This window comes from Gracilibacillus sp. HCP3S3_G5_2, from assembly GCF_052063305.1.
Taxonomy (GTDB): Bacteria; Bacillota; Bacilli; order Bacillales; family Amphibacillaceae; genus Gracilibacillus.
In genome coordinates, this window is the sequence record NZ_JBQHXU010000006.1 from 1 (window position 1) to 230,686 (window position 230,686).

Genomic DNA, 230,686 nt, shown 5'->3' on the forward strand with positions numbered 1-230,686 from the left:
TGCATCTTCTAGCTTTCTCAGTGATGTTCATGCTTCGGAACAACTCGATGTAGTTTCGGAAGATGATTCGCTCGTGGCTGAGGTTTTACCACTAAACTACACCCGCATAACTAACCAATAACAGTTTTAAGACTTCTCTACGCAATACATGTTCCTGCATCTTCTAGCTTTCTCAGTGATGTTCATGCTTCGGAACAACTCGATGTAGTTTCGGAAGATGATTCGCTCGTGGCTGAGGTTTTACCACTAAACTACACCCGCATAACCTTTTATTAAAAACATATTAAAAAGTTTTAACAATCTCTTAACGAAACCACGTTGATAATTATAGCAATCTACTACATAATTTGCAATATTTTTTCGGAAAAAGTTTAATTTTGTCTTTATCGGGAATTCCATACGTAACAATCAAAAGAAGGAGTGGACTACATGATTTGGACGATTATCGGTATTCTATTACTAGCATGGCTTATTGGCTTTTTGTTTGAAGTAGCAGGTGGCTTCATCCACATTTTACTTATCATTGCACTTGTCGTTTTTATCGCAAAAATGATCAGGCTTTAGACAACGATAAAAAACGGGGAATGCCCCCGTTTTTTTATATGAACAATAATAGGCTTAACGCCATTACTGCCATACCAGTAATAAGTCCATATATGGAAGTATGAGCTTCATCGTATTTCTTTGCTGCTGGCAGTAATTCATCTAAAGAGATAAATACCATTATTCCAGCAACTGCTGCAAAAATGATACCAAATACAACTTCTGATAGAAAAGGCATTAAAAATAGAAAAGCAGCTAACGCTCCAACAGGTTCTGCTAATCCTGATAAAAAAGATAATTTAAAAGCCTTCTTTTTATCTCCTGTTGAAAAATAAATTGGTACTGAAACTGCTATCCCCTCCGGAATGTTGTGAATGGCAATTGCAACCGCAATGGCTACTCCTAAAGCAGGGTCCTGTAAACTCGCTGTAAAAGTTGCAATTCCTTCAGGAAAATTATGGATGGCAATTGCCAATGCGGTGAACGACCCCATTTTTAGTAAGTTGCTATCACCATTCGGTCCTTTATTCATCTCTTCTACTTTTTTCAGTTCATGAGGGTTCCCTTGTGTAGGAATAAATTTATCAATTATTGCTATTAAAATCATACCAGCAAAAAAACCAATTACAGTCATCCAATTGCCTGTTTTTTCACCTAATTCACCAACCAAAGAATCTTGTGCTTTAACAAAAATCTCCACCATTGAAACATAGATCATTACTCCAGCTGAAAATCCTAATGCCCAGGATAAAAATTTCGTATTTGTGTTGGACGTAAAAAACGCTAATATACTGCCAACACCTGTTGCCAGCCCAGCAAACAAGGTTAAACTAAACGCCAGTGCTACTCCTTCTAATTCCATTAGCTGTACACCTCTCCTAAGCAACCTGTAATAAAGTAAAATTCCATCAGTGAAGACTTATCAAATCAACCCCTGATGGTTAAAAAACTTATCAGGGTGCTAGCGCCCGTTATGTACCAACAACCTCTTGTATGTCATAAAGCGGTTGCTTACGGGCGTTTGTTCACCTTGATGAAAGAACTCCAATTATATATATGCCCAACTATTCAAAAAGTTTCCGATGGGAAAAATAATACACCTAACGCAAATACTCGTCAACTTTTTTGTATATAAGTGGAAGTAAGGGAAGACTCCAACACTTGCCCTTACTGTTCATAATTCTCTCTAATCAATACCAACCACCGCATATTATACTCGTTATCTGATATTGGTATTATAGCACAACATTATGATTATATATTATGGTAATTAAGCGTATGATAAACCATTGATTCCTACTACCCATCATTAAATTTTTCCTCAAGTAAAAAAGGATAATTAGTACAGCTGAAGTACTAATTATCCTATGTCACTATTGTGTTTATCTCTGTAGGAATACCAATCGGCTATTTGATCTACATCCTCCACTCTTAATTCTCTTACAATAAAATGACGACCGACAAATTTGTTTAAGATGGCTGTATCTAATGTTGCCAATCCCTGTTTTCGATGTAAAATGTGCTGTTTCTTCTGCAAGGATTGCAACCGCTTGTGAGGCACTATAGCCGTATCTTTACTTATAGCGCGACTTTGTACTAGCAATTGTTGATCCTGAATAATGTATCCTGATGTTTTGTATTGAAAATAGCCGTATAAACAGGAAAGTAACATTATCAATAATGGTATCCATGTATATGCAGCAAACTCTACTGCCACGATAACAGTGGCGATTAGTGGTATATAAGCTGCTCGAAAGATATAATAAGGAATTGCCTTATTCGGTAGCTTCACCATTCCATCTGTCTGATAACGATATTCTGGTAATAATTCCCTCAAAAAACTTTTGATATGTTTTTTGCGCATTAAAGGAAAGATTAATGTATGCATATCTTGATTCTGACCAACTTCTCCACTGGCAATCTCCACATAGACGGACGCAAGCCCTAAAGGCTGGCGAATAATTGTTTCTTTAATACCCACTGCTTGTATCCTTTTTAAAGGGATGGTTGATTGTTTCTTTTCTAATAAACCTCTTGTAATAAACAATTCTTTTTCATACCTGGTAATCGTAAAATTCCAATATTGGACTAATGTTTGTAAAATACCTAACAGCCACAATAATATAAAAATGATAACTGCAAATATGATCAATACTTGGATCGCTTGGGAAAACAACCATTCAGTCGCTTGATTATAAAAACGATCTGGAATAAAACTTTCTAACTCTGAAAATGCTAAACCAAACAAACCTAAGATAATCCCAAAACTTCCTGACGTGGAACCAGCAGCAAGTAATGCTTTAATCGTAATTTTTTTCTGTGGATAATCCTTTGTCTGTTCTTCTGTTACTTCCCCATTCTCCTCAAGTTCAGCAACTTGTTTTTTATATTTCAGCTGGTCGTGAAGGAGTTTACCATCTGCCATCGTCACAGCTGATAAAGCAGCATCGATCTCTTGATCACTACCTGCTGTTTCAATCTGAACTTTCGTCAAACCAAAAATACGATGGATGATATTTTGCGATAAGTCAATCGACTGAATCCTATGTTTGGAAATTGTCCGTTTTTTTCTGATTAAAATACCTTGTTCAATCCGAATTTGATCTTCTTCTAATTGATACGTATAGCGGAACCAAGATAAAACACTAAATAAAATAATAACTGCGATTAAAATCGTTGCTCCAAGAATTACATAAAACCATGCTCCATTTCCAATGGCAATCAGTGCGATTGGTAGAAAACCAAATACAGAGTGTCGGATCGCCTGCATGATATCCAATACCATCCCAGCTGGGTGTAATCGCTTTGGTTTAGACATCATCTTGCTCCACCCTCGCTAATTCAGATATTTGGTCACGTAAATCAGCAGCTTCCTCTTCTAATAAAGCAGGTATTTCATGCTTTGTAGCAGCAGTTGAAATCTGTAACGTCGATAAACCATATCGTTTTAGAATCGGACCTTGCTCCGTATCAACATGCTGAACTCTTATCATTGGAACAACCGTTCTTGTCACAATTAAAATACCATGCTGTATGTATATTTCCTGATCATAAATTTGGTAACGCCACCTTTTCCACCTTATTTTAGGTATTAAATAGACGGTAATCGCCACTTCTAGAATGGTCAAAACCGCAAGTATAATCCCCACCCAATACGGCAGGAAATCAAAAAAGTAAGCTACGACGAACGCCGCGATAGTCAGTAATAATGGAATAATTGCTAAAAGTTGAGCCGACAATTTCCACGCTTTAATAGCGTCGGTAGCAATTCTTTCATTCGGTTGTTCTCTCATATTTCCACTCCTCTTTATAGTTTTTACGTAAAAAATAATCAGATGGTTTCACTAATTGTTGAAAAATCTATCACTTTCTCACAAAGGTTGGCTAATAATAGGTGATCATGACTTATAATCATTAGGCCGACCTTATTTTTTTTGACATATTTCGTTAGTAGCTTCCATATATCTGCCTGGGCAACCGAATCTAACATCGTCGTAATTTCATCTGCAATGATGTAGGAAGGATTGGTTAATAAACATCTTGCAATGCAAATTCTTTGTAGCTGTCCACCAGATAACTGATAAGGATAACGAAGTAACCATTCAAAAGGTATCTTCAAGTCATCCAGCAACTCGTTATCGATCTCTCCTGCCTCCTCTAATACTTTCTGTAATCTCCATTTTGGGTTGACCGATTGTTCAGGATGCTGCCATATTAATTGAACAGGGTTGGGCTTGTTTTTTTCGGGTATCCAATTGATTTCCCCAGAGTGTGCTGGCAAATAACCTGTTATTACTTTGGCAAAAGTAGTCTTTCCTACCCCACTAGCACCTCTTAACCCGACAATTTCTCCTTCATTAAGAGTAAAAGAGATATGACGAAATAAATGCTTTTGATTCGGTAAAGTATATGATAGGTTTGCTATCTTTAACATTCGCAAAGCTCCTCCGCTAAGATAGATTTTTTTGGCAGCTTGTTCTTTGATCTTTCTAATTAGACTATATCACATTATTTGATAAATAAATTCTGTGGTAAAGACTGCCATAGAGCTTTTGTAAAAGGGTGTATCAATTCTTCTCCATCACCAAAGAAATTTTGAACTTCGGTTAACTCTACTATCTTCCCATGGTTTAAAACCGCTACTTGATCTGCAAGCTGAAGTGCTGCCTCAAAATCATGTGTAATCAAAAGAATCGCCTTTCCTGCTTGTTGCACTTCTTTTAATAAAGAAACCATGTCACGCTTGGCTTCCTGATCAAGCCCTGGAGTAGGCTCATCCGCAATTACCAAATTGGCAGAACTTGCGAGCGCAATCATTGCTAAGATTCTTCTTGCTTGTCCTCCAGATAATTGAAACGGGTAGCGTCTTGCAATATCCGTTTCTAGTCCTAATCGTGCTAACAAATGAAGCATCGACTGATTTGTGTTGTCTGTTTCCATCAATCCTTCTATTTGCTTCCCTACTTTCATCAATGGATCCAAGGCTTCTATTGACTGTGGTATTAAGACGATATTTCTGCCTCGATCCTTTTCGATAACAGGACGGTCACCATATAATACTTTTCCTTTTTGACAAAGGTTATCAGGCAAGAGTTGTAATATTGCTTGTGCTAGTAAACTCTTACCTGAACCACTTGCACCTACAAGTGCTAGCACTTGACCTTCTGATAACCTAAAATCAATATCTTCTAATAAGTAATGTTCTGATTGCTGATGATAAACAGATAATCCCTTAACTGTTAATATAGTGTTCATAAGAACGATCCCTTTCTAAATGATGTTGGAATGCATTCGCAAATCGTTGAAATAAAATAACCATTAATAAAAGTGTCAAACCAGGAAAAAAGGCAAGCCACCACAAACCAGACGATAAGTATTGCATCGATTCTGATAAAATAATCCCGATCGCTGGTTGCTCTGCAGATAGACCAAATCCTAAGAAAGTGATCGATGCCTCATGTAAAATGGCATGCGGAAAAATTAACGTAAAGCCTATCATTAACTGAGGAAAAAGATGGGGGAGAAAATGATGTCTTGCCCGCCACCAGAATCCTTTTCCCAGTTGTTTCGATATTTGCACATATGGCATCGTTTGTAATTGGAGTAGTTCCGCACGTAATACCCTCGTGATCGCCGGCCAGTGAGTTAGCATTAGGCCGATTACCACTCCTTTGAATCCACCGCCTAACACAAAGGAAATTAAGATTAATGTCACAAGATGTGGTAAGCTCAAAAATAAATCGATTAACCAGACTATCATTTTATCAAAGTATTGGTTAACCATTGCAAGTAGACTAAGAATAAGCCCTAAGCACGTTGAAAGCAGTGCTGTTAATATACCGAGGGTAACACTGATTTGTATTCCTTTAATGGTTCGCAGTAGCATATCACGCCCAAGCCAATCAGTTCCAAACAAATGGGCCATACTTGGTGCTTGATTTTTATCCGTTAAGTCTAGGCTGATTGTATCGTTAACCACAAACGATAGGATATAAAACGTTAAAAACATCAAAAGTGGAATCATCATGTTTTTTTTCATGAAGTATTCCCCCTTTTTCGTAATCGTGGGTCTAATACGAGATATAAGATATCAGCAAACCAATTACCGATAAATACAAACACCGCACTAATCAATACAATAGCTAGAAAAAGCGGAATATCCCCCTGCAGACCTGCATCTACTACCGATTGCCCTAATCCGGGATAATTGAATACTTGTTCTGCAATAATAGCACCACCAAATAATTCCCCAAATGAAGCAAAATGTACGGAAATTGCTGGTAACAGCATATTACGGAGACCATGTCTCATAAATAGACGAATTCCGGTATAACCATTTGCTCTTGCTTGTAATATATAAGGTGTTTGCAGCACATCTAGCAGCTTCTCTCTTGTATGTAAACAAACATTGGCAACACCAATAATACTAAGAGTTACAGCGGGTAAAACCGCATGATAAATGCGATCTGCCAAGCTTACATCGGATGCTGTCATACCTATTGGCGCACTCAAACCTGTCGGAAAAATACCTAGCCAGACCGAAAATACCATCAAGAGTAATAATCCTAGCCAAAACCCAGGGGTTGAAAGTAATAAATAACAATAGCCTTTAATTAAACGATCAATCCATGTTGCTTTTTTCATTGCTGCAACAGACCCTAACACTAATCCCAACACTCCAGACAATAGCCAAGCAAGGGCAATCAAAAGAATAGAAGAGAAAAACCGATCTGCTATGACATCTATCACTGGAGCACGATGAATTAATGATGTACCGAAATCACCTGTCAGAAGGCTTTTCATCCATTGGATATACTGGAGGAAAAGAGGTTGATCCAATCCCCAATATGCTTCAATAAGCTTCCTTTGTTCTGGGCTAATTAAGAGCATATCCGCACCTATATATGCCTGAACCGGATCAACAGGAGACATACTTATCAGCAAAAAAGTAAGGAGACTTACCGTAAACAGCAATACTACTAGCCTTAATAATTTCTTTATGATTGCAACTGCCATTTGCGCTCGTCTCCTTTCCTTCCTAATCGACTACTTGCCATTCACTAATAAACTCCGTAATTGGCCAGCCATGACCATGTGGTTGTACCTTTTGATTACCAATATCAATGTTTTCATTAACATAGTAAATATGATTGAGATTGACCAGCCATACCCATGGTGCATCTCCAAGTATACTCATTCCTGTTTCCCCGTCCCATTGGGCCAATTGCCAATTTTCATATGCTTCTTCCTCAGTATTAGCATTCATCGCTCTATCTAAGTATTGATCAACTTGATCATTCTGGTAATAGTTAGCATTATAATAATCAATACCTTGCATGGATGAGTGATAAAGGGAATACAATTCGATTGGATCGTGACTCCCCCATCCCATCATTACTGGGTTAGCATGCATTTCACGTTCTATTTCACTCCAGCTTGCTCCTTCAGTAGAGACTTCCATACCAAACTGATTCATCATATCTGCGAACACTAAAGATAATGATTGTCTCATTTGATCACCTGATGGATAATACAATGTCATACTTGCCTTTTGTCCATCTTTTTCAAAAATACCATCTTCCCCTCGCATCCATCCTGCCTCTATTAAGATTTGTTCTGCATGCTCTTGATCAGCATCTACAATCGATGTTTCGGGATTTTCCCATGGCAAACCATCTACACTGGAATAAGCAACTGTTCCTTCACCATTCAATACACCATCAACTATCGCCTGTCGGTCAACTGCATAGTTCATTGCTTCGCGGATAGCTGGATCAGAGGTGATGGCATTACCAACTTGCTCACCCTCTTCATTCATTACCGGTTCAGGGTAAGGAAGCATTACTCCTCTATTATCAACACTTTGCAAGGAGATCTGCTTCATTCCATCGATTTCCTGATCCGCCATTGTAATCGGGACAGATAAAACATCTACTTGTCCTGCTTTTGCTGCCGCAATTGCTTGATCTTCTCCAGAAAATAAGAAGGTAAGCTGCTCAAATTCCGGTTCCTTACCATAGTAGCTAGGGTTTCTTTCCACAATTAACTGCTCACCTTTTCGCCACTCTACTAATTGATAGGGACCAGAACCGACCGGGTTCTCTGCATAGTTTTCATCATATGCATGTTCCGGAACAATTCCTAATCGCTGTAACGTATGTATAAAAGTCGATTGAGGCTCAGAAAGATGAAAGATTACTTGGTAGTCACCTTCTTTTTCAATAGATTTAAGATTAGCCAAATCGACAATAGATTGAGATAGTTTAGCAGCTTCATAGGTAAATATGACATCATCGGCTGTTAAAGGTTCTCCATCAGAAAATTGCACGTCCTCTCGTAATGCTACATTCCATGTCAAACCATCTGCTGATACACCATAATCAGTTGCAAGATCATAGGTAATTTCCATTTTATCATCTTGTTTCAGTAAGGTACTTTGAAATAGTGGTGACCCATATCTCCCCCAACCAGTTGTGGGATCAAAGCCTTGCTCTGGCTCTCCCCCAATTGCCAATGTTAATTGATTAATTTTGCCTGAATCGGCATTTGTTTCAGGTGTTGGTTTATCATTACAACCTGTCAAGAGAACCAGTAGTATCACAAACACCATCATAATGAAGTTCTTCACTAGTAATTACTCCTTTTTTGAATAAAATAATAGTATCTATTATAACACGCGCTTCCGATAGCAGTAGTAAGAAATTGGAAACATGTAAAAAAACCAATCCGTGAAAATAGTAAAACTCGCTCTATAGGCTTATAGAAACGAGTTTCAACCTTATTAATCTACTACTTTTTCTATATTATAGTTGATTCGCTATTCGATGGATCATGACGGCATTATATGCACCACCGAAACCATTATCAATATTAACTACACTAATGCCTGAGGAACAGGAATTAAGCATCGTTAATAAAGCAGACACTCCTTGAAAGTTAGCACCGTAACCAACACTTGTCGGTACAGCAATGATTGGATGAGAGACTAGCCCTCCTACAACACTTGGTAATGCCCCTTCCATTCCTGCAACAACTACCGATACGGTTGCTTCTCTTATTTCATCAATATGCGCCAATAAACGATGAATGCCAGCTACACCTACATCGTAAAACCTTCTAACTTCCACACCGTATGCTTCAGCTGTTTTAGCAGCTTCTTCTGCTACCGGTAAATCAGAAGTGCCTGCACTTACCACAGCAATATAACCTTTATACTGATTTTGTTCTAAACAGTTTTGCATAAACAAAGTTCTGCTTGTTTGATCATAGCGAAAATCCGGTAATTGTTCGACAAGCTTTTCTGCCTTCGAATCGCTAACCCTTGTTACTAATATGTTTTCCTTTTTCGCTTTTATCGCAAGGGAAATATCAATAATATGTGATATTTCTTTGCCTTCTCCAAAAATAACTTCCGGAAACCCTTGTCTTCTTTTACGATGATGATCTACTTTTGCAAAGCCAAGATTCTCAAACGTAGCAAGCTTTTCTTTTGCCTCATCTGGAGATAATTGACCATTTGCTACCTGTTTCAAAATATTCTCTAACATTATTATCACATCCAACATTCTTGTTCGTATTCATGACGCACGCTACCATCTGCTGATTTAATTATATCAAAAATAGCCTGATCATTAATAAAGTGAGACTATGATCCGGGGAATCTTACAGACGCATAGCAACGTGATAAGCTTGTAAATCAAATGAAATTGATCATTTCATTGTATCATGCAGCTTTAATAATGAGACTAGAATGACTCTCCATCTGCTCCTAATTCACCTTAAAAATACCTCTCAATATCCTTTGCCAATTGTTGATATTTTTCAAAGATTTTTTTATATTTTTCATGATTCTCTCTATTTGGGGTAATAACTTGATCAATCGGAATATTTTCTTTTATTTGTTCAAACGATTGTACTTTACCGATTGCAACAAGTGAGGTCCAGCTTGCCCCCCACGCTGCTCCATGATGTGTATCTGCTATTTGAATTTCCTGACCAAACACATCTGCTAAGATTTGCACCCATAGTGGGGATTTTGATAACCCACCATTAACGGAAATGGTAGTTGGTGGACCAGCAATCTCTTCTAATGATTGGCCGATTTGATACAAATTAAAGACAATTCCTTCTAATACAGCACGAACTAAATGGGGACGACGGTGTGTTACACGTAATCCATAAAAATTACCACGAGCGTTTTGATTCCAAACTGGAGCGCGTTCACCATTTACAAATGGTAGAAACAGTAAACCATCGGCTCCGACTTCCACGTCCTCAGCTCCTGCTAAAAATTGTTCGTGACTGCCTTCAAATTCAATTACATCCTTTAACCATTGCAAAGCAATTCCACCATTGTTTGTCGGCCCTCCAATGATAGAGGTATTTGCGGTAAAGGCATAACTAAATGTTTCCCCATTGTCATTAACATGTTGACCGGAAATCAATTGGCGGATGGCACCACTGGTACCGACCGTCACTGCTACTTCCCCTGGCTTAATCGCACCATTACCAAGGTTGGCTAATTGACCATCTGCAGCCCCAATAACTAATGGTGTACCTTCTGGCCAGCCTAATTCGGCGGCAATCTCTTGATTCAATCCTTTAACGATTTCTGTTGGTCCAACAATTTTGGATAATTGAGCACGTTCAACTCCTGCAAGCTCTAACGCTTCCTCTTCCCAGTCTAATGTTTTTACATTCATTAAACCGGTAGCCGATGCCATCGAATAATCAATCACTCGTTTATCAAACCAGTTAAATATCAAAAATTCCTTCATCGACATAAAATAAGCTGCGTTTAGATATGGCTCATAATTATTTTCTTTCATCCACATTAATTTTAATAATGGTGACATAGGATGAATCGGTGTCCCTGTTTTACTATAGATACTTTTTTTCACAACAGGGTCTAAGTTAGTGACGAAATCACTACTTCTACCATCTGACCAGATCGACATGTCAGATAACGGCTTTCCCTTTCGATCGACACAAATTAGTGAATGCATGGCACATGAAATACCGACAGACAAAACATTCTGCTGTTTAGTTTGAATGAAAATATCGGTTAAAACGTTTCTCGTACTCGCTTCAATATCATCAGGCTTTTGTTCCACAAAGGATAGTGCAGGATAATAAGTATCAATCAATTGTTCTGCCTCAGCTTTTACGTTTCCCTTCAAATCAAATGCAACTGCCTTCACACTTGTGGTTCCAATATCTAGACCAATTACTACTTCCTCCATAATGTCCTCCTTCACCCAGAATAGAAGAAAGCTTTGGACAAGACCCAAAGCTTCCACCATTTTTATGATAAAGCACGGTTCATACTACCGCTTTTGTACCCTACTAAGTCCATTGTAACAAACTTATAGCCGTAGCTTTGTAGTTTTTCTGTTACGCGCTGATGGTTTGCTAATAACTTTTGCATCTCGTACGGTTCTACTTCAATTCTTGCAATGTCTCCGTGCGTACGAACTCTTACTTGTCGAAGACCAATCGTTTTTAAAAAGGCTTCTGATTTTTCTACTTTGGTCAGCTTTGCTTTTGTTATTGTTTCCCCATAAGCAATCCTTGACGATAAACATGCAAAGGATGGTTTATCCCATGTTGGCAAACCCATTTGTTTTGACAATCCACGAATTTCTTCCTTGTATAAATCAGCTTCTTGTAATGGTCCGCGTACTCCTTTTTCTTTAGCAGCCTTCATGCCAGGACGATACTCGCTCATATCATCTGCGATTACACCATAGATCACGTTCCGGAAACCTTTCTCCTTCATAATCGGTACAAGCTGGTTGAATAAACTGTGTTTACAGAAATAACAACGGTTTTTATCGTTTTCCGTATAACCAGGAATCGCTAACTCACTTGTTTCAATTACCTTATGTCTAGCACCTATATGCGCAGCTAGACGTTTCGCTTCTTCTAATTCACTTGTCGGATAGGTTTCGGAATCAGCAGTAACTGCCAGTACATTATCAACCCCTAATGTATCTACCGCTACTTTTAACAAAAAGGTACTGTCCACACCACCGGAAAAAGCGACGACCACTTTCTGCATTTCCTGGAGAATAGACACTAGCTTTTGATGTTTTTGTTCGATCATGTTCTATCTCTCTCCCTTTGCGGTTTTTCACATCTTTTATGACGGTGCTACTCGTAAATTAAACTCTATTGAGGGAAGTCTTACACTTTAGCTTTATATCGTCATACTTCCAAAACCACCATCAACTCGCAGTAATTCACCAGTAACAAAACCGCTTGCTTTATCAGATGCTAGATAAACTGTTGCACCTTGTAATTCCTCTGGTTCTCCAAAACGTTTCAATGGTGTATGATTCATAATCGAATGAACTCGGTCTTCACTAAGGATTTTGCGATTTTGCTCTGCCGGGAAGAACCCCGGAATAATTGCGTTTACACGAATATTGTGTGGAGCAAATTCACGTGCTAAGTATTGCGTCACACTATTAATCGCAGCTTTTGATGCGGAATACGTAAAAACTTTAGAAAGTGGTGTAGTAGATGAAACAGAAGAAATATTAATAATACTTCCGCCGCGCTGCTGTTCCACCATTTTTTTTGCGAAAATTTGAGTAGCAAATACAATTCCTTTAAGGTTAACATCCATAATTTTATCCCATTCTTCGGTAGAAAGCTCTAAGTATGGTGTCGTACTATTCATGCCTGGTGCGTTTAAGAGAATATCCCATCCACCTGACCAGTCCTCAATCTCATTAGCGACATTTTTCACGGTGGATAAATCACTTACATCAGCTTGAAAAGCTTTTGCTTCACCTCCAGCATAGTTGATTTCTTTCGCAGTCTCTTCAGCAGTCTCAAGGTTACGTCCCACAATAGCAACTTTCGCTCCATGTTCGGCCAAGCCTTTGGCCATCGCCCCACCTAGTGTACTATTTCCTCCAAGCGCAACAGCTACTTTACCTGTTAAATCGAATAGTTTACTCATTAATATACTTCCTCTCTCTGTTTCATTTTAGATTCCCTTCCTGATCGAATTCGAGATCATATAGACCAGATAATTTCTCCAGACTATTATGTTTTTCCACATCTTCTAACATATTTTCCGAAACTGCTATCTCACCAATTTCCAATGTGTTTTTGATCCGAACAACTCTTGCTTTCGTAAAATCTAAAATATTGCAAGTTTTAATGGCAGCTTGAATAGCTGTTTTATCATTTGGCATAGCTGTTGAAATATGTGTAGGGCCAACTACTGTCGAGGTTAATCCATTGGCATAGGTTGCTTCCCGATCCATTTTATCTACTAGCTTTTGTGTGGTGAAATCAGCTGTTCCTACACCATTGGCATTTCCTTCTGTTTCCTTGGTTAAATCTAAGACGACCATTTTAGTTACCTCTGGTCCACCATATGCATATGGCGTAGGATAACGTCCGGTAATATTCGGGTCCATTCCATCCCCACTAATGTTTTTACCAATTTCATCGATAATGAGTACATCTATCTGGTCAAAATATAGCTTTGGTAATGATTTCTTGGCAAGCTTTTGCAGCTCTGGCTCACGTTCTTCTATTTCATTTGGTAAAAGAACCTCTAATTTTGCAACTTTATCAAATGCATTTTCTACTGTTGCCACAGCAAAAAGGATCGGCATTTTGTCCATGATAATTTTTGCCATAGCCGGGACATGCTCAGCCATATGTTTGAATCCTAATTGATGACAAGCTTCCGCTCCTTTTTGCTTTCCCAAACCGATGCTAATCATTTTCATAATACCGCTTTCAACAGGACCACGGAAGGCAGTATGTGGTTTTACACGGTTAATGACAACAATTCCATCTGCTTCTGAAGCTATTTTATCAATATAAATAGGTAATCCATTCTCTAACTCATCGATTTTAATAACTTCCATTGAGGAACGGATTTGCGCTCCTACTGCCTCTTCTTTCACACCTAGATGCTCGAGTACAGCTTTTTGTCCAGGACCTGTTGCACCACCATGGCTGCCCATACATGGTACGATAAAAGGCTTGGCGCCATGTTTTTTAAGGAAATCTATCGTTACTTTCGTTGTCTCCACAAGACGATCGAGTCCTCTACTTCCTACGGCAACTGCTATTTCCATGCCCGGTTTAATCTCGTTAGCTAAGCCTTTTTGGTTTAATTGTTGATTCAATACAGGCCCCAAGTCATCGATTTGTTGACTATCAAAGGATTGTTTTACTTTCATCATTTTGGGAATTGGAATATCCTGAACCAATTCATGTAAAATTCCCATCCGGTTCACTCCTCCTTCATTCAAGGTGATAACGCTTACTATGATTACTTACAAAATACAGACGACCAATTTTATAAATACCAATTGCTAGTAGTCTAAAACAACAACTGTGCAACATAGACAGTGCACGTGACAGTGAGCATGCTTGCTACAGTAGAAAACAATACTGTTTGTGCTGCTAAATCGGGATGGCTTTTATATTCTTCTGCAATAACAGCACTGTTAACCGAGGTAGGCATTGCTGAAGCAATCAATAACGCTTGCGCCATCATACCTTCAAGTTGAAAAAGACTAATAATAAGAAATGCAACAAGCGGGCCACCAATCAAGCGTACGGTAATGCTTGCATAAACCGTAGATAACCCTCTTCTGAACTTCATTCGAGCAACCTGTGCACCTAAGGTAATTAAAGCGAGTGCTATCATAGCATCAGCTATGTAATTCGCTGACACCCAAATTGGTTCGGGAATCGAGATATTCCATGCATTCAACACAACTCCAGCGAGCATGGCGTATAAGACTGGCATTTTAAAATAACCTAAAGCTGCCTTCCACTTTCCATCTTTAGCTGCTCTTAGAGAAAAAATTCCGTAAGAAAAAAGAAAGATATTCTGTAGAGTTAATACAATAACTTGAATTGACATGGCAAATGGATCACCACGAAAAACTAAATCATTTACTGGTACACCGTAATTGCCTGAATTAAAAAACATCACACTATTAGTGAATGTCGTTCTTTTGCCACCTTTTATCTTCATTAACTTGGCAATTAGTTGTGTTGTTAAATAGAGTAAAAATACTAATAATAAGAAAAAGCCTAACACATGAGCAAAGAGCTGAATACTAAAAGTTGCTTCATATAATCTTGTAAAAATAAAACCTGGCACGACAAAATAAATATTTAATTTCGCCAATGTCGATATATCTAATGTGAATTTAAGATGTAAATAAAACCCAATTGCCAACAAAATAAAAATAGGGAGAATTACATCTTTAAAGATGACGAAAAACTCTGTCAAATGCTCACTCCCTTTTATAACAACGTTGTTATTCCGATTTTATCACATAAGCATAAAAAATGGAATATAGTTTTTCATTCCTTCCAAAGAATAGTACGAGAAAAAACTAATTCCATGCAAACAATGGTTACTTCATGACCAAAGAAAAAAGCTGTCCATAAGTCATTAATAAAAACTTATGTAACAGCCCCAGTTCTCTTGGTTATTCCGTGACATTTATTGCTTGTTCTTGTGCCTTCAAACATAGTTCTGCTGCTTTGAATGCATGTTTTTGTGTCATGGCATTTTCGGTCCGATGGATACAATCTTTAATCAATTCACCAAAGAATGGGAAACCTACTTTTCCATTCAGGTCAAAATGTTTTTCGCCTTCCTGATTGACAAGATAAAGCTGATTTCCACCTTTATCAGTTGCTATGTCAACATATTTACGGATCTCAATTGTCCCTTCCGTACCAACAATAAACATCCGTCCATCTCCCCAGGTACTTAAACCATCTGGTGTAAACCAATCAACCCGGAAAAATTGCGTAGCACCATTGTTGCCAACCAATGTCGCATCACCATAATCCTCCAGTTCAGGGTATTCCGGATTATGGTAATTACCGACTTTACTGTGGAGTACTTCTGCGTCTTCACAACCAGTATAAAATAAAAATTGCTCTATTTGGTGGCTACCTATATCGCACAATATTCCACCATACTTTTCTTTTTGAAAAAACCAATCCGGCCGACTAGGTGCATTTAGTCGATGAGGACCAAATCCTGTAACTTGAATAACTTTACCTATTGCACCTTGCTCAATGAGCTCTCCTGCAAAAACGGCACTCTCAACGTGGAGGCGTTCACTGTAATAAACCATATATTTTCGTCCCGTTTCTTCCACTACCTTCTTCGTTTCTTCTAATTGTTCGAGCGTTGTGAATGGTGTTTTGTCTGTGAAGTAATCTTTCCCCGCTTGCATTACTCGATTGCCTAATGCACTTCTCTCAGATGGAACAGCTGCTGCTGCTACAAGCTTCACTTCCTGATCATCTAATAGTTGATCTAATGACTCTGCTTGCTTAGCCTGTGGAAATTTTTCCAGAAAATGATCGACCTTTTGCTGGTCAGGATCATAGACCCACTTTAAAGTAGCGCCCGCTTCCACCAATCCATTACATTGACCAAAGATATGTCCGTGATCCAATCCGGCTGCTGCAAAGACAAACTCTCCATCTTTCACAACGGGATTCGGTTTACCCTTTGGTGCATAATTCATACCATCTGCTTTACTCATTTTCCTAACACTCCTTACATCTAGTAATCTACTAACCATTGTAAGTGTTTTCAATTAATTTTTCTAATAATACCCTCAGAGTTGATCATTGTAAAGTTCCATTTTCATCGTTCGTTTTGCTTCCGACGATTCTCTTATTAAATGAACCATTTCCATAGAAATTTGAGCATCATGAGCATGAATATACTCATGACCGTTCTGGATAATTGTTTGATAAAATTGGTCAATTAATTTGACATGACTTGCTCCATAATAAAACTTTGAACCTGACAATTTCCGGTCTTCTTTCAATTTAACATTCTGCCCATTCTCATTGGTCATAGTTAATATACTGTCTTTTATTGTTAGTGTTGCTTTTTCCATGATAAGCTGAAATTCAACCGCTGAATTCTCGGCATTGGAATTAGTAGCAAAAAAAAGGCCGGTTGCACCATTTTGAAATGTAATATGAGCAGTTGCTGTATCCTCGATATCATATCCATAGTCTAATAATTGGTCAATCGAACCGCGAATACGATCAATTTTGCCACCAAACCATTGTAACAGGTCTAGTGTATGAATCGATTGATTAATCATTACACCGCCACCAGCAGTTTTCATTGAGCAACGCCAAGGTTTTGTCTCGTAATACGATTGAGGACGGTGCCATGTAACGATTCCTTTTAAACCTTTCACTTCGCCATATATACCACTAGACACAATAGATGCTAATTCTTCTACAGTTTCATTAAGACGATTTTGTAGACTGATACCAATTTTTATTTCGGGATGTTTTTCTTCCAATTCTACAATGGCACGACTATCTGTTAAATTATGGGCAAGCGGCTTTTCTAACAGCACATGCACACCATTCTCAACAGCTGATTTTGTTGCTGGATAATGCAAGTAATGTGGTAAGCAAATATGGACACAATCAAGTACCTCTTCCTTTAACATCACCTGATAATCTGTGTAAAAAGGTAGACCAGGCACATTCACTTGCAGAGATGAATTAATATCACAAACTGCAGTTAATACCGCATGTGGACTTTCATTGATTGCTGACAAATGAATCTTGGAAATATCACCAAGACCGATGATTCCGACTCGCAACACACGATCACAACCTTTTATGAATGAATGTTCGATCCATTTTCTTGTTCTCTTCGTTTGTTTAACTCTTCCACATATTGATTTTCATCAATTGGCAAGGATATTTCTTTATTTAACCAACTTGATAAGTGCATCGCATTTGCGAGTTCCACTCCATTAATTCCGTCACTTCCCGGAGCAATTAAAGGCGTTCCATCTAGAATGTTGGCAGCAAAGTTTTCTAATACAGCAGCATGTTGACCGCCCCACACACTATCAAACTCCAATACTTCCTCTTGATAGATTGCTTCTGGACCTTCTCCTTGCAATAATTGTGCTACTTCTTGCATCGACATTGTGTCGCTCATTTCCTTTTCTGATTTATTCAACCGTTTAACCGTTACTTTTTTACTGTTATCCACAATAATTTTTCCTCGATCACCGTGAATTTCCAAGCGGTCGGTTCCCATTACATCATGAGTACAAGTAATAAATACACCAGTTGCTCCATGACCGTAATCCAAAATCGTTGTGACATCATCCTCTACCGGGATATCACGTTGATAGCCGTATTGTGCTTTTGTATAGAGTTTTTCCGGCATACCGCAGATCCATTGTAATAAATCAATTTGATGTGGTGCCTGGTTTACTAAAACACCTCCACCCTCTCCATCCCATGTTGCACGCCATGAGCCTGCATCATAATAACCTTGTGGACGCCACCACGTTGTAATAATCCAATTTGTTCTTCTAATACGACCGATTTCTTGATTATTTACGATCTCTTTTACCTTTTGATAAAGTGGATTTGTCCGCTGATTAAACATAATCGCATAGGTTAGATCTGGTTTAGTTTTAGCAAATTCATTGATTTCTCTTACTTGCTTGGTGTATACACCAGCTGGTTTTTCTAGTAGTGCATGAACATTCCGTTCAAGTGCTTCTATCCCCATTTCCGGATGTAAGTAATGTGGGACACATGTTACAATCGCATCAACATCCCCACTATTTAACATTTTAATATAATCTTGATAAAATGGTACACTTGGATATTCCTGATCAGCTCGCTTTCTCTTCTCTGGATCAATATCACATATTGCACCAAGTTCCATATTGCTTATTTGACCTTCATTAATCATATTTGCGTATGCCCCACCTTGCTGCCCTAAACCGATAATTCCTAGTCTTACTTTTGACATTGCACTTCACTCCTTTTATATAATCCAAGAAATCGTCATTTTTTGACATCCTTCTACTTTGACAATTGGTGATACAGAGACAAAGGGCAATTTTATTGTATGGTAAGTGGTCAAATAATAAAATAGCTAAGATTGTTCTATTTTGTATGGAATTTGACTCAGATTGTACTGAAGTCGGAGTATGTGCAATCGGAAGACTGCAATTTTTGACATCGATAACTAAACGCTCTCGCGTAGAAGCAATTCTTACATCACGCTACTCTTTTTGTCATCGATCCATCAATATTTTTATTTTTCGCTAATAATCTTTATTGTTTAGCCGATAATATAATAAATGTCATTTCTCCTACTAACAAACCGCCAAACCAAGTGAACAGAGTTTGTTTTTCATTCATCTTCCTTTTCATGGCAATTCCGTAATGTCTGAAAGGGTTTTCTTTACGAAACATTACCTTATTTACAACATACATACTTGTATACTTGTTTTTAGTACAAATTCCTCAATATAAAATAAAAGGAGTAACAAAAGTGCCAAACGAAACATTTTTTAATTTGCCAAAGGAAAAGAAACAAAAATTATTAGACTCTCTTTATCGGGAATTTTCAAATGCCCCCTTAGCTAAAGCGTCTATTGCTAATATAATAGAATATGCAGAAATTCCTCGAGGCAGCTTTTATCAATATTTTACAGATAAAGAGGATGCTTATTTTTACATTTTCAAACAGCAAACAAGCTTGGCTATGGAAAAATTCATTTATATTCTTCAGAGTAATGAAGGGGATCTTTTTAATACCTGTATGGAATTTTATCGTCTAATTGTCGTTGAACAGGAACGTTTATCGTTTTTCCGTCATGCTTTACTAAATATGGACTACAGAATCGAAGAGGAATTATCCAGTATTTTTGCTAGTACACAACAGCTTGAGCATTTTCATCAAGTCCAAAGCCAGTTAGATTTCTCTTCTTTGAAAGTTACTAATGAAGAGGAATTATATCAATTATTAAAAATGATTTCTGCCGTTACCATTCGGAATATTATTGAAGCTTTCTCAAAAGATCTTCCATTGGATGATGCTATTCATAATTATCAAGCCCAACTACAATTCATTAAACATGGTGTGTTACAATAAAGTCATTCCTATAATAGCTAAAAGCCGAGAAGGAGGATTGTACAGACAATGAAAGCGATAGAACATTTCCGGATAGTAGGTATTATCGAAGGTACCTCACTTGTACTCTTACTCTTCTTGGCAATGCCGTTAAAATATTGGGCCGGCCTTCCTGAAGTAGTCACTGTTGTCGGAGCTATCCATGGTATATTATTTATTATCTACATACTATTTACCTTGTACACTACTTATAAAGTACGCTGGTCCCTTCGCTGGTTTTTTAGCGCTGTTGCAGTTGCTTTTATACCATTTGGGAATTTCGTCTTAGATAAACGGCTACAAGCAAAATATAGCTAAAGTGAAGAGGATACTCTTACTCTAGCTATATCTTGTTAACTGTAAGATCGAAAGTAGCTGATTAGACATATAGGCAGCACTATATTTAAACTCCTGATTAATCCATTCAATAATTAATCCCCAAATCGCATACGCTTGATAGCTTGCCAGTAAATTCCACTCAATCTCTTTTAGTTGCAGAGACTCTTCAACAACCTCGGCCATTAGATCTTTTAATTGCCTGCAAATTCGATTTTGTAATCCGACAAGCGCATTCGATTTCACTATAATGGTATAAAAATCCTTGTGACTTTGCACATGATCAAAGATTTTTATGGCAGAAACACTTAAATTATCAACTGATATATGCTCCCCTTTTTTATAAGGTTCTCGATAGGAATTGATTAAATCTTTGATTATGTCATCTACCATTTCTTCTAATAATTCTTCTTTATATTGGTAATGCTTATAGAAAGTACCTCTGTTCAAATTCGCCACCTGAACAATCTCTGTAACCGTAATTTGCTGAAGTGTTTTCTTCTTTAATAATGACATCAATGCATCCTTTAAAGACTGTTTTGATTTACGTACCCTTCTATCACTGTATTCATTCATTAACAATTCTCCTTTTTTTGTTTATTAATATACAGAAAATATACAAATTGCTTCCAGTTGTACTTAAATGAACAATAACCATTCGATTGATGATTGTATTCGCATTATGTTTCATATTATACTGTAGACAGATGTTGATTAACAAACATTTGTTTATTTAAAAGTAAGCGTTACAATCATAAATCCAAGGAGGAATGATGATGAAGTTAAAAGATAAAGTAGCGGTGATTACAGGGGCTGCATCCGGAATGGGAAAAGCCATTGCCCAACAATTCGCAGGTGAAGGTGCAGCCGTTGTACTAGCAGATTTAAATGCAGATGGTATAAAAAATCTTGCCGAAGAACTCACAAATTCTGGAGGAAAAGCAAAAGCTGTTGAAGTAAATATTGCCAATGCAGATGATATTGATCGCATGATCGATACTGCTGTCAACGAGTTTGGTACATTAGATATTCTGGTGAACAATGCTGGGATTATGGACGGCTTTGAACCTGTTGGGGAAGTGGACGATGACCGCTGGGATTTAATCTTTGACGTAAATACAAAAGGGGTTATGCGTGCAATGCGTAAAGCGATTCCGGTTTTTCTGGAGAAAGGAAAAGGGAATATCATTAATACAGCGTCTTCAGGCGGCTTAAATGGAGCTCATGCTGGTGCAACATATACAGCTTCCAAGCATGCTGTCATTGGTTTAACAAAAAATACAGCGCATATGTATGCCCAAAAAGGAATCCGCTGTAACGCGATAGCACCAGGAGCAGTGCAAACGAACATCCAAGGATCGATGAAAAATATCAGTGAATTTGGAATGGAACGAACAAAATTAGCGCAAAGTCTCATTCCAAACATTGGAACTTCAGAAGATATAGCTAATATCGCATTATTTTTAGCTTCTGAAGAATCCAAATTCGTAAACGGCACAACTATAACCGCTGATGGTGGTTGGACTTCCGCCTTCTAATACTTTGATTTATCGCCATTTCCACCTTTTCAGGAAATGGCGATTTACTGTTAATCATAATCACTACTTTTCCTCATATAATGAAATAGCAGCTAAGAACGGAGGGCAAGTAGATGAAAATTTCTGTCAGACAAGGCGATACATTTTGGAATTATAGTCAATTATTCGGTGTTCCACTTCCTATAATCATAGCTTCTAACCGTCAACTTAACCCTAATCAACTAATGATAGGACAAGAAGTTAACATTCCTGGTTATCAATCCACACCTTATACGGTAAATATAAACGATACTTTTTGGTCGATTGCGCAAGCTCATCAAATCTCATTAGAGCTTTTAATTCGGGTAAATCCAGGAATCCAACCAAACCAGCTGCAAATTGGGCAAACAATTACTGTTCCTCGCCGTGTTACGTCCCCAATCATTAGCGACGTAAATAACTACACCTATGAGAAAATGATGTCAGACATCCAACAGCTTATAGAGCTTTATCCATTTATTCTGCAGCAAACGATCGGTCATTCCGTATTAGATAAAGATATTGTGGAGTTGCAAATAGGTACTGGTGTAAGACAAAAGCATATAAATGGATCTTTTCACGCGCAAGAATGGATTACTACCCCAGTTATTATCTTATTTCTTAATGAATATGCTTTAGCATTGACTAATAATGCACCAATACGCGGACTGGAAATGCTAACTTACTTTGAAAATAACACACTTTCACTTGTACCGATGGTTAATCCAGATGGAGTTAACCTTGTGATTAACGGTGCAGAAGCAGCAGGAACACAACAAGATTTTGTACTGTCCCTCAATAATGGAAATATCGATTTCTCAGGTTGGAAGGCAAATATTAATGGGGTGGATCTTAATAATCAATATCCAGCATTATGGGAAGTAGAAGCTGCTAGGAAACCTGACTCGCCTGCGCCAAGAGATTTCCCAGGATATACTCCTTTATCTGAACCTGAAGCAATTGCTATGGCAGACTTAGCCCGAGAAAGGTCATTTGAAATCGTCAACGCTTTTCATACACAAGGAGAAGTAATCTTTTGGGGATTTCAAGGATTAGAACCTCCAGAATCGGAAACGATTGTTCGGGAGTTTAGTCGTGTTAGCGGATATGAGCCGATACAATATGTGGACAGTTTTGCCGGATACAAGGATTGGTTTATCCAGGAATTTCGTCAACCTGGTTACACCGTTGAATTAGGGTCAGGGGTCAATCCTCTTCCTATTAGTCAATGCGATGAGATTTATCAGGAGACATTAGGAATTATGTTAGCCACTTTATATATGTAAGAAAAGCCGTGTTTACTCAACACGGCTTCTTGACTTCATTATACAAATTTTACAATATCGTCAAAGGGACGTCTGCTTTTCTCTCGAGGATCCTCTATACGATAACCGAATGCTGCCATCACAGAAATTGAAAAACTGTCATCTTCTAAAAGCCCTTCTTCACGTAATAATTCGTTCATTTCCTTCAATGGAAAGCCTTCGATAGGACAGGAATCGATTCCTATTTGTGCAGCAGCTGTCATCATGTTTGCTAAGGCAATATACGTTTGCTTAGATGCCCAATCTAACATACGGCGGTCATCTGCCAATAGATCAAAATCTTCCTTTTGGAAGTTTTCAATCATCGGTAATAATCCTTGTAATGCTTCATCAGGGTATTGATGTACATTCTTGTAATGATCAAGCAGATATTCAGCATTATATTTCGTATCCTTTGCTGTTCTAGCCAAGAATATAACGAAATGACTGGTATCCATTATCTTTCCTCTTGCTCCCCATGACGTATTTTTAATTTTTTCACGTAACTCCGGACTTTGAACAACTAAAAATCTCCATGGCTCAATGCCAAATGAACTTGGGGATAAGTGTCCTGCTTCTAGTATAAAGCGAAAATCCTCTTCACTAATTTCTTTTGCCGGATCAAACTTCTTTGTTGCATGGCGAAAATGCATTGCTTCGATTATGTCCTTTTTGATTTTATTTTTATCCATTGTGTCTGTCACCTCCAAATACTTCTCCCCTATTATACGAATCAAGTGTATAAGTACATAATATTTTGCATGTTATTGTTAAACGTAGAGCAAATTGAAAGAATCAAAAAAGTGATGTTATTATGAAAAGCCTCACGATGAAAGTTATCGCGGATCTTTTTATTTCCATATTTTTTTATCTTTGTAAGAGCTCATACTTTGCACGAGCAATTTATTTCGCTTTTTATTACAACTATTCATTTTGGATATATCTCGTTTGTTGGTTGTGTTCCAGTGCTTTTAATCTCAAAATATGGTTGAATTATTTTATTCATTGCGAGTGTTCTTTTCTCTAAACCCTATCTAGGATAACAGAGTACTAAAAAGAACGAGCTTCCAAATCATCATAAGTAGTTGTTTCATTATTACCTAAAAACACAGAGTACTAAAACCTGGAACTGGCTTTGCACGTGGTGTAGACGGTCTCATTACTACCTAAAAACACAGAGTACTAAAACAAATGGATAAAGATAGATATTCAGCGGTTTGTCTCATTACTACCTAAAAACACAGAGTACTAAAACAACTTACGAAGCATCCACAACCACCAATATGTCTCATTACTACCTAAAAACACAGAGTACTAAAACAAGATACTCCCGTGTTTCCCTAGCGCTTGGTCTCATTACTACCTAAAAACACAGAGTACTAAAACACTCACATATTTTAATTTTTCCCCTTTAAGGTCTGTCTCATTACTACCTAAAAACACAGAGTACTAAAACTAGATGAAGTCATGGAAACGCACAAAACATGTCTCATTACTACCTAAAAACACAGAGTACTAAAACTAGATACGGTTAATGCATCACTTAACGGTGGTCTCATTACTACCTAAAAACACAGAGTACTAAAACTTCGTGCGTGCTATGCAACATTGGTGCGCGGTCTCATTACTACCTAAAAACACAGAGTACTAAAACACTCGACGAAACGCGGATAGAAGTTGTGGAGTCTCATTACTACCTAAAAACACAGAGTACTAAAACTGGATGACATTCCAGCAACATTTGCAAAGTGTCTCATTACTACCTAAAAACACAGAGTACTAAAACATGGTGAGCTAAAAGCGACATCAAGAAAGTGTCTCATTACTACCTAAAAACACAGAGTACTAAAACAACCAGATACCTGCTTCGATTAACACTATGTCTCATTACTACCTAAAAACACAGAGTACTAAAACGTCGTTAAACCCTTTAATAACAGTTGCCCTGTCTCATTACTACCTAAAAACACAGAGTACTAAAACACCTGTAGTCGCGGACAAATCTAATATTTCGTCTCATTACTACCTAAAAACACAGAGTACTAAAACCTCCGCCACCATGCCATTTACCTTCTTTTGGTCTCATTACTACCTAAAAACACAGAGTACTAAAACGTATACCGATAATTTCTGCAAGTGGTGATGGTCTCATTACTACCTAAAAACACAGAGTACTAAAACTCTAAGTGATACCTTCTATGCACAAGATTGGTCTCATTACTACCTAAAAACACAGAGTACTAAAACATCCGGTTGCACCATGTTTTACAACTCCTTGTCTCATTACTACCTAAAAACACAGAGTACTAAAACATAGATAGTGGTTGAAGCGTGATTCGAAATGTCTCATTACTACCTAAAAACACAGAGTACTAAAACGCGGTTCATTTCCAAGACTTCAAGACCCCTGTCTCATTACTACCTAAAAACACAGAGTACTAAAACATAGAAAGAGGTTAGGACATCATCCACTTCGTCTCATTACTACCTAAAAACACAGAGTACTAAAACAAGCGAAATACTGTGGTTTGTCTTTCTTTTGTCTCATTACTACCTAAAAACACAGAGTACTAAAACACAATTCCACCAGAACATCTTTAACACTTTGTCTCATTACTACCTAAAAACACAGAGTACTAAAACACAACTACGTTATTTCCGATAAGATTTCCTGTCTCATTACTACCTAAAAACACAGAGTACTAAAACTGAACCATTCGTCAAAAATAGTAGGATCTGGTCTCATTACTACCTAAAAACACAGAGTACTAAAACTAATGATTGCTTTAACGAATTTATCGGGCGGTCTCATTACTACCTAAAAACACAGAGTACTAAAACGAGTTGGAAAGGTCGGTTAACGTAGTTGTTGTCTCATTACTACCTAAAAACACAGAGTACTAAAACGCTTCAGACAGTGAAAAATTAGATGGTTTGAGTCTCATTACTACCTAAAAACACAGAGTACTAAAACTAATGCCTTTTAGCGCATTCTCGGTTTTGTGTCTCATTACTACCTAAAAACACAGAGTACTAAAACGAATCTAATTATGAAACAAAGCAAGAGACCGTCTCATTACTACCTAAAAACACAGAGTACTAAAACACGGTTTATGAAGAAGAAATGCAGCAAAGAGTCTCATTACTACCTAAAACACAGAGTACTAAAACCAAAGGTGACGCCGACGCAACGGCAAGCAAGTCTCATTACTACCTAAAAACACAGAGTACTAAAACCCGCTACAATCGAACCGACCTATCGGGGCGGTCTCATTACTACCTAAAAACACAGAGTACTAAAACATATTCTAGGTATTTTTGTTTTACCTTTTTGTCTCATTACTACCTAAAAACACAGAGTACTAAAACTGTCTGTATAAACGAATACCGTTGTTTTATGTCTCATTACTACCTAAAAACACAGAGTACTAAAACTCTCTAGTTGATTTATTATGTGTTTTATTTGTCTCATTACTACCTAAAAACACAGAGTACTAAAACGATGTCATAGAACACACAACAAGAGAACATGTCTCATTACTACCTAAAAACACAGAGTACTAAAACATTCCGCATCATACCCGATTTCATCCATGGGTCTCATTACTACCTAAAAACACAGAGTACTAAAACGCATGCACAAGTTGTTTTTAATCCACGCCTGTCTCATTACTACCTAAAAACACAGAGTACTAAAACTCCCAAACTCTGGTACAAAGTACATTTGTTGTCTCATTACTACCTAAAAACACAGAGTACTAAAACCCTTGATAATTAATTTCCAATCCAATACTTGTCTCATTACTACCTAAAAACACAGAGTACTAAAACAGTGGGAATAGTTGGATAAATGAAAGGACCGTCTCATTACTACCTAAAAACACAGAGTACTAAAACATTTTGGGTTGGACTTTGGTTATGTTAATGGTCTCATTACTACCTAAAAACACAGAGTACTAAAACCACCTCCGCCACCGATAATACATCTATTCAGTCTCATTACTACCTAAAAACACAGAGTACTAAAACCTCTAATGAAAATATATCAAATTTTTTCATAAAGTTCCATGACATACTCATAAACCGGCTTATACATTTGGTTATCATCTAGATTTAATGAAAATTTATATTTCATCTTATACATAAGTGAACTAAAAACATATAAATCTATAGATTTAAATAAAACCACATCAGCATCTTGAAAGTTTGATAATTTCGGTTCCAATTCAAAAACATCAGCATACCTATATAAAATTGACATCACACTCTTTTGAAGGTCTAAATAATCAAAATTAACCGGGCTATTCCACTCTAATTCTTCAATAAACTGAGGGCTAAATATTTGCTTACTTTGAATAAAATAATTCATTCCTGACATTTCTTTAGTTAAAAATTGTTTCGACTTAGTAATAACGAAAACTGGTATTGTTTTGCTAAATATTTGTAATAATTTATACATTTCTTTTTGCTCTTTTGGACTCAAGTAAGTCTCTGGATAATAAAAAAATACGATAACAGGTTGTTTTAAGTTATTAATTAAATATCTATTTAATATTGGTAACAGTAGTTTATTTTGATGCATAAATTGATTTGTCTCACCCATCATATTTAATCCAATATCTATTTCAAGTAACTTTACAATGGAATCATATGTTAAAAGTTTGGGCTTCACCGGCAATTCTGAGATAGATTCTTCAACTAGATCTTCAAGCAATACATTAATATTATTTATATAGCCATCTGCTTCAATATTATTTAAAAAGCTTTGTTTCACCTGCCCTTTCAATAAGGACTTAGAACCCAACTTTGTTTCTTCCAATAGTGAATCGTTTGTGAAAGTAATAGCATGAAAACGAGCAGTAGACAACTCTTCATAACCGTTATCAATATCTACTATTTTTAATTCATTTTTTGCTTTACTTCTTGGCTGAAAATATTCTATTAAAGGCAGGATAAGGGAACGTTCATCCGTTGTGTAATTGACAAATAAAGAGCTGTACTGACTTATATTAATATCATATTCATAAACACCTTTTCGAACTAATAATCGTAGTTGCATAAATACACCTCCTTAAAATTCTATTGTTCTGTTTTCCCCTAAGATTTCTAAATTCTTATCCTCTTCACCTACTAGAACTTTCATCTTTTCAAATTGTTTTTCTGTGATTATAATTGACCTTACATGACCATCAAGTGGTAGAAAGCGTTTCACCAAATTAATCGTACCTTCTGCTGCTTCTTTATTTAAACATGACTTAACGTATATAGAGTACTGCATCATTAAAAAACCATGTCTAATTAGTTCTTTCCGAAATTTCGTATAAGTTCTCCTTTGTTTCTTTGTTTCTACTGGTAAATCAAACATTATCATTACTCTCACAAATCTAAGACTCATGTAATACTATTTTTTCTAGGCTAGGCAATTGGATCTTTTCTGATTTACCAGTTTCAAAGAATTCTAAAAAGGAGTCTATCGAAATTTCTATTGCTCTAATAAACGTTTGCATTTTATTATTTATTAAAATTTTAGCATGTAGCAAATTGATTAACTGAATACGATAATCTTTTGTTAAATACCCCTCTGGTGGATGTTTTACCACATAATAGTCAATGATTGGTCGAAATGGCTCAATTATATCTGAAGCTAGATTATGAACGTTTCTCTCTCCTTTATGATAAATTCCCAATCCTGGAATAAGTCCCTTTGCAACAATAGTCCGTGCTATTGCTGAATGAGCTATAGCATAACCATAGTTAAGCGCAGCATTTTCAATATAGTTTGGATTACTTCTCGTATAATTTTCATCGAAAAAACTATTAAAGTAAATTCTAGCAGCTTGTCCTTCAATATTACTTTTATCTCCATTATCAACGTTTGACGCTAATTCTTGTAATTTAGCAGTTCTATGTGCCTCTATATGATTTCTTCGCATTACTTCTGCTTGATTAACTATCTTTTTCTGAATAATCTCTTTCCACAATTCGCCTTTTAACTCTTTGTTCCAATTTAACTGTTTCATCATTTGCCGATATTGCTGTGTGTGACCAGTAACTGGTTGAATAACACATTCAGGTAAATACTTTTGGTTGCATAACAAAACTAAAATATTATTCTTAGATAACTCAATCATCAATCGGCTTGTTAATTTGCATGTTAAATCTTCTATGACTATAGCGAAAATATCACGTAAAGGTATCTTTAACTCATCATCTGATTTCTTCACTTTCAAGTTATCCAACTGTAAGGACAACTGATCGACATTGGAAATATGAATGATTCTCCAGCCCATAAAATCTCCCTTTAATAGTTATTTTTTATAAAAGAATTTACTATTTTCCTCGTTTTTATATCTTTGTCCAAGTATATCAACTTGTATTTTTTTGAATGTTTTTATATTTTTACCTATATTTTTAGTTATTCTATTGTTAGTTATATTATTTTGTTTGCAATATTCTCTATAATCATATTTGACCTTATTTAATTCAATCGTGTTTCGATTATCGTTATTTACTCCTATTAGCCTGTATTCTGTACCATCAAGAACGAGCAAGTCATTCTTATACAAACTGAATAAAAAGTTTTCCTTATTCTGTATCTTTTTATTTTCTAATTTCTCACTATAAGCATTTGCGTCAACCCTAAAACCATCTTTTTCCTCAAATAAATCGCTATATCTAATAGTTATAAATTTATAAATTCCATTTTCATTAAATACATCCATTCTAAACGGCTTTAGTGATAAGTTAACCACTTTTTTATCTTTCACCTTGTACTTATGTGAAACATCATAGTGTTCGTTTAATCTTTTCCCATAATATTTTATAGATTTAATTACAGGTCCATTTCCTCTTTTACTATATTTTTTCAAATATAGATTTTCCTCCTCAAAATATTGATGCAATGGATTTTTCGCTTCACTATATTGCTCAAAAATAAGTTCCAATTTTTCAAACGTCTGTGGATCATGATGATACATTAATATATCTTCAGGGTTCTTTTTTATTATCTTTTTTAATTTATCATTATCTGCATCGTAGATACCCTTAATTTTATTTATTACATATTCTTGATCATCTTTAATCCTTGTTGAAAATAGAGTATCGTTCATTAACTGACGATTAGGTTTCATATCCACTTTATGAGAATATTTATAACCTTTAAAGTTTTTGATAGCTTTAATCTTATTAATCTTTTCTGTAAAAGCTGCATTAAATTGATCTTCAGATAAAATTTCTCCAGTTTCTGTATCAAGCATGTTATCATTTGCATAAACTAAGTGATCCGCTTTAAAAGATTTTTTATACTCAAATATATGATTTGCCATTGCAACAATTAAAGCATCTTCCGCATGGTGCTTGAAATCTGCACCACGATCCTTATTAAAATCCCAAATTTTTCTGAGATAGTTAGTAAACGATCCATTTATAGATTTGATTTTTACATTTTGGTTATTTGTTACAAAAAATTGTTGCAATGTATTTAAAATTTCCCTGGTAACATATCTTGTGTCCACTAAGTTTCGATTAATAAAATCTTTTTGTACCGAAAATTTGTTTATATCACGTTCTTCTAGTAAATATTCTTTTTTCTTACGAGATACTTTTTGTGAAGACTTGGCTAATTGCAGAACATTTGCCTTGAACTTTTCATATGTTACAGATGTTTTATTGGATCGAAAATATTGAAATGGTGTAAGGTTTCCTTTCTTTTGGTTTTCTTCTTTTCGTACTAATACTTTGTTATTTTGAGAGTCATCAAATGAAACAGATCTAGGTATAATATGATCAATTTCATAATGTTGGGGATTATTCATTAAATCTTCTATTGGAATTGGTTCAATAGAGTACATACAAAGACCATCTTGTAAGTGCCATAATCTAAGCATATTAAATAAACCTTTTGAAGGACTTAGATCCATTGCATCTAACTTTTCTCGAACTTGCTTATTAAGCATCGAATTTCTTTTATTCAGCTCATTTACAAATTTCTTCTTATCATCACTATTCTTTTCTCGAGCTAACTCAACAACTATTTCGCTTGGAACTCCATACTTCTTCATAACCGCATTTATAATTCGAACCGTTTGCTTGAAGGATCGTTTTACAACTGGAGAAAGGATATATTCATCTATTTGAGAATAAGGAATATATTTTTTATTTTCATAATCTACATCTTTAGGTTTATAACCTCTTTCAGTAATTAATTGCATTTGATTTTTAGTGGTTTCCCACAGATCCGGTAATAATTGATCTATCATTTTCAAACTTAATGAATGTGTCCCGCTATAATTCAAATCACTTATTTGATCAATTTCTTCTTCATTTAAAGGAAGATTGATATTTTCGAGTTCTTGTTTGATATCATTTTTAGACTGATAAATAGTGGCTAATTCTGCAATTTCGTCTAATGTATTGATTGATTCTAAGACAGTTGGTTTGCTAGTTATTTTTTTAATATCATGATAGGTGGATAACGAGGTGAATAACGGTTTTCCTTTTGTATCGATACGGAACCCTTTTATGTCATGTTCATTTACTTTTATTTCTTTTGCTATACGTTTTATAGATACAGATTTATTTTTCTTAAATAGATTTTCAATAACTGATTCTTTTTCTTCTTTTGTTAATTTTGTATTTTCCTCACGGTTTAAAACAAGATTGTTTAAATCATTTAATAGATTAAAAAGTTGAGCAGAGTGACACTCTTTTACAGCCCTCAATTCATCAGGAAAATAACTACACTTTCCCATCATTTTTTCATACCACTTTTTAATATCCTGATCCCAGCCATATTCACTTCCGTAACCAGGACCATCATAGTATTCACGTCTGTTTTCTAATAATTCAACATAGCTTTTAATAAATTCGTCTGTAATATGGACATTATTTAGCTTTTGTGTTTCTAACATTTTCGTAGCCTCTTTTACATAATCTGAAGTCCGAAAGCGATTTTTATACCCTCGTACTTGTCCTTCCCCCTCTAACCTTTCTACCTGAATTTCACATATATACTTATTTTCTAAAAACTTGTTATTTCGCTTAATTTGTTCGTACGTAGATAATTCATTTTTGTTTGCTTGGTCGTCTTCTACAACATCTAAGTTATGTATCCCTCTTCTTTTAGCTAAATGAATTAATGCAATTGTCAGCTCTTCATTAGAAAGCGTATTCATTAATCCTTTTACACGAATATGGTAAGGTGTTTCTTTATATTTTTGATAATTAACTGTCTCTTCCTTATTCCATATCCCATGCTCATGTAACAACTGATACACTCTCTCTATCCGATGACGTCTTCTTCTTAAGAGACGTCTTGTTCCCCGGTAACTACGGCGGTTTTCATTAACACTTTTGTCAGCCTCAGGAAACAATCTTACTCCTGCGTCAATTATATTCTGATTTTGATCAATTATACCCCAACCTACTGATCCAATACCAATGTCTAAACCTAGTACGAATGATTGATTCATTATTTAAACCTCCTAACTCATATTTTAGTACATTATAACTAATTTTAGACTATTTTACTATCTATTAGGTAAAATTATACAGAAAAAAAACACTTACCTATAAAAGATAAGTGTTTTTTTCAGACCCTACTAGAGTCAATTCCGGCATAAAGCCTTATTTTAGTAGATTCTGTGTTTTTGGTAGTAATACAACCCGTCGGTTGTTATGAGACAATTACAAATTAACATATTTTGTATTTCTTGTCAACTTTTTATGGCAACTTATTTCCCGCAACACGATATAAATCATACCATTCCTCACGTGTTAAATTCACTTCCGATGCTTTCGCAATAGCTTGTAAACGTTCTGGATTCATGGTTCCTACAATTGGCTGCATTCTAGCCGGATGGCGTAAAATCCATGCAATCGCAATCGCAGATTTAGTTACACCTTTCTTGTCTGCATATTGTTGTAATTTTTCGTTTAATACTGGGAATTGATCATTATCCACAAATACACCTTCAAAGAAACCATGCTGGAACGGAGACCATGGTTGAATTGTCATATCATGAAGACGACTGTAATCTAGTATTCCCCCATCACGAACAATTGCTGGATCATGCTCCATATTTACATTAAGGCCAGCATCAATCATCGGGGTAAACATCAAGCTCAGCTGTAACTGATTAGCAATCAAATCTTGCTCAACATATTTTTTCAATAATTCAATTTGCATCGGGTTATGGTTACTCACCCCAAAATGGCGAACCTTTCCACTAAGCTTCAACTCATTAAAAGCCTCTGCGACTTCTTCCGGTTCAACTAGTGTGTCAGGTCTATGTAATAAAAGCACATCAACATAATCAGTTTTCAACCGCTTCAAACTGCCTTCAACGGAGGAAATAATATGTTCTTTCGAAAAATCAAAAAAGCCGTTACGAATACCGCATTTCGTTTGAATCACCATTTTTTCACGAATGGACGGATTCATATTAATCGCATCAGCGAAAACCTCTTCTGATTTACCGCCACCATAAATATCGGCATGGTCAAACATATCTATTCCCAGTTCCAGTGCATTCTCAATCACTCGATTCGCGTCTTGTTTAGATAATTGATCCATTCGCATACAACCTAAAGAAATTTCACCGACTTGTAAACCGCTATTACCTAATTCAAGCTTCTTCATTACATCACCCCTTCTATCCATTTAGCCTCATTTTAGCATAGAGGTGAATTGTAAGCGATTATATTGCTTGTTGATACAATTCTACTATTCTTCTATGAAATAGTTGACTAAGCATAAGAAAGGCTCCCATCAAGAAAATTACATGATGGAAACCTTTCTTATAATCCTTGTTGCAATTATAAAATATCTAGACGAGCAACTAATGCCAAGAGTACTTGTAATAATACTTGTGCATTAACTGCAATATCAGTATCAGTTGTTGTTACCTTAACACCTCGTGAGTTTTCAACATACGTGTGCTGTTTATTCACTTGGCTTGATTTGATCTTTTCGTTAAGCTCCTGCGTAATTAGATCAGCTTTATCACTATCGGCAATAGAGATACTAATCACCAAAGCAATAGCAGCTTGAAGCCCTACTTGTACATTTAAGGCAGCCTGCGTATCAGTTGTCGTAACTTCCACATCACAGGAATCTTTTATAATAATGGATTCCCAAGACTGTTGTACTGATTTGATTTCTTGTCTCGCATCTTGTGTATCATCATCATCAAATGGATGACACATTTGAGGGTCTAATGCATTCCATTTTTTTGACTTCGTGTTTTTACCTGTACTATAAACAGGTCTTCCATCCGAGTATCTTATGTCTCTCATAGAAACACCCTTTCTAAGTTATATTATTAATTTATGAAAACTCGTTTTTCTTGGAAAGGCTAGTTAACTACCGTATTCTATAAATAATGAAAAAATCTAATTCTCATCCTTTTCAGTTGTTTTCTTCTGGAGAGACTGGACACTTTGTTTTAAATCTTCTATCAGTTTCTTTAATTCTTCTCTATCTTCCTCACTAAGGTTTTTGCTATCTAATTGGATATTGTGTCGTTTAAGTGTAGAACCTACAAGCATATCAACAATTTTCTCGGATGTATCCTTAAAATTTTTATTACTCACCTTTTCACCTCCCATAACTAATAACAAAATTCTTATAAAACTTACCTTGAAGAGAGCATAGAAGTTATAAGAGATTTTGCTGTATCCAGACAACATGCATGTTATTTATCTTTCCGTAATACACTATGTATTTTCTAATTTTAAGTAAGTGCCTTCACCTAATTTTTTTATCTTTTTAATTGCGCTCGAACATTCCCCAGTAATAACTTTGCTATTTTTTTGGGACAAGTATGGATCTTACATATTAAAAAGCCGACTGCATTTTTTAATCAGCCGGCTTTAACATTTAATTGACAAGAACGATTTTAGTAATGGTAGATTAAAATGTTACAAATTAACTATTTTTCCTTTAACAGATTGTCTTTCATGTATTTGTTTCATTGCAAATCTCGCTATTGGCTGTGCAAGCAACAACTCAATCCAAAAAGCTACACCAAAGTTTCTTGGCCAAGTATGAAAGAAGTTTTCAAATGGTTCAATAGTTATTTGTTTTGTACCTATCCAATTGCCTAGTATTGTTAGAAGAATGGATAAAACTGTCACATTTAATAAAATATTTAATAAAACTCTCGCATTAAATCCATCTGTTTTTCCTACGAGTTTGGGAATCACTTTTCCGACTAATGGTTCTGCAACTAATTTAACTAACAAAATAACGACAATCCACATTATTGGAATGATCTTTAATGTCTCTATATACACTTCTTTGCTGAAGCCACGTTCCAATCCCATAATAATCGGGGCGATCGTATTTACCGAAATAATAGAAATAATTAGTAAAAAGATAATACCTTCTTTTTTGCTTCTAGGAAGCCTTGCTTCTACATGCGTATTGTTTCTCATCTATAACATCCCTTCTTTGTAACACTCTGTTATTATAGCGAGATTAACAATTTTTCATAAGTGAACATTTGTGAACGATCTCTAGTACTGTTAAAATTACATATCTTATTTAAAAATGCATCATATAAAATAAAAAAACTGAACTCCTTCTCTTAGGAATTCAGCATTTTATGTGAGAATTGACTGGTATCGAACAACAGATTACCTCTCCATCGCTAGATACAATGCACCTTTCACACCTGCTTCATCTGTAAGTCCTGGTGGTACAATATAATTATCGATTTCTTTTTCTGTTAAATGTGGCGAGCTTACATACCCATTCAGCATTTCTAGAACATTTTTTCGGATCAAAGGAAAGAGCTGTTGTTGTTTCATAACGCCACCACCCATAATAATCCGTTCTGGTGATAAAATGTAAATATAAGTTGTCAATGCCTGTGCTAAATAAAAAGCTTCCATTTCCCACACTTTCTCGTCATCTGCTAATTCGTAGCCTTTTTTGCCCCATCTTTTTTCCAATGATGGGCCGGCCGCAACACCTTCGAGGCAGTCACCATGATAAGGACACGTTCCTTGGTATGAATCCTCGGAATGGCGGCGGACTTTAATATGACCCATTTCTGGATGAGACAGTCCTTTTAATGTTTGTCCATGGTAATAAGCCCCGGCACCAATACCAGTACCAACCGTAATATATAGACAAGTATCTACATCTGTAGCATTGCCCCATTTTGCTTCTGACATAGCCGCTACGTTCACATCTGTATCAATGATAACCGGTATACCTAAGCTATCTTTTAATTTAGCGCCTAACGGATAATCAACCCAGTCTGTTTTTGGTGTTTGCTGTAATTGACCAAACGCAGGACTTGTTTCATTAATATCAATCGGACCGAAGCCACCTAAACCAAGACGCTCAATCCCCTTTCCCTCAAAGAAAGCTAACACTTTTGGTACGGTAATATCTGGATGCTCTGTTGGAATTACTTCTTTTTCAAGTATGTCTCCTTGATCATTACCTACCGCCAAAACAAATTTTGTTCCCCCAGCTTCTATTGCACCTAACTTCACGAATGTTCCCCCCTAAATCTTCTGATTTAACGACCATATTGATAGGTTGCCTTCGCTTTGGTTCTCTGGTGTTGTACTAAAAATGTTCGTCAACAATTCTTGAGGAAGACAACTTCATAGCCATTGACAAATACTTCCAATTAAGTGATCAATAAAGAAAGGAAAATCTCCCACTTGTCCTTCCAGATCACCATTGTCAGATGCCGGCCGTATAAGTTTGATTTTCATATCAAAATCTATTGTAGCATAATCGAATATCGTAATATATCCTTTTTCTCCAGTATTTATTGGTGGATTTCTACTAGGTTTCATTAACAACTCCACCAAGTAAATCAATCTTTCTTTTTTCAAGAATATCCCTTCTTATAGATAACATGGTTATAATAGCCCCCTGAGCTAGTGTCTCCTATCTTCTTAGAATAAAAAACCGAAAAAAAGCTGCAATTAATCATTGACTTTTTTGTATTAAGGCATATAATTTAGATCAAGGAAACTTTTGTGTGTTAGTCTATTTTTTTGCTCTGAAAGTTTCCTTCAAGAAACTTTATTAGAGGTGGATAAAATGACAAAAAGATGGTTTGTAGGATTTGTTTTCATTTTACTTCTACTCAGTGCATGTGGAGCAAATGATACTAGCAGTGACGCTAAAGAAATTCAAGTTGTATCAACAATTGCCCAAATAGCAGATGTAGTAGAAAATGTTGGCGGCAATCTAGTGGAAGTGGAAAGTTTAATGGGGTCAGGAGTAGATCCACATTTATACAATGCTGTACAGAGCGATATCGAAAAATTAGATAGTGCAGATATTATTTTTTATAACGGTTTAAATCTGGAAGGCCAAATGGATGAAATATTTAAACAAATGAATGATCTAAAACCAACTATAGCTGTTGGGGAGCAAATAGATGAAACAAAATTATTGGCAGACCCTGAAAGTGACAAGGTCTATGATCCACATATTTGGTTTGATATGTCAATCTGGAAAGATGTCGTGCAGATAGTAGCAGATGAACTCAGCAATTTGGCACCAGAGCATGAAGAACAATTCCAAGCAAATGCGGATCAATACCTGCAACAATTATCGGAGACAGAATTATATCTTGAAGAAAAAATTACTGAAATCCCAGCAGAAAGTCGAGTACTTGTCACTGCACATGATGCCTTCCATTATTTTGGGGTGCGGTACGGCTTCGAAGTAGTTGGTTTACAAGGACTTAGTACAGAATCTGATTACAGTGTCAGTGATCTAAATAAAATTATTGACTTAATAATCGATCGCAACATAAAAGGAGTATTTATAGAAAGTAGTGTATCTGAACGTTCCATTCAAGCAGTGGTAGAAGGTGCACAGGAGAAAGGACATACTGTACAAATTGGTGGAGAACTTTTCTCTGATGCAATGGGAGAAGAAGGTACAGAAGAGGGTACTTATATCGGAATGGTGAAACATAATATTGACACAATTGTCGAGGTGTTAAAATAGGAGGTTTTTCAAATGTTAGCACTATCTGTAAACCATTTATCTGTGCAATATCATCAACAAAAAGTACTGGATAACATTAACTTCCAAGTGCCAAAAGGGTCGATCACAGGTATTATTGGACCTAATGGTGCTGGAAAATCAACACTGATGAAAGCAATACTAGGCTTAGTACCAACCATTAATGGTTCGATCGAGGTTTTAGAGCAACCTTTTAGACAACAAAAAGATCTGATTGGTTATGTACCTCAGCGTAGTGAAGTGGATTGGGACTTTCCTATCAATGGATTAGATGTTGTCTTAATGGGACGTTATAAACACTTCAAGCGATTCCAGCGAATATCAAAAGAGGAAAAAAAATTAGCAATGGATTACCTGAGAGAAATCGGAATGGAACAATATGCCCAACGACAAATAAGTCAGCTATCAGGTGGCCAACAACAACGCATATTCCTAGCCAGAGCACTCGCGCAAAATACACCCATCTATTTTATGGATGAACCTTTTGCCGGAGTGGATGCTGCAACAGAAAGAATGATGATTCAATTAATGAAGCAATGGAAAGAAGAAGGGAAAACAGTATTAATCGTTCACCACGATTTACAAACTGTTCAAGAATATTTTGATCATATCCTTTTATTAAACAAAAAGATAATAGATTGTGGCAAAACAAGTGATATCTTTCATTCTGAGAATATTGAAAGAACATATGGTGGAAGCTTAAAGTTCCCATCATACGTTGTGGGGAATTCACTATGATGACAGAATGGATGATACTGTTCGAAAGTCCAAATTTCCGTTGGGTTTTGATCGGTAGCTTACTACTGGGATTTTCATCAGGAGTGATTGGTTGCTTTGCTTACTTACGCAAGCAAAGCTTAATCAGTGATGGAATGGCACATGCTACATTGCCAGGAGTGGCGTTTATCTATATTTTATTTCAAACCAAAGCACTACCAGTCCTTTTAATAGGAGCAACCATCACTAGTCTTATAGCAACATATTGCATCCAGACGATTATCCAGCAATCCAAATTAAAAGCTGATGCAGCAATCGGTGTAACATTGTCTGTTTTCTTTGGATTTGGGATTGTGTTATTGACTTATATACAGCAGAATATGACTGGCAATCAAGCTGGTATTGATTCTTTTATTTTTGGGCAGGCAGCCTCCATTGTGAAAAATGACGTTTATACCATTGGAATTGTTTCTTTACTCATTTTACTTCTGACGGTAATCTTTTTTCGTGAATTTCGCTATACAACATTTGATCTTAACTTTTCAAAAGGGATTGGTATCCCTGTAAAATGGGTCAACGGCTTACTATTTTCACTGTTAGTTGCTGTGATTGTCATAGGGATCCAAATGGTTGGCGTGGTATTGATCGTTGCTTTATTAATAACCCCTGCTCTTGCGGCAAGGTACTGGACAGACAGCCTTACTAAAATGACAATCATCAGTGGTTCCTTCGGAGCAATTTCTGGGTTGATCGGTACCATATTCAGTAGCATTGCTCACGATTTACCTACTGGTCCAATGATTGTATTAACAGCTTCTGCTTTATTCTTTATTTCCTTATTATTTGGAATAAAAAAAGGAATCATCGTTAGGAGGATAGCAGGATGACTACCTATACAATGTGGATAATTATTACCGGGTGTCTTGTTGGCCTAACCTGTGGTATTAGTGGGGCTATACTTGTACTTCGCAAAATGGCAATGATAGCAGATGCTATCAGTCACACCGTTTTATTAGGGATTGTACTGGCTTTTTTAGTTACCCAATCTTTATCTGGCTTTCCTATGCTTATAGGAGCGTTAATTATTGGATTATTTACAGCCATTTTTATAGAAATGTTACACCGATCTGGCATCCCATCAGATGCTGCTATCGGAGTTGTCTTTACATCACTATTTGCATTAGGAGTTGTATTAATATCGTTAATTGGAAACCAAGTTCATTTAGATGTAAAGCATGCATTAATGGGAGAAATTACATTCGTCCCTTGGAATCAACTGACCATTGCAGGTGAAACCTACGGACCTGTTGCTGTTTGGATGCTTGGCATAGTTTGTATCTTTAACATTTTGATGATCATCCTTTTTTATCGACCAATCAAAATTTCCACCTTTGATCCAGCCTATGCCAAACTAATTGGTATTCCAGTTGGTTTTATTCATTATTTGCTAATGTCAATGGTATCGATGTCTACTGTTGCTTCTTTTGATAGTGTTGGTGCTATTTTAGTGGTAGCCATGCTGATTGTTCCAGGGGCAACTGCTTATCTTATCAGTCAACGCTTTTTGCAAATGATCCTTTTAAGTGGACTTTTTGGTGTATTGGCAGCTATTAGTGGCTATTATGTTGCAAGTTACTGGAACGTTTCGATCGCAGGAGCAATGGCTTCCATGACAGGTATCTTCTTTTTGCTTGCGTTCTTATTTAGTCCTACTCAGGGAATAGTGATCAAAAAAATTCGGCATGTATGAGCAAACTGAAACGAAGGTAAAGGATGAAGGAATTTAAATGCATCCTAATTTTGGCGCTTGAAGCTAGACACCCCATTCTATAATCACGAAAAAGTGGAAGGGATTGCTTACAATGGCATCCCTTTTTTTAATTCTTGCTACTTTTTCTTTATTAACAAAGTTGCTACATCAAATAAATAATCTACCAGCCATCGAATAGCCGATTACATATCCAACCATAATAATAGTGACTTCTTCCTCATCCTCTTATTTTAAACACTGTCGACACGGAGAATGAGCATTACACGAACCGAAAGGAATGAGATGATGTTAATCGAGTGGTTTCTAATCATGGCTATCTTGACAGGAAGCTTCATTGTTATATTGAAGCATTTCGGATTACTATTATTGCAAATTATCTGCGCAGCTGTCGTTACAAATTTTCTTCCTGAAAGTTGGTTTTTAGCAGCTTTGCTTATCCAGGCAATATTCGGATTATGGATTCTACGTAAAGTCTTTCAAGCCGTACACTATCATTATCAACTGGAAATGGAACAAACACAGCGTATTTCCCAGCAGTATACAGAAGGTGGGAAATTTGGCAGGAAGAAAAACTTTTTATTATAAATCAACCAATAATAGGCATACCTCTTCGCTAGTCTTGCCAGCCTCTCGTACGATTCACACACACTTATAGGCTTGTTTGGAAGAATTCTGCTATAATATGTTATTAGCCATCATAAAAAAAGGAGTATCCTAACATGTTAAAGCAGTTTTTTTCTTATTATAAACCACATAAACGACTGTTTATTATTGATTTTTCCAGTGCTGTGATTGTCGCGATCTTAGAGCTTGCATTTCCAATTGCCGTGCAATGGTTAATTGATGAATTATTGCCTGATCGTGATTGGAACTTGATTGTGACAGTTAGTATCTTGTTATTTGCAGTCTATCTGCTCAGTACCTTCTTACAATATGTTGTCAGTTATTTAGGACACAAACTTGGCATTAATATTGAAACAGATATGCGGGAGGAATTATTTACACACGTTCAGCGCCAGTCCTTTCGTTTCTTTGATAACACGAAAACTGGTCATATTATGAGTCGTATCACCAATGATTTATTTGATATTGGTGAATTGGCACACCATGGTCCTGAAGACTTTTTCATTGCGATTATGACTTTTACCGGGGCATTCTGGATTATGTTCACTATCAACCCGACACTTGCCTTAATTGCCTTAGTGTTGGTTCCGTTGCTTGTTGCTTTGGTAACTTTCTGTAATATCGCCATGAACAAAGCATGGCACCAGATGTACCACAATATTGCTGGTGTGAATGCCCGTGTCGAGGATGCTGTATCTGGCGTAAGAGTCGTACAATCTTTTACTAATGAAGATTTTGAATTGAAACGATTCAATCATGATAATGGTCTGTTCCGCAAAGCAAAAATAAAAGCCTACAAAGTGATGGCTGGAACACACTCTAGCATTTATATGATGACCCGTTTCCTTACATTAATAGTCCTGGTTGTCGGTGCATGGTTAACTTACAACGGCAACTTAAGCTATGGTGAATTAGTCAGCTTTGTCCTTTATACCAATGTGTTAATTAAACCAGTCGATAAAATCAGTGCACTGCTGGAATTATATCCTAAAGGAATGGCCGGCTTCCGTCGTTTTCGTGAGATTCTCGCTAAAGAACCAGAAATTAAAGACGACCCTAATGCGATTGCAGTTGATAAGCTTTCAGGTAATATCCGATTTAATCAAGTCGACTTTTCCTATGATGAGCAAAAATCGGTGTTAGAAAATATAAATTTACAGATAAATCCTGGTGAAACAGTTGCATTTGTCGGACCTTCTGGTGCTGGAAAGACAACGATTTGTTCTTTGATACCAAGATTTTATGATATCAACGGTGGATCGATTACCATCGATGGTATCGACATTCGAAAAATGACGAAAAAATCATTACGTTCACAAATTGGAATTGTACAACAGGACGTCTTTCTCTTTACCGGTACTGTCCGCGAGAATATCGCCTATGGAAATCAACAAGCTACTGAAGAAGAAATTATCGACGCAGCGAAAAAGGCACATTTGCATGACGTAATTGCTGATTTACCAAATGGATACGATACGCAAATTGGTGAACGGGGATTAAAGCTATCTGGCGGACAAAAACAGCGGTTAGCTATTGCTCGTACATTCTTAAAAAATCCACCGATTTTAATATTGGATGAGGCAACATCTGCTTTAGATACTGAAACAGAACGAATGATTCAGCAATCACTTGATCAACTAGCGGAGAATCGTACGACTTTAGTTATTGCACACCGATTAGCAACCATTAAAGATGCTGATCGAGTAGTTGTTGTTACAAATGATGGCATTGCAGAAGAAGGCAGCTACCAAGATCTGTTAGCGAAAAATGGAGTGTTTGCACGTTTGCATAAAATTCAATATCAGCAAAATCAAGACTAAGTGCTTTCTGCACTTAGTCTTCTTCTTACCAAAATGAATCATCTAATGTTTTACTGATTGATTCAGCAACTACTGCTCTGTGATCAATCATGCTCTACTGATATTTTGACTGTAGCCCCTCTTTTTCATGACGAAAAGCATATATTCCAAGTTTTTCTTTTCACTTTTACGAATGAAGTGATACAGTAAAATATATGAGTCTTTTGTAATAGCAACATCATCTGATGAAAAATTTTCATTCATCATAAAAAACTTGAATAGGAGAGGTTGATCAATGAAAATCAAAAAACTTCTCAACATCCTTATTTTGGCCCTAATTGGTTTCACACTAGGCTACATAGGAGCCATGATTCTAAGTGTAAGTGAAATATCCTTAGTAACAATTATTCTGGCTATCGGGACGCTAACTATTTCCTTTGTGATTCATCTGATCATTCACGAATTAGGACATTTTGGTTTTGGTAAGTTTACAGGATATACATTTGTATCATTCCGGATATTTTCTTTTATTTGGATAAAAATCGATGAAAATATTGTTTTCAGACGCTTTTATCTTCCAGGCACAATTGGTCAATGTCTCATGAGGCCTCCTGAGCTAGTGAAAAATGAGCGACCGTTTAAACTGTACATACTAGGCGGCGGGTTATTAAATCTTATTGTCAGTGTTCTCGTGCTTGGTATTGCTCTTCTTTTTAATGTTCACTCTGTTTACATTCTCTCTTTTATTGCAGCCGGGTTTCTCACTGCAGCAGTAAATCTTATCCCTACAGGTATCAATGATGGCATGTTGCTCAAAAAGTCATGGAACGATGGCGAGATGCAACGCTTGCTCTACAATCAGTTGATCTTTAACGCACTAACGACAAATGGCACTCGTTATCAGGAAATTCACAGTGACCTAATCGAGATACCAGAACAACTCGATTATCACAATGTATGGCAGTTATGGCCTGTACTGGCACATTACAATCGTGCAATCGAAGCAGCTGATTTTCAGAAAGCAAAGGAACTCATTGATGACCTGTGGAAGAACATCGATAAAAAAAGCTTTTATTGGGGCGAAATCGCAAAAGAATGGATCTTTTGCCAATTATATTTTGATGTCAATCATACAGAGGTTAAGTCACTATTTAATGAAAAGAATGTCAAGACAAGCTTGTCTACTAAAATGATGAATAATCTACGGATCAAAGCAATGTATGAGTGGAAAGTCAACAACAACTACCAAGAGGCAAGAAAGCTATTCAACGAAGGCTTAAATAATACAAAATACCAGGCAAACGAAGCAGATTTGTTATATGAAACAGATTTAGTCATGCATTGTTTGCGGTCGATGAATCAGCAAGAGCCATTAGTATCCACGACCCATAATTAACATTTAAATGGACTTTCAAAGGATGAAAGTCCATTTAAATTTACACCGTTATGATATTTTTGTGCCATTTTTAACTACTTCATCAGGACTTAGTAGTACGACATCATCCTGCTCTGGTATTCCTCCTAAAACCAACACTTCAGATTTAAAGCCAGCAATTCGTAATGGTGGAAAATTAACCACCGCTACAACTTGCCTACCAATTAATTGCTCTGGCTTATACCTTTTCGTAATTTGTGCAGAGGATTGTTTCACCCCCAATGTACCAAAGTCAATTTTTAACTTTAGAGCAGGCTTTCTTGCTTCTTTGAATTGCTCTGCTTCTATCACTGTACCAATGCGTAAGTCTAATTTTGTAAAATCATCATAAGTAGCCACAAAATCACCTCAATTATTATTTATTTCCCACTTGTCTATCATCATCAGCACCATTAAAACTTGTAGTGTACTAAGATAAGAGAATAGGACTTCTTTCAAATGAACGAAATCCTTCAGATCAACTTCATACTGTCCGATATAAATCATATCACTTTTTTACACTGTATCACTGCTTAAGTTTTTTATATTAGATATATAAACTGTCGCAGCAAGAGTTATAAATATTGACGATTCTCAACATTACTTGAAGTAATATCTTGTTAGTTTAACTAATGCCAAACTATCATTTCTATCCAATACATTATATGCCATTTTTCGATATTATTTTCATTATACCATTTTTTAACTATTTTTTCATAAGAACTATTGATAAGAAAAATTGATACTTAGGTCCTAGTATCATCTCTCCAACCTCTCCACATCAACTTTTATCTAATAGATTGAATAGATTTTTTCAATTTCTGTTAAAATTTATTGGTTGTCAAAAACCTGCCCATAAGATAAAATACAATATATAGATGTTCAGCTATACAAAAATATCTATATATTGTATTAACGGCATCAACACTGTGAAAATGTGAGTTTTCGCAGTTTAGATAGTACATATATATATTCATTCATTAATCGCTCCAATCCGAGCGCTTTTATTATGTATTTGGAGGTTTTTTTCATGATAACAGAAGCTAAATCTATTAAACAATCAGTTACACAAGCTCTACAGGAAGCTGCAGAAAAATACGGATTAGATACGAAAGATATTCAACAACGTATCGAAGAATCTACAAAATCTGACAACGATGCGACACAAGAAGCTTTGTTTTACTCGCTGAATCGTATTGCAATGGATCAACCAAACTGGACATTTGTAGCAGCGCATTTTCATTTGACACAACTATATGAAGAAGCAGCCAAAAATCGTGGATATGATCAGCGTAACCAATATGGTGATTTTTATCAACTAGTAAAAACCTTAACTGATAAAGGCATTTATTCTACTGACATATTAGAGAAATATAACAAAGAAGAAATAGATACATTACAACAAGCAATTGATGCAAAGAAAGATAAGCTCTTTAATTACATAGGACTATTCTTACTAGCGGATCGCTATTTAGCAAGAGATCATGACAGAAATCTCTATGAATTACCACAAGAGCGTTTTATGGTTATTGCAATGACTTTGATGCAAAACGAAGTACCAGAAAAAAGAATTGAATTAGTGAAAGAAGCGTATTGGGCATTAAGTAACCTCTATATGACAGTAGCGACACCTACTCTATCAAACGCAGGTAAAAGCTATGGTCAGCTCTCTTCTTGCTTTATCGATACAGTCGATGATTCACTAGACGGGATTTACTTAAACAACTGGGATATTGCTCGCCTAAGTAAAGATGGTGGGGGTATTGGAATCTATTACGGAAAAGTACGTGCACTAGGGTCAGACATTAAAAAATTTAAAGGTAATTCATCTGGTGTTGTACCATGGATCCGTTTAGTAAATGATACAGCAGTTAGTGTTGATCAATTAGGTCAGCGACAAGGAGCTGTAGCCATCTATTTAGATGTGTTCCACAAGGATATCATGAACGGATTCTTAGACTTGAAAACAAATAATGGGGATGAACGTCGTAAAGCCCACGATATTTTTACAGGCGTAGCTATTCCTGACCTGTTTATGGAACAATTACAGGAAACAGATGCTAGTGGAAAAAGTATCGGTGAATGGCATACATTCTGTCCACACCAAGTGAAACAAATCATGGGCTGGAAAGACGAAAATGGTAATCCGCTGGGCCTGGAAGATTTCTATGATGAAGAAGATAAGAAATACTTTACCGAAAAATATTGGGAAGCTGTAAATCATCCATTATTACCTAGAAAAACATACCGCGCAATGGATATTATGGCTCGTATTATGATTGCTCAGCTAGAAACAGGAACGCCATATATGTTCTATCGTGATGAAGTAAACCGCCAAAATCCGAACAAACATAAACGTGGTGTTGGTAGAACATCCATCTATTGTAGTAATTTATGTACGGAAATTGCTCAAAATATGTCGCCTACAACAATCACTAAGGAATACCAAGACGAGGAAGGTAATATCGTGATTGTTCGTAAACCTGGAGACTTTGTAGTTTGTAACTTGTCATCTGTTAACTTACCGAATGCTGTACGTGCAGACGTATTAGATCGCCTTATCGCGATTCAGGTTCGTATGTTAGACAATGTGATTGATTTAAATACTATTTCAGTCGGGCAAGCGCAAGCCACTAACAAAAAATATCGGGCAGTTGGACTCGGTACGTTTGGCTGGCATCACCTTCTTGCACTCGAAAGCATTCACTGGGAATCAGATGAAGCAGTCGAATATGCAGACAAAGTCTATGAAGATATTGCTTATTACACGATCAAAGCTTCTATGGAATTAGCCAAAGAAAAAGGGGCATATTCAGAATTTGAAGGATCTGAATGGCATACTGGTGTGTACTTTGATCGTCGTGACTACCATTCTGACCGTTGGAATCAATTGCGTGAAGAAGTTGCCGCAAATGGCATTCGTAATGGCTGGTTAATGGCTGTGGCACCAAACTCTTCAACTGCGAAAATCGGTGGTTCAACTGATGGTATCGATCCGATTTATAATGTCGAATATGCAGAAGAAAAGAAAAACTTCAAATTTAAAGTGACAGCACCTGATCTCGATCACGTAACGTATAACTATTATCGTCGTGCACGCCATGAACTAGATCAAGTATGGAGCATTAAACAAAATGCAAAGCGTCAGCGTCATATCGACCAAGCGATCAGCTTTAACCTTTATGTTCGTCATGACATTAAAGCGAAAGAGCTATTACACTTACACAAAGCAGCATGGGAAAACCGACTAAAAACAACATACTATGTTCGCAGTACTTCTCAAACAGAAATCGAAGAATGCGAAGCATGCCATAGCTAAGACCAGCTCTTTTTACTAAGCAAATTCTTTTTTAGAGTGAAGATTTCTACCATTCTGTTTCAGAATGTGTACGATGTTTCACTTTGGTAGAATACTTCGCTGTCCGTGGACACGGTCTCAGCCTCCATGGAAAGGAAACATTTCTCTGTAGCGAGGTATTTCCACCATAAAAAAGCGGAAGAAAACAAATCTAGAACAAGTTTTTTACACTTTGTGGATTTGTCTTCTTCCCTATTATTAACAGAAGAAAAAATACACAGAACAAATGAAGGAGGACCTGTGAGATGACACAAGTCGATCAGCCTTTAACAAAGATCAAACTATTAAACCCAACCTATCCTAATAAAGCAACAGGAATTATTAACGGTGAATCATCCGGGCTGTTAAACTGGAATGATATCGCCTATCCACAAATGTATGATTTATACCAAACATTACTGGCAAACTTCTGGAAAGCACAGGAGATTAATATGCAGGATGACATCAAACAATGGGATAACTTGTCTGATACAGAGAAAGATGTTTTCTTACGTATTAATACACAGTTAGCTTCCCTTGACAGTCTACAAACGCCAACAATGACTCATGTGATGGACTATGTTACAGATTCCAGTTTCAAAGCAATTTTCGCTGTTATTTCACAACAGGAAGCGGTACACAATGAGTCCTATTCCTATATTTTAAGCTCACTTGTACCTTTACGGGAACAAAATGAACGCTTTGACCAAGCCAAGGAAGATCCAATTGTTCGTAAGAGAAACCAACTAATTCTCGATAGCTATGAAGCATTTCGTGAAAATCCGACACCACAACGCTTATTCGAATTAGCGATCAACTCGATCAATTTAGAGGGTATCTATTTTTATGCGGGATTTGCTTTCTTCTATCATTTGGCACGTCAGCAAAAAATGTTAAAAACAAGTACGATGATCAGCTATATTCAGCGTGATGAAATGCAGCACGCTTATTTCGTATCACAGTTCGTCCGGATTTTACTAACGGAAAATCCAGAGCTAAATACGGAAGAAAATATTCAATATGTTTATCAAACCGTTGACAAGGCGGTACAGTTAGAAAAAGAATGGGCAGATTACATTTTGAAAGATATTGAAGGTATTGATCTTGATGAATTCCATGGCTATGTGGAATACTTAGCTAACAAACGTTTCCGTCAAATTGGCCTGGACAATTACTATCCGGAACGTGATAACCCTATGGAATGGATCCATGTTTTCAGCGATGAAATGATGAATGAAACGAAATCAGACTTTTTCGAGCAAAAATCACGTACCTATACGAAAGTCTCATCATCAAACGGCTTTGACGAACTTTAATAAGGAGGCTTTTCATGATGAAGGCTGCAATTATTTATACCTCTGTCACTGGTAATACCTCTACTCTGGCAGAAATTATCGGTGAAAAAATGAGTAAACATAATATTGAAACCGAGCTAATCCCCGTTGATGAATTTCAACCTGAACGACTGCATGACTATGATATCGTCACAGTCGGCACTTACTCCTGGGATAATGGAGATTTGCCAATCGAAATGGAAGAAGTCTTTGAAGCTTTCGAAGATCAGGAGGTTAAGCATATTACCACTGGTGTATTTGGAACCGGAGATAGCTTCTACCCTTATTATTGTGGGGCAGTTGACATTTTTAGAGATATGCTTTACGTTCATACTAATCTTGCCGTTACCCTAAAGGTAGAATTAACACCGCAAGAAGAAGATCTACATCGATGTGAAAAATTTTGTGATCGATTATTAAGTGAATTTGCAGTAGTATCATAGCTTCAAAAGTTGATGTTCGAACAACATCAACTTTTTTCATGAAAGGAGAAAATAGATGATAGAATACCTGCTCATTTTTTTAGGTGCTGCAATACCCTGGTTGGAGATTGCGCTAGTGATACCTGTCGGGATTATTACAGGATTAAATCCTGTTCTCGTTATTTTAGTAGCTTTCATTGGAAATATGGTAACGATAGTAGCCTTAATTTTTGGTTATGATAAATTCAAACAGTGGCTGGCAAAAAGGAAGAAAGAAAAGCAACAATCAAAACGTCAGGACAGAGCGCGAACACTTTGGAGTAAATACGGCTTACCAGGTATGATTATGCTAGGACCAATCTTAATTGGATCTCACATAGCTGCATTTATCGGCATGACTTTAGGTGCGACAAAACGTGCGACATTAATATGGTCTACCTTCAGTATCGGTGCCTGGTCATTAGCATTTGGTATATTAACGGCATTAGGATTTGATTTTTTCACCAATTAAGAACAGCACTGTACACATGCAGGAGCAAGCAGCGTATAGAATTCTGGAATTAATTCCATGCCACTATAAATCGTAATCATTGCTTTTTTTCTGTGTAGAGAAATTCATATTCATGAAAAGTTGATATGTGATACAATGTTAAAGTCTTTCATATAGAAAAAGGAGGGATTCTATGGAACATGATAACGAACTTTCTCGTGCTACCGGAAATGCAAAAATGAACAAGCTGGATTTTCGTTTAGGCGCATTTGGTGCAGCTGTTCCTTTATTATTTTTCGTCATATGGGCAATCACAACTAGTGTATTACAATTATCTTCTGAGATTGGTCTTGTCCTTGGAGCCATTATCGGAATTACCTTAGGGTTATTTTTTTGTAAAAGTAAATGGGCGGACTATGCACAAGGATTATTTGATGGACTAGCACAACCAATTGGTGTCGTAGCAATGGTTGCGTGGTTTTATGCAGGAATGTTTGCACAAGTATTACAAGTGGGAGGACTTGTCGAAGGGCTTGTCTGGATCGGTATGATTACCGGCTTTACAGGAGGTCTTTTTGTCGGTATGACCTTTATACTTGCTGCTGTTTTCTCGACTGCTGTAGGTACCGGTTATGGTACGACGGTAGCTTTTTGTACATTAATGTTTCCTGCCGGGGTAGCGACAGGAGCAGATCCTACCATTTTATTTGCAGCGATTCTTGCTGGAGCTGTATTTGGAGATAACCTTGCACCTGTTTCTGATACTACGATTGTATCTGCCACAACCCAAGATGCCGACGTACCTGGTGTGGTGAAAAGTCGTTTTAAATATGCGATTGCAGCTGCAATTCCTACTTTACTTATATTTATTATCTTTGGTGGTGGAGGTTCTGTTGAGAACCAGGCTAGCATTGAAGCTACTACTGATCCAAGTGGATTATTAATGCTGATACCGTTTGCTATTGTCCTGTTTCTAGCAATCTCAGGCCATCATATTATTACCTCCTTAACCTGGGGAATCTTACTGGCTATCGCTATGTTTGTTCTATTCCCAATCGGCTCGTTCAGTGATGTGATTCGTTTCAATCCTGACTCAGATACGATTATCGAGGGTGCACTAATTAACGGTATTACTGGTTATATCAATATGGCTATTTTGATTTTGTTAATTGTGGCTGCTGCTCACCTATTACGGTTAGGCGGTACGATGCAGGTGGTTACCTCTACACTTGTTAAATGGATTAAAAACTCCGTTCGACGTGCTGAACTTTCGATCTGGGCAATTGTGGCCTTATTAAACAGTGCTATCACGATTAACACAGCTGCCGAAATTGCAGCGGCACCTTTTGTTCGTGAAATAGGTGAAAAATATAAAATTCATCGTTACCGTCGTGCAAACATGCTTGATGCGATCACATCAGCATTAGGTTATATCTTCCCTTGGGGGGCACCAGTATTGCTTGGCTGGTCCACGATTAGTATGATGCGGGAAACATATGAATGGCTCCCGGTTGTTGCGCCAACAGCTGTTTTCCCTTTTGTATTCCAAGGCTGGTTCCTTGTTATCGTCATGTTAGTGGCTGCATTAACCGGATGGGGATTACGTTACCAAGGGAAAAATGGAGAGGAATTAACACAACCACCTAAATAAAGAGCTATTCACGAGATATCAATTAAAGTTGACGAGATACCTAATCCCATTCGCTAGATATCGACTACTACCTCGCAAACAAAGACACGTTTCTTGTGAAGACTTGGCATTTTGTTGCCAAGTCTTTTTTCTTTACTAGACTCCGTTAAACTTTTATCTAGTGAAAAAGTTGGATTGATTAAAATAATTTAAGTGAAATAATACACATTGTTTTTTAATTGTGTTACAATTCAACAGTAAGTCAATAGTACTGTGATTATCTACCTATAATACAAGAGCAAACCTATTGAAAGATAGGGACGCAAAGCCACGGGTCTAAAGGTAACTATGATAGCCGGGCTGCTATTATTGAAGATTCCTATCTTCATACGGGTAGCTCTTTTTGACAAAATGAACGATCTTCACAGATTAAGAAAGGAGTTACCTTAAAATGAATGGTAAAAATCGAGTTGGACTTATCTTTTCCTTCGGCGTTCTTCTTGCTTCGGTGTGCGTCCACGTGTTACACCGTGTGCTTCATGTATCTCAAATGTGGCATGCTCATCATGGTTCATCGGCAGCACAGTCAGCACTTGTCTTGAATATTCTTTTGTTTATTCCAATTATGCTCTTTCTTATGACCTTTCTATTGTATCTTCGTCATAAGGAACATAAACTTATCCCCTTTTTCATTACGTTAACAATCACCTTCAGTAGTATCTCCATGATTGCTGGTGGTGAAGGAATGGTAGAATATCACTTTTCGATATTTATGGTTGTAGCAATGATAGGTTATTATGAGCGAATTGATCTAATTAGTATCATGACAACCATATTCGCATTCCAGCATATTTTAGGTTATTTTTTCTTTAGTAATTATGTGTTTGGTACAGACTCATACTCATTTTCGATGTTATTGATTCATGCTTTATTTTTAATTGCTACATCGATAGCAGTAGGTTGGCAAGTGATCCTTAGACAGCGACTGACAGAGAATTTAACTGAAAAAGAGACCCATCAAAAAATGCTGGAAGGAATGCTGGAAAAATTAGCTGAAACAACAGAGAAACTAACAAACACCTCTCAATTAGTAAATGAATTAGATGAGAAAAACAAAGCAATTATGGAGAAAAATGTGGCTCATACTCAAAATATTGCCAAAGATGCTGTACTACATAAAGAGAAAGTAAGTAAAAATGTTCAGCATATGCAAACGATTGCGAATAAAATGCAGGAGATAGATGCTCAATCCGCAGATGTTTCTCAAATTACGAAAGAGACGGATCAGCAGGTAAGGCTAGGTAATGATACACTGAAAAAAACGATAGAACATATGAATGGGATGATTACATCTATCAGCAAAACAGCTGAAACATTCCAGTCTCTAAGTAACCGTTCTTCTGAAATTAGCAATATTATTCAATTGATCACCGATATATCAGCACAGACGAACCTATTAGCATTAAACGCTGCTATTGAAGCAGCAAGGGCAGGAGAACATGGCAAAGGCTTTGCGATAGTAGCAGATGAAGTCAGACAACTATCAGAGCAAACCGCTGATGCTGCAAGTCAGGTAACCAAACTAATTCAAGCTATCCAAGACGATACGGCATCATCGGAAAATTCGTTACATGAAACGATACAAAAGGTAGAGACAAGTGAACAGAGCATGAAAAGAACAAGTGAAATATTTCAGGACATCTTTGAATCTGTTATAGAAGCGAAGGATCACTTAGAAGTAATATCTCAATCAACAGATGAGGCTGCTGTTGTGACAAAAAAGACGATGCAAGCCATGCATTCGATGCAAGAGCTTGTAGAAGAAACGGCACTAGATGCCAATATTGCAGAGAAGACTACAGAAGAGCAAAAAAGAGAAGTAGAGTATTTATCTACATTAATAAATACTTTAAATGAAATAACGGGAGAATTAAAAGGACTAATGCAAGAAATTAAATATGCTAAATAGTCCAAAGTACAAAGCGTGGTACTTATACTCTAAGTACCACGCTTCTTTATTAATTTTGGCTAAGACACTTTATATATTCTAATTGATCCATTTCTTTTTTTACTCGTGGTAGGTCATTTGACAAAAAACGGATTAAATAACCGGCATCTCGTAATCTCGTCATACTTACCTGATGCTCTTTTGATGAATGATTCCATTTTTCTTCTTCTAATACAATTTCTCTATCTATTAACCAAACACTCGCAATGAAATGATAATCTCCCATTACCCCAAAATGCTTTACATCCTGGCGGCTTGGCTCAAACCGTAAGCTATCATAAACAAGACAGTCATCCTCCATCCAGACTTCCAGTTGTGTATGGCACTTCTCAAATGTGAACCGTTCTCCCCGTTTTTCCCGTCCTGGATATAATATTTCTTCCCAGTAGAAATGACTGTCTTCTTTCATAGTAACCTTTGTATGACTTTGAAATGCACTCTCAGCAAAAGGGATGACCTCTTCCCTCTTCCATGTTAAAGATGCTTGTTCAGCTAATTCGATATCGACCTGCTGTCTGCTCGGATTACCATTATAGGCTGGATATACTTTGGTCGCAGCCTGGGGATGCAGGGTGACATTGGTGCCCTCGTCTAACCGTATCCGATATCCGTTGGTATCTCCGGCTACAAGCCCTCCAGAAGATTCCATTAAGTACACTGTAATATCGTCTGGATTATCGACATATAAGCCTCTGCTTGCTTTTAATGGTGGTTGATTATAGACATCTTTCATCAGCGTTTTCTGGTTACGTAATGTAAAATAAAGCTCAAGCTTCCCGTCCATTACGATACTTCGCTTCCTTCTAATAACATGGCATGTTGGATCCATTGAATCACTTCTGGAATACCATCACCTTTTTTCACATTGGTAAAAACAAATGGCCGTTCTTTTCTTGCTTCTTTTGCATCGATTTTCATTTTATCAAGGTCTACTTCTACGTACGGTGCTAAATCGATTTTGTTCACGAGTAAAAGGTCAGATCTTGTTACACCTGGACCGCCTTTTCTGGGGATATCACCACCTTCGGCTACATCAATAACATAAATGTAACCGTCTACCAGCTCCGGACTGAAGGTTGCCGATAAATTATCACCGCCACTTTCCAATAAAATAATATCAAGATCATCGAAGCGTCGTTTTAATTCATCGATCGCCTCAAAATTCATCGATGCATCCTCACGTATAGCAGTGTGCGGGCATCCCCCTGTTTCCACACCGATTATACGGTCTTCTGGCAGAATTCCTTGTTTGATTAAAAATTGCGCATCTTCTTTTGTATAAATATCATTGGTAATAACAGCAATACTATATTGATGGACCATTTCTTTTGTTAATTTTTCTACGAGTGAAGTTTTCCCAGAACCAACTGGTCCTCCTACTCCTACGATAACTGGTTTCATACTGCATTCTCCTTCCTTAAGATATAAAGAGCCGTGACCTCAAATATTTATGTTGCATCGACGCAAGCTCAAGTCCAACAGCATGATTGGACAGATGAGACAAGTCACGTCCTAATATGTTAACTGTTGCTTTTTCCATTTCTGGTATTAAGCGGTGAATCACTTCAATCCCTGCCTTTTGTCCAAGTGGAATAGCCCGAACGGCATTGTGAACAAGTCCGACCGTTGATGAATACAAAAAAGTCAGCAACGTTGTATACAGATCAAAAGCTAAATCTTTGGCATAAAGACTATATACGATCGGAAAATGAGCGATCACCCTTTTTTCCTGTAAGAGCTGATGCCATTTCTCCAAGGACGGTGTTTCACTGACAGGTAATACCGCCTTGACAAATTGTTTACCGATCATACTGCTTGCTTCTCTTGTTTCGTCTGGATTTTTACTTGCATCACATATTTTTTCCAAACGGATTAATGCTGTCATTTTCTCTTCTTGATAAGCTTCCTTTACAAAAATACCATCTGTATAGGCGACATTTTCATGAAGATAGATTTGACAAAAGTGAAATAAATCTTCCTTTGTCCTGATTAAGTCAGCTTGAATAAAGGTTTCCATACCAAATGAATGGGTATAGGTACCAATCGGAAAAGCGGAATCATGTATATGCATTAAATAGAGAAACTTAGTGTTGATGCCCTCTGTATTTAAATGGCTCTGTGAATCTTCTTTCTGTCTTCTCATATTTAACACCTACTTCATCAAATAAACGTTCGAGCGTCTCATCATAGCGGACAACAATTTCTGATTCTGAAATTAGACATGGTGTATGGCGGTTACCTAGTTCAAACGCTGCTTTTCCCATTTGCACGATATTTTCTGGGTACACAACATACACTTTTTCTTTCTTCGTACGGATCACAATTTGTTTTTCATCATCCTCATAAACAACATCACCAACTTTTAATGGGGCTTTTTCCTCTAGGGCAATCGCGACATCTGTACCCTTATCTGTTGTCTTTCTAATAATCCGTTTATTTAATTCATCCCAATCAAGTTCGATCCACTCTCGGTTTGGGTGGTCTTTTGGCTTTTCTTCAATATTTTTGATTACTTCTTTTGTTAACATCTGTTATCCTCCTAGAATAAATAATAACGTTGGGCCATTGCCACCTCTTCAAAAGGTTCGCAAGTAATGATCTCACCATCCAGTTTGACTTCATATGTTTCCGGATCCACATCGATTTGTGGGGTGGCGTCATTCAATGGCAGGTCCTTCTTTCCAATATTCCGACAGTTTTGCACAGGCCGAACCAGTTTCTGTAAACCTAACGCTTCATGAACCTTATCTTGATAGGCTGCCTGAGAAAGAAAGGTAATAGCGGTTTGATATTTCGCTTTTCCTAACGCACCGAACATTGGGCGCATCATTACCGGCTGTGGTGTCGGAATTGATGCATTGGGATCACCCATTTGTGCATAGGCAATCATTCCACCTTTTACAACTGTTTCAGGTTTAGTTCCAAAAAATTTCGGATCCCAAATCACGACATCAGCCAGCTTACCAACTTCAATCGAACCAATCTCTGCACTCATTCCATGCGTAATCGCAGGATTAATCGTATACTTTGCGATATAGCGTTTGGCTCTTGTATTATCATTTTGTGCGTGCTGATCTTCCTCTAAGAAGCCTCGCTGTTTTTTCATTTTATCTGCCGTTTGCCATGTTCGGGTAATGCTCTCACCGACACGCCCCATTGCCTGTGAATCAGAAGAAATCATACTAATAACCCCTAAATCGTGCAGTATATCTTCTGCTGCGATCGTTTCCGGGCGAATTCGGGAATCGGCAAAAGCGACATCCTCAGGCACGTTATGATCCAGGTGATGACAAACCATTAACATATCCAGGTGCTCATCAATCGTATTGACCGTATATGGTCTCGTCGGGTTAGTCGATGATGGCAGCACATTTGGAAAGGAAGCAATCTTCATGATATCTGGTGCATGCCCGCCACCTGCACCTTCTGTGTGATATGTATGAATAACACGGTTACCAATCGCCTTAACCGTATCTTCTAAAAAACCTGCTTCATTTAATGTATCGGTATGGATCGCGACTTGTACATCCAGTTCGTCAGCCACACTAAGACATTGACTGATCGCTGCCGGTGTAGTCCCCCAATCCTCATGTAATTTCAAACCAATCGCACCAGCTTTTATTTGCTCACGTTGTGGATCAGGTGACGAAGCATTTCCTTTGCCTAAAAAGCCTATATTGACTGGATACTCTTCTGCTGCCTCCAGCATTCTATGGATATTCCATTCACCAGGTGTACATGTTGTTGCGTTCGTACCTGTCGCAGGTCCGGTACCACCACCGAGCATTGTCGTTATTCCAGCTGCCAGCGCGACTTCTATTTGCTGTGGACTGATAAAATGGATGTGAGCATCAATTGCTCCTGCGGTAACTATTTTGCCTTCACAGGCAATTACTTCTGTCGAAGCCCCGACAACCATATTCGCTGTGACACCTTCCATCACATCCGGGTTTCCACCTTTGCCAATCGCCACGATTCGGCCATTCTTCATCCCAATATCCGCTTTAACAATACCGGTATAATCAAGTATCAATGCATTGGTTAAGATTAAATCTAGCACCTGTTGATCCCGAGTTCTTGTACTGCTTTGTCCCATACCATCACGCAATACTTTCCCTCCGCCAAATACGCTCTCATCTCCATAGGTCGTGAAATCTTTTTCCACTTCGATCCATAAATCGGTATCAGCCAGTCGGACTTGATCACCAGTAGTCGGGCCATAAAGAGCTGCGTATTGCTGTCGTGAAAGCTTCATTATAAAACTCCTTTCTAAAACCCCTTTTTCCTGATTGTCTCGGTAATTTCTACCGTTTCTGCTACACTACCGTTTGTCAGGTTATTTAAGCCGTATACATGTTTGTTCCCAGCTATTTCGACAAGTTCGATTTCTTTTTCCTCGCCTGGTTCAAAACGGATTGCCGTACCTGCTGGAACATTCAGACGCATCCCAATCGCAGTCGGTCGGTCGAAGGCAAGCTCACGATTCACTTCGGGAAAATGATAGTGCGAGCCGACTTGGATCGGTCTATCTCCTTTATTAGCTACTTTGATTGTTTTCAACTTTCTGTTTTTATTAATGGTAATTGCTTGTTTTGCTAATTTGATCTCACCAGGAATCATCGAAAAAAACCTCCTTACGTTATCGGCTGATGGACAGTAACAAGCTTCGTTCCGTCCGGAAAAGTTGCTTCAATCTGCACACTTTCAATCATCTCCGGCACCCCTTCCATCACCTCGTCTGCCGTCAAAACTTGCTTGCCTTCCTGCATTAATTGGGCTACTGTTTTGCCTTCACGAGCACCTTCTAATAAATAACAACTAATTAAAGCCGTTGCCTCTGGATAATTTAATTTTAAACCTTTCTTTCTCCTTTTCTCAGCCAATTCACCCGCTAAGAATAGCAGTAATTTTTCCTGCTCGACAGGCGATAACTTCATAATAAATCCCTCCAATCAAACACTTAAATAACGATATACCTCTTCATCTTCCACTTGATCTATTGGATTCTCATAAACGATCGAACCATGGTCTATCACATATAAATAGTCGGCAACACTTTTAACGAAATCAAGATTCTGCTCAACTAGAATCATCGATGTCGTCGATGTTTGTTTGATATCTACAATGACATCTTGAATTTCCTGTACGATGTTCGGCTGAATTCCTTCGGTCGGTTCGTCAAGTAACAAGAAAGATGGATTGGATACTAATGCTCGAGCGATAGCCAATTGTTGCTGCTGTCCACCACTTAAATCCCCACCATTTCGTTTAGCAAAATCCTTTAAGATCGGAAAATAATCATATATTTTCTCATCAACTTTCTTTTGATTACCTGCTTCAAGTCCAATTTGCAAATTTTCATAGACCGTCAGCTTCGGAAAAATTTCTCTTCCTTGCGGGACATAACCAATTCCTTTTTGAGCACGTGAAGAGGAACGAGCTTTGGTAATATCTTCAGATTGATAATGGATCGATCCTTTTTTGGGATGGAGAATACCAATGATCGTCTTTAATAAAGTCGTTTTGCCTACCCCATTTCTTCCCATCACACAAATTACCTGATTATCCTTTACTTCCATATCAATCTCCCGGATTACCATGCTTTCTTCATAACCTGCTTCCAGTCCCTTAATTGACAACATGCTCCTCAACCTTTCTGCCTAAATATACTTCCCTTACTGTCGGGTCATTTTGCACTTCTTCCATACTACCTTCAAATAGTAATTGCCCCTCATGCATGACCGAGACAATATCAGCATACTCCTTCACAAAGTCCATATCGTGCTCGACTATTAATACGGCTCGATCCTTGGCAATTTTAGTAATTAGTTCCCCTGTTTTATTACGCTCCTTCTTCGACATCCCCGCAATCGGTTCATCCAATAAGACAATATCTGGCTCCTGCATTAACACCATCGCAATTTCGAGCCATTGCTTTTGACCATGTGCTAATGAGCCTGCCAGCTGATTTTCTACTTCCTTCAAGCCGACTAATGCAAGCATCTCATTGACCTTCTGTTTTTGTTCCTTTGTCCATTTCGCCTTAAGCATGGAAAATAAGTTTTTCTTCTGCTTCATGGCAATTTCCAAATTATCTATTACGGTTAAATGTTGAAATATGGATGGAGCCTGGAATTTTCTTGAGATACCTTGGTGGACAATTTGGTCTTCTGAAAGTTTGGATAGTTCTTTCGTTCCTTGTAATGTTATGACGCCTGCGGTTGCTTTAGTATTGCCACAAATCACGTCGAGTAATGTCGTTTTTCCTGCTCCATTAGGGCCAATCACAAAATGGACAGAATTCGGCTGAACAGTAAAATCCAACTGGTTAATCGCTTTAAACCCGCTAAAGTCAACTATAACTTTTTTCAACGTCAACACTGCTTGAGACATCTTGTTTTTTCCTCCGATCACTCCATTTTTCAAATATACCAGTTATTCCTTTTGGTAAGAAAACAACAACAAGTACGAATAACAGCCCAAGGAAATATGTCCAGATATCAGGGTACGATTCACTGAAACCAGTCTTCGCAACATTGACAAGCACTGCCCCAATAACCGGGCCAATGAGTGTTCCACGTCCACCTAAGGCAACCCATAGTACCATTTCAATGGATGGAATAATCCCAATCATCGTAGGTGAAATAATTCCAACTTGTAAAACGAATAACATACCGGCAAGCCCTGCTATTGCTGCAGATAAAGTATAAATAAATGTTTTATAGGCAGAAGGACTGTAACCAAGAAATCTCATACGATTCTCTCCATCGCGAATGCCGACAAGTATTTTACCGAATCTTCCTTTCACAAGCTTCCTAGAAAAGAAAAACACAAGACCTAATACGACTACAGTGATGATATAAAAGGCTGTCTGGGTGGAAGCTGCATTTACCTGAAAACCAAAAAATGTACTGAAATTAGTTAGTCCGCTTGAACCACCAGTCAGGTTTTGACTTCCAACAAATAACGTAACAACTACTAACACAAGCGCCTGTGACAAAATCGTAAAATAAACACCACTAATTCTGTTACGAAAGGTTAAATAACCAAGAAAGAAAGCAACCAATGCTGGAAGCAATATCCCAAGCAGCATCGCGACGATCGGATATTGAAACGGAACCCAAATAAGAGGAAGTTCACTCATTCCGCTCCAAGCCATGAAATCTGGTAGTTTCCCCCCTGTTGCTTCCAGCTTCAAATACATCGCCATACAATACGCACCTAAGCCGAAGAAAATTCCGTGACCTAGACTTAAAACACCTGTATAACCCCACAATAAGTCCAATCCAATTGCCAAAATAGCAAACGCTAGAAATTTACCTAATAAATTCAAACGAAAGTCTGACATAAAAAGGGGAGCTAGTAACAACAACAGAAAAATCAAACTAAAAATAATTTTCTGACTCAATAGTTTCTGATAAATCGTATTTTGCATGATTCAACGCTCCTAAATTATTAATCTAGTGATCTTGAACGTGACATGACAAGACCTGATGGACGCCATTGTAAGAAAGCAATAATGACGATAAATATCAGTACTTTTCCTAATGTTGCATTTGTCACATATTCAAAAACTGTATTTAAAACACCGATTCCAAAAGCTCCTGCTACTGCTCCAAATAGTGCACCAACACCTCCAACAACAACTACCATGAAGGCATCAATAATATAGCTTGTTCCTATTGTTGGACCGATTGCTCCTAATAATGTCAGTGCGCAGCCTGCAACACCAGCGAAACCAGAACCAATGGCAAACGTCAGCATATCTACTTTTCTCGTAGAAACACCTAAGCATTCTGCCATTTGTCTGTTTTGCATAACTGCTCTTACTCTTCTGCCACTTGCCGTCCGGAAAAAATAATAATAAATACTAAGTAAACAAACGATCGATAAACCTAAAATAAATAATCTTGAATAAGGTAGAATTAATGCCCCTATTTCCAATCCTCCAGACAAGAATGATGGACTAGTTACCCCTACATTCGGTGCACCAAAGATCGATCTTGCTGTTTGCTGTAAAATAAGACCGACTCCCCATGTAGCTAGTAAACTATCAAGTGGTCGCTTATACAGGTGACGAATTAAAGATACTTCTAACAGCATCCCAATCCCCGCTGCCACAATTAAGGCAACTGGGATAGAAATAATAAAATATAAGTCAAAGTATTCCGGTGGAGCATAACTGATAAAAATATTTTGAATAACATAAGTAATATAGGCACCAACCATGATTAATTCACCGTGGGCCATGTTAATGACATTCATTAAGCCGAACGTAATTGCTAGCCCCAATGCTATTAATAACAGGATCGAACCAAGACTTATTCCATTAAATAAGGTTAAAATAATTTCATTCAATCCAAACACCCCTTTCCTGATGAAGAAGGAAGCGGGCACTTAGCCCGGCACCTTCCCTATCCTATTTAATTGCCAACCTATGTGTATTTTTGTGACATTTGATGTAAACTAGTCAGTAAAAAAAATTGTTTTTTATTATTTTTTATATAATTTATTCTGCTAAGGATTCACTCAAATCGGATGCCCAATCGTATTCCTCTAGGTAAGGATCAGGCTTAACAGGTTCGTCTGTTTTCCATAACTCCGCAATCATACCATCACTTTGGACTTCTCCAATCCTTACTGTTTTATAAACATGTTGATTGTCTCCGTCAATGGTTACCGTTCCATTTGGTGCTTCAAATGTAATGCCTTTTGCTGCTTCTCTAACAGCATCTACATCGGTTGTGCCTGCTTCTTCCACTGCTTGTGCCCATAAATAAACACCGAAGTATCCTGCCTCAATCGGATCTGCAGTGACGGCATCCTCCCCATATTCCGCCTGATAGTTAGCAACAAATGCTTCGTTTTCAGGTGTATCTGTTGTTTGATAATAGTTCCAGCTAGTTAAATGTCCTTCAATGACATCCGTGCCAATCCCTTTAATTTCTTCTTCAGCAACACTAACTGATAAAACTGTTACATCATCTGACGTAATACCTGCATCTTTTAATTGTTTAAAGAATGCAACATTACTATCGCCATTCAATGTGTTGAAGATAACATCGGGATTTTCATTTTTGATTTTAGCAATGACCGTATTGTAATCAGTATGTCCTAATGGTGTATATTCTTCTCCAACTAACGCTGCACCCTCATTATCCAATTGTGCCTTAATTGCTGCATTGGCCGTTCTTGGAAATACATAATCGGAACCTAACAAGAAGAACGAATCTCCTCTATTTTCCAATAACCAGTCTACTGCAGGTACAATTTGCTGGTTTGGTGCTGCACCTGTGTAGAAAATATTAGGAGATGATTCCATCCCTTCATACTGTACCGGATAAAATAATAAACCATTATGTTCTTCTACAACCGGTAGCATCGCTTTACGACTCGCAGATGTCCAGCCGCCAAAAATTGTTGCTACTTCATCCTGTTGTAGTAATTTATTAGCTTTCTCAGCGAATGTTGGCCAATCAGAAGCACCGTCCTCGACGATCGGTTCTAATTGTTTACCTAACACACCGCCGTTTTCATTAATTTCCTTGATGGCAAGAAGCTCTGCCTGTTGTACCGATGTTTCGCTGATAGCCATTGTTCCACTTAATGAATGTAAGATTCCCACTTTGATTGTATCCTCATCATCTTCTTCATTGCTTGTACTTTCCTCGGTTGTGTCTGTTTCTTCTGTTTCTGCTTCAGCTGGGTCTGTAGCATTTGCTGCATTATCTGCTGCTGAACATGCCGCCATCAAGATGGCTACTAACCCTAACAGTAAAAAATAAAATAAATTCTGCTTTCTCATTCTTCCTGCCCCCATCTAATATTTAATTAGTATACAAGGATAAGGCTAGCAAATAAAAAAAATCTAATCTAATGGTATGTGAGATTTTCTTACATTATTTTTGAAATATTCTGACATATTCAAGTAGATTTATTTGTCATATTCTAGCGATTAATAGAATGATCTTGTTAAGTAGATCCAACTGAGTGATGTGGGAGGAGTCGTATTTTTTGAAGAGTATATTTTCTGTCCAAACACAAGAAACCTCCTTATTAAAAAGGAGGTTTGTATATTGTAACAATATGTATAGGTGATAAGTAAATAGTTATAGGAATATAGACAGTTGGCTGATCCGTTCACACGCTTCGCTTAACCTTTTCTCATTATCCAATAAAGCTATACGAACATATCCTTCACCCGAAGTACCGAACCCGTTCCCCGGTGCGACAACAACATGGGCTTCTTCTAATAAAAACTCGGCAAATTGCTCGGATGTGTAGCCAGTCGGTATAGGCATCCAAACAAAGAAAGACCCATTACTCGTCCCGCCATGCCAGCCAATCTCTTCTGCTTTTTGTAAGAAAACATTTCTTCTGTGCTCATATATCTCATTAAGTTCTTTGATTGCTGCTTGTCCTTTTTTTAGCGCTTTTTGTGCTGCCGCTTGAATAGCCCCAAAGATACTTACATAGTAATGATCTTGAATTAGTTCAATCGCTCGGATGATAGATGGATTTCCAACAGCAAACGCCACTCTCCAACCAGCCATATTAAACGTTTTCGATAATGTATACATTTCTATCCCAATCTCTTTTGCCCCAGGTGATTGTAAAAAGCTTTGCGGCTTTTCACCATCATATCCGATTGCACCATAGGCAAAATCGTGAACAACACCAATGTGATGCTTGCTTGCTACCTCAACTGTTTGATCAAAAAACTCCTTTGTGGCAGTTGCTGCCGTTGGATTGTTAGGATAGTTAAGAAACATCAACTTTGCCTGATCCAAATCATTAGCAGCAAGCTTTCGATAATCAGGTAAAAAATCATTCTCCTTCCATAATGGCATATGTATAGCTGTTGCATTGGCTAGTGCGATTCCTGACATATAATCCGGATAACCTGGGTCAGGAACAAGCACTTTGTCATTCGGGTTCAATAGACATTGACTAATTTCCACAAGACCTGTTTTCGAGCCGAACATAATCGCTACTTCTGTTTCAGGATCAACATCCACCTCATATTCCCGTTGATAAAAATCTGCTATCTCTTTTTTCAAGAACGGATACCCTTGAAAAGGTGAATATTTATGAAAGGATGGATTTTCACTTGCTTCCTGTAATGCTTTCACAATAAAATCAGGAGTAGGCAAATCAGGATTGCCTTGGCCTAAATTTATGACATCATGACCTTCATTAACTAAGGACTGTGTCTTTTTTACTAATTTTGCAAAGAACTGCTCCGGCAATCGCTTTAGCCGATCTGCATATTCGAATTGTGCCAACTTCATCACTCTCCATATAAATGTGGTACGCGGCTTTCAAACACAGGAATGCTTTTGCGTATGTCTGTTACCTTGCCTAAGTCGATACTGGCACTAATAGTAGTTTCTGTCTCTCGAAGACCTGAAGCAACAAGCTCTCCAGATGGATTAATGACCAGTGATTCACCAGCAAAATCAGTACCATTACATGTTCCACTGCTGTTAGCGGAAATAATATAGCATTGATTTTCGATTGCCCTTGCAAATTGAAGGTATTTCCAGTGGTCTCTTCTTGATGTTGGCCATTGTGCGACTACATGGATTACTTCGGCTCCTTGTAATGCAATAGCTCTCATTAACTCTGGAAAACGCAAATCATAACAAATAACCAAACCCATCGTAACACCGTCTAATTCAAATGTGGCTGCTTTTGCTTCACCACCAACTAAATACTTCGGCTCATCTAACATTGGAACGAGGTGCATCTTATCATATTGGTGGACCAGTTCCCCTTCACGATTGAATACATAACTTGTATTAAAGATCCCTTTTTCCTTTTTATTCGCAATCGATCCACCAATAATATGAATTTGATGTTTTTTAGCTAGTTCACTTAAGAAAGGAATCGTAGTTTCTCCATTGTTGTCTGCCAGACCATTCAACCTGTCCAGCGCATAGCCGGCATTCCACATTTCTGGTAATACAATCGTATCTGGTTTATTTTCGTTTACTTGTGTTTCGACCCATTGTTGTATTTTATCCCTATTTGCTTCTGGATCTGCCACAACTACATCCATTTGGTAAATTGCATATTTCATCTCATACACCTACTTTATTTCACTATTTATATTTATTGTAAAACATATTGGAAAGATAAGCGATACATAGTAACTTATTTTGATTGTTTATTCTTTCCTTTTTCATACAGAAAGTACTTTTAATTGACATCATTATCTTGAAAATAGCCATCAGGAAGTTGACGTTTGAATGTTACCTGTTAACAGATAAACAACTAAACCAACTTGTTGAATAGGATAATGGAAAGAAGGTTACCATTCAACCTGGGATATAGCATATCGCTGACCATAGCAGAGATCATCAGGCACATACTACTCAAATACGAAAATGGTTTACAGAAGCGTATCCCAAAATAAAAATCGGATGAAATCAATGGTTTCATCCGATTTATTATTTTAATACGATCATGTGACGGTTGACAGAAATAAGTTGCTAGAACGCTTTAGTTAAACCTAATGTTTTCTCAATGATGATTAGAGCAACTACTGCAATGAGAATAAATACCACGGAAACAGCATTTATCACAGGATCAAATGTTTGCTCCACATAGTTAAAAATCCTTACCGGTACTGTTACCCACTGAGGAGAGGCAACAAAGACACTTACCGAAACTTCCCCAAATGACGTGACACCAGCAAAAACTGTTCCAGCCATAATTCCTGGTTTAATATTTGGTATCGTCACTTTGAAAAAAGTACGAATAGGGCCTGCACCAAGACTCATGGACGCATGCTCTAATATCGGATCCAAATTGGACATGCTCACGCCAACAGACCGAATGACAAACGGAAAGACAATAATTACATGGGCTATGATCAGAGCGTTCATAGTACCGAACCACCCCATTGCAGTACCCTGGTATAGAAATGCTATCCCAAGCACAACATGTGGAATCATTAACGGAGACATCATTAATGCCTGTAGTGCTTGTTTTCCCGGAAATTGAAGTCTTCGTATCGCAACTGCTGCCGCTGTACCTAGAATAACCGTTATTGGTGTTACGATTAGTACTAACAAAACACTTGTCCAAAGCGTCTCCAGCCATGCACTACTACTAAATAGCTCCTGATACCACCGAAGTGAAAAGCTTGTCGGCGGAAATTCCGGATATGCATTTGGACTAAAAGACGCTATTACAATAATGAGGATGGGGATTGCCATAAACAAATAGACAAGGCTTCCTGCCAGCCAAATCATTAAAGTTGTTAAAGAAAATCGTTTGTTTTTCAGTTTTGCTTTAGCCATAGACTCTCTCCTCCCATTTGTTTAATAACCATCCTAAAAACAGTATACAAATTGCGACAAGGACAAGTAATGTAAATGCTAAAGCTGCGGCAAACGGCCAGTTAGATATTTGTACTACTTGTTGGTAAATCGTTAATGGAAGTAGTGGTTGCAAGCGGCCACCTATTAGCAGGGCTGTAATATAACTGCCAGCAGCTAGGGAGAACACAACTATAAAACCAGATATTAATCCTGGGATCGACAATGGCAAGGTAACCCGTAAGAATGTTTTCCACCTGTTTTCACCAAGACTCATCGAAGCGCTTTTTAACCTTGAGTCGATATCCCCAAGTGTATTGGCAATCGGCAATGCTGCAAAAGGTAATAGGACTTGTACAAGTGCTATTACAACAGCGGTAAGGTTCCACAACATTGGGATCGGTTCATCGATAAAATTCATTTTCATTAATAATTGGTTGATCATTCCATTTTGGGCTAGCAAGACAATCCAGGCAAAACTAAGTACCACCATACTAATTAGTAAGGGCATAATAAGTAAAATATATAAAAATGTTCGCAAGCCTGAATGTTTGGCATTAACTAACATATAAGCAGCAGGGTATGCCAGTACAACACAACTTATTCCTGTTATAAAGGCTACCAGTAAAGTAATACCAATGGTCTTCATATAGGTAGTAGATTGAAAAACGTCTACATAATGTTGAAACGTATAGGCATCCTGCAGATTTAAATATGGATCCACTTCCCGAAAACTTAACTCAGCTAACATAATCAGTGGCGTTACAAGGAAAAAGCCTAATAAACCAATCGTTGGAAGCAATAGTCCCCAATAAAATAATTTTTGCCGTTCCGATTTCATCACTTTTTTCAGCATAGGCTATTACTCCTTTTCAGCCAATGGTATTACATCAGCTGAGCTCCAGCGTAAATATAAGGTTTCTCCTGCTTGTGGCGGCTGTTCAAATACACTGTCTGATATATGCAGAAGCATTTCCCCTTCTTCCGCAAGAGAAGTATGAATCCTTAGTGAATCTCCTACATAATTTGTATGTACGACTGTAACCTCTGCTTCATTGACCTGTTCGCTTTTCTCATGATGGTTGACAACTTGAATTCGTTCAGGCCGTAACATTACCAATTGAGATTGCTCCCCATTGTCACGCACGTTATGCTGTGTTTCTAATAATAATGGTTGATTCTTTGTTATTTTATGCTTTTTGGCTAAAAAGGTTGTCTTATCAAGAGTAGCGGTCTCTGCTGCAGTTTGTTCCACTTCAAAAATATTTACCTGTCCAATAAATTCTGCAACAAATCGATTACTTGGCTGACGATATATCGTAAGTGGTTGATCGACTTGCTGAACGTGACCATTCCCTAAAACCCCAATCCGATCTGATAAGCTTAACGCCTCTTCCTGATCATGTGTTACCAGAACAGTAGTAATACCAATGCGTTGTTGCAATAGTCTTAATTCCGTCTGCATTTCTTTTCTTAATTTTGCATCTAAATTACTCAGGGGTTCATCCAATAGCAAGACAGAAGGTTCAATCGCAAGCGCACGTGCAATGGCAACACGTTGTTGCTGTCCACCACTTAATTGATGTGGCATCCGTTTTGTATAATCTTCTAATTGTACTAATTGTAGTACTTCTTCGACTTTTTCCTTCATTACTTTTTTGGGCATTTTTTTAACTTTCAAACCATAGGCAACATTATCAAAAACACTCAAATGCGGAAATAAGGCATAATTCTGAAACACCATACCAATTTTGCGTTGATATGGTGGTAAATTTGTTACGTCTTCTCCATTGATTGCTACCGTACCAGTAGTTGGCTGCAGAAAACCCGCAATGATATTTAATAGCGTGGTTTTCCCGCAACCACTAGGACCAAGCAAGGAGAAAAACTCTCCTTCCTCGATCGTTAAATCAACATCGGCTAATGCTGTATTACTCTCAAACTTTTTGCTAATACCTTTTACCGTAATACTCATTATTGTCCTCCATCAAATGTATTAATCCATCGATCTGTGATTTCATTTAATTTTGGTGTTAATGCTTCATAGTCAACCCATGTTAGTTCTTCGTAGAATTCTTCTCCTACTTGAACTCGCTCATTAAGACTTTCACTATATTCCACATCTTTATTTGTCATTCCATAGAAGGATAATTCTGCAAATGCACCTTGTACTTCCGGTGAAGACAAATGGTCTACCAATGCATAAGCATTCGCTAAGTTAGGTGCACCTTTTGGAATAACCCAGCTTGCTACTGCAGCTACAGGGCCTTCTTCAGGATATGCAAAGCCAAGCTCAAGTCCTTCATCCTGAAGTGCGAAGACACGTCCATCCCAGAATGGAATAGCTGTAATTTCACCACGTTCTAATAGTGTTTGAATAGTTCCTGGATTATCTGGATAGGCAACCGTGTTCGGTTTCAGCTCACTAAGTTTTTCAAATGTTGCGTCAATTCCTGCATCACTAGATTGCTCTTCACCAATTGCATTCGTTACACCAGAGAAGAATTGTAAACCTGCTGAGTAAGATGGAGAAGAAACACCAACTTGTCCTTCAAAGCGCTCGTCCCATAAATCCATCCAAGTTTCTGGCTCAAAAGGAACTAAATCTTCACGATAGGCAATTCCTAGCTGTCCCATACTAAAGCCCGCTGCATACACTTTACCATCTACAGTAAAGCGTTCATTCACCGAATCATATAAATTATCAATGTTTGGTACGTTTTCCGGATCAAGTGGTTCTAAAAGATCTCCAGCAATTGCTCTTTCAATGGTATCCGGTTGAAAAATCAACACATCATATTGGGCGTTTTCTCCTCCAGATGATCGGATATTAGAGAACCAGTTCGCATCTGCTCCTGCATTAATCACCACATTAATACCTGTTTCCTCTTCGAATTGCGCTAAGCCAGCTTCAACAATTTGTTCTTCCCAATTACCACCATATACTCCAACTACTACTTCATCTGTTTCTGGTAATTCAGTGGTGGTTTCTTCATTTTCTGTATCATTCCCACATGCCACCAATACCAATGCCATCGTGACGAATAACATGACTTGCCATTTCTTTCTCATGTTGTACACTCCTTCAGTTTTTATCATTTTTATACTTGTCTCCAAGCATCGTCAACATCTTTCATTGCAATTTTTTCCCCTTTTAATTGCTTTGCTAAGTAATCTTGAATTAATACTTTTTTATGCCAGCGCTCTGTTGCTGGTAGTGTTCGTAATTTTTCCATTAAATAATCCATTATTTCTTCTGGCCAATGCCGTTCAAATTGCTGACGACTTGTACCATAGTCAATCTTAGCAATATCCATATTACGGATATTCTTCCGTAAGTCAGAGGTTTTTTCCTGATTAAGTACTAGTTTGTTGGTCTCTTCATCTTGCTCGATCACCACACTATAATCCTTCTTAGCTGTTTCTATGCTAAGCAATCCCTTTTGCACTTCACGTAATATTTTTTGTGGGTCTCGTTTTTGAGGTAGTCCCCATCCACCTCCACTTGCAGTACGAATACTTACAATATCTCCAACCTCTGGTGAAAGAACATTTATCTTTGGCAGTTGCTGTTGTTGTGGGGTATCAGGATTAAGCACTACCCCACCCAGTGAGCCAGCTTTACCACCCAAAAGTCCCCATGGTTGAAATTTTAATCGTTCCATTCCTCTTGCTGTCACAATAGAATCTGGACGTAAAATTTCGAAATCCAGTCGAATAGCATGTCCTCCTCTACTCTGACCAGCACCAGCAGTATCTGGTATTAATTCATAACGGTGCACAATCGTATCAATGTGCTGTTCCAAGCTTTCGACAGGTGTATTTTTTAAAAAACCAGAGGAATGGTCGATTCCATCAATACCATCAAAATCTTGATGGCCACCGCCACCTCCGCCTAAAGGTTCTACAACAGCTACATTGCGTGCGCCACTACCTGCCTCTTGTGTTGATAAAACGACAATTGCAGCTTGCCCTGCACCAGCAGCAGGGATTTTATCTGGGATCGCTTTTGCCAAAGCTCCAAGTAGCGTTGAATACATACGCATAGTAATACTATGACGTACACCAACAGAAGCAGGATACTCTGGATTTACAATGGTCCCTCTTGGTGCATGAATACTTACAGGATTCAAGATACCACCATTGACAGGAATATGGGGATCTTCACTAATAATAAAATTGATAAGTCCTTGCAACAAGAAGGAATGCCTACTCCCATTTGTTACTAAGTTAAAGGCTGATTTTACTTGTGGATCACTCCGTGAAAAATCAATATGGATAGAGCTTTTATCAATAGTTAAGTCAATTGCTAAACGAATAGGGTGCTCCGTTACCATGTCATCATCTAAATAATCATGAAAGCTATAGGTTCCATCTGGGATTTGCTCGATCACTTTCCGAGCTCGCGATTCACTTTGTTCTAGTAAATCCTCAATCGCAAATTGGATATTATCTACGCCGAATTTCTCAACCATATTCATCAGCCGTTTTTCTGCTGTATTCACGGCAGCGACCATCGCATTTATATCCCCAAAGTTTAGATGTGGAACGCGACTATTGGAATCTAACAGCAGTTTAATATCCTGATTTAATTCACCATTTCGATATATTTTTACCGGTGGGATACGTAACCCTTCCTGATGAATATCCGAAGCAGTCGGCGAAATACTTGCAGGAACTAATCCACCTACATCACTACAATGGACAAAAGACCACGCATAACTTATTAATTTATCGCCTGCAAAAATCGGCTTAATAATATGGATATCAGGTAAATGTGATGCTAGTCCATTTGTTGAATAGGGATCGTTTGTAATAATGATATCACCCGATTCGAGTGGGCCAGCCGATTCCAATGCTTTCTTTAAACTTAACCCTAAGAAAATCGTCACTCCAATAGATCGCGGATATACATAAAAGTCTCCCTCTGGTGAAGCAAGTGCAGTTGCAAAATCTGCCGACTCTTTTACAAAAGTAGTATACGAGGTACGCTCAATCACATGCCCCATACTACTAGCAATCGAATGAAAATAACTGCGCATAATTTCTAAATTAGCTGGATCTGTTCTCATCTTACTCCCCCCCTTCCATACGTGATAAAATTACGTGACCATACTGATCAACCTTTGCCTTCCACTCATTTAATACCACGGTAGTCGTATCATCTTGTGCAATAATGGCAGGCCCGATCACTTCTTGCGTATGTTTTAATTTGTTTCGATAATAGATAGGTGTGTGATAAGTTTTACCATTTAACATAATGGTTCGATAGCTTTCTGGAACAGGTAATTCATCAGACTGCTCAATTATTGGACTAGTTACCTTCGGCGGCTCCCCAATAATTCGGACGTGCAAATTGATAATCTCAATAGCAGCATCTTGATTGGCATGGCCATATTGACTGTAATGCAATTGATGAAATTGATGCACTAATTTGTCTTTCATGCCTTTTTCTAACCAATCTAGTTGAATCGGCATTTCAATTTCATACGCTTGATGCTCATAACGAGCGTCCATCGTATAAATTAAGGTCTTACCTTGCAAATTGGCAACATCCTGTGAGACTAACCACTTCTCAGCCTGTTGTACTAATTGGCTAAATTTCTGGTAAAGGTCATCCGAAGGTAAATTCTCTAACAAGGCTTGCTCCGTTTTTATTTCATCATGAATAAAATCGGCATTTAAGGCACCTAACGCACTCAATGTACCTGGGGTTGGCGGAATGATTACTTTATTTACTTGAATTTCTTCCGCTAATAAATTGGCCAGAACAGGACCGGCACCCCCGTAACCTAATAGACCGAATTCACGTGGATCGATGCCATGATGCTCCAAAATATTATTTATTTCGGCGTACATATTTGCAATAGCTACTCGAATCATCCGATCTGCTGTTTCTTCGACAGTTAATCCTAAATAAGAGGCAATAGGCTTAATTGCTTGCTTGGCTTTTTCGATATCTAACTGTAAGCCTCCTCCAGCAAAAGATCTTGGATCTAAATAACCGCAAATTAAAAAGGCGTCTGTTAACGCTGGTTTATCACCAACTCCATAACTCGCTGGGCCAGGAGTAGAACCAACAGAATCAGGACCAACTTTCAACATTCCACCGTTGTCAATCCAAGCATAAGATCCACCGCCTGCCCCTACAGAATACATCGAGACTGAAGGAAGCATTACTGGAAACCCACCCAACTTGTTACTTTGCGTATAGGTGGGATAACCATGTTCAATAATGGAAATATCTGCACTTGTTCCACCAACATCAAAAGTAAGAACATTGTTAAATCCGGCTTTCTTTGTCACATCTAATGCCCCAATAACTCCTGCTGCTGGTCCAGAAAATAAAGTTCTCACCGGATACTCACTTGCAGTATTAATACCCATAATCCCTCCATTTGATTGAGTTATATATGGTTGGGCTTGGACATTTTCTGCCTGTAAACGATCCCTTAAATGTTTAAAATGATACTCCACTTTTGGTTGGACATACATATTTAAGATGGTCATCATGGCGCGTTCATATTCTCTCATTTGTGGCCATAATTCCGATGATAGATTCACTTTCACTTTAGGAAGACGTTGACGCATTATTTCTTTTACTTGCGTTTCATTAATTGGATTTAGATAACTATGTAAAAAACATACGACAACTCCGTCCACATCCGCTTTTTCAATAGCATCTATTTTTTTAGTAAGATCCTCTATATCAAGCGGTTTTACAACTTCACCATTGTGCTGCATTCGCTCTTTAACCGTAAAGATAAGATCACGAGGTACTAATGGCTCTGGATGACGTGAGCGAAAATCATATGGAATTGGTAACCGTAGTCGCTGGAAACTTAACATATCCCGAAATCCTTCTGTCACTAAAAAAGCTACCTTGGCACCATTACGTTGAATAATCGTATTTAACCCGATCGTTGTTCCATGTACAAAATATTCTATTTTTTCTGGGGAAATTCCCATATCTTTAAAAGCTTGTAGACCATTTGTAATCCCTTGTGTTGGATCATCGGTAACAGTAGGGGTTTTTTTACTGATCATCTTACCATTACTTTGATCTAATAATATTAAATCGGTAAAAGTACCTCCTATATCAATACCGAGACGATAACGACTTGCTGACATATAATCGCTCCTTCCATTCGAATACCCTAGCTAATGACTATGGTTTAGAATAGCTCACGGCAATTTAATTTTCAAGCTATTGAACTTATGATTGTTCCCACAAGCTACATTATCAAGGTAGTAAACGTCTGTAAGCTCCCCACTTCAAGCTGCAAGTAACACAAGGAAGTGGACGAACGCTAACATCCTAATAAATTTCGGCCAATGATCAGTTGGGGTCAAAACCTCCACTTGCTTTCTATTGCATACGGATGTTGAACAATCCATGTGATCGTGTCATTTTAGTGAATACTGATCAAATAAAAACATCTTCTTGCGTTCTCTGAACCCTATGCTATCCTTACATATAAGAGGTGAAAAAATGAAGGCAATCTGTATTGGTATACTCTCAGCTATGTTTTTCTCCGTTACTTTTATACTGAATCGCTCCATGGAATTAGATGGTGGCAGTTGGGCATGGAGTGCTTCGCTCCGATTCATTTTTATGCTTCCATTACTATTTCTTATCGTTGGTTACCAGCGAAATGTAAAACCCGTTCTCATCCATCTTAAACAAAATCCGAAAGCATGGTTGATATGGAGTACCATAGGCTTCGGATTATTCTATGCACCATTGACTTTTGCAACTATTTATGGTCCCGGATGGCTTGTTGCCGCAACCTTCCAACTAACGATCATTGCAGGCTCTTTCCTTGTACCGATCTTAGATAACAATAAAAAACAACGAATCCCTATACAAGCGGTAATGATATCACTCGTTATTCTTGGCGGAGTATTTTTGATGCAATTAGAACATGCCAATGCTGTACCACTTGCTAGTGTGTTGCTCTGTGTCATACCACTCCTAATTTCGGCAGTTGCCTATCCATTAGGAAACCGCAAAATGATGCAAGTAGTGAATGGCGAACTCAATACTTTTCAGCGTATTTTAGGTATGACAATCGCTTCGATGCCATTCTGGTTTTTCATTTCCATCTATGGCTTTGCTTCCCATGGGTTACCTGATATATCCCAAGTGACCCAAACATTTATTGTTGCTGTTTTTTCCGGAATTATCGCAACTGTTTTATTTTTCTATGCGACCGAACTGGTGCAACATGATAATGAAAAATTAGCAGGGGTGGAAGCGACACAATCTGGGGAAGTCGTGTTTGCTTTATTAGGTGAACTGCTGCTTCTAAGTGCCCCACTGCCAAGCATCGTATCTTTTATCGGGATTTCAATCGTTATTATTGGGATGATCCTACATAGCCTTGTAACAGTTTGGAGTAGCAAGAAACAACAACAAGCCTTAAAAGAAGCACAGTAATGATAATAGAGGGCAGATGAAACCACACTTTATCTGTTCCCTCTATTTTTTTCCTCACCATGGAAGATTCTAAACTTTGCCCTCTCCTTTTACACAGCAACATCCATTATCCCGTCCTATTATTGCCATTCCAATATTTCGTTCCATCTATTTCCAATATCCTGTAATTCCAGTTCAAATTATATTATAATAGTTGGAATAATCGAACAATTCGAAGGGGGATTATTATGGCTACTGCAAAATCAATACGTCTCCGACGTTCTGAGGTGCCTGTCGAACAAACATGGGATTTAACAGATTTATTTCCATCTGATGAAGCATGGGAGGCAGAATGGAAAGCGATCCAGGCTGATGTGTCACTAGTAACAGCATACAAAGGAAAATTAGTAAGTAATGCCAACACATTACTAAATGGACTAACAGCCTACGAAACATTCCTTCAGCGATTAAATTGTCTAGCTACATATGCTAATTTACGTGTCAGTGCAGATGGTAGCGATCCTATCAATCAACGAGATGCAGCAAAAGCAAACGCAGCACTAGCAAGTATTAATGCGAAGCTATCTTTTATACAAGTAGAATTATTAACACTCACTGAAGAACGGGTCGAACAATTTTTGCAAGAAGAGGAAGGACTAACAACATATAAGAAATTACTTACTGATACGTTAGAGCAGAAGCCACATACACTCACACCAGAGGTAGAGGAAACATTAGCTGCCCTTGGTGAGGTCCATGATGCACCATACATGATTTATGAACGAAGTAAATCTTCTGATATGACATTTGATTCACTCAAAGATGATAGTGGTAATACTTTACCAATGTCTGCTGCACTCTATGAGGATCGCTATGAATCAGAAGCAAATACACGCATTCGTCGCGAGGCCTATCAATCATTTACTAAAACACTGAATCAGTACAAACATACCTATTCGGCCACATATGCAACAGAAGTAACCAAACAGGTAACACTATCACGTCTAAGAAACTATGAATCTGTAACAGATATGCTACTTGCCCCACAACAAGTAACAAAAGACATGTATCATCATCAATTAGATGTAAGTCAAAAAGAACTGGCGCCACATATGCGCCGTTATGCAACATTACTAAAAGAAAAACTTGGATTAGATGAATTGCAATATGCAGATCTAAAAGCGCCGCTTGATCCAGAATTTAATCCAACAACAACCTATGAAGAAGCAAAATCAATGATTCTCGAAGCTTTACAAGTAATGGGCCCAGAATATAGTGACATTATGCAAAAAGGGCTAAACGAGCGTTGGGTAGATTTAGCAGATAACATTGGTAAAAAAACTGGCGCATTTTGCTCCGTTCCATTTAGTGTTCATCCGTATATCTTAATTACTTGGACTGATAAGATGCGAGGAGCCTTTGTTTTAGCACATGAGCTTGGTCATGCCGGCCATTTCTATTTAGCTGGGAAAAATCAGACTTTAGTAAATACACGCCCTTCTACTTATTTCGTAGAAGCTCCTTCCACTATTAATGAATTGTTATTGGCACATTATTTATTAAATAAAACAAATGATAAGCAAATGAAGCGTTGGGTGATAACACAATTAATCGGGACTTATTATCACAACTTTGTGACCCACCTGTTAGAAGGAGAATTTCAACGCCGCATCTATGACCTTGCTGAAGCTGGTACACCATTAACTGCTGATGTGCTTTCCAAACAAAAATTACAAGTTTTACAAAACTTCTGGGGAAATGTGGTTAGCATCGATGAAGGAGCAGGTCTGACTTGGATGCGCCAGCCACATTATTATATGGGCTTATATCCGTATACTTATTCCGCTGGGTTAACAGTAGCAACAGCTGTTGCACAAAGAATTCAAACAGATGGAAAAGCTGCAGCTGATAACTGGTTAGAGGTGCTAAGAGCTGGAGGTTCCGTAAAGCCACTTGAACTTATAAAAAAAGCTGGTGTCGATATGGCTAAACCAGATGCAATTAAAGAAGCTGTTGCCTTTATTGGCTCACTTGTTGATGAATTAGAAAGAAGTTATCAATAATGTAAGTAATCATATCTTTCTCAAAACGAACCACATGAAACGTTAATTTCATGTGGTTCTTAAATTCAGTAATCAACAATATCATTTACTGACCGCCATCATCAACCAGGATAATATAATCATCTATTAAATCTTGAGAGATCACGTTTTATTGAAGAATTAGCTTACCCTTCAATATATATATATTGCTGATTACCTTTCTTTACCAAGCAGCAATTGCTCCATCTGTTCTGGATTCTGTGCCACCTTGTAAGATACCGGTTTTAGGGTCACGCCAGATAATCTGCCCTCTGCCAAAACTAGTTGAGTCAAGTGCTATTTCGATCTCGTGACCTTTACGCGCTAACTCCTGGGCAACATAGAGTGGAAAATCAGGTTCTACAATTACTTTTTTGCCCTTAAGCCATTGCCAGCGTGGCTGATCTAGAGCAGCTTGAGGATTCAGATGAAAATCAATCGTATTCATGATGACTTGGACATGTCCTTGTGGCTGCATATATCCGCCCATTACACCGAAAGGACCGATTGCCTGATCATCTTTCGTCAAAAAGCCTGGAATTATAGTATGATAGGTTCGTTTGCCTCCTGCTAAGCTATTAGCATGTTTACTATCTAATGAAAAATCATATCCTCTATTTTGTAAGGCAATTCCTGTACCAGGGACAACAATGCCTGAACCGAAGCCGATATAATTACTTTGAATAAAGGACACCATATTCCCTTCTTCATCTGCTGCCGCTAAGTAAACGGTTCCACCACGAGGAGGGGTTCCTGGTTCAGGCTCAAGCGCTGTATCTGTAATTAGACTTCTTCGTTCATTTGCATAAGCTGCAGACAATAAATCGTCCACTGCAACCTTCATTCTATCTTGTTCTGTCACATACTTTTTACCATCAGCAAATGCCAACTTGATTGCTTCAATTTGCTGATGATAAGTATCGGTTGTTGGGTGATCTGAATATGTATAACCATTTAATGTATTTAATGCTAATAATGCCACAATTCCTTGCCCATTAGGGGGGATTTCCCATACATCATATCCACGATAATGAACCTTAATAGGATTTATCCATTCTGGTTGAAAAGCTGCTAAATCCTTGGCTGTTATAAATCCATTATGCTGCTTTGAATGTGCTGAAATTTTTTCTGCTAACTCACCATAGTAGAAACACTCTGCCCCCGTATCTGCAATTATTTGAAGTGTCTTGGCGTGGTCTGGTGAGCGCCACAATTCACCAATTTCAGGTGGCTTTCCAAATGGCGCAAACGTGGTAAACCATGGACTGAATTGTTCTCCTTTTAATTCTTTTTTAAAATGATGATATGCTTTATTCCACATTTTTCCCAAAATCGGACTAATTGGGTATCCTTCTTCCGCATACGATATGGCAGGTTGTAATACTTTGTTGAATGATAATTTGCCAAATCGATTAGATAATTCTGCCCAAGCACCAGGGGCACCTGGCACTGTAACAGGTTCATAACCATATTTCGGCATTTTTTGATATCCACGTGCTTTGATTGCTTCTATTGAAATATTTTGTGGTGAGCGTCCACTCGCATTTAATCCATAAAGCTTTCCTTTTGTCCAAACAAGCGCAAAGGCGTCACTACCAATTCCATTGGAGGTCGGCTCTAACACGGTTAATGAAGCCGCAGTAGCAATTGCTGCATCAATTGCATTTCCTCCTTGCTTTAAGATATCTCTACCCACCTCTGCTGCTAATGGTTGTGATGTTGCTACCATTCCTTTTTTTGCAAATGTTGTCATTCGTTGTGAGCGATACGGATGATGTAAATAATGATCGTTCATGAGCTGTCCACAACTCCTTTTTAGATGATATCGAATTATTTCCTCCAGGAATAACGACTACCAAATATGGCTTTTAACTTTTTAATCTCTAAGCGTTACTTCTAAATAATTCTATTTAACATCTAAGCAATGTTGAGCATGCTGCTTTTTGTTATATTTCATTGCTTATCTATCTCATCATTTGCCAAAGCTTGATTTACTGCTTCTTGAGCATGAATAATAGCAGTATCAAATAAAGGTACCTCTGCATCTTCAGGTTTAATCAATAAGCCAATTTCTGTGCAGCCTAAAATAATGCCTTCTGCTCCATCATCGACTAAATTTTGCATTACTTTTTGGTAATATTCTTTTGATGCGCTATGAATTTTTCCGAGACACAATTCTTCAAAAATGACTTTATTCAGCTTATCTCTTTCTGTTTCTTTCGGTACAATCACGTCAAGTCCGTTCGCTTCTAACCGTGACTTATAAAATTGCTGTTCCATGGTATATTTTGTACCAAGTAGACCTACTCTGTTAATACTGGACGCTTTGATCTTAGCTGCTGTTGCATCACCAATATGTAAAACGGGTATACCTACCTTCTTTTCGATATCATCGATTACTTTATGCATCGTATTCGTACAAAGGACAATAAAATCAGCACCTGCTTTTTCTAATGATATTGCAACATTTGCTAATTGTTTTCCAGCACTGTCCCAATCCCCTTCAGATTGATAACGTTCGATCTCATCAAAGTCAACACTATACAACAAGCTTTTGGCAGAATGTAAGCCCCCTAATTGCTCTTTAACCTGCTCGTTCATAATACGATAATACTCAACTGAAGATTCCCAACTCATACCGCCGATTAGTCCAATTGTTTTCATAAACATTTCTCCCTCTCCAACACACATTGTTCATTTCGCATTGTCTTCACAGTTCCTTCGTCATAAACACACTATTTGGGTCTTCTGTATAATCTGAAAATGGCTGACAATATTGAAATCCAAAGCTTTCATATAGTCTTCTAGCTGGTTCAAAAGCATCCATGGACCCTGTTTCGAGACTTAATCGCTGATATCCTAGTCTTTGAGCTTCTTCTATTATGTGTTGAAGGAGTCGCTTGGCAACACCTTTTCTTAAATGTAAAGAAGAGGTTCTCATTGATTTTATTTCTCCATGCTGACTATTTAACTCTTTAAGAGCACCACAACCGAGTAATTCATTGTCCTTCACTTCCATGCACTCCAAAATGTAATCTCTGGTTGTTTTAATCCATCTACATTTAAGGCATGTATACTTTCAGGTGGAGACACTTGAGACATCCCATCAAGATGCTCTCCTACTAAATTAATCACCTTTTGATTTGTTAAATCATCTAGAATAATTTCCACCATGATCACACTACTTTCCGATTTTATGTAACTAAATTATAACATTATTCATTACTTCGTTCCTTTTTATTTTTCGCATATCATCAACTAATTGGGGAATAATGGAGATGAAGAATCTCAAGGAGGTTGAATAATGGATAATAAGAACAAACCAAACCATGGTAAAGAGAAAATGACTAATCAACAGGGTCATCCGGTAACTGACAATCAAAATGTACGTACTGTTGGAAATCGTGGACCTACTACATTAGAGAATTATGATTTTCTAGAAAAAATCAGTCACTTTGACCGCGAAAAAATTCCTGAACGAATTGTTCATGCACGCGGGACTGGAGCACATGGCTATTTCCAGTCATACGGAACAGTAAATGGAGAACCGATTTCCAAGTATACACGTGCAAAAGTTTTCACCAATACAGAAGTGCAAACTCCCGTTTTCGTCCGTTTTTCAACAGTAGTGCATAGTAAACACTCTCCAGAAACACTACGCGATCCTCGCGGGTTTGCTGTTAAATTTTACACAGAAGACGGCAACTGGGACCTTGTAGGGAATAACTTAAAAATATTCTTTATTCGTGATCCGCTGAAATTCCCTGACATGATCCACGCCTTTCGCCCAGATCCAGTAACCAATTATCAAAATCTAGAGCGTATGTTTGACTTTGTCAGTCAATCACCAGAAGCATTGCACATGATTACGTTTGTCTTCTCTCCTTGGGGAATTCCGGCAAGCTACCGTCACATGCAAGGATCAGGAGTTCACACATACAAGTGGGTTAACGAAGAAGGAAAAGCAGTGCTCGTGAAATATCATTGGGAGCCAGTCCAAGGAATTAAAAACTTAACACAGGATGAAGCGACAAAAATTCAAGGGAAAAACTTTAATCATGCAACACAAGATCTTTATGAAGCAATTGAAAAAGGTGACTATCCAGAATGGGAGCTTTATGTTCAAATCATGGAAGATGGAGAGCACCCGGAATTAGATTATGATCCATTGGATGCGACAAAGCTCTGGTACAAAGAGGATTACCCATGGCACAAGGTTGGAAAAATGGTGCTAAATCGCAATCCAAATAATTTTCATGCTGAGGTGGAACAAGCAGCTTTCGGTACCGGTGTATTGGTAGATGGATTGGACTTCTCTGATGATAAACTATTACAAGGAAGAACCTACTCCTATTCTGATACCCAACGATACCGTGTTGGACCAAACTACTTACAACTGCCAATCAACCGCCCTCATCACCGTGTAGCAACCAATCAAACAGGTGGGCAAATGGACTTTCGACAAGACTATGGAGATTTTAAAAATCCACATGTAGATTATGAGCCTTCCATTATGGGCGGTTTACAAGAAGACAAAAATCCTGGTGCTGAACACGAACCATATGTAGAAGGAAAGCTACAGCGTACATCTATTCCACGAGAAAATAATTATGGTCAAGCTGGCGAAACTTATCGTCGATTGAGTGATTGGGAAAAAGATGATCTAATCAAAAATCTAGTTTCTGCCCTATCAGGCTGTAGAAAAGAGATCCAAGATCAAATGATTCAGCATTTCTACCAATGTGACAACGATTATGGAAAACGAGTGGAAGATGGCTTAAAAATGTCCATGGAAAGCAATAAAGAAATGATGGAAGATGCCGTTCAAGAAGCAGAAGCAATGGGCCATCCATCAGATCCATATTAATGTTGAGACCCCTTGGAATAGTAACCATTCCAAGGGGTTTTTCTCCAAAGTTTTATGGCTTTTGTTGATTACTTCATTTTCTTATACAAATCTTTATGGATATCTCCTCGATTTGTTGATTATGTTTACTCGCTCTTATTTACAGTATTCTACAACCTCTTGATAGGATAGATCTCCACCAAAAATATCAAGCGCACTACCTATTGTCACGTGTAATTTGCCTTGTGATAATCGCTCAAAAAGCTTAAGATCTTCGATGGAACGAACACCACCGGCATATGTAGTGGGAATAGAAACATTATCAGCAAGCTTAGTCACTAAATTCTCCTCAATCCCTTCACGCTTTCCTTCCACATCTGCAGCATGAATCAAAAATTCATCGCAATATTTTTCTAAACCTTTAATTGTTGAAGCGGTTATTTCAATATTACTGAATTTTGTCCATTTATCCGTAACTACATACCATTTGCCATCTTTTTGCTTGCAGCTTAAGTCAATAACGAGTCTTTCCTTACCTATTTCTCCGATTAATTTCTCTAAACGGTCCCATTTTAATTCGCCATCTTGGAAAATATAAGAGGTAACAATTACGTGTGAAGCACCAGCTTGAAGGAATGCTTCTGCATTATCGGCATTAATTCCACCACCTACTTGTAATCCATCAGGGTATGTTTGTAATGCTTTAATAGCTGCATCTTTGTTACCATCACCAAGCATAATGACGTGACCACCAGTTAAGTTATCATTGCGAAACATTTCTGCGTAATAACTACTGTCATATGTAGAAACATAGTTTTCGATAATATCCTTATTTTCATTGTTAAGGCTGGCCCCTACTATTTGTTTTACTTTCCCTTGATGTAAGTCGATACAAGGTCTGAATTGCAAAATTTTCACGTCCTTTTCGATTAATCATGTACAACCCATTTTAGAACATTCCTATTAAAAAGAAAAGACGCCACTAGGAAGTGACGTCACTCTCATGTTATTTATTTTCAGGCAAATCCACGCTCATATTGAACCGGTACGCGAATCTCTTGTCCTAGCTCATGTGCAGCATGAAGAGTCCAATAAGGGTCACGGAGCATACCTCGGCCAATTGCAACTAGATCTGCATCCTGATTACCGATAATAGCATCAGCTAAATGAGCATCCTCTAAACGACCGACTGCAATCACTGGAAGCTCTAGCGCTTCACGCATCGCTCTTGCAAAAGGAACCATATATCCTGCATGCCCTCCCGGGTTGCGTGATGGAGCAATTGCGCCTTCTCCACCTGCACTGATATGAAACATATCGACACCGGCTTCTTTATAGGCTTTCGCCAATTCAATACCATCTTGTAGCTGATAGCCTTCTTCGACAAATTCAGTAGCAGAAATCCTCATAATTAATGGCATTTCTGATGGCATTTTACTTTTGGCTGCTCGCACTACTTCTGTACCAAAACGTGTTAATTCCCCGTATTCATCATTACGTTTATTCGTATAGCTTGAATGGAACTGATGAATTAAGTAACCATGAGCCCCATGTAGTTCAATTGCATCAAAGCCAGCTTCCACCGCACGGCGAACAGCTTGACGGAATTTTTCCACCATTCCTTTTACTTCATCAGTAGAAAGTGCACGCGGCTCTTTATATTGCTCACTAAAACGAATAGCAGATGGCGCAACAGGTGCTTCTGCATCTTCCGCTTTTCTTCCAGCGTGTGCGATTTGGATCGCAATTTTGGAACCTTGTTCATGTACCGCATCCACGATTCTTTTATATGCAGGAATTTGTTCGTCTGACCATAATCCTAGACAGTTATTTGTGATTCGTCCATCTGGTTCAACGTTCGTCATTTCCACGATGACAAGACCTGTTCCACCAACTGCACGGCTAACATAGTGGTTATAATGCCAGTCGTTAGGTGTTCCATCTTCTTTTGTCACTGAATACTGACACATTGGTGGCATCACAACGCGATTTTTTAGTTCTAAGTTTTTTATTTGAAAAGGACTGAATAATTGATCCATTTTTACATTCCCCCTGCTTACATTATCTTTCCTTTGTAAGTATAACAAGAATCAAAAGAAGGATCACACAATTAAACTTGAGAACCTTCTTGGATCGATACCCGCTTCGTAAGCGTAATTACATTAAACCCATGGATTAACCAAAACACACCATTCTTCTTTCCTTAATCGTATTAATAAGCTATCTGTTTTTTTGCTCTTTCGACCAATCAACTGATTATAATCAATCGCTTTTCCCCTAGTTTTTCACAATAATTTTCGCATTATTTGTTGTAACAAAGATATTCGTCCCTGCATACTGTATGGACAGAGACCTACTTTTTTTAAAAAAAGGATGTGAAAGTATATGTTTTACCATATTAAAGAATTACAATACCCAGCCAAGCCAGATCGGCCAGATCCGCTTTTTGCGAAACGACTGCAAGAGGTGTTAGGTGGACAATTCGGGGAAATTTCTGTTACGATGCAGTATCTATTTCAAGGCTGGAATGTTCGAATGGATGGAAAATATAAGGATTTGTTGATGGATGTCGGTACGGAAGAGATAGCTCATGTGGAAATGTTAGCCACAATGATTGCTCGACTGTTAGATGATGCACCTGTTGGTGACTTAGAAGAAGCCGCAAAAGATCCTGTTCTAGGTGCGATTATTGGTGGGATGAACCCTCAGCACGCGATTGTTTCCGGTTTGGGTGCAATGCCTGCTGATAGTGTCGGTAATCGTTGGACAGCTGACTATATTATTGCCAGCGGTAATTTGCTAGCAGATTTTCGTGCGAATTTAAATGCAGAATCTCAAGGACGTTTACAAGTAGCAAGATTATATGAAATGACATCAGATCGTGGCGTAAAAGATATGCTATCATTTTTAATCGCTCGTGATACAATGCACCAAAATATGTGGTTGGCTGCGATTCAAGAATTAGAAGAAAAAGAAGGCGTTGTTGTTCCTTCTACCTTCCCTCGTAGTCTTGAAAAACAACAAGTGGCATATGATTTTTATAATTTCTCACAAGGTGAGGAAAGTGCAAAAGGCAGATGGGCCCACGGACCGTCAATCGATGGATGTTCAAGCTTCCGTTACGTGCAAAATCCGCCTGCATACGGAGGCATTCCATCCTTGAAGCCTGCACCGCCTTATACATTTAATACAAACTTCCATATTCCACCTTGCATATGTTAGAGGTTAGTAGCGTAATTCTCAAATCACGAATTACGCTTTTTTCTTCCTCTCCAAATGAAAAATTCCATCGCTATCATACACGTGATAAGCCATGCCAATCCAAGTGACATCCCTGCTATAATATCGGTTAAAAAATGCACCCCTAGCACAACTCGGCTAATGGGAATCGTGATAGCTAGTAAAGCAACAACTAAAATACATAAACCTTTTAACCATTTAGTGGATACCTTTTTCCAGAGTAGGTAAATAATAAAACCATAAAATGCAATGGATCCTGTCGAATGTCCACTAGGAAAGCTAAAACCTGTTCCATCAAATTGCGCGATTAGCTCTGGACGGTCTCGCTCAAATACGAGCTTCAATATCTGGGTGAGGAGACTAATCCCTATCATGTTAATGCTAAAAAAAACACTGTACCATTTACTCTCCTTCATAAAAAAGAGATAAACAGCGAGTATGATAGAAGCAATGGTTAGAAAGGTGACAGATCCCGCTTCTGTTACTACGCCCATGATCTGATAAAACCTATCCTCTTCAGAAAAAACGATATATTCTTGAAAAATACGATCTATAAAGAACTTTTCTTCCTCCAAGACGTCATCCGCTAACTCAATAAAAAGAGACGTCGTTAAAGCAATGATGATAAATCCCACTATTAAAGTAAAGATAACTACCTTGGGCATATCTTTCATTTTAGCTTCCCTCCCTTCTACTAGCATTCCCCTATAGAAACAATGAAAAACTATCCTATGAAAAAAGTGTGTAAAAAGCTATTTTTTGTTGTTTAAATGTAATAATCCACTTGAAATACTGACATGCTAGTAGTGAGTCCCACTATACGCAAAAGGTACTACTTGCATTAGGCCTTTGATGTATGTTTGAATGGACAAACAATGAGTTTTATGGAGGTTGTAAATTAATGAAAAAAATATTAATGCTTTTAATGATGATCGGCTTAGCGACCATCACTGTCGCATGTGGAAATGGTGATCAAGCTGAAGAAAACAATGGAGAGACGCCTGCAGCTGAAGAAGCGCCTGATGGTGAAGGTCAATCCATCGAAGATACTGTAAGTGAAGAAGAGCTAGTGGATGAAGATCAAGCAGTGGCAACAATTAATGGTGAAGAAATAAGTGGTTCGTCCTTCAATACCATGTATCCACTTGTCAAAAGTACGTTACAACAATACGGTCAAGATGTAGAAGATACCGAAGAAGTAAAAGAGCAAACGTTAAATGAATTAATTACCCAGGAACTGATCAGGCAGGATGCCGAAGCAGAAGGTTTAACAGTTGAGCAAGAAGAGATTGACAATGAAATGGCTGCCTTAGAAGAACAATATGGTGATCAATTCGATTCTGTTCTGGAGACTAGTGGATTTACGAAAGAAACCTATAGAGCACAACTTGAGCGAGATTTGCTTTCTAATAAGTATATGGAATCAATACTGGGCATTGAAGTAACAGACGAAGAAATTGAGGAATATTACCAGTCCGCGTCAGAACAATCAGAAGAAGATCTTCCACCATTGGAGGAAGTCGAAGGTGATATTAGACAACAGCTATCTATGCAGAAACAACAAGAAAATCAAGATGATATTCAAGCTAAGATTGAGGAACTTAGAGAAAATGCCGACATCGAAGAATTAATCTAACATATGGGGGCTGGGACATAACTAGCTAAAAATGGGAGTGTAATATTAACTGTGTAAGTCAGAAATGCGTAAGTTCCTGACTTACACAGTTTTTTATTTGGTATAATAATAACTATAAAGCTAAAGAAGTGTTTGAAATGGGTAAACCAAAAAGAGGTCCTAACTCCGTAAAAGACATGCAGTATACATTAAAAGACATTTTTGGACCTATGTTTGAGTAAATGTTAAAAGGTGAAATGAATCGTCTTTTGAATTATAAATCAAATGACAAGGGAAAAGAATCAAGGAATTGAAGATGTTTATGGTTTCTCGGTTTCTCATAAAATGATATCCGATGGAATAATTCGAACTTTCTCGCCTACCAACTCCTCAAACATAAGCTTCGTCCCCATCTCCCATTACTTTTAAACTCTATTCATTATACAAAACAGATTTATTGCTCAATAAAATAATAGTAGTTGTCTTTGATATATCATGAAGTACCTTAGTTTAATAATCTAAAATAAAACATTTTTATAAGTTATAAATACTCTTATAGAACTCATAAGCAAAATATATGGCAAAACTAAATAATAGTAATCCAGCTATTATTGAAATCCATTTAATTATGGTATTATTTAATAAAACACGCGCTTTGGCTACTATAGACATTAATATAATATCGTGAATTAGGATGCCCACCAAAATACCTGCCGCGACAATCGAAAATCCTGAAATTCCAGTTGTGTTAAAGGAATCAGCTAAGACTGTTCCAAATATACCCAACCAAAAAACTAACCCCCCCGGTGATATGGCAACTAAAAATCCATTTAGATAGGATGACTTTAATGACTTCTTTATTTTTCCTTCTCCTAAGTTTATATCTTTTTCCGCATTTGTAATGCTATCAATTCCTATGTAGACTAAAAATAGAGAACCAATAATCCACATGCCACTTTGAACGATGGGTAAGGATAAAAATGGAGCAAAACCAAAATATAAAAGAATAATTAAAATGAAATCAACTGTCATACCACCTAGTCCTACAAACCAACCATGCATAAAACCGTTTTTTAAACCTTGTTTTGTCATTTCAATGGTAACAGCTCCAACAGGCAATGCAATTGATAATCCCAATAACACATAAGTAAAGAAAAGTGAAACCATTATCTCTTCCTCCAAGTATAGTAATGAAAGAATATATTAAAATAAGGTTAGTAGATTAATATATTTCATAAACAAGCCATTTGGATTGTTTTGCACCCATTTTATTATATAAACTTTGTGCCACAAGATTATCTCTTGATGTTTCCCATGTCATATAGGCAAAATTATGCTCTCTAATATAAGACAAACAATGGGAAAATAGCTGCTCCCCCACTTTATTCTCTCTTGCATCTGAAGAAACATACAAATCGTTTAATATGGCTGCCCTTTTTACTTGGAGGGTGCTAAAAGTAAAGTACAAAGTAGCAAAACCCACTAATTTCCCGTCTATTTCTGCTACAAATTGCACACCGTTAGAAGGCTGTCTCAATAATTGATGAATTAGCTGTTTCAGATCATCTTCTTTAGGCTGTGGTTGTTGATAAAAATCCACGATATACTGATTCATTAATCCTAATAACTCTGACACATCTTCTTTCGTTACTTCCCTTATTAAAAAGTTTTCCATTTTATACTCTCCTTCTTCAAGAATGATATAATAAATCATAATTACAAATTGCCCCTGTTAAAAGGTACAATTTTCAACTATTTCATAGGTACAGTTGAAGGGAGTAGAAAAAATGTTTGAAATAACACCTAAGTTAGACCCAAATGACAACACACCACTTTATATACAACTCTATGAATATATATTAGAAGAAATTGAAGCAGGACGGATATCTCAAGGAACACGATTACCATCCATTCGAAAATTAGCAAGCCATTTGGAAATTAGTAAAAACACCGTAGATGCAGCTTACCAGCAGCTGATAGCGGAAGGATATATAAAGAGTAAACCTAAAAGTGGTTTATATGTCACTGAGTTTGATGAACAATTTTTGATACCTTCTTCCAAAACTCCTATTACATTAAATAATTGTGAAGTATATAAAACATTGGAGAAAATATATCCATATGATTTTCGGCATGGGAATATCGACAAAGAAAGCTTTCCTACTACCATTTGGAAAAAATTAAACAATCAGGTATTGTATGAAAAAGATATTTTTTCGTATGGTGACAGGCAGGGGGAACCAGAACTTCGTTTAGAGTTAACAAAGTATTTGTATGAATCAAGGGGAGTTTTATGTACGCCAGATCAAATTATTATTGGTGGTGGGATACAGCAATTACTCGGTTTACTTTGCATAATTATTGGCTCAGATTTTCATTCAATTGCAGTTGAAAATCCGGGGTATGATGGAACTAGAGAAATTTTTAAACATCACGGTTTTTCTATAAAACCAATTGAATTAAATAATCATGGTATTCATATAAAAAAGTTAAGAGAAAGCCAAGCGCGCTTAGTTTATGTAACTCCATCTCACCAATTTCCAATAGGAATGATCATGCCAATTACTAATCGAATGAAACTAATTCAATGGGCAGAGCATGTAAATGGGTATATTATCGAAGACGATTATGATAGTGAGTTCAGATATAGAGGTAAACCTATTCCAGCTTTACAAGGAATAGACTCCCAAGATAAAGTTATTTATCTAGGAACATTTTCTAAAGCCCTCTTACCCTCTATTCGATTGGCTTATATGATATTACCTGAACCACTAATCAAAAAGTTTAAGATGAAATTTCAATTTTACGAGCAACCCGTTTCGAAAATCCTCCAAAAGACAATCTATTTATTTATGCAACAAGGTTATTGGCAAAAGCATTTGAGGAAAATGAGACACATTTACCAGAAGAAACATGAAGCATTATACAAGTCTGTTCATGAGTTCATGGGAACCCATGTAAAAATTATTGGGGAAGATTCCGGCTTACATTTATTATTGGAAGTTAAAAGTAGCAATACGGAAGAAATTTTAATCGAAAGAGCGAAACAATCAGGTGTTAAAGTATATCCAACGTCAAAGTATTGGATGAATAAAAATCACTCGAAATATCCAAAAATACTCATTGGATTTGCTGGATTAAAGGAGGATGAAATGGTCAAAGGTATAAAATTATTAAGTGAAGCTTGGTTTAGTTAGTGAGAAACACTCTATCAGACAAATAGAGAGAACAGTTTATGGAGTTTTCTATAGTGCATTTGAAAGCTTTCCACAACAATGGTCTGCTAGGAGTGATTGATGTTAGAAACGGAACTTCTCCCATGTGGAACAACTATTTGATGATGGAAGTGCCATACGCAAAATCATGTACAGATCCAATGCGGTAGAAAGTATACACTTCAGCTTTAGAAAAGTAACGAAAAAAGGAGCATTCCCAAACGAGAACGCTCTTCTAAAAATCTTATATTTACGAACGAAAGAACTTGAAAATAAATGGAAAGGTGGTCACTTTCAACAATGGGTATCAAAGGGGGATCTTTTTTGTTTATCTAAAACTTTAAAAGAGTATAAAAAATCGTGGTGACCATCACCTTTGATGTCGTCCACGATTTTTTTCGGGGTTTTGTCCCAGCCCCTTTTTATGATGTTTTAGCCATAATAATCATATTGTAAGCACAACCTTCCTTAAATATTCAACTTATTTCAATAGCTTATTTAGCATTATCTTCTCCACCAGGGACCAGGGTGAAAATTGTTTAGCAAAAGCTAACAACTTTGCTCCTTTACCAATTGGATAGCGTAGTTTTGGTTTCTTTTCGCTACAGATAGCGACAATTAGGTGAGCCACTTCATCTGGATCTGCACTAGACCTTGATGCTTGTTGTGCATGTGATAGGACAGAATGTTTCATTTGATCCTTTTTCATCTCCACTTGATCGATGCCAGACAAACTTTTATCCCAAATTCTGGTCTGATAGGAAGCTGGTTCTACTAACGAGACGAAAATGTTTTTTGAAAGTAATTCAATTCGTAAACTTTCACTAAAGCCTTCTAAAGCAAACTTTGACGCACAGTAGGCAGACATACCCGGAAATCCCATATACCCACTAATACTGCTAATATTAATGATATTTGCCCTATCCGACTGTTCTAGTAATGGAAGCATCGCTTTAGTAACACGAAAAACACCATGTACATTAACATCAAGCTGCCGCTGAAAAGCATCCAAAGATAGATCAGAAATAAATCCTGCTTCACAATATCCAGCATTATTAATTAATATATCAAGCTTATGATATGTTGTTTGTATGTACTCTTTCACCTTTTTGATATGTAATTCATTGGTTACATCCATTTCTACAATATCTAATAATGAAGCGACCTGATCCTTCTCTGCTTCTTTTAATAATTTATCACGTGAATCCAATCTTCTCACAGTTGCTATAACTCTGTAACCTCTTTTCAAAAAACTCAAACTGGTGATAAAACCAAATCCACTGCCAGATCCCGTCACAAGTACTGTCTTCACTAGCTCGTCATCCCTTCTTTTTTTAATAGGTAAGACTATGATCAGCGAGGATTTTGCTCCCCACTAATCATTAGCTAAACATACCTTAACATATTTAATAGGAGTAATATTCTTTTTTTTCGCAATAAACAAAAATCCCCCTCGCTTTATTGCGAGGAGGATTTTGTCGAATTATTCTACACCGTCAGTCCACTCAGCTACTTTATCTGGGTTCGCATCTACCCAATCAGCTGCAGCGTCTTCTGGTTCAACACCGTCATTAATTTCTAGCATAACACTTTCCATATCTTCAATTGACCATTGGAATTGGTCTAAAACTTTATAGGCATTCGGTAAATCTTCTTCCAATCCTTCACGAACCATTGTTTCAATAGTTTCTGCTTCACCGAATACACCGTTAGGATCCTCTAAATATTTCAAATCATATTCTGAGAATTTCCAATGTGGTGACCAACCTGTTACAATAACCTCTTCCTCATTATTGATTGCTTCACCAAGCTGTGTAGTCATTGCACCACTTGAGGAAGTTTGTAAACTCCAGTCACTTAAGTTGTCATACTCTTCAAGTGCAGCTTCCGTAGCAGCTACAACACCAGCACCTGCTTCAATTCCAGTGATTGTTTGTCCAGCTTCTTCCGATAAGTCTTCAATAGAATCAACATCCATGTAAGATGGTACAACAAGGCCTGTTTTTGCTCCTTCTAAGTTCGGACCTAGTTCTACTACTTGTTCACCGAACTCTTCATATTGTGCTTGATGTGTTCCAGGTAACCATGCAGCAACCATACCATCAGCTTCACCAGTAGCTACTGCTTCCCACATTGCTGCGTTTTCAAGAGATGTCAGTTTAACATCATAGCCTAAATCTTCTAACACTTTTCCAATAACATTTGTAGAGGCAATTTCGGTATCCCAGTTTACATAAACTAGTTCAATTTCCTCACCATCACCTACAGCTGCTGATTCATTATCTCCATTGTCATCTGTAGTATCTCCACCTTCATCACTAGCACCACAAGCAGCAAGTGCAAACACTAGAACTAACACTGCCATTAAACCAAAAGATTTCCATGTTTTTAACATGTATACATCTCCCCTTTTCTAATCATTTTATATTTAAATCTTTCCGGATAATCCGGAAAGATTTATCGCATTATTCATCATGTTCCTTATACAATCTGGCACGTACAAATTTTCTATCCTTCTTGCATCTCATTAACCTTTATTTAAGTTTTGAGAAATTCTGTCAATAATGATCGCTAAAATAACAATTGCAAAACCTGAAACAAATCCAGGACCTTCCTGTGAACGTTGCAGAGCTGTTAAGACTTTATCCCCAAGCCCTGGTGCGCCGATCATTGATGCAATTACAACCATGGATAATGCAAGCATTACCGTTTGGTTTACACCTGCCATAATTGTTTTTCGTGCCATTGGTAACTCTACTTTAAATAGCTTTTGTGAGCCTGTTGTACCAAAAGCATCAGCAGCCTCCACTAATTCATTGGACACTTGGCGAATACCTAAATTAGTAAAACGGACTACAGGTGGTGTAGCGAATACTACAGAGGCAAAAATACCTGGTACCATTCCGATACCAAAGAATACTACGGCAGGAATCAAGTAAACGAAAGCAGGCATTGTCTGCATAAAGTCTAATATTGGTGTAATAATTGTTTGTGCCCACTTGCTTTTTGACATCAAAATGCCGGCAGGAATACCGATAATGATCGATATCAAACTAGCAAAAAGAACTAAAGTAAAGGTATACATCAACTCTTCCCACAAGTTTTGGTTATAAATAAACCATAAACCAACAATCGAAAAAGCAACTAATCCGAATTTCTTACCAGTAACAAAGAAAGCTATCACCGCACATAATAAAATGATAATCAGTGGCGGGATGGCACTGAGCCAATCGGCAGTCATCTCAACAAAATTACCAAAATCTTGTTTAATCGGATCAAAAATAAACTGAAATGTCTCTTTTAACCAACTAGTGAATGAATTAATCCAATCCGCTAATGGAATTTGAGGAATAAAATCAAGCATCTTCTGTCACCCCATTTCCATTTGCTAATGCTGCAATTACAGCACCACGGACTATAATCCCTTTTAACTTACCTTTATCTACAACAGCAACCGGAACTGGCGCATCATGAATAATCTCAAAAATGTCATGAATGGGTGCTTCTAATTCGGCAGTTGGCATATTAGTACGCAAGATACTGTGTAAATCTTTTTCTTGGTTATCTCGAGCCTGTTTGACATCATCAGCTGTGACATAACCCTTTAATTGTCTTGAACGATCCACTACATAAATACTAGACAAACCTTGCTCACGAATTCGTTCAAGTGCCACCCTAGGACCATGTTTATCAATATCAACAGTCTCCGGACGTTTCATAATGTGACTGGCGGTTAATACTTTAGAACGATCGACATCCTCCACAAATCGCTCTACATAATCATTTGCTGGATGCACTAAAATTTCTTCCGGAGTACCGATTTGTACAATGGAACCATCTTTCATCAACGCGATTCGATCACCAATTCGTAAAGCCTCGTCTAAATCATGGGTTATGAAAATGATCGTTTTTCTCATTGTTTGCTGAAGGTCTAATAACTCATCTTGCATATCTTTTCGAATAAGCGGGTCCAATGCAGAAAAAGCTTCATCCATTAGTAGTACTTCCGGATCGTTAGCTAAGGCACGTGCTAATCCAACACGTTGCTGCATTCCACCTGACAACTGATCTGGATACTGGTGAATAAAACTCCCCAAGCCTACTAATTCCAAAGCTTCTTTCGCTTTTTTGGCACGTTCATCTTTTTTCATCCCCTGAATTTCAAGACCAAATTCAGTGTTCTCCAATACGGTACGAAAAGGAAATAAACCGAACTTTTGGAATACCATACTCATTTTTTCACGGCGTACTTTTCGTAATGTTTCCTTCCCGACCGTAGCCAAATTTTCTCCGCCTACTTCCACGTCGCCTTCCGTAGGGTCGATTAAACGATTTAACAAACGTACAAGTGTCGATTTACCACTGCCGGAAAGCCCCATAATTACAAAAACTTCCCCTTCTTCCACATCAAACGTTGCGCGGTTAACACCTACTGTACAGCCTGTTTTCTCTAAAATTTCTTTTTTTGTTTTTCCCTCATCTAACATTGAGAGAGCCTCTTTTGTTTTTTTGCCAAAAATTTTCGACAAATTTCTCACACTAATAACAGACATGTATCTATATCACCTCAATTATTTTCATAGTTTCTCAGTATTTATGCATCACTTTTACTATGCTAAAGGTTTTATCTATTAATTTCAAGAGTTATACACTTTTCAATCTGATTATTCTGTTTGTAAAGTTTAAACTTTACAAAATAAAAATATTATTTTATCCTTTTTTCTTGTGTTAATTTTGATTTTTTAATTGGGTAGATGTAAAGTTATAATAAAAACCGAGAAAGGGGTTTCGATACCTTTATGATAAGGTCAACAGATACTAATTTAGAAAGGGTTAATAATAAAATAATCTCTGAATTTTCGAAAACTCTTGAAATGTTTTCTTTAAATAAAACAGAAGCGCAATTGCTTGTTACCCTTTATTTAAATGAAGGACCGATGACGTTAGACGAAATGAAAGATGCACTGGGAAAAAGTAAAACGGCAATGAGCTATGCAGTTCGCAGGCTCCAAGAATTTAATTTAGTCGAACGTGTCTGGCAAAAAGGTGTGCGAAAAGACCTATATGAAGCGCGCGAGGATCTGTATAAAAAATTTATGAACACCTATGTTAATCGCTGGCTCGAATCACTTAACCTGCAAATTAATAACTTAGCAGACATTCAAGAGGATTTAGCTCGTTATCCCGATCAACAAAAGGAATTGTTCGAGCATAAAATTCATGAAGCGATTTCTTTTCATCGTTCACTCGAGGAAGTTTTTTCAAAAATTAAAAGGAATGACCTTCTATAGTTTAACATATGTGGTTAGTGAAAGAAAAATACGTAACTGGAATACCTATATTCCAGTTACGTATTCGATATCTAATCCAATAAGAATAAAGCGACTGAACCTTCTTGAAATAAAAAACGGCTACCTCATTTGGTAGCCATTCCCTTACTGCATCTCTTCCACTGTCCCGTTGTCTTTATTGACAATATACCAGCCTAGCGTTGCGGTATGACTTGTTTCTCCATTTGAAACTAATTCATATACTTGAACGACAAAATCATTATTATCATTTGTATGATCCGCTACAACTTGGATGTCACTATTTTCTGTGATTTGCAGATGGTCTCGTACTAAATCTTCGGCTATACTATCCGTGATTTCAGTACTCTCCGTTTCATTGGAGTTTGTATTGTTTGCAGAAGAAGATTCTTCATCTTGACCACTATCATTGGTTTCTTCATTCATAGCTTCGGATCTTACTTCTTGGACAATCCAAGCATCATCTGAAGAAGTAATAACATAAATCATTCTAACCTTTCCGATTAAATCATTTGATTGCTCCTGTGTAACCTCATATTCTAGTTCATCGACTTGTTCCAATGTAAAGTCTTTCTCTTGATCTAGCCATTCAGGCATTTCAGTTGGTATAACATATAGCCGATCATTATCTTCGTCAAAATAATGTGTCACAAAAGCATCAGCTAATTCTTCTGTCATAATGTTCATAAAGTCTTCTTTCAGCTCTGCTTTGGAATGAAAGTCTGATAATGAACCATCATCTTCTATGTTTTCGATTACTGACATGAACGTCTTTTCATATTCAGCTAACACTTCTTTCGCCTGCTCTTTATCAAGTTCAAGTGTTGCCTCCTCAGTAGACTCTTCATTATTTGTTGCTTCCACACTATCATCTTCTGCTGTCTCATCTACATCTGTATCATTTTGTGTACATGCCACAAATAAAAGAGATAATAGTATGAGCATGCTGATGTAAAATATTTTCTTTTTCACTGTAATCTTCCCCCATTTTTTCTATTAACTTTTCCATGCAACAAGCCTACACTAGTGCTCTTTTTATATTAGCAGACTATTGGTCATACTCCTATAAGCCTATATTACCATAATTATCATTTTCGTTAAAAATTTACTAACAAAAAATCCATAATCAACGGATTGCAAGAGCAATTAAGCTTCTCCAAAGCCAAAATAGAAACAAATACAAACTGTAAGCTAATTATTATACTTTCAAAGTTGGATTTACACAAAGCTCTTGACACACTATACCCAAAGTGGTATACAAGTATACAGGCAGAAAATACTAATTACTTCATTTTTGTTTTATCGTATCCATTAACAAGACTATAAAAAAGGATAAAGGAGTGGATAAATCCTAAATTTTGATTACCTAAATAAGTAAGCGCTTAACTTTTTTTAAGCACGAAGAATAGACGTGGAGAAACCTGACAATAGGAACAATTCTTTTTGGAGGAGGCAAACTAATATTTTTATGAAAACTAATATATCTCTTAAACAATTAGTTTTAGTGTCTATAAAAGCCGTATCGATACGTGCTATGTCGCTATCTTTTGCAATACTGTTGGTGACATTCCTCTTTAATAACAGCATATTAACTGCCAGCACAGCCACCAACAACGACTTACCTCCCACAGGATTACCTTACGAAAATTACCCTGCACTAAAAGATCAATATAAAGATTACTTCTCCTTTGGTATCTTTGGTAAAGGTGAGATTGAGGGATTACTCTACAATTACGCTTCCTATACACCAGGTAATGAGATGAAACCCGAGAATACTCAAAGAGAAAAAGGCACTTTCACATACACTAGTGCCGATAATGCGATGAAAGCCTATTCTGATAGAAACCCAGATATGCTCTTTTACGGACATACTCTCGCATGGCATTCACAAACACCTACGTGGATGTGGGACGCTCCACCGGCTAGATACGATCAACCTGGTGAATTCGACAGAGAAACGGCTCTTGAAAACCTCCATACTCATATTGAGAATGTACTAGGCTACTACGGTAGCCGGATTGAAGGGATCGATGTGGTAAACGAAGCTATTGGAAACTCAAACCCTGACGATTGGAGAGCGTCCTTAGCTAAAGGAGAAGGCTGGTATATGGCGCTAAACTGGGAGTGGGTAGAGCTTGCCTTCTTGAAAGCAGCCGAAGTTGTTGACAGCAATGGTTGGGACGTCAAACTGATCTACAACGATTTTGGGCTAGATTCTCCTGACAAAGCTCGAGTTGTTTATGAGATGGTAAAAGATATTAATGAGAGGTATGCAGATGTACGCCCAAATGGTAAACCTCTGATTGAAGTTATTGGTATGCAGGGACACTATAACCTCTCCACAAATGTCCAAGATGTTGAGGACAGCATCAAACTGTTTGCAACACTTCCCGGAGTCAAGGTCCACATTACCGAGATGGACATTGCTTTACCACCGGGAGAACTAACCCCTGAGAATGAAAATAATCAGGGGATGAAGTATGCTGAATTGTTTCAAATTTATAGAAATTATGCTGTAGGTCCAGCCAATACTACGGGCAATCCAAAGGTTATCGAAACAGTCAAACTTGCAGGTGTGAGGGATGTACACGATGGCTGGAAGGGCGGCGAATTTGCTATGCCGTATGACTATGATGGACATGCCAAAAAAGCATTGCTAGGTATTCTATACCCTGAAGAGTTTCTTGCCACTCACGAATACATGGAGCCTGATACAGATGAAGACCAAAAACAAATCGACGGTGTCTATGTGTATGATACGAGTGATGGAGACAGTTGGTCCGGGGCAAATATTATACTAGGTACCGACGCATCCCAGTGGCCATGGTCTACAACAGATGAGGACGGAAAAGTAGCTTTCACTCCTGAAAAAGATGAGACATACCGTTTAAGCTTCAACTATACCGCAAAAGGTACTACCTCTATTCGTGTACGTTGGATAAAAGATAATTCAAATGGTGGCTATACTAGTGCAGATGGAGCGGACGTAAACAGCTATCAGTATGATGCTAACGAAGTGGCTAAGCATATCCCTGCGTACTTCAACAGTGGCATGGTGAATATGGGAAGCTATACCTTAACAACTGAAATAAAACTAGATGGTTCACAACCTGCTGATGGTTTGATTGGTAACATTGCCATTCGTGGTGGCGGGGGTGGTAACGCCTTCTCCATAAATTGGGTCAAAGTGGAAAAGATTGGAACCAATGGAGAGCCTGATACACTTCTAGTTAATTGGCCTGAGGGTATCGCTGGTGAGGTTCCGGGAGATAGTGAAGACCCAGGTGATGGCAATGATCCGGGAGGTGGAGCTGGATCAGGTGACGGCGATGATCCGGGAGGTGGAGCTGGATCAGATGACGGCGATGATCCGGGAGATGGTGCTGGATCAGATGACGGCCATGATCCGGGAGATGGTGCTGGATCAGATGACGGCCATGATCCGGGAGATGGTGCTGGATCAGGTGACGGCGATGATCTGGAAGGTGAAGCAGACCCAATCGATGTTGAAGATATTGATGATGGTAATGAACTTCCTGATACTGCAACCAATACATTCAATTGGTTAGTATTAGGAATGATGTTGCTACTAGTCGGATCATCTTTTTTCTTGATTACAAAAAGAAAGCATAAATAATAAAATCGGAACAAAGGGATAGATCTTTGTTCCGATTTTCAACCTAATCCCTCAAAAAAAGGCATAATTTTACTCATTATTGCATCTAAAAAAAGGAATTTAAAGTTCGACTTTTATTCTACTTGTCGAGTGTGCTCCTTCTATACTATTCATCCTTCAAAATCTCACGCAAAAACCTTTCCCGATGTTCTATAAAATAACGAGTGATTTGATAATGATCCGTATTTTCATAAGCAACTTCCTGAATATGGTCATCATCAAAACTAAAAATGGTCGCCTCCGGATACCCTAACAGAATCGGCGAATGGGTTGCGATAATAAATTGACTATCACCGTTTGCTGATAAATCATACAATATCCTTAAGAAAGCAAGTTGTCGCTGGGGGATAATGCAGCTTCCGGCTCATCCAATAAATAAATCGCTTGTTGATGAAAGCGATGTTGAAACAAGGATAGAAAGGACTCACCGTGTGACTGATGATGCAGCGACTTACCGCCATAAGACAAGTCACCTCCGTCAAGCGAATCAATATGGGTAGCAAAATGATGAAACGTTTCTGCTCGTAAAAAGAAACCGTTTGTTACTTTCGGCATCCATGACAATGTAATATAATCTCCTAATGCTGACTGAGCTTCATGTACCTCAAAATAATTATTACGTCCCCCACCAGCTGTATTAAATCCACATTTATCAGCAATAGCCTCTAGTAATGTTGATTTACCTGATCCGTTCTCCCCGACAAAAAAAGTCACATTACTGGTGATATCCAATTGCTTTAACCTTTTTATTACTGGGATTGTAAAAGGATAGCGATCATCATCAGTACTTTTATCTTTCTGCAGTGTGATTCGTTTTAAATACATATTATCACCTACTTTCTACTCTTTTTTAAAACGATAACCAACACCCCAGATCGTTTCAATAAAAGTTGGTTGTGAGGGATCTCGTTCGATCTTCTCCCGGATTTTACGAATGTGCACCGTTACCGTGGAGCTGTCGCCGACCGCATCAAAGCCCCAGATTTTTTCTAAAAGGTGATCTTTCGTGAATACCTGGTTAGGATTCGTCGCAAGGAAATATAATAAATCATACTCTTTGGCGGTCAACGTCAGTTCTACATCATCAAGATAGACTCTTCTTGATGGGTGATCGATAGTCACCCCTTTGAATTCGATGAGTGGCTTTGTTTTTTCTCGTTGTGTTAGCCGCCGATATCTTAATATATGTGCCTTTACTCTGGCAACAAGCTCATTCGGATTAAATGGTTTGACGATATAGTCATCAGCTCCGCGGTTAAACCCTTTTATCTTATCGATATCTTCTTTTCTTGCGGTTACCATTAAAATCGGGATGTCTAATGTTTCTCTGAATTGTTCACAAAGCTTAAATCCATCAATTTCAGGCAACATTAAATCTAGTAAAATCAGTGCATAAGATTCTTGCTTGGACAAGGTTAAACCTTCGCTACCAGTTGTTGCGATATCCACGTCGAAACCACTTAATTCTAAATAGTCCCGCTGTAATTCTGCAATACTTTCTTCATCTTCAATAATTAGTATCTTGGTCATTTTTGTTCACCTTTTTTCAATTGAAAATAAATAGTCGCACCTTGATCAGGCTCACTATCCGCCCAAATCGTGCCACCATGTGCTTCGATAATCTTTTTCACAATCGCAAGTCCAAGACCGCTTCCCCCTGTTCTTGAATTCCGTGATGTATCTGTCCGATAGAAGTGGTCAAATATATAAGGAAGTTCTTTTTCACTGATTCCACTTCCATTATCTTCTACAGCTATCATAACATGTTCGCTTTGTTCTGTTAGTCTAATTGTGATCATGGCTTTCTTTTTGCCGATATATTTAACACTATTAGTAATGACATTCATAATCGCTCGGTATAAATGCTCACGATCCGCTTTCACTAAAATGGTTTGTCCCTTGTCCGCAATAAACTCGAAAGTTATCTTATTATATTGAAACTTTAATTCCTCGATAATATCGTCTAAATAGGCATTAACATCAAGCACTTCAAACTGAAATGGCATCCGATCTAAATCCAGCTTTGAATAGATAAAAAGCTCATCTACCATTTTTTCAAGCTGATCTGTTTTGTTATATATCGTCTGCATGTAGCGATCTAATTTTTCAGGTGAGTCCGCAACACCATCCAGTACTCCTTGAACATATCCTTTAATCGATGTCACCGGTGTCCGTAAATCATGAGAGATACTAGCAATTAATTCTTGGCGGTTTGCTTCATATTTTGCCTGGGTTTCCTTCGCCTGTTTTAAACTTATTCTCATTTCTTCAAACGTATTGGATAATTGACCGAGCTCATCCTTTTTCTTGGATTGTATGTTATGGTCCAGGTCACCTTGTTTTATTTTTTCTGCGGCTTCGTTCAATCGTTTAATCGGTTTAATAATCGTCCTTGATACAAAGTAAGTCAACAAGCCATTCGTGACCATTAATAAAAGAATAATTGCCACCAATCGGTAACTCATAAACCTTTGCAGGCTATCCCCTTCAGGTTCTAGATTTCCCATCACGAAAAAAAGATAACCTAACAAAATCTCAATGATTAAAAAGCCGACCACTGGTATGATGATCATTGCTATATTGGACAACAATAATCTTTTTTTTATTGACATCAGCTGCACCTGCCTTTTGTTAGATTATAATAAAGAAAGAACGGATAAGCCAATTTATCCGTTCTTCTGCTTGCGATCTAGAAAAGGTACGAGGATCGCACAAATAATAGCGGTATAATAAGGCAGAAACTTTATTCCGATTGGCGTGTTAAAGATCGTCATTCCTAAAATACCAATTAAACTCGATAAAGCAATCCCTAACACAAAACCTCCTATTAATCCTACTATAATAGCAATAAAAACTCTCATGATAGATTCTCCTTTTTTAGATAAAATTTTGCTTGAATAACCATCCAGAATGACAATAATAAAAGAGTAGTCCCTATTACTGGATGTAAAGCTGCAATCCACGGAAGCTGTCCTGCAATATTTGCAGAGAAATACATAGAAAACATCATCAGCAGCAACCCGAAAACCTGCCAGTATACCACTCTTGGTAGTTTTGCTAACCAGGCAACAATTAGCAGTAATAACGGGACATTAAAGCCAAACAGATGAATAAAAAACGTGTGATTTGCCCAATGCATTGGATGAATAAATACAGCCATTCCTGCTAAAATAATTTGCGTTGTAATCATTAGTGTAAAGATGACAGTGAGTGCGAAATATAAGATTTTCGCAATTGGAATTCGCATAGATTCTTCCTCCTTTATTTGACTGTAAGCACAGTCTATCGTTAGAATCTAAACTCACTCTTAGCTAATTCTTATATTTTTCTTAAATAAGAAAAGCATGCTCTTATTTTGCTTACCACTTTTTTTCCGCAACAAAAAAAAAATCCACATGAGGCGGATTATCGGAAATATTTTTCTATATACTGTTGTTCTTCCTCTTCGGTAAACAATCGTAATGCCCTGCCAATATTGCCATTTTGTAATTCCCAAATATAATTATGTACTTCTACTGCATTACTAAAATCACCGTTCTGCCATTCCGTTAAAGTCTCCATATAAAAATTTCGATGTGTAAAATTAGAGTTTTTTGCTATGTCAAGCATTAGTTCAATTCGTTCATCGGTAATCTCTACAGCACCCCATTTATCTTCAGCATGTACTTTCTGATGGGTCATATGGTGCAAAATATCCATGAAATTCTCTTCGCTTTTAATTTTTTCTACATGCACCTCCTGTACTTCTTCTTCGATATCCTCTTGCTCCGTTTCTTCTTCCTTCTTTTTCTCCTCCGTTTCCTCTTTCATAGTAGTCTCCTCTTGTGGCTGATCCTCTTTTGCAACATCACCTTCAGAAAACAGGGCAAACCCAACAAAAATTGCAAGACCAAGAATACCTATAGCAAATCCGATAGCAACAACCCAGCCAATAATGCCCAATAATTTACTTTTCATACCAATACCTCCATAATTAACATATCAAAACCACAGCAGAAATCAAGGATTGATAAAGATAAAGTGAGACTTTAACAAACAGGGGTTTTCATCTCCACCGCTCATTAGCGAAACTTATCAGGGTATTAGCGTCTGTTAAGCCCTTGTATTACTTGCAGCTTGAAATGGGCGCTTACACACGTTCAGCACCGTGAAAAATGTGTTGGGTTTAATTGTTGAGGGTAATACTAATGTAGGATGAATTATTTAAATAAGGAGTGATTTGATGAGTAATGTAGTTCCTTCCATTAAATTACAGGATGGTCTAGATGTTCCAGTTGTTGGTTTTGGTACAGCAAACATGAAAGGAAATCAAGGAGCGACTGCTATTGCAAGTGCGATTTCTAGTGGCTACAGGTTAATAGACACCGCTTATAATTATGAAAATGAAGGTGCAGTTGGCGAAGCCATCCGTAGATCAGGAGTACCTAGACAACAAATACAAGTTGCATCTAAACTACCAGGTCGATACCACCAATATGACAGGGCAATAGAAGCGATTCAAGAATCATTATTCCGTGCAAATTTAGACTACTTTGATTTATATTTAATTCACTGGCCGAATCCAAAACAAGATCACTACGTAGAAGCATGGCAAGCATTAATTGATGCAAAGAAGTGGGGATTGATCCGCTCCATTGGTGTAAGTAACTTCTTACCTGAGCATCTCGAAAGGCTAGAAAAGGAAACAGGAATCCTCCCAATCATTAATCAAATTGAGTTACATCCATTCTTTAATCAGGAAGAGCAACGAAATTGGCATGAGGAACATGGAATTGTCACGGAATCATGGAGTCCGTTACATCGGGCAAAAGAAACAATGAAAAATGAAACACTTCAACACGTGGCACACAAATATAATAAATCTGTAGCACAGGTCATTTTACGTTGGCATTATCAGCTTGGTGCTGTTACAATTCCAAAATCAACCTCACCTCAAAGACAACTTGAAAACCTTTCAATCTTTGACTTTGCGTTAGATTACGAAGATATGGAAATGATCGGGAAGCTGACTAAACATGATGGCAGAATCAACGATCAGGACCCTGCTTATTATGAAGAATTCTAATCTATATTAAAAGCCGAAATCTAGTAAATAGATTTCGGCTTTTATCTTTATTTTCCTTTGTACTTTTCCTCTGATTGCGAAGAACTCTGGCTATTTTCCTTGTCTTTTAGATTCTTCTCTTCAATTTCCAAGTCTCTTAATGGAATATCATCAACGAGTTGCTGCTCCTTAAACTTATGCAACTCAGACCTTTTTTCATCATGGGTACTTTTTCTCTTGTTATCAACGGTTTCTTTTTGCTCTACTTCTTTATTTTTCCGTTCCTCTCCCATCAAATACACCTTCCTCTTTTAATTTCTTTGGATATTGGTAATGATGATATTGCTTTTTGGCAAAGCAGGAATATCATTCATGCTATAATCGAAATCCTGCTCTGGAAAATCAAATGAAATTTCCGTGCTAAAGAAGTTTACCGTTTCATTTAATATATCAATCGTTATCCACTCACCTGCACATCGGTGACCAATGTTAAATTCACCACCCCCTTGAGGAATAAACTCAAATGGACTACCTTGCCAGTCATTAAAGCGGTCTGGCTTAAACTGATTGGGCTCGTTCCATATTACAGGGTCATGGTTAGTTCCATATAAATCCAGCAATGTAAGTGTCCCTTCTTTAAAGTCATAATTATTCCAGGTAAAATCCTGTTTCACCCTCGCAGCTGCGAAAGGAAAGAAAGGATAATAACGACGTACTTCCTGAATAAACTGGCGTCCATTCCCTTCACGAATTTTTTTAGCTTCTTCTGGATAATCATGCATAGCCAGTAATGCAAAATCAATATAGACAGCAATCGCAACAATTGGTCGTAATAAATTTAACAGCTCGACAGCCACAATATCAGCCTTTAATAATTGACCATTAGCATCCTTATGCCAAGAAAATTGATAGAGGGCACGATCCTGATCTACCTCTATCTTTTCTTGACGGACTTTTTGGACAAGATCTTCTACCCAACTTTCTGCCTTTTGCCTAGACCATCTTGCTTTCCAATGCTTTGGTCCCACATCTGCAGCATGTTCAAACAAATCGCTTAATTCATCTACCCATTCATCGGCCTCTTTTTTCTGAAAAGGTATGCCCGTCCACCGAAGTGCGATTCGTGTCAATACATATTTTGCTATTTCATATATGTTCACTTCATTCTTTTCACTCAAGAATTGATTAATCCATTCCTCCTTCGTTAATTTCCGAATCTCATCTAACTTATTTTCTGTCATTAACGACATAAACATTGCTTTACGATTACGATGTTGGTCACCATCCAGCCCTTGCACACCACCTTTACCAAAAAGTGTTTTCTCTATTCGACCAGGTGCCGCATTCTTTCGCTGAAATTTCTCATTGTCATAAAACAATTTTGCTTCATTTTTACCAACCAAACAAATCGCTTTCTCACCGAGCAATCTGGTTTCAAAGATTCGCGAATTAAACTTGTCCGAGCGGTTCATAATAAAATAATAACCTTCTTTAAGTAGCTCTAGAGTATGATCTAATCCTTTTTCCTGTGGTAGCTGATGATTCTTTGTCATGATCAAACCTCCAATATAAATGCATTTGTTAGTATCTTTCCCTAACTGCTCCCGATAAAACCAAAAAAATGGTAATGATGAAAAGTGTAAGGCTACTGCTTTTCCTAACCCACTTCTATTTTTCAGGATAAATATTGGCAATCCTAGTTCATGAGACCTTCATAACGTAATATCTTGGGAAGGGAGGGAAAAACTAGCTAACTGCACAAGGAATCTAACAACAGTCAAGCAAGTTCAAATCTTTCCACCTCACATAAAAAAGCTAACACTTTTAGTAGTGTTAGCCCAGTTATCCTATTTATTTAATATGTCTATATCTTTATTCTGTCGCTTTTTTACTTCTTCCATTTTTCTGTAGAACGCTTCTTCCAGATCGATTTCAAAAAAATTAGCAAACTTTGTCATATATGCAAGACAATCTGCAAGTTCTTTGCCAATATCTTCTTTGATGCTTGCTTTTGCTAATTCGAAGGCTTCCGCTTCGTCTTTTCCCTGATTAATCAGTTCATTCGTTTGATTAAAAGCTTTTCTTAATTCTTCTGCAACTTCTGCCACCTCTGTTGAAAAAAGCATGTAATTATGTAATAAAGATGATTTCGTTTCTTCAAAATGAGCACCGCTAATCTCCCAATTCATTTCCTCATGATAATTTTTCATGAAGGTTTGTAATTCTCTCATTCACTCCACCTCATTTGGATATACTTGTTTGTCAAATACTGTCCATCCGTGTATTTTGCTAATTGTTTCTCATTCGTTTCCATTGTCATTGAACTGATCCAGCTCTGCTCCTCAATAAAATGTTTGATTGGCTGTTCACATGATTTTGAAGTATCGATTGATTATCTGTGAGAAAGCGAAGGTCTTCCTCCACATTTCTCATTCACAATCAATAATGGAAAACTTTTTATGTATGGACCTTTCTCTACTCTTTGCCCCACCTAGTAAACTCTTTTAACAAATATTGTAACATATAGATGTAAAGTTGCGATTTCGTTTTCAAGGAATTATGATAAAGTGAGACGATGATCAGTGGGATTGTTTCGCCTACTGACCATTAGCAAAACTTATCAGGGTGTTGGGCCCTAAACTTATCCTTGTGTTACTTGAAGTAGGGGTTTACAGACAGCACCGTGATAAGAATAAACCATTAATTAAAAAGGAGCGTTAGCCATGCATTTAATCTTAGCTTCTTCTTCACCAAGAAGACAGGAATTATTACAGCAAGTACATATTTCTTATACCATACGAAAGCCTAATGTCGATGAATCTCAAATCACGGAAACCAATCCAGAGGAAAAGGTCAAACAGCTCGCTATGTTAAAGGGAAGACAAGTCCCTATTCAAGACAAAGATGAAGTAATTCTATCTGCGGATACGGTTGTTTCCTTTCAACAAAACATTTTCGAAAAACCGGCAGATAAGCAGGCAGCCTACAAAATGATCGAAGCGATGAGTGGTAAAAAACATGAAGTATTTACTGGTGTGATGCTACGTTCTGCAGAGAAAGAAGTAGTATTTGTTGAAAGCACTACGGTAGAATTTTGGCCGTTAACTGAAGAAGAGATCATCTCCTATATTGAAACAGATGAACCATATGATAAAGCTGGCGGATACGGAATTCAAAATGTTGGGGCGATGTTTGTAAAAGGGATTGTTGGTGACTATTATAATGTTGTCGGCTTGCCTATCTCTCGTGTTGTCCGAGAGTTAAACAAATTTATGATTTCCCCCAGATAAACTGAGACTATGAACATGGTCTTACAGACGTTTAACACCATGATAAAATATAGATAAGCTACCAGAGGCTGAGACAAAAGTGTTTTTTATCCAGCAAATTTCGAACAAATTGTGCGAATACCTTTGGAAAAGTACTTCGCTTTCCATGGGCTTGTCCTCAGCCTTCTCAAAAAAGAAGTTCGCGTACTGCGGGGCCTTCACACTGCACTTTCCCACAATATTTCCTACGCTCTATTAGCATATAGTCCGGCTCTAGACTCAACACTTTCTTTTTGATTTAACCTCTTTTTTATGTAAATATTCTATTACATTTCACTCAAAACAATAGAATCATGAGTAAAAAGTATGTTATTTTAGAATATGTTGATATAGGTATAAATACCTTAAAAACAAACTATATAATTCAAACATCATGGAGGTTAACAAATGAGAAATTGGACTTTTGTATTATTTTTGTCACTTATGATGGTGATTGCAGGGTGCTCAGCGCAAACTACCCCCTCTACAATGGATGATAAAATTAACATCGGTGTTATGTTGTCAGACGTTGGACTTGGTGACCAATCATTTAGCGACTCTGCTTTTTACGGATTAGAACATGCACGTGATGAATTAGGTATACTTTTTGATTATCGTGAGTTGGCAGATGTCGGAGATTATCAAACTGGCTTATCCCAGTTAATTGAGGAAGGTAATGACTTAATTATCGGTCTTGGGTATATGATGGAAGAAGATTTATTGAAAGTTGCGGAAGAATATCCTGATCAACAATTTGTAATTGTTGATAGTGTGATAGATTTACCTAATGTCACAAGCGTAACCTTTAAGGAACATGAAGGAAGTTTTCTGATCGGTGCTATTGCCGGTATGAAAACAGAATCCGATATCGTTGGATTTGTAGGAGGAGAGGATACACCGCTTATCCATAAATTTTTAAATGGCTATAAACAAGGAGTCGCTGCGACAAATCCTGATGCAACCGTAATAGATCGCTTTGCAGGAGACTTTGGAGATGATCAGCTTGGTGAACAAATTGCTGCTGAACTAATCAATGAAGGAGCAGATTATATTTATCCATCAGCAGGCTTTACAGGTGTTGGGGTAATTAATCAAGCACAGGAAGAAGGCATTTATTCATTTGGAGTCGATTCTGACCAATATTATTTAGGTGAAGATACTGTTGTATCATCCATGATGAAAAATATTGATGTGGCGATGTACACATTAGCAGCCGAACTTGTGGAAAATGGTGAGCTAACAAGTGAACATCTGGAATTAGGTTTAAGTGATGACGGGGTTGGATTAGCTCCTATTCGTGTTCTTTCTCTCACATCAGATGAAGAAAATCAGCTGAATGAGCTGACAGACGCTATCAACTCTAATGAGATTACAGTGAACGAATAAGGAGAAAGGGTGAAACACATGAATTTAAAACAAAAATTAAGATTAAACTCACTATTACCTTTGACTATCGCCTGTATTATTATCGGATTTATCGCATTTCAAATGACTCAAATTTACTCTTCCAATAACGACAATGTCGAAAAGCTTGTGGATGTCGAAAAACTAAATAGTGCAGTAATATCAGTGGAGCAAGGTTTAAGCAGTTTTTCTCTAAACAGAACAGATGCAGATGCAGAAGCTGTTCAAAACAGCTTACAGAACAGCTTCGATATTTTAAGGGGTTTAGCTAATACCGAAAGTGCAGAAGATCAAATACGCAAGATGGAAGAAAAGCTAGAAGCTTTAAATAATGATATCGCAGTAGCTTTAGATGAAAAAGATGCAGCAGAGGCTAGAAAACAATCGATTAGAACTAGGGGGCTTCAAAACGATATTCATTTATTACAATTAATTGTGGATGAAAACTACCAAACAGCACAACAAGAACTAGAAACAAAGATTGATTCGATCATCTTGTTCACGATTGTTTCAGGGATAGTGTTACTACTAGGAACAGGAAGCTTTTCTTTTATCATGACAAATCGGATCGTAAAACCAATTTATACCCTTACCGATCATGCAGATGCTATTTCCAATGGTGATCTTACCAGATCAATTGAGGAAACAGCACGAAGAGATGAAATTGGACAATTACATAATAGTTTCGCCCGCATGAATCAAGATTTAAAAGAATTAATTGCCAATGTATTAGAAACAGCCCAAAGTGTAGCTGCTTCTGCAGAGCAATTAAGTGCTAATGCAGATGAAACGTCATCAGCTACTGAGCAAATTGCCGATTCCATTCAAGAGGTATCAGATGGATCTGAACAACAACTTGATAATGTTGATCAGTCTAACCGAAATGTCGAACAGATCGCAGAAGATATTGAAGCTATCTCAGCTCGCATTTCACGCGCAACAGCATCTTCCAATCATGCTTCTGAACAATCTGAGCAAGGGATGGAGACCGTTAAACGTGTTAGCGAGCAAATGGACATTATTAACCAAAACACCGAAGATACTGGTCAGGTAATCGAAGGATTAAATACTCATTCTCAGGAAATAAATAAAATTGTCGATATAATAACGGATATCGCTGAACAAACCAATTTACTTGCCCTGAATGCTGCAATCGAAGCAGCACGAGCTGGCGAACATGGAAAAGGGTTTGCCGTGGTAGCAGATGAGGTGAGAAAATTGGCGGAAGAATCAGGTCAATCCGCTCGCCAAATTAATGACTTAATTGCAGTGATGCAACAAACCACTGTAAAAGCAGTAGAATCAATGGAAGCAGGAAATCAAGCAGTTAAACAAGGTTCCTCCCTTGTATCTGAAGCAAGTGATGCATTCGGAGATATTACGAAGGTTGTCACAGATGTTCAGGAACGTATGGTGGAAGTGACGACTTCTCTTGATCAAATGAAAGAAAATAAAGAAACACTAGTTACTTCGATGAATCAAGTATTGTCCATTACAGACAAAACTGCTCATCATTCTCAGGAAGTTGCAAGTGCTACGGAACAGCAAACAGCCTCTATTCAAGAAGTATCAGCTGCTACGAAAGTGTTAGCAGAAATGGCACAAGAATTACAAAATAAAGTGAGTCGCTTTCAAATCTAGAAATTAATGAGAGAAAAAGTAGCTCAGCAAAATCACCTAGCATACTAATCACTTTTTTTGATTGGTATGCTTTTTTACAAAATCTATGTCTCTATTGTGGTAAGATTTGATGAACTGGTGGTGCTAAGATGACTGACGAAAAAAGAAACTCCTGAACAAAAGAGAGAAACATTAAGACAAAAAGAACTTAAAGAAAATCCTGCTAGTAGTTTTCAAGGTAGTAGATTGCCCGATTTAGTCGGAAGTTTAAGCTGGAAGGGTACTGGAATCCTGATTCTTATCGTTATTTTAAGTATTATCATTTATTCGGTTTTCTTTCACTAACAGTACGAATAGCACCACGAGTAATTCTCTTATAACAAAAGTAAGCTGGGTAGTTTTATGCAAAATTACTTCGTTATTATATTTCAAAAATGTTTTGTGTAATAATCAAAAAAGAGCCTCAATTACATTTGGGCTCACTCCCCCTTTTTTTTAAAAGGCTTCACTATAGTATTCACGCAACTCTTTAGCATTTTCCTTCCAATTTACTGGCTCACCTTTAACAAGTTGCTGAAAGACGTCTAGACAGCGATGCCAACCTGCAGCCATGTACATGGCCATTGAGGCGTCATCAAAGGAATGCTTAAACGTAAATAGACAGCCATTTTCTCTTTCCCTTATACGCATTTCAAGCAAATCGTCTATCTCTTGGAATACAAAGGTGTGCGGTGCCTCTAACTCGATTACTTCTCCTTCATATACAGAACCTTCCCCATCATCAAACTTCAGCTTACCACCGACTTTTATATCCATTTCTGTTGTTGCGAATGGATACCATTGGATAAAGGAAGGCGGGTCGATTAATGTATCAAATACTTTATCTGGAGAAAGTAGAAATTCATATTCAAATGTTAGCGAGTATCTTCCATTATGTTGACTAAGTGTACCGTAATTCATTGGAACTACCTCCTTTTGAATGCTATTTTATCATACAACTGACAATAGTATTCAAAAGTATGATATAACATTGACTAGTTGTCTACATCATAATATGGCTATATTACCAAAACTTATAAAAAAAAGAGGGATTATTATGAATCCATTAAATAACAAAATTACTGCTGTATTTATTCCTGTGAAAGATATTCGGAAGGCACGTGACTGGTACTGTGATTTACTCGACAAAGAACCTGTTGATGACTTTCCTGGAGGGCACCTTTATGTTATCGAATTAAACGGGTTAAATGTGGTTTTGGACAGTCAAATCTACCGGGAAGAAACGATCCTAAAAACACCTGCCTTCCATTTTGATACCGAAGATATTCAAGAATCCTATCAGTATATAAAAAACAAAGGGGTAACATTACTTTCTAAAATTCAATTCGGTCATTTCTTCAACTTTCAAGATCCAGATGGAAACCATATGATGGTATGTGAGAGATAAGGGTGAAGGGTATGATCCAGCAGAACTCGACTATGTAATATCTTAAGCCTATCGGGGTAAAGGGGTTCTCCAAAACTTGTAAAGAAGTAATGAGTATGGCTTTCAACTTTAGAACTTAGAACAGATTCAGGCAAAGAGTTTAACCGAAAACATCGGTTCCGGGCTATCGAGAAAAACAGGTCATGGTTATAGTGTAACTGTGAACACCTCAATCTATTTGATTGAGGTGTTCTATCTAATAACATTTAAAGGTGCGCTCTCCCACTTTGGCACGTAAAAACTCGGTTAGTTTACTGCTTTCAAATAAAATTAATAAAATGCTCCGTGAAAGCATTGCTTTTCTCTTTTAATCGTCTCTCGACACCATCCATCTCATCATTAATTGGTCCTTAATCTATTAAAGTATATGTTCCTCTTGTTAATCTCTTTAACCTTCTGTATTGATGTGGAACAGTGGAAGAAAAATTACCGCCATAATTTATCGGTACCATATCTGCTAATGTTGTTCCAATATCTTTCCACTTTTGTTTATAATGCTGGCTGATATAACTTTCCACTTCTTGAATGGTCATTGGTTTTTGCTTGTCCTGGAAACATTCTAGAATTACTTCCGGTAAAGTCATTCACTACTTCCTTTCCTATTATCAGTTATCCCATTAATATTTTATTTCATATATGGCAATGTATGAATTTCCTTAATGACAATTCGAAAAAATATCATTATATTAGAAATAATCATTATATTAGTTTTCACCATTCTTCGAACTTATTTCTATTCGTTTTATCATCTAAAACAAAGATTTGATTATATACGTAATCTAAGATCTCATCGTAAACTATAACCAACAAAAAAAGGGGTGAAGCAATGGAAAGGCAAAGAAAATTAATTATTCTATTTACATTTATGTTGTTTGTTATCATTTTATTTGCTTGCAGCAATAATGAAAGCGTTTCGAATAATGAGAATCATGGTGATGTAAAGGAAATATCTATATTAGCTCCTCTACATTCGGCTGAAACACCTGATCCGATGATTGAAGAAAAAATAGAGGAATTAACGGGAGTAAAATTAGATTTGCAGTTTGTTCCAGCAAATAATTATCAAGATCGGATGAACACAGCTTTTGCGACAGACAGTATGCCTATGGTTGCAAACATACCAATTGAAGGTAACTTTAAAGAAGCAATTAAAGACGGGCAATTTTGGGAAATTGAACCTTATTTAGATGAATACGATAATTTAAAAAACTTAAAAGATGAAGTGTTAGATAACATGAGGGTAGACGGAAAGCTTTATTCACTTTATCAAGGACGTCCTTTATCAAGACAAGGGATTATCTACCGAAAAGATTGGGCAGATAACCTTGGATTGGATACACCTGAAACCACCGATGATTTTTTTGAAATGATGAAGCAGTTTACCGAAAATGATCCAGATGGGAACGGCGTGGACGACACAATAGGCCTAGCTGATCGTGGTGATTTAGCATATGGCTCCTTTAACACAATTGCATCTTGGTTTAACACTCCCAACGAGTGGGGTGAGCAAGATGGACAATTACTGCCAGCCTTTATGTTCCCAGAGTATAAAGAAACATTGGACTTTATGAAAGAATTACATGAGCATGGTTATATTAATCAAGATTTCCCTGTTACAAGTAAGCCTGATCAACAGGACATGATCAAATCTGGAAAAGCAGGCGCTTATATCGGCTGTATGTGTGATGTTAGTCAACTCCACAGCGATGCTGTTGCTTTAAATCCAAATATAGAATTAGAAGTACACAATCAAATAAAGGGGCCAAATGGTGAATATCAAATCTGGGGTATTCCTGGATTTAATCATCCTTATTTCTTTCCGAAATCCACGGTAGAAACGGAGGAAGATTTAAAAGCAATTTTAGCATTCTTCGATAAAATGATGGAACCAGAAGTTGCAAACATTGTATTTTGGGGAATCGAAGGGGAGCATTACACCGTGGAAGATGGTAAAGCTGTTACGATTGATGATAGCAGTAAATTAGACCGTGAAGTAATCCCCTACCAAACCTTTGAGATTGGTGAACCGGAAACAAATGGACGTTATGAAGGTGCTTTTCCTTTAGAAGCTCGCGAAAAAGCAGAGGAATTGTTTAAAGATAACGAAAACTATTTAATTGAAAACCCTACTGTAACCTTAGATTCTGAAACCTATGATATGAAAAGAGAGGAATTGGATACCATTATTACCGATGCAACATTTAATTATATTATTGGTCAAATCGATGAACAAGGTTTTGACGAAGCAATCGAAAAGTGGCAAGCTGCCGGTGGTGATGACGTCATCGAAGAATTCAATGCTTCAAAATAATAGGAAATGACTCGGAGAATGGCTGTTATTTAACTAACAGCTATTTTTCCGTTATGTGATAGGAAATAGCTGAACGCTATGATAAAATTATAGCGTCGTGCTAATTGTTAAAGAACGTAAAAATGGAGGTGGGATGATTTGTTTAAGAAAAGACAAAAATTCTACTTAAAGCTATTATCATTTGTTTTATTACTTGGAATCATCCCTGTCTTATTGGTAGGTATTTTCTCTTTTCTTATCTCATCTAACAGTATTCAAAATAAAGTAGAAAAAGAAAAAGAACATACGATTTATCAAACCCAGATGACGATTGAACAGGTATTAAAGCAAGTGGATCAATCACTAACGAATTTTGCGATGTCACCTCTTGCCAATCGACTACTGGAAGAACCTATGGAACCGAATCAATTTCCTCTCTATCGAAATTTAAAGAAAGAACTAAACTATTTGCAGCGTTTTGACTCGGGAGTAATTGATATAGCGTACATAAATAAGGAACAAATGTGGTTAATCCGGAACAGAGGATTAAAAAAATTAACCAACCAAGATAAAGATTTGATCGAATCCTTTAGTAAGCTTACCAATCAGTCAACATGGTTAATTCAAGAATCCGAAGATACTTTTATCGATGAATCCGCTAATAATTGTAAGCGCTATCTAACTATAGTAAAAAAGCTGCCGCTTAGTTCCGTACATAATAAGGGATTTATTGCGGCAACCCTGCCAATTTGTGATTTGCAAGATAGAATGTTATTGGAGGAAAATAATGGATCAACGATCGTATTAGATGAAAATAATCAGGTTGTTATAAGCAGCGAGCAAAGTCAGATTCATTCATTGGAGAATCATCCTATTACCGAAAAAATACAACAACATCATCAAGTACACAATCAAATGCACATTGACTATAATAACGAGAAATATACCGTTACCTATCGTATTTCTAATTATAACGGCTGGACGTATATGAACCTTATTCGATTAAATGATCTCCAAGCATCTTCCTATGCTATTGGCTGGTTTACCTTTATCATATGTCTTGTTATTGTGTTAGGACTTATTATCGTAGCTATTATTGGCTCCGGAAAGCTATATAAGCCTATTCAACAAATTATTCATCTTATGAAATTGCCGAATGATAATAGGAAATCCCAAGATGAAATTGAGCAAATTACAAAACAGATCCATACGATCCTCGACAAAAATCAAACATTAGAAGAACGGGTTCAATCTCAAAAGAATCAGCTACAGCTTTTTTTCATCAATAAATTAATCATGGGCAATGTGACCGAAAATGAAATAAAAGAAAAACTCGCACCGGAAATCAATCATAACCACTGGTATACCGTTATGCTGATAAAAATCGATTCGATAGAAGGAACACGATTTACTAATAACGACCATGATATGATTCTTTTTTCCATTAACACAATTATAAATGAATTATTGGATGAAAATGAACGATTGACACCCACCGTATTCGAAGATAAACAAGTAACCATATTAATGGGTGAAGATAAAAGTCAGAGATATAAAGAGTACGTAGATAAGATATCAAAAAAAGTAAAAGAAACCATTACTGAGCTATTGAAAATCTCTATTACTATTGGGATTAGTAACAAATACTATCATTTAATCGAAACCAATGATGCACTACAAAAAAGTGAAGCAGCTTTGCGACAAACGATCATATTAGGCAAAGGTAAAATTATCTGGTTTGATTCACTGGAAGAGCAGCATACGTTCAAAACCTTTTATCCAAAGCAAATTGAACATGATCTATTTGTTGCCATAAAAACGAATCAACGGGAACGGGCTGATCAAAAGTTAACAGAACTGCTTGATAATATATTTAATAAGCAATTGACCTATACACAGTATGAAATCTCGATACTTCGATTTATCAATAATCTATTAGAATTGACGGAGATGTTAGCGATCGAAATAGATATGATTGATGACAAACAAACACTGATTCATTATCTCTATCGTTTCCGAGTTAGAGAAGATGTCGAAAATTGGTTCAAACAAGTAATGATTTACCCAATAATTGATCATCTCCAAAATCGTTCAGAACAACAGTATCATTCACTGTCAGAACGGGTTATCCATATGATTCATGAAGAGTACGATCAAGATTTAACGTTAGAAAGGATTGCGGAGCGTCTACATTATAATGCAAGTTACCTAAGCAATCTATTTCGCCAAGAAACTAATATATCGTTTAGTGAGTATTTAGCACAATATCGGATTGAAATGGCCAAAAATTGGTTAGAAAATACGAAAATGCCTGTTAAAGAGATTGCTAGTAAACTTCGTTATAATAACTCGCAAAATTTCATCCGATCTTTCCGAAAGATTGTAGGAATGACTCCGGGGAATTATCGTAAGAAAATGGGGATGGAATAGGATGAAGAATTGCAGCTCTTTGATGGAGTGCTGGAATATTTTCAATAGTTTTTTACTAAATAGACTGTGAAGTAAAAGATACCACTTTCTCAATTACACAGTCTATTTAGATATTAATGGATTATTTCTACTTTCATACCTAATTGCTCAGAGATAGTTTGAGCACCTTTTTTTACACTTTCAGATATTTCATCCATACGGTCTTGCATCCTAAATTCTGGTCCTACAACGCTTAGCGATGCAATGACTTTCTGTTGATGATTAAAAATAGGATAGGCAACACCAGCTGAACCATAATCTAATTCACTAAAACTGTAGCAAAAACCTTGCCGTCGGATTTGCAGCAATTCTTCTTTTAATTGTTCAGGATCCGTTATCGTGTGCTTAGTAAAGCTTTTGAGGTCTTTCGATATATTTTTAATTGTATCCTCTGGTAAATAAGCTAGAAGTAATTTTGTAGGTGCACCTGCATATAATGGTACTCTCTTCCCTAACTGCGAAGTAGATTTAATGGATTGCCCACTTTCCAACTTTTCAATACATACTCCTTCTTTTCCATCCACAATGGTTAGTAACACTGTTTCATCGGTTAATTGAGAAAGATCTTCTATAACCGGCTTGGCAATTTCTTTCAGGTTCATTTGGCGGGAAACGACCATTCCTAATTCAAACAACTTCAGACCTAGCTTATATTTCTTCGTGTCAGGATTTTTCGTGATATATCCCCTGTCTTCAAGCGTACTTAACATCCTGTGTACTACACTCTTATATAGCCCAAGTTCGATACTTAATTCTGTAACCCCCCATTCTGGATTGTCATCAGTAAAACATTCCAATAATGACAAGATACGATCGACTGTTTTTAAATTATTATTCGTATGTTCGCCCATATTCTTCCTCCTGTATATTGACAGTTGGGTATTGTTTGTTACTTATTATATCAATATTATTTACCCATTTGAAATAGCATAAGCATGATTGTTGATTTAATTAGATATTTGCTTTCTCTGCTATTTTTTTTATACGTTTTTTACTTTCATAAAGAATCTTCTCTTCATCAAGTGTTAACACTTCCCGATCCTTCATTACAATTTTCCCGTCTATTACAGAATCATTTACATCATTACTGTTTACCGCATTAATAATAGTAGAAATTAATGAATGCGAAGGGGATATGTGCGGCTGATCAATATCAATTAATATTAGATCCGCTTTCTTTCCTATTTCGATACTACCTATTTGTTTTTCCAATTGTAGTACTGATGCTCCTCCCAAGGTCGCCATATGTAGTAATTGCTTAGCAGTAATCACAAATGGGTCAAAATCATGAATTCCATAGTGACTCTTTAATCCGGTGCTTAATGTACGCATTTCATCAAATAAACTTAAACTGCAACTAGCTGCGCCATCACTTGCTATCCCTAGCGATATATTATTTTTTAAAATAGTTGGGGTTTTTGGTACACCATGCCCTCCAAAATTTGCTCGTGGACAATGTACAAGCTTCACATCTTTTTCTCTAAGAAGTTCAATTTCATTTTCCGATAACAATACATTATGGGCCGTTACCCAGTTGGGACCAAGTTGGCCGAATTGGTCAAAAACTTCTGCTGGTCGCTTCTGATAGTTTTGTAAACAATGACGCACCTCATCACGGTGTTCAGAAAGGTGAATGTGCAAACCTGTATGATATTCTCTTGCTTTTTCTCCCATTAATTCTATTAACCCTGGCGTACTCGTCATCACCTGACGTAAGGCAAAGAAAATCCGTATTCTTCCGTCTCCCTCCCCGTGGTAATCCCGATAAAATTGTTCAATTTGTTCACTAGCTTCTTGTGGAGAAACTGATTTCATATTAGCAGGTACAAATGGGGCATCGTCCATTGTTGAGTACGTTAACGATGCCCGCAAACCCGATTCGATAGTTGCATCTGCAACACGATTCATATGCACACCACCAGATTCATTAAAAGTAGTTGTTCCTGATTTAATCATTTCAAGACCACCTAACAACCCACTTAAATAGGCATCTTCCTCTTCCAAACTGCTTTCGAAAGGAACTAGGACTCGCGCCCAAACCATAGGATATTCTCCGTCAGTCCTGCCTCGTAAAAATTGTTGACACATATGAGTATGTGCGTCCACTAACCCTGGCATTAAAAGCTTACCTTTACCATTTATAATTTCTTTTGCTTTATAATTTTTTAGCAAAATCTCTGCTTTACCAATTGCTGCAATTTTTGTATCCTTCACGACTACTGTTTGATCTTCTACTATTTCAAAATCGGGTGTCAATAGATTACAATTTTTTATTATAATATTTGCTTCTTCCATCTTCATTACCCCTTCCGCTATAACAAACAAATCATTCATTTTAATACAACTGTTCTTATTTATAGAACTCAGTTCTTATAATTGGATAAAAAAATAAATTTTTTGCAAATGATGTTTGCTTATTCCTTAGTTGCATTTATTATATTCATGTCTTCTGCTACTTGTTGCAGACACTGCTCAAATGTCCCTGCTATAATGTTAGAAGAGATTGATAACATCAGATTCAATGGTAGATCAAAATCCTCAATCAGCATTCCGTCAACCATGCCATTTTCTACATTTAACTTATCAGCAAGTTTTTCCTTCATATTACGGTTATCGGATATAAACCCATATACTTTTTTCCCTAATGCATATGCAAGGCCACATTCAAATACTGTACCTGAATCTGGTTCGTGACCTCTAAAAGGGTTTAAATTAGCTATAACAATATCTGCCTTTCGAATTAATCCTTCATTTGCAAAATAAATCATTGTTGCCTTTCCTTGCTTATCCAAGTTGTCATATGGCTCTCTGTCTCGGGGATATAATCCTTGAAATCTATATTGCTGACAAAGATTACGCAGTTTTTTTCCATATTCCACCCCGTCAGGACGAAACACATGGAATCCAGCAATATATATTTTTGGTCTTTGATCCTCATGAAAATCAAACCAAGTTAAAGCAATGGGATTAATCTTACGTTTTAGAATTGCTTCCTGTGCAACTTCTTTTGTTCGAAACACATAATCAGTTAATTTTATCTCTTTTTTCAAGTCTTTTGTCACCGCATATATACTTTTCTTATACGGGGACGTCAGATATCTTATCTCCCCATTATGTAAATGAACCCTGCACTTAGTGACTGCTCCATCAATGACAGTATAAAATAATTCATCTATTTTCATTCACTCTCTTCCTTTCTTTCTAAACAAGCTTCTTAAAAAAATCCTCCATAAATCGTTCTGCATTTACTTCAATACCTACCTGAGTCCGTGAATAATCTCGAAATAAATCTTCACTTGTTCTTCCTAACGCATCTGGAGCAGTATCCACATGAATTGGCAAAGATATAGTTTTGATAAAATCAGGATGAATCGCCACTCCAATCGCTAATGGATCATGTAGTGCACATCCTGCAAGATAAGGATGCAATTTTTTATAAGCATTTAAGTAATATTCGGTAAATTGTACAAAAAAGTCAGCAATATCTGTGCCTTTCTTTTTCCACCTTTCCACATCAGATTTGGTTAATAAAGTCTTTCTTGTAATATCCAAGCCTACCATTGTAATTGGCAAATTAGATGTGTAGACGATTTGTGCAGCATGGGGGTCAATATGATAATTAGCTTCAGCAAATTTAGTGACGTTACCAGGAGTTGTTAATGCTCCTCCCATTGATACGACCTGGCCAATTTCCTCAATAATACGTGGCTCCTTCTTTATAGCTAAAGCAAGATTAGTCAAAGGCCCTGTTGTCACTAAGGTTAGCTTCTTTTTATAGGTTAGTATCTGTTCAATTATTGCATCTACAGCATGGCTATCTGGGTACTTTGGTTCTTCGGTAATTTCTCCTAATGTATTGCCTAATCCATCATCACCATGAATTAAACCATTATATTCTCGATCGAGTTCTAATGGCCTTTCTGCACCTTTCCAAACCGGAATATCAACTCCTAATAATTCTAATAGAACTTTAGTATTCCTCCAGGTATAGGCAACTGGTGCCATTCCATAGCTTGTAGTAATGCCTAATAATTCAGCTTCTTTGGATGATCTTACTGCATAACCAATTGCTAATGCATCATCTATACCTGTATCTACATCTAGCAGTATTTTTTTCATGAGACTTTACACCTTTCTTTATGCTTGCCAGCTATTATAGGAAAATTTTTTATTTGTTCCCGATTCTGAAGCAATAATTTTCAGTAGCCTTTCTTTGTAATCCGTATTAACGTCAGCCGTTTCTGGAATCACTTGACTTGCTTCATGAAGAAAATGAAGGATATCCTTCCCCTGTTCCCTACCTCGTTGGGTATGTATATCTAAAGCAAATTCGGGAATTTCCGGTTTTTTCCCTCTATTAAACTCCTCTATTACAATATTCTTTAGCCAATCACTTGAGCGATCTTTTTCACATTGACACAAAAAGCGAACTGCATGTACAAAGAAAATTGGACGATCACCATCATTGTAGGGGAAATTTTCACGAATCTGATTAAGCGTGTGAATGATTACTGGTGCTTGGACATTTCCAAATCCTATATCTTCAATAGCTATTGCCTGTAGACGTCTCCATAGTTTATCTTCGAATTGTGGACTTGTAATATACATCTCATAGGCTACTTCTACTGCCTCCTCTTCCAATCCACGACGGATAGATTTCTGCAAGGCAGAGATAATTTCATCCCCAGGAATGCCATTCTTTGTACGAATATTTGCCCATGGATCATAACTCATAAATTCAGTCAAAATAAAGCCTCCTTCAGATTTCCTATAAAAACTATAAAACTATTTGAATCCACCATCAGTTAAACCTTGAATAATATATCTTTGAAATATCATTACTAATAAAATTACTGGCAAGCTTGCAATCACACCGGCCGGTAAAATCAATTCATACTGCACTCCAGCTTGTCCAATCATCTCACCAATTCGCAATGGAACTGTTTTAAGACTAGAATCTGTGAAAACAGAAGCAAATACGAACTCATTCCATGCACCAATGAAAACAAATATCCCCGTCGTCACAAAGCCTGCCAGTGATAATGGAACAACCATTCTGATCACAGCTTCAATCCTGGTACAGCCGTCAATTCTAGCAGCTTCTTCAATATCATATGGTACGGTTGTTACAAATGCACGGAACATCCAAATAACATACGGCAAAGAAAATGTGACATAAGCCAAGATCAAACCTATATGAGTATATAAAAGCCCTGTAGTACGCATTAATATAAATAGTGGAATAAGTAGTGCCATCTGTGGCAACATTTGTGTACATAGAATCAGAAGAAAAAGCTGTTTTTTCCCAGGGAAACGTAGTCTGGAAAAAGTGTAAGCTCCTAACGTACCTACTATTAAACAGAGCACAGTTGTAAATGTAGCGAATAGTAAACTATTCCATAAAGAACTGGTAAAAGAATCTGTTGTTAATAGCTCTTTATAATATCTAAAACTCACATTTTCAGGTAACCAGGTTGGCGGACTTTGAAACATTTCAACTGGTAACTTTACACTCGATATAATTAACCAAAAAAACGGAAACACTAAATAAATCAATAAAAAAATAGAAGAAATTCCAGTTAAAATATTCTTTGCTACCTTTTTCAATTGGATCAACTCTTTCACAATTAGAATTATTTATCAATAGTCAAAGCAGAAAAAACTGCTCCGACTATGATAGTTAATTGTTAATACTTGTTACTTCCTGCTCGGCCGCATCCAATGCATCTTTTGAATCTAAATCACCTTTAATTACTTGAATTAGGTGTCGAGATACGGTATCGCTAATCAATGTTGCTCGTTCATGCTTAAATAATCCATGTGGATACTCAATCTGTTCACCAACAATACCAAAATGGGGATAGGTATCGATAACTTCTTGATCTTGTAACGCTTCTAAATTTGCTGGTATACGAGCAACTTCAGATAGTGCCATTTTCTTCTCTTGTTCATACCCCGTAGCAAATTGGATAAATTCAAATGCTGCTTCCTTGTTTTTTGAGGTGGATGGAATAGCCATACCACCGGTTTCTGCTAAACTTGCTGAAGTTACTTTATTTCCTGGCATTAGCGCTGCTTCTACTTTACCAACAACTTTTGACTGTTCAGGGTCATTGGCATATCCGGGAATATCTGGATATCCGATAAACATTGCCAGCTCACCTTGAAAAAATAGGTCTCTTGCAGCATCTTCCTCAAAAGATAATGGATGCAAAATTTGATGTTTTATATTTATATCCTGCCAAAGCTGAATTGCTTCTTCACCCTCAGGAGTATTGAAATCAGGTTGATTATTTTCATAATCCCAGAACTCCCCGCCTTCTGTACGAATTGTGTACATAAATGGTCGAATAGCATCCTCTTCACGGAGTTGTAATCCTAGCGGATAGTCTATATCTGTATTTTCTTTTATTTGTTGAGCATAACCAATTAATTCATTCCATGTTTCCGGTGATCCCTCCAAGCCTGCTTCCTCAAAAATCTCTGTATTATAGTAAAGTTGTGTTAACCATAAATAGCGTGGTATACCATAGATACTTCCGTCATACGAGAGATTTTCAAAACTGATATCTGTGAAAGGTTCCTTCATCTCATCCGTAATATATTCATCCAATGGTTCTAGGAATCCTTGTGCTGCGAATTCCGCTGCCCAATCATCTCTTACATGAATTACATCATATTCATCACTTCCACCACTCATTTGCGTGAACATTGTATCGTGGAGCTCCGTAAATCCAATCACTTCATAATTAACCTTAATACCTGTTTCTTCTTCAAATTCCTGCGCTTGGTCCTGCCAAAACTGATCTTCTACATACAGAATAGAAATCTCTTTCTGACTTGATTCCTCACCCTCCGCCTGTTCACTATTACAACCAGTTGCAAAGATTAATAATAAAATGGAGATAAACAAAAAATTTGGTCCTTTAAACATTTCCATCACTACCTCCTGATTTTAAATAGTTATACTTAACTTATTTATTTTCATTACCTAAAACTCTTACATAAAGTACCGTAATACATAGTGTAATGAAGGTAATGACATAAGCTAACGCAGATCCATAGCCTATATCCTGATACCGAAATGCTTGATTATAAGCATATACATTTATAACCATCGTACTATCCACGGGTCCACCGTTAGTCAAGACTGCGATCAAATCATAAACTCGTAACGTCCACATCGTCTGAATTGTTAATACCACTAATAGAACTGGTTTTATCGTCGGTAATACTATATTTCTAAATTGAGCAATCGCACCTGCACCATCTACTTTTGAAGCATCATATAATTCTTTTGGAATCGACTGCAATGCTGCCAAAATTAATAATGCTGCAAAAGGTGTACTTTTCCAAATGTCAGCAATAATTAACGCACCTAATGCAGTAGCTTCATTATTAAGCCACATAATCGATTCATCAATCACACCGATACTTAGAAGAATTTCATTAAAGATTCCATTTTGGGCGCTGTACATCCACTGCCACATCAGGGCGTTGACAACATTTGAAAGAGCCCATGGAATTAAAAATAGTCGCTTAAAAAACCAAGTTCCCCATGCCCCATGATGAATAGTTAAGGATATGGCAAATGCCATGATTAATGTTCCTAATACACTCACAACAGTAAATATAATTGTATTTGCTAAAATAGTTGGAATTCTTGGATCTGAAAGTAATTTAAGATAATTTGCAAACCAGACAAAATCATATGTAAGGTTTCCAGCTACAAAGCTTGTCTCCATGAAGGACATAATAAACGCATAAATCATTGGAAAAATGATTGTGAAAAAAATTAATACTATTGAAGGAACTAAATAAGTGAAAGCTGTTTTTGATTCCGAAATACGATCAATTCGTAGTTGAATACTTCTCCATCTCCTGACTTTTGACCATGCCATTGAGTTCTTGTTAAATTGCACGTATTCTCACATCCCCTCTTTCAAAACATTCCACCACAGTCTACTTAGTTAATAAGCAGATTTTCCTCCGTATTAATATCGAAGAATTTTACATTTTGTATCTCAAAACTTATTGGTAGTAATTCACCCATTTGAAGATTCCTATCACTCGTAGCTGTTATCGTTATTTGATGATGGTCGATACTACAGTATACAAATTGCTCTGATCCCATGTTTTCGATCATTTCAATTTCTACTGCTATACTCGTATCATTTGTATCAGTTACATAAAAATCTTCTGGGCGAATTCCGATTAAAACCTCCTTTTCATCATATTTTTGTAACGTTTGCGTCTGGAGATCAGTAAGAGGAATGGAAATATTATTTATCTTTATAGCAAGTGCATCATTACCATCTTCTATGCTTGCACGTATAATATTCATTGGTGGAGTTCCAATAAATGTAGCAACAAACAAATTAGCAGGATTATCGTAGATATTCATAGGTGTATCTAGTTGGAGAATTTTACCTTCTTTCATAACTGCTATCTTCGTAGCTAGTGTCATTGCTTCTGTTTGATCATGCGTTACATAAATCATCGTTGTCTTCAATCTATTATGTAGTTTCGCTAACTCTGTTCGAGTAGAAGTTCTTAATTTTGCATCTAAATTGGAAAGTGGTTCATCGAACAAAAAAACATTAGGTTCCCTAACAATTGCTCTCGCTAAAGCTACCCTCTGTCGTTGCCCTCCCGATAAATGCTTTGGTCTTCTTTTAAGTAACTTGTCTACCTTTAAAAGTTTTGCTGTTGATAGTACTAGTTTAGTTATCTGGTCATTTGTGAATTTCTTCTTTTTCCTTAAATTGAACGCAATATTTTCAAATACTGTCTTGTGTGGGTACAAAGCATAATTTTGAAAAACCATCGCTATATTTCGCTCAGCAGGTGTATACTTTGTCATTATTTGATCATCAAATAGAATATTTCCTTCGGTTACTCCTTCAAGCCCTGCTATCATACGTAAAACCGTTGACTTGCCACAACCTGATGGTCCGATCAATACGAGGAACTCCCCATCTTCAATCTCTAAATTCAGATCTTCGATAACATAATGCTTGTTATCGTATTGTTTAGATAATTGCTGTAATTTGATTGTCCCCATCTTATCACCCCAAATCGTTTTTACTTTTACGAATCTGGAACCTACGTTTATTAAAACGGCGTCCTCTCATTTTCAATTAATTGTTCTCATTTAAAGAACATCGTTCTTATTTACAAATAAAATATATCATTATTTTTCTAAGCTAAACACTATTGTGTAAAATAACCTTACGTTGTTTCTTCTTAATTTGTAAGAGGATGTGCTGTTAAGCGTCTTGCTAATATAATAGCTTTTAATAAAAAACATGCTGAAACAGCTATACCATATGGTCAAACGATTCTACTTGTCTCCGTTGCTACATCACTAACAGCACGTGTCTTCGGTCCAACTGTGTCTTGACTATATGCAAGCGGAATAATGCCAGATCGGCTCACCAATCAATATCCTTAACTAAGATTACCGTTCAAAAGTTGCCGAAAATGATAAAATGTATGAGGATTAAAGAAAGTACCCTATAGCTAGACTTTTTGTCTAGCTATAGGGTACTTTCTTTGTATCTATATAACTTATCAAAACAATAGTAGGTAATTAATATTCCTCTTTAAGATACTTATCCACACAATTTATTCCATTAATCCTCATCAATTTCCCTCTGGGTAAAACTCATAACGGAACCAAGCAAAGCTTGGATCACCAAAATCATTATCGATTTGTTTCTTCTCACCCGGATCCAAGGAAATATCAAACACCTCATCCGTCATTATATTGCCATCATCATCATATATAGCAACTCTGACCTTACCATAAAAATCCCATTCCTCATGAAAGTTTTTCACATATACGTAAGAGGTGACATGGTCATTTTCTCTAAGTGGCTCCACTAATCCAACCAGCTCCTTATTTGGTGACCGATCTTTATTCTCTTCAAACACATCCACTAATCTTTGTTCAATATACTTATCATCAGATGGCGTTGCAATTTCTACAATATTTGACTGTTCAGTAGATATATTCACATAAATCATAAAAGAAACCACTGCAAAATTAATTAAAAAAGCTATTATTCCAGATTTTAAAGTAGTCCTTATCGGATATCTGCCAACTATCATCGCCATAAATGCAATAACAGAAAAAAACACCGTCACCCATTGCCATTTTGAAAGGATAATATCATTCATTATATCCAACATCTTCACAACTTTCCTTTTTTTGTTTATACTTATTTTAGCAAATATTTAGTTACCTAACTACGTTTTTTTGGGAGGAAATATGGAATCACATAAGGTTATGTATCAATATGTAGAGAAAAAAATGGACCCTTTCTGGTGGATAACATTTTCCTATATTATCTCCGCACTTTTTCTACTTAGCATTGCGATGGTGGTTGGACCTATAACCGTACTTAGCAATAATATTAACATCTGGACTATTTTACTGATGCTGCTTATTCCACTAGGAATTTGGCTAGCTATTAAAGTGTTTTTCTATACTCGTGGATTAATTTGGCGAAATAACCATCTCACAACTTATAAGTTATATCCAGATATCATTCAATTAAATAAATGGGAAAATACGTATGATAGAGAACCAACCAAGCTGGAGATTGAACTTTCTACTATACAGAAGATTGTGGTTGCACCATATATAATAAATGAATATCTAACGAGACATGGAACAACACATATTGAGAAAAGTTATATACTTTATATTATACATCATACCAATTCAAAAAAAGAATTGTTGAAGCTCCCTTTCCCCAATAATTACGAGAATATTAATATCTGGTTAAACTATTTCAAAGAAAGGAATATCCCAGTACAATTTACAACAGAAGTACTCTATAGTTATGAGAGAGATATGCTAACAGATCAAGAAAGGATAAGACGATTAGAAGCGAATATTCACGAGATTCCACTTGAACATCAAGGTAATTGGAAACTTCAACAGAAAGAGGTACAACGAGAATGGTATCGAATATACCCACCAGAAAAATATAATAAAGAATCCATCGAGGGAAAAAAATCCTTGTTCCGACCTCTTGCCAATGCTGTTCTATTAAGCTATGCACTGATGCTAGCCATTACCATCGGATTAATAGAGCTATATAAACTTGGCTGGTTTTCTGTGGAAAATCCCTGGCCAATCTTTATTATGTTTTTTGCTATTAGTCTACTATTTTTCTTCATGCTGCGACGCACGTTACGTTGGTATTTTATGTTAATTTTTATTGTGAATGCTTTTGTTTTTGCCCTGGCCGTGGCAATGAGTTTTGAAGATAATGAATCGATTATTTATCAAGTTTCCGAGAATCTACTTGGAATGGCTATTTTATTTCCCGTTGTCGTGTGGATACCTTATTTAATTGTAAAAGCAACGAATAATAATACCACATAACCCTCCAAAGCTTTGGACATGGTTAAGATCAAAATTGCAAAAAACTAAAGAAAAAGTCAAGAAACACAATAGCTATGACTACTTTGTTTCTTGACTTCGTTTACACTAGTTCTATTTAGCTATGCTATTCAACATGCCCCCTTTTTTCGAATACCCGTTCGAATACCCGACGGTGAAAACCAAATCAAAATACCTCTAGCTGCTCCATTAAGTGCACGCCATCAGAAGATACCCAATAACCTTTTATTTTCCCATCTTCGACTTGCATAATGTCCATACCGTTAAAGCTTATTATTTTTCCTACTTCTGCCTTAGCAGCTGGCATGCCTCCTTTATAAGCTCCTGTAAATTGCCAGCGTGCCGAGACATATGGACTGTCTATGATAGGACCTACTACTACCTTCATATTAACATCATCAAAAAAAGCGCAAGCATCCTTAATAATTCCCTTTAAGGCTTCTCTTCTCTTTTTATCAGTCGAAGATTTTCCGTCAGTTCTTGCCTGATGAACCATGCAAGTAGGAGCTGTTACCTTATCAAGTATAGAAACATCCTCTTTCCATGCTTTCACCCATAATTCATAAACTTGATTTTCGTTAAGAACAATCAACTCAAAAAAACCTCCTAAAATACCATTTTATACTATCTTCAAGTTCTTTCATGAAATACCTTTATTTACTCCACAATTTGCTCCTTTTTCTTAGCTAATTGAGGGATTATTTTTCAGTAAATAGACTACTTTTTATGGGTTGGATGTATAATGCGACGTTAAAACCCTTTTCTGACATCTACTTGATTAGATAAAAGTTCACCCTTTTCTACCTTTTTAAGTGTGTCAACAAAACATTCTACCGCTTCTCTAGCAGTTGTAACAGCGGAAATATGTGGTGTAATCATCACGTTTGGATGTTGCCATAATGGACTGTCTTGTGGCAGTGGCTCCTCTTGAAATACATCAAGTACAGCAAACCTGACCTGACCAGTATCCAATGCATGCAAGAGGTCTAATTCACTAACAGATTCTCCCCTGCCAACATTGATAAAACCGACACTCGATAAACCTGAAAAAATATCCTTATTAAATACATGCTCTGTTTTTTCTGTTAACGGCAAGGTATTAATCAGATAATGGATTTTATTCAATAATGCAGAATGCGAGTCAACTGTAAATACCTCTTTGAAATACTCCTTTTGTTCACCGCTCCATGATACTCCGTAAACTTCTACACCAAAAAAGGAAAGGACTTGTGCTATTTTTTGGCCTATTTCTCCTGTACCATAAATCATTACTTTTGAATCATTTAACATCTTAGGTGTGGTAGGTTTCCAATGCTTCTCCGCTTTCTGATAAAGAAATTGATCATGGTACTGTAAGTCCTTTAGTATGTAGCTAAGGCAATACTCACTAATTCTTTCGCCAAACGAACATATCGTTCTAGTTAAGATTACATGGTCATTCCATTTCTTTTTGAATAAGAAACTATCTACACCTGCACCTAGAGAATGAACCCATTTCACTTTACTATAGTCATAACTTGCTCTAGTTTTGAAAGATACAAACGCATCAGCCCAGTCTAAATCTTCATCCCTTATTTCATCTTCTGTCAAATAACGAAATTCCTTGTCTAGTTTATAATCTTTTATCAGATTTTGTAATTCTTGATTCAAAGGGCTTACAAATAAAATATGATTGATTTTCATTGATGATCTCCTTTCGTTAATGACGCCTTGTCAAAAGAGGGGGCAAGATACATTCCGTTAATCTTTGTATTACCGCCAATGACTAGGCTTCTCTAGATAACTTGGAATTTTGGTACGGCTATCTCCTTTTGCTGAATTAATTTGAGATTGTGTAAGAAAAAGAGCATAAGTTAAGTCAGCACCATATAACTTGGTATCTCGAAGGTCTGCCCCAATAAAATCGACTTTTCTTAAATCACTATTACTTAAATTAGCTGCTATTAATAGTTTCCCACGAAAGTCTTCCCCTCTTAAATCTAATCCTTCTAAACGCTGACCGATTAGGTCATGTGTCTCCATTATTCTTTTATCCTTATTAACAATGCCATCTCGATACCTTCTACTCGCCCTTTTCAACAGATCGTTGACCATACCCCTATGTGCCATAATATCCAGTTCCAGAATCTCTTTTGGATGCTTTTCAGTTAGCTTGATCGTATTATTGTATATTTGCTGAAGATAGTCATGGAATGGTTGCGTTTCCTTTAATGTCATTGCTTGTTTGAGGTACCAAAGCATTTCGTATAGTTGCTGAACAATAGGAAACACAGCAAACATTTCTTCTGCATGTTCACTATCTTCACGCCAGTCTTTGCCCCCATAAATAGTTTGTGAAACATGTTGACCTGCTCCAAAGCACTCATACGCGACACAACCATTAAAGCCCTCGTCTTTCAATTTATCATGAATGGAACACATGTTATTGGAGCATAAATTACGACAGGGCTCTCCTCCATTTTTGCTGAAAGGAAAATCATGAGACATACCAAAGGGCAAAGCTACACAACATAAAGCAAAGCAATTTTTACAATCTGATTTTAGGTCATGGACCATGTTTAACACTTCCTACATTTATTCAATATTCTGAAAAGCAAATTATTAATTACAGTTTAACACACTTACCAACTTTAAAATCTAAGAGTAGCATTCAACAAGAAATGATGAAGGAAGTTATTCAAATTAAAACGAGGAAGAAAAGGTAGGCTGTGTACGAGTTAGCAATAAATTTTTTTATGAGATAAAGCATTTTTCCTGATTTTTCGTGGATCAGAGGATGAACGATTGGAGGATGTCTAAAGCTGGAGAATGTCTATTAGACTTAGACGCCATCTTCCATCTATAATGGGAGGCCTCATTAATATTATACAACAATCCAGGCCTGTCCCTGCTATGAATCTGGCAGCACACAGGCCTGAAATGTGTTTATATATACTTTTTTATAATGTTTTTACTTTTCTATAAACTAGCACACCTACTCCAATGATTAGGATGATTGCTCCTAATAAGAGGAACGTAAATATATTAGTAGCAGTATCTGGAAGACGTTCTCCTTCTAGGTGATTACTGCCATTACTAGAACTTGCTTCTTTGTTGCTATCCTCTGAAGTTTCTTGGCCATTTTTTTCTTTGGAGCCTACTTTGTCAGTATCTTCTTCTGTGTTTTTGTTGTCACCTGCTCCATCATTAGCTCCATTGTTGCCAGTTTCATTGTCATTGTCATTGTCAGTGTCGTCGCCATCACCTTGACCTTCTTCATCAGGAGTTCCATCATTGTCATCTTCAGGTTTCTTAGGGGCTTCTGGTTCTTCCCCTAATAAGTCAATGATGCGACCTTCGATAACCGGATCAACCTTACCACCTAGATCTTCTACCATATAAGCACGTAATTGTTCCCAGTCGATTTCACCAATATCCCTTACTCGACCTTCATTATATGCTTGAGCAAAGACTTCAAAACCGTCTCCACCTTTACCTGTGAAATTGTTAGTCGTTACTAAATATGTTTGGTCTAACTTAATATCTTCATATTCACCATCTATTTCTACTTCCATCGTCACAACTCGAGATCCAGGTTCCTTCGTGCTATCATAGTTAAATTTCATACCAGCAACCTGTAGGAATCCACCGCTTTCTGCAGGAGCCTGTCGGACACTGTGCTCCAATATTTCTTTTATTTCTGCTCCTGTTAATTCTGCAACAACTGGGTCATTTCCAAAAGGTAAAACGGCAATCACTTCTCCAACCGTAATCGGTCCTTCATCAATAGCAGCACGGATTCCCCCACCGTTTTGCATAGCGATAACTACATCTGGATATTTCTCTTTTGCTTTCGCAAGCATCGCATCTGTTACTAGGTTTCCTAATTCCGTTTCATTTGCACGGACACTAACATCACTGTCACTAAGACGTGGATTTGGAATATCCTTCATAGCAACCGCACCTATCTCTTGTTCAGATAACTCTTCAACCTCCGCTTTGTATGGCGCAAGTGCGTTAGCTGCTTCTGGATCGGCTTCTTTGTCACTTACATCTATTAACTGACCATCATAACGTTGAATTACCCCATTCTCATCAAAAACAACCTCCACTTTACCCAATAGTTGTGAGTATTGATGTGCTTGAACGATAATAGTTGGTTCCTTTTCATTGCCATTCGCATCTTTTGTAATAAGGGTTGGCTGGTCTAATCTTGTATGTGAGTGACCACCGACTATTACATCAATTCCATCTACATAAGCTGCCAATTGCAAATCATTACCAATGTCAGGAGTACTGTCATAACCAAGATGATTTACAGCAATAATTTTGTCCACACCTAGCTCATCAAATGACGCAACAGCACGTTTTGCCTCTTCTATATAATTCAAGAACTTTACATTTACAGGGCTGGAAACATTTACTGTATCTTCTGTCGTCAATCCAAAAATACCAATCTTTTCACCATTTACTTCTTTAATAATTCCATCGTAGACAGATCCATTTTCTGGCGAATCAGAAAATGGATTTTCATTTATGTAAGAAGCCATAAATGGGTCTCCTGAGAAATCAATATTAGTTCCAAGGAATGGGAACTGTGCTTCCGCTACAAATTCTGATAGAGACTCATGTCCGTCTTCGCCTGAACCCAAATCAAACTCATGGTTTCCGAATACCATTGCATCCAAATCCATCATGTTTAATAAGGCCAAATCAGCTTTTCCGTGAAATTGGTTAAAATACAAAGTACCTGAAAAAACATCTCCTGCATGAAATAACAGTGCATCAGGATTTTCGGCTCGTACTTCCTTAACTGCTGTTAACATTTGAGGGAGTGGTTCTACATGTGCATGTGTATCGTTCATATGCATAATCGTTAAAGAAAAAGTCTCACTCTCATCTTCTGCCGCTAACGCACTGGTAGGTAAAATAAAAGTGAATACAAATAAAATAATAGCAAACATTTTGAAAAAAAAGCCGAATCTCTTAATACTTGTCATCTAATGGATACCTCCTACATTAAGTCTTTTATGTAAAAACTTTAGAAGTACGTTATTACAAAACAAGTGATAGCATTACTGAGCATCATCCTTTTTTGTTCGTCGTCTACCTTTATTCTAGAAATCTACTATTAATCTACAATGAATAGATTGTAAAATAAATGTAAATCCATACCAATTGTACTGTCTTAGAATAATAACGTAAAGGAATAGATAAAGAAAAGGTGACCATAGTCACCTTTTGCATGATAATCCAAGAAATAGTTTTAAAAATGGTCCAGTATTAGAATCACAAGATTTAATGGATGAATCCCATCCATACTTTTACACATCCACTATTTAAACTTATATTTCAGACTATTAAAGGCATCTTACTGTACGGTGTTTTTTCGGATAATAATGGTCTAATAATTAGCCAGGTCCTTTGCTACATCATTTGGAACTTTAAAGCTCAAGGTAAGTTGCTTCGTTTTCAATTCGATATATGGACTATCTTTATAGGTTGTCAATGTAGCGATGTGTCTTAGTTCTTCTTTATTCTTTGTCTCTCCCAGTTTAATAGTCTCTTCCTGGTACATCGTAAAGATATACTCGTTTGTTACGTTAGCAGGGATTTCGGCACTACTCCATTCGTCAACCTTTAAAGAATCGACAAATTTTTTTACATCCTCATTATTTTCGATTACATGTAGAACACTTTCCTGTTTAGTCGCTGTCGAAACTTCTATCCTGTTAGCCTTCTCAAACTCAATGTTTTCTTGTGTGTCTCCTTTTAACATACTGCAACCAAATAACAGAATGGATATGATCAATATACCAATTAATTTTATCAATTTCACTGTAGTCGCCCCTTCATACAGAAATGATTATGTATTTACTAATATAAGAAAACTATAACATCGATTCATTCCTTGTACTATACAACCTGAGTCTACATTAATATAAGCCTTGAGTCTTATTAAAAACCCGTTCCTATAGTCTAGGAACGGGGCAATTAAACTTCATTCATATATCGATATGCCATCAATTGCTTCAACATTTCAATTTCATCCAATAACTCTTGACCAACATTGGTTTCTCTTACTTTTTTTCGTTCTAGTTCTTTATCAACTACTCTTTTTACGGATAAGACATCGGCGCCATTTAGCAGTACATTTTTTTTTGAATTAAAATATTGATGTGAAACGAGCTGCATGCCAAATGAATTATACAACAATGTGTAACCGGCAATACCAGTAGTCGATTGATATGCTTTGGAAAAGCCACCATCAATAACAATCATCTTGCCATTTGCTTTGATAGGATTTTCTCCTTCTACTTCTTTTACTGGAGTGTGCCCGTTGATAATATGTCCTTGATCAGGATCAAGATCGAATTCTTCCAAGATTTTACGACATACTTGCTCATCTTCCCTCAAATAAAAGTAAGGGTTTTTTTGTTCTTTATGTGCTTCCTTATCTTCGATAAAATAACGCTCAAATGTGGTCATTGCTCGTTTTCCAAAGAGTGATGAATATTCACCTGTCCATAGATACCAGACCATATCTGTCGCCAAATCATCTGTATTATCTAAATTCGCAAAAGCTTGGCGTAAATATTCTTCAAATTTATCCAATAGATCACGACCTTTATACGATCTCCCCTCAATCTCCATTGCTTCCATATTCCCATTTTCATCTACTGGAATACAGCCGTGAATTAATAAATTTCCGTTATATCGTAAATATAGACTTCCTTTTTTCATCAAAAATTTCATATGCCTTGATAGTTTCTCCGAATACTGCACCGAAAGTAATAATTTATCGATTACCTCCTCTTCTTCCGGTAACAGTTTCGCAGGATTTTCCCGATCGACTGTAGCAAAGCAAGTGTTTTCGAGTGGATAAGTTTTACCATAAACGGTTACTTCATTATTCTCATAATCTACTTTCTCTAGCAAAAGCCTTTCCGACATGTTAAAGAATGGCCGTCGTTTTATTATCGGGCTTTCCAGCTTAAATTGGATGATCGCGATTGCCTGATGGATTTTGGTAATTTGTAAAGCTTCATTCGCTGATAGCGGTTTATCAGGGTGTTCCTTCGGACGGAATGCAGGATTATCATCATAATATTTCTCGGCTAAATTAAGTAATGGTCTAAGGTTAATACCATAAACATCTTCAATGATATCGAGGTTATCATAACGGGCACAAATACGAATAATGTTTGCGAGACAAACTTTGGAACCGGCATAGGCACCAATCCACAGCACATCGTGATTTCCCCATTGAATATCAAGTGAATGATAGTTGATGAGAGTATCCATTATTTTATCCGGGTCAGGTCCACGATCATAAATATCCCCTACTACATGAAGATGGTCTACTACAAGCTGCTGAATTGTGTAAGCAAGTCCTGTGATCAATTTATCCGCCTGCCCTAATGAAATGATTTGCTGAACAATTATTTCATAATATGATTTTTTATTGGCATATTTATCTGACTTATACAACAATTCCTCGATGACATAAACAAACTGGTCTGGTAAGGCTTTCCGTAATTTTGAACGAGTATACTTAGATGAGGCGTAAGGAATCAACTGAATCATGTCGCAAATGATTTTCTCATACCAGTCGTTTAGTTCCTGTTTATTATTAAAATTATTTTTGATTAAGTTCAATTTCTCCTCAGGATAGTATACCAATGTCGCAAATTCATTAATTTCTTCTTGTGTCAGCTTATCCTTGAAAATGTCTGTTATTTTTTCTTTCACTTTACCCGATCCGTTTCTAAGCACCTGTTGGAATGCATGATACTCTCCATGCAAATCACTGACAAAATGCTCCGTCCCTTTTGGCAGGTTTAGAATTGCTTCAAGATTAATAATTTCTGTTACTACTTTTTCTTCACTGTCATATTTTTCAGCAAGTAAGTCTAAGTATTTCGTGTCCACCGTGGTTATTTCCCCTCTCAGTGATAGTAAACATTATTAAAGCGAGACATCCTTCATTGATAAATACACTATTATCTTAGCAATTAACGCGCGTTATATCTAGTTATTTTTATATATAATGCAACATTTATTTTAATATATTATATCATTAATCACAAATTATTTCTCGGGAAATATCGCCATTACAGCTGAACTATTTCGTTATACTGTCGATTTGCGCTATAATAACCTTCAGGAGGGGTTACATGTCGACATTTACTATCATTGGCGGAGGAATAGCCGGTGCATCCGTTGCTTATCACCTTGCCAAAACCGGACATTCTGTTACCGTCTTTGATCGTTCAGATAACGGACAGGCTACAGCTGCTTCAGCAGGTATTATCTGTCCCTGGGTAAGTCAGCGCAGAAACAAAAAATGGTACAGACTTGTACAAGAAGGCGCTCGTTACTATCCGAATTTTATTGAAGAACTTGAGGAAACAACTGGCCAGTCTACAGGCTACCAAAGAAATGGAGCAATCTGCCTTTTTAAAGATGAACGTGTTCAACAGCTTGCCTATCAACGAATTACTGCAAAACAAGACACTTCACCAGAAATGGGGTCTGTTAGAAAGCTGACAGAGGAAGAAGTGAAAGAAATGCATCCACATCTGACCAGTAACTATCCAGCAATTTTCGTAGAAGGTGGAGGACAGATCAATGGCTACCAGCTTCTAGCAACATTAAAAAAAGGAATCCTCATTTGCGGTGGGAAATGGGTGACTAAAGACGCTGATCCAGAAAAATTTGAAGGAACCGTCATTTACACGGCAGGAGCATGGGCAAATGAGTTTTCTAACAAGCCGAAGGTTCGCCATCAAAGAGCGGAATTGCTTCACCTTGTATTGCAAGAAGAGCTTGCACATACTCCAACTCCTGTAGTAATGGGTCTGGGACCAATGTATATCGTGGAGACGGCTGCCAATCAATTTGCGATTGGAACAACACATGAAGACACGACCGACTTCTCTGTAACAGCCTCAGATGAACATCAACAATATTTACATGAAGAAGCAGAACGTTACTTCCCACTCGCTACGATTGCGGATCAATTTATGGCAGTCGGATTCCGCCCATTCACTAGGGATTCCCTACCATTTATCGGCTATACGAATGAGAACATGTTTGTTGTCAATGGACTCGGATCTACTGGTTTAACCGCAGGACCTGTGATTGGAAGAGAAGTTGCAGCATTTTTATCCGGTGAGAAAACCGTGTTGGATTTGAATGATTATCATTATTTTTAGAGGAGCATTGGTTAGATTCTAATGCTTTAAACGAGATTAACCCCCTCAAAAAAACATATTTGAGGGGGTTCTGTGATTATTTTAATGCATACCTTGCTGTGGAGCTTTAGCATAAGCTTGTAGCATAGCATTTGTTTCTTGCGGATTAAGTTGTGGCACTTGATAATACCCATGTTTATTTTGGTAAAGGAAGAGCTCATAGCTCATTTCAATTATATTCGGAATACTATCAGCAATAACACGGCGTAATACTGGGTTGTTTATTTCAACTGCTGCTGTTGTAAGCCCGGAAGCCACCGTTTTCGTGTGTCCTAACATAAAAGAAGAGTAGCATTCATCAGTAAACTCGCTAACAGACTGCTTAGGTTTTTTCGGCTGTCCTGCACTCATCCCATAAGTAACATCATTGTTTTGCTGCATTTTGTACTGCTGTGTTGGTACTTGTGGATCTTGGCCAGTTTGGAAGGATTCAATTACTGTATTATACATTTGCGTAAGAAAAGACGTTTGACGTTGTAAGATGTCTTTTAATTCTTGATCCTGAATATGTTGGTCATATAACTGATATTGTTCCAACATGCCAATTAAACCACCAATTACTTCATGGGAGTCCATCATCTCATGAGCACCGCGATTTTGATTAGTTCCCTGGTTCGCCATGTTTTGTGGCATTTGTGTACCACCTTGCATCTGATTTTGGTTTTGCACTGCGTTAACCTCCTATATTTTAAATTCAAGTATATATTTTCCTTATTCGGAACATTTATGTATCAATTATTTCCTCAAAGCAAAAAATTCCAAATAATGGTTCTATTTCTCATCCGTGCTGTAACAAATAGACAATTTTTTATTATGAACAACCTATCTTCCTATACTTCACTCAAATATTCTTGTGTTTGTTTGATAACATTTTCGAGCTCTGTTTTTGTATAATTACCGGCTATTCCTGGTTTTGTAATGAAATAATTTAGAATTTCTTTATCCCCTAGCGATAAAGTCGTCTTTAACCCATGAATAATCATGCTTAAATACTCATTAGATGGTTTATTAAATGGAACATCTAAATCCCAATCTGCAGTGAAAGTTAGAATAGGGTATCCATCCTCTTCCCCTAAATACAATATCGTTCCGTACCATGAGTCTCTAAATTTCATCGATCCACGCTTGATGACAGCTTCTAAATGTAGATTTACCTCTCCTCCGTTATTTTCCTGTTTCACTACATCCATAAACTGCTCTACAGTTATTAAATACTTTCTACTATATGTATGGTATGACTTATCTTTGCTTAATCCGATAAACGCTACGCCTTGTTTTTGCCAACGCTGTGACTCTTTTGCAAAATAGAGAGGATATTGCATAATATATGTTTCTTCAGCAATGGGCAGGGATTTATCTCTACATCCTACTTCTCTTTTTTCCGAACCTTTCGGGCGTCCACCTTTGATGTAACATAAAAACCTATCCCTGCTTAAATTTGAACCATAACTTGCATACCAGACATAGGAGTCTTTTTCTGACATAGCCAATATAGCTCCCCCTCACATATGCTTAATTTTTGCATGCCATCACAAACGCATCAAATAACCCTTGCATCGTCGTGTCTTCACTTGCCATTTCTTCAGGATGCCACTGGATCCCTATTATCATGGAGGAAGTTTTATCGGCTCCCTCAACCGCTTCAATGATACCATCTGGAGCAACCGCTACTTTTTTAAGATTTGGTGCAAGCTGATCAATCGCTTGGTGGTGGAGGCTATTTACTTGTATGTTTGAGCTGCCAATTATTTTATATAATCGGCTCGTCTTATCGATCTGAATATAATGGGTTGGCTCGGATCTTGCCGCTTGCTGGTTATGGTTGATCGCATTAGGATTGCTAGTTTCGATATCTTGTATGACTGTTCCTCCAAATGCAACATTTAACATGGTTGCACCCCTGCAAAGTCCTAGAATTGGTTTGCTTTGTTTTTGCGCGCATTTCACCAATTCTATTTCGGTAAGATCCCTTTTTCTATTGGTGTTTTGGATTTTGGGAGATGGATGTGCTCCAAACGAATTAGGATCGATATCTTCCCCACTGCTAAGTATAATTCCATTACAGATGCTGATCCATACCTCTGCCATCACTTTTAGACCTGTGGGAATGATGATAGGGACTCCACCAGCTTTTATAACGGACTCAATATGCTTCACATGCAAGTTATAACTGGGAATGTTGTTGTGACTGACAATAGAACTCGTAATTCCAATTACAGGCTTGATGGATCGAATCATGTTGAACACTACCCTTCCTTATGTGACATGACTATAACAGTTGAAGTCATCCTTATGTTGGCAGAAATTAATGAAATTATACTTCACTAGCAAACAAATAATTAATCTGTTATTAATAAATCTGCCCAATTTCTTTATTTACTCTTCCCTGCTAGTAAATAAGTTCTATTGAAAACTAGATAATCTATAGATCAAGCTTGGATATTATCAAGAATGTCATTATCTACTATTAGGGAATTAAACCACCAAATTAATAACGAAAAGCCTCAGATCTTTGACTAGTAAAGAAGGTGGATAGTCATTAAATTATGTGGAATCAAGGTTAATAATCACAGGTTTAAAGCCTCTATTTTTTTTACCTAACATTTACCCTCTATTAATAGTCTATCAATAATCATCTAGTATCGTGTAACTGTAAGCAACATTATGAAGGAGTTGGTAGAGAATGTTTAAAAAAGTTGGTGCTGTAGCCCTTAGTACAGGTATAGTTTTGGCTGCTATGAGTGTTCCGGTTTTTGCGGACAAGCCTGAATCACCTGGGAAAGGAAACGGTAATGGAAATGGTGGAAAGAAAGTCGATAATATCATTTATATGATTCCAGACGGATTCAGTGGAGACTATGCTTCCAATTACCGTGTCTACAAAGGGGAAGATGCTGTTTGGGACGAACATCTAAAAGGGGTGTTTACAACAAATTCAGCAAATGCTGATGTTACGGATTCAGCAGCTGCTGGTACAGCAATGGCTAGTGGCGTAAAAACAAACAATGGCGTAATAGGCCTTGATCCTGAAGGAAATGAACTAACAACCATCTTAGATGCATCTGAAAAGGCTGGAAAATCATCTGGATTAGTAGCTACATCCACGATCACACATGCCACACCTGCATCTTTTGCCACAAATGTAGAAAGTCGAAATAATGAAACAGAAATTGCAAGGCAGTATATCGCTAGTGAAGTAGATGTCCTTCTAGGTGGAGGAAAAAATATGTTTTTACCTGAAGCTGAAGGTGGAAACCAAAAAGATGTCAATCTGATCGAAAAAGCAGAAGATGCTGGGTTTACCTATATCGAAACTAAAGAAGAATTACAAAACACTGCCGATATTAATTTGAATAAAGGCGAAAAACTACTTGGACTCTTCGCTGATGATGCTCTTTCCCCTGAGTTACATCGTGATCAAAGCATAGAGCCTAGTTTAGCTGAAATGACAGAAGCATCCATCAACGTTTTAGACCAAAATAAAGCAGGGTTTTTCCTGATGGTAGAAGGAAGCCAAATTGACTGGGCTGGACATGCAAACGATGCTGCCTGGGCAATGTCAGATGTAGCGGCATTTGAAGAAGCGGTAGAAGTAGCCATTGATTTTGCTAAACAAGATGGTAAAACACTAGTAGTAGTTGCTAGCGACCATGATACTGGTGGTATGACAACAGGATCTGGTGCTTACTCAGGATTGAATGCTGATATTTTGAATCAAGTAACAGCGACTGGAGACTTCATTGCTACTCAATTAAATGAAGATCGCTCTAACACACAAGAAATAGTTGAAGAATATACTAATATAAACATTACAGAAGATGAAGTGCAATCTATTCAGAATGCTAGTGATGTAGCACTTGCTATTAATAGAGTAGTAAGTGATCATGCAGGTATTGGCTGGACAAGTACTAATCATACTGGAGCAGACATCCCTGTATATGCATATGGTCCACAATCCGAAAAGTTTATTGGATTCCATGATAATACGGACCTGCCAAAGATTATGGCGAACGCTCTAAAAGTGAACTTGGAAAATTAATGTAGAATAATCCCCCTTTTCGATAAAATTTCATAAAGTGACACGATCAAATTCCATAGTAAAAGGGCCAAAATTTACGTTTTTGGCCCTTTTTTTTACATAATAATTTAAATCGTCTAAATATCCATCTATATCTTTTGATCCTCTTTCTCCTGTAGCTTTCGATAAATAGTCGCTACTATTGGACCGGAAATATTGTGCCATACACTGAATATCGCACTAGGTACAGCTGATAATGGATTAAAGTGTGTGGCTGCCAATGTGGCACCAAGTCCTGAGTTTTGCATCCCGACTTCAATGGAGACAGCTTTTTGTTGCTTTGGATCCATTTTCATGATTTTCCCTAATCCATAACCTACTAGATAACCTAATGTATTATGAAGGATAACAATTAATGAAATTAATAAGCCAGTCTTAGCAATTTGTTCATGATTGCTACTTACTACAGCGGTAACGATCGCCACAATACCAATAACAGATACCAAAGGGATCGCCTTGACTCCTGCTTCCACTTTATCTTTTAACAATGCTTTAACTAGAAAACCTAATAAGATCGGCACTAAAACAATTTGCACAATCGAGATGAATAATGACCCTGCAGATACTTCTAACCACTGGCTGGCAAAAAGAAAAATAAGTGCTGGTGTCACAATTGGTGCCAGAATCGTAGAAACTGCCGTAATCGAAACAGATAACGCCGTATCACCTTTTGACAAATATGTCATGACATTTGATGAAGTACCACCTGGACAGCATCCAACTAGAATAACCCCGATCGCTATCTCGTTTGAAACAGGTAATATTGTTACAAGTGCAAAGGCGAGTAATGGCATAATCAAGAACTGACCGGCTACCCCAATTGCTACCTCTTTCGGACGTTTAAACGCCTCTTTAAAATCCCTAGCTGATAGTGTAAGTCCCATACCGAACATGATGATTCCTAATAATGGTGTGATATAGGCTGACAGCCAAGTAAATCCTGGAGGTACAAGAAATGATAAAACTGCGAATAATAACACCCAAATGGCAAATGTACTTCCTACAAAACTACTAACCCTCTCTAATATTTTCATATTACTCCCCCTCTAAGATGTCTGTTTAGAAATTATATACTATTTTCTGAATATTTCAAATATAATTTTAGTTAAAAATTGTTTTCCTCACGTACAAAAAATGCTTGGATGATGTAATCCAAACATTCTTTGTCTGTCTATATGCTTAATTCTTTGACCGTGATCGCTTGCGTTAATTTATTCGTTTTACAATCTGCAAAATCTTCTTCTTTAACTAGGTCTACCTTCATCGCAGCTTCTAGCTTCTCTGTGTCAGGTTGTTTAACTAATACGATAAAATCTTCTAAATTTAATTGTTCCAATTTTTGCACTGTTTTTTCTTCATCGTAATGAACGGAAGAACGGATAACACGTTGTGCCTTATACTTACCTCGTTTCACTTCTCCTTTTTGCTTCATTCCAAAAGCTTCATCTAAATAGTGATGAATTTGTTTTTTGACCTCCTTCAGCTGTTTGTCCAATTCCTTTTTTTGGTTGTTTAATTCATAGTATTTTTGCAATACTTCCTCCGATAGTTCAACAGATTGCTTCATTTCCCCCGCATTTGTCATCATTATTCCCCCAGCCTATTTAATTAATTTCATTTATATGAAGCCGGGGATTATTTATGCTAGTCCTTCTTCGGCATATTTTATATGTATAATATTTGCTTTTGTCTAACCAAATGAATACAGTCAGTCGCTAAGTAGGCGCTTCATGGAGCAGAGGTGTATATGAGAGCTGGAAAAAAGCACTCAAACACCTCTCCCATGCTGACAGAATAATCTATAGCATGAGCAAAGCTCTTAATGGATTCTAATTAATTAGTAGTGATATAATTATGATACAACATGTAACAACATGCTTGGATCAGCTTATTGAAAAAGGGGATGTGACATGAAGTTTAATATAGCAGATTTACCAGGTGTTGGAAAGAAATTATCTTTTATTAATGGTGAAAACCAGATGATGTCTTTAATTATTCATCATTCAGGTAAGAGAGAAATGTATTTCTTTGAAGATGCTGACGATGATGAAGCTGTTTTTAGCTTTAATATGACATCTGAAGATACTAAACAACTGGCTTCACAAATGTTAGAGGCAAATCTTAGCAATATGGATCCCGAAAAAATAGAACGGATCAACCTTGTTCGCAATCGGATAATTGTCGAGTGGATAGATGTGAAGAAGCAAACCGAAATTGCCGGTATGGAACTATCTGCATTTAGAAAACGAGTGCCAGATGGCGTAAATATTATTGGGATATTTCGAAATGATGATTTTATTGTAGAATTCGAAACTGATCAAACGATTGAGGAAAATGACACGCTGTTAGTTGTTGGAAAGAAAGAGCCTATCAAGGAGTTTATTAAAATATGTAAAGGGGATAGCCAGTAATGGAATTTCCCGAATTACTTAGTGCTGGTCTGATCCTACTCCTGTTATTTGTGACAGGCTATATCGGATTCAAATTAAAAATTCCTAATGTGATTGTTTTTATTTTAGCAGGTATCGTTATCGGTGGGATGTTGACAGATACCCATCTCGTTCACTTTGCTGGTGAAATTGGGATTGTGCTACTCTTTTTTATGTTAGGAATGGAATTTCCGATTAAACAGCTAATGACAGTTGCCAAGAAAGTATTACGCGCAGGTTTACTAGATGTATTGCTAAGCTTCGGCGTAACTGTCGGGATTAGTTATCTTTTAGGATTGGACCTTATCTCTTCTTTAATTGTCGGCGCGGTAGTATACGCGACAAGCTCCTCAATCACAGCTAAACTATTAGAAAGCTCCAAACGAATGGCCAACCCAGAATCAGAGTTTATTCTGGGACTGTTAATCTTTGAAGATTTAGTAGCACCAATTATTGTCGCTATTTTAGTAGGATTAACGGCTGGTACAGCCATCACAGTTACATCAATGTCTATACTTCTGCTAAAAGTAGTTGCACTTATTGCAGGTGCCATTATCCTAGGCAGACTGCTCTTTAGTAAACTTGCACCGTTTTTTGATAAATACATTAACCAAGATTTCTTTTTACTATTTGTCATCGGATTAGCACTTACATATGGTGGACTAGCTTTATATTTAGATTTATCAGAAGTATTAGGTGCATTCCTGGCAGGTATAATGATTGCTGAAGTGAAACGAACACATGAATTAGAAGAAATGGTATTCCGTGCTCGAGACTTACTTATGCCAATATTTTTTGTTTATTTTGGTACGACAATAACATTTGATCAAGGGATCCCGATGATTGGTTTATTGCTGGTTATCATTTTGTGGTCAATTGTTGCCAAAATCATAGTCGGTATATTTGGTGGACAGTGGTATGGTCTTTCCAAAAGAGTCTCCTTGCGCGCAGGATTATCCCTTACGCAAAGAGGTGAGTTTTCCATTATTGTAGCCACACTCGCTTCTGGTGCACTAATGGCATTTAGTAGTATATTCATTCTAGTCTCTGCAGTAATTGGGGTTATTTTATTCCAATACGCACCGAAAATATCCAAAGTAATTTTCCATAAAAAGAAAGCTATTGTAAAAAATGCGTAAGAGGAGAACAGCTTGTTGATACAAACAAGCTGTTCCTTTCTTTTAAAGATTATTCACAAGCTCTTCGTTGACTGATTTCCGCTACTCCCGTATCCACTGATACACTCCACGATCTAAATTCTTCTAAGGGGCAACTTTAGGCTAGGTACTGTTACCATATTAAATCATAAACATTTTTCGCCAAAAGCACGAAGGTGATCGTAATAAATATTAAACGGATATAACCACTTCCACGGCTGATCGCAAATCTTGCTCCGAACACCGAACCTGCAACACATGCTATTGCCATTGGGAATCCATATGCATAGTTGACCTCACCTAAATAGATGAACATCAACAAGGCAGCAATATTACTTCCGAAGTTTAAAAACTTCGCATTACCAGCCGCTTTGATAAAATCAGCACCTATAATTAAAAAAGCAAAAATTAAAAAAGAGCCTGTTCCCGGACCAAGAAAACCGTCATAAAAACCAATCCCCAAAATAGCAATAATAAAAAAGATAAAGTTACGAGCAGTTAATTGCTTCTCTGTATACAGTCTGCCCCAATCTTTTTTGATTAACGTATAGAATGCTACAAGAGCAAGCATGATAAGCATTAATGGCTTTAGCACTTCTGGATCGATTAAATGAACCGTCCACGCACCAATCATCGAGCCAATAAAAACGACAGGAAATAACTTGTAGACAGAAGACAAGTCTAGTTTCCCAGATTTAAAGAAAACATAAGAACTGGTAAAAGAGCCCATTGTTCCTACCAGTTTATTTGTAGCAACTGCGGCTGATGGAGTCATTCCCGTAGATAGTAGCACAGGTAATGTAATCAGACCACCTCCACCCGCAACAGAATCGATAAAGCCGGATAAAAATCCAAAAACAATTAAAATAAGTAATAAATAGAGATCAAATTCTCCCACTAGTAATCTTCCTTCCGATAATCATCACCAGGCAATCAAGCATCTAGCTTTTTCAGCACTCATTCATTATAACGAGTTAAGCTAGATTAATAAATAGAAATAAGAAAAAGAAACAGAAAGAAAAGCCTTAGTATGCTCACTAAGACTTGATGATTACGTATTCTTTTGTAACAAACGCTTAGTACCTAATAGGAGAAGTGATACCACAATGCCGCCTATTACGATCATAACAAGCGAAATAAAGATTACTCCCAGTCCTGGAAATAGTTCCTGATAGCTAATAATATTAGCACCGTAATTCGCGGAAACGACAAAACGTGTTATCTCCAGATACGCTAGATGGAAACCGATTGACGTCCACAAACTTCCTGTCCATAGGCGTAGTAGCTGCAAACAAATACCGAATAAAAGGATCAACATAACATAACTAATCGTAATAGTATTCCCTGGCGCGAGTCCCACCAGAACTTGAAGTAATGTCGTTGTCAGGGGAACAGATAAAAATAACAATGTTTGTAATAGAACGGCAGCCCAAGCAGCAAAGCGGTGACGCAAAACATCATACACTAAACCACGCAGCGCTAGTTCCTCAGGTAATGCTTCATATAAGAAGGCAATCACTATATTTATTAGTAATGGGACTAGCCATTGATCCGGAGTATGCCATGTTTCGATCGTGATCCATCCTAGTGAAGACGCGATAACAATCCCCACTGAGGCTAAAGCAACAGCTAGCAACACACCAGTAAAAAAGTGGTAAGCCTTCTTCCAAGAATATATAGGCTTCCCTTGCTTAACACCTGTTATTTGATAGAAATGCCGATACAAATACCAAACAGTTGGAACAACGATTCCGCTCATTACGATACCTTGAATCAATAACTGAAAATTCCTGGCTAAGCCAAACTGTTCAGCAATATTGCCCGAAAGAGATGCTAGAAACAAGCCACCTGTTATGGTTGCCCATCCTGCTAACAAAAGAACCATCCACTTCTTCATCTCAGTTCCTCCCATTTAAAATACTTTATTTTGATAAATCCTAATGGAGAGTAGCCAGGATCCCATATATAGTACCATAATGGAAAGAACCATCACCAAATAGAAAGAAGTATCTTGCAAAGATAAAATTGTTTGAACAAATTCTCTTATAATATCATTCAAGTTTTTTAAAAAAGTGGTAATCACTATCATATAACCAACAAATAAAACGAGGGAAGCTTTAATGATATATTGTGTTTTGAATTTATATGAAAAAGGAAAAATAAATGAGACGAATATCAATGATAGACTAACCATCAACATGATTTCTTTCCAAGCAGGCACTTCCTTGTGAATAAGTAGCCCGCCAAGAAACATGACTAAAACGACGATCAAAGTAAAAATAATCGCACTTATGTATTTAGAACTGACTATTTCTTTGCGAGTATAAGGAAGCGAATTAAGCAATGTATTAATAGTTGAATCCTCGTCCTTTGTCAAAACATCTAAGGCAATGACCACACTAAATACAAATCCTATCCAGATATAGGATGGCATAAACGCTAAATAGGCCAATAAAGCAGGCAACAATATCAATAAACCTTTCTTTTGCAAAGTAATATCCTTCCATACTAAATTAAACATCCCACTCAGCTCCTTTTTTCGTATAGTACATAATATCTTCCAGAGATGGCTTTTCGATTAAGACCATTTTTCCAAACACTTCTTCTATCTGATTTTTATTCGCTGTTAATGCCTCAAAGCCGTGATTTGACTTGCGAATGGCGATAAATTCCTTTTTCGTATCAGCATCCAACAGTTCTTTTTCACCTTTAACAATCGCATACTCTTCTTCAATTTGTGTAGATTCTTTCGTAAATATATGCTTTCCTTTATCAATAAACGTAATGTAGTCTGCAATATTATCTAAATCTGTTGTAATATGAGTGGAGAAAAAGATGGTCTTTTCCTCACTTTCCATTAAATGATGCAACACATCTAAAAACTCTCTGCGAAATACTGGGTCCAGACCAGATGTAGGCTCATCCATAATAATTAATTCGGCATGATGGGATAAGGCGATTGTTAGAGAAGCTTTCATTAACATTCCTTTTGAAAAGGTCTTGATTTTCTTTTTTAAAGGCAGTTCAAATTTACTCACATAGAACTCGAATAATGAATCATCCCAATTTTTATATGCAGGTTTTATAATATTTTTGATTTGTGTCAAGGTAAGATGTTCGTAGAAGACATTTTCATCAAAAACAAAACCAATTCGTTGCTTAATCTCCTTCTCATGCTCCTGATAATTTAAACCAAATATCGAAATTGTCCCGCTATCAGGCTGCAATAAATTCATCATCAATTTGATAGTAGTAGACTTTCCGACTCCATTTCCACCAATAAACCCGGTTACAAACCCTTTTTTCACAGTCATAGAAAAATCCTTCAGTTGAAAACCATCAAATGATTTATTGACTTGCTTGAATTCAATTACATTTTCCATTATTCTTCCTCCCTGTATAACATGGTGAGCAGCTCTTTTAATTCAGTAAGTGTTACACCGATTTCTTTACTATTTTGTATAGCAGTCATTAATTGTTCTTCAATAACTTGCATTTTTCTTTCTTTCATCATTTCATTATTTTGCTCAGACACAAACGAACCTTTGCCAACAACAGAATAAATAAAGCCATTATTCTCTAGTTCTTCATAAGCACGCTTAGTCGTAATCACACTTATATTTAAATCCTTCGCTAATTGACGCATTGATGGTAAGGATTGGCCTGCTTGTAATTCATTCGTCAAAATATGTTTCTTAATTTGAGCATATATTTGCTCATAAATCGGCTCTTTCGAATTATTCGAAATAATAATTTGCATGCAAAAAACCTCTCTCGCGAAATATTGTATATATACTTTATATACAATATACACAAAATTACTTTGTTATGCAACTCTTTTTTTATGTAACAATTATCAACGTTATTAGATTGTATAATCACATCGGTCCTACGCTATTGGTGCTAGCTTTGATAGTTTTTCAAAACTTTTACGACAAATCTTTATGTTTCCTTCTGCGTTCGTTGATAAAAGAGTAGAGATCAACATGTTAGAATTTTAAGATTTTACCCAAAAAAAGATTACCCAACAAGTTACCTTATTGGGCAATCCCTTTGCTTTTATAACAATTTATCACGGTGCGTAATGTCTGTAAGCTCCCACTGATCATAGTCTTATGATAGATTTACCGGCCAGTCTTCTTTATTTTCCACCATATCCCAAAACATGTATTCAAACTGGCTAGTCTTCAGAACAATTTCCTCGAGCATGACTAGTTCTTGTTCTGGCTTCCCTTCCGCAATATCGTTCATCAACTGTTTAGTCTCTTCTGCTAATGTCGTAAATTCATCAGAACTATACATTTCCACCCAACTGCTGTAAAAATTATTATCTAACGCCTCGGGTAATTGCGCCAGTGACTTCCCAATAAAATTGTAGCTCCATTCACAAGCAAGTACCGATGCAACAACATTTTCGACTCCACCGCGTTGAGACAAATTCAACATATAGCTCGTATAGGCCGTTGTAATAGCGGAAGGTTCTGTTGTTTCCAACTCTTCTTTAGTGATACCGAATTCTGCTGCATATTTACGATGCAAATCCATTTCCACATCTAACACACCATGTAACAGCTTTGCGAACGTTGTCATTTTCTCTAAATCATCTGCTTTTGCACTTCCGATCGCAAAAAGCCTCGCATAATCAATTAGATAGACATAGTCCTGCTTTAACCAATGCTTAAACTTATCCTGTTCTAATGTGCCATCACCCAATCCTTTTACAAACGGATGCTCTAAATAGGAGTTCCAAATTGGTTCCACCCTTTTCCATAGACGTTCTGTAAATAATGTGCTCATTTTGTTCTCTCCTTTTTAAAATTGTAGTAAGCGGTGAATGTCGTGAAAGTTGATAGTAAGGTTGATACAGTAGAAAAAACCCATCCCCTATGTAAGGAAGATGGGTTTAGTAATATACAGATAATAGATCAATCTATATGACTACCAATTCCACTTTCCTACGCTAGTGTTAACTAGATCAGGTTCAAAGGGTCGAATTCTTCTCTCAGCACTTGCATGCTCCCCTAGTCGAATGGTTCTTTTATTTAGTTCTACTATTTAGTATACGAACAGCTATTTGGAAAGGCAAACACCTGGATATTTCATTAGAATTTCTGCTTCCGTAAACTACCTAAAGTAGTCAATACTAAATGAGAAAATTTTAACTCCTTAAAAACTCTTCAATCTGTTCTTTATGGTGATTATCATGCCAGACAAAAGAGCTAATATAATTAAATAGAGAATGAGGATAGCCTGAGTATTGATCGATTTCTTCACCATTCAATGTAAATGGGGCATAAAACTCTTCCTCAGTTTTCCCTTTCAATACTTGGACTAATTCGTTCCTTGCTTCGATTTGTTCCTTTAATAATTGTTCTTTTGTTACACCTGATAAAGCGTACTCGGCAGCTGGTTGGTTGATGATGTCAAATTCAACACTTTTAATATTTGCATTAGGTTTCATTTTAGGAAGTAAATCTTTCATCATGTAGCGATCCCAAGAGGTAATATGACTAATAATTTCTGCTGGGGACCATTTCCCCTTTTTAATTGGCGTATAGAATAGATTATCCTCTAATTTCGTTAAAGAATGGCTCCATTCAGTAAATCGTGCAAATTCCTTAATTAATTGATCCATTTTCTCCATATCTATCCACTCTCCTTGTCCTACCTGTTATTATTTTCATTATAACAATAATAGGTATTTTTTGGTATATGGCATTGCACTATCATACCTGAGGAAAGGGAAATTGCTTTAGCTAGTTATCACTACATAAAACTGAGGTTGAGACAAAAAGAAAATGTTGGAGTCTAGAAGCCAGACAATATGCTAATAGCGCGTAGGAAATATACCTAGACTCCTGTGAGAAAGCGGAGTATATTTCCTGCGCGGGTATTCGCACCATTTATGTTCGGAATTTGCTAAATAAAAAACACTTTTGTCTCAGCCTCATCTCTTTTTATATGTTAAATTTCCGTACAAGGCTGTTTAATTTTTCAGCTAGTTTGGCTAATTCATCGGAATTGGAGGATACCTCTTCCATAGAACTGCTTGCTTGTTGAGCAGATGCGGACGTTTGCTCGACTCCTGCTGCAGATTGTTCTGATATCGAAGCTATTTCTTCGATAGAGCTATTCATCTCTTTACTGGAAGTAGACATATCTGACAGATTCTGAGATACCTTTTTTATACTCGTAACCATGTCACTTACTGCACCGTTAATTTGTTCAAATGTCTCACCTGTCTTTTCGATTTGGCTTGCACCAGCTTCTACTTCACCGTAACCCTGCTCCAGTGACTGAGATACATTAGCAGATTCATCTTGAATATTGGAGACGATTCCGGTAATATCGGTAACAGAATCTGCTACTTGTTCAGCAAGTTTTCTTACTTCATCCGCAACTACAGCAAACCCTTTTCCGTGTTCTCCAGCTCGTGCCGATTCTATCGCTGCATTTAAAGCTAATAAATTCGTTTGCTCTGCAATATCTTTAATAACTAAGACAAGCTTTGAAATTTCTTTTGATTGCTCATCTAATCCTCGCACTTTCACTACTGCTTCTTGTACGATCTGATGAATACGCTCCATTTGTTTCACGGAAGATTTCATCATTTCACTGCCATCTTCTGTCATATTTAAAACGTTTGCGGATGCAGTTTCGATTTGCTCACCATTTCTATTAGCCTCGCGAACTTTCTGTGAGAATTCACCCATTTTACTAGCAACATCCCCAGCATGCTCAGCTTGTGCCTCGGTACCTGAAGACAATTCCTCCATAGTAACTGCAATTTGCTCTGTTCCAGCTTTTACTTCATTTGCAGATTGGTTTAACTCTTCACTTTGTGCATTTACTGTATCAGAAACTTCAGAAACTTGTCGAATCATGTTCTTCAAATAGTCACTCATTTTATTGATCGCGCTTGATAATTGTCCAATTTCATCGCTTGCTTGATAGTCTAGCTGTTCCACTTGCAAATTACCTTGTGCAATTTCATTACTGACAGCTACTACTTTTGATAAATTACGTGAAATGGTTCGATTTACTAGCGTTATCATAATAATACTGATAACCAATGAAACTGCTATTGCAATAATAAGAGACATAAAGGCAACCATTTGACTATGTTCCGCTCTCTCTACAGTATTTTCCATTTCTTTATTTAATAACTCTTTGAGCTCATCTATATGTTCAAGAGCTTGCAGACGCAACGCTTTTGCATTTTCCGCTCGACCAAATGCCAAATGCTCATTTCCACTGTCCATGTAGGAAACAACTTCCTCAAACTCGTAATTAAACGATTCATCTAATACAATCGCCTGTTTATACAACTCATCCTGCTCAGCATTTTGCATACTTGCCTCCAGTTCAGAGCGTAACCCTGCGACTTCTTCTTTAATCTCATTAAATTCATCAATAACTTCTGATGATGGGTTTTCCATATATTGATAAAAATTAACCGCTTTAGCCTGAATTAGGGATGCTAATTCTGTAGCATTTACTGCTATTACTTCACTTTCTTCCATTGAATGTATTTCTGATCTTATATTATTTAATAATACTCCTACTATTACCGTTGAAATTAAAAATAATAATAATACTAAGCTTAAAATTAATCCGTACTTTCTCCCAATTTTAATATTTTTAAACCTTACCTTATCCAGCTTAAGCTTTTTCATCATTTTCCCCCTAAATATAGCTTATTATTATTTATATAAGACTATTCTATCATTACTTTTGTAACATTTCTATTTATTTCGTCAATTTATGAAGCCTTCAGATGACAATATTTTCAGAAATAGTATGTAATTGTTTTTTGAAAGAAAACAAACAACTTTATCACTATCCAGTAATTAAATATGATAAAATAATAATGTTAATAGATGAAAGCGTTCTTATATTTTAAATTTACAGACTCAACTAGCAATTGAATCAAAGGAGGCAAATTAAATGCATCTACAAAAAAACTGGGCTGGTAACTATACATATAGTGCAGCAAATTGGCATGAACCAGAAAACATTGAGCAAATCCAAGAATTGGTCAAAAAATGCCATAAAATAAGAGTAGTAGGGTCACGTCACTCGTTCAACGGAATTGCTGATTCTGATGAGAATATTGTTTCCTTACGAAAATTGAATAAAATGATAGAATTAGATCAAGAGAAGCAAACTGTAACAGTTGAAGGCGGAATTATTTATAGTGACTTGAGTCGTTATCTTCAACAAAATGGCTTTGCATTAGGAAATATGGCATCTTTACCACACATTTCGGTAGCAGGGGCATGTGCGACTGCTACACACGGATCAGGAGACAAAAATAGATGCTTATCTGACTCTATTATAGCGATGGAAGTTGTGGCAGCTGATGGTGAATTGGTCGAATTTTCCCGCGAAAAAAATGAAGAGCAATTAAAAGGGGCAGCAGTAAGCCTTGGTGGAATAGGAATTATAACAAAGATGACATTAAAGGTCATCCCTGACTATCAAATCAGCCAATATGTGTTCGAAAATCTAGCTTTAGCACAACTTGAACATCATTTGGATGACATTTTCTCGAGCGGATACAGTGTCAGTTTATTTACCAATTGGGAAAGTGACACTATCAATCAAGTTTGGGTAAAACAATTACATACAGATCAAGAAGAAACGAAGGTATTGACGGATTTGTTTGGTGCACAACCTGCAACTGCCAATTGCCATCCTATCGCTGGTGTCGAGGCTGTTAATTGTACAGAACAAATGGGAGTGCCTGGACCTTGGTTTGACAGACTTCCGCATTTCCGAATTGATTTCACACCAAGCAATGGCGATGAATTGCAATCAGAATACATCATTCCTCGAGAACATGCATTTAAGGCAATCACAGCTATAAGTGAAATTCGTGAACAGATCTCACCGCTTCTTCACGTATCAGAAATTCGAAGCATTGCCAAAGATGACTTATGGATGAGCCCATTCTATCAACAGGATTCCATTGGCATCCATCTTACATGGAAAGATGAATGGGAGTCTGTACAAACAGTGTTGCCTCAAATCGAAGAAAGACTTGCCCCATACAAAGCTAGACCGCATTGGGGTAAGCTCTTTACGATGTCAAAAGAAGAGGTACAACCGCTGTTCGAAAAACTACCAGCATTTCAACAATTATTGAACCAATATGATCCAAACGGTAAATTCCGTAATCAATTTCTTGATACTTATATTTTTGGTGAATGAACCTGAAACGTTTTAAAGCTGTCGCCAGAAGCTTCTGACGACAGCTTTATCATTGATCAAAGCGCAACTTTTTCTTTTTTATCACCGTCAATGGGGATACGATACCATTCTAAATACGTATAATTACCAACTGTTGTTCCTGTCCATTTTCCATACTCTTCCGATAAAGGTTCTTCGTTCTTTACTTCTGGAACATGCTCTTTCTACTCATGATCATTCGCTTCCTCACCAGTAAAATGTTCCATTAATGTGAGGGCATCATCTGTTTTGTCATATGGAATATCAAGCTCTTCTATGTCATGATGATCAAACAAAGAATATGTGATAGTTTCAGATATTTCAGGAGGATCTTCAAATTCTATAATATTATATTCCCCTACATACTCCATATTAATTTCTTTCACTAAAAAACTCCTCTTAGCTATTGTTAAGCTGACCTTGAAATCTACTATATCCATGTTATCTAGAAAAAACTCGACACTCTGCCTTTCAAAAGATGATGTCTTTGAAAACGCTGGGTATAAAGATTGGATTAATTCTTGATTTTCTTCTAGGTCCACACCAGTATATTGATAGTAATAGGCATCTGCATCCTCACTAAATGTTAACTGGTCAAAATATGTATAGAATTCTTCCATTCCAGTCTCTAACTGTTTAGGTGAATCGGATAATTCTGCCCTCAATAAATAATCGAGTTCAGGACTGAGATCATAATAAACAGTATCTTCTACATAATAAGTTTTCATCTCCTCTATTTCTTCAAAAAATTGCTGATCTGTCTTCATGGAAGCCTCGAATGGCTCGACAATAACGCTCCCTTCGAGTTCCAGATCCATTTGCTCATCTAGCCCATCAATAAGCTCAGACTGAAGCGTAAAGGAATAATTCTCTAAGTCTCTCATCTCTTCAATAGTTTTTTCTAATATTTCTCTTTCTGATAGATTTTCCTCACTACATGCGGTAAGGAAAAAAACCCCTAGCATAGTTAGCCACCATTTCTGTTTCATGTAATTCTCCTTTTGTCGATAATCCCTTCTCATTATAACTTACTACACACGGAAAATATATAATAAATAGATCGTAGGAGCCTTTTCCTCCAAACCTGTATATAGTTAATAAAATGTGTTGCTTTTCAGATAATTACATGATATTCTGTAAATATTTTGACGAAGCATGTCGACAGAAACTTTAACTTACATTCCACATCATAAATAACGGGGGATTACTATGTCATCACGAAATTCATTACGTAACGTCACGGTAGGTTTTATGTTATTTGCTCTGTTCTTTGGAGCAGGAAATCTCATCTTTCCTCCACAGCTAGGTCAAGCTGCAGGAGAGAATCTATTTTCCGCAAACCTAGGTTTCATCATTACCGGAGTCGGACTACCAGTACTTGCTGTTTTAGCATTAGGCATATCAGGGAAAAATAATTTACAATCATTGGCAAGCCATGTACACCCATTGTATGGCCTGCTATTTACCGTTGCACTATATTTAACGATCGGTCCATTGTTTGCTTTACCAAGAACAAATACTGTTGCATATGAAATAGGAATTCTTCCGTTTCTTAATAATCAATCGAGTAATGGGTCACTGCTTATCTTTACGATCATTTTCTTTGGATTATCTTTATATTTCTCCTTACAATCTAAAAAGCTTGTAAATATTATTGGTAATATATTGACACCATTGCTGTTGATCGTTATTGCTTTATTGATCTTAGCTGCATTTTTTAACCCCATTGGAACCATTCAAGAACCAACAGAAGCTTATGCGGTAAACAGCTTTTTCAAAGGTTTCCAAGAAGGTTATTTGACGATGGATGTCTTAGCGGCATTCGTTTTTGGCATTATTATTATTAATGCCATCAAAGGTCAAGGCTCTATTTCCAAAAAAGAGCTCCTAGTTTATACCATGAAAGCTGCTTTAATAGCGGCTGTACTATTGGCTATTGTCTACTCCTCCCTTGCTTATCTTGGGGCAATCAGTGTCGAAGAGATTGGATATATGGCTAACGGAGGAGCGATTTTAGCGGCAACCTCTTCCTTCTATTTTGGAGCATACGGAAAAATAATCCTTGGAATTATTGTTGTTGCAGCTTGTTTAACGACAAGTATCGGTTTAATTACATCCTGTGCATCTTATTTTAATGAAATTGTGCCGACTATCTCTTACAAAGTTTGGGTGATTATTTTCACATTGTTTAGTGCCATTATTTCAAACTTTGGATTAACTACTATCATCGAGTTTTCTGTACCTGTACTGTCCATGCTTTATCCACTGGCAATGTGCTTGATGGTATTAACATTCCTGGACCCTCTTTTCAAAGGGAGAAAAGAAGTCTATCAAGTGAGTATCCTCTTTACATTTATAGTAGCATTGTTTGATGGATTGAATGAAGCAGGAATAAACCTTCAGGTAGTTAATGACTTATTCACTACTATACTCCCGTTGTATACAGTAGGATTAGGTTGGATTGTCCCGGCAATAGTAGGGGGAATATTAGGTCTGGGGTTAAGTCTCATCAAAAAAGTTAAATAAAAAACGAGGAAAAAATAAAGTGCCAGTCACCTGTGACAAATTAATTCACTAAAGGGACTGGCACTTATTCACATCCTTTTATTCTTCCAATACAACCCGTGTATTACCAATCATGTCATGGATCCCTTGCTTTTGTGTGGTAAATGCGACAAATAAATACAACAATACAGTGATTGGAAATACTCGGTGGATGAATCTGCCGACTACCTCCCGAAAAATGAGATCGCTCCATCTGAGTGTTTGACTATCCTCACGAATGACTCTCAAACCAAAAATCATTTTACCTAATGTCTGGTTAAAGAACTTTGTCATCAGTAAAAAGTAGACATAAAAAACAACCGAACTAACGATCCCTGTGACTGTCCAAAAACCAATTTCAAGGGGAGCACCATCATTGATGAATCTAAATGGTATAAGTAAGATGCCGTTAATACTGAATACAATAATTAAATCAGTAAGGTATGCCCAAAATCGCATCCAAAACCCGGCATATCTTCTACTGGCTGTTGGTTTTGGTGAATACGCTATTTGTTCTTCAGTCATTCCGACACCTCCTTATTGTGAATAGAGATACATCGCACGTGGCGCATTATGCTCTCGTAACAAATTTTTAATACCAATTAAATCTGATTCTGACTTGAACATACTTTGAACAGTTCCACCAAGCCACTGGTTAAAATTCATTCCGGGCTCATATTCAATCACTTGAGCATTCCCTAGATCGTGATCTTCCCTCATCATTTCTATCGTATCATCCAATGAACCAAGTTCATCAACAAGCTCAACCTCTTGCGCTTGTGCTCCTGTATAGACTCGACCATCACCTAACTCTCGTACACGATCCTCTGACATACCTCTGCCGTCCACAATGACTTGAACAAACTCAGCATACATCTCGTCTATCATGGTTTGTAATAACTCTCGTTCCTCATCTGTCATTTGTCGCGACATCGACATAATATCTTTATATTCGCCACTCTTAATTGTATTAAAATCAATACCATGTTCATCTGCAAATTCAGCAAAATTAAAGCTTTCCATAATGACACCAATTGAACCGGTAAGAGTCGCGTTATGCGCAATAATTTTATCTGCTGGTGCGCTAATATAATATCCACCTGAGGCAGCTGTATTGCCCATTGATACATAGATTGGTTTTTGATATTGCTCTTGAATTTCCAAGATTTTATCATGAATCTCTGCACTTTCCACTATTCCACCACCAGGTGTGTTCACACGTAAAATAATCCCATTGACACGATTATCTTCTCCCGCTTTATCGAGCATTGCTAAAAAGCGTTCATGGTTATAAGAATTCGTATTGATTAACGTACTTGGCGTAGTGTCTTGAATAACGCCATTTAAATGGAGCACTGCAATTTTATTCGTACCTGCCCCTCTTTCCACTATCTTTTCATTAAAGTTATCGTTAGGGTCTTGAAAATTAAGCATGTTTTCAAAATCAGCAGTTGCTAGGCTTGATAATAGCTGAAAGCCTATAGAAGCAAAAAATAATCCTGCTGCAACTACCAAAGCAATCCAGCGCTTTTTGTTCATAGATATCTCCTCCATTTTAAACTTAGTACACTTCAAAGCGAGACTCAGGGATTGATAAGGTGAATAGGTATGAATCCTTTCCTTACCAATTGTGCTAAAAACACACTCTCCTAGTAAAAGGTATGTAATAAATTTTTTATTATGGTTAACTATTTAACCATAATATCCCCTACTGCATTTTATCATAATGGATAATGTTTCACTAAAATTTATTATCAGTAACATGGAGCGGCCCCAAATTATCAACCATTATGACTTATTTTTTGAAATAGAGCATGTTTTATTCTAACTAATAGCTAAGAATGATTGTTAGTAATGACTTTTGTTAATCCCCTTAGGCATTTTTTTGAAAAATATCCTCCTAATTTAATACCTCTTCCTCATATTACAGTGCTTCCTTTCGACATATTATCATTCAAACTTTTTTGAATTTACTCTTAAAATAAAACGATAATTTTTTATTGTTTTATTTAAATATTTGTATATAATAAAATTATAAGAAAATATATATTTTTTTCAGGAGGGATGCTATATGAAGATCGATAAGCTAATTTCTTGGATAAACATCTCCAGACTTGTATTTTTCATTTTTATCCTATGGCTGTATATTGACAGTCTCCTACTAAAAGGCAATTACACCACGTTTACAAATTTACAATTGTTTGGCAATACCGATATTGCTATTCCTGCGTTTACCCCCTATCAGTTTACCATTATCCAAACAATTCCTTTATTTATCTTAGTACTGTTAGGAACAGAGAAATTTATATCGGTATTAAAGCTTCTCAAAAAAACTGGTACACCATTTAATCAAGAAACCATTACGATATTCAGAAAATTTAGTGTAACCATTCTTATCTTTGGTGCCGTACAGACAGTATTAAATATGCTGGGGGGACTTGCTAATTTACTACCACAAAATGGATTGAATTTGGAGATCATTATTTTTATTTTTCCTGTCGAGTACGTTATAGGATTTCTGATAATAGTAGGCTTTGCTTATATATTTGAGCTAGCCTATAATATAAAGCAAGAAAATAATTTATTTATATAGGATGAAGCATGATGAAGATTGTTGTAAGATTAGACAGAGTGATGGCTGATAGAAAAATATCCTTAACGGAACTTTCTGAACAAGTTGGATTGACGACCGTTAATTTATCCTTATTGAAAACCGGTAAAGCGAAAGGTGTAAGATTTAATACTTTAGCAGCTATATGTAAAGTCTTAGAGTGTCAACCTGGGGATATTTTAGAGTACAGAGACGAATAATGTTTGTTTCTGATCAACTATTCGCTGAAAGGGCGATTAAACATCTGTTGGGAGCACCTAGCCGTGGACATGGCTCCACTTTATCCACATAATCCGTTTTTTCTTTTCTAGACAAAAAACCAAAAGTGTCCAAAGCGGCACTTTTGGTTTTTTGATTTGATGTGTTGGAGCTATTCTAGGTTAGCGTGTTGTGTATACATTTTATTGCCATGTAATTCTTTTTTCTCCATAAGACTTAATACAAGTGAATCATAAAATAACAACAAAGATTGTTCAAATAGGGAACCCATTGGTTGAATCGTTTTTACTTCACTCTCATTTTCTGCCTTAGCTTTAGCAGGAATTGTTACTGTAATATTCGCCAATTGCCCTATACTTGATTCTGGAGCAGTTGTAGCCAAGGCAACAGTAGCTCCAATGCTTTTTGCTTTTTCAGCCATCGCTAGCAAACTTTTCGTTTCTCCGGATCCAGAACCAATAATCAATAAATCATTCTTTGTTAAACTAGGGGTTATCGTCTCACCAACGACATACACATTTACATTCATGTGCATTAATCTCATCGCGAATGATTTCCCCATAAATCCAGATCTTCCTGTACCAGCAACAAATACCTTATCAGCTTTCGTGATCGCCTCTAATATTTGTTCTGTGTCCTCATCCTTGATTAGATCAGCTGTACGCTTTAATTCACTGATGACTTCTAACATATATTGTGTAGTCTGCATAATTGCCTCAGTCCTTATGCTTTATCCATTATTGCTCTTATTTCGGCAGCTACAGCTTTTTTATCCTCTTGTCCGGCAATACCACCACCAACAATCACTAGGTCGGGATGTGATTCTACAACTTCTGGTATCGTATCTAACTTGATTCCTCCTGCAACAGCTGTCTTCGCGTTTTTGACAATACCTTTAATTGTTTCAAGCTGGGCAAACGGATTTTCTCCTTCTGCTTGTAAATCATATCCAGTATGAACACAAATATAATCCACACCTAAATTATCGATTTCCTTCGCACGCTGCTCTAAATCCTTCACATTAATCATATCGACGAGGATTTTTGAGCCGTGTTTTTGTGCTTCTTCCACCGCACCCTTAATCGTTGCATCATCTGTTGCTCCAAGTACGGTGACAATGTCAGCTCCTGCTTCAGATGCCTTCATTACTTCGTATGCACCGGCATCCATAATTTTCAAATCAGCTAAAACTTTTAAATGAGGAAATGCATCCTTCATTTCCTTAACTGCTCTAAGCCCTTCGTTTATTACAACGGGTGTACCAATCTCAACTATATCAATATGATCTTGCACCTCGTTTACCACTTCTTTACCTTCTGGAATATTAACTAAATCTAATGCTAATTGAAGTTCCATTTCCTTCACTCCTATTATGGTTATTTGTGTTATATCTCCATTGTAAAGCGCCTAAATAAAAAGCGGAAGTACGCACTTTCAACGCAAATAGTTACAAAAAATTCACTTAGTATCTTTTGTTATTGTGCTTAGCGATCTTTAGTCAGCTTAAGTTTTCCCCAATTTTAAAAACCATATGTCATAAAAATCTTGACACATGGTTTTAATGATTAACATTAAGAGTTTTCTACTATCTTTATATCGTCACGGTCTTTTAGTGCAATCTCCATATAATTTTTTCCCCATTCATATAATGAATCGAGAATAGGCATTAAGCTTTGACCATGTTCAGTTAAAGAATATTCCACTTTAGGCGGGACAACGGGATATACTTCGCGATGTATGATCCGATCCTCTTCTAGCTCCTTTAATTGATTCGCTAACATTCTTTGTGTGATACCTGGCATTAAAGCTTTCAGCTCACTGAATCGCTTCGTACCCTCTTTCCCTAAATGCCACAAGATTAATATTTTCCATTTACCTCCGATAACGGCAAGTGTTAATTCCTTTTCGCAATTATATGTTTTTCCGCATACATGTCCCATTGTATATCATCCTTTATTTAAGTAATTATAGAAAGTATTAGTGTATATTGTAGGCATTCAACCTATTTCACAAGCTTTACTATTATGAAAACATAAATTAATAATGGTGTCACTTTATTGAATTTTGTCATAAGTGAGGCTATGATCAGCGTAGGGCTCTTTACAGACGTTTAGCACGTGGTTTAAAAGCAGAACATATCTTGACAAGCTCTGCTCTATTTCTGATTGCATTTGATTGTCGCTTACTTTTACCCGATTTTTCTTTTTCTCGCTTTTTTACTATGGTCATTAATAATCAATTTTCTAGATAGAAAGATCCCCTTTACTCAGTAAAGGGGATCTTTCTTACTCTGCTTTTTTGTTACGAATCACCATCAGCATCATCGCTCCTATGACCAAGATTAACAACCCAGCCATTAACCAGTTGAAGGTGGAAGTAGATGTTTCCGGTAAACTATGTCCTTCTTCACTTCCATTTCCAAACTTGGTAGTTTCTTTTGTTTCATCTTTTTTTGGTTGATCAGTACCAAGATCACCATCATTGTCGCTTTGCTGTTCCTTTGGATTTTGTGGGGCCTCGGGATCTTTTGGATCTTCGGGTTCTAGTATATCTTCAGCTTCCAATACAGTAAATGTACTGAAATGGTTAGTTGTTCCTATCACAAAACCTTCCTGATATTCACCACCGATAGCTTCCCATTCGCCCTGCTCATTTAAGAAAAATATTTGTAAAGCTTCCGTATCGTCAACTTCATCTCTGTTAACAGGGAAAACTAATGTTACTGCTTCTTCGAACTCAGAAATAATGTCTGCACCATCGAGGATGGTAAAATCATAGACCGCACTAATTGGATTTGGATCATCCAATTTTTCTAAAATAATCGATAACTGATGATTATTCGTAAAATTGACAGCTGGAACTCGTAATGTTACTTCTTGCTCTTTGACAATTTCAATTACTGCATTTTTTTGTACCAGATCAGCTAATTGATCACTTGTAATATCCACTTGAACAATTGCTGATTCCATTTCTGTTACATCAATAGTCAATGTTCCATTATCAGCTAATCTTTCAACAGATTCATCTGAAATTGTAGCAATTTGATCCGTGATAACCACATCTGCATGAACATGATCTTGTTTTTGTGTTTCCTCATCACGGTCAGACTCGTTATCGTCCTCATTTTCTATAGGATCCTCTACTTCAGGTATTTCATCTTCTTGATCTTGCTCAAATAATACTATATCATTCTCACTACGTGGCTTCAGTTGAATGGTTCCATTAAATTGACTGGAGATTCCAGTGATGGAGACGACATCGCCATTCGCGAATTCAAAACCTGCAAAGGTAAGTCCTGTACGATTGTCTACACGGACAAGCACTGATTCTCCATCTACTGTTGCGATAAACTCAAAGGTTCCATATTCATTCACTTCTTCTAATTCTGAAATAACCGCTTCTTCAATTTGTACAAGCTGTGACTCATTTTCCAGTGAAATCTGAGAAGGAGTCACATTTATTGGAGCTGGTACATTTTCCTCTCCTAACTTTTCGATCTTCGTTAAGGAAGAGATTTGAACCTCTCCATTATAGGTTCCTTTTTCACCAGTAAGTCGAACAACATCCCCTGCTTTAAGATCTAGATCGTTTTGAAAAACATAGATCCCAGCAGTATTATCCTGCAAATAGAAGCCTTTTCCTCCCCAATTACCCGTATTGGTTGTCACGATACCTTCGATGGTAACTTTCTGACCATCTTCTGTATTTCTAGCTTCACTGATCCCAATTGGTTCACTTGGTTCTGTTGGTACAGGTTCCTCTTCGTCCCCGATAAATTCAAAACTGGTTGGAGATCGGAGACCTGGACGGCTAAAATATGCTTCTAAATCACCCGTAATTTGAATTAATTTCCCTAGGTTATCAGGATTATCCACTAGATTTAGTTGACTGCGAATTGTATTATTTGGCAGTTGAACTGGTAAAATGTTATCCATATTTCGCTCATCTGGCGAATCAGCTAACATTAAGTTTGTTGTAGCATAATCACCATCAAAGTTACCCGTCATTGTACCAACAATATAACCCCGTACAGTCTTCGTTCCTTCATTATTTGCAATTGCTTGGGCAACGGTTAAATAATCAGCATCTGTTGGCGGATCTGGTGTAATGTCTGTGATAGTAATACGAGAGCCTTCTTGATAGTCGATAGCACCATCATGATTTCTCACATATTCTACTACAGCTACCCAAACTGGACCAAAATCACCACTAATTGTTTCACTTCCTAAATTATAAAATGTCGTTCCGTGCATATAATCGTTATAAGCAACCACATATTCCTTCGAATCTTCCAATGGGCTACCATCTGGTAATGTTAATTCAACATCTACAAATTGATTATTTTCTTTGATTAATTTGTAGTGTAAACCTGAAACTTGCAAATCAACACTACTATAGTAATTTGATTGTGTTAAAATAACCTCTTTTAATTGATCTGCTGTTGTTTTTACTACCATTATTTCATTTCCAAATTGATCAAGAAACTCAATTTGACTATCTGTAATAATACCTGCTGGGATATTGCCGGTTACCGATGAACCATTAAGGATTCCAAAATCAGCACCCGTAATTTGCCGTACAGCGTCCGTGTAAAGATTTCCTAATCCAGAATCACCTACATCACTATTTTCAGCAGATAAACCATTTTCTGTAGAACCAATTTCTTCTCCCTCAATTGGAGCTTCATTGGATACTTCGATACTGATGCGTTCGTTACCAGCATAATTAATCTTCTCACCATTCTCTGTAAGATGCTTCGCATATGTGATCATTGCATCTGTCATCATACCAGTTAATGCTTCTAATACTTCTCCTTCAAAATTATAGCCACTTCCACCTAACCCGATATAATCTCCAACAGCAACCACATATGTTTTATCCTCTTCAACAGGTTCACCATTTACTTCTAAATCCGCATCCATGTACTTACCAGCATTATTCGTAATAATTTTATAATGAAGTCCAGATGTTTGCAGATCTATCCTGTTGCGATCATCGCGCTCATAGGAGTATTGAATGACATCTTTAATTGCCGCGCCTGTCATCTCATATTTCATAATTTCATTAGCAAAAGGCTCAATCGTATAAATATCATTAACGGTAATTGGCCCCGTAGCAATGTTCGCCCGTATTCCACCGTTATTAGTTAAAGCAATATCTGAATCTGTTTTGAAACGCATGGCATCTGTCCAAAAATTACCTAATGCAGTATCCAGACTACCATTTCTGCTCAGTCCAGTGTCAGTGTAACCAATTTCTTCTGACAAAAGCTCATCCATTTCGTTATTGTACTGATCTACTTTTGCCTGAATATCAGCATCTGTTTCTGTTAAGTCACTTACACGTTGCAAAAAACCTTCCACTGATTCTACTTCATCTGTTTCAGGGTTATAGTGGATACTAAGGTTTCCAATGTTAGCTGCGTCTCCACCTGTTTGAACAATTGGTGTTCCGTTCACAACGTTTGGTTGACTTAGGGTAGTATGAGAATGACCACCGATTATCACATCAAAGAAATCCACTTCTTGTGCCAGCTTTTGATCCTCTGAATAACCGATATGTGTTAATGCAATAAGAACATCTGTTTCCTCTTGTAGATATTCATATTGTTTAGCTGTCTCAATTGGATCTTCAAATGAAATTCCTACTACGTTAGCGGGAGCAGTAGCTGGGGGAGTCTCAGTCAAAGAGAAAACACCAACAGTTAACCCATTGACATCAAAGATGTGGAAAGGTTCGGGCTGTGGGAAATCTACTTCTGTATCACTTCCAACGATTGTATTGGCACTCAACCATGGAAAATTAGATTCAGCAATTCGTTTTACTGTTTCTTCCTGACCGTAATCAAAATCATGGTTACCAATTGCCATTGCTTGTAGTCCCATATCATTGAATAAATCAATAATAGGTTCGCCAAACTGTAGATCGACAACCGGGTTTCCACTAAATATATCCCCTGCATCTAAGTAGATCGAGTATTCCGCTGCTGCTCTCTCTGTTTGTATGTATGCTGCGATTTTCCCAAAGTCATTTATTTTTGCATGAATGTCATTCGTATGCAGTACTTTTAATTCAATTAGCTCATTGTCTTCTGCAGTTTCCGCTGACACGGATGCAACTAATCCAACCATTAAAAAGACTATCACTACAAGAGCTGTAAGTAGTTTCTGCAAGCGTTGTAAATTCATCATTTGTTATTCCTCCCTTTATATTAATGTTATACCTATACAATAGTGATTATATAGGTTGAATACTAAATGATTGTTAAGTTAATGTAAAAACTGATCAACAACTGTATGATTATGTATAATAATAGGTGAAAACACTTGGATGGGAAGGGTATATATGCTTGTTACCATTAATAACAAAACTATTTCACTGTTTAAGGGAGCAACATTGAAACATGCCTTATTAAAAACAGACGAGAATTTATACATGGATGTCATGAAAGAAAAAGCAGTCATCAAAGATCAAGAAGGAAACATTACTGGTATTAATGGAGCAGTTGCGGATGGATGGGCTTATTTTGTAGAGAAGAGGGAGAAATAATGGTCAGCGTAATCATTGCACTCCCTCATCCCAATATTATCATTTTTAATTGGATAGCATCCTATGATGCATGAAACCTCTTCTTCATTCTTCTGTACGCAACTAATTGAATTCTTCTTCTTACAGAGAATGTTTTTGAATAGACCGTAATCAATAAAGACAGTAATGCTACTGCATTGAAAGTGATAAATATGCTTTCTTGTTGTTTAGCCCAATTGGATAATGTCGACATAACGAAAGCATCCGGAACATCTATATGTTTAAGAAAAATCATTAAAATAAAGCCTACGAATACTAGGTATAAGAAAGAGTCTAACAAAACAAGGGTGAAATATACCTTTTGTGTATGTAAGTCGATAAATGCTGATAACTTTTTCAAGCTAGGTACTTCCTCTTTTTTTGTAACCTGACTATGTTTTGGAAAGACTTTCTTTAAAAGCAAGATAAATATACTATTAAAAAGGTAAAATATGATAATACCTGATGCATACAAAATGGCGTAGATGGCAATTAGAATCCCCATTTCTCGAAACATTCCATCTGTTATGATGCTACTGATCAATAATAAGAATAAGTAAATGAAGGTCGACAACAGAAATGCTAAGTATAGCATTGGATTTTGTACGTCTACTTTTTTCTTTATATATCTTTTATGAAGTAAAGTAATATTTAACAGAATGAGAGCTACTAGAGCTAGTTGCTTGATTAAGAGATTGGGTTGGACAAATATCACCATTGGTAACGCATAAATGAATAAGGAGATCATTATATCTATATTTGTTAATTTACCAATTTCCATTAACTTGAATGTTGCCATTTTATTTTTCATAAAACTATTCTATTCCTCTCTCAGAAAAGTAGATTCTAGTTTTATTATACTAAAGATTCAAGTTAATTTCGTTAGGAGAGAATAACCATTTCCCCTTGTTGACTTGTACCTTTATGAGAATTAAGACCTCTATTAGTCTTCCCCACTAACCACACCCTATCGCTAGTTCTATTCATTCTACCAAATAAAAAAATGCACCTCTAAGAAACTGTAAGCATTTCTTACTGACAGATTTATATTACATTGCCAGTACAGGCTATCATATCTCTGACTTGTTCATGACAGAAGGTCTATATATCGCTTACTTATCTTCTATTCCAAGTAAAAAATACTTCGCTTTCCGCTCCTAATTAGGCGACGTTTTTCTCATCAACCTCTATTTTTTCTAATTTATTCCTTCTTGCTTTCTTAAAGAAAAGGAAGACCGTACCAAGCGTCAAGAATATTCCAAGAACAAACGAGAGATTTAAATCTAGATTAAAACCAATCTTAGCATTGAGTATATAAACAAATACCATATACGTCATAAAGATTGCTGGAACGAATGAAATAAAATAATTTTTTCCTTTGACGAATAAATACATAGTAGCAATCCAAAGTGCGATAACTGCTGTTGCTTGGTTAGCCCAGGAGAAATATCTCCACAAAATATTAAAATCAATTTTAGTTAACACATAACCTACACCAAATAGTGGTATGGCAATCATTAAACGGTTGAATGCTTTCCTTTGTCCTAAGCCAATATAATCTGCTACGATCGATCTTGCTGCCCGAAATGCTGTATCCCCTGACGTGATCGGAAGGACAATGACCCCTATTACTGCTACCGTTCCTGCAATCGCTCCTAGTAAAGTAATAGAAATTTCACTTACTGCTGCAGATGCTGTACCTGCTGCAATGACTTCATTTAATGTTTGCCCATCGAATACACTCATAGCAGCAGCTGCCCAAATCATTGCAATTACCCCTTCGGCAATCATCATACCGTAAAAGATATAGCGACCTTGTGATTCTTTTTGTGTTGTTCTTGAAATAATCGGTGACTGCGTTGCGTGAAACCCAGACAAAGCCCCACACGTAATGGTAAAAAACAATAATGGAAAAACCGGCAAATTGTCAGGGTGTAAATTTTGCAGAGTAATCTCAGGTATGCTATATCCCGAGAACATTAACGAAATTCCAATAGAAATGGTGCCAATTAATAAAACGGCTCCTAATACCGGATAGATCCTTCCAATAATTTTATTGACCGGAAGAATAGTCGATAGAAAATAATATAGAAAAATGGTTGCTATAATAATGCCTAACGCAACTTTCCCATCTAATAAAATCTCAATTAATGAAGCAGGTGTCGTCACAAATACTGTCCCAACTAGAACTAACAGTAATAATGAAAAGGCATTAACCATATGACGGGAGATCTTTCCTAGAAATTTCCCGGCCAATTGTGGAATATGTGCGCCCTTATTTCGAATGGAAATCATCCCAGTTAGATAATCGTGCACCGCTCCAGCAAATATGGAACCGATTACAATCCAAAGAAATGCAACTGGACCGTATAATGCCCCCATGATGGGACCAAATATTGGACCAGTACCTGCAATGTTCAATAACTGAATCATTGCATTTCTTTGCTTGTGCATTGGCACATAGTCTACACCGTCATTGATCGATTTTGCTGGTGTATCCCTATCATCAGTAGGACCAAATATCCTTTCTACGAATTTTCCATACGTGAAATAACCAATTATTAATAGAAGAATAGCTATTAAGAAAGTGATCATGATAAAGTCCTCCCTAGTCAAAAAGTGAAACTTATCAAGGTGTTAGTGGCTGTTATCCCTCAACTTCTCCTTGTGTTACTCAAAGCTGGAAGTGAGGATCTTACAGACGTATAACCGGAATAAAGCTTTTTTAACATTTTTAGAAAGATCAGATTCTTCTACAATCATCATATTTTATTATTACGTGTGCTACCACAGCTATCGCGAATCACTAGCTTCGTAGGAATAGTAACTTTTAATGGAATTTCTCTTCCCTTTATTTTATCCAATAATAGCTTCACAGCTGTTCTACCCATCTCTTCAGTATATACTTTAATAGTTGTTAAAGGTGTGCTTGTAAATGGAGCCATTTCAATATCATCAAAACTAACAATCGCAATATCGTCAGGAACAGATAAATTTGCCTCCTGCAATGCTCTCAAAGCACCAATGGCCATTTGGTCGCTTGCAATAAAAAAAGCTTCCGGTTTATTTTCTGTTTCAATTGCCTTTTTCATTAATTCATAGCCATCAGAGATATTAAAATTCCCAATCCAAACATGTCTAGGGTTGTAAACATCGCGTTGCTTCATAATATCCTTAAATGCTCGCTCTCTTGGATCCTCGACCTTGCGATAACCTGCATGTGAATGCTCTAATTGTCTTCCGCCAATAAATCCAATACGTCGATAACCATTATTAAATAAATGATGGATGACCCGATTGGTAGCGTCTTCAAAATCAATCACTACTGAATCATATTTATCTTCATCGGGAGCACAATCTATATAGACAATGTTTTTGATTGTATTACTATACATGTGAATGGATTCAGGACTATACCTACCAACTACAATTAAACCATCAACCTCCTCTGTTAGTTGCGTTGTCTGAAATGAATGAATGCGAAAAAACTCAGTAACATTTAGTCTCCATTCTACACATTCCTTTTCAATCCCTTTCCTTATTGGAAGAAAATATGGATCATTTAGTTCTTCTTGTAAAGATTGACACAACACAACTCCAATTTTAAGTTTATCTTTTTGTTTAATTGTTTGCTGTTCAATCCTACGCTCTTTAACCGTTTTATAGCCTAGTTCTTGGGCAATTTCGAAAATCCGCTTTCTTGTTTCGGTAGCGACTGAAAGTGTTTGATCGTTATTTAATACTCTAGAAACTGTGGTGGCTGACACTTTAGAGCGTATCGCAATATCCTTTATCGTAACCATATTACAACCTCACTGATATCTGTTTTCTTCTTTCTAGTATAGCACTATTTTACAACTACTTACATATCGAAGTGAATAGAGGTTTTTCGGATAAAAGAATGAGACTAGGTTTAATAAATAGGTATATTGATAGAAAAACCCTACTATTCTTTCATTAGTACAAATAGTAGGGATTTTCTTGACATTAGCCTTTTATACCTGTTAATGTTACACCTTCAATAATATGACGTTGAGCAAACATGTAGACAATGAGAACCGGAACAACGGATATGGTAGCACCAGCCATCATGTATGACCAGTTCGTCACATATAAACCTTTAAAATTATTTAGCAATAATGGGACAGTGAAATTTTCCGGTGTTGATAAATAAATTAAGGCGTCGATAAAATTGTTATACGTTCCCATGAAGATGAAAATTCCGACAGCAGCTAAAGCTGGACGAATCAATGGTAATATGACACTCCAATAGATTCTAAATGGATTGGCACCATCCATCACCGCCGCCTCCTCTAGTTCCTTTGGTATCCCTCTAATAAACTGACGTAATAAAAAGACCGCAAAAGCATTGAATAAGGCACCGGGCACAATCAAGGCTAAATGGGAATCAAGCCAATTAATCCTATCCATAATTAAATACAATGGGATCATCGTCACCTGTTTTGGAATCATCATTGTTGCCAAAAATAAAATAAACAAAACGCCTGAGCCTCGAAAACGGAGCTTGGCAAATGCATATGCAGCCATTGAGCCTGTGAAAAGCTGCGCCACCACCACGATTGCTGTAATGTAAAAACTGTTCCAATAAGCTCTACCAAACGGCATTGCGGTAAAGGATTCCACATAGTTGGACCATACAATAGGATCTGGGAACCAAACTGGTGGTACTGCAAAAATTTGGGACATATCCTTTAATGAACTGCTAATAGTCCATAAGAAAGGGAAAACCATGATAATTGCCCCGAAGATTAGTACAATGTGTAATAATATTCTTGCAGGAGCTATTTTTTTCTTCGACTTTGCAACCGTTATTACATTATCATTAATAGCTTGTGCATTAGTCTTCATAGTGCACCCACCTTTTTTGTAGCTTAAACTGAACTAATGTAAAAATTAAGATTACAACAAACAAAATCATGGCAGCTGCAGAGCTCTCGCCAAAGCGAAAGTCAACAAAGGCATTATTATAAATATGAAATACCATCGTGTAACTTGCCTTACCAGGACCGCCATTTGTCATAACAAAGGCTTGATCAAAGACCTGGAAGGAACCAATTATCGCCATGATTGTGACAAAGAAAGTAGTAGGAGAAAGCATTGGAAGTGTAATATTACGAAATTGTTGAAATTTTGACGCACCATCGATTTCCGCAGCTTCATAGTATGATTTGGAGATTCCTTGTAGCCCTGCTAAAAAAATCACCATATTATAGCCTAGCTGCCACCATATACTTAAAATGGCAATTGAGATCATGACAAGGTTTGTATTGGTTAACCAATCAGGTCCATTAATACCGATCATTGCCAGCATTTGATTCAAAATCCCTAAATCGCCATTTAAAATCCACATCCAAATAACCCCAATAGAAACAGAACTCGTTACAACAGGCATGAAATAAAATAAACGGTAAATCTCTTTACCTTTAATTTTATTAAGAGCTATTGCAAGGAGCAGGGAGATCATTAAGCCAATTGGCACTGTTAAAATAGTGTAAATAATAGTATTATAAGTCGCTATCCAAAAATCTGAACTAGTAAACTGATAGATAAAATTCTCTAGCCCAACAAAAGACCTTTCACCAAAGCCATCCCAATTCATAAAACTTAAACCTAATGCCGAACATAGCGGAATAATAGCAAAAAAGATTAATCCTAGTAACTGTGGTGTAAGAAAAGCAATTCCCCACAACGCATTGTTTTTGCGCACACTGTTCACCTCTTATTAAGATAGTATGAGGAGTAGGACAACCAACCTACTCCTACTAATCAGCTTGATTACTCTTTATAATCTTCAATCATGGTCTTAGCTTGTTCCGAGACTTCCATAATCGCATCCTCTGGTGTCTTCTGTTCTAAAAACAGCAGATCAAAAATATCCGATACTTCTTGGTCTAACCCTGGTATAACAGCTTGACTTGATTCCACTTTTCCTATATCCCGTGCATCAATTAAATAACTTGCGTGCTCTGGTATTTCTGCATTTTCAATAATGTCATCTACACTAGCGATAGATGGTACGGCGTTACCATTACCTTCAAGACGTGCTCGTTGTCCTTCTTCAGAAGTATAAAAGGAAAGAAATTTCATCACTTCGTCTAAATGATCAGAATCGGTGGTTGCAGATAGATAGGCAGTTGCAATTGATGCTGGCTCCATTATTTCCCCAGTATTGGTTGGCCATGGAATATAATCAAATTCAAGACTTTCATTCTCACTAAACATCGGGGTAAACCAGCGACCTGCGGCTGCAAATGCTGTTTGATTGGACATAAACATTGCATCTGGCCCTTGCCCTTCTGGTAAAGAACCAGCATACCTAAAGTTACCGTTTGCAACATTTTCGTATAAATAATGAATGGCTTCCTGTGCTTTCTCATTATCCTGCAAAATCATATTTCCTTCTTCATCATACATCTGACCACCATTTGACCAGACCCAGCTAAATATATGGTTGGCGGCATTTTCAGATACAAACCCATATTTCCCTGATTCTGTAACTTGTTTGGTTAGATCTGCAAATTTCTCCCAATTCCATTCACCCGCTTCAAACAACTTCTGTGGCTCGTTTGGATCCAAGCCGGCCTCTTCTAAAACTTTTTTGTTGTAATAAAGAAGCATAGGGTTGGAATCTACCGGTGTACCATAGATCTCCTCACCTCTTTTAGCTGCACCCCACAATCCATCCGCAAATTCATCTGGTTTAACGTAGCTCTCATCTGAACTTAAAAACGTTGATAATTCAGCAACTCGGCCTGTATCGATTAATTGAGACATATATTCAGCTCCAACATAAAACAAATCAGGTGATTGGCTACCTTGAAGTTGTGTTAATAACTTTTGTCGATACGTATCACCTGGTCCCGGTATTAATTTCACTGATACATCTGGATTCTCTTCTTGATAGGCATCAATTGCTCTCTGATATACTTTGATTTCCGCTGGATTTCCCCACGCAGTCATTGTTAATTCAACCTTGCCATTACTTGAATTACCTGAAGAATTATCTGAGGATGAACTACCTGAATCTGAGCTACAAGCTGACAATAAAAATACAACCGTTACCAGTGCTAAAAGTCCATTAACAAACCAACTTGATTTACTTCTCATTTCCTTCCTCCTCAACACTTAAATTTTAGTGTTATTTTAGTAAATATCTTTTACTAATTATGGATATGATACCAGTAAATTAAAACGCTTACAATAGTTTTATTGAACGATTTTTGTGCATTCATACTATAATATTTTCTGTTTTTTATGCACAGAGCACATATAATTAAACCTCTTTTATTTCTTGACAGTGATTATTTAGTTAATGTTTTAAAGGGTTGATTGTCTGATAAGGTAATTGCTACTAGCCTATTTAACCATTCCAAATAAAAGTCTTTTATACCTAGTTCTTTTATACTGATAAAAAACCCATTCTTAAATAAAAGAAATAATGATATATCACCTTCCATATAGGTATATATATTATATTTTTAAATAATCGTTCTGATTTCTTGTTATTATTTTTGCTTTTGATTGCGCCGAAAAATAAATTATCCACCTTTAATTGCTAACTTTCTGTTTTTGCTACTAAACCTTTTACCTTTCGAGTTATCATATTATTATCGTAAAAAGTCATAAAAAATAAAGGATAAGGCTAGAACAAAGAGTCATAAGGAAGTGAAAATCCGAACATTAATATCTTACTCTCACCGCTTCAGCAAAGTACTTTGCTGAAGCAGATTGTTCGGATCCCGTTCTCCCTATTCGCTTTGTCCAAGCTTCATCCTTTTACTGTTGTTTTTAAAAAAAATGATTATTTCCGCGTAGGCAACCGCACTCTATAGTATCAGTGCTCTTACAATGTAGTAATAATTGGCCCTTCCTTCGTTAGAATAATCGTATGTTCGTATTGAGCTACAAAACTTTCATCGACTAGTAAAGTCCAGCCATCTTCGGATTGAGAGACTTCCTCTTCAAAAGTAGAGATAAAAGGTTCAAAGGCGATTACCATACCATCTTTTAAAGTTTCGTCATCCCAAGGAGCTTCGTAATTGAAAATATGATCTGGTGGTTCATGAATGGCGTGCCCAATACCGTGTCCGGTTAGATTTTTTATGACTGTTAAGCCATGCTGCCTTGCTACATTATGTGCAGCCTTCCCAAGCAAGCTTTTTTTCGCACCTGGTTTTGCATGCTGAAGTCCAGCCTCAAATGCTTCTTTCGCAACGTCACATATTTTCTGTAAAATGTTCTCTCCCTTTCCAACTACAAAGGAAATTCCTGTATCTGCGAAATAGCCGTTTTTCGAGCCTGAAACATCAATATTAACAAGGTCCCCTTCTTGAATGATCCGTTCCCCCGGAATCCCGTGCGCTACTTCTTCGTTGATACTAATACATGTATATCCAGGGAAATCATATTCTCCTTTTGGTGCAGATTGAGCTCCTGCTTTTTCAAACATCTCTCTCGCCATTTCATCGAGTTCTTTTGTTGTAATTCCAGGTTTGGCACGATGGACTAATTCATCTCGAATCGCTCCGCAAATTTCACCAATTTCTTTTAATCCATTAAAATCCTTTTCAGTCTTGGCAATCATCGTATAGCCTCACTTTTTAATGTATTTTATGTTCAGTATCCCATTTAGATTCTAGTATAAGCGGAACGGCTTTTTTTCAGAATAGACAATCAGAGAAAATATATTTTATATACCTCTCCATAAGATATTTTGACTTGTCCTTTAGTTGCTTATTCTATCCTCTACTTTTCTTTTTAACAACTAGTCAATTTATTTAATTTTCACTGGCAAGCATTTGCATAGCTAGCTTCTGCATGTCTTTCAAACCTGAAGCTTGTGCGTATTCTGCAACCGTGATACCACTTGTTGATAGAAGTTCAATGATATGCTCATCCATTCTTGGCCAAGTTTTACCACCGGCATTGTCATAGGCGTCAATTAATTTTAATAATCCTTCTTTACCAAAGAGTAGCTGATGCGACATGAAATCAACAGACACATCAGCTATCCCCACTTCTGTCCAATCTATTACACCCGTTACAGAATTATTCCTATCAATAAGGATATGACCTGGATGTAGATCTCCATGTTTTACCCCTACATGAGTTGGCCAAAGTGAATCTTCAGCTAGCCATGCTTGCCAGCGATCCCATAAATGTTGATTGATATCATATTGATCTTTCACACGTTCCATTCGTTGCTTCATGGAGGCTCTTAGCTCGCTGGCACTTAACCTCTCCACCCCGATATTTTTAAATTCTTGTTGGGGTAATGTGTGTAAATCTGCTAGAGCTTTCCCTAATGATTGATAATACTCAGATGGTACACTGGTTTTATCAAAACTCCATATGTAGTCTTGTTGCTCTACATCAGCTGTAGCAGCAGGAACACCATTTAGTTGCTTGTAGGCAATTAAGTCTTCAGAGAAGATAGACCAATCGGGAGCTTGAAACTTTGCGTATTTATTAATGATTTCTAACGCTTTTTTCTCTTGTTGTGCATGTCTCATGGATTCTGGTCTACGTGGAATCCTTAGTATCCATTTATCACCGTTTGGAGCTTTGGCATAAGCCACTCGAAAGTCAACGCCAGACTCATTTATCACAATAGTATCTTCTAAAATATCTAATCCTTTATTATTTGCTAATTGCTTTACTTTAAGTGTATTCATTTTCATTTCCTCCAAATGTTCATTTATTGCTCTTTTCTATAAGAGGAAAAAATACCTTTCCATACATATGAATAAGTATATCCATTCCCTGATAGACCTCAAATCTATTTATGATGCTCGCCATATTATACAGCTTATTTTGTTGTTAGTAAATTCGGCAAGGTCAGACCTTCATCTTTAAACTGATATCTTACTGGTATTTTCATACTTATCCGTATCGTTTTCCATTTTCAAATACTATCTCGTTCTTTGGAAGTGTTTACATAACATTTTTTTGATTATATAATTATAGATACATACATGAAACATTCAAAAAAAATGAAAGCGAATACATTTAGAGAGGAGAGATGTTAGAGCTTTACCTTACTACAATAAAAAAGGAGCGAAAAAATGAAAAAAATTTTCTTTTGGATCGTATCTTTATGTTTAGCTTTGGTAATTACAGAAGGTACTGTTGTAGCTGCAGAGGTTATTGAACCAGCTCCACCAGGATATAACGAATACAGAGATGACATTAAACACGGTGAATTAAATAAGATAACGTATTTTTCTAGTACAGTTGGAGTAGATCGTGAGGCTTGGGTGTATACACCGCAAGGTTATTCAGAAAAGAAAAAGTATAATGTTCTCTATCTCTTGCACGGCTTAGGGGGAGATGAAAATGAGTGGATTGACAATATGAATGCTCTCCATGTTCTTGATAATTTAAATGCTGAGGGTAAATTAGAACCTATGATTGTTGTTTTTCCAAATGGCCGTGCTATGGTAGATGATGATCCAGGAGATAATATTTTTGATCCTGAAAAAGTTGCTGCGTTTGAAACGTTTGAAGGTGACTTACTTAATGATCTTATTCCACATATAGAATCAGAATATCCAGTTTGGAAAAATCGTCATCACCGTGCACTGGCTGGACTATCAATGGGCGGAGGGCAGTCATTAAATTTCGGAATAGGAAATCTTGATACGTTTTCTTGGGTCGGCGCATTTGCCCCTGCACCAAATACAAAAGCACCTGCAGAATTACTTACAGATCCAAAGAAAATCAATCAGCGATTAAACTTACTTTGGATAAATTGCGGAGATGATGACTATTTACTGGATGTTAGTACGAATTTTCAAGAAAGTTTAACAGAAAATAACATCTCTCATACTTGGTATTTAGATGAAGGAGGTCATGAAGCAAAAGTATTTGATAGCGGACTATATCACTTTTCACAACGAATCTTTAAGAAGTAAGTAAACAATTCCAACATGGTATAAAGGAGCTGCTTTTGGCATGCCTCCTTTATACCGTAAATGGTGTGATAGACCTCACCTAATTACTTATAGGGAGGTCTATTTTAATTTTGTCATTCATACTGGCGTTAGCATGAAAAATATTATTAATGAAGATTGCAAAGTGAGTCAGTAATTTATTATAAGCTCCATAAATTTCTTATTCATAGTGATTACGTTTAGCTAACATTATATCTCTTTATTTTCTCCTTGTTAAAAGTAATCATTACGTTTTATCTGAAGATCAATGTGATTATACAAGTGATACTTCCACCAGTGTCGGTTTTGTACCCAGTGAGGGTATGATTTACCACCTGTTAGTCCAATGATCTTTAAGAATAGATTAAGGCTCATTATACTAATTTTACCAGCACTCTTCCTCTTACTCGTCCCTCTAATAATGTCGGCAGAACATCTGTGAGCTCTTCTATGCTTACTTCTTGTGCGATAAGCTCTTCCAAATTAACTGGTTTAATATCTGTTGCCAAGCGCTCCCATGTTTTTACCCTTGTTTCCATCGGACAATAAACCGAATCAATCCCAAGCAAATTAACACCTCTTAAGATAAATGGGAACACAGTAGACGGTAGATTAGTCCCTGCTGTCAATCCACTAACTGCAACTGATCCTCCGTATTGAAGCTGGCTTAGGATGGAAGCTAGCGGTTCTCCTCCTACCGGATCAACAGCTGCTGCCCATTTTTGTTTTGCTAAAGCTCTGATTTTGCCATCATACACTTCCTCACGAGAAACGATCGTATCTGCTCCAAGCTTTCGTAAATAATCATGTGCTGTTTCTTTACCGGTGCTTGCTTCCACCTGATAACCGAGAGAAGCAAGAATCGATACTGCAAAACTGCCCACACCTCCAGTTGCCCCAGTGACAAGTACTTTCCCTTTTTCAGGAGTTGCATTATTTTCTTCTAACCGTTGAACAGATAATGCCGCAGTAAAACCAGCTGTACCGATAATCATTGCTTCTTTTAAGGACAACCCTTCAGGAAGGGGAACGATCCACTTGGATGGAATACGTGCATACTCACTATATCCACCAAAATGAGAAACACCAATCTCATAGCTAGTCGCAATGACCTTGTCTCCTTCCTTGAACTGAGGATCATCAGATGAAATCACTACACCTGCTAAATCAATACCAGGCACCATCGGATAATTTCTGACAACATTGCCATCAGGTATTGTTGCAAGACTGTCCTTATAATTTATTCCGGAATAATGGACACGGATTAATACCTCTCCTTCCGGTAATTCGTGAAGGTTTAATTGATCAACCTTGACTGAAAAATCATCATTCTGCTTATTTACAACTAGTGCGCGGAATTCTTCTAGCATTCTTGGTCCTCCTTTTAAAGAGAGCATCAATTTTAATCAAAGCATAACATTTGTGATGAATGACATCAATTATAGAACTGATACAGGAGAAGATCGAGAACCGAAGCAAATATTTAAAAAAAAGTGAATATTTTCTTTAAAGGAATAAACAATATGAACAAAAGGAGGAATGCTTATGAAGCATGTAAGAGCTTTTTTGATAAAATTTGTAGCTACTCTAGCTCTTCTATATCTTATCCTTGGATTAATGTATGGAATGACTTTTGCCGAGGTTTTACTTTTAACTGTTGTGTTGGGAGCTGCAGCTTATTTAATCGGGGACTTGCTAATATTGCCAAGAACAAATAATGCGCTAGCAACTGTAGCTGACTTCTTAATTGCATGGATGATTATCTTTATGTTTGTTGATGGTATGGCGGTTACCGATAATGCTGTTACCGCTTCGTTGATCGCAGCAATAGGTGTTGGTGTGTTCGAGATTTTCTTCCATCGCTATTTATCTAATCAAGTTTTCCCGAATACTGACAACAGACCAATGGATAGACAATTACAATACCAAACGGAGATATCAGATGAGCTAGGGGAACGACCAGGTGAAGATAACAATTTGGACAAGTGATTGACAAGCAGTTACTTATACATCAGGCTATAAAATTATAACTGCACACCAAGGGTAGACTATTCTCTACCAATTTGGAAGTGCAGTTATATTATGGTTTTAACATTTTTTTCATTGCTCTTATTGCTTGTTATAAAATAATGGTAATTTAGCACCTTGATAATAAGCCTACCTACAAAAATTGTAGATAGGCTATTAATATGGTTTTAATTGCATAAGTTATTCAATAGTTATAGTTAAAAAAAACAAAAACCTATTGAAAAACCACCTTTAATTTAATATCTTGCGGATAGTCGCCAAATTCTTTACCAAATATGTTGAAGCCACCTTTATGGAGAGCATTTTCTTTAATTCCTATCCGAAACGTCAGAAAGTTTTTTTCATTTAAATTTAAGTCATCAATCGTAACATCACTAAAGGGTATATCATCTATCATCGCTTTGTCTTCGGTTACTTTCCAAGTCTTTAACGTACCGTATTGTGTACTTGTACTTTCCGCCCAATACTTTGGATTTAACTTTCCAGGTCTGTCTCCAAAATCTCCCGGACTAGTCCAAGTACCAATATCAACACCATTTAACCAAACGGTAATGTCTGACGGCCAATGAGGATCATGATTTGGCGCTTCTGAGCATACCTCAAATGATATCTGAAGCTCTTTCACTTTAGCACTTGGCGGAATTGCAAGTGGAAACTTATACTCTAAATAACCTTTTCTCGTCCAAATAATTTGTGCTTTTGAACGTGCAGGGTTATAAAAATTAACAGGGTCATCCTCTTGTATAATCAGTCCCTCGTGATTAGCCATGCCACATGTTGGCGATACACTAAAGTCAGTATATTGCCCAATCGGCATTTCTATTTCGTAATTCTCGTACTCACCTGCATAATTTTTCGAAGTATTTAATTTAATATGTATATCATCAAAATTTCTCGTACAAACTTTCATTGCTCCTCTGCTTGCCGGACGAAGCTCTGTCAATATTAATCCTGATTCTTCTAAAACCTTAATGTGGGAGGCTGCAGTTGACATCGGTATATTAATACTCTCGGCCAATTGATTGATATTCATATTTTGTTTACTTAAAAGGCTGATAATTTGTAGCCTTACTTCCGAAGATAACGCACGTGCAACCTTCCTTAATTTTTTCTGATCTTCAAGTGATAACTCGAGCAAAGTAAGCTACCTCCTAACATTCATTCTTATATTATAAATGAAAGCCTTATAATATTACAATTTTTTTGGATGAAATATGAATTAAATACAATTAATTATTTTCTTACGAGATATTGAATAAACGTTTTGAAAATAATGGAGCAAGAGAAAGAAGGAGTACAGAAATGAAGGCAATAGTTGAGTAAACGGAATCTTATGTCGAGGATCAACGGACCTATTCTTTAACCAATCGATCAAACCTATTACCAAACAAAATGGCAATAGGTTAGATCAGAAATATATTACGGTATTAATTGCATATAATCCAAAGCTAATTCTCCCGAGTTGTGTGACAATTGTATCGTCTGTACCCCTGTTTCTAACTCTACCGGGATAGAAATAGTATCCAACTTCCCACCCGTCGGTGGAAATTCCACTTCTCTAATTTTATTTTTGTTAATCACCACTTCTTGTGTACTAAAATCACTTGTCTTGTTACTATAGGTTAGGTTCAAGTTGTATGTTCCTGATTGTTCCACGTTTAGTCGATATTCCAGATAGCTTTGATTGCTAGTAAATTTCACTTTTTGCTTATTGGATGCAGCAGGTGTGTTGATAACAGTTGTGCCGATTGATTCTGCATGTTCTGCTTCATATCTATATTCTGGCTGGCTTGAAACTAATTCAATGAAATCGAGCTCTGCAAATAAGTGCCCTTTTGTTAGTCTAACTTTATTTTCCTGACTATCTAAGCTGATCTCTTTCTCTGCAAAATACCAGCTATCCCAACCATAATTCTGATAGGTAACTTCTCCAACTGCATTACCATTTACAGAAACATGATGAGAGGATGGCTCTCCCATTCCATTCGCATACCTAACCTTCAATGTATAATCTCCCATCGGAAGATTCACATCAAATTCTACATAACTATCATCATAATCAATATAACCAACCTTTGCTCCATTGGAAGCAGATGTATTGGTTACTATTTGGGCTCGATTCACTGTGGCATCCTCTGCTTCGAATATATGGCCTACTGGTAGTTTAGGGGTAAGCATTCCTGATTGTTCACCTGAAGGAACTTCTAATAATGTTCCGGTTGCTACTGGTTTGCCAAAATTCGGTGTGCCATCCTCATTCCAGGTAAACTTTTGCATTCTAATATTTCGATCCCAGCCTGATCCTTGGAATTTCGCCGCATGATAAATGATCCAATCCTCTGTTCCATCTGGTGACTTGAAGAAACCATTATGTCCAGGACCATATACGCCAACATTTGGATCCTTTTCAAAGACTGGTTCCGGACTCTTTTCCCATGCACCGGGATCAAGTGGATTGGAACCAGTAAATGTTAGCATTCCTAATTTATAATCGTCTGTCCAGCTTCCACTGGCAGAATAAATCAGGAACAGCTGGCCGTCATCATTTTGTAAAAATTGTGGCCCTTCATTTACGTGTGGTTCGCCTATCTTTTCCCAATCATATTCAGGTCTGGATAACTCTACTCTTTCTCCACTTATCGTCCACGGATTTTCCATTGGTGCAATGTAGATATCCTGACGCACATTGACATCACCTTCCCAACCAGACCAGGCAAAATAATACTGTCCATCCAATTCCCAAATCGTTCCATCAATGGCCCATTTATCAGATGGTGTCGTTAGCTTGCCATAGGTAGTTCCTTCTGGGTAAGAATAGTCACTAAATGGATCAGATGTTTCTGACTCAAGTACATGCATGCGTTGTTTTTCCATGTCTCCATCAGAGGCAGCAAAGTAGATATACCATTTTCCATTTATAAAGTGAATTTCTGGTGCCCAGATATGCGCACTATTAGGCGCGCCTGGTTCTGGCGTCCAAACGATTTTGCTTTCTGCGTCTTGTAAGCCTGTAATCGTTTTTGATTTCCAAATGGTAATATTATTTCCTGTTGTATGGGTATAGTAATAATAACCATCTGTGTGACTGACAATCCATGGGTCTGCTCCATCACCTATAATTGGATTCTCAAATAGCTCTACCGGTTCTTCCTCATAGTAAAAAGTGATATGACCTATGTCTGATTGTTTTCGGCCATTATTTTTTGGACCGTTCAAATTACTATCCATTGTATCCTCCTGAGTATAGTGATAAAGATTACCTGCGTTACCACCTTTCACAAAAACATACTTGATGCCAATATCAGATTGCCAATCGAATCTTTTACTGTCATGGAAGTTGATCTTGATTGTTTCATTATGGTATAAACCACTTTCATACGAGTCTTCATTTAATTCTAACTTAAATTGCTTTAGTCCCTTTAGTTCTTCCGGTAATTGCTCATTTCCAAGTCTGTCATTTCCATCTATTCTGATAGGACCTGATGAAGCAAGCATATTGGAATCTCCGCTGACGAAATTTAAAAATACTATTAACACAGTAGCAAATAATAAAACGATAACTTTCTTCAATAAAGGCACTCCTTTTCGATAAAGTGAGATTATAATCAGTGGGGTCTTACAGACATTTAGCACCGTGATAAACAAGGGTTGTTCTTTTACGGAAGAACAACCCCTTAGAAGCTTAATCATTAATTTCTTTTATTTTCTCCAATGCAATTTTGGGCGATCGGTCTTCTTTTAGTAGACCATTAATTTCTTGTTGCACATCTGTGATTTGTGTATAACAATAACCAGATATATAGGCAATTTCTTTAATCGCATTCGTGATACTGCGATAGCGATTTAAAAATTGCTCCTCTGTTTCGACTTGATTACCATATCCCCAGCCGCTTCCTTCATTAAAAGCAATCCCGCCATATTCCGAAATGATGATCGGCTGTCCTTTATACTCATAACCGTCGGCAAATGCATACTTGTGATTATTATGTGATAGTTGATTATGGACAATGGCTTCTTTATCCTTATATCGCTCTAAAAATAAATCACCGAACTCCTCATAATCATGCAGGGTGATAATATCTGATATCGTATGCTCCCAGCCATCATTGACTATAACCGGCCGTTCAGGGTCGATTGATTTTGTTAAATAGTAGATGGACTCTGTGAAGGCTTGTTCTTTTTTATTGGTAGCGATATTCGGTACTCCCCAAGATTCATTAAATGGGACCCAAGTAATGATCGATGGGTGATTATAATACTGGTGCACAATTTCTAGCCATTCTTTTGTAAAATTCTCGACTGCTTGATCTGAATACTCATAAGTTGCCGCCATCTCCGACCAGACCAATAGCCCTTTTCGATCACACCAATACAAAAAGCGTTCATCCTCCAATTTTTGATGTTTACGGACACCATTAAAGCCCATTGCCAATGTTTTGTCGATATCTTCAATCATCGCTTGATCAGATGGTGGTGTCAACATGGTGTCTAACCAATACCCTTGATCTAATAAAAGCTTCTGATAGATAGGACGGTTATTTAGCAAGACCTGACCATCTTTTATGGAGACTTTTCGCATACCAAAGTAAGAATTCACTTCATCTAGTAACCTATCACCCTCATATAAATGAAATGTTACATCATATAAGTTAGGGTGTTCAGGTGTCCAATGCATCACCTTCCATTCATGTATCTCCGTTAATAGATCTATTTCAACGTGCATTGTAGAACGGTTTGGCGTAAACGAAAATTGTTTTACTTTTTCACCTTCAAAAAGAATCGTCGTTTCTACCCGAAGTTGATCATCAATGCTTCCATTTAACGTATAATCAAAGGCTACCGAATTGGTATCAATGTTCGGTGTCATCTTTACATGTTCAATACTTCTGTTTTCAAGAAATTCCAACCAAACTGTTTGCCAGATTCCTGTTGTCTGTACATACCAACAACCGAAATTATCCTTTTTCCATCTTTGCTTTCCTCTTGGTTGATAACAACTATCGCTATCTTCGACTTTCACAATTAGTTCATTCTTTTCATTTGTCGTAACAGCGTTAGAAATATCAAAGGAAAAGTGAGCATTTCCACCTTTATGGCTACCGATATAATCCCCATTCACCCATACTTTTGTTAAGTAATCGGATGCCTGAAAGTGCAACATCACTTTCTTACCAATCTGATCGACTGGAACCTCAAAAGCTCTTTGGTACCATACATAAGGATGAAACTTCTCCTCACCTATACCACTTGCTTTTGTTTCATACGTAAATGGAACTTGGATATCCATTGTTTCAGTCAAGTTCTGGTGCCACTCATAGCTTTCACCGATATTTTGATCATCGAATGCGAACTTCCATGTTCCATTCAGGTTCAGCCAACTATCACGTTGAAACTGTGGTCGAGGGTATTCTGTTCTTTGATAAGTTTTCGTATTTTCTGTCATGTAAATTCTCCTTTGTTATCCTTTTATTCCTGTAAAGCTGATTCCTTTGACAATTTGTTTTTCAAAAATCAGGAATGCGATAATTACAGGTATAGATGCAATAGCATTCGCGGTCATCGGTTGAACATATGCTTGTGAATAAGTAGCATTAAATACTGGTAAACCAACCGGTAACGTGTACAGGGTCTCCGACATAATGGATAGATATGGCCATAGAAAGTTATTCCATGAACCGATAAACGTAAAGATACCTATTGCCGATAAAGCTGGTTTCGCTAACGGCAAAACAATTTTATAAAATAGTTTAAAATAGGAACAGCCATCAATAATCGCGCTTTCCACTACTTCCTTTGGTACATTGTCAAAAAAGCTTTTCAATATAATAACACCTAGTGGTGATGCGATCATTGGCAGGATTAAACCTGCGTAGGAATCAATTAATCCCAAGCTTTTGGCCACCTCATAAAGCGGGATTATCGTTGCTTCGCCAGGTATCATTAGTCCTAGCAAAAAGAAAATAAAGATAAAATTTTTAAAGCGAAATTTCATCTGTGATATAGCAAATGCAGCAAGTGATGTTATTAGTAATGTTAGAGCAGTTGTAATCAACGCAACGATTAAACTATTATACAACCAACGAAATATTAAACTACCAAACATAATATCTATATAGTTATGGAAGGTATAAGGTGGCAAAAACCATTCAAACGGTTCTGTTGTCGAAAAACCATTTGGCTTTAGGGAAACAAACAACATCCAAACAATAGGTAGAATAAAGATCAGTGCTACGATAAATCCCACTGTTACCTTTAAACCTAATTTTGGGTCTCTGTTTCGTTGTAATACCGTACTCTTGCTTTTCTTAACTCGGACAGCAGTCTCATTTGTAAATTGTGGATTACTCATTTAGTTCTCCCCCGTTCTTTGACTCTTTAATTGAATAATAGAGAGAATTAATAAAATAAAGAACAACGCATAGGACATTGTCGCCGCATAACCTAGATTATTTTGATTAAAACCAACTTCATAAATGTATTGGATTAGCGGTCTTGTTGCTCCACCAGGTCCACCGCCAGTAATTAACAGAATTTGCGCAAACACTTTATAAGAGGCAAGTATTTGTAGCAAAAGAACGACACGTCCAATCGGAATAAGCTGTGGTAAAGTAATATATTTAAACATATCCCAACGAGAAGCACCGTCTATTTCACTAGCTTCATATAATGACTCAGGTATATCCTGTAATGCTGCTAGGAATAAAATCATATTGAAACCAACTGTCCACCATAAGGTAACGACCACAATCGTCACCCATGCCAATCCTCGATCTGCCATCCACAACGGCTCCCAATTAATTCCGAACATTTGAATGACGTTGTTTACCAGTCCGTTATATGGCTGAAGCATGAAAATCATCAGAAACGAAATAACCGATACAGACAGTATACTTGGCAGAAAAAAAGAACCACGGAAAAATGTTTTTAATTTCGTATTCAAGTTAGACAATAATGCCAACCCTAATGCTAATATAACCATCGTCGGTGTAGTTAATATTACAAAGAAAGTAGTGTTCCATAACGTTCGCCAAAAATGTCGATCAGTAAACATTTTTACATAGTTTTCAAATCCGACAAACTCCATTTTACGAACTAACGACCAATCATATAAGCTCATTTCTAGGCCTTTGAAAATGGGAAAAATCGTAAAAACCATGTAAGCAATAAAGAACGGTAATAAGAAAGGAACAGCCTTTAAATCTTGCATCCATTGCTTCTTGATCATAACTTGACACCTCCTGTTTAAAGGATGTAAGAAATGCTTTTAATAAAGCACTGATTCTAGACATCCAATCTTGTAATAATGAATAAGCTGAATGCATAGGACCAGGCTTTGTAATTGGAGATGATTATTCTCCGATTAGTTCCGTTACTTCTCGTTCAATCATCGAGAAGACCTCGTCAGCCGTAGCATCTCCTGACCAGTACATATCTAAATTGCGTACAACAATATCCTGAATTCCACGGGCATGAACAGTACGGTCGACATATTTTACATAATCGGCAACTTCTGCATACTCACTTCGGTATGGCATGTCATTAAATTCAGCAGATTCTAAAACAGTATCTTTAGCAGGAATATGGCCAGCTTCAGCCCACATAACCCCATTATCAGTAGCAAATTTCATAAATTCAACTGCACCTCTTTGTGTTTCTTCATCAGCATCATCATAATACGGTAAAACAAAAGTATGAGAACTAGCCCATGCAGCATCTTCGCCAAACATATTTGGGAAAGGCATTGGCGTAAAATTAAGGTCGTCTGTCGTTTCCCATATTCCTGTTGCCCAAACTCCAGTAGACATTACAGCTGCATTTCCGGATTGAAAATCGCTATAAAAATCAGCTAAATTCGGTGGCGTAACTTCATGTGTATAATAAAAATCATAAATATATTCCGCAGCTGCAATTGCCTTCTCGTGATCTAAAGCATAGGTTGGAGTATCTAAGTCTCCGGAAACTAAGTTTTCTCCCCCCATCTGGTTATATAACGCCCACCAGATTCGATATGGATCTTCACCAGTACTCGGGAATGCAAATGCCATTTTATCTTCTGGTAGCGCTTCCTTAAGAGAAGTTAAGAATTCCACAAATCCTTCTGGTGTTGTTTCAAAATTAGGTGTACCATCATCATTAAGTAGACCAGCTTCTTCGACAAGATCATTGTTAATATACATAATTTCTGGATGTGTATCGATTGGCACTGCGTAATTGTTTCCATCATAGATGGTGACATCTAATACATTTTGGTTAAACTCATCCCAGTTAAGTCCTACGTCTGCAGCAAAATTATCAATATTGGTTACAAGTCCTTGACTAACTAATTCAGGTAAAACATGACTGTGAGCGATACCTACATCAGGCCCATTTCCCGATCCAATACTTGTTAGTAATTTAGTGTAGTATTCGTCATAATCTTGATGCACATTATTAACAAAATACTGATCTTGACTTTCATTAAACTCCGATACGATATCTTCCATGTATTCCGCATCTCCACCACTAAACAAATTCCACATAACTACCTCAGTAGCACCCTCTGGAATTTCTACATCATTCCCTGCTGATCCTGAATTATCGGAACACGCTACCAATAACAAAGTGACCAAGACAATACCAACAAAAACAATGAAGCTCTTCCTCATATTGACGCCTCCTTTTATCCTCTATTCTTAGTTACAAATAAAATGTTTAATTACAATTTTCTTGTAACTTTAAATATAGAATACGCTTACATTTTGTGAAAGTCAATACTATTTTACTTTATTAGTTAACTTTTTTGTGTTTTTCTTCTAGTCATTTAGCTAATATAACTGTTTTATCCTAATTAATTAGTTATGTTAATTGCAAAAAACGACTAGTTTCGTCATTCCCCAAGCATATAAAGCCTGATGCACTAGGAATTTTAGAACGTTTGATAGCAAATAATATTTTGTATTAATACATTTTTTTTGAATAAATTACGTTTTTCGACTTTAATATGCAGTTTCATAGAGATATCAAAAAATAAACTGTCTAGTAAAAGTAGCATGCACCCTCACTAGACAGTTTATTTTTTCTCTCGAAGTGTTCTATTTTATTATGAAATGTATTCCATGTAGGAATTAATTAGCAAAATGTACTTCCATTGGCGGATAATCTTCTTTACTTCCCCAAGTAGATGGCATTCGTAATTCCAACTCACCATCTTCGAATTTGTCTAATATTTCTTTTTTCGTCGTCATCATGAAGTAGCCTTCTACTTTTTCATGCGGCTCTAAAGAAGCACGTTCTCCATATTCTATTAAATCATATTGTTCTGCTAAATCTAATGGAACCCCGTCATCCTCGTCTGCCAGGTGGTGTGTCTCAAACATAACGTTTGGTACTTCACCTTCCGAATCCATAATCTCTTCACTATCAATATGAGCTAATTGCCATGGAATCAGTGATACATCTTCTTCATCTGTTAAATTTTCAATTTCGGCTTCAATAAATATTAATGCATCATAATAATGACTTCCAAAGTCTAGTTCCCAAATAGTTTCTTCCAATTCTGGCGGTATACCATCTAGGTAATAAGCATCCTTCAACTCATACGATACTTCAATATCATCAAACTCATTATGTATTAAACTCGTTTCTCCTGCTAAAGTTATATCTATCCGATCAAAAGTATTATCGATTTCTTCTGTAGCTACTTCCTCTGTTTCGTTTCCGTTTGTTGCGTTTTCACTGCTACCTGCATCCTCATTACATCCTGTTATGAATACTGCTAATGCTGTAAAAATAAATATTATGTACTTTTTCATTTTATTTCTCTCCTTGAATTATGCTTCATTGATAAATGATCATAATTGTGCTAATAATTGGTTTCCTGACAGAAAGATAATACTTCATATTCGCCATACCTACCTCCCATAGAAGGAAATTTAACCCAACACACATTCTACCATGTATTGGAAGTGAAATAATATAGGATAATTCTACTATTTTCAGACTGCAATTCCACTTGAATACTAACCAACATATGTGTTTTCTTATTATATTACGGAATATTAATCCAAAAGGGTTACTCTCTATAAAAACCCCCTAAAATCATAAAAACACCTCCACGTTTGCTATAGTTGAATTGAGTCAACCAACTACCAAACAGAAGAGGTGTGAAACAAGCATTCAATAGTATATTAAATTTAAATCTTGATCCATCTAGTTTGATTAGGTAATATTTCTATACTACTAGTGAAATACTGACTATGGATAATATCTTCACCTTCAAAGTCCGATTTTAATAGGACCTTTTCATCTGAAACATTAATGAGTACAAGGATTTTATCGCCTGTTACTTCATTACTTCTTATAATAGAAAAAACTCGATCATCTAAGAAAAGCACTTCTTGTTTCGCATTAGGATGAAAGGCCGTTTGATTTCTTCGGAGCTTTATTAGTTGAGATAATTTATTAAAGACTTTAGCTCTCAAAGTGTCTCTCTTAAGTTCTTCCACAAGAGTACTCTTATTTAACTTTTCCCGATTTATACGGCGATTTATTCCAAATTCTTTTACACCCTTATAGTCATTTTCTGAACCTAATAAACTATGAATATAAATACCCGGAACACCTACTACAGACAATAAAATAGATTGAGCAGCAAGGAAACGTCGAACCTTTATATCCTCCATTTCATCTGGATGAGTGAGTGCATTTAGGTAATTAATATTTAATTCATATGGACTTTTCGTTCCATCGCCATTATCTTTATAGGAAACTAATCCACCATGTTCTGTCGTTTTATCTACCATAAATTGTTTTTCATCATCAGTTAATATGCCTTCTGTTGGTCGCATTCCTATACCATCATGAGAAGCTAAGAAGTTAAAATAAGTAGTATCAGAAGTAGTAGGATCTAAACTAGCTGCCCACTCTGATAACTTTCTTGCGTTACTCGTTAAGAATGAAAAGAGAGTTAAAGGCGGTAAAGGAAATTGATACACCATCTGGGCTTCATCATAACCGTTCCCGAAATAACTTATATTGTCCTTATGAGGTACATTGGTTTCTGTAATTAAGATCGTTCCAGGAGCACTGCATTCCAGAACCTCCCTAATAAGCTTGATTAATTGATGTGTCTCATCTAAGTGCATACAGCTAGTACCCAATTCTTTCCACATAAACCCTATCGCATCGAGCCTTAAATACTTTGCACCATTTTGAACATACATATTTAAAATATCAAGTATCTCTAATAATAAATCTGGATTTTTATAGTTTAAATCGATTTGATCATCACTGAATGTTGTCCATACATACTTTTTTCCTTCCAATGTGTCAAATGAAGTTAATAATGGTAAAGCTCGTGGTCGAGTAACTTGACTATAATCTAAGTTAGGATCTGATTCAATAAAGTATTTTTTATACTTTTCATCACCATTCAAAAATCCCTTAAACCAATCACTACTTTTTGATATATGATTTATTACCGCATCAAACATTAGATGGTAATACTTCGACAGCTGATTTACATGCTCCCATTCTCCTAAATCAGGGTCAATTTCTCTATAATCTACTACAGAGAACCCATCATCAGATGTATAAGGGTAAAATGGTAAGATATGGACAGCATTGACACTATCTACATATTCTACAAGAAATTCTTTTAATGTTTGCAAGGGTGGCTTTCCTTGTTCTTTTATGCTATCCCCATAAGTAATGAGCATAACATCTTTTTCACTTACCCACTCTTGCTGCACGGAATGGTTGGAATGATATTTTGCTACAATTTGTTCAATTTGTTGATATATCTCATTAATATTATAACCTTTATCACCATATAAAAAGTGTAGTTTCTCTATTATTTTTTCTTTAGAATTCGATCGAATTAAACTCATATTACATACACCCTTACTTTTTGAATTTAGCATTAAAGAAGTCTGGTAACATTCTCAACCGTTTGTTTCAAGTTATTTTCCGCATTATAGAAAGCCTCTTCAAGACTACAAGGATTCTGCATGATACTATGTACAGATAATAACCCTTTTTCGTAAAGTGATTCATACCCACTTCCTACCGTACCTGCAAATGCAATCACAGGAATATTACTTTCATTTGCGATGTCTGTTATACCAGAGACCACTTTGCCATTTGGTGTTTGATGATCAATTTTTCCCTCACCTGTAAAAATGTAATCAACATTGGCTATTTTCTCCGAAAAACTTATCGTATCAAGGACTAATTTAATACCACTTCTCAAAGTTGCTCCTATTGCCAATAGTGCAGCTCCCATACCACCTGCTGCTCCTGAACCAGGTATCTCCCCAAGGTTTTTACCTAATTGTTCATACATAACCCTATTTAGATGTTCTAAATTATGATCTAATAGCTTCATCATACTTGATGTGGCTCCTTTTTGCGGTCCAAATACATAGGAAGCTCCGTTTGTCCCAGTTAAGGGGTTATTGACATCGCAAGCTACCGAGATAGTTACATTAGTAATTCTATTATCTATTGTAGTAAGATCGAATTGATGTATATCTCCTAATGACTTGCCCCCAACTCCTATAGATTCTCCATTTTTATTTGTTATCGATGCTCCTAAGGCTTGTAGCATCCCAATACCACCATCATTAGTAGCGCTACCACCGATAGTAATAATTAAATTTGTAATTTGATGATCAAGTGCAGCAAGTATAAGTTCTCCTGTACCATAACTTGTTGCAAAAAGTGGGTTTCTTCTTTCCTTGGTAACCAAATGAATACCACTTGCTTCAGCCATTTCAATTACTGCTGTCTTACTATCCTGCAATATGCCATATCTTGCTTTGACTCTTTCACCTAGTGGACCTGTTACTTGTTGATAATATACTTCACCACCATGTGCTAGGAGAAGGGCATCTAAAGTTCCTTCTCCTCCATCTGCAACAGGAAGTTTAACAACTTCCGAATCAGGTTTTACGGACATAATTGCTTCTCGCATTATATTTGCAACCTTAGAGGCTGTCATACTCTCTTTAAATGAATCTGGCGACACTAATATTTTCATTCTATCACTCAACTTTTTTTAAAATTGAAAAAGCTTGTTTTAATCTGTCCCCAATCTAATTGATCGGTACTCTCAACCAAGAAATCAGCATATTCTAGGTTCTTGCCCACACCAACCGCAAACATATCACTATCCTTTATAGCTTCTATACCGACTACAGCGTCTTCAATACCAATAGCACAAGAAGGATGGACTTGAAGAGCCTCACAGACATTAAGAAATATTTCAGGATCTGGCTTAGAGCGAGTAATTTTATTTGCGTCTGCACAATAATCAAACAACTCTTCTATTTTTAATGCTTTCAGCACCGTTTGTGCATTTTTTGAAACTGATGCTAAACCTATTAAAATTCCTTCTTCTTTTAGTTTGGCTATTAATGGTTGAATCCCTGGCAAGATCGCATCAGGAGTTAGTTGGCTAATATATTGTTTATATATCTCATTTTTTTCATTGGCTAACTTTTCTTTTTCTTCCTCTGTAAAGTTCTGAGCTTTATTTCCTTTTTCTAAGATAAGCTCTAATGATTGAACACGACTAACACCTTTTAAATTTTCATTAAACTTCTGATCGAATTCAATATTCAGTTTATCCGCTAAATCTTTCCATGCTAAATAATGAAAATGTGCAGTATCTGTTATTACGCCATCTAAATCAAAGATTACAGCATCTATCTTTCTTGTCCCCATTCAATTAATTCCTCTCTTTATTTATGCATTGGTTACGCTATATCAATTTGTAGTTGATCTTCTACCTGGTAATATTCACCATTTATTTGGAACTTTATTGATTCGCCTTCTGATTTATTAATAACTATTCTTTCTTTATCTACTGTGATTTTAATAGATCTTCCTCGATAATGAAGTGGAAATGTGACAGATGTCCATGTATCAGGTATTGTTGGATTTAACGTTATTTCTTCATCACCAAATGATACATTCAGAAAGCTAAACACTGATAACCATATCGATCCTAGTGATGCGGCATGAATTCCTTCATCTGATGAATGCGGGTTTGGCCCTAAATCTATTAGGCATGCTTCTTGAAACAACGTATAAGCTAAATCCTTCTCGTTACATCTCATCGCTACGATGGCATGTATCGCTTTACTTAAGGATGAATCATGGATAGTTCGATCCTCATAATATTTAAAATTCTTCAAAATTGTGTCTTTCTCGAATAATTCTGGAAATAAATATAACAACATCACTACATCTGCTTGCTTCAATATTTGCATTTCATTTACTTCTGCTCGAGAATAATCCAACAAAATCGATTGACTTCCTTGCATTTTCTTATATTTTTCTAAATTAATTGTTGGTTTAGTTAAGAAAGTATCATCTTGTGGAATAATTTTTTCATCATTTTCTTTCGGTAAATATAACTTTTCTAGAAAATTTTCACCTGCAATTTGAAGTTCTTTATTTATTACTTGAAATTCCTTTAAATAGTTTAATGCTTGTTCAACATTATAGTAGGCCATATAATTTGTATAAGCATTATTATCAATAAACTCCGTATATTCATCTGGACCAATGACATTTTTGATAGAAAGAGTCCCTTCTTCTTCTGTAGCTCTACTTATCCAAAATTTACTGGTTTCTTCTAACAATGTTATTCCTTCATTTTTCATAAACTCTTTATCTCTTGTTGTTTCATAATATTGAATAACTGCAAAGGCAATATCTGCTACTATGTGATGTTCTGCCATTGCAGAAGCTACTTTTTGTCTTTTACCAGTTTTAATATTAATAGCTGCATACGTTGGAGTCTCTTCTTCTCCAGTTAAGGCACTTTCCCAAGGAAATTGCGCTCCTTCATATCCATTTGCCTTTGCTTTTTTCATCGCCTGCGGAATTCTATCATATCTATATTGTAGTAATTGCTTAGCAATAGTTGGATTTGTATATAGATAAAATGGCAAGATAAAAATTTCCGTATCCCAAAAAACATGTCCTTTATAACCTTCACCGGTTAGACCTTTAGCAGCTACACTAAATTTATTGTTGTGTTTCGGTGTCATTATATCAATATGATAGATAGCAAAATCGATAGCTAATTGATCCATCTCTTGTTCAGATGCTATTACTACTCGATTTTTATCCCAAAACTGTTTCCAATGTTTAGTGGATTGTTTGGCTATCTGCTCATATCCAACATGGGATACTTCTCTAATTTTTTTTAGCCCTATCTCCTCTAATGAGGAATCTTCCGCTAGATCATTATCTAAACTTGTATAAATCACCCCATACTTTTCCATCGTGTAGGTTTCATTTTGTTTCAATGAAACCGACGATGTAGCTAAAAGTTGTCGATTTTTAGATATAAAGTCGATATTATCAACTTTTGAATGTTTACAGGCAGAAAATAATGCGATTGAATGTTCAGCTTTTGAAGTCTCATAAAGTCCATGTAAATATAACTCATCATAAACCCTTAGCGATTTCTCTATTAAATGTTGTCGGCCAAAATTTGTTTGTTGACCATCAATTCCAGTTACTATTTTCATATTTACATCTCTATTTAAACATTGAACAGTTACTTTAGAAGCAAATACATGTAGGTCATGTTTAGCTACTAATCTCTGAAAATGAAGTGCCAGTTTCACACCAGCCTCATTTTCCCAAACAATATTCCTTGTCAGCTCACCACTTACCAAATGAAGTTGCCTGCTGTAGGAATGTATTTCGCCTTTCATTAATGAGAAAGCTTCACCATTTATTTCAATTTTCATTCCTATTAAATCTGGCAGGTTAACTATCTCATCCGGCTCACCTTCAAACATCTTGTTGTAAATACCTGCTACATATGTTCCTCTTTTTTGTTCAGGATACGCTTCCTCATGTACTCCACGAATACCCATATATCCATTTCCTAATGTCATGAGAGTACCGTATTTGTTTAATTTCTTCAGATCAAAATGATCATCTAGTAATACTTGTTGCTTCTTCATAAATACACACTCTCTCCTGTTTCTGCAGCTTGATATAATGCTTCAATGAGCGTTTGAATGAAATATCCTTGTTCCCCATTTGCTATTAATGGGGAATGATACCCTTGACAATGATCAATGAAAGTCTCAATACTTTTAGTTGCTGTATCCCTTTCATTCGTCACTTCTCTATCATATAGAGAAATTAATTTTCCCTTTTCATCTGTATAAATTTCCAATGGGTAAAGAGAAGCTCCTGATTTACTACCAGAAAATTCTATATTTAATACTTTTTCCGGTTTTATATGGAGAGCAAAAGATGTTTCCACCTGTATTAACCCTCCATTTTCTAACTCAATAAAACCAAAAAGTGAGTCTTCCACTTCATATTTTTGAGGATCCCATTTTCCAAACGTTCCTTCTGACTTATACGGCCCTATCTTTCGATACATTTTAGCAGTTACCTTAGCTACTTTTGGAAAACCTAATATATATAAAGCACTATCTAACATATGGATACCGATATCGATTAAAGGCCCTCCACCTTGAATGTCTTTATTGGTAAAATTACCCCATCCAGGTACACCTGATCTTCTTAAAGCAGAAACTTTGGTATGATAAACCTCCCCCAATGTTCCACCATTATAATTCTGGCGTACTATAGAAACTTCCTTTGAGAAACGATGCTGAAAGTTATATGCCAATATTCTATTATGTTTCTTAGCAATTTCAGCCATCATTTTCGCCTCTGCTGAAGAAATGCTAGGTGGTTTTTCACACAGCACATGACAGCCAGCTTCAAGTGCTTTTTTTACATATTGAAAGTGATATTTGTTCGGTGTACAAACACTAACAATATCCGGCTGCTCCTTACTTAACATTTCTGTTACATCCGTATAGATGCCTGAAATATTGTGTCGCCTAGCAAAGGCTTGTGCACTTGCCTTTCGATGACCCATTACAGCAATTAAGTCGATGTCTTCTCTGTTTTGATAAATTGGTATGTGCGTAGTTTCTGCTACTTGTCCGCCACCAATAATTGCCACTTTCCATTTATCCACCTGTATGCACCTCTTAAATATCTAGAATTCCCTTTAGATAAGCTATAGCTTTTTGATACGCTTTTTCAGGTTGTTCCCCTCTAATTCTACATTCAATGGTTAAATACCCATCATAATCATCCGCTTTTAACTGCTCAAAACACTTTTTGAAGTCAATCGAACCGCTACCAGGCTGAAAACGATGATTGTCAGCTAAGTGAATATGTTGTAGTAAATTTCTATTCTCATGTAACGATAGCAACATATTATCTTCTTCAATATTCATATGATAGAAATCACCGATAATCTTAGTGTTTGTGAGGTTATTTTTCTCAATATATTCTCTTGCTTCTGCTACCGTATTAATCATATGATCTTGATACCTGTTTAACGGTTCTAGAAAAATAGTCGTATTTGTTTCATCAGCCACTTTGTCTAAATATTGCAAGGAATCACTGACTGCCTTCCAATCATCCTGTTTACTTCTCGGTGCTTCCATCGGGGGCAAACGGTACGTAAACATCCCCCATGCAGCAGGGACAATAATTCCTGCCCCCCCAACTTCTTGTAAGGCATGTAGAATATTGGAGATTTCTTTTAAACCGTTCTTTCTTTTTTCTTCTGAAAAGTCCCCAATCCATCCATTATATCCACCGCAAGCTGTACTTACTTCAAGCTGGGTCTCCTTCATAGCTACTTTAATTTCGTCAAGGTTTTCTACTAACACTTTTCCATCTACTTCAAATCCATCAAGACCTAATTCTTTTATATAGTGAAATTTTTCCAAAATGTTTCTCGGAAAAAAGCTTTGATCCTGCGTTCCCAGTTTCATGCTATACACCCTTTCCTGTTTTGAATTACTTTACAGAATGCTTCACACCTAATTTGATACTTAAGTTTGGTGATTGATCGACATATTTCATATAAGCTTCCGCACTTTCTTCAAAATGAACAATTGGGTCTATTATTTTTTCACAATTTAAATAGCCATTCATCAATAATTGCCAACATGTTTTCTCGATCCTTTTACGATCCCATCTTGGATAATCAGGGTTAGGTTCACTTGCCGCTCTAGAGAAAACGATATTTGCATTATTAAAATGTGCTTCTCGCCCAAAATTCAGACCTTCTGGAAAAGGCTTAGCGAAAGCGATGTAAGAAATCGTTCCACCATAACCAATTGCTCTTAAAGCATCCTGTAAGGCACTACCAATTCCGCTTGTTTCTATATACACATCAGCACCTATTTTATTAGTATGCTTTTTAATTTCATATCCTATATCACAGCTTGTTGGATCTAAGCAAAGGTCAGCACCATGCTCCTTAGCAATTTCCCGACGTCGTTCGATCGGATCTACCGCTACTACGAAACTAGCACCAGCCTTCTTCACTAATTGAATGGCAATTTGTCCTATGGCACCTAGTCCAGAAACCACCACATAATCCCCTGCACGTACATTCCCATCTCTTACAGCACCTAAAGCAAACTGTGCTGGATCATAACATACTGCATTTTGCCATTTTGCATCTTTAGGCATTTTCAACAGACGATGGTTATCTACGGCATTTACTATAACTGTTTCAGAGATTGGACCATAAGTGCAAACTCGCTCACCAATCGCATAACCTTCTACTTTGTTGCCTACTTCTATAATCTCACCCACGACCATGTTACCTAGTTGAAATTCTCCGAAGACAATCCCTTTTTGGGATTGGTCTTGACGAGGCATAAACATCCGCCATTCTTCTGAGAACTCCTCCTCCATAAATGGAGTTAACCCACGAAAATCAACAACCTCTGTCCCATGTTTAGGTGCTGAGAATTCTACTTTTATCTTTACCTCATTTTCTTCAATTGTTCTCTCTGATAGTGTTACTAACTCTGCTACTCTAGGCTTTGTTGCTACTAATGTTTTCATAATGGACATCCTTTCTTGTTTTTAACCTTTTACCCCACCATCTGTAACATTCCCTTTTATTAAACTTTCAGAAATTGCATACAAGATAACTACTGGTAAGGCTGTTACAATGGAAGCGGCCATCATTCGACCCCATATATAATCCGGTGTACTGAATAATGAATTAAGACCTACTGGTAATGTGAAATTATCATCACTAGAGAAAAAGATAGACGCGAATAAGAAGTCATTCCATGCCACCATGAAACAATAAACAAATACCGAGATAATACCAGATAATGATAGTGGTATTATGATATAGAAAATTACCTTCACTCTATTTAAGCCGTCAATTTTAGCCGCCTCTTCTAGATCTTTCGGAATTGTTTCAAAGTAACTATTTAACATCAAAATCGCAGTAGGTAATGTCTGCACAATCATCACGATAATCAACGAAGTTCTTGTGTCATATAATCCTAGTCCTGAAATGATTTTAAATAAAGGAACAACTAATAGAATTCCCGAGAACATATAAACGGTGTAAAAACTTGCATTAATCGTTAGCCGCCCTCTAAAATTCAAACGTGATAAGGCATATGCGCCAAATATAGCAATACACACAGAAATAAGTGATGCCGTTATAGAAACAACAAAACTATTTTCTAAGTACGTTAAGTACGGAAATATATTGGGATTAAAAATATCTATAAAGTGTTCGAAAGTCCATTCTTGAGGTAAAAATGTTGGATTCCTCGAAATAGCTTCCTGTGGGCTTTTAAAAGATGTCATCAACATAATAAAAAATGGAAACAAACAAATTAGTAGTATTAAAAGCATCCCAAAGTAGAAAAACAATTTCTTCGCTATTTTTGTACTTTTCGTGTTAACGGTTGCCATTTAAGTTCACCCTCTTTCTAACAAAAATAATAAGTGTACAAATGATAAGGAAGAGGAGCACAGAAATTGCTGATGCTTTCCCTAAATCATTGAATGCAAATGCTGTTTCATATAAATAAATACCTAATACATTTACTTTATTCGTCAATAAATAAACGTCTTCGAACATATAAAACATCCAGATTGTACGAAGTGTTACAACTGTTAATAGCACAGGCATAATCGCTGGCAGTGTTACAGCTTTAAATTTTTCCCATAAATTTGCCCCATCTATATCAGCTGCCTCATATAATGTAGGTGAAATGGTTTGCAGAATTGCTAAAAAAGAAATAAAGGCATACGGGAAATATCTCCAGATTGCGAATAACACTACTAAAACAAAACTACTTGTTGGATTATCAAACCAAAGCGGAGCTTGATCAAACAAATGGAAAATATCTCTTCCAATGTAGTTAATAATTCCATAACCATTATTAAACATATATTTCCAAGCAAAAATTAATGAAATGGATGGTGTTACATAAGACAAAATGATAAGAGATCGGGCAATTTTACGAAATTTGAATGGTCTATTAAATAAAATCGCTACGTATAGACCTACAATCGTACTACCAGCTACTACTAAAATGGTATATAACAAAGTGATTCCCAATGATTTGTAAAATTCAATATCAGTTAAAGTGTCTATATAGTTTTCTAATCCTATAAATTCCGCACCCAATCTAGGATTAACAGGTTGATCAAAAAAACTATAGTAGATGTTCGATAACATTGGATAACCAATAAGCATTAGTATTAAAAATATACTAGGGAATAATAATATTAATGCTAGTTTTCCATCTGAGGCTTCTCTTTTGATTTTAAACATTATCCTTCCCACCTTCTAAAAATCCCTATATAAAGCTGTATTTATATAAAGGCTACAAGGTAGCACAGTTGCTATCTCGTAGCCTCTACAAGTTATTCTAGTACACCCTGTATGCTTTCCTCTGCAGCTTCTAACTCTTCTTTTATATCCATTTGTCCTACAGTAATACGGTTAATCATTGTAGGTATTGCTCCTGAACTTGTGATATCTCCCATTTTTACGAAGTTTTTATCATCTACTAATCCAAACACTTGAATATCATCAAATGACTCCGCAATTTCTGTAGATAAATCTCCAAATGATTGGACAACTTCATTTGATTGGTAATTTTCATTTTCCACTACACCTCTGTGTACTGGTTGTGCACCACCCGGTGCCATTAAAATCCATTCTGTCGTATTTTCCGGTTGTGACATAAATTCAACAAAAGTTTGTGCAGCTTCTTTTTCCGCATCATCTAATGCAGATGTAATGGTGAAGGAAGTAGTTGTCCCAAATACTGCCTCTGTTTCTTCTGTTGGAATAGCATAACCTATATTACTAGGATCCCCATCATTGAAGATACCTGGTAAAATATAAGTGGAATAAACAGCCATTGGAGCAGTACCATTCATAAATGCATCTCTAACTTCTGTCGTGTCATTAGAACCAGGCATAGTGTATTTTGATAATTCTTGATAAAAAGCTAAAGCTTCTTCCATCTCTGGCGTATTGATGGTTAAGTTACCTTCTGCATCTAGAATATTTGCATTATTAGATAACGCAAATTGAGAAAAAGATTGTTCTGAATAGTTACTTTCCACTGTTGGTAATGCAATTCCATACTGTTGATTTGATTCATCCGTAAAGGCTTTTGCTATTTCAAGAAGTTCTTCCCAGCTTGTTGGTTCCTCAAAACCTTCTGACTCTAACATTTCTTTGTTATACCAGATACCTTGTACCCAACCACTAATTGGTACACCTCTATAACTTGTTCCATCTTCTGAACGCATCAATTTAAGCGCGCCTTCATAGTAATTGTCTTCCCCAACATTTTCAATAATTGACTGTACCGCATTTCTATCAATTAACTCATCTTTATCCATTACTTTCGCATAATCTTGACCAACCTCTACTACCTCAGGGAGTTCACCTGATTGTGCTAGAGTTATAATTCTAGTATTTAAGTTACTTTCTTCCGTAACAACTTGATCTACTGTAATATGTGGGTACTCCGCTTCAAACTTTTCAATCAATCCATCAATTACAGTTAATCTTTCTTGTTCCACTGATGTGTGCATGAATTCTATTGTCACTTCCTCCGGAGTATCTTCCCCACCTTCCGTTTGTGACTCATCATTTGAACAAGCAATTAACATAAAGGCTATCAACAAAAAAGACATAAACATCATAAATTTTGATTTCATTTTATTAACCCTCCTAATTGTATAAAAACTTTAAATTATACCTTTCTTTATATGTAACAGTTATCAACCCCTCTATCTTTTGTTCAATACCTGATACAGTAAATGAAAACCCTTAAAAGGGACCGGTCCCAAAATTAACCGAAAAGAATGGGAGCGGTACCAATTGGTTATAGCATAATACAATCTTCCTAGTTGTGTCAAGAATATATTTAAATTAAAACTTGTAAAAAACTTCCTTTGCAAGCCATAAACATTGACGTATAAGCATATTTCATTCTAAAGTAATCCTAATAACAAAAGGGTTATCCCTTTATCAATTCCGTTCTCACAAAATTCTTCTAAGTTGAGAGGTGACATTTTATCAAGATTATATTACACTATATTTGGTACCGTTCCCAAAAAAGGAGGTAAATAAATGAAACCAACAATATATGATATAGCAAAAGCAGCAAATGTATCTAAATCTACTGTTTCTCGTGTGCTTAATAATAATCCCAATATTTCTGAAAAAAGTAAACAGAGAGTATTGAAAGCAATTGAAGAGTTAAATTATCAACCAAGTAAAATTGCAAGAGGTTTATCCTCTGGATTTGATGCTATTTTAGTCGTATCGAGAACTACAACTACGACGAAGAACAATCCTTTTTTTTCTGAAATTTTACATGTGATTGCTATGCATGCTGAAAAAGAAAATTATGATGTCATTTTACAAACATCACAAAACAATGTAGAAGAAATTCAAAAAACAGTTGCAAAAACTTCATCAAAAATTGTAAAAGGAATTATCATGTTAAGTTCTCCCACTGATGAAAGTTATTTTAATGAAATTAATGACCTAAATATACCTACTGTAGTAATTGGTAAAGTAGATGGAGATTTTGATAATATTTATTCAGTTGATACAGACAGCTTTAAAGATAGTTATAATTTAGTCCAATATATGATTGATCTTGGTCATAAAGATATAGCTTGTTTATACTCCCCACAAGACTATCATGTATCTATTGATAGATTGGAAGGGTATAAACAATGCTTAGAGGATAACCATTTACCTTTAAATGAATCATTAATGATAAATTGTGGCTTTACAATGGATAAAGCGTATACTGCTTCAAAAAAATTATTTCAAGCAGAATCACAACCAACCGCCATTTTTGCTACAGACGACTTAAAATTGTTAAGTTTATATAAAATACTAGATGAGTTAAATATTAAAACTCCTTCTGAACTATTAGTAGGTGGTTATAGCAACACAGAAGTTACATCCTTTTTATTCCCCTCTTTGATACAAATTGAAAATCCTACAGAGGAATTAGGAGAAATCGCAACAAATTTATTATTTACTATTATTGCGGATAAACCGATTGAAGAAAGAAACATCATTATACCAACTAATCAAAAAATACTCGGTTCAAAATATAAAAAATAAAAGGAGAATCTTATGCCTATAAGTTTTTATCAACATGCAAATCTATTCCACTTATATTCTAATGATATGAGTTATATCATTAAAATTTTTAATGGCTATCCTCTCCATTTATATTGGGGAAATAGAATTACAGATTCACCAGAAATAGTGCATTTATTTGATAATTATCGAGATGAAACTTTAAGATCTTTACTCCAAGAATATCCACAATATGGGACAAGTGATTTCAGACACCCAGCCTACCAAGTGCAATTACCTGATGGCAGTCGTATCACCGAATTAGTATATGATCACCATGAAATAATTAATGGCAAACCTGGATTGTCAGGTTTACCTTCAACATATGTGGAGGAAAGCGAAGAAGCTACTACACTAATACTGCATTTGAAGGATTATTATAGTGGGCTAACAGTAGCTCTATCCTATTCTATTTATTCTGATTTAAATGTATTAAGTCGTTCCGCTACATTTACAAATAACGGCAAGGAGCATTTGCACTTACTACGTGCATTAAGCGCGAGTGTTGACTTTGCTGATAATGACTATGATCTTATTTATTTATACGGTGCATCGCGAAGAGAACGGCAAATAGAAAGAAGAACACTAGGTCATGGTATATCTACTATTGAAAGTCGAAGAGGTGCAAGTGGTCATCATTTTAATCCATTTCTTGCATTAGTAAAACCGGAAACCACGGAAGACTATGGGGATACATATGGATTTAGTTTTATATATAGTGGTAATTTTAAAATGGAAGCGGAAGTCGATCAATTTCATTCAACTAGAGTGTCAGTTGGAATTAATCCTTTCGATTTTTCTTGGAATCTTACACCAAAGGAAACCTTTCAAACACCAGAAGTTGTGATGGTTTACTCTAATAATGGTCTAGGAGACATGTCTAGAACTTATCATCAACTTTTTAGAGAGCGTTTATGTAGAGGGACCTACAAAACTGCTTCACGACCTATATTGATTAATAATTGGGAAGCCACTTATTTTGATTTTGATGAAGACAAAATATTAGCAATTGCTGATTCTGCCACAGAATTAGGAATTGAATTATTAGTACTTGATGATGGTTGGTTTGGTAAAAGAAATGATGATACATCATCTTTAGGCGACTGGTTTGTGAATAAGCAAAAACTTCCGAATGGGTTACAATCGTTAGCTGAAAAAATTAATGCGAAAAACTTAAAATTCGGATTATGGGTTGAACCCGAAATGATATCTCCAGACAGTGATTTGTATAGAAAACATCCTGATTGGTGCATTCATGTAGATGGAAGGAAAAGAACAGAATATAGAAATCAACTTGTGCTAGATCTTTCACGTCAAGATGTACGAGATTATTTATATGAGACATTGTATAATCTATTTTCTAGTCTCCCTATCTCCTATGTAAAATGGGACATGAATCGAAACATGACAGAAATCGGTTCTAAAAAGCTAAAAGGACATCAACAAAAAGAACTAGTACACAGATACATATTAGGGCTATACGAGTTACTTGAAAAATTAACGAATGCCTTTCCAAAAATATTGTTTGAAGGTTGTGCTGGAGGTGGTGGCAGGTTTGATCCAGGAATTCTTTATTATATGCCGCAGATTTGGACGAGTGATAATACAGACGCTGTAGAACGACAAAAGATACAATATGGCACTAGTCTTGTATATCCATTTAGTACCATGGGATCTCATGTGTCAGATATCCCAAATCATCAAGTAGGAAGAATAACGTCACTTGAAACCCGTGGTGATGTTGCTCTTTCTGGTAATTTTGGTTATGAACTTGATTTAACAAGTTTTACATCAGGTGATAAGGAAATTGCTAAAAATCAAATCGAATATTATAAATCAGTTCGAACACTTATTCATAATGGCAATCTCTATCGCCTTATTAGTCCATTCGAAGAAAATGAAGCGTCTTGGATGTTTGTTTCCCCAGATAAAAAAGAAGCAATCGTATTCTACTTCAAAACGTTATCGGAAGCAAATAAATATCCGAAAAAATTAAAGTTAAAAGGGCTACATTCTAATTACAAGTACAAAATAGTTAGTAGTAATACTTTTTATTATGGTAACCAACTTATGAATGTTGGAATAAGTATTTCAGAGGAAAAATCTGATTTCATCAGTCAAAAATTCAGATTAATTACGGTAGAGTAAAAGAATTTCACAAAAGAGAGAGAAAAGTGATGATACTTTTTCTCTCTACATACAAACCCATATGTACAAGCTATGCTTGCGCAATGGGTTTTTACTGCTTTTTTTCTCCCATTTTTTCCAATGCTCTTCAGATTCCCAGCGGATTTGAACGAGAATCTCTTGCTCACCATTTTTGTTAATATACCGGAGTTAATGCATCTTTATCCGCTAACACGGACAATATATTTTTCACAGATAATTTCGCCATATCATTTCTTGTTTCTATCGTTGCATTCCCGATATGTGGTGTCATAACAATGTTTTGTAACTTTTTTAATTCCTCTGTAATTTTTGGTTCATATTCAAATACATCTATAGCAGCTCCACCAATCATTTTAGATTGTAAAGCTTTTACTAGATCTACTTCTTTTACTACTGACCCCCTTGATAAGTTAAGAAAAAATGCATCTTCTTTCATAATAGCAAACTCTTCTTCGCTAAATAGGTGATGTGTTTCCTTATTATAAGCAGTATGAACCGAAATGACATCACATGTTTGAAGCAAATCATTAAATTCTAAATAAGTTGCCAAAAAAGTCTTTTCCACCGTAAAAGACTTTTTTGATCTTCCTGTATAATAAATTTCCATTCCAAATGCCTTTGCTCTTCTTGCAACTGCTTGTCCTATTTTACCGAAACCCACAATACCTAGCTTTTTATTTGTCAATTCTTTTCCAAGGAAAAACAAAGGTGCCCAACCGTTAAACTGTTTTGTTCGACAGAACTGATCCCCTTCGGGAATACGCCTTGCGACGGATAACAACAAGCCCATTGTCAGTTCTGCAGTAGCTTCAGTTGATACTTTTGGTGTATTTGTCACTGGAATATTTCTTTGCTTTGCTGCTTCTAGATCAATGTTATCATAGCCAGCACCAAAGTTCGCAATTATCTTTAAATTTGTAGCTGCGTCTATCACCTTTTTCGTCACTTTCGTTGAGAGAGGACAGAGTAAAGCATCCGCTTCTTCTATGCCTTCCATTAATTCCTCTTCTGTAATCACACCCTCTTGTTCATACACCTTTACTTGATGGCTAGATAATAATTGATATCCGATTTGAGGAATTTTACCAGAAATAAATACTTTAGCCATGTTCTCACATCCTATTATTTCTTTTAAAAATGAGTTCATATCATTCAATGTGCTGTTTTTACCTTTCGAATATATAGTAATGCGTATTTTAATTTGATTTAGTTGGTTCTTGCTGATGTAACCAAAAATCAGAATTATTATTTATCCAGTTCATATAATCATGAAATGCTTCCTTCATTCCGTATCGTGGATTATATCCGACATCTTTTTGTAATCTGGCTATGGAAAGCATACTTGCGTCTTCAGGTACAAAGAAATCAATATTAAAATCATCCAGTTCGTCTCCAATTTTATATTGGAATGATGGCAATTCTTGCATTAGCAGCTCACACCATTGCGCTATTGTCCATTGTTGTCCCGAGCCAATATTATAAATAGGATGGACCGTATTATCTTTTTGGATAATGTCTAACATCGCATTAGCAACATCTTTACTATAAACCCAATCCCTTAATCCTGGTCTTGATAAGTTTACCCTTTTATTTAATAAAGCAAGTCTAGTTGCTTGAAATGGACCAGATAAAGTATGTCTTATTCCAGTGTACCTTTCCCAAGGGCCGAATACTTGCCCAAGCCTAGTAACAATGACATTTATATCATGTAATTCTTTATACCTTAGTACCGTTCGTTCTGCTGCAAACTTTGTAATTTCATAAAGTGATCGAGGCATAGGTATTGATTGACTTTCATTCAGGATTTTATCCTCGAAAGCAGTATCACCATATACGGATACTGAACTAATGTATAAAAACTTTTCTACGTCATGCTTCCTTGCTGCTTCTAGTACTTCCATAGTTCCCATGTAGTTAACATTAGCAATGTATTTACTATGGATTTGTTCTCGTTCAAAATCCGGAGTTATTACTGCTCCATGAATGACCATATTAATATCATACTGTTTCATTACACGATCCAATAAATCTGAATCTAAAACATCACCCTCTATATAAGTATACGTACCTGCGCACTCTTCCAAAATTGAGTTTGCTTCACTGGGTATAGGAAACGTCGCGTAATTAATAACATCCAACTTTGCATTTAATAATCTTTCTATTATATTAATACCAACAAATCCCGATCCACCTGTAATCAATATCGTCATAACGACCTCCTATTAATTTATATTAACTTGATATAGATAGTACCTCTTGATTAAGCCTAGTAGAGACACTAATAGCAGTATGATAAAGCAGCTCCGTGCCTTTCGCTAAATCTTCATACGTTGCATACTCTGCTGGATTATGGCTGACACCATCTTTGCAACGAACAAATATCATCCCGATATCACAAATCTCAGACATAACTACAGCATCATGAAATGGTCCACTGATCATCTTCGGACAGCTTAAACCGTTTTTTTTGCTTTCCTCTACCATGACTGTTTGAATCCAATCAGCACAATTTACTGGATTTAGATTTGTATCCTGTTGAATATGAAAGGTAAGATCGAACTCCTCTGATACCGATTTAATCATTGCACGAATTTCTTCTTCGCTGTCATTTCGTCTCTCTAATTCGATATCGCGTAAATCTATCGTAAATTCTACCTTTTCTGGAATGATGTTAGGTGAATCTGGGAAAACATGTATACTTCCTACTGTTGCAACTGTCGGTGTAGCTGGATCTTTTCGTGCAATACGATTGATTTCTCCTATCATTTTCGAAGCTCCTAATAGGGCGTCCTGTCTTAAATTCATCGGAACAGAACCTGCATGGCCTGCAAATCCTTCCAATGTAACAGTAAGCCATAAGGGACCTGCTATAGCTGTTACAATACCTACAGGCTTGTCTTGTACTTCCAACGCCGGTCCTTGTTCGATATGCAACTCTAAAAAAGCTCCAATTGCATCTTTAGGATAGGCTGCTTCCTGTAATTTATCAGGGTCACACCCAAAATCTATTAATGCTTGTTTTCTCGTAATCCCATCTTTATCTTTTCGTTCTAATTCATCAGGCTCCAATTGACCTATGATAGCCCGAGAGCCAAATACCCCTTTTTTAAACCGCCAACTCTCTTCATCACAAAATGAAACAACTTCGATTGATGTATCAGGAATGACGCCTTTTTCTTTCATTGACATCGCTACCTCCACTCCTGCTAGCACTCCAGATGTTCCATCAAAACGCCCACCATAGGGCTGAGAATCAAGATGCGAGCCAATCATCAATATCGGTGCATCAGGATTTTTTCCTTCTAATCGTCCAATAAGATTCCCGGCATTATCAATTCTCACTGTCATACCTGCTTCTCTCATCCATTCTGAAACTTTATTAAAGGTTTCTTTCTCTATTTTTGATAGAGTTGGTCGACACAGACCTGTTTCACCAAATTTGCCATATTCAGAAATAATTTCAAAGTGTTTTTGTAATCTCTTTTGATTGATTATCATATTCATTACCTCCTTGTGTATTAGAATTAACTGCCTCATATGCTGCTCCATAAGGTTTAGCTTCTATAAATTGTCCTTGTTGAAGGTTGCCAATATACACCCCATCTTCTACAATCTGACGGCCACGTAAGAAAACATGGCGAGGAGAGCCATTAACAGTAAATCCTTCATAAAAGTTATAATCACTTGCTTGCAAATGTGTTTCAGCAGAGATAACCTTCTGAACTATTGGATCGAATAAAACGATATCTGCATCACTTCCGACTGCAATCGTTCCCTTACGAGGAAATAACCCCATAAACTTTGCTGGATTACTGGAAGTTAATTCTACTAATTGTTCTATTTTAATTTTCCCTGCTTGCACACCATAGGTATATAATAATTGAATCCAGTTTTCGATTCCGTTTCCTCCATTTGGAATTTTGGAGAAATCATTTACCCCTATATGTTTTTGTTCCTTAAAAGTAAAAGAACAGTGATCTGTACCAATTGTCTGCAATGTTCCATCATTAATAGCGGTCCATAATTTTTTCTGATGAACTTTCTCTCTTAAAGGTGGTGAGCAGACATATTTAGCCCCTTCAAAATGAGGTAATTGCAGGTAAGTCTCATCTAAAAATAGATACTGAGGGCACGTTTCACCGTAAACCGCCTGCCCTTTCATGCGGGCCCTACGAATCTCTTCTGCTGGTTCTTCCCCAGATACGTGGACAATGAATATAGGAGCATCTGTTATATTAGCTATAGCAATTGCCCGACGTGTCGCTTCCGCTTCTATCTCAATCGGGCGCGTTATTGCATGATAATATGGCTCTGTGTTCCCCTGCTGAACATATTCCTCCTGTAATAATGAAATAACATCCCCATTTTCCGCATGGACCATTACTAATCCACCGACTTCTTTCGATTTTTTCAACACTTGATATAGTGTTGCATCATCTACCATTTTGTCGTCCTTATATGCCATAAATACTTTAAATGTTGTTACACCTTGCTCTACAGCGCTTGGAATTTCAGTAATTATCTCTTCATTTAAGTCGGTAATGGCAATATGCAGGCTATAATCAATTGCTGTTTGATTATTAGCTTTTTGTTTCCATTTCTTAATAGCCTCAGCTAATGTCTTTCCTTTCTCTTGAATGGCGAAATCTACAATGGTAGTCGTTCCTCCTACTGCTGCTGCAACAGTTTCTGTTTCCCAAGGCATTGTAGTCGCACCAGGATTAGGCATTGACATATGGGTATGTTCATCAACAGCACCAGGAAGAACATACAAGCCTTTTGCATCAAATATTTCAGCTTCCTTTATATCTAATGATTCACCTATTGCACTAATTTTTTCCCCTTCGATTAGAATATCTGCATGATAGGTTTGTTCAGGTGTAACAATTGAGCCATTCTTAATAATTTTTTTCATAATTTAATCTCCCATCTTTTATCATATCTTTATTCCTGTAATTCATCAGCGGTAATTAACTCAGGGAAAACTTCCCGCAATAAACTGAAGTCATGATAAGATTCAACCTCCGGTTTTGATTGAATATTACCCACTCTCATAAAGTAATCCATAATCCCCTCACTATTACTTTCATTCCAATACGTATTGTCAACTTCCATCGAATAAACATTTCGATCCATAATCTCCGTTAATTCACTTTCACTTAAGCGTAATATCGGTGATAGAGTTTCTATCGCTTCTTCTCTATTTTCATTAATGTAATCCGTTCCTTTTTTCAACGCTCGAATAAGTGCCTTAATTGTATTAGGGTTTTCCTCTAGAAAATCATCTGTAGCCATTAAAGTGGAATGGACACTTAACCAATCTACATCCCCTTGTTTCTCTGGCAGGTTACTCTGTCTACCACTTAGAATAAAATCACCACCAGCTTGTGTTCCTTTTGTGATGAATGGCTCCCAAGCTGCTAGGGCATCAAGATCTCCTCTTTGCAAAGCTGCAAGCCCATCACTTGGTCCAATATTAACGAAATTGATACTATCAACATCGACCCCCAGTTCTTCTCCCATGTTTTCAATCGCATATTGAACTTCCGCACCATTTGGCATACCAATTGTTAACCCTTCTAGATCTTTCGCACTTTCTAGTTCTAACCCTTCGGCACCTACCATAGCCTGTGTACCTGCCATTTGATCTAAAACTGCTACTACATTAATGGGTACATTCGACGATTTAATTGTAATTGCTAAGAAGTTTGACATAAGGCTAATAGGCGCACTTCCTCCAGCTATCATGGACCCCATTTCCGGACCGTTTTCAATAAGGTGATTGGTTACATCAATACCCTCTTCTTCAAAATAACCTAATTCATCCGCGATTATTTGAGCTGCTGAAATTTGTGGATCTCGTACCCCCATCAATGTTAGTTCTGTCATTTCTAATTCCTCATTTGGTGACTCAGCTTGCGACGGAGTAGCGGAGTTACTACAAGCAGTTAACAGAATGGACAACAAGGCTAAAAATAAAAATTTCCATTTCGCAACTTTTATTTTCTTCATAAATATATTCCCCCATATAATTATTTTCAGAATTTTCAGTCTTTTATAGACGCAAAAAAATTAGCTTGTTTCTACTGCGCCACTTGCACCACCCTTACGCCAAAATAAAATTTTCCCCTTGATTTTCTTAATTAAATAAGCAAATATACTATATTCCACACCAATTAATATAATTGCTACAAACATATTAGAAATTTTAAAGTAATTTCTTGCATCGACAATTATATAGCCTAATCCTGTTTCTGCTCCCATCATCTCAGAAACTACTAGTGCTGAGAAGGACAAACCTAAACTAACCTCAATACCTACTAAAATATTTGGAATAGCTGAAGGTAAAATAACTCGTGTGAAAATTTGCCTTTGGTTTGCACCTAGACTAAGTGCTGATCTGACTAATGTTGAATTTACAGATTTTAACCCATCTAATGTGTATATAAATACTGGAATGAAGGTAGACCATGCAATTAGTAGAATTTTAGGAAACTCACCTATTCCAAACCATATAATAAATAATGGAAGCAAGGCTAATGCTGGGATAGGACCTACTAAATTAATAATAGGAGCAACCCAATTTTCTATTAACTTATATCTACTCATGATCACTCCCACCACTATAGCTGTGATACAACCTAAGCCAAACCCTACTAAAATTCTAAAGGTACTTGCTACAATACTGCTTGTAATAATACCCGTTTGAGCAAGTGTCCAACCATCTTGAACAATTAATGTTGGAGGTGGCAAAAATAATGGATTTATCCAATTAAAGTCTTGATTTAACCTTCCAAACACTTCCCATGTTATGAAAAATATAATAATGGGTAATGCACTTTGAATCATTTCCTTATAGTTGCTTACATTCTTCGCACTTTGTTCCTTTTTAATTGAGCCAGCATTAACAACAGTTGAACTTTTCATATATCTCCCTCCTTTAATCTCTAATTATCTGCTGTAATTCTTCCTCTCCCATTAGCATTTGTTCGATATCTGTCATTAATTGACTGAAGCGAGGATGATCATACATTCTTGGATGCTCGATTCCAACCCTAAAATCCCCGGCAACCTCACCACCCTTCATCACTACTACTCTATCTCCTAAGTGTATTGCTTCACTAATACTATGCGTAACGAAGATCACCATCGGATGTAGCTTCTGACAGATACGAAGCAGTTCCTTTCGCATAATGTCTCGTGTCAAAATGTCAAGAGCGCCAAAGGGCTCATCCATTAATAAAATATCAGGACCGCTTGCCAACGCCCTTGCAATTCCAACTCGTTGTTTCATTCCACCTGACAGTTCATCAGGGTAATGATTTTCATATTCTTCTAATCCTACTAATTGTAGATATTCTCTGGCCTTTTCAATTGCATTTGATTTTTCTTCTCCCTGAACAGATAAACCAAATGCAATATTATTAATTACGTCATACCAAGGAAATAACGCATGATCTTGAAAAACTACTCCACGAGATTTAGATGGTCCTTGTATTGGCTCTCCATCCACTGTGATTGATCCGGAATCTTGTTTTAAAAAACCAGCTACCAAATTTAGCAGTGTTGATTTACCACATCCACTATGACCTAAAACACAGATTATCTCATGTGGATTTATCTGTAGATTTACATTTTTTAACACTTCTTTCTCACCAAAAGACTTATTAACATTTTCCATGCTTAACTCCATTAGAAAAACCACCTTCCCATTTCAATTAGTAAAAGTCATTATTATGTCTTATTGTCTGACATAATATTTAGCGTAAGTACCCTCACATATGATCCAAAATTTCTCCAATTTTTTGAATATGAGTCCTCATATATTTCACAGCTGCCTGCTCATCCTTATTCCTTATGGCTGAAACAATTTGTTTATGTTCTTTCACAATATTTTCTAGCCTACCAGGATAATCGATCGTTCTTTCTTGTAACTTATTCATGATCTCTTCTAATGATTTGATAATATTTAACATCACCTGATTCTGACTGATACGTGCCAATGTTGTATGAAAAACAATGTCAGCTTCAGCTGCTTGGTCTGGTCTTCCTATCATCCAATCAATCGTCTTCTCTAACTCTTCAAGATCTTCTTTTGTACATCTTTTTATTGCAAATTGAACAACAGCTGTTTCCAGTACTTCTCTCGTTTCTAAAAGGTCATATAGAGCATCTTTTTCTGCTTTAGGAATATAAATATTTGCAATGTCCTGGAAGGTAACTTTTCTTATGGTGGTTCCGCCTTTTTTTCTCCTATTTACATATCCTGTACTTTCAAGGATTTGCATCGCATCTCTTACCGAACTGCGACTTACACCAAACATTTCTGCTAACTTTATCTCTGAGGGAAGTAATTGCCCTGGTTTTAAATCACCGTTAATTAGGCGTTTTCTAATTTGTGCTACAATTGTTTGCGGGATTTTTTCGGCAGTAACTGTTTCAAAATTCATTCGTTCTCCTCATTTCCTTCTTTTAAGTCAGACATATTATTTTGTTATTTATTACTTTACATAGAAAATCAAACTGTTACGAATAACATGTAATAAACTCTTACATTATTTTTTTAAAACTTCTATGTCCATAAATACTGTAAGATTTCATCCATTCGTGAATCTCTTCTATGAAGAATGCAAAAAAGTATTTGATGTAGAAATCCCAATTACCAAGCCACCAGATATCATCACATAAAAACCTTAAAATCATGTTTTGTGACCTAAAAATAGTGGAATCGCTATTATAAATAGCAACCATCTTTTAAGAATGTTTAGTAATCCTCACAAAGAACTTTGCATACATTAAAGTAAGACTTCCATCAGTAGGGATTCTACTGACAACACCTTGATTAACAAAGAAACTTCCATTATCCTGTCAAAGAATATTACATCAGTATTGATAAATAAAGAAATTCACCTTAACATATTAAACAAATCAAATATGGATCGGATGATTATTATGGGAGAGCGTATTTTATTACCACCGAAGGAGCAAGTCTATAAAAAGCCTTATAGACCAATCTCTCAGGTAACAGAACCATAATAGGACGAATCTCTGGAGAGCGCGTACTTCAAGGAAAAGTGTGAACGCTTCGTTTCTGGACGTTCGGAACTAGCAAGCTATTTACCAGTTAACTTTTTCTTACGATCATACGCCACCAAAGGGGAAGCTTAAAAAAGCGAAACTCTCAGGTAACAAGGACAGAGAAGGGTAATTAATCATTACTACCCTTCTCTGTTTTTTTGTGTGCAAAAAAATTTTCAAAGGTGGTACAAAACATGCGTGATAAAACAGTTTTAAAAAAGACGCCGCTCTATGAGTTATACAAAGATTATGGAGCGAAAGTAATTGATTTTGGTGGCTGGGCTTTACCTGTACAATTTTCCAGCATTATCGATGAACATCATGCTGTTCGAACAAAAGCAGGACTTTTTGACGTTTCACATATGGGGGAAATCCTTATTGAAGGTGATGATGCAGAAAGCTTTGTTAATTACCTGATCACGAATGATGTAACGAGATTAGCTGTGAACCAAGCGCTTTATACGGCCATGTGTTATGAGAATGGTGGTACGGTCGATGATTTACTCGTTTATAAATTAGCTGATCAACAATATTTCCTGGTCGTCAATGCAGCAAACATTGAGAAGGATTTCAACTGGATTCAGAAGCATGCAACGAACAATGTGTCAGTTCAAAATATTTCTGATCAGGTTGCACAACTTGCCATCCAAGGCCCAAAAGCGGAACAACTATTACAAAAGTTAACGGCTATCGATCTAAGTAAAATTAGACCTTTTCATTTTGAACAAAGTGTCGAGCTTGCTGGCATCAGTGAGGTGTTAATCTCCAGAACTGGCTATACCGGTGAAGACGGCTTTGAATTATATCTTGCTAATCAGGACGCACCTAAGCTATGGAAGGAGCTGTTAGCAGTTGATCAAGGACTTGTACCATGTGGACTTGGTGCTCGTGACACGCTTCGATTTGAGGCAAGATTAGCTTTATATGGTCAAGAACTGAATGCCACCATAACGCCAATTGAAGCTGGTATTGGATTTACCGTTAAGCTAGATAAGACTAGCGATTTTATTGGCAAATCTTCATTAGCTAACCAAAAGCAAGCTGGATCATCACGAAAGCTAGTCGGTTTAGAAATAACAGGGCGAGGTATTCCACGACATGGATATGAGGTCTTTTCAGCAGATCAGGAAAAAATTGGTTTTATTACATCTGGGACCCATTCACCGTCGTTAAAAAAGCAACTAGGTCTCGCCATTGTCGATCGACAATATGCAAAACCAAGTACTAAACTAAGCGTGAAAATTCGTAATAAATTGATTAATGCAGTTGTTGTTCCGACACCTTTTTACAAGAAAAAATAACTACATTTTTATACGAAAGGAAGAGATCCTATGACCAATCATTTACGATACAGTAGAGAACATGAGTGGGTATTACTGTTAGAAGGAAATCGAGCAAGAATAGGGATTACTAATCATGCTCAACAAGAATTAGGTGATATTGTTTTTGTCGAGAATGCGGAAGTTGGCATGCAAGTAGCTGCCAATGACTCACTAGGGGTGATTGAATCGGTGAAAGCCGCTTCTGAAGTCTACTCTCCCCTATCTGGAACAATAGTCAATATTAATGAAGAACTGGAGGACCAACCTGAATTAATAAACGAAGATCCATATCAAGCAGGATGGATAGCTGAAATCGAATTTTCAGACCATGAAGAACTGGAAAACCTTTTAGATGAAGCTGCCTATCAAGATTTTATTAACAAAGGAGAGAATTAAGATGACTTCCAGTTTCAGATACCTTCCAGATACAAAGCAGGATCAACAGAATATGCTCGAATTATTAAATGTGGAATCTATTGATGACTTGTTTGAGGACATTCCGGAGAGCATCCGCTTAACAGAAGAATTAACAATTCCAAAAGCCTTACCTGAAGCCTCATTAATGAAAAGGATGCGACAGCTTGCAACGCAAAATACGAATACCAATCAGTATTCCTTTTTCCTTGGGGCTGGAACGTATGATCATTATATTCCAAGTGTTGTTCATCATATGATTTCGAGATCCGAATTTTATACAGCCTATACCCCGTATCAACCCGAAATTAGTCAAGGCGAGCTACAGGCAATTTTTGAATTTCAAACAATGATTTGTGAATTGACAGGAATGGATGTCGCTAACTCCTCAATGTATGACGGATTCACTTCTGTGTCAGAAGCAGCAGCACTTGCAGTAGCGACAACGAAGCGCTCGAAAGTGCTCGTATCACAAGCTGTTCACCCTGAAGCACGTGACATATTAACAACAGCTGCAACAGGACCAGCATATCATGTTGAAGAAATTGGACTGGCAGCTGATATCACGGACATCCAAGATATCGAAGTAAAAACCAATGACCAAACGGCAGCCATTATCGTACAATATCCAAACTTCTTTGGTTCAGTCGAAGATCTATCAGAAATAAAGAAAATTGCTCAAGCAAATGGTGCATTATTAATTGTTAGTGCCAATCCTTTAGCATTAGCACTCCTACAAGCACCAGGTAAGCTAGGTGCCGATATCGTTGTCGGAGATATGCAGCCGTTAGGAATTCCGATGTCCTTCGGTGGCCCACATTGCGGTTATTTTACTGTAACAAAAAAATTAATGCGTAAAATTCCTGGAAGGATTGTCGGCCAAACAACGGATGCACAAGGTAATCGTGGCTTCACTTTAACATTACAAGCACGTGAACAACATATCCGTCGTGAAAAGGCAACATCCAATATTTGTTCCAACCAAGCATTAAACGCACTCGCTTCTGCGGTCTTTATGTCAGCACTTGGCAAACACGGTGTTCGCAAAATGGCAAAGCTAAATATCGAAAAAGCAGATTACATGGCAAAAAGCCTTTCAGAAAAAGGATTTATCGTCAAAAATCAAGGGCCATTCTTTAATGAATTTATTGTGGAATTACCCGTCTCGGTTTACGAAGCAAATCGCCAATTACTCAAAGCTGGTATTATCGGAGGGTATGATCTAAGTAAACATTATGACCTGGAAAACCAAATGCTCATCGCAGTAACGGAACAACGAACAAAAGAAGAAATCGATCATTTTGTAACAGAATTGGGGGCATTATCATGACGGCATATAATGAATTGATTTTTGAAATTAGTCAGCCAGGCCGTACTGGTGTCGACCTTCCTGAGAGTGATGTTGACACAATTGATCTAGCTAAGAAATTCCCGTCTCACTTATTACGAGAAACAGAAGCTGCTCTTCCCGAAGTATCCGAGCTTCAACTTGTCCGTCACTATACAGCACTTTCTCATAAAAATTATGGGGTGGATAATGGCTTCTATCCACTTGGATCCTGTACGATGAAATACAACCCAAAAGTAAATGAAGAAGTTGCTCGACTAGAAGGATTCAGCCAGATTCACCCGTACCAACCTGCAGAAACCATGCAAGGCGCACTCCAATTATTATATGAGTTACAGGAGGATTTAGCCGTCATTTCTGGAATGGATGCTGTCACACTTCAACCGTCTGCTGGAGCACAGGGAGAATGGACTGGCTTAATGATCGCGAAAAAATATCATCAGCATAACGGGGAAAATAGAACAAAAGTACTTGTACCAGACTCTGCTCATGGTACCAACCCAGCAAGTGCAACTGTAGCAGGCTTTGATACCGTAACGATTCCATCTAATGAGGAAGGATTAGTCGATTTGGAAGAATTAAAGAAACACGTTGGAGCAGATACAGCCGCTCTGATGTTAACCAATCCTAACACATTAGGACTCTTTGAAAAAGAAATAGTAGAAATCGCCGAAGTGGTTCATGAAGCAGGAGGGCTCCTCTATTATGATGGAGCTAACGCTAATGCGATTTTAGGTAAAACCACACCAGGCAAAATGGGCTTTGATATTGTTCATTTGAACTTACACAAAACATTTACCACTCCACATGGTGGCGGTGGACCTGGTGCAGGACCTGTCGGTGTCACAGAAGAACTTATTCCTTTTTTACCTGTTCCTCGTATCGAGAAGGCTAGTGGAAACTATGTGCTGAAGGATGATGAACCGTTATCGATCGGTAGAGTCAAAGGTTACTATGGAAACTTCGGCATTCTCGTTCGTGCCTATACGTATATTCGAACAATGGGTGCAGAAGGACTAAGGCAAGTTTCTGAATCTGCAGTTCTACATGCCAATTATCTAAAAAAACGGTTAGAGACACACTTTGCATCTCCCTACCCGCAAACCTGTAAGCATGAATTTGTTTTATCTGGTGCAAGACAGAAGAAACTTGGTGTTAGAACACTCGATATTGCCAAGCGTCTACTTGATTTCGGCTATCACCCACCTACAATCTACTTCCCACTAAACGTAGAGGAAGGATTAATGATAGAACCGACTGAAACAGAGACCAAAGAAACATTAGATGCATTTGCCGATGCCATGATCCAAATCGCCAATGAGGTAGAGGAAGCTCCAGAAGTAGTATTAGACGCTCCTCATACAACAGTTATCGGTAGATTAGATGAAACAAAAGCAGCACGAAAACCTGTTTTGCGTTATCTAAAGTGAAGGAGGGCACATATCATGAAGCTTCATCTTACAAAAGCAGCAGAACTGAAATTACATGAAGTCAAATTACAAGATGACCACTTACCTAGAATTGATGCTATCATGAAAGGCGGTTGCGGTTTAGCAATTGATTTTTTATTTATTTTTGACACACCTAGAAAGAACGACAGTATCTATCATACTAGTGGCATTGCGATTCAGGTGGATGCTTTTACGAAACGCTATTTAGCAGACGGCACTGTAACTATAGACTATAAAAACGACTTTCAGGTTATTAGTGATAGTGGGTTCGACTCTAATTGTTAAAGTAAGCATGATTGTTTGATAGATGAAAAATGAGTCTGCAAAGGAAAGTTTGCTTGTTCTTTTGTGATTGAGGCCTTCTCTTATAGACATTTTTTCTCTTTTGGGAGGATTTTGTCCGTCATAGGGCTTCTGATGGACATTTTTTTCTCTTTTGAGATAATTTTGTCCGTCATGGCGCTTCTGATGGACACTTTTTTCTCTTTTGGGAGGATTTTGTCCGTCATAGTGCTTCTGATGGACATTTTTTCTTCTTCGAGCCATTTTTGTCTATTTCATTAGTTATGTAAAAAGCGTAGTACCTACTACGATACTACGCTTTATTCCTTATGATACAACTGGCTTCACTTTACTTTTTCCCTGCTTTTCAATTTCTTTTACCGATTTATCACTAGTATCCACTCGTTTCATAAATAACGCTAATATGAGTGCGACAATATTAATTACTAAGGCTACATAAAAGGAATACTGGATGCCACTAAGCAGAGCTTCTTGAGAAATGGAAGCAACTGATGCATCTGTCAAGGTTGTTGGATCAACACCACTCATTAATTTTTCACCTTCTGATGTTGCGACAGAGTTCATAATTGTTACCATAACAGCTGTACCAATTGAACCAGAAACTTGCTGTGCCGTATTGTTGATCGCTGTACCATGCGGGTTCAGCGATGTTGGCAGCTGGTTCAAACCATTTGTCATGATTGGCATCATTACCATGGACATACCGAACATGCGTAGAGAATAAACAACTACTATATAAGTATAGGTTGAATCTATTTGTACATGTGCTAGTAAATAAGTGGATATTCCAGTAACAGTAAGTCCAACTATCGCCAAAATACGCGGACCGAATTTATCAAACAGTCGTCCGGTAATAGGGGACATCACTCCCATAATTATCGCACCTGGTAACAACATTAAACCTGATTGAAGTGGTGAAATACCTCGAACATCCTGCACATATGCAGGAGTTAAAATCATACCTGAGAACATCGCAATTGCGTTGACAATCGCAATCACGGATGCCAGTGCAAACATTGGATATTTATAAGGGCGTAAATCTAGCAATGGTTCATCCATTTTCAATTGGCGAACAATAAATAGAATTAATGCAGTACCGCCAACAATTAATGTGGTGACTACGACTGAGTCACTCCAGCCTTGTGAGCTCGCATTACTTACTCCGTATAACGCCCCTCCAAAGCCGACACTGGATAGAACAACAGATAAATAATCAAGCTTGACATTTTTATCTTGTTCCATGACATTATCAAACTTCCAAATAGCTAGGACTAAACTGATAATCGCTAACGGTAAAATCATTTCGAAAAGTAATCGCCAGTTGTGGTATTCCACAATATACCCTGATAATGTAGGTCCAATTGCTGGTGCCGCAATCATAACCATACCAAAAACGCCCATCGCCGCCCCACGTTTGTCACGTGGAAAGCTTACTAACATGATGTTCATTAATAGAGGTCCCATTACAGATGAACCTGCTGCTTGAACCATACGTCCAGTCAATAACACAGCAAAATTAGGCGCAAAAGCTGCCAATGCTGTACCTAACGTAAAAATTGCCATAGCTGTTACAAATAGGCTACGGTTTGAAAAACGTGTAATTAAAAATGCTGATGCAGGGATTAAAATTCCACTGACAAGCATATATCCTGTAGCTAACCATTGTACCGTAGAATAATCTTTAATTTCTAAATCAACCATAATAGATGGAAGAGCTACGTTTAACAATGAGTTATTTAAAAATGAAACGAAAGCACCTATAAACAAAATACTAATCATTAAATATGGTGTCTTTTTTAGTTGTGTATTCATGTTTTTCCCTCTTATCTTTACTTAATATATAGAGCACTTGAATATTTTATACCTGTAGTACAATTTTTTCAATGTTTTTGTACTGAAAGTTTAATTTCTTTGTTTTTTCAGATAAGGAAACGTATACTATTTTATATAGAAAGGACTGTAGATTGCGATGAATGAACGTAAAAGAAAAGTGGCAGATATTGCTTTAAAACTGTTTGTCGAAAAAGGGTTTCAGCAGACATCCATTCAAGAAATTATCGATAAAGCTAACATTTCTAAGGGAACATTTTACAATTATTTTGCTTCTAAAAATGATTGTATTGCCGAAATATTAGAAAACATCCGTTATGATGCAAGTCAGCAACGAGCTGCTATGCAAATCGGCAAAGACCCTCAGGATCGTGAAGTGTTAATAGAACAAATTACTATACTAATGAAACTAAATGAGAAACATAATTTACGAGCACTGTTTGAAAATATTTTATCCAGCGATCAAGCAGATTTAAAAAAATTAGTGCTACAACATAGAGTGATTGAAATGGAATGGTTCGCGAACCGACTAGTAGATGTAATGGGAGATGATATTCGAGAGTATGCAACAGAAGCAACTGTTTTGTATTTCGGCATGCTACAATATATGTTATTTACACTCAACCTAACCAACAGTCAATATTCATTACACGAGTTGATTGAAACTATTTTAACTTATGTAGAACGGTTGATTCCAGAAATGAAAAAGAAAGGTAGTACCCTATTAAATAGCTTTGCAATGGACATACTTCAGTCAAATGTCCGTAAAAAGGTGGTCACGAAATCAGACGTAATGGAAATGGCAGATCAATTAAAAGCACACTATCAATTTAATGAAGAACAGCAGGATTTATTTGATGTGATTCTAGAAGAATTAGAACGGGAGCGTATTCGTAAGATCGTTATCCAAAAGCTGTTGAAGCCTTTTCTGCAAGTATTTGAGGAAACACCTATTGCGTCGCAAGTGCAGCTATTTACGAATGCGGTATGGTATTATTTGAAGACGATTTAGAGGTTGGAAGAATCCCAAAAATGATCGTTGTTATCATTTTTGGGATTTAATTAAAATAGCAATCATGTTGCACTCATATAAGCAACCAGGGCAATAAGGGAACCTATTATAGCAACAACGTAGATCATACTTAGAAATTTTAAGTGGGGTCTCTTTTTTTCGTGATAATTTGGATCACTTCTACCTAGCTCCCGATATGTTAGCACAAAAGAAATAATCCCAATAATAAGAATTAATACTATATAAACAATCATTGCTTTATCCTCCTTTATTTCTTACCTTATAGACTTATATCACGAAGTATCGGAGGCTAAACTATAAACTTCTGTATATGGAAGTTTTTTAGATTTGTTAAGTCATGTGTTGTTTTAGACTCTGTGCAAATGATTCTTCATATTCTTCAATAAATCGTTTAATCTCTTTCTTATCAGTTGAATAATATAATGGATCCAAGTAACTATTAGAAGACCCGGAAAAGTCATAAACAAAAATGACCGGGTACGTATAACTTATGGGAATAGGAATTCGGTATTTATCTTTCGCCTGATCATAGCCCATTGGACCCGTCTCGCCAATAGATGGATATTCCCAAAATTCCTCATCTTGGCCATCCTTCAGCCATTTTTCCAATTCCTCTTGTGTATCATTAAAATCTTTATATACGAAAAGTAGCGATAATCTTCCGTCATAAGGAGGTTTAGAGATAGGTTGCTTTTTACGATGATTTTTCGAACGGAAGAGTTTATTTATCCATTTTTTCACCATGCTCACTCCTATTCTTTTTCATCCTTAATCATGTATTCTCCTATTGAGATTTTAACACGAAAATGTAGGAAGAAAATGCTTCATAAATATATGTAGGTAAAAAGGATTAGATAAAAATGTAGAAAAATCACTCATTTTTTGAAAAAAAGGTATAATAATTAGGTAATTTATAGTATAATGTATTTACCAAAATACATTAGAGGGATAAAAGTCTTACGTCTAATGTATTTTTTTGCGTAATAATGATTGACCACTTTGAATGGATGCAATTCTGTTGATGTTAATGAAATTAACATAGATAAAAATAAAATAAGGGGGTAATAGTTGTGAAAAAACTATTATTAATGCTAGTTCTTTTATTAACGATGGTGCTAGCAGCATGCGGTACAGAAGATGGCAATGAGGAAGGAAGTACTGATTCTAGTACTAATGCTGAAGAACAAGCAGATACAAATGAAGAGGATGCTGAAGCTACTGAAGAGGAAGAGGATAGCGAAGAAACAGAAAGTAACGAGACATTAACGGTAGGAGATTCTGCTGAAGTTGATGGAGTTAAATTCACACTAAAATCTGTCTCGACAACAGACGAGCGAAATGAATTTGCAGATGAAGATCCTACGATGGTAGTAAAAATTGAGTATGAAATTGAAAATAACAAGGATGAAGAAATTCCAATCGGTATGGACCTAGAAGTTTACGATAACACAGGTAGTAAGATGGACAGCTATCCACTAGAAAATACAATGGGTAGTTTACAGCCAGGAAAGAACATTCAAGGTGAGGAACACTTTGGGATTGAGGAAGGCCCAATCGAGATTTATTTTGCACCTTTAGTTTCATTTGAAGATGCTGCAATCTTTACTGCTGAAGTAGAATAATTAACAAGGTGTGCTGCCTAAGCACACCTTGTTTTACTTTTTCATAGTACTATTGATGACGTAATGACACCACTCACCAATATATTATAGAGCTCTAAATAAAATTATTCTACAATCATTTCATCCCCATCTTGTTTTCCACTTTACTCTATTACCGCAGATTGAAAATCACTACTATTTTTCATGGTTTAGCTTGTAGTCATACCATTAAAAATCCCCCCAACAAAGTATCAGGAGACAACGTATCAAACACGATAAGTTTTATCTTTTATTTCCCTTTTCAATTTCGCACGTTTCGTTTCGATTGTCTGAATTCGTTTAAAAGTAATAACAGATAAGATCGTTAAAGCGGTATATTCAACTAAATGGGCTTGCTCCAAACTGTTATATATGATATTCATTTTACCTCCCCCCTTTTACACATTCATTAAACATAAAAGACTGATAAATATTGTATGATATTATCCATGCTTGGCTTCATTCCTTTTATACTCAGAGTATAACAAATCATGCCATCTTAGGTACCGAAACTCACAAATTATATAAAATGAACCATTTCATCTGTCATGAAATCATCCAATTCTCCTGATTTTACTACTATAGACAATCATTTATATGCTATACTCTTAGGGATGGAAAATAATATAAGGAAGGTGTGATTGGTTACATGAGTACATATGCGGTCGAAGCAACTGACTTAGTTAAAATCTTTGGTAAGCACCGAGCAGTGGATGGGATTAGCCTAAAAGTACCAAAAGGAATTGTTTATGGATTTCTTGGACCCAATGGTGCAGGCAAGACAACCACTATTCGTATGCTGGCAACCTTATTAAAACCAAATGAAGGTAATGCCAAAGTGATGGGATATGATCTCCGCCAAGAAGCAGATAAAGTCAGGCATTCTATCAGTTTAACCGGGCAATTTGCTTCCGTTGATGAAGAATTATCAGGTAGAGAGAATCTTATTTTCATTGGTAGATTAGTAGGCTATAGTAGAAAACAGGCAAACCAACGTGCAGATGAGTTATTACAAGCCTTTCAATTAGAAGAAGCTGCCAAACGCCAAGTAAAAAAATACTCTGGCGGAATGCGTAGACGTATCGACATTGCTGCAAGTATTGTTACCTCCCCAGAACTACTTTTCCTTGATGAACCGACCACAGGACTAGACCCCAGAAGTAGAAATCAAGTGTGGGATATCGTCAGAGCACTTGTGAAAAATGGCACTACCGTTTTTTTAACTACCCAATATTTAGAAGAAGCAGACCAATTAGCAGATTTAATCGGCGTTATCGACCATGGCAAGCTGATTAAAGAAGGTACGAGTCAGGAATTAAAATCCTCGCTTGGTGCCGGTAGCCTAACCGTACACTTCGATGATATCAATGAATTGGAAAAAGCACAGAGTATCTTTACTTCACAATTCGAACAGAATCCAATTAGGAATGAACAAGATATTTCACTAACTATTATGATTAAAGAGCATAGTAAGGCAGCGAAAGCAATTGGTGAATTAGCCAATGCCAATGTACAAATCAAAGACTTTTCTATGAGTCAACCAAGTTTAGATGAAGTGTTCTTAACACTAACAGGTAATGTACCAAACCAAGAAGGAGACGAGACGGCAAATGAGTAAACTTTCCAACATTGAAGAAGTATTAACAAATCGAACACGGCCAAAAAGTCCGACAGCGCTCGAAGCGTCAGCCACATTTGCTTGGCGTGCCCTATTACGAATTCGTTATGTACCGGAACAGCTTTTTGATGTCACGCTCTTTCCGATTATCTATTTATTAATGTTTACCTATTTGTTTGGTGGGGCGATTTCCGGTTCTACAGGGGAATATTTAAATTTCGTGTTACCTGGGATATTAGTCATGACGGTTTCCATGATTACGATGTATACAGGACTTGATTTGAATAAAGATATCGAAAAAGGTGTATTTGATCGTTTTCGTTCTTTACCGATATGGCAACCTGCTGTATTGGTTGGCGCATTGCTCATAGACACCTTAAGATACTTAATTGCCTCGACTATCATGGTAACACTAGGATATATTTTAGGATTTAGGCCAGAAGCTGGTTTTAGTGGTGTCCTTACCGGTGTAGCTATTCTTCTTTTGTTCTCATTTAGTTTATCCTGGATCTGGACGATGCTCGGAATTATCGTACGCTCAGAAAAAGCATTAATGGCGATCAGCATGATGTTCTTATTCCCGCTTACTTTTTTAAGTAACGTATTTGTTGATCCGGCGACAATGCCCAGCTGGCTTCAAAAGTTTGTCGATATTAACCCAATCACATTTGTAGTGGATGCGGTTCGTACACTTATCCATGGTAGTGGAAATGGTGATGTGATGATCGTCATCTATATCTCCATTGCTTTAGTTGTGGTATTTGGCCCATTAACGATGTACTTTTTTAAAAATAAGTAATTACTACAGATAAAACGATTCATTTTTTTCGCTTTATTTCTATCTGGAAGATAATGAAAGAAGCCTTCAGTTGAAGGCTTCTTATTTTCTCTTTTGACGATATAAATCCACAGATTTATATCCTTCTGATAAAATATCAATCATCTGTGCCTGACGTTTTTCACGTGTCTGTTGTTGTTTCGCGGAAAAGATATAACGCGCCCACTCTCTCTTATAGCCTGGCGTTAAATCTCGATAAAACTTAAGCTCATTAGGATAATCACTTAACATTTTCTCCACATCTTTTACTTTGTCCTCATAATCCGCTACATTCTGACTTGCTGCTTTTGATTTCTTCATTTTCTTTTTTTCACGCTTGAGGCCAACGACAGTGAATACATCATCCATACTCACCATACGTGAAAATTTCAAGTCACTATTTTGTATATATCCATCTTCTCCTACTTGTAGTGAAGGGAAAATTTCATCCCTATGAATGAACGTATCATATCGTTTATTTCCTTTTTTCGGATAGGCAAAAAATAAGTAGCCTTTTTCAAGCAACTGTTCCTCTTTGATTACCCTCTCAGTATAACTGACCATTTCATCCATCGTCTCTACAAAAATGAAAATAGCATCATGATCCCCAGTTAATCCTGTTTGATAGCCATCAAATAAATGAACATCACTCGGTTGATTAAGCACCGTAATATTTTGATATTTAGTAAGATTTAATTTATTAATAATTGGCATGTTGGACTCCTTCAGATTGAGCTCATTTTCTACCTCAAGTCCTATTTAAAAGGCAGAAATAGAAATAAAACCTCTATTTCAAAAAGCATGTAAGCTAAAATAATATCTTTTAGCTAGCTAATTTATTTTAACATAGATTATCACTTTTCTCTTCTGTAGGCTATACTGCAAAAAATATAACAAGTTGTTTTTCGCCTGTTCAAAATCTCTTCCTAAATCAAAAACAATACTGGAAGAGATGGACAACTCAAAACATCTTTAGCATGCGACCATCGAATGTAAATAGACTATTAGATTTAAGAAGCTGCTCTAAAATTTTCCGCATAAATTCTTGCATTTACACTTCTACATCCGAGATGACAAAGCCACCACCGTCTACTGGTTTATTGTTTTTAGCTTTAGCCACTTTTGGTTGCTCAGAATTCTTTTTATATACAAGCTCGTTCGTTAAAGTAATCAAACCGTTTCCTTCCACTCTTTTATTATGTCCTAATGGGGACGTTGATTTAATAAGTTGAGCATATACTTCTGGTTCTGTTAATGTTCTGTCAAACTCCTGTTCCATTTGTTCAATCAGAATTGCTGCAGCTCCGGAAACATGCGGAGTTGCCATGGATGTTCCCGACATTTTCGCATATTTTCCATTCAAATAAGTGGACAATACATCTACGCCAGGTGCCACTAGATCAATTTCATTATTCGTATTCGTAAATTTAGCCATATTGCCCTCATGATCTACTGCACCTACTTGCACTACTTCTTTATAATAACCGGGGTAAATTCGTTCTGTTGTTCGGGCATCTCCGTCTCCTTCATTTCCAGCAGCACATACAACTAAAATGTCATTAGCTATTGCTTTTCGAATCGCTTGATGAAGCTCTGGTACATCCCATTTTATACCGAAGGACATGGAAATAACTCGAACTTTTTCTCCATTTCTACCACGCCATTTTATAGCGTATTGAATCGCTTGTATAATGCTATTAAATTCTCCAGAGCCTTTGGCATCAAAAGCTTTTAATATTAATAATTTTGCTTCAGGAGCTACTCCGACTACCCCTCGGCCATTGAGCACAGCCGCAATCGTACCAGCCACATGTGTACCATGTCCATTCTGATCTGAAAAATCTCGAGGACTTTTATAATTATCAGTAGTGAAATTTCTCCCATCAATAATTCGGCTTCGTAAATCAGGATGGTTTGGATCACACCCTGTATCAATTACCGCAACGACAACGTCGCTACCTTTATAACCTGCTTCCCACTTTTTGGGTGCTTGGATCATTTCGATACCGGCAGGAACTTCACTCGTGTCGTCAATCTGTTTTTCCATTTTATATGGAATTAAGCGTACCCGTACCATTCTTCTCCCCCTTGCTACATACATTTATTACTAGTAAATTCAGTAAGAAGGAAAAGTGTACTAGGTGTTTATCATGTTCGTTTAGATCCTTCCATAATTGATCATTAGACTTTTTATGGAATTTTCTAAGTAATTAAGCAATTTTCCTATGCTCATCATCATTCAAATGATTTAATTGTTGTCTTTTCACATCCCAGAAGTAAATACGAGGTAGACCTGATAACAACCAATATTCATGCAATAATGTAGAGCTAACAAACAATATCATGGTCCAATCTAATTGTCTCAAAAGAATCGCTCCCTTCGTAACTAATTTATGGTGAAAGGAGGTTGTCTAAGAACGTATCATTCTGATGTACTTCCGTTATCTACTAAAACGAGACCTAGCAGTAGCCGGAATATGCACATATCCCCTCTAAAGTCCACTTACCAGCTCTCTTACGACCAAATTTATGATCTTCGATTTCATTTTGGTACTTAATCTTGTTTTAAGTACCGTTTTGTTCTGCTTGCTTTCCGGTTTTGGTACTTATTCGCCTTTTTGTTACGAAAGGCACCAAAGAATAGGTGCCCTGCTCATCCTTCTATTTGTATACGCTTTCAATAAGTGTTTGTTCTTGTTGATTACACGCGCTTTAAAAAGAATTCTTTATCAAGTCTTATTTTTTTCTTCTTCCACTAACAGACGACGTAAGGTTTTTCCTATTAATGATTTTGGAAGACTTTCACGGAATTCGTATATTCGTGGTATTTTGTAGGCGGCAAGCCTTTCTCGACAGAATGCCTCAAGCTCCTTTTCGTCTATTGTCGCACCTTCTTTTAGTACAATGTAGGCCTTCACCGTTTCGCCACGGTATTCGTCAGGAACTCCTACCACAGCTGCATCCATTATTGCTGGATGTTCAAACAAGACCTCCTCGATTTCACGGGGGTAAATATTAAATCCGCCGGCAATGATAACATCTTTTTTACGATCAATAATGTAAAAAAAGCCGTCATCATCCATTTTTGCCATATCACCAGTGTAAAGCCATCCGTCCTTTAAGACGTTACTTGTTTCCTCCGGTCGTTTCCAGTAGCCTTTCATCACCTGTGGTCCTTGAATGATCAACTCACCTACTTCACCATTCTCAAGCTCCTCACCAGTATCCGGATGAACAACCTTGGCGATCGTATCTGGAAAAGGAATCCCGATCGAGCCGAGCTTTCGTTTTTCCCATATGTTATTCGCATGGGTTACCGGAGAAGTTTCCGTTAAACCGTAGCCTTCAATCAGCTTACCCCCAGTTACCTTTTCGAACGTTTCCTGAACCTCACCGGGCAGCGGGGCCGCACCACTAATACATATATTAATAGAAGATAAATCATAGTTTTTGATTTTTGCGTGATTGATTAATGACATATACATCGTTGGTGCTCCGGGAAATGCAGTGGGCTTCAGTTTGTCAATTAGCTTCAACGCCATGTCTACATCAAACTTAGGGAGAAGAATGAGCGTACCTCCTAATCTGATCGATAGGTTCATTAGCGCGGTCATTCCAAACACATGAAAAAATGGGAGCATTGCCAAGTATCGTTCTTTCGTCTCCTCGCTTCGATACACCCAAGCTCTCGTTTGCAAAGTATTGGCGACAAGATTATAGTGTGTAAGCATGACGCCTTTGGACACACCGGTTGTACCGCCTGTGTACTGAAGCAGAGCCAAATCGTTTTCCGCATCGATTTTGATGTTTATCGGATTAGCGGATGCTGAAGATAGAAGTTTCTTAAATGAATGTGTATGCTGATCATAGATGACCTCCATGGGTAAACCATCTTTTTTGGCTTTTATCGGGTATAGTATATTTTTTGGAAATGGCAAGTAGTCTTTCATCGAGGTGATAATCGAATGCCTTACTTCTATTTTCGGCAATACGTTTTTGACACGCTTAAACACGTGATCCAAGGCGACAAGGACTTTCGCTTCAGCATCCTTCAGCTGATGCTCCAACTCTCTTTCCACATAAAGCGGATTTGTTTGAACGACAATCGCACCAATCATTAATGCCCCGTAGTAAGCGATAACTGATTGAGGACAATTCGGGAGCATAATTGCTACCCGATCGCCCTTTTCCACCCCAAAGTCATTTAAGACATTGGCAAACTGATACGTTTCCTTTAATAACTGCTCATAGGTGATCTTTTTTCCAAGGAAAATCAGTGCTGTATGTTGTGGATATTTTTCTGCTGTGTCTATCATAAATTGAGCCAAATTTTGCTTTGGATATTCGTATGACGATGCGACTTCTTTGGGGTAACACTCTAACCATACTTTTTCAGACATATCCAACTCTCCTTTTTGGCTATGACATTCAATTGTTAAACGACATACTTCTCAGTGGAAATGACACGCTCTGCAACTTGTCTTTTCCGTACAATCGTATTGATTGGTGTTCGGCGAGCTAGCTTTTTTAATACGGATAGCTGAGCGTTGAGCATATCACCTGACTCTATCGCAGC

The 230,686-nt window shown here is 36.9% G+C and carries 206 protein-coding genes, 5 pseudogenes, 2 CRISPR repeat arrays and 4 riboswitches (1 of these 217 cut by a window edge); of the genes and pseudogenes, 59 read left to right on the forward strand and 152 right to left on the reverse strand.

What is annotated here, in order from left to right:
• The first annotated feature begins 429 nt into the window (after positions 1–429).
• Entirely contained in the window at positions 430–564 is a 135-nt protein-coding gene (locus ACTNEP_RS10145) for a lmo0937 family membrane protein (RefSeq protein ID WP_441161829.1), read from the forward strand.
• 34 nt (positions 565–598) lie between these two features.
• Here ACTNEP_RS10145 and zupT read toward each other — a convergent pair whose 3' ends face one another.
• The 17 genes from zupT to ACTNEP_RS10230 all read right to left on the reverse strand — a co-directional run bounded on the left by zupT (position 599) and on the right by ACTNEP_RS10230 (position 18,871).
• Positions 599–1,405, reverse strand: a complete 807-nt coding sequence (gene zupT, locus ACTNEP_RS10150; protein WP_441161830.1) for a zinc transporter ZupT — start codon at positions 1,403–1,405, stop codon at positions 599–601.
• A 498-nt stretch (positions 1,406–1,903) separates the two neighbouring features.
• Positions 1,904–3,361 carry a PH domain-containing protein gene (locus ACTNEP_RS10155; protein ID WP_441161832.1) on the reverse strand — a complete coding sequence of 486 codons (1,458 nt, stop codon included), beginning with the start codon at positions 3,359–3,361 and terminating at the stop codon, positions 1,904–1,906.
• Complete coding sequence (locus ACTNEP_RS10160) at positions 3,354–3,836, reverse strand: PH domain-containing protein (protein WP_441161833.1); 483 nt, start codon at positions 3,834–3,836, stop codon at positions 3,354–3,356. The genes ACTNEP_RS10155 and ACTNEP_RS10160 overlap by 8 nt, the downstream gene beginning before the upstream one ends.
• Before the next feature lie 38 nt (positions 3,837–3,874).
• On the reverse strand, positions 3,875–4,477 hold the full coding sequence (locus ACTNEP_RS10165; RefSeq protein WP_441161834.1) for an ABC transporter ATP-binding protein: 603 nt from the start codon (positions 4,475–4,477) through the stop codon (positions 3,875–3,877).
• Positions 4,478–4,551: 74 nt separating this feature from the next.
• Positions 4,552–5,298, reverse strand: a complete 747-nt coding sequence (locus tag ACTNEP_RS10170) for an ATP-binding cassette domain-containing protein (RefSeq protein ID WP_441161835.1) — start codon at positions 5,296–5,298, stop codon at positions 4,552–4,554.
• The gene (locus tag ACTNEP_RS10175) at positions 5,276–6,082 is read right to left on the reverse strand and encodes an ABC transporter permease (protein WP_441161836.1); all 807 of its coding nucleotides are present in this window, start codon (positions 6,080–6,082) and stop codon (positions 5,276–5,278) included. Before ACTNEP_RS10175 ends, ACTNEP_RS10170 begins: the two co-directional genes overlap by 23 nt.
• The gene (locus ACTNEP_RS10180; RefSeq protein ID WP_441161837.1) at positions 6,079–7,059 is read right to left on the reverse strand and encodes an ABC transporter permease; all 981 of its coding nucleotides are present in this window, start codon (positions 7,057–7,059) and stop codon (positions 6,079–6,081) included. The genes ACTNEP_RS10175 and ACTNEP_RS10180 overlap by 4 nt, the downstream gene beginning before the upstream one ends.
• A 22-nt stretch (positions 7,060–7,081) precedes the next feature.
• Complete coding sequence (locus ACTNEP_RS10185) at positions 7,082–8,656, reverse strand: ABC transporter substrate-binding protein (RefSeq protein WP_441162119.1); 1,575 nt, start codon at positions 8,654–8,656, stop codon at positions 7,082–7,084.
• 190 nt (positions 8,657–8,846) lie between these two features.
• Entirely contained in the window at positions 8,847–9,590 is a 744-nt protein-coding gene (gene larB, locus ACTNEP_RS10190; protein ID WP_441161838.1) for a nickel pincer cofactor biosynthesis protein LarB, read from the reverse strand.
• Between the two features lie 231 nt (positions 9,591–9,821).
• Positions 9,822–11,285: a gluconokinase gene (locus tag ACTNEP_RS10195; protein ID WP_441161839.1), complete on the reverse strand. Its 1,464-nt coding sequence runs from the start codon at positions 11,283–11,285 to the stop codon at positions 9,822–9,824.
• 62 nt (positions 11,286–11,347) lie between these two features.
• On the reverse strand, positions 11,348–12,148 hold the full coding sequence (gene larE / locus ACTNEP_RS10200; protein ID WP_441161840.1) for an ATP-dependent sacrificial sulfur transferase LarE: 801 nt from the start codon (positions 12,146–12,148) through the stop codon (positions 11,348–11,350).
• A gap of 93 nt (positions 12,149–12,241) precedes the next feature.
• Positions 12,242–13,012, reverse strand: a complete 771-nt coding sequence (locus ACTNEP_RS10205; RefSeq protein ID WP_441161841.1) for a glucose 1-dehydrogenase — start codon at positions 13,010–13,012, stop codon at positions 12,242–12,244.
• A gap of 22 nt (positions 13,013–13,034) precedes the next feature.
• A complete protein-coding gene (locus tag ACTNEP_RS10210) occupies positions 13,035–14,303 on the reverse strand; it encodes a lactate racemase domain-containing protein (protein ID WP_441161842.1) in 1,269 nt (422 codons plus the stop codon).
• 95 nt (positions 14,304–14,398) lie between these two features.
• A complete protein-coding gene (locus ACTNEP_RS10215; protein WP_441161843.1) occupies positions 14,399–15,322 on the reverse strand; it encodes an AEC family transporter in 924 nt (307 codons plus the stop codon).
• Between the two features lie 202 nt (positions 15,323–15,524).
• Complete coding sequence (locus ACTNEP_RS10220; RefSeq protein WP_441161844.1) at positions 15,525–16,601, reverse strand: Gfo/Idh/MocA family protein; 1,077 nt, start codon at positions 16,599–16,601, stop codon at positions 15,525–15,527.
• A gap of 75 nt (positions 16,602–16,676) precedes the next feature.
• Complete coding sequence (locus ACTNEP_RS10225) at positions 16,677–17,696, reverse strand: Gfo/Idh/MocA family protein (RefSeq protein ID WP_441161845.1); 1,020 nt, start codon at positions 17,694–17,696, stop codon at positions 16,677–16,679.
• A 14-nt stretch (positions 17,697–17,710) separates the two neighbouring features.
• A complete protein-coding gene (locus ACTNEP_RS10230) occupies positions 17,711–18,871 on the reverse strand; it encodes a Gfo/Idh/MocA family protein (RefSeq protein ID WP_441161846.1) in 1,161 nt (386 codons plus the stop codon).
• 528 nt (positions 18,872–19,399) lie between these two features.
• On the opposite strand from ACTNEP_RS10230, the gene ACTNEP_RS10235 reads away from it, so the two are divergent.
• Entirely contained in the window at positions 19,400–20,002 is a 603-nt protein-coding gene (locus ACTNEP_RS10235; protein WP_441161847.1) for a TetR/AcrR family transcriptional regulator, read from the forward strand.
• 48 nt (positions 20,003–20,050) lie between these two features.
• Positions 20,051–20,338 (forward strand): DUF3817 domain-containing protein, encoded by a 288-nt coding sequence (locus ACTNEP_RS10240; protein WP_441161848.1) that lies wholly within the window; start codon positions 20,051–20,053, stop codon positions 20,336–20,338.
• A 21-nt stretch (positions 20,339–20,359) separates the two neighbouring features.
• Here the strand turns inward: ACTNEP_RS10240 and ACTNEP_RS10245 are convergent, their stop codons facing one another.
• On the reverse strand, positions 20,360–20,932 hold the full coding sequence (locus ACTNEP_RS10245; protein ID WP_441161849.1) for a TetR/AcrR family transcriptional regulator: 573 nt from the start codon (positions 20,930–20,932) through the stop codon (positions 20,360–20,362).
• 200 nt (positions 20,933–21,132) lie between these two features.
• Here ACTNEP_RS10245 and ACTNEP_RS10250 point away from each other — a divergent pair, with 200 nt between their 5' ends.
• Positions 21,133–21,894, forward strand: a complete 762-nt coding sequence (locus ACTNEP_RS10250; RefSeq protein ID WP_441161850.1) for an SDR family oxidoreductase — start codon at positions 21,133–21,135, stop codon at positions 21,892–21,894.
• 113 nt (positions 21,895–22,007) lie between these two features.
• On the forward strand, positions 22,008–23,198 hold the full coding sequence (locus tag ACTNEP_RS10255) for a M14 family metallopeptidase (protein WP_441161851.1): 1,191 nt from the start codon (positions 22,008–22,010) through the stop codon (positions 23,196–23,198).
• 38 nt (positions 23,199–23,236) lie between these two features.
• On the opposite strand, the gene ACTNEP_RS10260 is transcribed toward ACTNEP_RS10255, so the two are convergent.
• From ACTNEP_RS10260 to ACTNEP_RS10310, 11 genes are all read right to left on the reverse strand, one after another.
• Entirely contained in the window at positions 23,237–23,908 is a 672-nt protein-coding gene (locus ACTNEP_RS10260) for an NAD(P)H-dependent oxidoreductase (RefSeq protein ID WP_441161852.1), read from the reverse strand.
• A 395-nt stretch (positions 23,909–24,303) separates the two neighbouring features.
• Positions 24,304–26,323: a CRISPR direct-repeat array (repeat unit 36 nt; unit sequence GTCTCATTACTACCTAAAAACACAGAGTACTAAAAC).
• 94 nt (positions 26,324–26,417) lie between these two features.
• Positions 26,418–27,245: a CRISPR direct-repeat array (repeat unit 36 nt; unit sequence GTCTCATTACTACCTAAAAACACAGAGTACTAAAAC).
• Positions 27,246–27,261: 16 nt separating this feature from the next.
• Positions 27,262–28,275, reverse strand: coding sequence for a hypothetical protein (locus ACTNEP_RS10265; protein WP_441161853.1), 1,014 nt, complete (start codon positions 28,273–28,275; stop codon positions 27,262–27,264).
• Positions 28,276–28,287: 12 nt separating this feature from the next.
• Positions 28,288–28,587, reverse strand: a complete 300-nt coding sequence (gene cas2, locus ACTNEP_RS10270; RefSeq protein WP_441162120.1) for a CRISPR-associated endonuclease Cas2 — start codon at positions 28,585–28,587, stop codon at positions 28,288–28,290.
• 13 nt (positions 28,588–28,600) lie between these two features.
• Positions 28,601–29,506, reverse strand: a complete 906-nt coding sequence (gene cas1, locus ACTNEP_RS10275; RefSeq protein WP_441161854.1) for a type II CRISPR-associated endonuclease Cas1 — start codon at positions 29,504–29,506, stop codon at positions 28,601–28,603.
• Positions 29,507–29,524: 18 nt separating this feature from the next.
• Positions 29,525–32,686 (reverse strand): type II CRISPR RNA-guided endonuclease Cas9, encoded by a 3,162-nt coding sequence (gene cas9, locus ACTNEP_RS10280; protein ID WP_441161855.1) that lies wholly within the window; start codon positions 32,684–32,686, stop codon positions 29,525–29,527.
• A gap of 251 nt (positions 32,687–32,937) precedes the next feature.
• Entirely contained in the window at positions 32,938–33,855 is a 918-nt protein-coding gene (locus ACTNEP_RS10285) for an aldo/keto reductase (protein ID WP_441161856.1), read from the reverse strand.
• Between the two features lie 176 nt (positions 33,856–34,031).
• Positions 34,032–34,511: a spore coat protein gene (locus tag ACTNEP_RS10290; protein ID WP_441161858.1), complete on the reverse strand. Its 480-nt coding sequence runs from the start codon at positions 34,509–34,511 to the stop codon at positions 34,032–34,034.
• Between the two features lie 96 nt (positions 34,512–34,607).
• Complete coding sequence (locus ACTNEP_RS10295) at positions 34,608–34,808, reverse strand: hypothetical protein (RefSeq protein WP_441161859.1); 201 nt, start codon at positions 34,806–34,808, stop codon at positions 34,608–34,610.
• 327 nt (positions 34,809–35,135) lie between these two features.
• Positions 35,136–35,651 carry a hypothetical protein gene (locus tag ACTNEP_RS10300; RefSeq protein WP_441161860.1) on the reverse strand — a complete coding sequence of 172 codons (516 nt, stop codon included), beginning with the start codon at positions 35,649–35,651 and terminating at the stop codon, positions 35,136–35,138.
• A 201-nt stretch (positions 35,652–35,852) separates the two neighbouring features.
• On the reverse strand, positions 35,853–36,722 hold the full coding sequence (locus tag ACTNEP_RS10305; RefSeq protein ID WP_441161861.1) for an ROK family protein: 870 nt from the start codon (positions 36,720–36,722) through the stop codon (positions 35,853–35,855).
• Positions 36,723–36,836: 114 nt separating this feature from the next.
• Positions 36,837–37,073 (reverse strand): hypothetical protein, encoded by a 237-nt coding sequence (locus tag ACTNEP_RS10310; protein WP_441161862.1) that lies wholly within the window; start codon positions 37,071–37,073, stop codon positions 36,837–36,839.
• A gap of 211 nt (positions 37,074–37,284) precedes the next feature.
• On the opposite strand from ACTNEP_RS10310, the gene ACTNEP_RS10315 reads away from it, so the two are divergent.
• The 7 genes from ACTNEP_RS10315 (at position 37,285) to ACTNEP_RS10345 (ending at position 44,530) form a co-directional block, all read left to right on the forward strand.
• Positions 37,285–38,205: a metal ABC transporter solute-binding protein, Zn/Mn family gene (locus ACTNEP_RS10315; RefSeq protein ID WP_441161863.1), complete on the forward strand. Its 921-nt coding sequence runs from the start codon at positions 37,285–37,287 to the stop codon at positions 38,203–38,205.
• A 12-nt stretch (positions 38,206–38,217) separates the two neighbouring features.
• Positions 38,218–38,961, forward strand: coding sequence for a metal ABC transporter ATP-binding protein (locus ACTNEP_RS10320; protein WP_441161864.1), 744 nt, complete (start codon positions 38,218–38,220; stop codon positions 38,959–38,961).
• Positions 38,958–39,827 carry a metal ABC transporter permease gene (locus tag ACTNEP_RS10325; protein ID WP_441161865.1) on the forward strand — a complete coding sequence of 290 codons (870 nt, stop codon included), beginning with the start codon at positions 38,958–38,960 and terminating at the stop codon, positions 39,825–39,827. Before ACTNEP_RS10320 ends, ACTNEP_RS10325 begins: the two co-directional genes overlap by 4 nt.
• Positions 39,824–40,690: a metal ABC transporter permease gene (locus ACTNEP_RS10330; protein ID WP_441161866.1), complete on the forward strand. Its 867-nt coding sequence runs from the start codon at positions 39,824–39,826 to the stop codon at positions 40,688–40,690. Before ACTNEP_RS10325 ends, ACTNEP_RS10330 begins: the two co-directional genes overlap by 4 nt.
• Before the next feature lie 330 nt (positions 40,691–41,020).
• Entirely contained in the window at positions 41,021–41,296 is a 276-nt protein-coding gene (locus ACTNEP_RS10335) for a hypothetical protein (protein ID WP_441161867.1), read from the forward strand.
• A 134-nt stretch (positions 41,297–41,430) separates the two neighbouring features.
• Positions 41,431–43,155 carry an ABC transporter ATP-binding protein gene (locus ACTNEP_RS10340; RefSeq protein WP_441161868.1) on the forward strand — a complete coding sequence of 575 codons (1,725 nt, stop codon included), beginning with the start codon at positions 41,431–41,433 and terminating at the stop codon, positions 43,153–43,155.
• A gap of 274 nt (positions 43,156–43,429) precedes the next feature.
• Positions 43,430–44,530, forward strand: a complete 1,101-nt coding sequence (locus tag ACTNEP_RS10345; protein ID WP_441161869.1) for a hypothetical protein — start codon at positions 43,430–43,432, stop codon at positions 44,528–44,530.
• Between the two features lie 48 nt (positions 44,531–44,578).
• Here the strand turns inward: ACTNEP_RS10345 and csaA are convergent, their stop codons facing one another.
• Complete coding sequence (csaA, locus tag ACTNEP_RS10350; protein ID WP_441161870.1) at positions 44,579–44,908, reverse strand: chaperone CsaA; 330 nt, start codon at positions 44,906–44,908, stop codon at positions 44,579–44,581.
• A 670-nt stretch (positions 44,909–45,578) separates the two neighbouring features.
• On the opposite strand from csaA, the gene ACTNEP_RS10355 reads away from it, so the two are divergent.
• The 6 genes from ACTNEP_RS10355 (at position 45,579) to ACTNEP_RS10380 (ending at position 53,730) form a co-directional block, all read left to right on the forward strand.
• Positions 45,579–47,867 carry a ribonucleoside-diphosphate reductase subunit alpha gene (locus ACTNEP_RS10355; RefSeq protein WP_441161871.1) on the forward strand — a complete coding sequence of 763 codons (2,289 nt, stop codon included), beginning with the start codon at positions 45,579–45,581 and terminating at the stop codon, positions 47,865–47,867.
• 284 nt (positions 47,868–48,151) lie between these two features.
• Positions 48,152–49,201 carry a ribonucleotide-diphosphate reductase subunit beta gene (locus ACTNEP_RS10360; RefSeq protein ID WP_441161873.1) on the forward strand — a complete coding sequence of 350 codons (1,050 nt, stop codon included), beginning with the start codon at positions 48,152–48,154 and terminating at the stop codon, positions 49,199–49,201.
• Between the two features lie 14 nt (positions 49,202–49,215).
• On the forward strand, positions 49,216–49,662 hold the full coding sequence (locus tag ACTNEP_RS10365) for a flavodoxin domain-containing protein (RefSeq protein WP_441161874.1): 447 nt from the start codon (positions 49,216–49,218) through the stop codon (positions 49,660–49,662).
• 55 nt (positions 49,663–49,717) lie between these two features.
• Entirely contained in the window at positions 49,718–50,152 is a 435-nt protein-coding gene (locus tag ACTNEP_RS10370; protein WP_441161875.1) for a small multi-drug export protein, read from the forward strand.
• A gap of 172 nt (positions 50,153–50,324) precedes the next feature.
• A complete protein-coding gene (locus tag ACTNEP_RS10375; RefSeq protein WP_441161876.1) occupies positions 50,325–51,782 on the forward strand; it encodes a Na+/H+ antiporter NhaC family protein in 1,458 nt (485 codons plus the stop codon).
• A gap of 266 nt (positions 51,783–52,048) precedes the next feature.
• Positions 52,049–52,129, forward strand: a riboswitch (cyclic di-GMP riboswitch).
• A gap of 83 nt (positions 52,130–52,212) precedes the next feature.
• A complete protein-coding gene (locus tag ACTNEP_RS10380) occupies positions 52,213–53,730 on the forward strand; it encodes a methyl-accepting chemotaxis protein (protein ID WP_441161878.1) in 1,518 nt (505 codons plus the stop codon).
• A 49-nt stretch (positions 53,731–53,779) separates the two neighbouring features.
• On the opposite strand, the gene ACTNEP_RS10385 is transcribed toward ACTNEP_RS10380, so the two are convergent.
• From ACTNEP_RS10385 to ACTNEP_RS10480, 20 genes are all read right to left on the reverse strand, one after another.
• A complete protein-coding gene (locus ACTNEP_RS10385) occupies positions 53,780–54,553 on the reverse strand; it encodes an urease accessory protein UreD (RefSeq protein ID WP_441161880.1) in 774 nt (257 codons plus the stop codon).
• Positions 54,553–55,170, reverse strand: coding sequence for an urease accessory protein UreG (ureG, locus tag ACTNEP_RS10390; protein WP_441161882.1), 618 nt, complete (start codon positions 55,168–55,170; stop codon positions 54,553–54,555). The genes ACTNEP_RS10385 and ureG overlap by 1 nt, the downstream gene beginning before the upstream one ends.
• Positions 55,171–55,186: 16 nt before the next feature.
• Positions 55,187–55,912 carry an urease accessory protein UreF gene (locus ACTNEP_RS10395; protein WP_441161883.1) on the reverse strand — a complete coding sequence of 242 codons (726 nt, stop codon included), beginning with the start codon at positions 55,910–55,912 and terminating at the stop codon, positions 55,187–55,189.
• Positions 55,854–56,297 carry an urease accessory protein UreE gene (locus tag ACTNEP_RS10400; RefSeq protein WP_441161884.1) on the reverse strand — a complete coding sequence of 148 codons (444 nt, stop codon included), beginning with the start codon at positions 56,295–56,297 and terminating at the stop codon, positions 55,854–55,856. Before ACTNEP_RS10400 ends, ACTNEP_RS10395 begins: the two co-directional genes overlap by 59 nt.
• Positions 56,298–56,308: 11 nt before the next feature.
• Positions 56,309–58,024 carry an urease subunit alpha gene (gene ureC, locus ACTNEP_RS10405; RefSeq protein WP_441161885.1) on the reverse strand — a complete coding sequence of 572 codons (1,716 nt, stop codon included), beginning with the start codon at positions 58,022–58,024 and terminating at the stop codon, positions 56,309–56,311.
• A gap of 14 nt (positions 58,025–58,038) precedes the next feature.
• On the reverse strand, positions 58,039–58,389 hold the full coding sequence (locus ACTNEP_RS10410) for an urease subunit beta (protein ID WP_441161886.1): 351 nt from the start codon (positions 58,387–58,389) through the stop codon (positions 58,039–58,041).
• Positions 58,390–58,403: 14 nt separating this feature from the next.
• Entirely contained in the window at positions 58,404–58,706 is a 303-nt protein-coding gene (gene ureA, locus ACTNEP_RS10415; protein ID WP_441161887.1) for an urease subunit gamma, read from the reverse strand.
• A 15-nt stretch (positions 58,707–58,721) separates the two neighbouring features.
• Entirely contained in the window at positions 58,722–59,411 is a 690-nt protein-coding gene (gene urtE, locus ACTNEP_RS10420) for an urea ABC transporter ATP-binding subunit UrtE (protein ID WP_441161888.1), read from the reverse strand.
• Positions 59,398–60,162: an urea ABC transporter ATP-binding protein UrtD gene (gene urtD, locus ACTNEP_RS10425; RefSeq protein ID WP_441161889.1), complete on the reverse strand. Its 765-nt coding sequence runs from the start codon at positions 60,160–60,162 to the stop codon at positions 59,398–59,400. The genes urtE and urtD overlap by 14 nt, the downstream gene beginning before the upstream one ends.
• The gene (gene urtC / locus ACTNEP_RS10430) at positions 60,122–61,204 is read right to left on the reverse strand and encodes an urea ABC transporter permease subunit UrtC (protein ID WP_441161890.1); all 1,083 of its coding nucleotides are present in this window, start codon (positions 61,202–61,204) and stop codon (positions 60,122–60,124) included. The genes urtD and urtC overlap by 41 nt, the downstream gene beginning before the upstream one ends.
• Before the next feature lie 20 nt (positions 61,205–61,224).
• Positions 61,225–62,127: an urea ABC transporter permease subunit UrtB gene (gene urtB, locus ACTNEP_RS10435; RefSeq protein WP_441161891.1), complete on the reverse strand. Its 903-nt coding sequence runs from the start codon at positions 62,125–62,127 to the stop codon at positions 61,225–61,227.
• Between the two features lie 151 nt (positions 62,128–62,278).
• Positions 62,279–63,574, reverse strand: a complete 1,296-nt coding sequence (urtA, locus tag ACTNEP_RS10440) for an urea ABC transporter substrate-binding protein (RefSeq protein ID WP_441161892.1) — start codon at positions 63,572–63,574, stop codon at positions 62,279–62,281.
• 304 nt (positions 63,575–63,878) lie between these two features.
• Positions 63,879–65,054: a pyridoxal phosphate-dependent aminotransferase gene (locus ACTNEP_RS10445; RefSeq protein ID WP_441161893.1), complete on the reverse strand. Its 1,176-nt coding sequence runs from the start codon at positions 65,052–65,054 to the stop codon at positions 63,879–63,881.
• Between the two features lie 5 nt (positions 65,055–65,059).
• The gene (locus ACTNEP_RS10450) at positions 65,060–65,851 is read right to left on the reverse strand and encodes a carbon-nitrogen family hydrolase (protein WP_441161894.1); all 792 of its coding nucleotides are present in this window, start codon (positions 65,849–65,851) and stop codon (positions 65,060–65,062) included.
• Between the two features lie 412 nt (positions 65,852–66,263).
• Positions 66,264–67,076 (reverse strand): ABC transporter permease, encoded by an 813-nt coding sequence (locus ACTNEP_RS10455; RefSeq protein ID WP_441161895.1) that lies wholly within the window; start codon positions 67,074–67,076, stop codon positions 66,264–66,266.
• The gene (locus tag ACTNEP_RS10460) at positions 67,069–67,950 is read right to left on the reverse strand and encodes an ABC transporter permease (protein ID WP_441161896.1); all 882 of its coding nucleotides are present in this window, start codon (positions 67,948–67,950) and stop codon (positions 67,069–67,071) included. The genes ACTNEP_RS10455 and ACTNEP_RS10460 overlap by 8 nt, the downstream gene beginning before the upstream one ends.
• Positions 67,951–67,956: 6 nt before the next feature.
• On the reverse strand, positions 67,957–69,072 hold the full coding sequence (locus tag ACTNEP_RS10465) for an ABC transporter ATP-binding protein (protein WP_441162121.1): 1,116 nt from the start codon (positions 69,070–69,072) through the stop codon (positions 67,957–67,959).
• Positions 69,069–70,166 carry an ABC transporter substrate-binding protein gene (locus tag ACTNEP_RS10470; protein WP_441161897.1) on the reverse strand — a complete coding sequence of 366 codons (1,098 nt, stop codon included), beginning with the start codon at positions 70,164–70,166 and terminating at the stop codon, positions 69,069–69,071. The genes ACTNEP_RS10465 and ACTNEP_RS10470 overlap by 4 nt, the downstream gene beginning before the upstream one ends.
• A 29-nt stretch (positions 70,167–70,195) precedes the next feature.
• A complete protein-coding gene (locus tag ACTNEP_RS10475) occupies positions 70,196–72,166 on the reverse strand; it encodes a hydantoinase B/oxoprolinase family protein (protein ID WP_441161898.1) in 1,971 nt (656 codons plus the stop codon).
• Between the two features lies 1 nt (position 72,167).
• Positions 72,168–74,225: a hydantoinase/oxoprolinase family protein gene (locus tag ACTNEP_RS10480; RefSeq protein WP_441161900.1), complete on the reverse strand. Its 2,058-nt coding sequence runs from the start codon at positions 74,223–74,225 to the stop codon at positions 72,168–72,170.
• Positions 74,226–74,586: 361 nt separating this feature from the next.
• Here ACTNEP_RS10480 and ACTNEP_RS10485 point away from each other — a divergent pair, with 361 nt between their 5' ends.
• Positions 74,587–75,534, forward strand: coding sequence for a DMT family transporter (locus ACTNEP_RS10485; RefSeq protein WP_441161901.1), 948 nt, complete (start codon positions 74,587–74,589; stop codon positions 75,532–75,534).
• A 227-nt stretch (positions 75,535–75,761) separates the two neighbouring features.
• Positions 75,762–77,576: an oligoendopeptidase F gene (gene pepF, locus ACTNEP_RS10490; protein ID WP_441161902.1), complete on the forward strand. Its 1,815-nt coding sequence runs from the start codon at positions 75,762–75,764 to the stop codon at positions 77,574–77,576.
• Positions 77,577–77,778: 202 nt separating this feature from the next.
• Here the strand turns inward: pepF and ACTNEP_RS10495 are convergent, their stop codons facing one another.
• From ACTNEP_RS10495 to ACTNEP_RS10505, 3 genes and pseudogenes are all read right to left on the reverse strand, one after another.
• Complete coding sequence (locus tag ACTNEP_RS10495; protein ID WP_441161903.1) at positions 77,779–79,389, reverse strand: gamma-glutamyltransferase family protein; 1,611 nt, start codon at positions 79,387–79,389, stop codon at positions 77,779–77,781.
• A gap of 158 nt (positions 79,390–79,547) precedes the next feature.
• Entirely contained in the window at positions 79,548–80,258 is a 711-nt protein-coding gene (locus ACTNEP_RS10500; RefSeq protein WP_441161905.1) for an aspartate/glutamate racemase family protein, read from the reverse strand.
• Between the two features lie 46 nt (positions 80,259–80,304).
• Positions 80,305–80,765, reverse strand: a pseudogene (locus ACTNEP_RS10505) (GNAT family N-acetyltransferase).
• A 133-nt stretch (positions 80,766–80,898) separates the two neighbouring features.
• Between ACTNEP_RS10505 and ACTNEP_RS10510 the strand changes: the two are divergent.
• Positions 80,899–82,461, forward strand: a complete 1,563-nt coding sequence (locus ACTNEP_RS10510) for a catalase (RefSeq protein WP_441161907.1) — start codon at positions 80,899–80,901, stop codon at positions 82,459–82,461.
• 135 nt (positions 82,462–82,596) lie between these two features.
• Here the strand turns inward: ACTNEP_RS10510 and hisA are convergent, their stop codons facing one another.
• Positions 82,597–83,349 carry a phosphoribosylformimino-5-aminoimidazole carboxamide ribotide isomerase gene (gene hisA / locus ACTNEP_RS10515; RefSeq protein WP_441161908.1) on the reverse strand — a complete coding sequence of 251 codons (753 nt, stop codon included), beginning with the start codon at positions 83,347–83,349 and terminating at the stop codon, positions 82,597–82,599.
• A gap of 107 nt (positions 83,350–83,456) precedes the next feature.
• Positions 83,457–84,479, reverse strand: a complete 1,023-nt coding sequence (locus ACTNEP_RS10520) for an NADH:flavin oxidoreductase/NADH oxidase (RefSeq protein WP_441161909.1) — start codon at positions 84,477–84,479, stop codon at positions 83,457–83,459.
• A 346-nt stretch (positions 84,480–84,825) separates the two neighbouring features.
• Between ACTNEP_RS10520 and ACTNEP_RS10525 the strand changes: the two genes are divergently transcribed.
• Positions 84,826–85,662, forward strand: coding sequence for a manganese catalase family protein (locus ACTNEP_RS10525; protein ID WP_441161910.1), 837 nt, complete (start codon positions 84,826–84,828; stop codon positions 85,660–85,662).
• Between the two features lie 23 nt (positions 85,663–85,685).
• Here the strand turns inward: ACTNEP_RS10525 and ACTNEP_RS10530 are convergent, their stop codons facing one another.
• Positions 85,686–86,354, reverse strand: a complete 669-nt coding sequence (locus ACTNEP_RS10530) for a phosphatase PAP2 family protein (protein WP_441161911.1) — start codon at positions 86,352–86,354, stop codon at positions 85,686–85,688.
• Between the two features lie 227 nt (positions 86,355–86,581).
• Here ACTNEP_RS10530 and ACTNEP_RS10535 point away from each other — a divergent pair, with 227 nt between their 5' ends.
• Both ACTNEP_RS10535 and ACTNEP_RS10540 read left to right on the forward strand, forming a co-directional pair.
• A complete protein-coding gene (locus ACTNEP_RS10535) occupies positions 86,582–87,316 on the forward strand; it encodes a SurA N-terminal domain-containing protein (RefSeq protein WP_441161912.1) in 735 nt (244 codons plus the stop codon).
• Between the two features lie 128 nt (positions 87,317–87,444).
• A pseudogene (locus tag ACTNEP_RS10540) lies at positions 87,445–87,606 on the forward strand (IS256 family transposase); the annotation flags it as partial.
• Positions 87,607–87,829: 223 nt separating this feature from the next.
• Here ACTNEP_RS10540 and ACTNEP_RS10545 read toward each other — a convergent pair.
• A complete protein-coding gene (locus ACTNEP_RS10545) occupies positions 87,830–88,462 on the reverse strand; it encodes a LysE family translocator (protein ID WP_441161913.1) in 633 nt (210 codons plus the stop codon).
• A gap of 55 nt (positions 88,463–88,517) precedes the next feature.
• Complete coding sequence (locus ACTNEP_RS10550; RefSeq protein ID WP_441161915.1) at positions 88,518–88,970, reverse strand: N-acetyltransferase family protein; 453 nt, start codon at positions 88,968–88,970, stop codon at positions 88,518–88,520.
• Positions 88,971–89,082: 112 nt separating this feature from the next.
• On the opposite strand from ACTNEP_RS10550, the gene pdxR reads away from it, so the two are divergent.
• Positions 89,083–90,492 carry a MocR-like pyridoxine biosynthesis transcription factor PdxR gene (gene pdxR, locus ACTNEP_RS10555; RefSeq protein WP_441161916.1) on the forward strand — a complete coding sequence of 470 codons (1,410 nt, stop codon included), beginning with the start codon at positions 89,083–89,085 and terminating at the stop codon, positions 90,490–90,492.
• 49 nt (positions 90,493–90,541) lie between these two features.
• Positions 90,542–90,877, forward strand: a pseudogene (locus ACTNEP_RS10560) (transposase); the annotation flags it as partial.
• Between the two features lie 114 nt (positions 90,878–90,991).
• Here ACTNEP_RS10560 and ACTNEP_RS10565 read toward each other — a convergent pair.
• The 4 genes from ACTNEP_RS10565 to ACTNEP_RS10580 form a co-directional block, all read right to left on the reverse strand.
• Entirely contained in the window at positions 90,992–91,822 is an 831-nt protein-coding gene (locus tag ACTNEP_RS10565) for an SDR family NAD(P)-dependent oxidoreductase (RefSeq protein WP_441161917.1), read from the reverse strand.
• A 171-nt stretch (positions 91,823–91,993) separates the two neighbouring features.
• Entirely contained in the window at positions 91,994–92,905 is a 912-nt protein-coding gene (locus ACTNEP_RS10570) for a glycine betaine ABC transporter substrate-binding protein (protein ID WP_441161918.1), read from the reverse strand.
• A 132-nt stretch (positions 92,906–93,037) separates the two neighbouring features.
• Positions 93,038–93,874 carry an ABC transporter permease gene (locus ACTNEP_RS10575; protein ID WP_441161919.1) on the reverse strand — a complete coding sequence of 279 codons (837 nt, stop codon included), beginning with the start codon at positions 93,872–93,874 and terminating at the stop codon, positions 93,038–93,040.
• A complete protein-coding gene (locus ACTNEP_RS10580) occupies positions 93,867–95,063 on the reverse strand; it encodes a quaternary amine ABC transporter ATP-binding protein (protein ID WP_441161921.1) in 1,197 nt (398 codons plus the stop codon). The genes ACTNEP_RS10575 and ACTNEP_RS10580 overlap by 8 nt, the downstream gene beginning before the upstream one ends.
• A gap of 246 nt (positions 95,064–95,309) precedes the next feature.
• Here ACTNEP_RS10580 and ACTNEP_RS10585 point away from each other — a divergent pair, with 246 nt between their 5' ends.
• On the forward strand, positions 95,310–95,801 hold the full coding sequence (locus ACTNEP_RS10585; protein WP_441161922.1) for a GbsR/MarR family transcriptional regulator: 492 nt from the start codon (positions 95,310–95,312) through the stop codon (positions 95,799–95,801).
• 144 nt (positions 95,802–95,945) lie between these two features.
• Here ACTNEP_RS10585 and ACTNEP_RS10590 read toward each other — a convergent pair whose 3' ends face one another.
• The gene (locus tag ACTNEP_RS10590; protein WP_441161924.1) at positions 95,946–96,791 is read right to left on the reverse strand and encodes a hypothetical protein; all 846 of its coding nucleotides are present in this window, start codon (positions 96,789–96,791) and stop codon (positions 95,946–95,948) included.
• A gap of 496 nt (positions 96,792–97,287) precedes the next feature.
• On the opposite strand from ACTNEP_RS10590, the gene ACTNEP_RS10595 reads away from it, so the two are divergent.
• The gene (locus ACTNEP_RS10595; RefSeq protein WP_441161926.1) at positions 97,288–99,456 is read left to right on the forward strand and encodes an endo-1,4-beta-xylanase; all 2,169 of its coding nucleotides are present in this window, start codon (positions 97,288–97,290) and stop codon (positions 99,454–99,456) included.
• A 145-nt stretch (positions 99,457–99,601) separates the two neighbouring features.
• Here ACTNEP_RS10595 and ACTNEP_RS10600 read toward each other — a convergent pair.
• The 6 genes and pseudogenes from ACTNEP_RS10600 to ACTNEP_RS10625 form a co-directional block, all read right to left on the reverse strand.
• Positions 99,602–100,320, reverse strand: a pseudogene (locus ACTNEP_RS10600) (AAA family ATPase).
• Positions 100,321–100,335: 15 nt separating this feature from the next.
• Entirely contained in the window at positions 100,336–101,025 is a 690-nt protein-coding gene (locus ACTNEP_RS10605; protein ID WP_441161927.1) for a response regulator transcription factor, read from the reverse strand.
• On the reverse strand, positions 101,022–102,107 hold the full coding sequence (locus ACTNEP_RS10610) for a sensor histidine kinase (RefSeq protein ID WP_441161928.1): 1,086 nt from the start codon (positions 102,105–102,107) through the stop codon (positions 101,022–101,024). The genes ACTNEP_RS10605 and ACTNEP_RS10610 overlap by 4 nt, the downstream gene beginning before the upstream one ends.
• A gap of 54 nt (positions 102,108–102,161) precedes the next feature.
• The gene (locus tag ACTNEP_RS10615; protein WP_441161929.1) at positions 102,162–102,356 is read right to left on the reverse strand and encodes a DUF5957 family protein; all 195 of its coding nucleotides are present in this window, start codon (positions 102,354–102,356) and stop codon (positions 102,162–102,164) included.
• Positions 102,353–102,742, reverse strand: a complete 390-nt coding sequence (locus tag ACTNEP_RS10620) for a DUF6220 domain-containing protein (RefSeq protein WP_441161931.1) — start codon at positions 102,740–102,742, stop codon at positions 102,353–102,355. Before ACTNEP_RS10620 ends, ACTNEP_RS10615 begins: the two co-directional genes overlap by 4 nt.
• A 158-nt stretch (positions 102,743–102,900) precedes the next feature.
• Positions 102,901–103,452: a DUF6241 domain-containing protein gene (locus tag ACTNEP_RS10625; protein WP_441161932.1), complete on the reverse strand. Its 552-nt coding sequence runs from the start codon at positions 103,450–103,452 to the stop codon at positions 102,901–102,903.
• A 265-nt stretch (positions 103,453–103,717) separates the two neighbouring features.
• Here ACTNEP_RS10625 and ACTNEP_RS10630 point away from each other — a divergent pair, with 265 nt between their 5' ends.
• Positions 103,718–104,560: an aldo/keto reductase gene (locus ACTNEP_RS10630; RefSeq protein ID WP_441161933.1), complete on the forward strand. Its 843-nt coding sequence runs from the start codon at positions 103,718–103,720 to the stop codon at positions 104,558–104,560.
• Between the two features lie 47 nt (positions 104,561–104,607).
• Here the strand turns inward: ACTNEP_RS10630 and ACTNEP_RS10635 are convergent, their stop codons facing one another.
• From ACTNEP_RS10635 to ACTNEP_RS10645, 3 genes are all read right to left on the reverse strand, one after another.
• Positions 104,608–104,832 (reverse strand): hypothetical protein, encoded by a 225-nt coding sequence (locus ACTNEP_RS10635; protein ID WP_441161935.1) that lies wholly within the window; start codon positions 104,830–104,832, stop codon positions 104,608–104,610.
• 18 nt (positions 104,833–104,850) lie between these two features.
• On the reverse strand, positions 104,851–106,092 hold the full coding sequence (locus ACTNEP_RS10640; RefSeq protein ID WP_441161936.1) for a cytochrome P450: 1,242 nt from the start codon (positions 106,090–106,092) through the stop codon (positions 104,851–104,853).
• 294 nt (positions 106,093–106,386) lie between these two features.
• Positions 106,387–106,770: a MazG nucleotide pyrophosphohydrolase domain-containing protein gene (locus ACTNEP_RS10645; RefSeq protein WP_441161937.1), complete on the reverse strand. Its 384-nt coding sequence runs from the start codon at positions 106,768–106,770 to the stop codon at positions 106,387–106,389.
• Between the two features lie 492 nt (positions 106,771–107,262).
• On the opposite strand from ACTNEP_RS10645, the gene ACTNEP_RS10650 reads away from it, so the two are divergent.
• The 4 genes from ACTNEP_RS10650 (at position 107,263) to ACTNEP_RS10665 (ending at position 111,216) form a co-directional block, all read left to right on the forward strand.
• Positions 107,263–107,829, forward strand: a complete 567-nt coding sequence (locus ACTNEP_RS10650; RefSeq protein WP_441161938.1) for a Maf family protein — start codon at positions 107,263–107,265, stop codon at positions 107,827–107,829.
• Positions 107,830–108,255: 426 nt separating this feature from the next.
• Positions 108,256–109,233, forward strand: a complete 978-nt coding sequence (locus ACTNEP_RS10655) for a BMP family lipoprotein (RefSeq protein WP_441161939.1) — start codon at positions 108,256–108,258, stop codon at positions 109,231–109,233.
• Positions 109,234–109,251: 18 nt separating this feature from the next.
• The gene (locus tag ACTNEP_RS10660) at positions 109,252–110,892 is read left to right on the forward strand and encodes a methyl-accepting chemotaxis protein (protein WP_441161940.1); all 1,641 of its coding nucleotides are present in this window, start codon (positions 109,252–109,254) and stop codon (positions 110,890–110,892) included.
• Between the two features lie 132 nt (positions 110,893–111,024).
• Positions 111,025–111,216, forward strand: coding sequence for a DUF6366 family protein (locus ACTNEP_RS10665; RefSeq protein ID WP_441162122.1), 192 nt, complete (start codon positions 111,025–111,027; stop codon positions 111,214–111,216).
• A 150-nt stretch (positions 111,217–111,366) separates the two neighbouring features.
• Here ACTNEP_RS10665 and ACTNEP_RS10670 read toward each other — a convergent pair whose 3' ends face one another.
• Positions 111,367–111,831, reverse strand: coding sequence for an SRPBCC domain-containing protein (locus ACTNEP_RS10670; protein WP_441161942.1), 465 nt, complete (start codon positions 111,829–111,831; stop codon positions 111,367–111,369).
• 136 nt (positions 111,832–111,967) lie between these two features.
• Between ACTNEP_RS10670 and ACTNEP_RS10675 the strand changes: the two genes are divergently transcribed.
• Positions 111,968–112,318 (forward strand): VOC family protein, encoded by a 351-nt coding sequence (locus ACTNEP_RS10675; protein WP_441161943.1) that lies wholly within the window; start codon positions 111,968–111,970, stop codon positions 112,316–112,318.
• Positions 112,319–112,707: 389 nt separating this feature from the next.
• On the opposite strand, the gene ACTNEP_RS10680 is transcribed toward ACTNEP_RS10675, so the two are convergent.
• Entirely contained in the window at positions 112,708–112,941 is a 234-nt protein-coding gene (locus tag ACTNEP_RS10680) for a hypothetical protein (protein WP_441161944.1), read from the reverse strand.
• Positions 112,942–113,183: 242 nt separating this feature from the next.
• On the opposite strand from ACTNEP_RS10680, the gene ACTNEP_RS10685 reads away from it, so the two are divergent.
• Together ACTNEP_RS10685 and ACTNEP_RS10690 are read left to right on the forward strand one after the other, a co-directional pair.
• Complete coding sequence (locus tag ACTNEP_RS10685; RefSeq protein WP_441161945.1) at positions 113,184–114,668, forward strand: extracellular solute-binding protein; 1,485 nt, start codon at positions 113,184–113,186, stop codon at positions 114,666–114,668.
• 138 nt (positions 114,669–114,806) lie between these two features.
• A complete protein-coding gene (locus ACTNEP_RS10690) occupies positions 114,807–117,077 on the forward strand; it encodes an AraC family transcriptional regulator (protein WP_441161946.1) in 2,271 nt (756 codons plus the stop codon).
• A 113-nt stretch (positions 117,078–117,190) separates the two neighbouring features.
• Here the strand turns inward: ACTNEP_RS10690 and ACTNEP_RS10695 are convergent, their stop codons facing one another.
• The 10 genes from ACTNEP_RS10695 to ACTNEP_RS10740 form a co-directional block, all read right to left on the reverse strand.
• Positions 117,191–117,967: an IclR family transcriptional regulator gene (locus ACTNEP_RS10695; protein WP_441161947.1), complete on the reverse strand. Its 777-nt coding sequence runs from the start codon at positions 117,965–117,967 to the stop codon at positions 117,191–117,193.
• A 100-nt stretch (positions 117,968–118,067) separates the two neighbouring features.
• Positions 118,068–119,411, reverse strand: a complete 1,344-nt coding sequence (locus tag ACTNEP_RS10700; RefSeq protein ID WP_441161949.1) for an amidohydrolase family protein — start codon at positions 119,409–119,411, stop codon at positions 118,068–118,070.
• Between the two features lie 119 nt (positions 119,412–119,530).
• On the reverse strand, positions 119,531–120,298 hold the full coding sequence (locus ACTNEP_RS10705; RefSeq protein WP_441161951.1) for a nucleoside 2-deoxyribosyltransferase: 768 nt from the start codon (positions 120,296–120,298) through the stop codon (positions 119,531–119,533).
• A gap of 19 nt (positions 120,299–120,317) precedes the next feature.
• Positions 120,318–121,235 carry a nucleoside hydrolase gene (locus tag ACTNEP_RS10710; RefSeq protein WP_441161953.1) on the reverse strand — a complete coding sequence of 306 codons (918 nt, stop codon included), beginning with the start codon at positions 121,233–121,235 and terminating at the stop codon, positions 120,318–120,320.
• 18 nt (positions 121,236–121,253) lie between these two features.
• Entirely contained in the window at positions 121,254–121,862 is a 609-nt protein-coding gene (locus ACTNEP_RS10715; RefSeq protein WP_441161954.1) for a hypothetical protein, read from the reverse strand.
• Between the two features lie 39 nt (positions 121,863–121,901).
• Positions 121,902–122,723: a carbohydrate ABC transporter permease gene (locus tag ACTNEP_RS10720; RefSeq protein WP_441161955.1), complete on the reverse strand. Its 822-nt coding sequence runs from the start codon at positions 122,721–122,723 to the stop codon at positions 121,902–121,904.
• Between the two features lie 73 nt (positions 122,724–122,796).
• On the reverse strand, positions 122,797–124,056 hold the full coding sequence (locus tag ACTNEP_RS10725) for an ABC transporter substrate-binding protein (RefSeq protein ID WP_441161956.1): 1,260 nt from the start codon (positions 124,054–124,056) through the stop codon (positions 122,797–122,799).
• A gap of 34 nt (positions 124,057–124,090) precedes the next feature.
• Positions 124,091–125,038 (reverse strand): carbohydrate ABC transporter permease, encoded by a 948-nt coding sequence (locus tag ACTNEP_RS10730; RefSeq protein ID WP_441161957.1) that lies wholly within the window; start codon positions 125,036–125,038, stop codon positions 124,091–124,093.
• Positions 125,039–125,082: 44 nt separating this feature from the next.
• Positions 125,083–126,180 (reverse strand): ABC transporter ATP-binding protein, encoded by a 1,098-nt coding sequence (locus tag ACTNEP_RS10735; RefSeq protein ID WP_441161959.1) that lies wholly within the window; start codon positions 126,178–126,180, stop codon positions 125,083–125,085.
• Positions 126,181–126,761: 581 nt separating this feature from the next.
• Positions 126,762–127,298: a hypothetical protein gene (locus ACTNEP_RS10740; RefSeq protein ID WP_441161960.1), complete on the reverse strand. Its 537-nt coding sequence runs from the start codon at positions 127,296–127,298 to the stop codon at positions 126,762–126,764.
• A gap of 91 nt (positions 127,299–127,389) precedes the next feature.
• Between ACTNEP_RS10740 and ACTNEP_RS10745 the strand changes: the two genes are divergently transcribed.
• Entirely contained in the window at positions 127,390–128,514 is a 1,125-nt protein-coding gene (locus ACTNEP_RS10745) for a hypothetical protein (protein WP_441161961.1), read from the forward strand.
• 184 nt (positions 128,515–128,698) lie between these two features.
• On the opposite strand, the gene ACTNEP_RS10750 is transcribed toward ACTNEP_RS10745, so the two are convergent.
• The 6 genes from ACTNEP_RS10750 to ACTNEP_RS10775 all read right to left on the reverse strand — a co-directional run bounded on the left by ACTNEP_RS10750 (position 128,699) and on the right by ACTNEP_RS10775 (position 136,443).
• Complete coding sequence (locus ACTNEP_RS10750) at positions 128,699–129,124, reverse strand: ester cyclase (RefSeq protein WP_441161962.1); 426 nt, start codon at positions 129,122–129,124, stop codon at positions 128,699–128,701.
• 158 nt (positions 129,125–129,282) lie between these two features.
• The gene (locus ACTNEP_RS10755) at positions 129,283–130,215 is read right to left on the reverse strand and encodes a D-2-hydroxyacid dehydrogenase (RefSeq protein WP_441161963.1); all 933 of its coding nucleotides are present in this window, start codon (positions 130,213–130,215) and stop codon (positions 129,283–129,285) included.
• Between the two features lie 69 nt (positions 130,216–130,284).
• The gene (locus tag ACTNEP_RS10760; RefSeq protein ID WP_441161964.1) at positions 130,285–131,088 is read right to left on the reverse strand and encodes a pentapeptide repeat-containing protein; all 804 of its coding nucleotides are present in this window, start codon (positions 131,086–131,088) and stop codon (positions 130,285–130,287) included.
• A gap of 383 nt (positions 131,089–131,471) precedes the next feature.
• Positions 131,472–133,511, reverse strand: coding sequence for a bifunctional metallophosphatase/5'-nucleotidase (locus ACTNEP_RS10765; RefSeq protein WP_441161966.1), 2,040 nt, complete (start codon positions 133,509–133,511; stop codon positions 131,472–131,474).
• A 404-nt stretch (positions 133,512–133,915) separates the two neighbouring features.
• On the reverse strand, positions 133,916–134,350 hold the full coding sequence (locus ACTNEP_RS10770) for a hypothetical protein (protein WP_441161967.1): 435 nt from the start codon (positions 134,348–134,350) through the stop codon (positions 133,916–133,918).
• Between the two features lie 155 nt (positions 134,351–134,505).
• Positions 134,506–136,443 carry a fructose-1,6-bisphosphatase gene (locus ACTNEP_RS10775; RefSeq protein ID WP_441161968.1) on the reverse strand — a complete coding sequence of 646 codons (1,938 nt, stop codon included), beginning with the start codon at positions 136,441–136,443 and terminating at the stop codon, positions 134,506–134,508.
• A 245-nt stretch (positions 136,444–136,688) separates the two neighbouring features.
• Here ACTNEP_RS10775 and ACTNEP_RS10780 point away from each other — a divergent pair, with 245 nt between their 5' ends.
• On the forward strand, positions 136,689–137,729 hold the full coding sequence (locus tag ACTNEP_RS10780; RefSeq protein ID WP_441161969.1) for an NAD(P)/FAD-dependent oxidoreductase: 1,041 nt from the start codon (positions 136,689–136,691) through the stop codon (positions 137,727–137,729).
• 81 nt (positions 137,730–137,810) lie between these two features.
• Here ACTNEP_RS10780 and ACTNEP_RS10785 read toward each other — a convergent pair whose 3' ends face one another.
• From ACTNEP_RS10785 to ACTNEP_RS10795, 3 genes are all read right to left on the reverse strand, one after another.
• Complete coding sequence (locus tag ACTNEP_RS10785; RefSeq protein ID WP_441161970.1) at positions 137,811–138,437, reverse strand: spore coat protein; 627 nt, start codon at positions 138,435–138,437, stop codon at positions 137,811–137,813.
• Positions 138,438–138,598: 161 nt separating this feature from the next.
• On the reverse strand, positions 138,599–139,252 hold the full coding sequence (locus ACTNEP_RS10790; protein WP_441162123.1) for a hypothetical protein: 654 nt from the start codon (positions 139,250–139,252) through the stop codon (positions 138,599–138,601).
• 28 nt (positions 139,253–139,280) lie between these two features.
• Positions 139,281–140,006 carry a gamma-glutamyl-gamma-aminobutyrate hydrolase family protein gene (locus ACTNEP_RS10795; RefSeq protein ID WP_441161971.1) on the reverse strand — a complete coding sequence of 242 codons (726 nt, stop codon included), beginning with the start codon at positions 140,004–140,006 and terminating at the stop codon, positions 139,281–139,283.
• 445 nt (positions 140,007–140,451) lie between these two features.
• Between ACTNEP_RS10795 and ACTNEP_RS10800 the strand changes: the two genes are divergently transcribed.
• Positions 140,452–141,807, forward strand: a complete 1,356-nt coding sequence (locus ACTNEP_RS10800) for an alkaline phosphatase (RefSeq protein WP_441161972.1) — start codon at positions 140,452–140,454, stop codon at positions 141,805–141,807.
• Between the two features lie 128 nt (positions 141,808–141,935).
• Here ACTNEP_RS10800 and ACTNEP_RS10805 read toward each other — a convergent pair whose 3' ends face one another.
• On the reverse strand, positions 141,936–142,880 hold the full coding sequence (locus ACTNEP_RS10805; RefSeq protein WP_441161973.1) for a bile acid:sodium symporter family protein: 945 nt from the start codon (positions 142,878–142,880) through the stop codon (positions 141,936–141,938).
• Positions 142,881–143,017: 137 nt separating this feature from the next.
• Positions 143,018–143,431, reverse strand: a complete 414-nt coding sequence (locus ACTNEP_RS10810) for a hypothetical protein (protein WP_441161974.1) — start codon at positions 143,429–143,431, stop codon at positions 143,018–143,020.
• Positions 143,432–143,756: 325 nt separating this feature from the next.
• Between ACTNEP_RS10810 and ACTNEP_RS10815 the strand changes: the two genes are divergently transcribed.
• Positions 143,757–144,257: a cation:proton antiporter regulatory subunit gene (locus tag ACTNEP_RS10815; RefSeq protein ID WP_441161975.1), complete on the forward strand. Its 501-nt coding sequence runs from the start codon at positions 143,757–143,759 to the stop codon at positions 144,255–144,257.
• A complete protein-coding gene (locus ACTNEP_RS10820) occupies positions 144,257–145,414 on the forward strand; it encodes a cation:proton antiporter (RefSeq protein ID WP_441161976.1) in 1,158 nt (385 codons plus the stop codon). The genes ACTNEP_RS10815 and ACTNEP_RS10820 overlap by 1 nt, the downstream gene beginning before the upstream one ends.
• Before the next feature lie 151 nt (positions 145,415–145,565).
• Here ACTNEP_RS10820 and ACTNEP_RS10825 read toward each other — a convergent pair whose 3' ends face one another.
• The 8 genes from ACTNEP_RS10825 to ACTNEP_RS10860 form a co-directional block, all read right to left on the reverse strand.
• Positions 145,566–146,330, reverse strand: a complete 765-nt coding sequence (locus tag ACTNEP_RS10825; protein WP_441161977.1) for a TSUP family transporter — start codon at positions 146,328–146,330, stop codon at positions 145,566–145,568.
• Positions 146,331–146,483: 153 nt separating this feature from the next.
• Complete coding sequence (locus ACTNEP_RS10830; protein ID WP_441161979.1) at positions 146,484–147,329, reverse strand: lysostaphin resistance A-like protein; 846 nt, start codon at positions 147,327–147,329, stop codon at positions 146,484–146,486.
• A 15-nt stretch (positions 147,330–147,344) separates the two neighbouring features.
• Positions 147,345–147,953 (reverse strand): ABC-2 transporter permease, encoded by a 609-nt coding sequence (locus ACTNEP_RS10835; RefSeq protein ID WP_441161980.1) that lies wholly within the window; start codon positions 147,951–147,953, stop codon positions 147,345–147,347.
• A complete protein-coding gene (locus ACTNEP_RS10840; protein WP_441161981.1) occupies positions 147,946–148,815 on the reverse strand; it encodes an ABC transporter ATP-binding protein in 870 nt (289 codons plus the stop codon). Before ACTNEP_RS10840 ends, ACTNEP_RS10835 begins: the two co-directional genes overlap by 8 nt.
• Positions 148,815–149,192 carry a GntR family transcriptional regulator gene (locus tag ACTNEP_RS10845; protein ID WP_441161983.1) on the reverse strand — a complete coding sequence of 126 codons (378 nt, stop codon included), beginning with the start codon at positions 149,190–149,192 and terminating at the stop codon, positions 148,815–148,817. The genes ACTNEP_RS10840 and ACTNEP_RS10845 overlap by 1 nt, the downstream gene beginning before the upstream one ends.
• 353 nt (positions 149,193–149,545) lie before the next feature.
• A complete protein-coding gene (gene tenA / locus ACTNEP_RS10850) occupies positions 149,546–150,229 on the reverse strand; it encodes a thiaminase II (protein WP_441161985.1) in 684 nt (227 codons plus the stop codon).
• A 138-nt stretch (positions 150,230–150,367) separates the two neighbouring features.
• A riboswitch (TPP riboswitch) is annotated at positions 150,368–150,465 on the reverse strand.
• A 125-nt stretch (positions 150,466–150,590) separates the two neighbouring features.
• Positions 150,591–151,076 (reverse strand): DinB family protein, encoded by a 486-nt coding sequence (locus tag ACTNEP_RS10855; RefSeq protein ID WP_441161986.1) that lies wholly within the window; start codon positions 151,074–151,076, stop codon positions 150,591–150,593.
• 313 nt (positions 151,077–151,389) lie between these two features.
• On the reverse strand, positions 151,390–153,108 hold the full coding sequence (locus ACTNEP_RS10860) for a methyl-accepting chemotaxis protein (RefSeq protein ID WP_441161987.1): 1,719 nt from the start codon (positions 153,106–153,108) through the stop codon (positions 151,390–151,392).
• Positions 153,109–153,379: 271 nt separating this feature from the next.
• On the opposite strand from ACTNEP_RS10860, the gene ACTNEP_RS10865 reads away from it, so the two are divergent.
• On the forward strand, positions 153,380–154,645 hold the full coding sequence (locus ACTNEP_RS10865; protein ID WP_441161988.1) for an FAD-binding protein: 1,266 nt from the start codon (positions 153,380–153,382) through the stop codon (positions 154,643–154,645).
• Positions 154,646–154,848: 203 nt separating this feature from the next.
• Here ACTNEP_RS10865 and ACTNEP_RS10870 read toward each other — a convergent pair whose 3' ends face one another.
• Positions 154,849–155,652 carry a DUF6612 family protein gene (locus tag ACTNEP_RS10870; RefSeq protein ID WP_441161989.1) on the reverse strand — a complete coding sequence of 268 codons (804 nt, stop codon included), beginning with the start codon at positions 155,650–155,652 and terminating at the stop codon, positions 154,849–154,851.
• A gap of 220 nt (positions 155,653–155,872) precedes the next feature.
• Between ACTNEP_RS10870 and brnQ the strand changes: the two genes are divergently transcribed.
• Entirely contained in the window at positions 155,873–157,189 is a 1,317-nt protein-coding gene (gene brnQ / locus ACTNEP_RS10875; protein ID WP_441161991.1) for a branched-chain amino acid transport system II carrier protein, read from the forward strand.
• Between the two features lie 78 nt (positions 157,190–157,267).
• On the opposite strand, the gene ACTNEP_RS10880 is transcribed toward brnQ, so the two are convergent.
• Positions 157,268–157,732, reverse strand: a complete 465-nt coding sequence (locus ACTNEP_RS10880) for an RDD family protein (RefSeq protein WP_441161992.1) — start codon at positions 157,730–157,732, stop codon at positions 157,268–157,270.
• A gap of 12 nt (positions 157,733–157,744) precedes the next feature.
• Positions 157,745–158,746, reverse strand: coding sequence for a signal peptide peptidase SppA (gene sppA / locus ACTNEP_RS10885; protein WP_441161994.1), 1,002 nt, complete (start codon positions 158,744–158,746; stop codon positions 157,745–157,747).
• A gap of 532 nt (positions 158,747–159,278) precedes the next feature.
• Here sppA and ACTNEP_RS10890 point away from each other — a divergent pair.
• Both ACTNEP_RS10890 and ACTNEP_RS10895 read left to right on the forward strand, forming a co-directional pair.
• Entirely contained in the window at positions 159,279–159,800 is a 522-nt protein-coding gene (locus ACTNEP_RS10890) for a hypothetical protein (protein WP_441161996.1), read from the forward strand.
• Positions 159,801–159,811: 11 nt separating this feature from the next.
• A complete protein-coding gene (locus tag ACTNEP_RS10895) occupies positions 159,812–160,018 on the forward strand; it encodes a helix-turn-helix domain-containing protein (protein ID WP_441161998.1) in 207 nt (68 codons plus the stop codon).
• Between the two features lie 170 nt (positions 160,019–160,188).
• Here the strand turns inward: ACTNEP_RS10895 and hxlB are convergent, their stop codons facing one another.
• The 4 genes from hxlB to ACTNEP_RS10915 form a co-directional block, all read right to left on the reverse strand.
• Positions 160,189–160,746: a 6-phospho-3-hexuloisomerase gene (hxlB, locus tag ACTNEP_RS10900; protein WP_441161999.1), complete on the reverse strand. Its 558-nt coding sequence runs from the start codon at positions 160,744–160,746 to the stop codon at positions 160,189–160,191.
• 14 nt (positions 160,747–160,760) lie between these two features.
• Complete coding sequence (gene hxlA, locus ACTNEP_RS10905; RefSeq protein WP_441162001.1) at positions 160,761–161,393, reverse strand: 3-hexulose-6-phosphate synthase; 633 nt, start codon at positions 161,391–161,393, stop codon at positions 160,761–160,763.
• Between the two features lie 215 nt (positions 161,394–161,608).
• Positions 161,609–161,977, reverse strand: coding sequence for a winged helix-turn-helix transcriptional regulator (locus tag ACTNEP_RS10910; protein ID WP_441162003.1), 369 nt, complete (start codon positions 161,975–161,977; stop codon positions 161,609–161,611).
• Between the two features lie 345 nt (positions 161,978–162,322).
• Positions 162,323–166,228: a 5'-nucleotidase C-terminal domain-containing protein gene (locus ACTNEP_RS10915; RefSeq protein ID WP_441162005.1), complete on the reverse strand. Its 3,906-nt coding sequence runs from the start codon at positions 166,226–166,228 to the stop codon at positions 162,323–162,325.
• Between the two features lie 139 nt (positions 166,229–166,367).
• Here ACTNEP_RS10915 and ACTNEP_RS10920 point away from each other — a divergent pair, with 139 nt between their 5' ends.
• On the forward strand, positions 166,368–166,586 hold the full coding sequence (locus tag ACTNEP_RS10920; RefSeq protein ID WP_441162007.1) for a hypothetical protein: 219 nt from the start codon (positions 166,368–166,370) through the stop codon (positions 166,584–166,586).
• Between the two features lie 61 nt (positions 166,587–166,647).
• Here ACTNEP_RS10920 and ACTNEP_RS10925 read toward each other — a convergent pair whose 3' ends face one another.
• From ACTNEP_RS10925 to ACTNEP_RS10960, 8 genes are all read right to left on the reverse strand, one after another.
• Positions 166,648–167,415, reverse strand: a complete 768-nt coding sequence (locus tag ACTNEP_RS10925; protein ID WP_441162008.1) for a hypothetical protein — start codon at positions 167,413–167,415, stop codon at positions 166,648–166,650.
• Positions 167,416–167,765: 350 nt separating this feature from the next.
• A complete protein-coding gene (locus tag ACTNEP_RS10930; protein ID WP_441162009.1) occupies positions 167,766–169,199 on the reverse strand; it encodes a carbon starvation CstA family protein in 1,434 nt (477 codons plus the stop codon).
• Positions 169,200–169,366: 167 nt separating this feature from the next.
• Positions 169,367–170,407 (reverse strand): LacI family DNA-binding transcriptional regulator, encoded by a 1,041-nt coding sequence (locus ACTNEP_RS10935; protein WP_441162010.1) that lies wholly within the window; start codon positions 170,405–170,407, stop codon positions 169,367–169,369.
• 184 nt (positions 170,408–170,591) lie between these two features.
• Positions 170,592–171,473, reverse strand: coding sequence for a carbohydrate ABC transporter permease (locus tag ACTNEP_RS10940; RefSeq protein WP_441162012.1), 882 nt, complete (start codon positions 171,471–171,473; stop codon positions 170,592–170,594).
• Positions 171,463–172,332, reverse strand: coding sequence for a carbohydrate ABC transporter permease (locus tag ACTNEP_RS10945; protein WP_441162014.1), 870 nt, complete (start codon positions 172,330–172,332; stop codon positions 171,463–171,465). Before ACTNEP_RS10945 ends, ACTNEP_RS10940 begins: the two co-directional genes overlap by 11 nt.
• 68 nt (positions 172,333–172,400) lie before the next feature.
• Positions 172,401–173,732: an ABC transporter substrate-binding protein gene (locus ACTNEP_RS10950; protein ID WP_441162016.1), complete on the reverse strand. Its 1,332-nt coding sequence runs from the start codon at positions 173,730–173,732 to the stop codon at positions 172,401–172,403.
• Positions 173,733–174,468: 736 nt separating this feature from the next.
• Positions 174,469–175,209 carry a type I methionyl aminopeptidase gene (map, locus tag ACTNEP_RS10955; protein ID WP_441162018.1) on the reverse strand — a complete coding sequence of 247 codons (741 nt, stop codon included), beginning with the start codon at positions 175,207–175,209 and terminating at the stop codon, positions 174,469–174,471.
• A 193-nt stretch (positions 175,210–175,402) separates the two neighbouring features.
• A complete protein-coding gene (locus tag ACTNEP_RS10960) occupies positions 175,403–176,299 on the reverse strand; it encodes a macrolide 2'-phosphotransferase (protein ID WP_441162019.1) in 897 nt (298 codons plus the stop codon).
• A gap of 390 nt (positions 176,300–176,689) precedes the next feature.
• Here ACTNEP_RS10960 and ACTNEP_RS10965 point away from each other — a divergent pair, with 390 nt between their 5' ends.
• Positions 176,690–177,538 (forward strand): alpha/beta hydrolase, encoded by an 849-nt coding sequence (locus ACTNEP_RS10965; RefSeq protein WP_441162021.1) that lies wholly within the window; start codon positions 176,690–176,692, stop codon positions 177,536–177,538.
• 392 nt (positions 177,539–177,930) lie between these two features.
• On the opposite strand, the gene ACTNEP_RS10970 is transcribed toward ACTNEP_RS10965, so the two are convergent.
• Complete coding sequence (locus ACTNEP_RS10970) at positions 177,931–178,926, reverse strand: NADPH:quinone oxidoreductase family protein (RefSeq protein WP_441162023.1); 996 nt, start codon at positions 178,924–178,926, stop codon at positions 177,931–177,933.
• Between the two features lie 175 nt (positions 178,927–179,101).
• On the opposite strand from ACTNEP_RS10970, the gene ACTNEP_RS10975 reads away from it, so the two are divergent.
• The gene (locus ACTNEP_RS10975; protein WP_441162024.1) at positions 179,102–179,545 is read left to right on the forward strand and encodes a YndM family protein; all 444 of its coding nucleotides are present in this window, start codon (positions 179,102–179,104) and stop codon (positions 179,543–179,545) included.
• Positions 179,546–179,798: 253 nt separating this feature from the next.
• Here ACTNEP_RS10975 and ACTNEP_RS10980 read toward each other — a convergent pair whose 3' ends face one another.
• From ACTNEP_RS10980 to ACTNEP_RS11060, 17 genes are all read right to left on the reverse strand, one after another.
• Entirely contained in the window at positions 179,799–180,722 is a 924-nt protein-coding gene (locus ACTNEP_RS10980) for an ArsR/SmtB family transcription factor (RefSeq protein WP_441162025.1), read from the reverse strand.
• Positions 180,723–181,003: 281 nt separating this feature from the next.
• Positions 181,004–183,154 carry a family 43 glycosylhydrolase gene (locus tag ACTNEP_RS10985; RefSeq protein WP_441162027.1) on the reverse strand — a complete coding sequence of 717 codons (2,151 nt, stop codon included), beginning with the start codon at positions 183,152–183,154 and terminating at the stop codon, positions 181,004–181,006.
• A 112-nt stretch (positions 183,155–183,266) separates the two neighbouring features.
• Positions 183,267–185,027 (reverse strand): glycoside hydrolase family 2 protein, encoded by a 1,761-nt coding sequence (locus tag ACTNEP_RS10990; RefSeq protein WP_441162028.1) that lies wholly within the window; start codon positions 185,025–185,027, stop codon positions 183,267–183,269.
• A 15-nt stretch (positions 185,028–185,042) separates the two neighbouring features.
• Positions 185,043–185,933, reverse strand: coding sequence for a carbohydrate ABC transporter permease (locus ACTNEP_RS10995; protein ID WP_441162030.1), 891 nt, complete (start codon positions 185,931–185,933; stop codon positions 185,043–185,045).
• Complete coding sequence (locus tag ACTNEP_RS11000) at positions 185,934–186,809, reverse strand: carbohydrate ABC transporter permease (protein WP_441162032.1); 876 nt, start codon at positions 186,807–186,809, stop codon at positions 185,934–185,936.
• Between the two features lie 124 nt (positions 186,810–186,933).
• Entirely contained in the window at positions 186,934–188,229 is a 1,296-nt protein-coding gene (locus ACTNEP_RS11005) for an extracellular solute-binding protein (protein WP_441162033.1), read from the reverse strand.
• Positions 188,230–188,688: 459 nt separating this feature from the next.
• Positions 188,689–189,375, reverse strand: a complete 687-nt coding sequence (locus ACTNEP_RS11010) for a hypothetical protein (RefSeq protein WP_441162034.1) — start codon at positions 189,373–189,375, stop codon at positions 188,689–188,691.
• A gap of 381 nt (positions 189,376–189,756) precedes the next feature.
• Positions 189,757–191,451: a sugar phosphorylase gene (locus ACTNEP_RS11015; protein WP_441162036.1), complete on the reverse strand. Its 1,695-nt coding sequence runs from the start codon at positions 191,449–191,451 to the stop codon at positions 189,757–189,759.
• Positions 191,452–191,483: 32 nt separating this feature from the next.
• Entirely contained in the window at positions 191,484–192,602 is a 1,119-nt protein-coding gene (locus ACTNEP_RS11020; protein WP_441162038.1) for a glycerate kinase, read from the reverse strand.
• 8 nt (positions 192,603–192,610) lie between these two features.
• The gene (gene pgmB, locus ACTNEP_RS11025) at positions 192,611–193,288 is read right to left on the reverse strand and encodes a beta-phosphoglucomutase (protein WP_441162039.1); all 678 of its coding nucleotides are present in this window, start codon (positions 193,286–193,288) and stop codon (positions 192,611–192,613) included.
• A 32-nt stretch (positions 193,289–193,320) separates the two neighbouring features.
• The gene (locus ACTNEP_RS11030) at positions 193,321–195,552 is read right to left on the reverse strand and encodes a glycoside hydrolase family 65 protein (RefSeq protein WP_441162041.1); all 2,232 of its coding nucleotides are present in this window, start codon (positions 195,550–195,552) and stop codon (positions 193,321–193,323) included.
• Complete coding sequence (locus tag ACTNEP_RS11035; protein ID WP_441162043.1) at positions 195,549–196,592, reverse strand: Gfo/Idh/MocA family protein; 1,044 nt, start codon at positions 196,590–196,592, stop codon at positions 195,549–195,551. Before ACTNEP_RS11035 ends, ACTNEP_RS11030 begins: the two co-directional genes overlap by 4 nt.
• Before the next feature lie 13 nt (positions 196,593–196,605).
• Positions 196,606–197,403, reverse strand: coding sequence for a sugar phosphate isomerase/epimerase family protein (locus ACTNEP_RS11040; protein WP_441162044.1), 798 nt, complete (start codon positions 197,401–197,403; stop codon positions 196,606–196,608).
• A gap of 25 nt (positions 197,404–197,428) precedes the next feature.
• Positions 197,429–198,490, reverse strand: coding sequence for a zinc-dependent alcohol dehydrogenase (locus ACTNEP_RS11045; protein WP_441162045.1), 1,062 nt, complete (start codon positions 198,488–198,490; stop codon positions 197,429–197,431).
• Between the two features lie 21 nt (positions 198,491–198,511).
• Entirely contained in the window at positions 198,512–199,366 is an 855-nt protein-coding gene (locus tag ACTNEP_RS11050; protein WP_441162046.1) for a carbohydrate ABC transporter permease, read from the reverse strand.
• Complete coding sequence (locus ACTNEP_RS11055; RefSeq protein ID WP_441162047.1) at positions 199,353–200,234, reverse strand: carbohydrate ABC transporter permease; 882 nt, start codon at positions 200,232–200,234, stop codon at positions 199,353–199,355. The genes ACTNEP_RS11050 and ACTNEP_RS11055 overlap by 14 nt, the downstream gene beginning before the upstream one ends.
• 92 nt (positions 200,235–200,326) lie before the next feature.
• Entirely contained in the window at positions 200,327–201,640 is a 1,314-nt protein-coding gene (locus ACTNEP_RS11060; RefSeq protein WP_441162048.1) for an ABC transporter substrate-binding protein, read from the reverse strand.
• A 415-nt stretch (positions 201,641–202,055) separates the two neighbouring features.
• On the opposite strand from ACTNEP_RS11060, the pseudogene ACTNEP_RS11065 reads away from it, so the two are divergent.
• Both ACTNEP_RS11065 and ACTNEP_RS11070 read left to right on the forward strand, forming a co-directional pair.
• Positions 202,056–203,091, forward strand: a pseudogene (locus ACTNEP_RS11065) (LacI family DNA-binding transcriptional regulator).
• Positions 203,082–205,235 carry an alpha-galactosidase gene (locus ACTNEP_RS11070; RefSeq protein ID WP_441162050.1) on the forward strand — a complete coding sequence of 718 codons (2,154 nt, stop codon included), beginning with the start codon at positions 203,082–203,084 and terminating at the stop codon, positions 205,233–205,235. Before ACTNEP_RS11065 ends, ACTNEP_RS11070 begins: the two are co-directional and overlap by 10 nt.
• 175 nt (positions 205,236–205,410) lie before the next feature.
• On the opposite strand, the gene ACTNEP_RS11075 is transcribed toward ACTNEP_RS11070, so the two are convergent.
• From ACTNEP_RS11075 to ACTNEP_RS11110, 8 genes are all read right to left on the reverse strand, one after another.
• On the reverse strand, positions 205,411–206,364 hold the full coding sequence (locus ACTNEP_RS11075) for an NAD(P)-dependent oxidoreductase (protein WP_441162051.1): 954 nt from the start codon (positions 206,362–206,364) through the stop codon (positions 205,411–205,413).
• Positions 206,365–206,452: 88 nt separating this feature from the next.
• Positions 206,453–207,466 (reverse strand): NAD-dependent epimerase/dehydratase family protein, encoded by a 1,014-nt coding sequence (locus tag ACTNEP_RS11080; protein ID WP_441162053.1) that lies wholly within the window; start codon positions 207,464–207,466, stop codon positions 206,453–206,455.
• 22 nt (positions 207,467–207,488) lie between these two features.
• Positions 207,489–208,754 (reverse strand): M20 family metallo-hydrolase, encoded by a 1,266-nt coding sequence (locus tag ACTNEP_RS11085; protein WP_441162054.1) that lies wholly within the window; start codon positions 208,752–208,754, stop codon positions 207,489–207,491.
• On the reverse strand, positions 208,717–210,171 hold the full coding sequence (gene hydA, locus ACTNEP_RS11090; RefSeq protein ID WP_441162055.1) for a dihydropyrimidinase: 1,455 nt from the start codon (positions 210,169–210,171) through the stop codon (positions 208,717–208,719). The genes ACTNEP_RS11085 and hydA overlap by 38 nt, the downstream gene beginning before the upstream one ends.
• Before the next feature lie 29 nt (positions 210,172–210,200).
• Positions 210,201–211,268 (reverse strand): ABC transporter substrate-binding protein, encoded by a 1,068-nt coding sequence (locus tag ACTNEP_RS11095; protein ID WP_441162056.1) that lies wholly within the window; start codon positions 211,266–211,268, stop codon positions 210,201–210,203.
• 60 nt (positions 211,269–211,328) lie between these two features.
• Complete coding sequence (locus ACTNEP_RS11100) at positions 211,329–212,183, reverse strand: ABC transporter permease (protein ID WP_441162057.1); 855 nt, start codon at positions 212,181–212,183, stop codon at positions 211,329–211,331.
• A 13-nt stretch (positions 212,184–212,196) separates the two neighbouring features.
• Positions 212,197–212,949: an ABC transporter ATP-binding protein gene (locus tag ACTNEP_RS11105; RefSeq protein ID WP_441162058.1), complete on the reverse strand. Its 753-nt coding sequence runs from the start codon at positions 212,947–212,949 to the stop codon at positions 212,197–212,199.
• A gap of 82 nt (positions 212,950–213,031) precedes the next feature.
• Complete coding sequence (locus ACTNEP_RS11110; RefSeq protein WP_441162059.1) at positions 213,032–213,706, reverse strand: FadR/GntR family transcriptional regulator; 675 nt, start codon at positions 213,704–213,706, stop codon at positions 213,032–213,034.
• Between the two features lie 493 nt (positions 213,707–214,199).
• A riboswitch (glycine riboswitch) is annotated at positions 214,200–214,299 on the forward strand.
• A gap of 2 nt (positions 214,300–214,301) precedes the next feature.
• Positions 214,302–214,457, forward strand: a riboswitch (glycine riboswitch).
• A gap of 71 nt (positions 214,458–214,528) precedes the next feature.
• On the opposite strand from ACTNEP_RS11110, the gene gcvT reads away from it, so the two are divergent.
• From gcvT to ACTNEP_RS11135, 5 genes are read left to right on the forward strand one after another with little or no spacing between them, the layout of a single operon-like run.
• A complete protein-coding gene (gene gcvT, locus ACTNEP_RS11115) occupies positions 214,529–215,635 on the forward strand; it encodes a glycine cleavage system aminomethyltransferase GcvT (protein ID WP_441162061.1) in 1,107 nt (368 codons plus the stop codon).
• A 30-nt stretch (positions 215,636–215,665) separates the two neighbouring features.
• Positions 215,666–216,052 carry a glycine cleavage system protein GcvH gene (gene gcvH / locus ACTNEP_RS11120; RefSeq protein WP_441162062.1) on the forward strand — a complete coding sequence of 129 codons (387 nt, stop codon included), beginning with the start codon at positions 215,666–215,668 and terminating at the stop codon, positions 216,050–216,052.
• Between the two features lies 1 nt (position 216,053).
• Positions 216,054–217,400, forward strand: coding sequence for an aminomethyl-transferring glycine dehydrogenase subunit GcvPA (gene gcvPA, locus ACTNEP_RS11125; protein WP_441162064.1), 1,347 nt, complete (start codon positions 216,054–216,056; stop codon positions 217,398–217,400).
• Positions 217,397–218,848 carry an aminomethyl-transferring glycine dehydrogenase subunit GcvPB gene (gcvPB, locus tag ACTNEP_RS11130; protein WP_441162065.1) on the forward strand — a complete coding sequence of 484 codons (1,452 nt, stop codon included), beginning with the start codon at positions 217,397–217,399 and terminating at the stop codon, positions 218,846–218,848. The genes gcvPA and gcvPB overlap by 4 nt, the downstream gene beginning before the upstream one ends.
• 15 nt (positions 218,849–218,863) lie before the next feature.
• Positions 218,864–219,154, forward strand: a complete 291-nt coding sequence (locus ACTNEP_RS11135) for an iron-sulfur cluster biosynthesis family protein (RefSeq protein WP_441162066.1) — start codon at positions 218,864–218,866, stop codon at positions 219,152–219,154.
• Between the two features lie 324 nt (positions 219,155–219,478).
• On the opposite strand, the gene ACTNEP_RS11140 is transcribed toward ACTNEP_RS11135, so the two are convergent.
• The gene (locus ACTNEP_RS11140) at positions 219,479–220,984 is read right to left on the reverse strand and encodes an MDR family MFS transporter (RefSeq protein WP_441162067.1); all 1,506 of its coding nucleotides are present in this window, start codon (positions 220,982–220,984) and stop codon (positions 219,479–219,481) included.
• Between the two features lie 157 nt (positions 220,985–221,141).
• Here ACTNEP_RS11140 and ACTNEP_RS11145 point away from each other — a divergent pair, with 157 nt between their 5' ends.
• Positions 221,142–222,014, forward strand: a complete 873-nt coding sequence (locus tag ACTNEP_RS11145; protein ID WP_441162068.1) for a TetR/AcrR family transcriptional regulator — start codon at positions 221,142–221,144, stop codon at positions 222,012–222,014.
• A 351-nt stretch (positions 222,015–222,365) separates the two neighbouring features.
• On the opposite strand, the gene ACTNEP_RS11150 is transcribed toward ACTNEP_RS11145, so the two are convergent.
• Positions 222,366–222,776: a hypothetical protein gene (locus tag ACTNEP_RS11150; protein WP_441162069.1), complete on the reverse strand. Its 411-nt coding sequence runs from the start codon at positions 222,774–222,776 to the stop codon at positions 222,366–222,368.
• Between the two features lie 329 nt (positions 222,777–223,105).
• Here ACTNEP_RS11150 and ACTNEP_RS11155 point away from each other — a divergent pair, with 329 nt between their 5' ends.
• Positions 223,106–223,657, forward strand: coding sequence for a DUF5067 domain-containing protein (locus ACTNEP_RS11155; protein WP_441162070.1), 552 nt, complete (start codon positions 223,106–223,108; stop codon positions 223,655–223,657).
• Between the two features lie 245 nt (positions 223,658–223,902).
• Here the strand turns inward: ACTNEP_RS11155 and ACTNEP_RS11160 are convergent, their stop codons facing one another.
• Complete coding sequence (locus ACTNEP_RS11160; RefSeq protein WP_441162071.1) at positions 223,903–224,058, reverse strand: hypothetical protein; 156 nt, start codon at positions 224,056–224,058, stop codon at positions 223,903–223,905.
• 266 nt (positions 224,059–224,324) lie between these two features.
• Between ACTNEP_RS11160 and ACTNEP_RS11165 the strand changes: the two genes are divergently transcribed.
• Positions 224,325–225,293: an ATP-binding cassette domain-containing protein gene (locus tag ACTNEP_RS11165; protein ID WP_441162072.1), complete on the forward strand. Its 969-nt coding sequence runs from the start codon at positions 224,325–224,327 to the stop codon at positions 225,291–225,293.
• Positions 225,286–226,092 carry an ABC transporter permease gene (locus tag ACTNEP_RS11170; protein WP_441162073.1) on the forward strand — a complete coding sequence of 269 codons (807 nt, stop codon included), beginning with the start codon at positions 225,286–225,288 and terminating at the stop codon, positions 226,090–226,092. Before ACTNEP_RS11165 ends, ACTNEP_RS11170 begins: the two co-directional genes overlap by 8 nt.
• Before the next feature lie 81 nt (positions 226,093–226,173).
• On the opposite strand, the gene ACTNEP_RS11175 is transcribed toward ACTNEP_RS11170, so the two are convergent.
• The 5 genes from ACTNEP_RS11175 to ACTNEP_RS11195 all read right to left on the reverse strand — a co-directional run.
• Positions 226,174–226,824 (reverse strand): YdeI/OmpD-associated family protein, encoded by a 651-nt coding sequence (locus ACTNEP_RS11175; protein ID WP_441162075.1) that lies wholly within the window; start codon positions 226,822–226,824, stop codon positions 226,174–226,176.
• Positions 226,825–227,161: 337 nt separating this feature from the next.
• Positions 227,162–228,187: a S8 family peptidase gene (locus tag ACTNEP_RS11180; protein ID WP_441162076.1), complete on the reverse strand. Its 1,026-nt coding sequence runs from the start codon at positions 228,185–228,187 to the stop codon at positions 227,162–227,164.
• 133 nt (positions 228,188–228,320) lie between these two features.
• Positions 228,321–228,476: a hypothetical protein gene (locus tag ACTNEP_RS11185; protein ID WP_441162077.1), complete on the reverse strand. Its 156-nt coding sequence runs from the start codon at positions 228,474–228,476 to the stop codon at positions 228,321–228,323.
• 363 nt (positions 228,477–228,839) lie between these two features.
• A complete protein-coding gene (locus tag ACTNEP_RS11190) occupies positions 228,840–230,510 on the reverse strand; it encodes a long-chain-fatty-acid--CoA ligase (RefSeq protein ID WP_441162078.1) in 1,671 nt (556 codons plus the stop codon).
• A 35-nt stretch (positions 230,511–230,545) separates the two neighbouring features.
• A protein-coding gene (locus ACTNEP_RS11195) for an acyl-CoA dehydrogenase family protein (RefSeq protein WP_441162079.1) crosses the window boundary here: on the reverse strand, positions 230,546–230,686 show its end. Its footprint extends 1,632 nt past the window's final position; the window shows 141 of its 1,773 coding nt (coding positions 1,633–1,773); the start codon falls outside the window, past its right edge; the stop codon is at positions 230,546–230,548.

Excerpts from the sequence above, each read along its gene's own strand:
- ACTNEP_RS10910 (WP_441162003.1), bottom strand. The coding sequence starts at position 161,977 with ATGGGACATGTATGCGGAAAAACATATAATTGCGAAAAGGAATTAACA.
- ACTNEP_RS10925 (WP_441162008.1), bottom strand. The coding sequence starts at position 167,415 with ATGAAAAATAAAATGGCAACATTCAAGTTAATGGAAATTGGTAAATTA.
- sppA (WP_441161994.1), bottom strand. The coding sequence starts at position 158,746 with ATGAACAAAAAGCGCTGGATTGCTTTGGTAGTTGCAGCAGGATTATTT.
- ACTNEP_RS10375 (WP_441161876.1), top strand. The coding sequence starts at position 50,325 with ATGGAACATGATAACGAACTTTCTCGTGCTACCGGAAATGCAAAAATG.
- ACTNEP_RS10935 (WP_441162010.1), bottom strand. The coding sequence starts at position 170,407 with ATGGTTACGATAAAGGATATTGCGATACGCTCTAAAGTGTCAGCCACC.
- ACTNEP_RS10170 (WP_441161835.1), bottom strand. The coding sequence starts at position 5,298 with ATGAACACTATATTAACAGTTAAGGGATTATCTGTTTATCATCAGCAA.
- ACTNEP_RS10160 (WP_441161833.1), bottom strand. The coding sequence starts at position 3,836 with ATGAGAGAACAACCGAATGAAAGAATTGCTACCGACGCTATTAAAGCG.
- ACTNEP_RS10625 (WP_441161932.1), bottom strand. The coding sequence starts at position 103,452 with ATGAAAAGTAAATTATTGGGCATTATTGGCTGGGTTGTTGCTATCGGA.
- ACTNEP_RS11140 (WP_441162067.1), bottom strand. The coding sequence starts at position 220,984 with ATGAATACACAACTAAAAAAGACACCATATTTAATGATTAGTATTTTG.
- ACTNEP_RS11095 (WP_441162056.1), bottom strand. The coding sequence starts at position 211,268 with ATGAAGAAAATAAAAGTTGCGAAATGGAAATTTTTATTTTTAGCCTTG.
- pdxR (WP_441161916.1), top strand. The coding sequence starts at position 89,083 with ATGTTTGAAATAACACCTAAGTTAGACCCAAATGACAACACACCACTT.
- ACTNEP_RS11070 (WP_441162050.1), top strand. The coding sequence starts at position 203,082 with ATGCCTATAAGTTTTTATCAACATGCAAATCTATTCCACTTATATTCT.
- ACTNEP_RS10880 (WP_441161992.1), bottom strand. The coding sequence starts at position 157,732 with ATGACTGAAGAACAAATAGCGTATTCACCAAAACCAACAGCCAGTAGA.
- gcvPA (WP_441162064.1), top strand. The coding sequence starts at position 216,054 with ATGACTTCCAGTTTCAGATACCTTCCAGATACAAAGCAGGATCAACAG.
- ACTNEP_RS10335 (WP_441161867.1), top strand. The coding sequence starts at position 41,021 with ATGGCTATCTTGACAGGAAGCTTCATTGTTATATTGAAGCATTTCGGA.
- ACTNEP_RS10765 (WP_441161966.1), bottom strand. The coding sequence starts at position 133,511 with ATGACAAGTATTAAGAGATTCGGCTTTTTTTTCAAAATGTTTGCTATT.
- ACTNEP_RS11030 (WP_441162041.1), bottom strand. The coding sequence starts at position 195,552 with ATGAAGAAGCAACAAGTATTACTAGATGATCATTTTGATCTGAAGAAA.
- ACTNEP_RS11005 (WP_441162033.1), bottom strand. The coding sequence starts at position 188,229 with ATGAGGAAGAGCTTCATTGTTTTTGTTGGTATTGTCTTGGTCACTTTG.
- ACTNEP_RS11170 (WP_441162073.1), top strand. The coding sequence starts at position 225,286 with ATGAGTAAACTTTCCAACATTGAAGAAGTATTAACAAATCGAACACGG.
- ACTNEP_RS10175 (WP_441161836.1), bottom strand. The coding sequence starts at position 6,082 with ATGAAAAAAAACATGATGATTCCACTTTTGATGTTTTTAACGTTTTAT.
- ACTNEP_RS11190 (WP_441162078.1), bottom strand. The coding sequence starts at position 230,510 with ATGTCTGAAAAAGTATGGTTAGAGTGTTACCCCAAAGAAGTCGCATCG.
- hydA (WP_441162055.1), bottom strand. The coding sequence starts at position 210,171 with ATGAAAAAAATTATTAAGAATGGCTCAATTGTTACACCTGAACAAACC.
- ACTNEP_RS10615 (WP_441161929.1), bottom strand. The coding sequence starts at position 102,356 with ATGAGAGTTTTTATTGCTATTATAGTAGGATTAATAGGAGGTTTTGTG.
- ACTNEP_RS10285 (WP_441161856.1), bottom strand. The coding sequence starts at position 33,855 with ATGAAGAAGCTTGAATTAGGTAATAGCGGTTTACAAGTCGGTGAAATT.
- ACTNEP_RS10330 (WP_441161866.1), top strand. The coding sequence starts at position 39,824 with ATGACTACCTATACAATGTGGATAATTATTACCGGGTGTCTTGTTGGC.
- ACTNEP_RS10995 (WP_441162030.1), bottom strand. The coding sequence starts at position 185,933 with ATGAGTAATCCACAATTTACAAATGAGACTGCTGTCCGAGTTAAGAAA.
- ACTNEP_RS11080 (WP_441162053.1), bottom strand. The coding sequence starts at position 207,466 with ATGACGATATTGATTACAGGTGGATCGGGATTTGTTGGTATTAATATA.
- ACTNEP_RS10860 (WP_441161987.1), bottom strand. The coding sequence starts at position 153,108 with ATGAAAAAGCTTAAGCTGGATAAGGTAAGGTTTAAAAATATTAAAATT.
- ACTNEP_RS10815 (WP_441161975.1), top strand. The coding sequence starts at position 143,757 with ATGAAGTTTAATATAGCAGATTTACCAGGTGTTGGAAAGAAATTATCT.
- hxlA (WP_441162001.1), bottom strand. The coding sequence starts at position 161,393 with ATGGAACTTCAATTAGCATTAGATTTAGTTAATATTCCAGAAGGTAAA.
- ACTNEP_RS10895 (WP_441161998.1), top strand. The coding sequence starts at position 159,812 with ATGAAGATTGTTGTAAGATTAGACAGAGTGATGGCTGATAGAAAAATA.
- ACTNEP_RS11010 (WP_441162034.1), bottom strand. The coding sequence starts at position 189,375 with ATGAAAAAGTACATAATATTTATTTTTACAGCATTAGCAGTATTCATA.
- ACTNEP_RS10240 (WP_441161848.1), top strand. The coding sequence starts at position 20,051 with ATGAAAGCGATAGAACATTTCCGGATAGTAGGTATTATCGAAGGTACC.
- ACTNEP_RS10790 (WP_441162123.1), bottom strand. The coding sequence starts at position 139,252 with ATGTCAGAAAAAGACTCCTATGTCTGGTATGCAAGTTATGGTTCAAAT.
- ACTNEP_RS10890 (WP_441161996.1), top strand. The coding sequence starts at position 159,279 with ATGAAGATCGATAAGCTAATTTCTTGGATAAACATCTCCAGACTTGTA.
- ACTNEP_RS10745 (WP_441161961.1), top strand. The coding sequence starts at position 127,390 with ATGGAATCACATAAGGTTATGTATCAATATGTAGAGAAAAAAATGGAC.
- ACTNEP_RS10640 (WP_441161936.1), bottom strand. The coding sequence starts at position 106,092 with ATGACAAAGAATCATCAGCTACCACAGGAAAAAGGATTAGATCATACT.
- ACTNEP_RS11015 (WP_441162036.1), bottom strand. The coding sequence starts at position 191,451 with ATGAGTTTAATTCGATCGAATTCTAAAGAAAAAATAATAGAGAAACTA.
- ACTNEP_RS10475 (WP_441161898.1), bottom strand. The coding sequence starts at position 72,166 with ATGAGAACAGATCCAGCTAATTTAGAAATTATGCGCAGTTATTTTCAT.
- ACTNEP_RS10480 (WP_441161900.1), bottom strand. The coding sequence starts at position 74,225 with ATGTCAGCAAGTCGTTATCGTCTCGGTATTGATATAGGAGGTACTTTT.
- ACTNEP_RS10725 (WP_441161956.1), bottom strand. The coding sequence starts at position 124,056 with ATGGAAATGTTTAAAGGACCAAATTTTTTGTTTATCTCCATTTTATTA.
- ACTNEP_RS10470 (WP_441161897.1), bottom strand. The coding sequence starts at position 70,166 with ATGAGAAAGAAATGGCAAGTCATGTTATTCGTCACGATGGCATTGGTA.
- ACTNEP_RS10460 (WP_441161896.1), bottom strand. The coding sequence starts at position 67,950 with ATGCTGAAAAAAGTGATGAAATCGGAACGGCAAAAATTATTTTATTGG.
- ACTNEP_RS10340 (WP_441161868.1), top strand. The coding sequence starts at position 41,431 with ATGTTAAAGCAGTTTTTTTCTTATTATAAACCACATAAACGACTGTTT.
- cas1 (WP_441161854.1), bottom strand. The coding sequence starts at position 29,506 with ATGGGCTGGAGAATCATTCATATTTCCAATGTCGATCAGTTGTCCTTA.
- ACTNEP_RS10300 (WP_441161860.1), bottom strand. The coding sequence starts at position 35,651 with ATGAGAAACAATACGCATGTAGAAGCAAGGCTTCCTAGAAGCAAAAAA.
- ACTNEP_RS10260 (WP_441161852.1), bottom strand. The coding sequence starts at position 23,908 with ATGGATAAAAATAAAATCAAAAAGGACATAATCGAAGCAATGCATTTT.
- ACTNEP_RS11050 (WP_441162046.1), bottom strand. The coding sequence starts at position 199,366 with ATGGCAACCGTTAACACGAAAAGTACAAAAATAGCGAAGAAATTGTTT.
- ACTNEP_RS10795 (WP_441161971.1), bottom strand. The coding sequence starts at position 140,006 with ATGATTCGATCCATCAAGCCTGTAATTGGAATTACGAGTTCTATTGTC.
- ACTNEP_RS10580 (WP_441161921.1), bottom strand. The coding sequence starts at position 95,063 with ATGTCTGTTATTAGTGTGAGAAATTTGTCGAAAATTTTTGGCAAAAAA.
- gcvT (WP_441162061.1), top strand. The coding sequence starts at position 214,529 with ATGCGTGATAAAACAGTTTTAAAAAAGACGCCGCTCTATGAGTTATAC.
- larE (WP_441161840.1), bottom strand. The coding sequence starts at position 12,148 with ATGATCGAACAAAAACATCAAAAGCTAGTGTCTATTCTCCAGGAAATG.
- ACTNEP_RS11020 (WP_441162038.1), bottom strand. The coding sequence starts at position 192,602 with ATGAAAATATTAGTGTCGCCAGATTCATTTAAAGAGAGTATGACAGCC.
- ACTNEP_RS10855 (WP_441161986.1), bottom strand. The coding sequence starts at position 151,076 with ATGGAGAAAATGGATCAATTAATTAAGGAATTTGCACGATTTACTGAA.
- ACTNEP_RS10595 (WP_441161926.1), top strand. The coding sequence starts at position 97,288 with ATGAAAACTAATATATCTCTTAAACAATTAGTTTTAGTGTCTATAAAA.
- ACTNEP_RS10455 (WP_441161895.1), bottom strand. The coding sequence starts at position 67,076 with ATGGCTAAAGCAAAACTGAAAAACAAACGATTTTCTTTAACAACTTTA.
- ACTNEP_RS10760 (WP_441161964.1), bottom strand. The coding sequence starts at position 131,088 with ATGGTCCATGACCTAAAATCAGATTGTAAAAATTGCTTTGCTTTATGT.
- ACTNEP_RS11110 (WP_441162059.1), bottom strand. The coding sequence starts at position 213,706 with ATGAATTTTGAAACAGTTACTGCCGAAAAAATCCCGCAAACAATTGTA.
- ACTNEP_RS10185 (WP_441162119.1), bottom strand. The coding sequence starts at position 8,656 with ATGATGGTGTTTGTGATACTACTGGTTCTCTTGACAGGTTGTAATGAT.
- ACTNEP_RS10700 (WP_441161949.1), bottom strand. The coding sequence starts at position 119,411 with ATGGAAGAAGCAAATATTATAATAAAAAATTGTAATCTATTGACACCC.
- ACTNEP_RS10525 (WP_441161910.1), top strand. The coding sequence starts at position 84,826 with ATGTTTTACCATATTAAAGAATTACAATACCCAGCCAAGCCAGATCGG.
- ACTNEP_RS10380 (WP_441161878.1), top strand. The coding sequence starts at position 52,213 with ATGAATGGTAAAAATCGAGTTGGACTTATCTTTTCCTTCGGCGTTCTT.
- ACTNEP_RS10450 (WP_441161894.1), bottom strand. The coding sequence starts at position 65,851 with ATGAAATATGCAATTTACCAAATGGATGTAGTTGTGGCAGATCCAGAA.
- ACTNEP_RS10950 (WP_441162016.1), bottom strand. The coding sequence starts at position 173,732 with ATGAGAAGTAAATCAAGTTGGTTTGTTAATGGACTTTTAGCACTGGTA.
- urtC (WP_441161890.1), bottom strand. The coding sequence starts at position 61,204 with ATGCAAAATACGATTTATCAGAAACTATTGAGTCAGAAAATTATTTTT.
- ACTNEP_RS10410 (WP_441161886.1), bottom strand. The coding sequence starts at position 58,389 with ATGATTCCTGGTGAGATCAAATTAGCAAAACAAGCAATTACCATTAAT.
- ACTNEP_RS10320 (WP_441161864.1), top strand. The coding sequence starts at position 38,218 with ATGTTAGCACTATCTGTAAACCATTTATCTGTGCAATATCATCAACAA.
- ACTNEP_RS10360 (WP_441161873.1), top strand. The coding sequence starts at position 48,152 with ATGACACAAGTCGATCAGCCTTTAACAAAGATCAAACTATTAAACCCA.
- ACTNEP_RS10605 (WP_441161927.1), bottom strand. The coding sequence starts at position 101,025 with ATGACCAAGATACTAATTATTGAAGATGAAGAAAGTATTGCAGAATTA.
- urtD (WP_441161889.1), bottom strand. The coding sequence starts at position 60,162 with ATGTCTCAAGCAGTGTTGACGTTGAAAAAAGTTATAGTTGACTTTAGC.
- ACTNEP_RS10705 (WP_441161951.1), bottom strand. The coding sequence starts at position 120,298 with ATGAAAATAGATGAATTATTTTATACTGTCATTGATGGAGCAGTCACT.
- ACTNEP_RS11055 (WP_441162047.1), bottom strand. The coding sequence starts at position 200,234 with ATGTTTAAAATCAAAAGAGAAGCCTCAGATGGAAAACTAGCATTAATA.
- tenA (WP_441161985.1), bottom strand. The coding sequence starts at position 150,229 with ATGAGCACATTATTTACAGAACGTCTATGGAAAAGGGTGGAACCAATT.
- ACTNEP_RS10195 (WP_441161839.1), bottom strand. The coding sequence starts at position 11,285 with ATGGAGGAAGTAGTAATTGGTCTAGATATTGGAACCACAAGTGTGAAG.
- ACTNEP_RS10845 (WP_441161983.1), bottom strand. The coding sequence starts at position 149,192 with ATGCAAATTATTATTTCGAATAATTCGAAAGAGCCGATTTATGAGCAA.
- ACTNEP_RS11165 (WP_441162072.1), top strand. The coding sequence starts at position 224,325 with ATGAGTACATATGCGGTCGAAGCAACTGACTTAGTTAAAATCTTTGGT.
- ACTNEP_RS10960 (WP_441162019.1), bottom strand. The coding sequence starts at position 176,299 with ATGAATACACTTAAAGTAAAGCAATTAGCAAATAATAAAGGATTAGAT.
- ACTNEP_RS10180 (WP_441161837.1), bottom strand. The coding sequence starts at position 7,059 with ATGGCAGTTGCAATCATAAAGAAATTATTAAGGCTAGTAGTATTGCTG.
- ACTNEP_RS10710 (WP_441161953.1), bottom strand. The coding sequence starts at position 121,235 with ATGAAAAAAATACTGCTAGATGTAGATACAGGTATAGATGATGCATTA.
- ACTNEP_RS11135 (WP_441162066.1), top strand. The coding sequence starts at position 218,864 with ATGAAGCTTCATCTTACAAAAGCAGCAGAACTGAAATTACATGAAGTC.
- brnQ (WP_441161991.1), top strand. The coding sequence starts at position 155,873 with ATGTCATCACGAAATTCATTACGTAACGTCACGGTAGGTTTTATGTTA.
- ACTNEP_RS10820 (WP_441161976.1), top strand. The coding sequence starts at position 144,257 with ATGGAATTTCCCGAATTACTTAGTGCTGGTCTGATCCTACTCCTGTTA.
- ACTNEP_RS10315 (WP_441161863.1), top strand. The coding sequence starts at position 37,285 with ATGACAAAAAGATGGTTTGTAGGATTTGTTTTCATTTTACTTCTACTC.
- ACTNEP_RS10145 (WP_441161829.1), top strand. The coding sequence starts at position 430 with ATGATTTGGACGATTATCGGTATTCTATTACTAGCATGGCTTATTGGC.
- ACTNEP_RS10695 (WP_441161947.1), bottom strand. The coding sequence starts at position 117,967 with ATGGGCGAACATACGAATAATAATTTAAAAACAGTCGATCGTATCTTG.
- ACTNEP_RS10740 (WP_441161960.1), bottom strand. The coding sequence starts at position 127,298 with ATGAATGATATTATCCTTTCAAAATGGCAATGGGTGACGGTGTTTTTT.
- ACTNEP_RS10520 (WP_441161909.1), bottom strand. The coding sequence starts at position 84,479 with ATGGATCAATTATTCAGTCCTTTTCAAATAAAAAACTTAGAACTAAAA.
- ureG (WP_441161882.1), bottom strand. The coding sequence starts at position 55,170 with ATGAAACCAGTTATCGTAGGAGTAGGAGGACCAGTTGGTTCTGGGAAA.
- ACTNEP_RS10830 (WP_441161979.1), bottom strand. The coding sequence starts at position 147,329 with ATGAAGAAGTGGATGGTTCTTTTGTTAGCAGGATGGGCAACCATAACA.
- hxlB (WP_441161999.1), bottom strand. The coding sequence starts at position 160,746 with ATGCAGACTACACAATATATGTTAGAAGTCATCAGTGAATTAAAGCGT.
- ACTNEP_RS10495 (WP_441161903.1), bottom strand. The coding sequence starts at position 79,389 with ATGAACGATCATTATTTACATCATCCGTATCGCTCACAACGAATGACA.
- ACTNEP_RS10675 (WP_441161943.1), top strand. The coding sequence starts at position 111,968 with ATGAATCCATTAAATAACAAAATTACTGCTGTATTTATTCCTGTGAAA.
- ACTNEP_RS10735 (WP_441161959.1), bottom strand. The coding sequence starts at position 126,180 with ATGGGGACAATCAAATTACAGCAATTATCTAAACAATACGATAACAAG.
- ACTNEP_RS10290 (WP_441161858.1), bottom strand. The coding sequence starts at position 34,511 with ATGAGAGACATAAGATACTCGGATGGAAGACCTGTTTATAGTACAGGT.
- cas9 (WP_441161855.1), bottom strand. The coding sequence starts at position 32,686 with ATGAATCAATCATTCGTACTAGGTTTAGACATTGGTATTGGATCAGTA.
- ACTNEP_RS10975 (WP_441162024.1), top strand. The coding sequence starts at position 179,102 with ATGAAGCATGTAAGAGCTTTTTTGATAAAATTTGTAGCTACTCTAGCT.
- ACTNEP_RS11045 (WP_441162045.1), bottom strand. The coding sequence starts at position 198,490 with ATGAAAACATTAGTAGCAACAAAGCCTAGAGTAGCAGAGTTAGTAACA.
- ACTNEP_RS10990 (WP_441162028.1), bottom strand. The coding sequence starts at position 185,027 with ATGACAGAAAATACGAAAACTTATCAAAGAACAGAATACCCTCGACCA.
- ureC (WP_441161885.1), bottom strand. The coding sequence starts at position 58,024 with ATGAAGCTTTCACGACAGCAATACGCAGCTCTTTATGGCCCGACTACT.
- urtA (WP_441161892.1), bottom strand. The coding sequence starts at position 63,574 with ATGAGAAAGCAGAATTTATTTTATTTTTTACTGTTAGGGTTAGTAGCC.
- ACTNEP_RS10965 (WP_441162021.1), top strand. The coding sequence starts at position 176,690 with ATGAAAAAAATTTTCTTTTGGATCGTATCTTTATGTTTAGCTTTGGTA.
- ACTNEP_RS10870 (WP_441161989.1), bottom strand. The coding sequence starts at position 155,652 with ATGAAACAGAAATGGTGGCTAACTATGCTAGGGGTTTTTTTCCTTACC.
- larB (WP_441161838.1), bottom strand. The coding sequence starts at position 9,590 with ATGTTAGAGAATATTTTGAAACAGGTAGCAAATGGTCAATTATCTCCA.
- ACTNEP_RS10780 (WP_441161969.1), top strand. The coding sequence starts at position 136,689 with ATGTCGACATTTACTATCATTGGCGGAGGAATAGCCGGTGCATCCGTT.
- ACTNEP_RS11160 (WP_441162071.1), bottom strand. The coding sequence starts at position 224,058 with ATGAATATCATATATAACAGTTTGGAGCAAGCCCATTTAGTTGAATAT.
- cas2 (WP_441162120.1), bottom strand. The coding sequence starts at position 28,587 with ATGATAATGTTTGATTTACCAGTAGAAACAAAGAAACAAAGGAGAACT.
- ACTNEP_RS10575 (WP_441161919.1), bottom strand. The coding sequence starts at position 93,874 with ATGCTTGATTTTATTCCTCAAATTCCATTAGCGGATTGGATTAATTCA.
- gcvH (WP_441162062.1), top strand. The coding sequence starts at position 215,666 with ATGACCAATCATTTACGATACAGTAGAGAACATGAGTGGGTATTACTG.
- ACTNEP_RS11040 (WP_441162044.1), bottom strand. The coding sequence starts at position 197,403 with ATGAAACTGGGAACGCAGGATCAAAGCTTTTTTCCGAGAAACATTTTG.
- ACTNEP_RS10685 (WP_441161945.1), top strand. The coding sequence starts at position 113,184 with ATGGAAAGGCAAAGAAAATTAATTATTCTATTTACATTTATGTTGTTT.
- ACTNEP_RS10210 (WP_441161842.1), bottom strand. The coding sequence starts at position 14,303 with ATGGGAATTTTACATGAATTGGTTCAGGATATTCCAATTCCCAAAATG.
- ACTNEP_RS11105 (WP_441162058.1), bottom strand. The coding sequence starts at position 212,949 with ATGGAGTTAAGCATGGAAAATGTTAATAAGTCTTTTGGTGAGAAAGAA.
- ACTNEP_RS10530 (WP_441161911.1), bottom strand. The coding sequence starts at position 86,354 with ATGAAAGATATGCCCAAGGTAGTTATCTTTACTTTAATAGTGGGATTT.
- ACTNEP_RS10250 (WP_441161850.1), top strand. The coding sequence starts at position 21,133 with ATGAAGTTAAAAGATAAAGTAGCGGTGATTACAGGGGCTGCATCCGGA.
- ACTNEP_RS10620 (WP_441161931.1), bottom strand. The coding sequence starts at position 102,742 with ATGCGAATTCCAATTGCGAAAATCTTATATTTCGCACTCACTGTCATC.
- ACTNEP_RS10655 (WP_441161939.1), top strand. The coding sequence starts at position 108,256 with ATGAGAAATTGGACTTTTGTATTATTTTTGTCACTTATGATGGTGATT.
- ACTNEP_RS10535 (WP_441161912.1), top strand. The coding sequence starts at position 86,582 with ATGAAAAAAATATTAATGCTTTTAATGATGATCGGCTTAGCGACCATC.
- urtE (WP_441161888.1), bottom strand. The coding sequence starts at position 59,411 with ATGTTGTCAATTAAGGGACTGGAAGCAGGTTATGAAGAAAGCATGGTA.
- ACTNEP_RS10355 (WP_441161871.1), top strand. The coding sequence starts at position 45,579 with ATGATAACAGAAGCTAAATCTATTAAACAATCAGTTACACAAGCTCTA.
- zupT (WP_441161830.1), bottom strand. The coding sequence starts at position 1,405 with ATGGAATTAGAAGGAGTAGCACTGGCGTTTAGTTTAACCTTGTTTGCT.
- ACTNEP_RS10205 (WP_441161841.1), bottom strand. The coding sequence starts at position 13,012 with ATGAGTAAACTATTCGATTTAACAGGTAAAGTAGCTGTTGCGCTTGGA.
- ACTNEP_RS10345 (WP_441161869.1), top strand. The coding sequence starts at position 43,430 with ATGAAAATCAAAAAACTTCTCAACATCCTTATTTTGGCCCTAATTGGT.
- ACTNEP_RS10680 (WP_441161944.1), bottom strand. The coding sequence starts at position 112,941 with ATGACTTTACCGGAAGTAATTCTAGAATGTTTCCAGGACAAGCAAAAA.
- ACTNEP_RS10395 (WP_441161883.1), bottom strand. The coding sequence starts at position 55,912 with ATGAGAAGACAGAAAGAAGATTCACAGAGCCATTTAAATACAGAGGGC.
- ACTNEP_RS10755 (WP_441161963.1), bottom strand. The coding sequence starts at position 130,215 with ATGAAAATCAATCATATTTTATTTGTAAGCCCTTTGAATCAAGAATTA.
- ACTNEP_RS10630 (WP_441161933.1), top strand. The coding sequence starts at position 103,718 with ATGAGTAATGTAGTTCCTTCCATTAAATTACAGGATGGTCTAGATGTT.
- ACTNEP_RS10800 (WP_441161972.1), top strand. The coding sequence starts at position 140,452 with ATGTTTAAAAAAGTTGGTGCTGTAGCCCTTAGTACAGGTATAGTTTTG.
- ACTNEP_RS11085 (WP_441162054.1), bottom strand. The coding sequence starts at position 208,754 with ATGATAATCAATCAAAAGAGATTACAAAAACACTTTGAAATTATTTCT.
- ACTNEP_RS11060 (WP_441162048.1), bottom strand. The coding sequence starts at position 201,640 with ATGAAATCAAAATTTATGATGTTTATGTCTTTTTTGTTGATAGCCTTT.
- pgmB (WP_441162039.1), bottom strand. The coding sequence starts at position 193,288 with ATGGGGACAAGAAAGATAGATGCTGTAATCTTTGATTTAGATGGCGTA.
- ACTNEP_RS10255 (WP_441161851.1), top strand. The coding sequence starts at position 22,008 with ATGAAAATTTCTGTCAGACAAGGCGATACATTTTGGAATTATAGTCAA.
- ACTNEP_RS11075 (WP_441162051.1), bottom strand. The coding sequence starts at position 206,364 with ATGGCTAAAGTATTTATTTCTGGTAAAATTCCTCAAATCGGATATCAA.
- gcvPB (WP_441162065.1), top strand. The coding sequence starts at position 217,397 with ATGACGGCATATAATGAATTGATTTTTGAAATTAGTCAGCCAGGCCGT.
- ACTNEP_RS10245 (WP_441161849.1), bottom strand. The coding sequence starts at position 20,932 with ATGAATGAATACAGTGATAGAAGGGTACGTAAATCAAAACAGTCTTTA.
- ACTNEP_RS11145 (WP_441162068.1), top strand. The coding sequence starts at position 221,142 with ATGAATGAACGTAAAAGAAAAGTGGCAGATATTGCTTTAAAACTGTTT.
- ACTNEP_RS10645 (WP_441161937.1), bottom strand. The coding sequence starts at position 106,770 with ATGAGAGAATTACAAACCTTCATGAAAAATTATCATGAGGAAATGAAT.
- ACTNEP_RS10385 (WP_441161880.1), bottom strand. The coding sequence starts at position 54,553 with ATGGACGGGAAGCTTGAGCTTTATTTTACATTACGTAACCAGAAAACG.
- ACTNEP_RS10940 (WP_441162012.1), bottom strand. The coding sequence starts at position 171,473 with ATGAAGACTAATGCACAAGCTATTAATGATAATGTAATAACGGTTGCA.
- ACTNEP_RS10220 (WP_441161844.1), bottom strand. The coding sequence starts at position 16,601 with ATGAGTAAAGCAGATGGTATGAATTATGCACCAAAGGGTAAACCGAAT.
- ureA (WP_441161887.1), bottom strand. The coding sequence starts at position 58,706 with ATGAAGTTATCGCCTGTCGAGCAGGAAAAATTACTGCTATTCTTAGCG.
- ACTNEP_RS10865 (WP_441161988.1), top strand. The coding sequence starts at position 153,380 with ATGCATCTACAAAAAAACTGGGCTGGTAACTATACATATAGTGCAGCA.
- ACTNEP_RS10230 (WP_441161846.1), bottom strand. The coding sequence starts at position 18,871 with ATGTCAAAAGTAAGACTAGGAATTATCGGTTTAGGGCAGCAAGGTGGG.
- ACTNEP_RS11000 (WP_441162032.1), bottom strand. The coding sequence starts at position 186,809 with ATGATCAAGAAGCAATGGATGCAAGATTTAAAGGCTGTTCCTTTCTTA.
- ACTNEP_RS10650 (WP_441161938.1), top strand. The coding sequence starts at position 107,263 with ATGCATTTAATCTTAGCTTCTTCTTCACCAAGAAGACAGGAATTATTA.
- ACTNEP_RS10550 (WP_441161915.1), bottom strand. The coding sequence starts at position 88,970 with ATGGAAAACTTTTTAATAAGGGAAGTAACGAAAGAAGATGTGTCAGAG.
- ACTNEP_RS10365 (WP_441161874.1), top strand. The coding sequence starts at position 49,216 with ATGATGAAGGCTGCAATTATTTATACCTCTGTCACTGGTAATACCTCT.
- ACTNEP_RS10840 (WP_441161981.1), bottom strand. The coding sequence starts at position 148,815 with ATGGAAAATGTAATTGAATTCAAGCAAGTCAATAAATCATTTGATGGT.
- ACTNEP_RS11100 (WP_441162057.1), bottom strand. The coding sequence starts at position 212,183 with ATGAAAAGTTCAACTGTTGTTAATGCTGGCTCAATTAAAAAGGAACAA.
- ACTNEP_RS10915 (WP_441162005.1), bottom strand. The coding sequence starts at position 166,228 with ATGATGAATTTACAACGCTTGCAGAAACTACTTACAGCTCTTGTAGTG.
- ACTNEP_RS10670 (WP_441161942.1), bottom strand. The coding sequence starts at position 111,831 with ATGAATTACGGTACACTTAGTCAACATAATGGAAGATACTCGCTAACA.
- ACTNEP_RS10835 (WP_441161980.1), bottom strand. The coding sequence starts at position 147,953 with ATGTTTAATTTAGTATGGAAGGATATTACTTTGCAAAAGAAAGGTTTA.
- ACTNEP_RS11175 (WP_441162075.1), bottom strand. The coding sequence starts at position 226,824 with ATGCCAATTATTAATAAATTAAATCTTACTAAATATCAAAATATTACG.
- ACTNEP_RS11180 (WP_441162076.1), bottom strand. The coding sequence starts at position 228,187 with ATGGTACGGGTACGCTTAATTCCATATAAAATGGAAAAACAGATTGAC.
- ACTNEP_RS10500 (WP_441161905.1), bottom strand. The coding sequence starts at position 80,258 with ATGAAAACAATTGGACTAATCGGCGGTATGAGTTGGGAATCTTCAGTT.
- ACTNEP_RS10265 (WP_441161853.1), bottom strand. The coding sequence starts at position 28,275 with ATGCAACTACGATTATTAGTTCGAAAAGGTGTTTATGAATATGATATT.
- ACTNEP_RS10585 (WP_441161922.1), top strand. The coding sequence starts at position 95,310 with ATGATAAGGTCAACAGATACTAATTTAGAAAGGGTTAATAATAAAATA.
- ACTNEP_RS10610 (WP_441161928.1), bottom strand. The coding sequence starts at position 102,107 with ATGTCAATAAAAAAAAGATTATTGTTGTCCAATATAGCAATGATCATC.
- ACTNEP_RS10545 (WP_441161913.1), bottom strand. The coding sequence starts at position 88,462 with ATGGTTTCACTTTTCTTTACTTATGTGTTATTGGGATTATCAATTGCA.
- ACTNEP_RS10810 (WP_441161974.1), bottom strand. The coding sequence starts at position 143,431 with ATGACAAATGCGGGGGAAATGAAGCAATCTGTTGAACTATCGGAGGAA.
- ACTNEP_RS10155 (WP_441161832.1), bottom strand. The coding sequence starts at position 3,361 with ATGTCTAAACCAAAGCGATTACACCCAGCTGGGATGGTATTGGATATC.
- ACTNEP_RS10485 (WP_441161901.1), top strand. The coding sequence starts at position 74,587 with ATGAAGGCAATCTGTATTGGTATACTCTCAGCTATGTTTTTCTCCGTT.
- ACTNEP_RS10570 (WP_441161918.1), bottom strand. The coding sequence starts at position 92,905 with ATGTTAAAAACATGGAAATCTTTTGGTTTAATGGCAGTGTTAGTTCTA.
- ACTNEP_RS10805 (WP_441161973.1), bottom strand. The coding sequence starts at position 142,880 with ATGAAAATATTAGAGAGGGTTAGTAGTTTTGTAGGAAGTACATTTGCC.
- ACTNEP_RS10165 (WP_441161834.1), bottom strand. The coding sequence starts at position 4,477 with ATGTTAAAGATAGCAAACCTATCATATACTTTACCGAATCAAAAGCAT.
- ACTNEP_RS10660 (WP_441161940.1), top strand. The coding sequence starts at position 109,252 with ATGAATTTAAAACAAAAATTAAGATTAAACTCACTATTACCTTTGACT.
- ACTNEP_RS10920 (WP_441162007.1), top strand. The coding sequence starts at position 166,368 with ATGGGAAGGGTATATATGCTTGTTACCATTAATAACAAAACTATTTCA.
- ACTNEP_RS10325 (WP_441161865.1), top strand. The coding sequence starts at position 38,958 with ATGATGACAGAATGGATGATACTGTTCGAAAGTCCAAATTTCCGTTGG.
- ACTNEP_RS10370 (WP_441161875.1), top strand. The coding sequence starts at position 49,718 with ATGATAGAATACCTGCTCATTTTTTTAGGTGCTGCAATACCCTGGTTG.
- ACTNEP_RS10400 (WP_441161884.1), bottom strand. The coding sequence starts at position 56,297 with ATGTTAACAAAAGAAGTAATCAAAAATATTGAAGAAAAGCCAAAAGAC.
- ACTNEP_RS10930 (WP_441162009.1), bottom strand. The coding sequence starts at position 169,199 with ATGATCACTTTCTTAATAGCTATTCTTCTATTAATAATTGGTTATTTC.
- ACTNEP_RS10510 (WP_441161907.1), top strand. The coding sequence starts at position 80,899 with ATGGATAATAAGAACAAACCAAACCATGGTAAAGAGAAAATGACTAAT.
- pepF (WP_441161902.1), top strand. The coding sequence starts at position 75,762 with ATGGCTACTGCAAAATCAATACGTCTCCGACGTTCTGAGGTGCCTGTC.
- ACTNEP_RS10970 (WP_441162023.1), bottom strand. The coding sequence starts at position 178,926 with ATGCTAGAAGAATTCCGCGCACTAGTTGTAAATAAGCAGAATGATGAT.
- ACTNEP_RS10635 (WP_441161935.1), bottom strand. The coding sequence starts at position 104,832 with ATGGGAGAGGAACGGAAAAATAAAGAAGTAGAGCAAAAAGAAACCGTT.
- map (WP_441162018.1), bottom strand. The coding sequence starts at position 175,209 with ATGATTGCCAAGACTGAAAAGGATTTTAATGGATTAAAAGAAATTGGT.